General features: G+C 34.5%; 182 protein-coding genes, 1 pseudogene and 1 riboswitch (2 of these 184 cut by a window edge). Of the genes and pseudogenes, 70 read left to right on the top strand and 113 right to left on the bottom strand.

Annotation, left to right across the window (positions count from 1 at the left end; translation table 11 throughout):
* The 8 genes from ACNRYB_RS14200 to ACNRYB_RS14165 form a co-directional block, all read right to left on the bottom strand.
* A protein-coding gene (locus tag ACNRYB_RS14200) for a T9SS type A sorting domain-containing protein (RefSeq protein ID WP_473727642.1) crosses the window boundary here: on the bottom strand, positions 1-1,761 show its 5' portion. 519 nt of this gene lie to the left of the window's left edge; the window shows 1,761 of its 2,280 coding nt (coding positions 1-1,761); it begins with the start codon at positions 1,759-1,761; its stop codon lies beyond the left edge, outside the window.
* A 25-nt stretch (positions 1,762-1,786) separates the two neighbouring features.
* On the bottom strand, positions 1,787-2,986 hold the full coding sequence (locus ACNRYB_RS14195; protein ID WP_473730246.1) for a cell surface protein: 1,200 nt from the start codon (positions 2,984-2,986) through the stop codon (positions 1,787-1,789).
* A 9-nt stretch (positions 2,987-2,995) separates the two neighbouring features.
* Positions 2,996-4,141, bottom strand: a complete 1,146-nt coding sequence (locus ACNRYB_RS14190) for a YncE family protein (RefSeq protein WP_473727641.1) — start codon at positions 4,139-4,141, stop codon at positions 2,996-2,998.
* Positions 4,138-6,186: a TonB-dependent receptor gene (locus ACNRYB_RS14185; RefSeq protein ID WP_473727640.1), complete on the bottom strand. Its 2,049-nt coding sequence runs from the start codon at positions 6,184-6,186 to the stop codon at positions 4,138-4,140. The genes ACNRYB_RS14190 and ACNRYB_RS14185 overlap by 4 nt, the downstream gene beginning before the upstream one ends.
* 110 nt (positions 6,187-6,296) lie before the next feature.
* A riboswitch (cobalamin riboswitch) is annotated at positions 6,297-6,501 on the bottom strand.
* 106 nt (positions 6,502-6,607) lie between these two features.
* The gene (locus ACNRYB_RS14180; RefSeq protein WP_473727639.1) at positions 6,608-7,255 is read right to left on the bottom strand and encodes a porin family protein; all 648 of its coding nucleotides are present in this window, start codon (positions 7,253-7,255) and stop codon (positions 6,608-6,610) included.
* A 63-nt stretch (positions 7,256-7,318) separates the two neighbouring features.
* Positions 7,319-13,459: a M4 family metallopeptidase gene (locus ACNRYB_RS14175; protein ID WP_473727638.1), complete on the bottom strand. Its 6,141-nt coding sequence runs from the start codon at positions 13,457-13,459 to the stop codon at positions 7,319-7,321.
* A 389-nt stretch (positions 13,460-13,848) separates the two neighbouring features.
* Positions 13,849-15,474 carry a tetratricopeptide repeat protein gene (locus tag ACNRYB_RS14170; protein WP_473727637.1) on the bottom strand — a complete coding sequence of 542 codons (1,626 nt, stop codon included), beginning with the start codon at positions 15,472-15,474 and terminating at the stop codon, positions 13,849-13,851.
* A gap of 100 nt (positions 15,475-15,574) precedes the next feature.
* Positions 15,575-16,486 (bottom strand): YybH family protein, encoded by a 912-nt coding sequence (locus ACNRYB_RS14165; RefSeq protein ID WP_473727636.1) that lies wholly within the window; start codon positions 16,484-16,486, stop codon positions 15,575-15,577.
* A gap of 250 nt (positions 16,487-16,736) precedes the next feature.
* Between ACNRYB_RS14165 and ACNRYB_RS14160 the strand changes: the two genes are divergently transcribed.
* The 3 genes from ACNRYB_RS14160 (at position 16,737) to ACNRYB_RS14150 (ending at position 18,420) form a co-directional block, all read left to right on the top strand.
* The gene (locus ACNRYB_RS14160; RefSeq protein ID WP_473727635.1) at positions 16,737-17,330 is read left to right on the top strand and encodes a hypothetical protein; all 594 of its coding nucleotides are present in this window, start codon (positions 16,737-16,739) and stop codon (positions 17,328-17,330) included.
* Between the two features lie 128 nt (positions 17,331-17,458).
* Entirely contained in the window at positions 17,459-17,944 is a 486-nt protein-coding gene (locus ACNRYB_RS14155) for a GNAT family N-acetyltransferase (protein WP_473727634.1), read from the top strand.
* A 2-nt stretch (positions 17,945-17,946) separates the two neighbouring features.
* Entirely contained in the window at positions 17,947-18,420 is a 474-nt protein-coding gene (locus ACNRYB_RS14150) for a MarR family winged helix-turn-helix transcriptional regulator (protein WP_343706105.1), read from the top strand.
* Positions 18,421-18,422: 2 nt separating this feature from the next.
* Here the strand turns inward: ACNRYB_RS14150 and ACNRYB_RS14145 are convergent, their stop codons facing one another.
* A complete protein-coding gene (locus ACNRYB_RS14145) occupies positions 18,423-18,779 on the bottom strand; it encodes a winged helix-turn-helix transcriptional regulator (protein WP_242502517.1) in 357 nt (118 codons plus the stop codon).
* Between the two features lie 107 nt (positions 18,780-18,886).
* Between ACNRYB_RS14145 and ACNRYB_RS14140 the strand changes: the two genes are divergently transcribed.
* The 3 genes and pseudogenes from ACNRYB_RS14140 to ACNRYB_RS14130 all read left to right on the top strand — a co-directional run.
* Positions 18,887-19,519 (top strand): nitroreductase family protein, encoded by a 633-nt coding sequence (locus ACNRYB_RS14140; protein ID WP_473727633.1) that lies wholly within the window; start codon positions 18,887-18,889, stop codon positions 19,517-19,519.
* A 269-nt stretch (positions 19,520-19,788) separates the two neighbouring features.
* A complete protein-coding gene (locus ACNRYB_RS14135; RefSeq protein WP_129746803.1) occupies positions 19,789-20,166 on the top strand; it encodes a hypothetical protein in 378 nt (125 codons plus the stop codon).
* Between the two features lie 126 nt (positions 20,167-20,292).
* A pseudogene (locus ACNRYB_RS14130) lies at positions 20,293-20,715 on the top strand (transposase); the annotation flags it as partial.
* 371 nt (positions 20,716-21,086) lie between these two features.
* Here the strand turns inward: ACNRYB_RS14130 and ACNRYB_RS14125 are convergent.
* Positions 21,087-21,596 (bottom strand): hypothetical protein, encoded by a 510-nt coding sequence (locus ACNRYB_RS14125; RefSeq protein ID WP_473727632.1) that lies wholly within the window; start codon positions 21,594-21,596, stop codon positions 21,087-21,089.
* A 310-nt stretch (positions 21,597-21,906) separates the two neighbouring features.
* Here ACNRYB_RS14125 and ACNRYB_RS14120 point away from each other — a divergent pair, with 310 nt between their 5' ends.
* From ACNRYB_RS14120 to ACNRYB_RS14095, 6 genes are all read left to right on the top strand, one after another.
* On the top strand, positions 21,907-22,665 hold the full coding sequence (locus ACNRYB_RS14120) for a helix-turn-helix domain-containing protein (protein WP_473727631.1): 759 nt from the start codon (positions 21,907-21,909) through the stop codon (positions 22,663-22,665).
* A 30-nt stretch (positions 22,666-22,695) separates the two neighbouring features.
* Positions 22,696-23,895: an FAD-dependent oxidoreductase gene (locus ACNRYB_RS14115; RefSeq protein ID WP_473727630.1), complete on the top strand. Its 1,200-nt coding sequence runs from the start codon at positions 22,696-22,698 to the stop codon at positions 23,893-23,895.
* A gap of 105 nt (positions 23,896-24,000) precedes the next feature.
* Complete coding sequence (locus ACNRYB_RS14110; RefSeq protein ID WP_473727629.1) at positions 24,001-25,062, top strand: BamA/TamA family outer membrane protein; 1,062 nt, start codon at positions 24,001-24,003, stop codon at positions 25,060-25,062.
* A 413-nt stretch (positions 25,063-25,475) separates the two neighbouring features.
* The gene (locus ACNRYB_RS14105) at positions 25,476-36,308 is read left to right on the top strand and encodes a PKD domain-containing protein (protein WP_473727628.1); all 10,833 of its coding nucleotides are present in this window, start codon (positions 25,476-25,478) and stop codon (positions 36,306-36,308) included.
* A gap of 54 nt (positions 36,309-36,362) precedes the next feature.
* The gene (locus ACNRYB_RS14100; RefSeq protein ID WP_473727627.1) at positions 36,363-37,286 is read left to right on the top strand and encodes a PorP/SprF family type IX secretion system membrane protein; all 924 of its coding nucleotides are present in this window, start codon (positions 36,363-36,365) and stop codon (positions 37,284-37,286) included.
* A gap of 12 nt (positions 37,287-37,298) precedes the next feature.
* Positions 37,299-39,227 (top strand): OmpA family protein, encoded by a 1,929-nt coding sequence (locus ACNRYB_RS14095; RefSeq protein WP_473727626.1) that lies wholly within the window; start codon positions 37,299-37,301, stop codon positions 39,225-39,227.
* A 191-nt stretch (positions 39,228-39,418) separates the two neighbouring features.
* Here ACNRYB_RS14095 and ACNRYB_RS14090 read toward each other — a convergent pair whose 3' ends face one another.
* The 9 genes from ACNRYB_RS14090 to ACNRYB_RS14050 all read right to left on the bottom strand — a co-directional run bounded on the left by ACNRYB_RS14090 (position 39,419) and on the right by ACNRYB_RS14050 (position 53,089).
* Positions 39,419-39,832 (bottom strand): 3-hydroxyacyl-ACP dehydratase FabZ family protein, encoded by a 414-nt coding sequence (locus ACNRYB_RS14090; RefSeq protein WP_473727625.1) that lies wholly within the window; start codon positions 39,830-39,832, stop codon positions 39,419-39,421.
* Between the two features lie 160 nt (positions 39,833-39,992).
* Positions 39,993-40,973: a glycoside hydrolase family 43 protein gene (locus ACNRYB_RS14085; protein ID WP_473727624.1), complete on the bottom strand. Its 981-nt coding sequence runs from the start codon at positions 40,971-40,973 to the stop codon at positions 39,993-39,995.
* A gap of 186 nt (positions 40,974-41,159) precedes the next feature.
* Positions 41,160-42,335, bottom strand: coding sequence for an aldose epimerase family protein (locus ACNRYB_RS14080; RefSeq protein WP_473727623.1), 1,176 nt, complete (start codon positions 42,333-42,335; stop codon positions 41,160-41,162).
* A gap of 57 nt (positions 42,336-42,392) precedes the next feature.
* Positions 42,393-43,415 carry a glycoside hydrolase family 43 protein gene (locus ACNRYB_RS14075; RefSeq protein WP_473727622.1) on the bottom strand — a complete coding sequence of 341 codons (1,023 nt, stop codon included), beginning with the start codon at positions 43,413-43,415 and terminating at the stop codon, positions 42,393-42,395.
* 325 nt (positions 43,416-43,740) lie between these two features.
* Positions 43,741-45,552, bottom strand: coding sequence for a glycoside hydrolase family 2 protein (locus tag ACNRYB_RS14070; protein WP_473727621.1), 1,812 nt, complete (start codon positions 45,550-45,552; stop codon positions 43,741-43,743).
* 376 nt (positions 45,553-45,928) lie between these two features.
* Positions 45,929-46,963 (bottom strand): glycoside hydrolase family 43 protein, encoded by a 1,035-nt coding sequence (locus ACNRYB_RS14065; protein WP_473727620.1) that lies wholly within the window; start codon positions 46,961-46,963, stop codon positions 45,929-45,931.
* Positions 46,964-47,087: 124 nt separating this feature from the next.
* Positions 47,088-48,263, bottom strand: a complete 1,176-nt coding sequence (locus ACNRYB_RS14060; protein ID WP_473727619.1) for a cellulase family glycosylhydrolase — start codon at positions 48,261-48,263, stop codon at positions 47,088-47,090.
* A gap of 279 nt (positions 48,264-48,542) precedes the next feature.
* Positions 48,543-50,066, bottom strand: a complete 1,524-nt coding sequence (locus ACNRYB_RS14055) for a RagB/SusD family nutrient uptake outer membrane protein (protein WP_473727618.1) — start codon at positions 50,064-50,066, stop codon at positions 48,543-48,545.
* A 17-nt stretch (positions 50,067-50,083) separates the two neighbouring features.
* Entirely contained in the window at positions 50,084-53,089 is a 3,006-nt protein-coding gene (locus tag ACNRYB_RS14050; protein ID WP_473727617.1) for a SusC/RagA family TonB-linked outer membrane protein, read from the bottom strand.
* Positions 53,090-53,484: 395 nt separating this feature from the next.
* On the opposite strand from ACNRYB_RS14050, the gene ACNRYB_RS14045 reads away from it, so the two are divergent.
* Positions 53,485-57,414 (top strand): hybrid sensor histidine kinase/response regulator transcription factor, encoded by a 3,930-nt coding sequence (locus tag ACNRYB_RS14045; protein WP_473727616.1) that lies wholly within the window; start codon positions 53,485-53,487, stop codon positions 57,412-57,414.
* 480 nt (positions 57,415-57,894) lie between these two features.
* Here ACNRYB_RS14045 and ACNRYB_RS14040 read toward each other — a convergent pair whose 3' ends face one another.
* From ACNRYB_RS14040 to ACNRYB_RS14015, 6 genes are all read right to left on the bottom strand, one after another.
* The gene (locus tag ACNRYB_RS14040) at positions 57,895-58,602 is read right to left on the bottom strand and encodes a LytR/AlgR family response regulator transcription factor (RefSeq protein ID WP_473727615.1); all 708 of its coding nucleotides are present in this window, start codon (positions 58,600-58,602) and stop codon (positions 57,895-57,897) included.
* Positions 58,602-59,762, bottom strand: a complete 1,161-nt coding sequence (locus tag ACNRYB_RS14035; protein WP_473727614.1) for a sensor histidine kinase — start codon at positions 59,760-59,762, stop codon at positions 58,602-58,604. Before ACNRYB_RS14035 ends, ACNRYB_RS14040 begins: the two co-directional genes overlap by 1 nt.
* A 260-nt stretch (positions 59,763-60,022) precedes the next feature.
* Positions 60,023-60,751 carry a CPBP family intramembrane glutamic endopeptidase gene (locus ACNRYB_RS14030; RefSeq protein ID WP_129746823.1) on the bottom strand — a complete coding sequence of 243 codons (729 nt, stop codon included), beginning with the start codon at positions 60,749-60,751 and terminating at the stop codon, positions 60,023-60,025.
* A gap of 477 nt (positions 60,752-61,228) precedes the next feature.
* Complete coding sequence (locus ACNRYB_RS14025; protein ID WP_473727613.1) at positions 61,229-63,433, bottom strand: TonB-dependent receptor; 2,205 nt, start codon at positions 63,431-63,433, stop codon at positions 61,229-61,231.
* A 123-nt stretch (positions 63,434-63,556) separates the two neighbouring features.
* Positions 63,557-63,943 carry a DoxX family protein gene (locus tag ACNRYB_RS14020; RefSeq protein WP_129746826.1) on the bottom strand — a complete coding sequence of 129 codons (387 nt, stop codon included), beginning with the start codon at positions 63,941-63,943 and terminating at the stop codon, positions 63,557-63,559.
* Between the two features lie 144 nt (positions 63,944-64,087).
* The gene (locus ACNRYB_RS14015; protein WP_473727612.1) at positions 64,088-65,101 is read right to left on the bottom strand and encodes a zinc-binding alcohol dehydrogenase family protein; all 1,014 of its coding nucleotides are present in this window, start codon (positions 65,099-65,101) and stop codon (positions 64,088-64,090) included.
* A 243-nt stretch (positions 65,102-65,344) separates the two neighbouring features.
* On the opposite strand from ACNRYB_RS14015, the gene ACNRYB_RS14010 reads away from it, so the two are divergent.
* From ACNRYB_RS14010 to ACNRYB_RS13980, 7 genes are all read left to right on the top strand, one after another.
* Positions 65,345-65,905, top strand: coding sequence for a GNAT family N-acetyltransferase (locus ACNRYB_RS14010; RefSeq protein WP_473727611.1), 561 nt, complete (start codon positions 65,345-65,347; stop codon positions 65,903-65,905).
* 51 nt (positions 65,906-65,956) lie between these two features.
* Positions 65,957-66,829 carry a helix-turn-helix domain-containing protein gene (locus tag ACNRYB_RS14005; protein WP_473727610.1) on the top strand — a complete coding sequence of 291 codons (873 nt, stop codon included), beginning with the start codon at positions 65,957-65,959 and terminating at the stop codon, positions 66,827-66,829.
* 78 nt (positions 66,830-66,907) lie between these two features.
* On the top strand, positions 66,908-67,957 hold the full coding sequence (locus ACNRYB_RS14000) for an alpha/beta hydrolase (protein WP_473727609.1): 1,050 nt from the start codon (positions 66,908-66,910) through the stop codon (positions 67,955-67,957).
* A gap of 408 nt (positions 67,958-68,365) precedes the next feature.
* Positions 68,366-68,800 (top strand): DoxX family membrane protein, encoded by a 435-nt coding sequence (locus ACNRYB_RS13995; RefSeq protein ID WP_473727608.1) that lies wholly within the window; start codon positions 68,366-68,368, stop codon positions 68,798-68,800.
* A gap of 222 nt (positions 68,801-69,022) precedes the next feature.
* On the top strand, positions 69,023-69,859 hold the full coding sequence (locus tag ACNRYB_RS13990) for a sulfite exporter TauE/SafE family protein (protein ID WP_129746830.1): 837 nt from the start codon (positions 69,023-69,025) through the stop codon (positions 69,857-69,859).
* Positions 69,846-70,253 carry a DUF1634 domain-containing protein gene (locus tag ACNRYB_RS13985; RefSeq protein WP_250347090.1) on the top strand — a complete coding sequence of 136 codons (408 nt, stop codon included), beginning with the start codon at positions 69,846-69,848 and terminating at the stop codon, positions 70,251-70,253. Before ACNRYB_RS13990 ends, ACNRYB_RS13985 begins: the two co-directional genes overlap by 14 nt.
* Before the next feature lie 85 nt (positions 70,254-70,338).
* Positions 70,339-71,361 carry an LLM class flavin-dependent oxidoreductase gene (locus tag ACNRYB_RS13980; RefSeq protein WP_343706077.1) on the top strand — a complete coding sequence of 341 codons (1,023 nt, stop codon included), beginning with the start codon at positions 70,339-70,341 and terminating at the stop codon, positions 71,359-71,361.
* Positions 71,362-71,665: 304 nt separating this feature from the next.
* Here the strand turns inward: ACNRYB_RS13980 and ACNRYB_RS13975 are convergent, their stop codons facing one another.
* The gene (locus tag ACNRYB_RS13975) at positions 71,666-74,101 is read right to left on the bottom strand and encodes a TonB-dependent siderophore receptor (protein WP_473727607.1); all 2,436 of its coding nucleotides are present in this window, start codon (positions 74,099-74,101) and stop codon (positions 71,666-71,668) included.
* A 237-nt stretch (positions 74,102-74,338) separates the two neighbouring features.
* Here ACNRYB_RS13975 and ACNRYB_RS13970 point away from each other — a divergent pair, with 237 nt between their 5' ends.
* Positions 74,339-75,616, top strand: coding sequence for an acetyl-CoA C-acetyltransferase (locus ACNRYB_RS13970; protein ID WP_473727606.1), 1,278 nt, complete (start codon positions 74,339-74,341; stop codon positions 75,614-75,616).
* A 93-nt stretch (positions 75,617-75,709) separates the two neighbouring features.
* Here the strand turns inward: ACNRYB_RS13970 and ACNRYB_RS13965 are convergent, their stop codons facing one another.
* Positions 75,710-76,321: an FMN-dependent NADH-azoreductase gene (locus ACNRYB_RS13965; protein ID WP_473727605.1), complete on the bottom strand. Its 612-nt coding sequence runs from the start codon at positions 76,319-76,321 to the stop codon at positions 75,710-75,712.
* Between the two features lie 109 nt (positions 76,322-76,430).
* Here ACNRYB_RS13965 and ACNRYB_RS13960 point away from each other — a divergent pair, with 109 nt between their 5' ends.
* The 4 genes from ACNRYB_RS13960 (at position 76,431) to ACNRYB_RS13945 (ending at position 82,714) form a co-directional block, all read left to right on the top strand.
* Complete coding sequence (locus ACNRYB_RS13960) at positions 76,431-76,802, top strand: winged helix-turn-helix transcriptional regulator (protein ID WP_129746836.1); 372 nt, start codon at positions 76,431-76,433, stop codon at positions 76,800-76,802.
* Between the two features lie 191 nt (positions 76,803-76,993).
* Positions 76,994-79,909 (top strand): PQQ-dependent sugar dehydrogenase, encoded by a 2,916-nt coding sequence (locus ACNRYB_RS13955; RefSeq protein ID WP_473727604.1) that lies wholly within the window; start codon positions 76,994-76,996, stop codon positions 79,907-79,909.
* Positions 79,910-80,000: 91 nt separating this feature from the next.
* The gene (locus ACNRYB_RS13950; protein ID WP_473727603.1) at positions 80,001-81,911 is read left to right on the top strand and encodes a fumarate reductase/succinate dehydrogenase flavoprotein subunit; all 1,911 of its coding nucleotides are present in this window, start codon (positions 80,001-80,003) and stop codon (positions 81,909-81,911) included.
* A gap of 56 nt (positions 81,912-81,967) precedes the next feature.
* On the top strand, positions 81,968-82,714 hold the full coding sequence (locus tag ACNRYB_RS13945) for a succinate dehydrogenase/fumarate reductase iron-sulfur subunit (protein WP_066034940.1): 747 nt from the start codon (positions 81,968-81,970) through the stop codon (positions 82,712-82,714).
* Positions 82,715-82,907: 193 nt separating this feature from the next.
* Here the strand turns inward: ACNRYB_RS13945 and ACNRYB_RS13940 are convergent, their stop codons facing one another.
* On the bottom strand, positions 82,908-83,657 hold the full coding sequence (locus ACNRYB_RS13940; protein ID WP_066035249.1) for a 4-hydroxy-tetrahydrodipicolinate reductase: 750 nt from the start codon (positions 83,655-83,657) through the stop codon (positions 82,908-82,910).
* A gap of 358 nt (positions 83,658-84,015) precedes the next feature.
* On the opposite strand from ACNRYB_RS13940, the gene ACNRYB_RS13935 reads away from it, so the two are divergent.
* The 9 genes from ACNRYB_RS13935 (at position 84,016) to ACNRYB_RS13895 (ending at position 95,799) form a co-directional block, all read left to right on the top strand.
* Positions 84,016-84,447, top strand: a complete 432-nt coding sequence (locus tag ACNRYB_RS13935) for a DUF1810 domain-containing protein (RefSeq protein WP_473727602.1) — start codon at positions 84,016-84,018, stop codon at positions 84,445-84,447.
* A 202-nt stretch (positions 84,448-84,649) separates the two neighbouring features.
* On the top strand, positions 84,650-85,267 hold the full coding sequence (locus ACNRYB_RS13930; RefSeq protein ID WP_129746841.1) for a hypothetical protein: 618 nt from the start codon (positions 84,650-84,652) through the stop codon (positions 85,265-85,267).
* A gap of 225 nt (positions 85,268-85,492) precedes the next feature.
* On the top strand, positions 85,493-86,092 hold the full coding sequence (locus ACNRYB_RS13925; RefSeq protein WP_473727601.1) for an RNA polymerase sigma-70 factor: 600 nt from the start codon (positions 85,493-85,495) through the stop codon (positions 86,090-86,092).
* Positions 86,093-86,160: 68 nt separating this feature from the next.
* Positions 86,161-87,264, top strand: coding sequence for a FecR family protein (locus ACNRYB_RS13920; RefSeq protein WP_473727600.1), 1,104 nt, complete (start codon positions 86,161-86,163; stop codon positions 87,262-87,264).
* A 10-nt stretch (positions 87,265-87,274) separates the two neighbouring features.
* Positions 87,275-90,637: a SusC/RagA family TonB-linked outer membrane protein gene (locus ACNRYB_RS13915; protein WP_473727599.1), complete on the top strand. Its 3,363-nt coding sequence runs from the start codon at positions 87,275-87,277 to the stop codon at positions 90,635-90,637.
* 4 nt (positions 90,638-90,641) lie between these two features.
* A complete protein-coding gene (locus ACNRYB_RS13910) occupies positions 90,642-92,099 on the top strand; it encodes a RagB/SusD family nutrient uptake outer membrane protein (RefSeq protein WP_473727598.1) in 1,458 nt (485 codons plus the stop codon).
* Positions 92,068-93,552: a hypothetical protein gene (locus tag ACNRYB_RS13905; protein WP_473727597.1), complete on the top strand. Its 1,485-nt coding sequence runs from the start codon at positions 92,068-92,070 to the stop codon at positions 93,550-93,552. Before ACNRYB_RS13910 ends, ACNRYB_RS13905 begins: the two co-directional genes overlap by 32 nt.
* 144 nt (positions 93,553-93,696) lie before the next feature.
* The gene (locus tag ACNRYB_RS13900; RefSeq protein ID WP_473727596.1) at positions 93,697-94,839 is read left to right on the top strand and encodes a cytochrome-c peroxidase; all 1,143 of its coding nucleotides are present in this window, start codon (positions 93,697-93,699) and stop codon (positions 94,837-94,839) included.
* A gap of 309 nt (positions 94,840-95,148) precedes the next feature.
* On the top strand, positions 95,149-95,799 hold the full coding sequence (locus tag ACNRYB_RS13895) for a VOC family protein (RefSeq protein ID WP_473727595.1): 651 nt from the start codon (positions 95,149-95,151) through the stop codon (positions 95,797-95,799).
* 99 nt (positions 95,800-95,898) lie between these two features.
* On the opposite strand, the gene ACNRYB_RS13890 is transcribed toward ACNRYB_RS13895, so the two are convergent.
* The 5 genes from ACNRYB_RS13890 to ACNRYB_RS13870 all read right to left on the bottom strand — a co-directional run bounded on the left by ACNRYB_RS13890 (position 95,899) and on the right by ACNRYB_RS13870 (position 104,401).
* Positions 95,899-97,899 (bottom strand): heavy metal translocating P-type ATPase, encoded by a 2,001-nt coding sequence (locus ACNRYB_RS13890; protein ID WP_473727594.1) that lies wholly within the window; start codon positions 97,897-97,899, stop codon positions 95,899-95,901.
* 292 nt (positions 97,900-98,191) lie between these two features.
* The gene (locus ACNRYB_RS13885; protein ID WP_473727593.1) at positions 98,192-99,445 is read right to left on the bottom strand and encodes an efflux RND transporter periplasmic adaptor subunit; all 1,254 of its coding nucleotides are present in this window, start codon (positions 99,443-99,445) and stop codon (positions 98,192-98,194) included.
* Between the two features lie 2 nt (positions 99,446-99,447).
* Positions 99,448-100,686, bottom strand: a complete 1,239-nt coding sequence (locus tag ACNRYB_RS13880; RefSeq protein WP_473727592.1) for a TolC family protein — start codon at positions 100,684-100,686, stop codon at positions 99,448-99,450.
* A gap of 163 nt (positions 100,687-100,849) precedes the next feature.
* A complete protein-coding gene (locus tag ACNRYB_RS13875) occupies positions 100,850-103,969 on the bottom strand; it encodes an efflux RND transporter permease subunit (protein ID WP_473727591.1) in 3,120 nt (1,039 codons plus the stop codon).
* Between the two features lie 108 nt (positions 103,970-104,077).
* The gene (locus ACNRYB_RS13870; RefSeq protein WP_317126351.1) at positions 104,078-104,401 is read right to left on the bottom strand and encodes a DUF6660 family protein; all 324 of its coding nucleotides are present in this window, start codon (positions 104,399-104,401) and stop codon (positions 104,078-104,080) included.
* A 291-nt stretch (positions 104,402-104,692) separates the two neighbouring features.
* Between ACNRYB_RS13870 and ACNRYB_RS13865 the strand changes: the two genes are divergently transcribed.
* Together ACNRYB_RS13865 and ACNRYB_RS13860 are read left to right on the top strand one after the other, a co-directional pair.
* Positions 104,693-105,814 (top strand): hypothetical protein, encoded by a 1,122-nt coding sequence (locus ACNRYB_RS13865; RefSeq protein ID WP_343706057.1) that lies wholly within the window; start codon positions 104,693-104,695, stop codon positions 105,812-105,814.
* 13 nt (positions 105,815-105,827) lie between these two features.
* Positions 105,828-106,592, top strand: coding sequence for a porin family protein (locus ACNRYB_RS13860; protein WP_129746856.1), 765 nt, complete (start codon positions 105,828-105,830; stop codon positions 106,590-106,592).
* A gap of 48 nt (positions 106,593-106,640) precedes the next feature.
* Here ACNRYB_RS13860 and ACNRYB_RS13855 read toward each other — a convergent pair whose 3' ends face one another.
* The 5 genes from ACNRYB_RS13855 to ACNRYB_RS13835 are packed head-to-tail and all read right to left on the bottom strand — an operon-like array spanning position 106,641 to position 113,214.
* Positions 106,641-107,234: a chemotaxis protein CheB gene (locus tag ACNRYB_RS13855; RefSeq protein ID WP_129746857.1), complete on the bottom strand. Its 594-nt coding sequence runs from the start codon at positions 107,232-107,234 to the stop codon at positions 106,641-106,643.
* Positions 107,213-108,025 carry a CheR family methyltransferase gene (locus tag ACNRYB_RS13850; protein ID WP_129746858.1) on the bottom strand — a complete coding sequence of 271 codons (813 nt, stop codon included), beginning with the start codon at positions 108,023-108,025 and terminating at the stop codon, positions 107,213-107,215. Before ACNRYB_RS13850 ends, ACNRYB_RS13855 begins: the two co-directional genes overlap by 22 nt.
* Complete coding sequence (locus tag ACNRYB_RS13845; protein ID WP_473727590.1) at positions 108,022-108,399, bottom strand: response regulator; 378 nt, start codon at positions 108,397-108,399, stop codon at positions 108,022-108,024. Before ACNRYB_RS13845 ends, ACNRYB_RS13850 begins: the two co-directional genes overlap by 4 nt.
* Positions 108,400-108,416: 17 nt before the next feature.
* Entirely contained in the window at positions 108,417-111,983 is a 3,567-nt protein-coding gene (locus tag ACNRYB_RS13840) for a response regulator (protein ID WP_343706052.1), read from the bottom strand.
* Positions 111,984-111,999: 16 nt separating this feature from the next.
* The gene (locus tag ACNRYB_RS13835; RefSeq protein ID WP_129746861.1) at positions 112,000-113,214 is read right to left on the bottom strand and encodes a hybrid sensor histidine kinase/response regulator; all 1,215 of its coding nucleotides are present in this window, start codon (positions 113,212-113,214) and stop codon (positions 112,000-112,002) included.
* Between the two features lie 389 nt (positions 113,215-113,603).
* Here ACNRYB_RS13835 and ACNRYB_RS13830 point away from each other — a divergent pair, with 389 nt between their 5' ends.
* Together ACNRYB_RS13830 and ACNRYB_RS13825 are read left to right on the top strand one after the other, a co-directional pair.
* Complete coding sequence (locus ACNRYB_RS13830) at positions 113,604-114,449, top strand: SDR family oxidoreductase (RefSeq protein ID WP_473727589.1); 846 nt, start codon at positions 113,604-113,606, stop codon at positions 114,447-114,449.
* Between the two features lie 166 nt (positions 114,450-114,615).
* On the top strand, positions 114,616-114,876 hold the full coding sequence (locus ACNRYB_RS13825) for a SemiSWEET family sugar transporter (RefSeq protein WP_111369762.1): 261 nt from the start codon (positions 114,616-114,618) through the stop codon (positions 114,874-114,876).
* A 68-nt stretch (positions 114,877-114,944) separates the two neighbouring features.
* Here ACNRYB_RS13825 and ACNRYB_RS13820 read toward each other — a convergent pair whose 3' ends face one another.
* Together ACNRYB_RS13820 and ACNRYB_RS13815 are read right to left on the bottom strand one after the other, a co-directional pair.
* On the bottom strand, positions 114,945-115,781 hold the full coding sequence (locus ACNRYB_RS13820) for a hypothetical protein (RefSeq protein ID WP_473727588.1): 837 nt from the start codon (positions 115,779-115,781) through the stop codon (positions 114,945-114,947).
* 329 nt (positions 115,782-116,110) lie between these two features.
* A complete protein-coding gene (locus ACNRYB_RS13815) occupies positions 116,111-116,452 on the bottom strand; it encodes a hypothetical protein (RefSeq protein WP_129746864.1) in 342 nt (113 codons plus the stop codon).
* A 199-nt stretch (positions 116,453-116,651) separates the two neighbouring features.
* Here ACNRYB_RS13815 and ACNRYB_RS13810 point away from each other — a divergent pair, with 199 nt between their 5' ends.
* Positions 116,652-119,468 carry a PAS domain-containing sensor histidine kinase gene (locus ACNRYB_RS13810; protein ID WP_129746865.1) on the top strand — a complete coding sequence of 939 codons (2,817 nt, stop codon included), beginning with the start codon at positions 116,652-116,654 and terminating at the stop codon, positions 119,466-119,468.
* Here the strand turns inward: ACNRYB_RS13810 and ACNRYB_RS13805 are convergent.
* Entirely contained in the window at positions 119,458-119,889 is a 432-nt protein-coding gene (locus ACNRYB_RS13805) for a response regulator (RefSeq protein ID WP_129746866.1), read from the bottom strand. The genes ACNRYB_RS13810 and ACNRYB_RS13805 overlap by 11 nt on opposite strands.
* 233 nt (positions 119,890-120,122) lie before the next feature.
* On the opposite strand from ACNRYB_RS13805, the gene ACNRYB_RS13800 reads away from it, so the two are divergent.
* A complete protein-coding gene (locus ACNRYB_RS13800) occupies positions 120,123-120,623 on the top strand; it encodes a pyridoxamine 5'-phosphate oxidase family protein (RefSeq protein ID WP_129746867.1) in 501 nt (166 codons plus the stop codon).
* Positions 120,624-120,888: 265 nt separating this feature from the next.
* Here ACNRYB_RS13800 and ACNRYB_RS13795 read toward each other — a convergent pair whose 3' ends face one another.
* The 3 genes from ACNRYB_RS13795 to ACNRYB_RS13785 form a co-directional block, all read right to left on the bottom strand.
* A complete protein-coding gene (locus tag ACNRYB_RS13795; protein WP_473727587.1) occupies positions 120,889-121,602 on the bottom strand; it encodes a DUF72 domain-containing protein in 714 nt (237 codons plus the stop codon).
* On the bottom strand, positions 121,599-122,330 hold the full coding sequence (locus ACNRYB_RS13790) for a DNA-formamidopyrimidine glycosylase family protein (RefSeq protein WP_473727586.1): 732 nt from the start codon (positions 122,328-122,330) through the stop codon (positions 121,599-121,601). The genes ACNRYB_RS13795 and ACNRYB_RS13790 overlap by 4 nt, the downstream gene beginning before the upstream one ends.
* A 69-nt stretch (positions 122,331-122,399) precedes the next feature.
* Positions 122,400-122,984 (bottom strand): YciE/YciF ferroxidase family protein, encoded by a 585-nt coding sequence (locus ACNRYB_RS13785; protein ID WP_473727585.1) that lies wholly within the window; start codon positions 122,982-122,984, stop codon positions 122,400-122,402.
* Between the two features lie 189 nt (positions 122,985-123,173).
* Between ACNRYB_RS13785 and ACNRYB_RS13780 the strand changes: the two genes are divergently transcribed.
* A complete protein-coding gene (locus ACNRYB_RS13780; protein ID WP_473727584.1) occupies positions 123,174-123,707 on the top strand; it encodes a hypothetical protein in 534 nt (177 codons plus the stop codon).
* Positions 123,708-123,912: 205 nt separating this feature from the next.
* Here the strand turns inward: ACNRYB_RS13780 and ACNRYB_RS13775 are convergent, their stop codons facing one another.
* The 4 genes from ACNRYB_RS13775 to ACNRYB_RS13760 all read right to left on the bottom strand — a co-directional run bounded on the left by ACNRYB_RS13775 (position 123,913) and on the right by ACNRYB_RS13760 (position 126,630).
* Positions 123,913-124,077 carry a DUF1328 domain-containing protein gene (locus ACNRYB_RS13775; protein ID WP_008463190.1) on the bottom strand — a complete coding sequence of 55 codons (165 nt, stop codon included), beginning with the start codon at positions 124,075-124,077 and terminating at the stop codon, positions 123,913-123,915.
* 77 nt (positions 124,078-124,154) lie between these two features.
* Positions 124,155-125,249: a DNA topoisomerase IB gene (locus ACNRYB_RS13770; RefSeq protein WP_473727583.1), complete on the bottom strand. Its 1,095-nt coding sequence runs from the start codon at positions 125,247-125,249 to the stop codon at positions 124,155-124,157.
* A 40-nt stretch (positions 125,250-125,289) separates the two neighbouring features.
* The gene (locus ACNRYB_RS13765; RefSeq protein ID WP_008463188.1) at positions 125,290-125,529 is read right to left on the bottom strand and encodes a DUF7218 family protein; all 240 of its coding nucleotides are present in this window, start codon (positions 125,527-125,529) and stop codon (positions 125,290-125,292) included.
* 234 nt (positions 125,530-125,763) lie between these two features.
* Positions 125,764-126,630 (bottom strand): XAC2610-related protein, encoded by an 867-nt coding sequence (locus ACNRYB_RS13760; RefSeq protein ID WP_473727582.1) that lies wholly within the window; start codon positions 126,628-126,630, stop codon positions 125,764-125,766.
* 148 nt (positions 126,631-126,778) lie between these two features.
* Here ACNRYB_RS13760 and ACNRYB_RS13755 point away from each other — a divergent pair, with 148 nt between their 5' ends.
* Complete coding sequence (locus ACNRYB_RS13755; protein WP_473727581.1) at positions 126,779-127,366, top strand: DUF4142 domain-containing protein; 588 nt, start codon at positions 126,779-126,781, stop codon at positions 127,364-127,366.
* A 208-nt stretch (positions 127,367-127,574) separates the two neighbouring features.
* Here ACNRYB_RS13755 and ACNRYB_RS13750 read toward each other — a convergent pair whose 3' ends face one another.
* The 5 genes from ACNRYB_RS13750 to galA form a co-directional block, all read right to left on the bottom strand.
* Entirely contained in the window at positions 127,575-128,558 is a 984-nt protein-coding gene (locus ACNRYB_RS13750; protein ID WP_473727580.1) for an aldo/keto reductase, read from the bottom strand.
* 146 nt (positions 128,559-128,704) lie between these two features.
* The gene (locus ACNRYB_RS13745) at positions 128,705-129,757 is read right to left on the bottom strand and encodes an NAD(P)-dependent alcohol dehydrogenase (RefSeq protein WP_473727579.1); all 1,053 of its coding nucleotides are present in this window, start codon (positions 129,755-129,757) and stop codon (positions 128,705-128,707) included.
* Positions 129,758-129,979: 222 nt separating this feature from the next.
* Positions 129,980-130,378: a cupin domain-containing protein gene (locus tag ACNRYB_RS13740; RefSeq protein ID WP_066034969.1), complete on the bottom strand. Its 399-nt coding sequence runs from the start codon at positions 130,376-130,378 to the stop codon at positions 129,980-129,982.
* 311 nt (positions 130,379-130,689) lie between these two features.
* Positions 130,690-131,559: a helix-turn-helix domain-containing protein gene (locus ACNRYB_RS13735; RefSeq protein WP_473727578.1), complete on the bottom strand. Its 870-nt coding sequence runs from the start codon at positions 131,557-131,559 to the stop codon at positions 130,690-130,692.
* 96 nt (positions 131,560-131,655) lie between these two features.
* The gene (galA, locus tag ACNRYB_RS13730) at positions 131,656-134,475 is read right to left on the bottom strand and encodes a beta-galactosidase GalA (RefSeq protein ID WP_473727577.1); all 2,820 of its coding nucleotides are present in this window, start codon (positions 134,473-134,475) and stop codon (positions 131,656-131,658) included.
* A 214-nt stretch (positions 134,476-134,689) separates the two neighbouring features.
* Here galA and ACNRYB_RS13725 point away from each other — a divergent pair, with 214 nt between their 5' ends.
* The gene (locus ACNRYB_RS13725) at positions 134,690-135,070 is read left to right on the top strand and encodes a hypothetical protein (protein ID WP_473727576.1); all 381 of its coding nucleotides are present in this window, start codon (positions 134,690-134,692) and stop codon (positions 135,068-135,070) included.
* Between the two features lie 243 nt (positions 135,071-135,313).
* Here the strand turns inward: ACNRYB_RS13725 and ACNRYB_RS13720 are convergent, their stop codons facing one another.
* Positions 135,314-135,808, bottom strand: coding sequence for a TlpA family protein disulfide reductase (locus ACNRYB_RS13720; protein ID WP_129746880.1), 495 nt, complete (start codon positions 135,806-135,808; stop codon positions 135,314-135,316).
* 320 nt (positions 135,809-136,128) lie between these two features.
* Here ACNRYB_RS13720 and ACNRYB_RS13715 point away from each other — a divergent pair, with 320 nt between their 5' ends.
* Complete coding sequence (locus ACNRYB_RS13715) at positions 136,129-136,431, top strand: ArsR/SmtB family transcription factor (protein WP_091496855.1); 303 nt, start codon at positions 136,129-136,131, stop codon at positions 136,429-136,431.
* A 7-nt stretch (positions 136,432-136,438) separates the two neighbouring features.
* Positions 136,439-137,545, top strand: a complete 1,107-nt coding sequence (locus ACNRYB_RS13710) for an NADH:flavin oxidoreductase (RefSeq protein WP_473727575.1) — start codon at positions 136,439-136,441, stop codon at positions 137,543-137,545.
* A 238-nt stretch (positions 137,546-137,783) separates the two neighbouring features.
* Here ACNRYB_RS13710 and ACNRYB_RS13705 read toward each other — a convergent pair whose 3' ends face one another.
* The 4 genes from ACNRYB_RS13705 to ACNRYB_RS13690 form a co-directional block, all read right to left on the bottom strand.
* Positions 137,784-138,923: an acyltransferase family protein gene (locus tag ACNRYB_RS13705; RefSeq protein ID WP_473727574.1), complete on the bottom strand. Its 1,140-nt coding sequence runs from the start codon at positions 138,921-138,923 to the stop codon at positions 137,784-137,786.
* A 106-nt stretch (positions 138,924-139,029) separates the two neighbouring features.
* The gene (locus ACNRYB_RS13700; protein WP_129746883.1) at positions 139,030-139,677 is read right to left on the bottom strand and encodes a DUF1349 domain-containing protein; all 648 of its coding nucleotides are present in this window, start codon (positions 139,675-139,677) and stop codon (positions 139,030-139,032) included.
* A gap of 195 nt (positions 139,678-139,872) precedes the next feature.
* On the bottom strand, positions 139,873-142,089 hold the full coding sequence (locus tag ACNRYB_RS13695) for a glycoside hydrolase family 3 C-terminal domain-containing protein (protein WP_129746884.1): 2,217 nt from the start codon (positions 142,087-142,089) through the stop codon (positions 139,873-139,875).
* A 205-nt stretch (positions 142,090-142,294) separates the two neighbouring features.
* Positions 142,295-143,941, bottom strand: a complete 1,647-nt coding sequence (locus ACNRYB_RS13690) for a DUF6377 domain-containing protein (protein ID WP_473727573.1) — start codon at positions 143,939-143,941, stop codon at positions 142,295-142,297.
* A 115-nt stretch (positions 143,942-144,056) separates the two neighbouring features.
* Between ACNRYB_RS13690 and ACNRYB_RS13685 the strand changes: the two genes are divergently transcribed.
* Entirely contained in the window at positions 144,057-144,401 is a 345-nt protein-coding gene (locus ACNRYB_RS13685; protein WP_473727572.1) for a 5-carboxymethyl-2-hydroxymuconate Delta-isomerase, read from the top strand.
* A 120-nt stretch (positions 144,402-144,521) separates the two neighbouring features.
* Here the strand turns inward: ACNRYB_RS13685 and ACNRYB_RS13680 are convergent, their stop codons facing one another.
* Both ACNRYB_RS13680 and ACNRYB_RS13675 read right to left on the bottom strand, forming a co-directional pair.
* Positions 144,522-146,780 carry an acyl-CoA dehydrogenase family protein gene (locus tag ACNRYB_RS13680; protein ID WP_473727571.1) on the bottom strand — a complete coding sequence of 753 codons (2,259 nt, stop codon included), beginning with the start codon at positions 146,778-146,780 and terminating at the stop codon, positions 144,522-144,524.
* A gap of 330 nt (positions 146,781-147,110) precedes the next feature.
* Positions 147,111-148,025: an EamA family transporter gene (locus ACNRYB_RS13675; RefSeq protein ID WP_473727570.1), complete on the bottom strand. Its 915-nt coding sequence runs from the start codon at positions 148,023-148,025 to the stop codon at positions 147,111-147,113.
* 109 nt (positions 148,026-148,134) lie between these two features.
* On the opposite strand from ACNRYB_RS13675, the gene ACNRYB_RS13670 reads away from it, so the two are divergent.
* On the top strand, positions 148,135-149,556 hold the full coding sequence (locus ACNRYB_RS13670; protein ID WP_473727569.1) for an aminotransferase-like domain-containing protein: 1,422 nt from the start codon (positions 148,135-148,137) through the stop codon (positions 149,554-149,556).
* 188 nt (positions 149,557-149,744) lie between these two features.
* Here ACNRYB_RS13670 and ACNRYB_RS13665 read toward each other — a convergent pair whose 3' ends face one another.
* From ACNRYB_RS13665 to aspA, 6 genes are all read right to left on the bottom strand, one after another.
* Positions 149,745-150,692 (bottom strand): bestrophin family protein, encoded by a 948-nt coding sequence (locus ACNRYB_RS13665; RefSeq protein WP_129746890.1) that lies wholly within the window; start codon positions 150,690-150,692, stop codon positions 149,745-149,747.
* 113 nt (positions 150,693-150,805) lie between these two features.
* A complete protein-coding gene (locus ACNRYB_RS13660) occupies positions 150,806-151,528 on the bottom strand; it encodes a hypothetical protein (RefSeq protein ID WP_129746891.1) in 723 nt (240 codons plus the stop codon).
* 83 nt (positions 151,529-151,611) lie between these two features.
* Complete coding sequence (locus ACNRYB_RS13655; RefSeq protein WP_129746892.1) at positions 151,612-152,994, bottom strand: HAMP domain-containing sensor histidine kinase; 1,383 nt, start codon at positions 152,992-152,994, stop codon at positions 151,612-151,614.
* A 1-nt stretch (position 152,995) separates the two neighbouring features.
* Positions 152,996-153,670, bottom strand: a complete 675-nt coding sequence (locus ACNRYB_RS13650) for a response regulator transcription factor (protein WP_129746893.1) — start codon at positions 153,668-153,670, stop codon at positions 152,996-152,998.
* A 165-nt stretch (positions 153,671-153,835) separates the two neighbouring features.
* Positions 153,836-155,122 carry a BamA/TamA family outer membrane protein gene (locus ACNRYB_RS13645; RefSeq protein ID WP_473727568.1) on the bottom strand — a complete coding sequence of 429 codons (1,287 nt, stop codon included), beginning with the start codon at positions 155,120-155,122 and terminating at the stop codon, positions 153,836-153,838.
* A 156-nt stretch (positions 155,123-155,278) separates the two neighbouring features.
* A complete protein-coding gene (gene aspA, locus ACNRYB_RS13640; protein ID WP_473727567.1) occupies positions 155,279-156,688 on the bottom strand; it encodes an aspartate ammonia-lyase in 1,410 nt (469 codons plus the stop codon).
* 157 nt (positions 156,689-156,845) lie between these two features.
* Here aspA and ACNRYB_RS13635 point away from each other — a divergent pair, with 157 nt between their 5' ends.
* Positions 156,846-157,424: a pentapeptide repeat-containing protein gene (locus ACNRYB_RS13635; RefSeq protein ID WP_473727566.1), complete on the top strand. Its 579-nt coding sequence runs from the start codon at positions 156,846-156,848 to the stop codon at positions 157,422-157,424.
* 26 nt (positions 157,425-157,450) lie between these two features.
* Entirely contained in the window at positions 157,451-157,828 is a 378-nt protein-coding gene (locus tag ACNRYB_RS13630; protein ID WP_473727565.1) for a hypothetical protein, read from the top strand.
* A 1-nt stretch (position 157,829) separates the two neighbouring features.
* Here ACNRYB_RS13630 and ACNRYB_RS13625 read toward each other — a convergent pair whose 3' ends face one another.
* The 4 genes from ACNRYB_RS13625 to glyA form a co-directional block, all read right to left on the bottom strand.
* Entirely contained in the window at positions 157,830-158,327 is a 498-nt protein-coding gene (locus ACNRYB_RS13625) for a GNAT family N-acetyltransferase (RefSeq protein ID WP_473727564.1), read from the bottom strand.
* Between the two features lie 21 nt (positions 158,328-158,348).
* Positions 158,349-159,389 carry a GMP reductase gene (locus ACNRYB_RS13620; protein ID WP_473727563.1) on the bottom strand — a complete coding sequence of 347 codons (1,041 nt, stop codon included), beginning with the start codon at positions 159,387-159,389 and terminating at the stop codon, positions 158,349-158,351.
* Between the two features lie 220 nt (positions 159,390-159,609).
* Positions 159,610-160,203, bottom strand: a complete 594-nt coding sequence (locus tag ACNRYB_RS13615) for a MiaE family protein (protein ID WP_473727562.1) — start codon at positions 160,201-160,203, stop codon at positions 159,610-159,612.
* Positions 160,204-160,298: 95 nt separating this feature from the next.
* A complete protein-coding gene (gene glyA, locus ACNRYB_RS13610) occupies positions 160,299-161,573 on the bottom strand; it encodes a serine hydroxymethyltransferase (RefSeq protein ID WP_129746900.1) in 1,275 nt (424 codons plus the stop codon).
* A gap of 109 nt (positions 161,574-161,682) precedes the next feature.
* Here glyA and fahA point away from each other — a divergent pair, with 109 nt between their 5' ends.
* Positions 161,683-162,966, top strand: coding sequence for a fumarylacetoacetase (gene fahA / locus ACNRYB_RS13605; RefSeq protein WP_473727561.1), 1,284 nt, complete (start codon positions 161,683-161,685; stop codon positions 162,964-162,966).
* 105 nt (positions 162,967-163,071) lie between these two features.
* On the opposite strand, the gene ACNRYB_RS13600 is transcribed toward fahA, so the two are convergent.
* The gene (locus ACNRYB_RS13600; protein ID WP_473727560.1) at positions 163,072-164,256 is read right to left on the bottom strand and encodes an endonuclease/exonuclease/phosphatase family protein; all 1,185 of its coding nucleotides are present in this window, start codon (positions 164,254-164,256) and stop codon (positions 163,072-163,074) included.
* Between the two features lie 215 nt (positions 164,257-164,471).
* On the bottom strand, positions 164,472-165,512 hold the full coding sequence (locus ACNRYB_RS13595; RefSeq protein ID WP_111369672.1) for an agmatine deiminase family protein: 1,041 nt from the start codon (positions 165,510-165,512) through the stop codon (positions 164,472-164,474).
* Positions 165,513-165,695: 183 nt separating this feature from the next.
* On the opposite strand from ACNRYB_RS13595, the gene ACNRYB_RS13590 reads away from it, so the two are divergent.
* Positions 165,696-167,216, top strand: coding sequence for a choice-of-anchor I family protein (locus ACNRYB_RS13590; RefSeq protein ID WP_473727559.1), 1,521 nt, complete (start codon positions 165,696-165,698; stop codon positions 167,214-167,216).
* 201 nt (positions 167,217-167,417) lie between these two features.
* A complete protein-coding gene (locus tag ACNRYB_RS13585; RefSeq protein WP_129746904.1) occupies positions 167,418-168,677 on the top strand; it encodes an OmpA family protein in 1,260 nt (419 codons plus the stop codon).
* Between the two features lie 324 nt (positions 168,678-169,001).
* Here the strand turns inward: ACNRYB_RS13585 and ACNRYB_RS13580 are convergent, their stop codons facing one another.
* The 4 genes from ACNRYB_RS13580 to clpB all read right to left on the bottom strand — a co-directional run bounded on the left by ACNRYB_RS13580 (position 169,002) and on the right by clpB (position 174,678).
* A complete protein-coding gene (locus ACNRYB_RS13580; RefSeq protein WP_343706015.1) occupies positions 169,002-169,892 on the bottom strand; it encodes a carbon-nitrogen hydrolase in 891 nt (296 codons plus the stop codon).
* A 155-nt stretch (positions 169,893-170,047) separates the two neighbouring features.
* Positions 170,048-170,461 carry a hypothetical protein gene (locus ACNRYB_RS13575; protein WP_129746905.1) on the bottom strand — a complete coding sequence of 138 codons (414 nt, stop codon included), beginning with the start codon at positions 170,459-170,461 and terminating at the stop codon, positions 170,048-170,050.
* 342 nt (positions 170,462-170,803) lie between these two features.
* The gene (locus ACNRYB_RS13570) at positions 170,804-171,682 is read right to left on the bottom strand and encodes a DUF808 domain-containing protein (protein WP_473727558.1); all 879 of its coding nucleotides are present in this window, start codon (positions 171,680-171,682) and stop codon (positions 170,804-170,806) included.
* 398 nt (positions 171,683-172,080) lie between these two features.
* Positions 172,081-174,678 (bottom strand): ATP-dependent chaperone ClpB, encoded by a 2,598-nt coding sequence (gene clpB, locus ACNRYB_RS13565; RefSeq protein WP_129746907.1) that lies wholly within the window; start codon positions 174,676-174,678, stop codon positions 172,081-172,083.
* Positions 174,679-174,884: 206 nt separating this feature from the next.
* Between clpB and ytxJ the strand changes: the two genes are divergently transcribed.
* Complete coding sequence (gene ytxJ / locus ACNRYB_RS13560; RefSeq protein WP_473727557.1) at positions 174,885-175,274, top strand: bacillithiol system redox-active protein YtxJ; 390 nt, start codon at positions 174,885-174,887, stop codon at positions 175,272-175,274.
* A 151-nt stretch (positions 175,275-175,425) separates the two neighbouring features.
* Here ytxJ and ACNRYB_RS13555 read toward each other — a convergent pair whose 3' ends face one another.
* Both ACNRYB_RS13555 and ACNRYB_RS13550 read right to left on the bottom strand, forming a co-directional pair.
* Complete coding sequence (locus ACNRYB_RS13555; protein ID WP_473727556.1) at positions 175,426-176,589, bottom strand: hypothetical protein; 1,164 nt, start codon at positions 176,587-176,589, stop codon at positions 175,426-175,428.
* Positions 176,586-177,587 (bottom strand): DUF2157 domain-containing protein, encoded by a 1,002-nt coding sequence (locus ACNRYB_RS13550; protein WP_473727555.1) that lies wholly within the window; start codon positions 177,585-177,587, stop codon positions 176,586-176,588. Before ACNRYB_RS13550 ends, ACNRYB_RS13555 begins: the two co-directional genes overlap by 4 nt.
* A 262-nt stretch (positions 177,588-177,849) precedes the next feature.
* Here ACNRYB_RS13550 and ACNRYB_RS13545 point away from each other — a divergent pair, with 262 nt between their 5' ends.
* Positions 177,850-179,166: a T9SS type A sorting domain-containing protein gene (locus ACNRYB_RS13545; protein ID WP_473727554.1), complete on the top strand. Its 1,317-nt coding sequence runs from the start codon at positions 177,850-177,852 to the stop codon at positions 179,164-179,166.
* 81 nt (positions 179,167-179,247) lie between these two features.
* Here ACNRYB_RS13545 and argH read toward each other — a convergent pair whose 3' ends face one another.
* The 10 genes from argH to ACNRYB_RS13495 form a co-directional block, all read right to left on the bottom strand.
* Positions 179,248-180,528 carry an argininosuccinate lyase gene (argH, locus tag ACNRYB_RS13540; RefSeq protein ID WP_473727553.1) on the bottom strand — a complete coding sequence of 427 codons (1,281 nt, stop codon included), beginning with the start codon at positions 180,526-180,528 and terminating at the stop codon, positions 179,248-179,250.
* Positions 180,529-180,596: 68 nt separating this feature from the next.
* Positions 180,597-181,667 carry a M20 family metallo-hydrolase gene (locus ACNRYB_RS13535; protein ID WP_129746913.1) on the bottom strand — a complete coding sequence of 357 codons (1,071 nt, stop codon included), beginning with the start codon at positions 181,665-181,667 and terminating at the stop codon, positions 180,597-180,599.
* 290 nt (positions 181,668-181,957) lie between these two features.
* Entirely contained in the window at positions 181,958-182,734 is a 777-nt protein-coding gene (gene argB, locus ACNRYB_RS13530) for an acetylglutamate kinase (protein WP_473727552.1), read from the bottom strand.
* Between the two features lie 96 nt (positions 182,735-182,830).
* Positions 182,831-183,784 carry an N-acetylornithine carbamoyltransferase gene (locus ACNRYB_RS13525; protein WP_129746915.1) on the bottom strand — a complete coding sequence of 318 codons (954 nt, stop codon included), beginning with the start codon at positions 183,782-183,784 and terminating at the stop codon, positions 182,831-182,833.
* 129 nt (positions 183,785-183,913) lie between these two features.
* Positions 183,914-184,675 carry a glutamate 5-kinase gene (proB, locus tag ACNRYB_RS13520; RefSeq protein ID WP_473727551.1) on the bottom strand — a complete coding sequence of 254 codons (762 nt, stop codon included), beginning with the start codon at positions 184,673-184,675 and terminating at the stop codon, positions 183,914-183,916.
* A gap of 199 nt (positions 184,676-184,874) precedes the next feature.
* Entirely contained in the window at positions 184,875-186,068 is a 1,194-nt protein-coding gene (locus ACNRYB_RS13515; protein WP_473727550.1) for a glutamate-5-semialdehyde dehydrogenase, read from the bottom strand.
* 99 nt (positions 186,069-186,167) lie between these two features.
* On the bottom strand, positions 186,168-187,307 hold the full coding sequence (locus ACNRYB_RS13510; protein ID WP_473727549.1) for an aspartate aminotransferase family protein: 1,140 nt from the start codon (positions 187,305-187,307) through the stop codon (positions 186,168-186,170).
* An 87-nt stretch (positions 187,308-187,394) separates the two neighbouring features.
* Positions 187,395-188,372, bottom strand: coding sequence for an N-acetyl-gamma-glutamyl-phosphate reductase (gene argC / locus ACNRYB_RS13505; protein ID WP_129746919.1), 978 nt, complete (start codon positions 188,370-188,372; stop codon positions 187,395-187,397).
* Positions 188,365-189,558, bottom strand: coding sequence for an argininosuccinate synthase (locus tag ACNRYB_RS13500; RefSeq protein WP_073409232.1), 1,194 nt, complete (start codon positions 189,556-189,558; stop codon positions 188,365-188,367). The genes argC and ACNRYB_RS13500 overlap by 8 nt, the downstream gene beginning before the upstream one ends.
* Positions 189,559-189,622: 64 nt before the next feature.
* A complete protein-coding gene (locus tag ACNRYB_RS13495; protein ID WP_129746920.1) occupies positions 189,623-190,258 on the bottom strand; it encodes a GNAT family N-acetyltransferase in 636 nt (211 codons plus the stop codon).
* Between the two features lie 201 nt (positions 190,259-190,459).
* Here ACNRYB_RS13495 and ACNRYB_RS13490 point away from each other — a divergent pair, with 201 nt between their 5' ends.
* Positions 190,460-190,627, top strand: a complete 168-nt coding sequence (locus ACNRYB_RS13490; protein WP_165352442.1) for a hypothetical protein — start codon at positions 190,460-190,462, stop codon at positions 190,625-190,627.
* A 172-nt stretch (positions 190,628-190,799) separates the two neighbouring features.
* On the opposite strand, the gene ACNRYB_RS13485 is transcribed toward ACNRYB_RS13490, so the two are convergent.
* A complete protein-coding gene (locus ACNRYB_RS13485) occupies positions 190,800-193,067 on the bottom strand; it encodes a M1 family metallopeptidase (protein ID WP_129746921.1) in 2,268 nt (755 codons plus the stop codon).
* A 186-nt stretch (positions 193,068-193,253) separates the two neighbouring features.
* On the opposite strand from ACNRYB_RS13485, the gene ACNRYB_RS13480 reads away from it, so the two are divergent.
* The 3 genes from ACNRYB_RS13480 (at position 193,254) to ACNRYB_RS13470 (ending at position 195,327) form a co-directional block, all read left to right on the top strand.
* The gene (locus ACNRYB_RS13480) at positions 193,254-194,105 is read left to right on the top strand and encodes an aldose 1-epimerase family protein (protein ID WP_473727548.1); all 852 of its coding nucleotides are present in this window, start codon (positions 193,254-193,256) and stop codon (positions 194,103-194,105) included.
* A 9-nt stretch (positions 194,106-194,114) separates the two neighbouring features.
* A complete protein-coding gene (locus tag ACNRYB_RS13475) occupies positions 194,115-194,663 on the top strand; it encodes a GNAT family N-acetyltransferase (protein ID WP_129746923.1) in 549 nt (182 codons plus the stop codon).
* A gap of 109 nt (positions 194,664-194,772) precedes the next feature.
* Complete coding sequence (locus ACNRYB_RS13470) at positions 194,773-195,327, top strand: DUF3575 domain-containing protein (protein ID WP_129746924.1); 555 nt, start codon at positions 194,773-194,775, stop codon at positions 195,325-195,327.
* 3 nt (positions 195,328-195,330) lie between these two features.
* On the opposite strand, the gene ACNRYB_RS13465 is transcribed toward ACNRYB_RS13470, so the two are convergent.
* Positions 195,331-195,555 carry a VF530 family protein gene (locus ACNRYB_RS13465; RefSeq protein ID WP_111369699.1) on the bottom strand — a complete coding sequence of 75 codons (225 nt, stop codon included), beginning with the start codon at positions 195,553-195,555 and terminating at the stop codon, positions 195,331-195,333.
* A 108-nt stretch (positions 195,556-195,663) separates the two neighbouring features.
* A complete protein-coding gene (locus ACNRYB_RS13460; RefSeq protein WP_242502523.1) occupies positions 195,664-196,275 on the bottom strand; it encodes a hypothetical protein in 612 nt (203 codons plus the stop codon).
* A gap of 169 nt (positions 196,276-196,444) precedes the next feature.
* On the opposite strand from ACNRYB_RS13460, the gene smpB reads away from it, so the two are divergent.
* The 3 genes from smpB (at position 196,445) to ACNRYB_RS13445 (ending at position 198,754) form a co-directional block, all read left to right on the top strand.
* The gene (gene smpB / locus ACNRYB_RS13455) at positions 196,445-196,900 is read left to right on the top strand and encodes an SsrA-binding protein SmpB (RefSeq protein ID WP_008463103.1); all 456 of its coding nucleotides are present in this window, start codon (positions 196,445-196,447) and stop codon (positions 196,898-196,900) included.
* Positions 196,901-196,981: 81 nt separating this feature from the next.
* A complete protein-coding gene (locus ACNRYB_RS13450) occupies positions 196,982-197,620 on the top strand; it encodes a putative periplasmic lipoprotein (RefSeq protein WP_473727547.1) in 639 nt (212 codons plus the stop codon).
* An 84-nt stretch (positions 197,621-197,704) separates the two neighbouring features.
* Positions 197,705-198,754, top strand: coding sequence for a Fic family protein (locus tag ACNRYB_RS13445; protein WP_473727546.1), 1,050 nt, complete (start codon positions 197,705-197,707; stop codon positions 198,752-198,754).
* A 28-nt stretch (positions 198,755-198,782) separates the two neighbouring features.
* Here the strand turns inward: ACNRYB_RS13445 and ACNRYB_RS13440 are convergent, their stop codons facing one another.
* Positions 198,783-199,424, bottom strand: coding sequence for a protein-L-isoaspartate(D-aspartate) O-methyltransferase (locus ACNRYB_RS13440; RefSeq protein ID WP_012025429.1), 642 nt, complete (start codon positions 199,422-199,424; stop codon positions 198,783-198,785).
* Between the two features lie 298 nt (positions 199,425-199,722).
* Between ACNRYB_RS13440 and ACNRYB_RS13435 the strand changes: the two genes are divergently transcribed.
* From ACNRYB_RS13435 to ACNRYB_RS13405, 7 genes are all read left to right on the top strand, one after another.
* Positions 199,723-200,688: a Gfo/Idh/MocA family protein gene (locus tag ACNRYB_RS13435; RefSeq protein ID WP_129749096.1), complete on the top strand. Its 966-nt coding sequence runs from the start codon at positions 199,723-199,725 to the stop codon at positions 200,686-200,688.
* Positions 200,689-200,780: 92 nt separating this feature from the next.
* Positions 200,781-201,668 (top strand): 3-hydroxyacyl-CoA dehydrogenase family protein, encoded by an 888-nt coding sequence (locus ACNRYB_RS13430; protein ID WP_066035008.1) that lies wholly within the window; start codon positions 200,781-200,783, stop codon positions 201,666-201,668.
* 11 nt (positions 201,669-201,679) lie between these two features.
* The gene (locus ACNRYB_RS13425; protein ID WP_473727545.1) at positions 201,680-202,339 is read left to right on the top strand and encodes a YggS family pyridoxal phosphate-dependent enzyme; all 660 of its coding nucleotides are present in this window, start codon (positions 201,680-201,682) and stop codon (positions 202,337-202,339) included.
* A 76-nt stretch (positions 202,340-202,415) separates the two neighbouring features.
* Entirely contained in the window at positions 202,416-203,777 is a 1,362-nt protein-coding gene (locus ACNRYB_RS13420; RefSeq protein ID WP_343705990.1) for an exonuclease domain-containing protein, read from the top strand.
* A gap of 30 nt (positions 203,778-203,807) precedes the next feature.
* On the top strand, positions 203,808-204,647 hold the full coding sequence (locus tag ACNRYB_RS13415) for an ion transporter (protein WP_473727544.1): 840 nt from the start codon (positions 203,808-203,810) through the stop codon (positions 204,645-204,647).
* A 151-nt stretch (positions 204,648-204,798) separates the two neighbouring features.
* Entirely contained in the window at positions 204,799-205,719 is a 921-nt protein-coding gene (gene miaA, locus ACNRYB_RS13410) for a tRNA (adenosine(37)-N6)-dimethylallyltransferase MiaA (protein ID WP_473727543.1), read from the top strand.
* Positions 205,720-205,801: 82 nt separating this feature from the next.
* Positions 205,802-206,548, top strand: a complete 747-nt coding sequence (locus ACNRYB_RS13405) for an acyl-[acyl-carrier-protein] thioesterase (RefSeq protein ID WP_473727542.1) — start codon at positions 205,802-205,804, stop codon at positions 206,546-206,548.
* Positions 206,549-206,736: 188 nt separating this feature from the next.
* Here the strand turns inward: ACNRYB_RS13405 and ACNRYB_RS13400 are convergent, their stop codons facing one another.
* The 16 genes from ACNRYB_RS13400 to ACNRYB_RS13325 form a co-directional block, all read right to left on the bottom strand.
* Complete coding sequence (locus tag ACNRYB_RS13400) at positions 206,737-207,270, bottom strand: hypothetical protein (protein WP_433777805.1); 534 nt, start codon at positions 207,268-207,270, stop codon at positions 206,737-206,739.
* Positions 207,257-207,946: a peptide chain release factor H gene (gene prfH, locus ACNRYB_RS13395; protein WP_473727541.1), complete on the bottom strand. Its 690-nt coding sequence runs from the start codon at positions 207,944-207,946 to the stop codon at positions 207,257-207,259. Before prfH ends, ACNRYB_RS13400 begins: the two co-directional genes overlap by 14 nt.
* A gap of 13 nt (positions 207,947-207,959) precedes the next feature.
* Complete coding sequence (locus tag ACNRYB_RS13390; RefSeq protein ID WP_473727540.1) at positions 207,960-209,351, bottom strand: RtcB family protein; 1,392 nt, start codon at positions 209,349-209,351, stop codon at positions 207,960-207,962.
* Between the two features lie 527 nt (positions 209,352-209,878).
* Positions 209,879-210,595 (bottom strand): response regulator transcription factor, encoded by a 717-nt coding sequence (locus ACNRYB_RS13385; RefSeq protein WP_091496987.1) that lies wholly within the window; start codon positions 210,593-210,595, stop codon positions 209,879-209,881.
* Positions 210,596-210,598: 3 nt separating this feature from the next.
* On the bottom strand, positions 210,599-212,185 hold the full coding sequence (locus tag ACNRYB_RS13380; protein WP_129749106.1) for a sensor histidine kinase: 1,587 nt from the start codon (positions 212,183-212,185) through the stop codon (positions 210,599-210,601).
* A 59-nt stretch (positions 212,186-212,244) separates the two neighbouring features.
* Entirely contained in the window at positions 212,245-212,841 is a 597-nt protein-coding gene (coaE, locus tag ACNRYB_RS13375; protein ID WP_129749107.1) for a dephospho-CoA kinase, read from the bottom strand.
* 2 nt (positions 212,842-212,843) lie between these two features.
* The gene (locus ACNRYB_RS13370) at positions 212,844-213,842 is read right to left on the bottom strand and encodes a glycosyltransferase family 2 protein (RefSeq protein ID WP_129749108.1); all 999 of its coding nucleotides are present in this window, start codon (positions 213,840-213,842) and stop codon (positions 212,844-212,846) included.
* 126 nt (positions 213,843-213,968) lie between these two features.
* A complete protein-coding gene (gene fabV, locus ACNRYB_RS13365) occupies positions 213,969-215,159 on the bottom strand; it encodes an enoyl-ACP reductase FabV (protein WP_129749109.1) in 1,191 nt (396 codons plus the stop codon).
* A gap of 21 nt (positions 215,160-215,180) precedes the next feature.
* A complete protein-coding gene (locus tag ACNRYB_RS13360) occupies positions 215,181-215,702 on the bottom strand; it encodes a tetratricopeptide repeat protein (RefSeq protein ID WP_129749110.1) in 522 nt (173 codons plus the stop codon).
* A 9-nt stretch (positions 215,703-215,711) separates the two neighbouring features.
* Positions 215,712-217,364, bottom strand: a complete 1,653-nt coding sequence (recN, locus tag ACNRYB_RS13355) for a DNA repair protein RecN (protein WP_473727539.1) — start codon at positions 217,362-217,364, stop codon at positions 215,712-215,714.
* 65 nt (positions 217,365-217,429) lie between these two features.
* The gene (porD, locus tag ACNRYB_RS13350; protein ID WP_129749112.1) at positions 217,430-218,314 is read right to left on the bottom strand and encodes a type IX secretion system protein PorD; all 885 of its coding nucleotides are present in this window, start codon (positions 218,312-218,314) and stop codon (positions 217,430-217,432) included.
* A 64-nt stretch (positions 218,315-218,378) separates the two neighbouring features.
* Positions 218,379-219,599, bottom strand: coding sequence for a bifunctional phosphopantothenoylcysteine decarboxylase/phosphopantothenate--cysteine ligase CoaBC (gene coaBC / locus ACNRYB_RS13345; RefSeq protein ID WP_473727538.1), 1,221 nt, complete (start codon positions 219,597-219,599; stop codon positions 218,379-218,381).
* 7 nt (positions 219,600-219,606) lie between these two features.
* Positions 219,607-219,924 (bottom strand): DNA-directed RNA polymerase subunit omega, encoded by a 318-nt coding sequence (locus tag ACNRYB_RS13340; protein ID WP_008463064.1) that lies wholly within the window; start codon positions 219,922-219,924, stop codon positions 219,607-219,609.
* 9 nt (positions 219,925-219,933) lie between these two features.
* Complete coding sequence (locus ACNRYB_RS13335) at positions 219,934-220,728, bottom strand: outer membrane protein assembly factor BamD (protein ID WP_129749114.1); 795 nt, start codon at positions 220,726-220,728, stop codon at positions 219,934-219,936.
* Between the two features lie 139 nt (positions 220,729-220,867).
* Positions 220,868-221,749, bottom strand: coding sequence for a 4-hydroxy-tetrahydrodipicolinate synthase (gene dapA, locus ACNRYB_RS13330; protein WP_473727537.1), 882 nt, complete (start codon positions 221,747-221,749; stop codon positions 220,868-220,870).
* A gap of 15 nt (positions 221,750-221,764) precedes the next feature.
* Positions 221,765-222,277 (bottom strand): DUF6913 domain-containing protein, encoded by a 513-nt coding sequence (locus ACNRYB_RS13325; protein WP_473727536.1) that lies wholly within the window; start codon positions 222,275-222,277, stop codon positions 221,765-221,767.
* A 47-nt stretch (positions 222,278-222,324) separates the two neighbouring features.
* On the opposite strand from ACNRYB_RS13325, the gene ACNRYB_RS13320 reads away from it, so the two are divergent.
* Together ACNRYB_RS13320 and ACNRYB_RS13315 are read left to right on the top strand one after the other, a co-directional pair.
* Entirely contained in the window at positions 222,325-223,104 is a 780-nt protein-coding gene (locus ACNRYB_RS13320; protein WP_473727535.1) for a 5'-nucleotidase C-terminal domain-containing protein, read from the top strand.
* 159 nt (positions 223,105-223,263) lie between these two features.
* Positions 223,264-224,175 (top strand): bifunctional metallophosphatase/5'-nucleotidase, encoded by a 912-nt coding sequence (locus ACNRYB_RS13315; RefSeq protein WP_473727534.1) that lies wholly within the window; start codon positions 223,264-223,266, stop codon positions 224,173-224,175.
* On the opposite strand, the gene ACNRYB_RS13310 is transcribed toward ACNRYB_RS13315, so the two are convergent.
* From ACNRYB_RS13310 to ACNRYB_RS13290, 5 genes are all read right to left on the bottom strand, one after another.
* Entirely contained in the window at positions 224,162-224,854 is a 693-nt protein-coding gene (locus ACNRYB_RS13310; protein WP_129749119.1) for a hypothetical protein, read from the bottom strand. The genes ACNRYB_RS13315 and ACNRYB_RS13310 overlap by 14 nt on opposite strands.
* Positions 224,844-226,847 (bottom strand): NAD-dependent DNA ligase LigA, encoded by a 2,004-nt coding sequence (gene ligA / locus ACNRYB_RS13305; RefSeq protein ID WP_473727533.1) that lies wholly within the window; start codon positions 226,845-226,847, stop codon positions 224,844-224,846. Before ligA ends, ACNRYB_RS13310 begins: the two co-directional genes overlap by 11 nt.
* A gap of 243 nt (positions 226,848-227,090) precedes the next feature.
* Positions 227,091-229,028, bottom strand: a complete 1,938-nt coding sequence (locus ACNRYB_RS13300; protein ID WP_473727532.1) for an OmpA family protein — start codon at positions 229,026-229,028, stop codon at positions 227,091-227,093.
* Between the two features lie 11 nt (positions 229,029-229,039).
* A complete protein-coding gene (locus tag ACNRYB_RS13295) occupies positions 229,040-229,972 on the bottom strand; it encodes a PorP/SprF family type IX secretion system membrane protein (RefSeq protein ID WP_129749122.1) in 933 nt (310 codons plus the stop codon).
* A gap of 47 nt (positions 229,973-230,019) precedes the next feature.
* Positions 230,020-230,686, bottom strand: the final stretch of a protein-coding gene (locus ACNRYB_RS13290) for an Ig-like domain-containing protein (protein ID WP_473727531.1). Its footprint extends 10,463 nt past the window's final position; only the last 667 of its 11,130 coding nucleotides appear in the window; the start codon falls outside the window, past its right edge; it ends in the stop codon at positions 230,020-230,022.

The following is a 230,686-nucleotide window of genomic DNA, read 5'->3' as shown; positions in this document are numbered from 1 at the left end:
AGCATTATCTGGAAATACCGTCATAGCAGGAAACCAGTAATAATCATTTAAAACTTTGGTATCGACTAATTTTCCCGTATTGTCAAAAGTATGAATCCAATTTTTCTGATAATGTGCTCCAAAACCGCTTTCGGTTGTGTTTACAATAATCTGATCTGAAACAGGATCAAGTCTCAATGCTGCTCCATACGGAATTTGCTTAAAAGTTCCTGTTTGTCCCGGAAGCGTAGCAAAACTTTCATTGAATGTTTTGGCTGCCACATCAAACTTTATAATCTGGACACCCGAAGTAAATGCGTTGACAGAATTCATCCAATACAAAGCATTTTCTTTATTGCTGTAAGTAAAACTGCCAGCATTCCAAGCTCCCCAAGAGCCCAAATATTGAGTAGTTGGAATGGCATATTCGACAGTTGCAAAAGTTAAGGGATCAATATTAATTAGCTTCTTATTTTGAATTCCCCAAATGCTTCCATCTTTAGATTGTGTAACCGAATGAAACGCACCTGTAATGGTTTTTATGACAGTATTAGTTTTAGGATCAATAACCAAAATTCCACCATTTTGTTTTACGGCAAATACATATTGAGAAGTACGAATCATGTTTCCAATCTGACCCGCATACTGGCTTCCGCCACCTGTCCCTGCAATAAGATTTCCGACTTTCATATTGGCAATATCAAAAATAAAAACACCGTTTGAAGCTCCTATATATCCTGTTTTTTCATCAACTCCAACAAAAGAGCGTCCGTCTCCTCCTCCTACATTATCAAATTCTGCAAGGGTTTTCATGGTTAAAGCATCAGCAACAACTAGCCTTCCTCCTGGAGTATATTGTGTATCGCCTCCATCTTTAGCTTGTTTAGAAACAAAATAAAATTTATCTCCGTAAATAGTTCCGTATTGCGTTGTAGCGCCAAAAGCTTTATTTTCATTTACATCGCTATACACTCTATAATTAATTTTTCCATCATTGCTGACAAAATTTACAGATCCATTAGTGTGGCCAAACCATTCTTCGTTTACCATAAAATAGCCTTTTGTAAAATCTATCGCATTCGAATAAGGCGTTACAGGCGTAAATGCTGCAATTGGTTCTTCTGCAAACGAAACATTAAAATTCCAGACGTCCCAAGAGCCATTTTGTAAAACTCGGCTCGATGCTCCTAATCCAGAATAATCAAAACTATTATTAACATCGTCTCTTACCCAATAAGACCAATATCCATTAACTGTCCAACCAGATTGCCAGTGATCTGATGCGTCTATTGGCGTATATTCGTCAAAATCGTAAACCGATGTATTTACGATACCGCTTACAGGATAATACGGATACGTTACATTTCCGCTTTTGTACAATCCAATTGTGTTGGCTCCGTCCAAATCAAAACCGAATCCGCCAATTGCAGTTCCAAATTGTGTTCCTTGCAGTAAAAGGGTATAAAAACGAGGGTCGGCTTTTGCAATGGCTTTCATCATATCTTCGCCAGTTGCATTTCCATCCCATTTAAATCCCCAGATTAAAGCGTCTGCATTTTTTCCGTCGTTCCATTGTACGGCAAATGCTGCTTTATTGGCACCGGTACCAACCCAAAACTGAATATCATCAAAAGTCGTTACATTAGCATTCTTTGCTGTTAATTGCTTTTGCGTAGCTGTTTTTAATTTGATGTCATTTCTAGGAACGCCTTGTACTTTTGTCTGTGCATTGGTTAGAAATGCAAAAAATAGCATTATTACTATAAAGTAGTTTTTCCTCATAATGTTATGGTTTTAAAATGTTGTGTTAGTTAAGATGTAAATCGTAAGCGCCTGAAACTTCAGTAGAAACTTCTCCAAGCCAGCCCGCTTCTTGATTGATTGCAGTATATATTTTTACGAAATCTATTCCAGGAAGTTTTACGTATTTTCCGTTTTTATCTACTGCCCAAGAAATATCAATATTGGAAGCTTCATCATTATTTGGCGCATTATCGGCATAACCAAATTCAAACGATCTGCCTACCCAATACGAACCTTCGCCACTTTGATCGTAGAAATTATCTGCTACTCGCGTACCTTTCAAAGTATAAGACGCATCGGCAATCCAGAGCGGATAATAATTTTGTTCATGAAATACATTTTGGACTTTATATCCTGATTTTCCAGCATTATCCTGCCATTTGATGTATTCTGTATTAACTTGCCAAAATTCTGTTCCTGCAACTGGAGATTTGCTGGCATCGGGCTTAAAATAAGTGATTTCGTAGTTTTTTATTGTGGTGCTTTTAAAGTATTCGCTCCCTGCAATTTCATACCATTCATCTTGATCTGGTTTTGCGTTTTTATTTCTGTCGTAAGCGACCATAATAATTCCCGGTTCGCAAGATCCTGCGCGCGCTTCGTTGGCTTCATTTCCCCAAAAGGCATTTCCTAAAACCTTAAAATCTCGTCCATCCATATTTGGAATCGTGTGATCGAAACCAAAAACTACATAACCGCCAAAACCTCCAAGCGAAATCATGGTTGTATTTGAACCTACAATTGCCTTTTTCGCGGCAGAAATCATATTGGCTTCTGTATTTCCTGCGGTATATTGTGGAATTTCATTTGTAAACTGTCCAACAGCAGGACGAAAATCAAATACATTAGAAATATATTTACTGTACGTTCCCGTTTCTTTTGTAACATTTATGGATGAGTTGTAAATTTTGGTTTCTCCGTTTATCTCAACTTTTAAAGTCAGCGGATAGCTTTTCTGAAACGGACTAATAAAATCCAAATCTGCATTTTCTGAAATAATTGAATCTTTAACGCTCCAAGTTAGTTTAGCCGTATTTGGAAGGTTTGTTGCAATATTCAGGACTTTAAAACGATCAATTGTGTACGATTCTTTCAGCACTTCTGCGGGGAGCAGATTTTCTTCAGTATCATTGTCTTTGTCGCAGGCCGCAAATCCCAAAAAGAGAATTGAAAACAAAGCGATTTTAAAAAGATTTTTAGTCATCATTAAGGGTTATTTTTTAGTTATAAAAGCAATATGAGCGGGAATATTCCCTGCGGTAGTTTTCCATTTTAATTTTCCGTCAGGCGTAAAACAGTAGATATAGCCTGTTACGACGTAGTTTTGCGCATCGGTAATGTAGATTTCTTTGGTTTCTGGGTTGACTTGAAGTCCGTACGGAATCATGATTTTTTTGTCGGTTCCGTCCGTAATAATCTGGTTTGTGATTACTTTTTTGGTTTTGGTGTCCAAAATTCCGTAACTCACTTTATTGCTTCCCGTCAAATAACTCCAAGAAACGCTGTAGTAATAAAGTAAATCATCTACTAAACAAGTTCCAGAAACCGGAATATCGAGCTGCATTTTCTTTTCGTCTGTTTGTGTATCAATCACAAAAAGATTGGATGGCGTGTTATAATAATCGCCGCGTGAACTGACATAAATATCGCCTCGACTGTCAATCTGCATGCTGTACAAATTAATGCCAACATCTATTTTTTTAATTTCTGTAAATGTTGCCAGATCAATAACCGAAACGGTTCTGTCGTAATTTGGAACTCTGTAACCACCGGAATTCGCGACATACAATTTTCCGTTATGAATAACCATCTGTTCGGGCTGATAGCCAACGGTTACTTTTCTTTTTATTTCTAATGAAGTCGTATCAATTTCGGCCACAAAACCAATTTCCGCATTCGGATTAATGGCAACTGGTCCCGAATACGAACTCACATAAGCTTTGTCTTTATAAAAAGCCACATAACGGCAATTGGGAATATCGATTTTTTTGATGCGTTTTGCTGTCCATTTTTCTAAAACCTCAACTTTGTTGGAACAATTAATGACCGCATACACTTTGTTTCCGTAGATTTTAATATCGTTTCCAACATCTCCCAATTCTTTTACCACACTCGGGTTTCGTTCTGAATATACATCTGTAGTGTAATTTCCTGTTCTATAATTGAAGACGTCCAGACTCGCACGATTCATTCCCATATTGCCTTCATTCAGAAGATAAAAACCTTCGATATTTCCGTCACTTCTTGGCGCAGCAACAGCGGTGTCTGAAGAAAGAAATATCGTTTCGTCTTCACGGCAGGAAACCAACAAGACAGATACACTTAAAACAAATAGTATTTTTAAAAAGCTCTTTTTCATAACTCAAAACTGATTATAAATTTGAATGTTCGCCCCGGCATCGGATAATTGTAAATCACTTCATATTGCTGATTGAAAGCATTATTGACTTCAATTGTTCCGTTCAATTTGTAATTTTTGAATACGAAAGATTTCTGGATTGCCAAATCGTGTGTGTACCAAGGCTGTACTTCATTTACTTTGATATTATTGACATTTCCGTTGTAACGTTTTCCAACATAAATGAAGCTGTAATTGAAGTTCCAAGATTCGTAATTGGCGTTTAAAATTCCAGATCCGCTATGCCAAGGCGTATACGGAATCTGATCTCCGTAAGAAGACATTTCTAAACCTACAAACTTTGTAAAATCCTGACTTTTAGAATATGTGTACGTTAAATTGGCATCTAGTTTTAGCTTATTAAAATGAGTTGCCATGTTCAGAACCGTTTCAATTCCTTTTCCTTTTACCTGACCGATATTGGTCATCATCCAGCGGAATAAATTTCCTGTCGGTGCAGCAACAATTTTGTCTTTTGTATTGGTATAATAAGCATCTGCTTGAAAAGAAAATTTATCGAAAAAGCTTTCTCTTACGGGGAAATTATACGTAAAACCAACATCATACTGATTCATATATTCGGGCCTTAAAGTGCTCGATCCAATCATGGTATAATATAAATCGTTGAAAGTGGGCATTCTGAAAATACGTTTGGCAAATGCCCTTAAATTGAAATCGTATTTCTTAAATGGCGTATAGCCCAAAAATATAGCAGGAGTAAATTCGGTTTTATTGGGAGCTTTGGCGTTGTATTTTACCTCTTCAATAACGCGAGTTGCGAGTACATTTCCTAAAACTTTAAAGCCTTCATATCGGTAAGAAGTGGCAAGAGAAACTAGTGCCGTATAACGCTGCGGGAAAGAAAATTGTGTTTGAATTCCTCTTCTAGTCGCATTTAATTTATTGTATTGAAAATCGGTTGAAAGCGAAACATCCCAAGTAGGCAAAATGCTGTACATATTGACAGCCGAAAAATAAGCTTCCTGCTGGTAATAACTATCGTCAGATTGCGCTCCTTCGGTTACGGTTTCGCCTAAAACATTAGTTGTATCTCTGGCAATATAATGCGTATAATCGTAGGCAAATTTTCCTTTTAATTGAAATTTATATTTTTCTGAAACATCTTTCGTTAAAGAAGATTGTCCGAAAAAGTTCTTGTCAAATTGCCTAAAACCGTCTTTAAACTTATTTTCTACAATGGCTCCTGGCGCACCTCTCTCAGAATCATAATAATAGACTTTGGCATCCCAAGTTCCTTTGTCTATTTTTCCGTAAACGCCAGATTCAAATCGGAATGCTTCTATATCGCTATTCCATCGTGTTGCTGTGGTGTCGTAGGCTACACTTCCATCCTGATTTTTTCTTTTGTATCTAAATTTATATTGTCCGTTTGATTTGATGTATTCAGAACTTACGCTTAAACTCACTTTATCGCTCAGCTTTTGTTCCCATCTGAAAGAAGGATCGTGATAATTGATAGACATTGTTTTGTAACGAACCAGCAGATTTGTTTTTTTATTGCCTGTAAAAACAGGACGTTTGGTTCGCAAATAAATTGTTGAAGCTGATGCAAAATCTTTAGCCGACTGAAAAATTTCGCTTTTCTGTCCATTGTACATCGTAAGCGATTCCATGTCGTCAAGCGAATATTTGCCTAAATCGGTTACGCCGTTTTGTGCATTTCCAAGCTGAATTCCATCATAAAAAACACCAACATGATGTGTTCCCATGTTTCGGACATCAACTGTTTTGAGTCCGCCGACTCCGCCATAATCTTTAATTTGAGTTCCTGCAAAGTAGCGAAGCGCATCGGCAACATTATGGCTAGATAGATTCTCGAGCAGAACGCCCGAAAGACTTTGTACGGGAATAACTTCCTGATAGGGTTTTCCTTTTAAAATAACTTCTTTTAAAACCCGCGAACTATCTGTTACTGCTTGAGAATGAAGCAAAAAAGGAATCAATACAATAAAAGCTGTTAAAAGCGTTTTTCTACAATTATACATCACGATTTAATTAAATAAACTTTGTGTGGTGCCGTAATTATATAACAGTAGTAATCCCACTACGAAATAGCGGGTTATTATCTTGTCATCAACTTCATACCACGAAAGTCTTAAACTATGTGATCGTGGCAGGTCTCCTGACTTATTCTATCTTTAAACGGCCTTCTCATCCCGCAAGGCAGAACAATGGCATTAGTATGTTTAAAGATTTTGTGTAGAACTTACAGTAGCGGGTCTGTTCAGGATTTACACCTGATTCCCTTTTAACTGCTTATTTCAGATTGAAAAAAGCAGACCAAAATCTGGGTAAAGATATAACTCAGGTATGGTGTCTGCAAATTAGAATTGTATTTTTTGAAAAAAACAAAAAAACCACTCCTAAAAATGAGTGGTTTTTACAGGAATGAAGGTGTTACTAACTCTATTTAAAAAAATAACCGATCGTTATTTGAAAAACTTTATTCTTCATGTCACTGTTGATAATATAATTTGTATTTGCAGTTACATCTTTAAACACATTGGTATAAGACAAATTATATCTTGCATCTGCATAAAACTTGTCTTTAAACTGATACCCCAATCCGAAATTTACAGAAGCGTCTACTCCATTTGAATAATCTTTTAAATCCATTTCTTCATGGTTATCATAACCTAAAAAGTTGTCTTGATATTTGTTATTTGCTTTTAGCAGAATTCCAACTTGAGGCCCTGCCTGAATGCTTAAACCTTTCACTACATAATATTTCAGCATTACAGGAATATTTAAATAGTTTAAGGCAATAGTACTTTTGTAATCTGAATTTTGAACCTCTGGATCTGAATACGAAATTTTCATTCCCTGCTGGCTGTACAATAATTCTGGCTGTACCGAGAAGTTTTTTGCCAAAGGAATTTCTGCCATTAAACCAGCTGTAAATCCTGTTTTACTTTTGGAATCCAATTCGTTTTCATCAAATGTCAAGCTCGAAATATTTAAACCTGCTTTTACACCCAATTTTACCTTTTCGGTTTGGGCCATTGCACCTGCACACATTAACAGCGCGCAGATTATTAGCTTTGATTTTTTCATCGTATTTTTTGTTTTTAAGAAGGGCAGTTCTACATGAGAACTGCCGTTTCTATCTGTAATTTGTTACTTTTTAATAATCTTAGCTGTATACTTTTTACCTTGAACCGTACAGTCTAAAATGTAAACTCCTGTAGTCAGCTGGCTTACATTTACACTTGATGGAACAGCTGAATAGGTTTTACTCCAAACCGCATTTCCTTCCATAGAGTAAATTTTCATTTCAGCTTCGCCTTCAGCTTTTTCAGCCAAGAAGATGTTTACATTTTCTGCCGCTGGATTTGGGAATACTCTGAAAGAATTTGTCAATTTTCCAATAAGAAGACCTTTTGAGTCAATTGGAGCAGACATACTTGTACAGCCATGTGCATTTGTTGCTTGAAGAGTATAACTTCCTTCCCAAATTGTTGCAACTGTTTTTTCGGTCGCATTCGGGATAATTCTTCCGTTTAAATACCACTGATAACCTGCAGCATCAGCAGAAGCTGTTATTTTATTTCCTTCTAATGCTTGAATTTCTGGTACTTTATTTTCTAAAACATTAATAGTTGTTGTAAAAATTTTCCCTAATCCGTGTTCGTTGTAAACAGTTACATAGTAATCTCCGCTTTCTGTAGTCGTGAAAGTTGGATCTGTTGAGCCGTCAAACCATTCGTAAGCCGCATAATTTCCTGGATTTAAAACTACTTCAGGTCCGCAAACATCACCGCTTGGCAATTCAGAATTGAAAGTATCGAATGTCACCGTTACTTTTTCTGTTAATGTACATCCGTTTTCAAGAACTGCCGTAACGATATAATCACCTGGTTTAGTTACTTCAATATCGCTGGTTACTTCTCCAGTATTCCATTTGTATGAAACTGCGTCTAACTCTTTAATCAGCAAATTGGTTTGAGCATTAATGTAAACGCTTTTACCAGCATAACCATGAATTGATGCGTTATCAAATAATTTAAAATCACCTGAAACTCCTTGGTAGTAATAATTCTCAATCGTATTATTTTGATCAATAATATCACCTTCCAACTTGGCTGTGAAATTAAAAATATGCGAATCGTCGTTTTGATCTAATTTTGGCAGTTTTTTGAACGTGTATTCTATACTTTCTCCAACCGGAATTCCAGCTTCAACTGTTTCCGTAATAGACTCTGAAGTGTTCAAATAATCAATTTTTACTTGAATACTATTTTCTTTAATCGCAATCTGACCTTCGTTGCTTAATCTTACTTTGTATTCCTGACTGCCGCAAACGTCTTTTGGCGATAAAATCTCCATTGCAACGTCTGTAACTTCTTCATTAAAGATTTTCAAGTCGTCTAAAACCATATACGAATATCCAGCTGCTTTTGCATGTCTAAAACGGAACATTACTGATTTTCCTCTGTATTTAGTGATATTCAATGATGCTCGTTTCCAATCTGTATCTATGTAGCTGCCTTCTTTATTTCTTCTCCAAAGTTCTGTCCATTCTCCACCAGCAGCTTTAATGTCTACCAGGAAAATATCATTCACATTACTTTGCATTGCATAATAAAACTCAACGGCAGAAGCTTTTTGAGACAATTTATACATTGGCGAAATTACTTCTCCGTAGTATGATAAATTCTCTAACGAACTATACAGCATATTTTTTGCAGTATCACCTGTATGATCATTTTTAGGAACTGTTAAGTTCGCATTATCTGGAGTGGTTACAATTCTCCACGGATAATTATCATCACTTTGACTTGAAACAAATCCTTTTTGTCCAAATAATGAACCCGCTGGCAAATTCGAAAAAGTTTCAACGCTTAATTCTGGGGCATTTGCTATGACTTCAAAAGATCCTTTTATAATCTGGGCGTTCTCTTTAGATTCATCAGCAGTATACGCTTTTACAGTAATTTCATATTTTCCTGCAGCCAATTGCGGTAAACCAGCCAAATTATAAGTGATGGTTTGTCCAACTAAAATAGTTTCGCTTTTCTCAAGCAAAATAGGGCTTCCAACAGCGTTGCCATTCTGACTGACTTGATATTCAAATGTGAATTTATTTACTTCTTTGTAAGCGCCATTTCTAACATTAACAGCAAATTCATGTGAAGGAGCATCTTCATAAACTGTTTCAGGAACACTTAAATTTGTAAGTCTTAAATTCGTTTTAGATTCTTTGATTTCGATATTATCTACCGCAAAACCATTAGCAAAATATCCATTATCATTTTGGACGAATGCAATCATAACACAAGATTTTCCTGCATATTCCGTCAAATCAACTCCATATTCCCACCAATTTCCATAATAAGGCATTTTAAACACTTCCTTCCAAGTTTCTCCTCCATCTGTACTTACTTTTACATATCCGTCAGAAAGATGCTGAGCATCTCCAAAACCGTCAAAAGTTAAATGCGCTGTTTTGTAATTTGTCAAATCAAATACTGGAGAAACCAACATATCGTTTGCTGCATCACAATTGCATTTATCATCGTTACTTGCCATAAATTTGGTATGATCTGCAATAAACCAACCTGGTGAACCTAAATCTGGACGTAAACCGTGTTTCCAACCTGCAGAACCTTTATTTTCAGCAGTTCTCCATCCTTTGTATTTAGAAGCGTCTTCAAAATCCATTTTATAAGGAAGAACAGAGATTTTCATATCTTCATTATTCCAATTATCGTAAGTAAGCGTCACGGCGTTATTTCCTTGTTTAAGATCTTTTGCCATATCTTCAGGAAAAACAGAAACCGTAATAGTGTGCTCTCCAATATTTTTTAAACTGATATTTGGCACTGAATACGATATTGTGTCTTTAAACTTGGCAAAGTTTAAAGTTGTTTTTTCAGTTTTTGAAAATACCTCCGTTTTTGCAGCATCAAGAACTTTAGTTGTAATATTAACCACTTGGCTAGCAGTAGCAAAATTGTTTGTAATCTTAGCTTTTATCGCAACATTGCTGTTATTAATATCACATTTTCCTGCATCTAGTTTTGCAGATAAAACTTCCAAATCGTAAGGAGCATCGCTTACCAAGATATTATCTATAAACCCTCCTAAAAATCCATCATAATAATCATCTGATTTTACACGAAAACGAATAGCTGCTTTTTTACCAGCAAGCTCATTTAAACGTATTTGATAAGGATCTTTTTTCAGATTATTGTTCACACCCGTAAACCATCCTCCATCAAATAAGTCATTTAAATGCTTGGTTTCTGGATAATTTACAGTTTCAACTTTTTTCCAGTTCTGGCCATTATCTTCAGAATATTCAACCACTAATCCGTCATAGCCAGTATGAAGCAAATAATACAAATCAAACTCAACATAAGGAGAAACTACATTGGTAAAGTCAAAAATTGGAGATTCTAAGACAAAATCAGAATTAAGTCCCATTCTTTCTGTTCCTTTAAAATCTACCATTCCCCACATATATTGCGATTTAACGGTTCTAAATGATGCAGGATAATTTTGGAATAAAAACTTTTGGTTTCCAGCTAATGCTTTTGTATTCCATCCTCCAGCTGTTCTTTCAAATCCTTCAGAATATGGAAACTGCGTAATAATTCCGTTATATGCAGCATTTATAATACTGTTATTTGTGGTAATTGGGTCTTGGGCAAATGTCACAAATCCCTCGTAAGTATGCAGACCAGGCGCAGATAAATCGAAAGTATTATCAAAAGAAACGGTCATTTCTGAATTTCCTTTAAAATCTGCCACAAGCGTAACATCTTTCCAAATGGTTGTACTTCCGGCAGCTGTATTAGCATATCCAACTTTAAGTACCGTTCCTGCCGGAATAGGTGCACAACCTAAATTAAAAATCGTCATCGATGACTGATAGTTTGACGGAAGCACGCCTCCTGTATAATAAGGCATAGTCAATGCAGTTGCTTTAAGATCGTAATCTTTTTGCGCCGCAGGAACAACGATTGGCGAAATAAAGGTATAGCCTTCTTTTGCTCCAAATTCAGCTATAGGATTTAAATCTACTTTTACTTCTATATAGTTTGTTGCTCCGCCACCTTGATATGGAATTTTGCTTTTTAATGGTAAAACCACTTCTTCACCTGGATTTAAATCTTTAGCAAAAGCAACTTTTCCGTCATAAGTATAAAAAGTGATTAATCTTCCAAGAGCACTCGCCATTGCTCTTAATTTGAAATTTAGATTTTCGTCGGCTTTAATTACGGTGCTCCCCGTATTTCTAATTTTTACATAAAAAGGTTCTTCTCCTGTTAATGGTCCGCACGGAACTGAAGGATTCTCAACAGAAACTAAAAGAATTTGTCTTTCTCCATAAGCAGGTCCCACACCAATTGCGTACCAAGCATTGGTTACTTGCTTGTATTCTTCAGAACCTAATCCGTACAAATCTTCTGTAGCCATCAAACTTGCCTGGCGCATTGCCATGAAATTTGAAGAAGGTGATAAATATTCTGTAAGTGTCGTGTAAGCAATTTTTTCGGCTTTTTCCAAACCAATTGATTTTACGCTATAACTGTTATTTAAGTCATTAACGCCTTCGCCACCTTCTACTAAAAGATAATACCAATAATTGGTAATTCCACTATTTTGGTGAACACCTCCATTGTCAACACTAGTATTGGCAGGATTTGTCCAAAATTCTCCACCGTAAGTATCTGGCTGACCAACCGCTTTTGGGTTGGCCATACTTCTTAAACTTCCGTGTTTGTACAATTCGTCTCCAAGCATCCAGATATCATTTTTAGAATCTTTTCCAGCATAAAGCTCAATCGAAATTCCAAAAATATCACTGAACGATTCGTTCATTGCTCCAGATTCTCCCAAATAAATTAAACCTGCCGAAAATTGCGTTACGGCATGCGTCATTTCGTGTCCTGTAATTCCTAAACTTACAAATGGCTGTTTGTCTCCATCACCAAACTGCGCCCATCCTCCTGTCCAAGATGCATTCTGAACATTGGTTCCTAAATGCGCAAGACCAAAAATGGTCATTCCTTTATCATCGACACTATTACGGTTAAATTTTTCTTCGTAATAATTCAGAGTCTTTTGCAATCCCCAATGAATATCGATTGCTGCTTCATCGTGATCTTTATTGTATAAATCATTCCAGTTGTTATCCTCATCGATATACTCTGTCAAAACTTCATCAGATGCGTGTTCAGCATGATTCATATTCAAAGTATAAATTGGCACTTTATATTTTCCTTCTAAAGTTTCCAATTTATAACCATCTGCATATTGTGTTGTGCCAAAAGTAACATCTCCTGCAAATCTGGCTTTTCCTTTACCAATGGCCGCTCTTCCATCAGCAGAAGGCGAAGATGACGAGCGAAGATCTCTGCTTAAATCAATTTTTAAGATTACTTTTCCAGTATTGGCATCTACATAAATCGTCTGGCTTGATTGCGGATTTGTAGCGAAAATATCATATTTCCATGCCAAATGGTATTCTGTCAATTCAGACGAGAAATTTGGTCCAACATAAACCAATTCGCCTTCTGGTTTTGTGCTAATTTTTTTATGCACTAAAGAAGATAACTTTTTGCTCTGCCAAACATATTCTTTTGCATTTACAGTATTTAATGCATTTTGCAAAGCCGTCGAAGCATTTACTTTATAATTACTGCTAGTTGGCAGCTTTTTGCTCACTGCACCAAATGCATCAATCTTAGATTTATCTTCTCTAACCTTGAAAATAGCTCCTTCTACAGGAACAGAATTGTGCAATTGCTGATACGTAGCCAAAGTTCGTCCGTGTTTATCTGAAACCGATTTTAACTGCATTCTATCTAAACCCGATAACTCGAAAGCGTCTTTTTTAACTTCAAATATATTTCTAGAAGTCAATTTTGCAGACTTTGCAAAAGACTTCACTTTTGTAGTGTCTGAAATCTGCACATTTTTGGCTGTTGCAGCGCTTTGGCTTTTGTCAAAAAATTTCTGGCTAGCCTTTAATCGTTGATTTACCGCATCACTTTCTTCCTGCGAAAGTGTGGTTCCGTTTACACTCTTTTGAGTTAATAAAACAGTAGGATCATCATTCTGATTACTGTTTTGATCTGTTGTTTTCTGAAAAACCTGATCTTTTTTCTGATTGGCGCTTGGCGATTGTATGGCCGTCTGCGCATTGGCCGATTTGTTTTTTGGTAAAGGTGACTGAGCCATTCCGACGGAACAGACTAAGAAACCCAACAAAAGAAACAAATACCTAGGGTTTGAGTAGGTTTGGTTCATTTTTTAAAATTTTTAGATTAGTATTAAGGCATTTTTAGTTCATAGTTTGCACTCTATTCGTTCGCACAAAAGCGCAAAAGCCTCGTCCAAAAATCAATTTGGCGATTGATTCTTAGATCCGGTTTTTGTTATTTTCTGTAGAATTTTTAAGAGTGCGCTCTTTTTTGTTTTTGTTTCCTCCAAAAGTTCATCTAAACTTTTATTCGGTTCATTTTTCTTTTTGTCCATCCAAACGTATTTTATAATCGTTTGGTAAATGTAGAATGGCAGTATCAGACTCAGAAAAAAAGGACTATTGCAAAAACACTCGCAGGCTAAAATGCATCACTAAAAAAACACTCATTTTAAAATAAAAACAACTATATCAAATAGTTACATTTTAAATTATTTTACAATGAATCGGCTTTAAAACTGTTCAGATAAGTAGAAAGATTTACTTTTTCGTTGGTCAAATCAAACTTTTTACGCAGTCTGGTGCGGGCATTTTCTATTGATTTAAACGATTGCCCAGTGATTTGAGAAATCTCTTTTGTCGTTAAATCTAAATATAGCAGCGCACAAAGACGGCGCTCTTTTGGAGTAAGTGTAGGATAATCTATGGTCAATTTATCGAAGAAAGATTTATGAACCTGCTCAAAACTAATTTCAAATTCTTTCCAGATATCGGTATTTAAATCTTTTTCCAGACGTTTTAAAACAATATCTATTGCTTGCTGCAATTCTTTATTTGGTGTTTTGAGTTTGATCTTTTTAAGGTCTGTCAGAATTTCATTGATGTTGTCTGTTCGGTGTATTTCAGACATTGCTTTGCCAACCAAAACCATGTTTTTAGCTTCAAGACTTTGTTTGAGTTCCTGCTGTTTGGCTTTTAATTTCTCCTGCTCCAATTGATTTTTGATGTGCTTATTTCGATATCGAATCAATAAAATAATGAGCACTAATATTCCAACAACCAATATTAATCCGACAACATAATATTTAAATCTGGTTTTCTCTTCGACCAGTGTTCTTATCTGACTTCTAACTTTATAGTCTTGTTCAAGCCTAATTCTTTCAAGGTTTACAGCTTTCTGTTCAATATTTATGCTGTCACTGATTTTATTGTATTCCTGAAAATAATAAACCGCATTCTTATAATCACCCATATTTAAATAGGCCTCATAAAGCATTTTATTCAATCTCATATTCGAAAAACCAAAGGGTTTATCTTTATTAAACTCAAAAGCCTTTTTTGCATTTACAATAGCGGCATCATATTTATTTTCTTCCAAATTATATTGCGAAAGAGATTCATACACAAATGATTTCAATGAATTATCGATGTTTGAATTAACCAAAGAAAAAGCCTTTTCAAAATAAAGTTCGGCATTCTTCTTATCTTTCTTTTTCGCATAAGTTCTTGCCAAATTGGTATAAATATATACTGTTAAAGTATTGTTTTTCAGCTTTTCGGTTATCAAATGTGCCTTTTGATAATAGTGTAAAGAAGAGTCTGCATTTTTGTCGAGATAGATTGTTCCAATATTATTTAGAATCTTAACCAATTTAGTCGAATCATTTTTAGCTTTCTGATACTTATATACATGCGAGAAAAATTTAAGGGCTTTTTCCTGATTATTGCTTTTTGCATACAAAATGGCAAGGTTGTTTTCTGCGCTGGCAATTTCTGCAGGATTGTTTTTTTCTTTATAAATATCATAAGCCTTCAAATAGTATTGCAGCGCCACGTCTAGAACATCTTTTGAGTCGTAAAGATTTCCTGCCGTTGTATATACTACAGCCAAAATTTCGTTTGATTTCTCTGTTTTTTTTGCTTCAGTTTCGGCCAGTTCTATATACTTGACCGCCCTTTCCCAATCTGTTTTATTTAATTTTAATGCTATTTTGCAGCACAAATCGGCCTTACGAGCAGGATTATTGATTGTGTTTAAGCTATCTATCAGCTCTTTTGTTGAAGATTGCGGATAAGCAAAAAAAGTTATTAAAATAAAAAATATGCAAAGTAATCGACCCATCGTGTGTAAAAATGATAAAGATGGGTTCAAAATTATAGAAAATTATCAGTAATTAACAACAAACAGATAAAATAAACATTATTCTAAAAGAACTCAAAAGTTAATCATGATTTACGATTTGGCGAAAAAGTAGCAATGTTCCATTATTATCCTTTTTCCATACATTGATACTTTTTCCTTTTACATTTCCATGATTATCGCCATCTCGCCAATCAACGCTGTAAAAACCAAATTCTACAATGGCTTTTTGTGCATAAATAATGTTTGAGGTTTGAATTGAAATTTGCTCAATACGCAATGTTCCCGGTTTTTCATGCTCGGTAAAATAAGCTGTAATTTCCTTTTCTCCAGAAAGAATTGGAGTATAATAAGTTAAATACATAGCATCTGGCATAAACATTTTGGCATGCTCTGCTCCTTGCCTATTCTGCACCAGATTTTTAATCATATTATTTCTTTCTTTTACTTCTAAAGTTAATTTATCAGATGAAATATACTCTTTTGTTGGCGGAATTGCGGCATCATCTATGTTTGGAATGTTTTTATCATCAAAATAACTTGCGGAACCCCAAATCTCGGCCGCAATCGTAAGAGGTTGATTCTTTTTGGAAGGTTTGGCCCATAAAACTGAATATTTTCCGGAATAAGAAAATGCATTTTGTCCATTTAGATTTAAATTTTCGGCAAAAGTTCCAATTTCTAAAACATAGTTTCCAAAGTCCTGCAGTTCCAAAATTGTTTTTTGATAAGAATTAATTTTTGCCTGTGCTAGCCATTGTTCATAAAATGCTTCAATTGCTTTTCTCCCTAGACGTTGCCTGCTGTGTTCTGGCATAAATATGGTTTCATCTGTATAAGCTTTTGCCAAATCGCCCTGATTTCCTTTTATAAAAACATTTGCAAATGAAGTATTATACTCTTCAATTTGTTTTTTAATAACCGAATCACTTTTACTTCCTTGAGCAAAACCAGCAAATGCAAAAAGAAGAAAGGCTAAACTTAACTTGATCATAGCATATATGTTTTGGTTAAGACACAAATATACAACATTGACATTCAGTATTTTAAAAACAAATCAAAGGATTTAAAAACAACTTTCCAATAGCTCTATTTTTACTAGAAAGAATCAAAATGGAAAGTTAATTTTTAGAAAAATAACCATTAATAAGACAATAATTAGTTTTATAAAATGTTTATATATAAAAGATTATGATGCATCTAATCTTCGATATAAACCCTCAAGATTAATATTTATACAAAAAATGAAAAAAATATTTTTAATAATAGCCTTTACTTCTTTTTCGCTACACAGTTTTGCTCAAGAACTTGATAATAAATTCAAATCAATTCCAGCAAAGAAATCTCCTGTAAAAGAAGTTATTCCGCTAAAAGAAGCCGCACCCAAAGAAAATCCGCCGGCACCTGTCGAAAAACCTGCGCCACTGCAAGTTAATCCAGACGAACTATTTAAAAACACAAATCTCTATAAGCCAGAGGCCAATGTAGAAGGAATTTTTTACAGAAGAAATCAGTTTTTAGGAAATATCTATACCACTTCAGCCACTTCTACTATTATGTACCGTGATGCAGCCTTTGTAGACGGCGATAAAGTAAAAGTATATTTGAACGATAAAGTTATTGAGCCAGAAGTATTTTTGAATGGCGATTTTAAAAGCGTCAAAATAAATCTTGAAAAAGGAATCAATAAAATTGATATCGAAGCTTTAAACGAAGGTTTTGCTTCTCCAAATACAGCCGAATTTAAAGTTTATGACGATAAAGGCCAAGTTATTTCGTCAAGCGAATGGAATGTTGGTACGGGATATAAAGCTGTTATTGTTTTAGTTAAAGAATAAAACTCAGAAACAAAAAATTGTAATAAATCATAAAAAACACTTAAAACTGCTGGTTTCAGCAGTTTTTTACTTGGATATATGTAGTTAACTACGTAGTTTTGTACTCATATTTAATTTTTGAAATTATCATGAAGATTCAACCAATACAAAATGAGTGCGAAAACCAAATCGTAGATCTAATATTAAACATTCAGCAAAAAGAATTCAACGTTTCGATTACTTTAGAAGATCAGCCAGATTTACTAGATATTGAAAACTTCTACTATAAACCAGGCGGCATTTTTCTTGGTGCATTTATAGATGAAAAACTTGTTGGAACGATTGCTTTGGTAAAGTTTAGCAAAGAAGGCGCAGCTATTAGAAAAATGTTTGTAAAGAAAGAATTCCGAGGAAAAGAGTTCAATATTGCGCAACAGTTATTGGAACAATTAATAAAGTACAGTGAAGAAAACGGAATTAAAGACTTATATTTAGGAACGGTTTCTATATTGCAGGCTGCTTTGCGCTTTTATGAAAAGAATAATTTTATTAGAATACAAAAAGAAGCACTTCCCGCCGATTTTCCGTTAATGAAACCTGATAATGTTTTTTGTCATTTAAAATTAAATCCATAAAAATGAATATAATTGACGAAATTGGCATCTTAGCCATATCAACACGTCTGCAGCGTCTTAGCGAACAATTTCGCAAAGACGGCGCGCAGATTTATACTTATTTTAATATTGATTTTGAACCTAAATGGTTTCCTGTAATTTACACGCTGCATGTAAAAGAAATGCTAAGCGTGGTTGAAATTGCTAATGAAATTGGCTACAGCCATCCTTCAACCATTAGTTTATTAAAGGAACTGGAGAAGGAAAAAATGATTAGTTCTAAAAAAGACAAACAAGACGAACGCAAAAGATTGATTATCTTAACACCAAAAGGCAAAGAACTGGTTACTAAAATGCAGCCCGTTTGGGATATTATGAGAAAAACTTTGCACGAAATCACCAATACTCAGAACAACCTGCTTAAAGCAATAGAAGAAGCAGAACAAAATCTGACTAGACAAAGCCTTTTTCAGAGAGCTATTGAACAAAAAAGTTAAGTTTATTCTTTACCCGTAATCTTTTTTCTATGATTATGCCCCCACTTTGCTAGAGAATCAATCACTTCTTTTAAGGTATGCCCATATTCTGTTAATTGATATTCAACTGTTATGGGCTGTGTATTTAAAACAGTTCGTGTTACCAATTGATTTTCTTCGAGATTTTTCAATTCTCTGCTCAGCATTTTTCCTGAAATCCCTTCAACTTCCTTTAATAAATCAGAAAATCTTAAAGTATTAAAGCAAAGTGATGCTATAATAGAAATTTTCCATCTTCCGTTTAAAATATACATGGCGTCATGCACTGCCATAATATGCTGATTGCATGATTTTTTATCGTGTATGGGCTCTTTTATCATATTCTATTGATAGGTTACCTCAATGTTACAGTTACTTTTGGTAATCAGATGACAAAAATACACTGAAAGTTTTTACATTTGAATACAAATTTTAATTATAAAGAAAAATGGCCTTAATAGATGCATTAAAGTGGCGTTATGCTACAAAAAAAATGAACGGACAAGCTGTTCCGCAAGAAAAAGTAGATTATATTCTTGAAGCTGCAAAACTAGCTCCATCTTCTTCTGGTTTACAGCCTTACAAAATTTTTGTAATTACAAACCAAGAAGTAAAAGAAAAACTAAGAGCGGTAAGTTTTGATCAAAGTCAAGTTACAGATGCTTCTCATGTTTTGGTTTGGGCTGCTTGGGATGGTTACAGTTTAGAGAAGATTTCTGCTGTATTTAATAAAACAATCGCTGAAAGAGGAATTCCTGCTGATGCAATGGATGAATACAAACAGAGACTTTGGGGTATGTACGAGCCTCTTGGACAAGAATGGCATGCTAACCACGCTGCAAAACAAGCTTATATTTCTTTTGGTATAGCAATCGCTGCAGCTGCCGAACAGCAAGTAGACGCAACTCCAATGGAAGGTTTTATTCCTGCAGAAGTAGACAAGCTTTTAGGTTTAAGTGAACTTGGACTAAAAAGTGTTTTAGTTTTACCTTTAGGATATAGAGACGATTCGAACGACTGGCTTGTAAACTTGAAAAAAGTGAGAACTCCACATGATGAATTTATAACAGAAATCAAGTAAAAAATTAATTTTTGCTTAATTCAGAATGCTTTTGAGATAGTGTTACAGCACTATTTCAGAAGCATTTTTAGTTTAAACATTTCATTTTCAAACTAAAACGCAATTTAGTTTGGTAAACACAAAAAACCGATTTTACGAAGCTTCTATTATTTTTTAATTATATACAAAAAAAGGTACGGATTACGGATAATTAAATAATATTGTATCCCTAATTTTGTTTTTATCCAAAACAATTCAATCTTATTTACAACAACTAAAATTCTAACATTATGTCTGATTTTTTAACGCAATTTGGGGAAGATCTAAAAAAGAACGTCCCAGGGTTCATCGCAGTTTCTGTAGCTGAAATTGCAAGCGGTATGTCGTACTATTCTCAATCTGTAGTGTCAGATTTTGATCCCGAATTGGCATCAGCTTACAATCTTGAAGTAGTTAAAGCAAAAATGAATGCTATTAAAGCTTTAGGACTACAAGGGCAGGTAATTGATAATATCATGATTACACTAAGTTCTCAAATTCACATTATTGATGTATCTGACAATCAGGAATATTTCATTTACTTGGCTGTAGATTCTACAAAAGCTAATTTAGGTATGACAAAATCTATCCTTAATAAATACAAAAAAGAAATCGTAGCTAAATTATAACACAATTTTACCTCTTGTAAAAAGGAATATTCTGACTCAGAATATTCCTTTTTATTTTTTATACAAAATGCTCCTGTTTCTTTCAAAATATTTTATATTTCGAAACGTAAACAGAGATTGGTATAAATGGAATTACGCGCTTATTTTGAAAAATATTCTGATGAAGCAACTTGTATTGAAGTGCTCAAAAACAAACGTTTAGAGAACGGCCTTTTGTGCAGGAAATGTGGCCACAATGCGCATTCTTTCAGACAGAGCGACTTAAAATTTCAGTGCCGTAAATGCGGCAGCCGTACTAGTCTCCGTTCAGGAACTGTGATGGAAAATTCGAATCTTCCTGTTCGATACTGGATGATCTGTATCGAATTGATGACACTTTCGCATAGAAGATTATCCATACTTAGAATTCAATATCTTTTAGGACATAAACGTTACGAACCTATTTGGATGATGGTGCAGAAAATTCGTCTGGTCATGAAAATTAGAGATGAAAAATACAGACTAAGAGCTTATTCTGAATTTGACCCTGAATTTCTTCAGAAAATTGACAAACTCGCGATGCAGAAAAAAGTCACAGAATTGTAAATGGTGAGTTGTGAAATGCTAAGATTGCTAATAAAAATAGCCACAGATTACAGGATTAAAAGGATTTAAAAAAATCTGTGTTAATCTTGTAATCTGTGGCTTTATAATTTTATTGGAATCGATGAATCTTTGCGCGGGCTTCGACTTCGCTCAGCCTGACATACTTTTCATTCACTGTGAAAAGCATATGCTACATAAGAAAACAAGCCACAGATTATAAGGATTAAAAAGATTAAAAAAATCTGTGACAATCCTTATAATTTGTCGCTTTGTAATTCTACTTTAAGATTGCTTTGGAAAATTTACAATTAACCATTTACAATTCACAATTATTATTATTTCTTCTTATTCTTTTTAGCTTTAGATCGTTTCGCTTTGTTTTTAGCGATTTTTTTGGCTTTTGCCTTATCCTTCGCTTTTTTAGCTTTGGCTTTCTTTTTTGCTTTAGCCTTTAATTTTGCTTTTTTCGCTTTCTCTTTCTTTTTGTCTTTTGCTTTTTCTTTTTTCTTAGCTGTAGCTTTTTTCTTTTTCAGCTTTTCTTTTTTCTCTTTGTCTTTCACTTTTATATTTTTTTTAGATTTGGGCTGATCTTCATTTTCTTCTGATGTTTCAGCTTCTGCTTCAGATACCGTTTCTTCTCCCGATTCTGCTTCTTTATTTTCTACTACTTCTTCAGTTGCAGCTTTTTTGGGAGCTCTTTTAGGTTTTGGTTTTGATTCTGGAATTTCTACAGCCGATTCAGCTTCCGATGTCGGAGTTTCCTGCTGTTCATTTTCTTCGTTTGAAACAACTGGAGCAGCTTCTACTTCCTGATCGATTTCATTAGCAAGTACTTCTTTTGTCATTATTCTGTTAATTTTAAGAGATTAATTAAATTTATTTTGGATTAAACTAGTTTTTAATGTTATTAAATCATTAAATTAACATCAAAAAATAATAAACAAAGATAGATTGAAAAAGACATTCGCCAATGTTAAGTTTTTTGTGAATACAAAAAACAGAATATATTTATTTAAAAATCAAACACTTATCCAATGTTAAGTTTTTCATCGTCCTTTTTTTGAAATTTAAAACGTCTTTACAGCCTTTTTAGATCTGTTCTTTCTTTACAAAAATGAGTGGCGAATTGCATAATTTCGTTTTAAATTTGATAAAATGATTCACGATATAGCATATCAATCCATTAAGCCCAATAAAAAACTCTCAGATTTTGTGGATAGTTTTTGGAGTATGAAGAATAAATCGTATCAAACTTTAGAAACAATTGGCCTTCCCGACGGTCGAATTGATTTATCACTGATAAAAACTGCTGAAACTTCTTTTCAAATTAGACTTCTTGGCCTCGGAACACAACAATACGAAAAAGGAAAAATTCCCGCCAATAGTCTCACTTTTACAATCAGTTTTAAACTTCCTGCTGTTGAATATGTTTTTCATGAAAGCATTTCAGATCTTTTAAATTCTGGAAAACTGCTTGCAAATAATTTTTGGGATTTTAATGAAGATGATCTTGAAGATTTCGAATTATTCTCCGCAAAAGCTTCTTTAAAAATTAGCTCTTTATTAGAAAAAGAAATTGATACTAGAAAGCAAAAACTATTTAGGCTCATTTATGAAACTAACGGAGATATGACGGTGAAAGAATTATCGGAAAGATCAAACTGGAGCAGCCGTCAAATCAACAGATATTTCAATCAGTATTTTGGAATTTCGTTAAAAGGATATTGTTCGATTCTTCGTTTTCGCGCTTCTCTCGAACATATTGCAAAAGGAAAATTGTTTCCAGAAGAGAATTTTTCAGATCAGACCCATTTTATTAAAGAGATCAAGAAGATTTCGGGTTCACTTCCGAAAGAATTATTTCAAAACAAAAACGACCGATTTATACTATTATCTGCTCTTTCCTCTAAATAATTTTGTGGCATAGATTTTAAATACAAAACTATGTTACTACAAAATAAACATGTTGCCATTATTGGCGGCGGAATGGGCGGTTTAATGTTAGCCCGTCTTTTACAATTACAAAATAGTATTGTAAAAGTTTACGAAAGAGACCTCAACTCTGAAGTTCGCGTTCAAGGTTCTCCGTTAGATTTACATGAAGATTCGGGTTTAATAGCCATGAAACAAGCTGACTTATTGGATGAATTTTATAAAAATATCAGGCCAAACGCCAGCAAAGCCCGAATTGTTGATCAAAATTTTAATTTGAAATTTGACGAGCATTCCATTATAAAAGAGTCTTTACAAACAAATTCAGAGGAAAACAATTCAAATTCACTTCAAGACATTTCAAAACCTCGTCCAGAAATAGATCGTTCAGTTCTTCGAAACATTTTATTGAATTCTCTTTCTCCTGATTCCATTGTCTGGAACAGCCAATTTATTGCTATGGAAAAAGAAAATGAACGTTGGCGAGTGCATTTTAAGAACGGAAATACGATTTACGCAGATTTGGTAATTGCCGCTGATGGCGCAAACTCTAAAGTCCGTCCTTATATAAGTGCAGAAAAGCCAATTTATTCTGGCATTACCATGATTGAAGGAACTATTTACAACGCAAAAGAAAATGCTCCTCATCTTTTTGAGTTTTCGAAAGGCGGAAAAGTTCTTGCCTTAGGAAAAGAACAAACCATTATGTATGGCACCAAAGGAGATGGTTCTCTGATGTTTTTGATTAGCAGTAAAATTCCCGAAAACTGGATTTCAGAAAATGATTTAGATTTCAAAGACAATTCAAAGATTTTTGAATGGTTTAAAGAAGTTTATCACGATTGGAGTTCTGAATGGAATGAGTTGTTTAAAAGCAGCGAATTGTATTTTATTCCGCGTCCGCAATATTATTTTCCGTTTAACCAATCTTGGGAAACACAGGGAAATTTGACCATGATTGGCGATGCAGCGCATAGAATGCCTCCTTTTGCTGGAAAGGGCGCTAATTTGGCTCTGCTTGACGCTGCTGAATTGGCCGATTGTTTAACCAATAACAAGTTTCCGGATATGAAAACTGCTATTTCTTATTTTGAAAAACGAATGCTGGAAAGAGCCGCAATTGCCTTAGAAAATACTTTAAAGAATGGAGAACAACTGCATGCTGAAAATGCTTTAGAAAAATTGCTTTCTATTTTTAACCCAACAATCTAAACTTAATTCATTTTATTTCAATCGCTTACATTTTTTACATAAATTTACAAATACCCGAAAAACATTTTCTTCGCCAATATAAGTTTCACCAAATAAATTTATACCATGAGGCATTTTCTACTCCTATTCTTTTTTGCTGGTTTCATGCATTCTTCTTTCGGACAAAAAACAGCCGATTCTATTCCCAAAAAAGAAAAGAAAATTGAACTGCGAGTAATGCCTTATCTAAGCTACAATCGGAATCTTGATTTTATGTTTGGCGCAATTCCGATGGCAATGTATAAAGTGAATCAAGCTGATACTATTTCGCCAAAATCATTATCTGGAATGTCTGCCATTTATACGACTAATAAATCGTATGCTTTGGCCTTTTTTAATAAATGGTATTTGAATGAAGACAAATGGCGTTTGAAGTTTTTCTTTTTTAACGGAAATCAGAATTCGCAGTTTTATGTGGATGATATCGATCAGCCTGATTTTTATGATTACGGAACCAAAATAACTGTGATAAGCGCTGGAGGCCAGCGCAAAATTGTTGGAAAATTCTATGGCGGACTTTCTTATACCTATTCGCATTATAATACAATTTATGAAAATGATATTTCTCCATCTTCTGTTTCTCATAGCAATGCAGTTGTCTTCAATTTATTGTATGATACGAGAGATGCCGTTTATTATCCGACCAAAGGCTACAAAATTAAAATGGATTGGTCTACATATCCAAAATTTCTAGATAACCAATTGGCATCAAACCGAATATCGTTTCAAGCCAATAAATATATACCAAACAGAGAAGGCAAAGATGTTATAGCTGCGCGTGTTTATGGCAAGTTCGGACTCGGAAATGTTGCTTTTGAACAGCAGAGCACCATTGGCGGGACTGACATACGCGGTTATTCTGAAGGGAAATATAGAGGTTCAGGTTTAATGGATATTCAAGGTGAGTACCGATATAATTTTGCAAAGAAAATGGGTTTGGTAGGCTTTTTTGGTATTGCAACAATTTACGGTTCTGATACTCCAAGCTTTGATTGGAAAATTTATCCTGGCGGCGGTGTTGGCTATCGATACAATCCTTTCAAAAAATCAAAATTTAATGTTGGTCTTGACGGTGCAGTCGGTAAAGGAGATTGGGGAGTTTATTTTAGAATTGGTGAAGCTTTTTAATTTTATAAAGAATATTCAGAAAAAGGACTGTCTTAAAAATGAGCAGTCCTTTTTCTTTTTTCATATAGTTTTCCAGCTTTCAAATGAAGCTTCATTAGTGTTTTAAAAATGGAATTTCTTTCTAAATATCTTATTCGATTGAAACAATTTCAGCAAAAATAGTTCGGTTCCTCTTTTAAGACAGATGCTTTCTCACACTACTGTAACGCATTTTATTGTTTCAAAACCTGTTTTTTATGTTTCATTTTATAATCTGCAACATAGAAAAAAATATTTCATAGCTATCTTTCTTTAAATTTGAGTAACCCCAAATAATACATTCAAAATCTTAACTACAATCAATGCTCAAAATCAATTTATTAATTTAAGGTAGTTATAAATTTGTTGTGCTGCCTTTTCATTCCTGATTGCTTATGGCACAATTTTATTTTTCTTGGAGAATTTGCACTTTATCAAAAAAACTGGCTTTTGCTGCTGTATTCATTTTTCTTTCAATTTTTCAAATCAATGCACAAAACTGTACTGTAAATGCAGGAGTATTGAATGTTACTATTTGTGAAACCGACGCATTGGTTTTAACGGGCAACAATCCAAGCCCGATTATCGGCACAGTCAAATGGACACAAATTTCGGGTCCAGCTGTAACTATCAATTCGCCAACAAGTATGAGTACAACTGTTTCTGGCTATACGGGAGGCAATACCTATATTTTTAGATACAGCGCAACCTGCAGCGATGGTATTGTATCCTATCAGGATAAGGTTGTTAATGTAAAACCCATAACAATAGCCAATGCTGGCGCGAATATAGCAAGCTGTCCAAATAATAACGGAACATTAGCGATTATTGCAAACACTCCTCAAAATACTGGAGAAACAGGATATTGGGAAATCGTGGGCGCAAATAACGCCGGAGTTGTAATTAATTTTCCAAATTTAGCCACTTCAACAATCAGTCTGCCTGACACAAGCTGCGGTGTTACGACACTTCAATGGGTTATTGAAGGACCAGAATATGCTCCGGGACAGCGCTGTAGAACCACTTCTCAGATAACAGTGACCAATTATGGAGGTGTAAAGCCTGTATCGGCAGGTCCAGATCAGACTTTAAGCAATTGTTACACTACAACGCAATCCACTAATTTAAATGCTACCTATGGAGGTTGCGGACTTAACGGACAAAATGGACAATGGACATTTGTGAGCGGACCAAATACGCCAACTATAAATAATCCAAATGCAAATAATACAAGTGTTTCAAATTTAGTTGAAGGAACTTATACGTTCAGATGGACTGTCACAGGACCTTGTGCTTCTGGAAATGATACAGTTGTAATTACTGTACCACCTGCAACTCAGGATGTAACGCAGCTGCCTGGTGGAGACGAAAACATATACTTTTGCGACAACACTATAAATCAGGTTACTCTTGTTGCACAATCGCCTTTGTATGCAGGCGAAACTGTTGCTTGGTCTCAAATTTCTGGTGACAGTGGTGCCGTAATTGTATCGCCAAACAATCCTACAACATTGGTAACCAATATTTTTCAAGGAGGTGATCCGTATCGTTTCCGTTATACTCTTACAAACAATAATACAGGTTGTATTTTTACCAAGGATTATATTGTACAGTATAATGGCGCAACTAGAACGATTGTAGCAAATGATGGTAAAGATATTGTTGGAAGCTGTAACGCAACGGTATTCACAATTCCGCTTGCGGTAACTGGAACTGGTTCCAATCAATACCGTATTGTAAGTGGTCCTCCACTCTCTCCTTTAGGGCCATTTCCTACTGCTTTGACAGACGTTGGAAATTCTCTAACCTTAACACTTACTGCTCCCGGAGAATATACAGTTGAATTTATCAGGAAACAAACTGGAGCTCTAGCTGTTGAATGTGATTTCGGTTTTGACACTCTTAATATTTTGGTTTCTGGAGATCCTACTCCATCAAATGCAGGAACTGATGTTAGTCTGCCTTGTGGAGACACCTCTACTATTCTTTCTGGAGTTAGCACAGATGACGGCTTGCATTTTTGGAGTCAGCTGAGCGGTCCCAATACAGCTACAATTGCCGATAATTTTGCGGTTGATACGCCCGTAAGTAATCTTATTTCAGGAACCTACGTTTTTCAATATATTACAAAAGGCGGCGGTGCTACTTGTGGTTTTTCTGTGGCAACGGTAACCGTTTACGTTTCGGATAGTTCAATAGATAATGTCGATGCTGGAGTTGACCAAGTTACCTGTGCTGGTTCGCAGGTTCCCCTTATGGCTGTCCAAGCCTCAGCTGGTGAATTTGGAACTTGGAGTCAGATTTCAGGTCCCGATGTAATTACTTTTTCAGATGTAAATAATCCAAATGCCATTGCCTCTGGATTTATAACGCCATCCTCTACATATGAATTGCAATGGACTGTTGCTTATTCGCATCCAGGACCTTCTTGCGGTGGATCTGTTTCTGATACTGTAACAATTGTAACGAATAATAACAATGCACCGACAACATCAGATGCAGGACCAGATGCGTGTTATTCTTCAGGCACAACCACTTTTAATCTTAGCGGAAATACACCAGTACTAACTGATTTTGGTACTTGGAGCGTAGAGCCATCGGCTGGCGTTGTTTTTGCAGACGTAAATGATCCAAATACAATAGTAACCGTTCCTGGAAACGGAACCTATATTTTTACATGGTCAATTATTTCTAGGTTCCGAACCTGTCTTCCGAGCGAAAGTAGCGTATCTGTGACAGTTGCAGAAACTCCTCCAGTTGCTAATGCAGGTCCAGATCAGGAAACATGCGGCGATACGGTAACAATGGCTGCTACACAAAGTGGCGGATCAACAGGCACATGGAGCAGAATTTCTGGCGTCGGGAATTACACTATAAGTGATATTCATGATCCAAATGCTGTTTTTACTTTCTCATACAGTGGATATTACATTTTCAGATGGACAGTTGATGCCGGTATTTGCGGTCAGGCATTTGATGATATCAATCTAACTATCGGACTTCCTCCGCATCAGGCTGCAGCAGGTCCAGATCAAAATATATGCAACAACAGTACAGTTACCATGGCAGGCAATGCCTATGATAGCTTTTTCGAATCAGGCCAGTGGTCTGTACTTACTGGTTCACCCAATCAGCCTCTAATTGTAGAGCCTTCCAATCCGAATACCGAAATTAATGGTCTTATAGCAGGGACATATACATTTAGATGGACGATAACTGCAAAAAGCATCTTTTTATGCCCAGGCAGTTTTGATGATGTAGTCGTAGTGGTTGACCCAGCAGCAAATGCGGGACAAGACCAAACCTATTGTGATGTTACAAGTGTACAGCTTATAGCCAACGAAAATTCAACAGGAACTTGGTCACTGACGAGTACAACAGGAAACCCTGCTGATGTTATAATCACACAATCTCCATCAAATAGCTACATTGCCAATGCAACTGTAGTTCCCGGAAACGATTATGTATTTACATTCACCACCAATACCACTACATTTCCAAATGGCGGTACATGTACTGGAACTTCAGATTCTGTAAATATTACTATTTTTAGTGGCGCTAGCATTGACCCTAATGCTGGACCAGACCAAACTCTGTGTATTAGTGATGTTGGAGGTGTTGCTACAATGAGCGGAAATACTCCTCCTCCAGATGTTACAACCTTTGAATGGCGATTTGTCTATCAGCCATCAGGAAGTGTCGCGGTTATTGACACTCCATCAGCGCCATTGACAACGGTTTCAAATTTAACTGTTCCTGGGCTTTATATTCTCGAATGGGTATTTCAAAGCAACAATTGCCGAACTCTTTCTGATATTGTCCGAATAGAAATGAATGCGCCTCCAAGTACGGCCAATGCAGGTCCAGACGATACCGTTGCCTGTCAGACTACTTATAAAACGGCGGCAGTTCCTCCAACAGTAGGTATAGGAACATGGACCTTTTTCTCTCAGCCTCCTGGAGGAAATGCTGTAATTGACAATCCAAACAGCCCAGTTACTACTTTATCAAATATTAATGTTTTAGGAACTTATATCTTAACATGGACCGTGACTAATGGTCCATTTACGAATCCTTCATTATGTCAGCCTACATCAGATCAGGTAGAAATAACTTTTAATGATGTACCGCCATCTATAGCCAACGCGGGACCTGATCAAGAACTCTGTAATGCTACCAGCGCCACTATGAATGCGGTTGCAGTAACATCAGGTATAGGAACATGGACACAGGTTTCTGGTCCAAATTCGGCTGGCATAGCATCGCCAAATAATGAAAATTCCTTAATGCTAGGACTTATACCTGGCGCTTATGAGTTTAAATGGACGGTTACAACTGCCAATTTAAATGGATGTTTTTCTGAGGATACGGTTCTTGTAACCATATACGAACAGCCTTCAACTGCCAATGCAGGACCAGATCAGATCGTTCCTCAGTTTTCAACTATCAATATGAATGCGGTTGCTCCAACAGTCGGCACAGGAACCTGGACTCAGACTTCAGGCCCGAGTACAATCGGATTTACCAATCCTACTAGTCCAACAACAGCTGTAACAGGAACCATTCCTGGCATATATACACTGCAATGGAGCGTAACAAACGGAAATTGTGCCGTTTCATCAGACACAATGACTCTTAGAATATTGGCTGTCGCAGATCTTGAATTAACCAAAACAGTAACCCCTACAACAGGAAGCGCTGGCGATGTGGTTACTTTTAATATAAATGTTTTTAACAACAATGCACTAGGCGGGTCTGTAACGGCTACAAATGTTGCAATACGTGACCATATACCATTAGGATTTGCACTTGTTGCGGGATCTGTCACTTCTGCAGGAATATATAATGTTGGCGACAATACTATTACATGGAGTGGTTTAACAATTCCTAGCGGCAGCATTTTAAACTTATCATTCAAAGCCACTATATTACCTTCTGGCGGATCTTATGTAAATACTGCAGAGGTTATTGCTTCAGACCAATTTGATCCAGATAGCACGCCAAACAATCAAGACCCTACCGAAGATGATCAAGACAGCGCTACAGTAGTGCTTGATTTGGCCGATTTGTCGCTTAAAAAAACAGTTTCTCCTACTACCGTCAGTATAAATGACAATGTTATTTTTACCATTTCAGTAACTAACAGCGGACCGAATAATGCTACTGGAATAACGGTTTCAGACAAATTGCCTCCTGGATATACTTATGTAAGTGACAATGGAGCAGGAAAATACAATAGCCTAACAGGAATTTGGAATGTTGGCAATTTGAACAATGGAAACACTCTTTCTTTACAGATTACCGCTAAAGTGAATGTCGTGACATCAATGAACGATTACTTTAATACGGCAGAAATACAGACTGCCCATCAGTTCGATCCTGACAGTACTCCTGGAAATGGTGTGACAACAGAAGATGATATATCCACAGCCTCTGTTTCTCTAAAACAAGCGGATTTGGAACTTACCAAATCCGTCACTCCTACTTCTGCCGCGGCTGGAGAACAAGTTAACTTTACTGTAAACTTGACCAACTTAGGGCCTGGAAACGCAACTGGAGTTGGTGTAAGGGATATTATTCCTGTAGGCTATACTTTAATTCCTGGTTCTGTATCAAACGGTGGTACCTATCAAGTGGCTACAGCTACTCTAGAATGGAGAAATCTATATATTCCTGCCAATTCAAATATAGATCTGACATTTAGTGCTATCGTCAATCCTTTAGGAAACTACCTTAATGTTGCTCAAGTCATAACCAGCGATCTGCCAGACCCTGACAGTGTTCCGAATAACAATGTTCCTACTGAAGATGATCAAGATGATGCGGAAATTACTTTCATTGGCCCTTCTGCTGATTTATCTCTGGTAAAAAATGTAGTTGCGGGCAATACAAGTCCAGTAGTTGGCAGCCAGATTTCTTTTGAACTTATTATTAAGAATGACGGCCCGAATAATGCAACTGGTGTGCAAGTAACCGATTTGCTCCCTTCAGGCTATCAATATGTAAATTATAGCTCTTCTGCTGGTTTGTACGACAGTACGACCGGTATATGGAGTGTGGGCACTGTTGATTCTGGCGTTTCTGAATCTCTTATTTTGGATGTAAAAGTACTGTCTACAGGCGATTATCTTAATATTGCGCAAGTTACAGCGAGTGATCTTCCCGATCCTGATAGTACGCCTAATAATGACGATGGAGATCAAAGCGAGGATGATGAAGACAATGCTATTGTAACTCCTATTCCGCCATCGGCAGATTTATCATTGACAAAATCTGTTAGCAATGCAACCCCGCTGGTTGGTTCTATGGTTACTTTCACCATTATAACAACAAACAGCGGACCGCAGGATGCAGCGCTTGTTCAAGTAACCGATCTATTGCCTTCTGGTTATACTTTCAACAATTTTAATGCAACGAGTGGAACTTATGATAATGCAACCGGTTTATGGACATTAGACATATTAAGAAACAGCGAATCTGAAACATTACAGATTAATGCTATAGTAAACCCAACAGGAGATTACACTAATATTGCTGAAGTTACCAACAGTGATACTCCTGATCCTGACTCGACTCCAAATAACGGAGTACCGACTGAAGACGATTACGGAACGGCAACCACTACTCCTATTCCGCAATCTTCTGATTTATCATTAACCAAAACAGTTAACAATCCGACACCTTTAGTAGGATCAATTGCTACTTTTGAAATTGTGGTAACCAATAATGGGCCTCAGGATAATTTTGGCGTGCAAGTGACTGATTTGCTTCCGTCTGGTTACACTTTTACAGGATTTACAGTTTCAACAGGAACTTACGATACTGCTACAGGAATATGGACAGTCGGCAATTTAGTGGCTGGCGATTCTGAAACGCTTCAAATTGTTGCACGAGTTAATCCAAGCGGCGTTTATCTTAATAAAGCCGAAGTAACTGCTGCCAATCTTCCCGACCCAGATTCAATGCCAAATAACGGAATTACGACAGAAGATGATTACGCAGAAGTAACGACAACACCGATTCCAACGTCAGCAGATTTATCGCTAACCAAAACAGTGAGCAATACTACTCCACTTGTAGGTTCTCAAGTAACTTTCAGCCTTCAGGTAACGAATTCAGGTCCGCAAGAAGCAGACGGTGTTACCGTTACAGATTTGCTCCCTACGGGCTATACATACGTGTCATACAGCGCTACAACTGGAACTTATGATCCTAGCACAGGGCTTTGGGATGTTGGAAATATGCCTGTCACAGATTCTTATACTTTGCAGATAACAGCTTTGGTTAATGCAGCAGGAAATTATACTAATAGTGCAGAAATCACAGCCAGCAGTCAGCCTGATCCAGATTCGACTCCGAATAACGGTATTACAACTGAAGACGATTATGCAGAAGCTTCAACAACGCCAATAGCAACATCTGCCGATTTATCGTTAGCTAAAACAGTAAGTAATGCTACACCTCTTGTGGGCTCTCAAGTAACTTTCAGCCTTCAGGTAAACAATGCAGGACCGCAAGCCACAGATAATGTAACAGTAACCGATTTATTGCCTTCAGGCTACACGTATGCATCTTACACTGCAACAGCTGGAAGTTATGATGCTTTAACAGGAATTTGGTCTATTGGAAGTATGCCTGTTGCATCAAATCATACTTTACAGATAACCGCTGTAGTTAATGCTGCAGGAAATTATGTCAATACTGCAGAAATCACAGATAGCAGTCAGCCAGATCCTGATTCTACTCCAAATAACGGCATCACATCTGAAGACGATTATGCTGAAGTGTTAACAACACCGATAACACAATCATCTGATTTGTCATTGACCAAAACAGTAAATTATTCTACTCCTCTTTTAGATACTTTTGTCACTTTTGAAATTGTAGTTACAAATAGTGGCCCTCAAAATAATACTGGCATACAAGTCACTGATCTATTGCCTGCAGGCTGTACTTTTGAATCATACACTGTTTCTACAGGAACATATAATTCTTTAACAGGATTATGGAATGTAGGTAACTTAAACACAGGACAATCTGAAACCTTACAAATTAAAGCATTGGCGAGTGCAGTTGGAAACTATGTTAATATTGCTGAAGTTACAGCTGCGGATCTTCCTGATCCAGATTCAACTCCAAATAATGGAGTTCCAACAGAAGATGATTATGCTACAGCCCAAATTACAGTAACAGCGCCTAACCCCCCAATTCAATTATCTGATTTATCATTAACAAAAACAGTTAATAATTTAACTCCATTGGTAGGTGCTTTGGTTACTTTTGAAATTATTGTAAACAATAAAGGACCTAGAGATAATTCCAATGTCGAAGTGACTGATTTACTTCCATCAGGATACCGATTCATAAATTATAGTACAACCAAAGGAGTTTATGACAACGCTACTGGAAAATGGACAGTCGGATCATTAAATAATGGCGATTCGGAAACTCTAAGAGTTACTGCTATTGTAAACCCGTCTGGAAATTATGAAAATATAGCCGAAGTTACTGCAAGTAGTTTCCCTGACCCTAATTCAACTCCAGGAAATGGTGTTCCAACAGAAGATGATTATGGAGCAGTCACAACTAATCCAATCATGTTGGTTGCGGATTTATCGTTAACTAAAAAAGTCAATAATACTACTCCATTAATCGGATCTTCAATAACTTTTGAAATAGTGATAAACAATGAGGGCCCACATGATACAAGAAGTGTTGAAGTGACAGATTTGCTGCCTTCTGGATATACATTTTCTAGTTTTACCGCTACAAAAGGAACCTATAACAATGTAACAGGAAAATGGACTATTGGCTCGTTAATAAATGGAGATTCACAAACACTTCAATTAACAGCCATCGTAAATGCAACAGGAAATTATACAAATATTGCCGAAGTAACTGCAAGCAGTCTGCCAGACCCTAATTCAACTCCTGGCAATGGCGTTCCTACCGAAAATGATTATTCCAGCGTTATAACCACCCCTACGCCTCCAATGGCTGACTTATCTCTTGTTAAAACTGTTGTCGGCGGAAACTTAAGTCCAATTTTTGGAGCAACTGTTACATTCGAAATAACCGTAACAAACAGTGGCCCACAAAATGCAACTGGAGTAAAAGTAATTGATATGCTACCAAGCGGTTATGAATATGTAGTTTATAGCTCAACAGCGGGACAATATTATAACACAACAGGAATTTGGGATATCGGCACAATACCAAACGGAGCTTCAGAATCCTTACTAATAGGCGCAAAAGTCAATACAACAGGAGTTTATCAAAATGTAGCCGAAGTTTATGCTTCTAATGAATTAGATCCTGATTCAACTCCAAATAATAATGCACCAGGTGAAGACGATATTAGCTCAATATTGCTAAGTCCAGTTCCTGCGCTAGCCGACTTATCTCTTGAGAAAAAAGTAATCAATAACAATCTAACTCCAGCTGTTGGATCTCAGATTTCATTCTCAATCACAGTGACCAATTCAGGTCCAAGCAACGCAACTGGAGTTACAGTAAAAGATGTGTTGCCGTCTGGATATGATTATGTATTTTATAATTCTACTTCTGGAGCCTACAATAGCACGACTGGTGAATGGAATCCTGGTGTTATCCTGCCTGGAAATAGTCATACGCTTTTGTTAAATGTTTTTGTAAAAAGTCCGACAGGCACACCAGATGAATATCTAAATATAGCAGAAATCATGACCGCTGATCAATTTGATCCAAACAGTACACCTGGCAACGGTGTTACTACGGAAGACGATTATGACAGTATTTCTGTTACGCCTGTAATAGTAATGGCAGATTTGTCTATCAGTAAAACTGCGCTAAATCAAAACGCAGTATATGATGTTGGCTCAACAGTTATTTTCACTGTAACCGTTACTAATGATGGTCCTGCAGATGCGACTGGCGTAAGAGTTAAAGATCTTTTACCGCCTGGATTCACCTATCAGACTAGCAGTCCAACAAGCGGTTTATATAACTATATTACTGGAGTCTGGAACGTTGGCAATATTCCAAATGGAACCAATCAGTCGTTAGATATTTACACCACAGTAAACAAGCCCACAGGTGCAGCAGGCGAATTTACAAACATTACCGAGGTAATTGCCAGTAACCTGCCCGATCCAGATTCGACGCCAAATAATGGAGTTGAAACGGAAGATGATTATGACAGTTTGACAATCAATGTTGCGATTGCAGATTTAAGTCTTGAAAAAACGGTCAGCAATAAAAATGCAAATGTAAACGAAGTAGTAACGTTCACGTTACAGCTTAATAATGATGGACCAAGTACAGCGACAGGAGTTGCAGTCGAAGATATTATACCGCTAGGATACAAGAATATTTCTGCCATAAATAATGGCGGTATTTTCAGCAATAATATGATAAAATGGGTAAACCTAACAGTTCCTGTTGGCGGCATTTCGTTAACCTATCAAGCAACTGTTGCCAATCCGCTTGGATTAGAAAGTGTTGACTATGTCAATATTGCTCAGGTGACCGCAAGCAATCAATTTGACCCAGATTCTACTCCAAATAATGATAATGGAGATCAAAGCGAAGACGATGAAGATTCTGAATTTATCAATATCCCTGCTACTGACATAGCCATCAACAAAGAAGTGGATAAAACCGATGTGCCAATGGATTCTCAGGTAATCTTTACCATTACAGCAGAAAATCGAGGCAGTATAACCGCCACAAATGTAGAAGTTCAGGATGCGCTGCCAAAAGGATACTCATTTGTAAGTTCAACTGCAACATTAGGAACTTATGATCCTAAAACGGGCATCTGGGATATTCCATCAATTAACACTGGAGCTTCTCAAACGTTGACTTTAACGGTTAAAGTTGTCGATTTTAATGATTATCTGAACACAGCACATTTGACAAAACTCGATCAGATAGACACCAATTCGGCAAACAATCAGGATAGCGCAACCGTTTCTCCAAACTGTCTGAAAATCTACAATGAGTTTTCACCAAATGATGATGGCCAAAATGATTTCTTCTATATCGATTGTATCGAAAGATATCCTAATAACCAGCTGGAAATCTTTAACCGCTGGGGTAATTTGGTTTACTACCAAAAAGGCTATAAAAATACTTGGGATGGAAAAGCTGATGGCTCAGCCAAAACGCTTCCTGAAGGCACCTATTTCTATATTCTTGATTTAGGAGACGGATCTAAAAAAACCTCTGGATGGGTTTACCTTAAATAAGCCCATTTAGAAAAGAAAAGTTTAAGAATAGGATTAACCAAAATAGAATTGGCTATGATTAAAAATATAAAAAAGGTTTTCGCGATAATTACTCTATTCTCGATATGTGGAGCCTTTGCACAGCAGGACCCGCAATACACGCAATATATGTATAATACAATGACCGTAAACTCAGCTTATGCAGGTTCTCTAGGACATTTGGCCATAACAGGAATTTACAGAACGCAATGGGTTGGTATTGAAGGCGCTCCAGATACTCAAAGTTTTTCATTAGACACTCCTCTCGGAAAAAATGTCGGTCTTGGAATCTCAATTGTAAATGAAGAAATCGGACCCACAGAAGAACAGTATTTAGATGCAAACTTCTCTTACACCATTAAATCTGGCGAAACGCACAAACTTTCCTTTGGTCTAAAAGGCGGCGGGCGCGTCATCAATATCGATTGGTCTAAAGGAAGCTATAAAGATCCAGATGTGCAATTTCGTGAAAACATAACCAATAAATTTCTACCTGTTGTGGGCGCTGGGTTGTATTGGCATGGAGAAAGAGATTATATAGGAGTCTCTATTCCCAATTTCATGACCCGAGAACGATACACTTATGATGATATCAGCGAAGATTTAGTCAATCAGAGAATACACGTTTATCTTATTGGAGGTATTGTATTTGACCTTTCGGCGCATACCAAATTCAAACCTGCCGTTTTTGTAAAATATGTTGCTGGAGCGCCAATGATTGCCGATTTTTCAGCCAATTTCATGTTCAATAATGTATTGACGCTCGGAGCTTCTTATCGTACTTCAGATTCTGTAAGCGGACTTGTCGGAATCCAGATTACGCCAATGATTATGGCTGGTTATGCTTACGATTACACCACAACCGCTTTGCAGAATTACAATAGCGGTACGCATGAAATCATGCTTCGTTTTGAACTGGTTTCACGTAAAAAAGGACTAAAATCACCAAGATTCTTTTAATACGGATAGTCTATGAAAAGAACAATTACTATACTCGCATTATTGGTTATACAGCTGATTTATTCACAAACCAAAAACAAAACTGCCGATGCTCTTTTTGATAAGATGTATTATGTTGAAGCCGCGAAATCGTACGAACTTTCCATCAATAATGGAGATGCTTCTAAAGAAACGCTTCAAAGGCTTGGAGACTCTTACTATTTTAACACCAAAATGTCCAGCGCTTCAAAATGGTACGGCAAACTAATTGCTGAATATCCCAATGAAGTTTCTGCCGAATACCTGTTTCGTTATGCACAGTCATTGCAAGGAATTCAAAACTATGATTTGGCAAAAAAATGGATGAAGGCTTTTGCTGAAAAGCAAAAATCAACAGATCCAAGAGCTAAGAACTTTTCACTTAAAAATGTGACTCTAGAAGACATTGAAAATATAAAACCTTCTTTTCTACTTGAAAACCTAGACATTAATTCTGCTTATTCTGATTTTGGTCCGATGTTCTACAAAGGCGATTTGGTATATTCTACCACAATTGATTCTTCATATTGGAAAACAGACAAATACGGTTGGAACGATCAGCCTTACTTGAATATGCAATTGGGAAAAATAAGCGAAACGCAATCGAATGTTACTTTTAAAGAACGCTTCGGCAAAGACATCAGTACAAAATATCACGAAGCCTGCATAGCTTTTTCTCCAGACGAAAAAACGATTTATTTCACCCGAAATAATTATAACGGAAAACTGAAACGCGACAGCAAAGGCATTAACAACCTCAAAATCTTTTCTGCAACAGCAACAGAAAACAGTAATGGAACCGTTTCTTGGAAAGATGTAAAAGAACTGCCCTTTAACAGCGACAATTATTCAGTTGGACATCCTTCGGTTAGCAAAGACGGAAAAAAACTGTATTTTGTTTCTGATATGCCGGGAACAATTGGTTCTACAGATATTTTCGTAGTGGATATTTTAGGCAATAATCAGTTCTCTGAACCTAAAAATTTGGGCGAAAAAATAAATACAACTGGCCGTGAAATGTTTCCATATATCACAGATGAAGCACTTTACTTCTCTTCTGACGGATTCTTAGGATTGGGAGGCTTAGATGTATTTGAAAGCCGATTAACAGATGGCACTTTTGGTGCGCCTGCCAATCTTGGTGCGCCATTAAATAGCAATCGAGATGATTTTGGCTACATCGTAAACGAAGCGACCAATAGAGGCTTTGTATCTTCCAACAGAAAAACAGGAAAAGGCGATGACGATATTTATTCTTTTGAAAGATCCTGCAACCAAGCTATAAGCGGTTATGTTTATGATGCCATTTCAAACAATAGAATCGCTGGCGCTATGGTTACTTTAAAAAATGCCAACGGAATAAAAGTAGCAGAAACCGTTTCTCAGCTTGACGGAAAATACGACTTTAATAACAACGTAAATTGCAATACACCTTATACTGTCGAAGTCTCAAAAGAGAATTACAACAGCAGTACGAAAGCAATTGTTACAGCTAACAGTTCAGGAAAAACAGAAGCTCTTGTTGGTTTGGATCCAGCTTTAATTGCTCGTGAAAATGGTGTTTTAAAAATAAAAATCGGAATCATATACTTTGATTTAGACAAATCCGATATCCGTTATGATGCTGCAATAGAATTAAATAAAGTGGTTCTTTTAATGACTCAGTATAACACAGTTGTTATAAAAATCGAATCGCATACCGATTCTCGAGCCAATGACCAATACAATTTCGAATTGTCTGATCGAAGAGCAAAAGCCACAAGAGATTATATAATTTCTCAAGGAATAGCCCCCGAGAGAATAGAAAGCGCAATCGGTTATGGAGAAACACAATTAATCAACAACTGCTCCAACGGAGTTCCCTGCACAGAAGCACAACACCAAGTCAACCGCCGAAGCGAATTCATCATCACAAAAATGTAAAAGAAAAGCGTCCCAAGAAATACTCTCAGGACGCTTCTTTTTTCTAATATCTTTATTCCAGCAAGCATCAAGTCTTTTTCTCTTGCTTCTTACTTCTTGCTTCTTGCTTCTTACTTCTTTTCTCTTTATTCTTGCTTCTTTATTCTTGCTTCTTTATTCTTGCTTCTTTATTCTTGCTTCTTTATTCTTAATCACTGCAGCTTCACACACATCCACTCGCCTTTCATAATCAATTTATCTTCATCAAAAGCTTCGCCTGATTGTTTTATGATTTTTTCACTCGTACGAATGTTTTTTACCACAAATTTAACGAGTTTATTAAACTCAACACCTCCAAAAAACTCAACATTATCCAAACTCACCAAGCCAAAAACGCCATCTGCGATTCCCAAAAGCTTTATCCCTGCACCTCCACACTGCGCCATCGCCTCAATTAAAATCGTTCCAGGAACAAAATTAAAGTCCGGAAAACTGCCCTGAAGCCAGGCATCTTTATCTGTAAACGTCTTTAAACCAATGATTGTGTCCGTTGTATAAGAAATAATTTCATCAACAAAAAGAAATGGAGCACGATGCGGAATTAAGTCTTCTATTTTTTTAGTCATGATTTGTATTTTGGAACAATGTACGAATCTGACACGAAATAAGCAACGTTTTAAATTATATCTCTATTAACACTTTGCAACTTCTTCTTTCATAAAACAAAAAAAAGAGGTACCAAAGCATCTCTTTTCTTCCGTTATAAACTCTAAAATCACAAAGCTTTTATTCTTGCAGCAAAACAAAACTTTTAGCATTTGCTTTGATTTTATTTCCTTCAAAATCAATATCAATAATTGCTGCTTTTCGAGGTGAAACCCCGCTATTGCTAAAATGCGTATGCAGCACATATTTCATTTTTCCGTTTTTATCATAGAAAACATCACCGTGGCCAACTCCATTAATTCCAACATCTTTTTTACTAATGATCGGACTATCTGTCGCTTTTTCCCAAGGCCCAAGCGGACTCTTAGCAGTTGCATAGCCCACTGCATAATCTGGATTTCTAAAATCGTTGGCAGAATAGATCAGATAATACAAATCATTATGTTTTATTACCGTTGGCCCTTCTGTAACAGGCCAAGAAACATTTTGAGTATTTTCCCACGGAAGAACGCCAGAAATGCATTCTTTAAGCGTTTCTTCTTTAATTCCAGACAAATCATCTTTCAGTTCGGCTACAAAAATTCGGTTACCATCAGTCAAACGCACGTGATAAAGGTATTTTTTGCCATCCTGATCAACAAAAACAAACGGATCGATCTGTTTGCCCAAATTAAACATTGGAGCCTTAGAATCGCTTTTAAATGGCCCGATCGGATTTTCACTGCTGGCGATGGCAATATTCTCATCGGCGGTATAAATCATATAAAATTTATTATTGTATTTAAAAACCTGTGGCGCCCAAAAACCTTTTGTTCCGTAAGCATCTCCTTTTTTTAATGCTAAACCATTTTGCGCACCAAATGGACCATTCCATTTTTTTAAATCGGAAGAAGTGTACACCTGAAAACCTTCTCCATTAGGAAAATCTCCCGTCGTTGTTCCGTACAAATAATAAACTCCATTTTCATAAAAAATCGTTGGATCTGCCAACAAGATCGGTTTCTCTTTTGAAAGCGTTTTTTTCGCCGTTTCTTTCTCTTGAGAACAGCAAATAAAGACACAAAATAGACTTAATAGGCTAAAATATTTTTTTATTTTCATTATTAAACTTTTTATTTAATTAATTCAATTTAAAAACTAAAAATCAAATAGTTAAAACATTACTATAGAAAACCTCTATGATACAAATTTTGTTAAAAACTCATCAAAAAACTCATTTTTATTTTTCAAAAAAAAGTCTTTCCCATAACGTTTTCTAACTCCTAATTTCCAACTCAAAACTCATTACTATTTAGCCGAAAATTGATATAAAGAAACGGTATGGTACTTCTCTCCTGCTTTTAATGTTATTTGAGGGAATTCTGGCTGATTTGGTGCGTCTGGAAAGTGCTGGGTTTCTAAGGCAAAAGCAGTTCTAAAATCATCTTTAGCACCTGATTTAAAGGTGTTTTTGCTTTGCATAAAGTTTCCGCTATAAAACTGTAATCCAGGTTCTTCTGTGTAAATATCTAAAGTAATACCTGAAACATCTCCTTTTATCGTCGCTGCATGAACAAATCCGTCTTTTTTATCGGTATTTAGCACATAATTATGATCGTAACCCTTTCCAAATTTCAACTGCTCGTCTTTCGTTTCAATTCTTTCCCCAATTGTGTGTTTTGAAGCAAAATCAAACGGCGTATTTTTTACCGATTTTAATTCTCCAGTCGGAATCAAACCTTCATCAACTGGTGTAAATTTATCTCCGTAAATCTGTAATTCGTGATTTAAAATCGTACCGCTTCCTTCTCCGTTTAAATTGAAAAAAGCATGATTTGTTAGATTTACAATTGTAGTTTTATCCGTTGTCGCTTCATATTCCATTTTTACTGAATTATCATCTGTAAGCGTATAAGTTACTTTTACATTCAGATTTCCTGGAAAACCTTGTTCGCCATCTGGAGAAATATACGTAAAAACCAAGGTCTTTTCATCTGTCTTTTCCACATTCCAAACTACATCTTGAAACCCTTTTATACCACCGTGTAAAGCATTCTTTCCATTATTCAATGGAATCTGATATTGCTTGCCTTCAAGCACAAACTTACCTAATGCAACTCTGTTGCCAACTCTGCCTATTGTCGCTCCAAAATAAGGTTCAGTCGAATTTTTAAACCCTTTTACGCTATTCATTCCAACTACAACATCGGTTTGTTTTCCGTTTTTATCTGCCACCCACAAACCTACTAATCGCCCGCCATAGTTGGTAAAAGCAGCTTTTTTGCCTTTGTTTTCGATCCAATACAAACTCACTTTCTTGCCATCGATTATCGTGTCGAAGTTTTTAGTTTCCAAAACTGTTTTTACAGAATCTGATTTGATTTCAGTGTTTTCTTTTAAAGCCGAATCGTCTTTTTTGCTGTTTTTACAATTGAATTGAAAAAGCGCAAGCAACAAAACTGCAGCTATTTGAATATTTTTCATTTTTATGTCATTACGATAAATGAAGTAATTTCATTCTCTGGTTTAAATCTTTTCTAATTATTTTGATGGAATAGCTAATGGAGTTCCTTCACTCACGGGCTCACCTAAAACTGGAAATCCGTTTGCATCCCAATTAATTTTCTGCATTCTTGGAGATCTTTTATTTCCACAGCCCTCACCCGGATTCGAATTGGCATGGTATAAAATCCAATCTTCTTTTCCGTTTGGAGATTTAAAGAACGAATTATGTCCAGGGGCGTAAACTTTATTTTTCTCTGATTGTTTGAAAATGGGTTCTGGGGATTTTTTCCAAGCAGAAGCGTCCAACAAATTATCTCCGCCCTTGAAAGTCAGCAATCCTAAGGCGTAAAAATCAGTCCAGCATCCGCTAGCAGAAAAAACAATGAAGATTTTACCGTTTCTTTCCAAAAACTGTGGTCCTTCATTCACATTTACCTGCGGCGGATTTACGTCATCATGCAAAGCACCATGTGTCTCCCAATCATTTGTTGGCGCAGAAATCATAACACGATCACCGTCAATTTCAAGCGGATTTTTCATTTTGGCAATGTAAATATTCTGCTGACCGTTTTTGTCTCCTTCCCAGCCTGCCCAAATCATGTACAGCTGTTTTTTATATTCGAATACATTTCCGTCAATGGCCCATTTATCGGTTTTGGCAGCGATTTTACCTTTGAATTCAAAATTCCCTTTAAACGGATCTGAAGATTTATTTTCTAAAACATACATCCTGTGATTGTTGTTATCGCCATTATCTGCAGCGAAATAGCAATACCATTTTCCGTTGATGACATGAAATTCAGGCGCCCAGATTTCTGCCGAATAATTGGTGTTTTTTGGCGGTGTCCAAATCACTTTGCTTTCTGCATTTTTAATATCCGAAAGGTCTTTTGTTTTCCATAAAACCAATTTATTTCCCAATGTATTGGTATAGTAATAATAACCTTTGTAATACGTGCTGTAAGGATCTGCACCAGACGGCAGAATTGGATTTGTGAATGTTTTTTGCTGCGCAAAACTTATGGTTGTAAGCAGCAAAAGAATTAGGTATTTTTTCATTTTTATTAGTTTTAGGCTTTTAGCTTAGAGTTTTTTTTAACGCAAAGACACGAAGGTTTTTTTCGCAAAGTTCACAAAGGTTTTTTCTCAGCTTGGTCACTTCAGAAGAAGACGAAGAACACAAAGCTGTTCGGCATCTTTTTGTCATTCCGAGGAACGAGGAATCACACTAGGGATTCCTCAAAGATTGGCGATTTTCTATGCGGAATTTCGAGTGCGATTTCTCGTTCCTCGAAATGACAAACTTTGTTGGGCTATGTGTGCAAACTAGTTTCTTCTACTTCCTTTTTTAACATAAAATCCTATGTTTCTATGTGTTTAAAAATTATTCATTCAAAGCATTGATAACCTCCGTATTAATCTTATTTACCGCTTTAAAATCCATCTTGTCAACTTTTCGGTCGTAGGTCATAAAACCGTTCACTTCGCCTTCAACATCTGTTGTTTGAGTATAGACTGCAGCCGAGAATCCCGTTTTAACGTATTTTCGAAGCATTTCCGCGTACTTTTTATATTCGGCGGTAACTTCTGCCTCATTTTTAAATTTGATGTAACCCCAGTTGTCATTTGCTCTCCAAAGATGTCCTTCTAGCGGAAGCCCGATTCCGCCATACTCTCCCAAGACCGTAACTCTTCTTGCATCGTACAAATACATATCTGGACCAGGATAATTATGCAAATCCAAAATATCTCCCGTTTGAAAGTGATTTCCTCCGCTTGCAGAATTAATCAGACGTGTTGAATCGTGATTTTTAGTCCATTCTGTAATTTCAACGGTTTTAAATTGTCCCCAAGCTTCATTAAACGGAACCCAAACCACAATGCTTGGATACGAATACAAATGATCCATAATCTCTCTCCACTCTTTTCTGTAGATTTCTTCTGATTTTGGCGAACGCTGTAATTCTGTGCCTTCAAAATACTTTCTATTTTGCCAAACTGGCTGATCGTCTCCGCTTGGCATATCTTGCCAAACCAGAATTCCTAACTGATCGCAATACGTATACCAACGTTCCGGTTCTACTTTTACGTGTTTACGAATCATATTAAATCCTAATTCTTTGGTTTTAACAATATCGTATTTCAATGCTTCATCTGTTGGCGCGGTGTACAACCCGTCTGGCCACCAGCCTTGGTCTAAAGGTCCAAATTGAAAATAATCTTTGTTATTCAATTGCATTCTCATAATTCCGTTTTCATCGCGTTTAGACGAAATCTTACGCATCGCAAAATAACTTTTCACCTCATCAACCACTTTATTTTTGCTGATTAAGCGAATTTTAGTCTGATATAAAAACGGACTTTCAGGTGACCACAATTTCGGATTATTCAAAACAATATCATTGCTTTCGCCCACAACGGCTTTTTCTTTAGCAATTTCTTTTCCTCCATCAAAAACTGAAATTTCAACTAAATCACCTTTTTCTGCTCCATTTACCTCAGCTTTAATGCTGATTGTATTTTGATCAATATTTGGCGTTGTTTTTAATGCTGAGATGTTTTTAGCATTTACAGGCTCAATCCAAACCGTTTGCCAGATTCCCGTAACGGGCGTATACCAAATTCCTTCTGGATTTTTAACTTGTTTTCCTCTCGGTTGTGGACCATCATTAGAAGGATCCCAAACTTTCACAACCAATTTCTGATTTTTCCCTTTTTGGATGAATGGCGTAATGTCAAATGAAAATGGCGTATAACCTCCCGTATGCGAACCGACTTTTACATCATTAATAAAAACCTCTGTTTTCCAATCGACAGCACCAAAATGCAAAAGGATGTTTTTTCCGTTCCAGCCCGATTCAATCGAAAATTGGGTTTCGTACCAAAGTTCGTTTTTAGCCCCCACTTCTTTCATCACACCAGACAAACTCGATTCGGCTGCAAACGGAACCAGAATCTGCCCGTCATATTTTGAAGTCGCTGCTTTTCCAAATTCTTGAATGCTATAATTCCACAAACCATTCAGATTTTTCCATTGACCACGCTCCATAATTGGACGGGGATATTCGGGTAAAGTTTTCTTCGGATCAACCTGTTCTGCCCATTTGGTTTTGATTTTATCTCCTTGCGGTTTCCATTGCGCATTTACAGCAAAAAGGGAAAACAAGGCTAAAAAAAGGATACTTTTTCTTTTCATGTTCTATCTATTTGAGATTTTACACTCATACGTTTTTTTTTATTTTAAACCATATAAGTGATATAAGTTCACTTTAGTTTAAGCAACTGTTATTAAGCATTGTCAAGAAAAATATAAGATTCTGACTTTCAAATCACAACCAAACTTAATATGAACTTATATAACTTATATGGTGAAAATTTACTCTTCTAATTTAAAAATGAATTACCGGGCTCATCTCCACATAAGCCCGATAATTACTGAACTAAACTACTTAACTAACCATATTTTTGAGTTATGAATTATGAGTTATGAATTATCTCCAATTGATATTTTATTCCTCAATAAATAACCACTTAACCATCACAACAAAAACTCATAACTCATAATTCATAACTTATAACTTCTTTGTAAGGCCGAATTTCTTTACCAAACTGTCGTATTCTTTTTTAGAGATTGTAATCATGCATCCGTGGCGTACTTTTTCTGGGAGACTGTATTTGTCCCAATCGGAGAAAAAAGTGTAGCCTGAGGCTTGAAACCAAGGTCCGTTTAGGTTATCTGCGATTGATAATCCGTACGAAACACCTGGATATTGTTCGTAATACATGTACCATATTTTGTCATCGGGAGAAGGAATCAGCATTGGCGCTTCTCTGAAGTTTGGACTGATAGATTGCTGGGGCAAAGAATAAGGTCCTAAAAGGGATTTTGATTTGGCAATTCGGATGGTTTTTCCGGTTGTCCAATACAAAGTTGGATACGTTTCGTCTTTAATCACAGCGTAATAGGAATCGCCGACTTTACGAATAAAAACATCAATTGTACCCATATCCCAATCGAATAAACGTTTTGGAGTTCCTTCGAAAGTTTTTAAATCTTTAGACAAAACATACAATGTTCGCTGGCTTGCCCAATAGCGTTCACCATCTTCTTTTGTTCCTTCTAAATGAGGCGTATGCCAAGTCATGATAAATTTTTGAGAGTCTTTATCATAATATAATTTTGGAGCTCCAATTCGCTGCAAAGCGTTTGAATAATCTGGTGTGCTTTTTAAATCGGGCGTATAATCGGAATATTTTTTCCAAGTAATCAAATCATCCGAAACCCAGATATTGATTGCTTTTGCATCGTCTCCTGTATTTCCAGCAATGTAATATTTTCCGTCTGGGCCTTTGCAGATATCGGGATGCCCCTTATAATCTTCAAAAATTCGTTTTCCGTTATTCAGATTTTCCCAATGCAAACCATCCAAACTTACAGAATAATATAATCTTCCGTAATCGTTATGCGTCATGTGTGCAAAAAGATAGGCTTCGTTTTTTGGTTTCTCGTTTCCTTTAACTTGTCCGGGCGGGTCTGGTTGTTGTGCTTTCGCAAAAAAACCGACCAAAATCATCATTAGAAAAAATAAGTTCTTTATTGTTTTCATAAGCTGTTTTTTTTATGTGCCAATTAGTCAATTTGATAATTAGAAAATGAGAAAATATGGTAATTAGAAAATTAGCCCATTAACACATTTAAAAAATTATCTAATTATCAAATTGACACATTTTCTAATTCTTTTTGTTTGCCTCAGCTGTCATTTTCTTAATCAAATCGGTTTCAGCTTTTATGTATGGCGTTCCGTCTGTGCGCAATACCTCATGAAACCATACTTTTGGTTCTGCTGTATAGGTTTTAGTCCAGCTGTCCCAAGCATATTTCGTTTGCGTTTTTCCGTCTACAAATCCCCAATTGATCATACCGACATTATATTTTCTCGCAATTGGCAAAAATCCTTCAAACGTGCTTCCGTTTGGTCTTGCCATATATTCTGTACAGATTAATGGTTTTCCGTAACGTTGTAATTGCTTCACTACTCTTTCAAAATCTGCTGGTTTATCATAATTGTGGAAAGAAACAATATCTGATTGTTCGATCTGCATTTTGTGCATTGGCTTCATTTTAGCTTCGTCGCTCCAATCTCCAACCCAAACTCCAGATGTTAATGGTTGAGATGGATTGCTTGATCTTGCCCAAACAAAAATGTCTTTTAAAAGAGGTAGAACTAAATCGGCTTTGTTTTTAATTTCTACTTTTTCATAAGACGGTCCAGTCATATTATCTGGTTCGTTCCAAAGATCCCAACCCAAAATACGGCTGTCATCTTTGAACTTTGCAACAGTTTCTTTAACATATTTCTCTAAACGCGGATATTGTGCTTTATCCTGAAGCGCCTTTTGTCCTGGAGCCTGAACCCAGCCTGAATTGTGCGTATGCGGTTTTGGCGCAGGCTGTTTTCCTAAAGCTGGAAACGGATCCCAACAAGAATCGAATAAAACAAAAAGGGTTTTGATGTGATGTTTATCAGCAATTTCAAGAAACTGATCCATGCGTTTGTATAGCCCTTCTTCGTCTTGCTGATGTAGTAAATCGTGCAGATACACTCGCATTACATTCATGCCTAAATTTTCTGCCCAACCCAATTCTTGATCAATTCTCTTTGGGTCAAAAGTATCTTCCTGCCACATCTCTAACTGATTTATAGCTGTGCTAGGAGAATAATTTGCCCCAACCAACCAAGGCTGTTCTGCATACCATTTTTTGGCCTGATTTTTTGTCCAGATTTCTCTTTTTTCTATTGATGCGGTTTCGCTTTTATTTTCTTCAGGATTACTTTTTTTATTGTTGCAGCTAAGCAATACGAGTCCTGCTAACATAAATGTCAGACACAATTTTACTTTCTTCATTTCAATTTTATTTTTTTGAACAATCGTTCTTTATGAAAGGGAATCAACTTAATTCTGCTGATTCCCTCAAAAAAATCAGTTTTAACACATTGGGTTAAATTATTTTTAACACATAGAAGCATAGATTTTTATTATTCTGCTTAAGATTATAGAAAAAGCAAGCTTTAACACATAGCGCTATGTGTATTATTCTAAGTGAAACACCTTTAATAGATTCCTAAAGACTATGTTTCTATGTGTTAAAATTAAATTCTGTTCAATTTCACCCAATGCATATCGTTAATATCCAGAGTTCTGCTCTAGATTTGGATTATTATCTACATCGCTTTGCGGAATTGGCATTCTGTGATTTTTACCTACTGTGAAGTTTTTAAAATCTGGATCACGAAGAGCAATTTTATCAACAGAAGCTTGAGAATTTAAGTCTCCCCAGCGTTTTAAATCTTCCCAACGAACACTTTCGCCACATAATTCTAAAACTCTTTCCATTTTCAAACGCTCTAGGAATTTGTCATGATCGTTTCCAATTTCAGGATGTGCTGTTGCCAATGCATTCATGTTGGCACGAGTTCTTACCATATCAATATATTGGTATGCTTGAGCAGTGCTTCCCAATTCGTTTAAAACTTCCGCGTAGCGCAATAAAATATCCGCATAACGAACCAATCTGTAGTTTACTTGGCTGTAGTAATCCTCATTATTTCTGTAATAATCACGGCTTCCTTTTCTAAACCAAGCTTCATTATTGTTCCACTCCCAATTTCTGCCGTAGGTTTTGTCTCCAAAATCAGCTAATAACTGAGGATAAAATAAAGTCCATCTTAATCTTTCATCCAATTTTCCGTCTTTATTGTTTTCTTGTTTAAAGGCGTCAACTAACCAGATACGCGCTTGTCCGTCAGACCATCCAATTCCTCTTGGTGCGAAGAACTGAGAACGATTACTAGAAACTGCTGCATTTTGATCTTCACCAGTTCCACCTTTTCTTTGGTCTCCAAATTGGATTTCAAAAACAGATTCAGCATTATTTTCATTTGTATCTGTAAAATTATCTCGGTAGTTAGACACCAAACTGTACTTCGCTCCTGCTCCAGAAATTAAAAATTCTAAAGCCGTTTTTGCTTCTGGCCATTTGTGCTGCTGCATATATACTTTGGCAAGAAAAGCTTTTGCTGCTCCTTTATCGGGTCTTCCTAACTGATCTGCTGACCAATCTCTTGGCAAATCTTCAAAAGCTTCATTTAAGTCTTTTTCAACTTGAGCCCAAATTTCATCTACTTTTTTCTGTTGTGGCAAAGCTTGTGGTGTTGACGGATCTAAAACCAACGGAATATCTTCCCAAATCACAGCGGCATAGTAATAGTGCAATGCTCTGAAAAATTTAGCCTGAGCTATAATTTTCTTTTTATCCTCTTCATTTTGAAAAGCAATATTCGGAACATTCGCTAAAACCTGATTGCATCTAAAGATAGCTTTGTAAGTGTCTCTCCATGTTACAGCATTTCCTTCCCAAAAATTATAATTGATATAATTGAATCTTGTCCAATCTGCCAATTCTGTCCACGGACTTACGCTATACCCTTCATCAGAAGTTAAATCCAGACGGAAATAAATCCATCTTGCCCACAATCCGTCTTTATAAAACATGGCATAAATAGAGTTTACACCGGCTTGTGCATCACTTTCAGTTTTCCAATATTGGTCAACTGTAATATCATTTGGGCTGTTCAAGTCCAATTCGTTTTCACAAGCGGTAAAAACAAGACCTAGAAAAGCTGCTGTTATAATTATTATTTTTTTCATTACGCTGTTTTTTTTAATTAAAAGCTAAACTCTACACCTAAAGAATAAGTTCTAAGGTTTGGGAATGCACCATTATCTACACCTCTTTCAAAAATATTATTGTTTGTAAACTCCGGATCTAATCCTTGGTATTTAGTAATCGTAATAATATTCTGCGCCGATAAGGTCAATCTTGCTCTTGAAATGCCGGAACCTTGTAACACATTTTGCGGAAAACTATATCCGAATCCGATGTATTTCAATCTGATGAAATTGCCGCTCTCTAAGAAACGGTCGGTATCTCCTCTTGAATTTAAAGTTGATCCTTTTGTAACTCGAGGAAAATCAGTGTTTGGATTTTCTGGTGTCCAAGGCTGAATGCCTTTTCTGTAGTTGCTATTGTCATCAAAACGATCTACAACGCTTCTAAATCCGTCATAAACCATTGCTCCGTTTGAAGCGATCCAGTTCATCGAAAAATCAAAACCTTTGTATTCAGCACCTGCATTGAAACCCATTTCAAATTCTGGCCACGGACTTCCTACAACGGCTTTGTCTTCGTTTGTAATTTGTCCGTCTCCATTATTGTCTTTAAAACGAATATCTCCAGGAACAGCATTTGGCATAATCACTTTTCCGTTTGCATTTTTGTAATTGTCAATTTCCTGCTGATTTTGAAACAAACCATCTGTCTGCAAGACATACCACATTCCCACTGGCATACCAGCTCTTGTAACGGTATTTCCAGAGTAATTTTCATTTTGTCCGTTACCTAAAGAAACCAGCTTATTGTTTATTTTAGTAAAGTTTACAGAAGCATTAAACGAGAAATCGTTAATTTTTTTGCTGTAAGCCAATTCCAACTCAAAACCTTTATTTTCTACCGTAGCAGCATTAGAAATTGGGTTTCCGCCATCGTTTCCTGTAGTTAATAGAATTGGGAAACCAAATAATACATCTTCGGTACGAGCGATGAAATAATCGGCTGTAAAACGCAAATCGTTGTTTAGAACTCCTAAATCTACTCCTATGTTGGTTTGTTTTAATTTTTCCCAACGCAATTCTGCATTTGACAATTTTACTTGAGCAGCAGAAGGATATAATGTCTGGTCTTTTCCTAATACAATCTGTCCAAAATTATTTACGAAGCTTTTGTATTCGTAATTTCCGATGTTTCCAGAACCTAATTCACCATAACTAGCTCTTAGTTTTAAGTCTTTAATGAACTCTGATTTAAAGAAAGATTCATTGCTGATTCTCCAACCTGCAGAAAGAGATGGGAAATTGCCCCACTTGTTGGCATCGCTGAATTTTGAAGATCCGTCACGTCTTAAAACAGCATTAAACAAATAGCGATTATCATAATTGTATTCTAACCTTCCTAAATATGACGTTAAAGCCGCTTCGTTAATAAAACCTCCAACAACTGGCGAATCTCCTTGATTTAAAACCTCATAATATTGCCCAGTTCCAGAATTCATAGGAAGATTTCTTTTTGTTCCGTAAATCTGATTGTAATTGTCTTTTTGATACGTCTGACCTACTAAAAGCGTAATATCGTGTTTGCCAAATTCTTTTTTGAAAGTCAAAGTATTTTCAAATAATAAAGTCTCCGATCTTCCTTTGTTTTGATCTGTTTGAGAAGGATCTTGCGGTTGGTTTAAAGTCCAACTTCCTTTTTTTCTCATGAATTTATACGAATCAAAACTGGTTTCATATCCGAAATTGAAACGGTATTTCAGCCATGGCACAAATTTTAATTCTGACCAAATGTTTCCTCTAATTCTAAAATTTTCATTGATAGTATTCGCAAAATCAGCAATTGCCAAAGGGTTTGTACCAAAAGTATCGGCAACACCTTGTTTTCCATAACCGTATCCGCCCGGATTAGAAGCATCATAAAGCGGAATCGTTGGTGTCATTCTGTAAACATCAATAATTGGGTTACCTGACATTTCATCTGTTTTAGAATTACTTATTGCCAAGTTTTCTCCAATGCTGAAAATTCCTTTTGTACCGCTAGAGTTTACCCTGAATGAAATTCTGTCGAAATCGGTTCCTACAACCGTTCCTTCATTTCCAAAATAATTTCCAGACATAAAGAAACTCGAATTCTCGTTTCCGCCAGAAAAACTCGCGTTGTAATCCTGAATCATTCCCGTTTGAAAAGTAGCGTCTTGCCAATCTGTATTTACAGCCATATTCAAGTTTTGTCTCGGAAGTCCAGCATTGTCGTATGCCATATTGTTGTATTTGGCAAACTCTTCGGTTCCCATTAAATCGTAGCGAGGCATTGTTGTAAAACTGCTTTTGGCTGATACTTCAACCTGAAGTGGACCTTTTTTACCTTTTTTAGTCGTAATAATGATTACACCATTTGCCGCTCTAGAACCGTAGATTGCTGCTGCAGAAGCATCTTTTAAAACCTGAATCGATTCGATATCATTTGGGTTAAAGTCTCTGTTTGCAGAAGTTACCAAACCGTCAATTACGTATAATGGATTGGTGTTTTGAAGGTTTTTAAGTCCACGAATTTCAACATTGGCTTCTTGTCCTGGGCGTCCGCCACCGCGAACTTTAACTCCCGTAACCAAGCCTTGAAGTCCGTCTGCAACTGTAGTTACCTGTCTTTTCTGAATTTCGTCTGGTTTAACTAATGCAACAGCTCCAGTAAGGTCTTTTTTCTGCTGCGATCCGTAACCTACAACCACTATCTCATCGAGTTTCATGGCATCTTCTGCCATTGTAACGTTTATAGAAGTTTTGTTATTGATGGCAATCTCTACTGTTTTATAGCCTTGCGAACTAAAAACTAGAGTCTGATTTCCGCTGGCTGAAATTTTAAAGCTTCCGTCAAAATCGGTAACAGCACCATTCTGTGTTCCTTTTATCAAAACATTCGCAAAAGGAACCGCTTGTCCGTCTGCGGTAGTCACTTTTCCCGTAACATTTATTTGCTGGGCAAAAGCGGACTGCAGTAATAAACTAAAGAAAACTAAGAGGTAATATCTCTTCGTTAAAAAGTGAGTGAACTTTGTTTTCATTGATTTTTGCATTTTAGATAGTTTTATTTCTTTTTGTGGTTTGGTTTAATGAAATATGGCGCTTTTTTAGCCGTCTGGTATACGGACAAAAAAAGAACTAATATTCTTTAGTTGTAATAAATTGTTCATTTTGTTTCAAAATTATTAATGGTTGGTTTTTTCAAACTTTATTTTATCGATAGTGTATTTTTAACCTTAAAATTTTATCAATATCATTTATTTGAAAATTCAAATTAGGCGCTTTTTATTCAAAATAAAATGCTTCATTTGTGTCAATATCTCTCTCAAATGATTCAAATTGTATTAAAAACAGTCCATTTTCATTCAGCTGCAACATTTTGTAGAATATTGAGACGATTTGCAGAAATCTAGATTTTAGCCTAAAAAATACAACTATGCGTAAATTCTTTCTTTTTTTATATTTCAGCTTTTTTTCGATAAATTTTTCGAATGCGCAAGACTATTATTTTAAACATTATCAGGTAGAAGAAGGACTTTCAAACAACACGGTTTTGACCTCAATACAAGATAATGACGGCTTTATGTGGTTTGGAACCAAAGATGGTTTGAATCGTTTTGACGGCTATCGTTTTAAAACCTATAGAAGCAGCGGAGATCCTATTCATAGTTTAGGTAGCAATTATATTCAATCTTTACACGAACATAATGGCACTATTTGGGTAGGAACAGATAAAGGTTTGTACCATTATGATAAAAAACTGGATCGTTTTACGATTTTGAACGAAGCTATAAATGATCGCATCAACGACATCAATCACGACCAAAAAGACAACATTTGGTTTGTTTCTGGCAACATTTTGTATAAGTATGCACCAAAAAAGAAAGAAACAACCACTTTTAATCCGAACAAATATTTTGTTACAACCTCGATTACGAAAGATTATAAAGGCGAAATTTGGGCTTCTTCTCTCAATAAAATCTATCATTACTCTGAAGAAAACCTTTCTTTTGAAAATATTCCGTTAAATCCTCCAGCAAATAAAGCCAATTTTAGAATCACCGTTATTTATGCCGTAGACCAGCAGAATATTGTAATTGGAACACAAGATCACGGTGTACTCTTATATAATAGGAAAGATAAAACTACTACAGAACTAAAATTCGGCATTAAAGAGCCTGTTTTTGTGCGTCAATTCAGAAAAAAAGGAAATGATGAACTTTGGATTGCAAGCGAATCGGGCGTTTATGTCTATAATCTAAAAACTAAAACGGCTGTAAATCTTAAGAAAAACTACAACGATCCGTATGCGATTTCAGACAATGCCGCTTATTCAATTACAATTGACAAAGAAAACGGAATCTGGATCGGAACGTATTTTGGCGGTGTCAATTACCACCAGAAACAATACACGCAGTTTAAAAAGTATTTTCCTCAAAACAATCAAAACTCCATTAGCGGAAGCGCAGTTCGAGAAATTCATAAAGACGATCATGGCGATTTATGGATCGGAACAGAAGATGCGGGCGTAAATCGTTTTAACCCGAAAACGCAAAAGTTTACTTCTTATAATGTTTCGTATTATAATATTCATGCATTAATGCCTCGAAAAGATAAAATCTGGGTCGGAACTTTTGAGCATGGTTTGGATGTTTTAGACCGAAATTCAGGCGCAATTCTCAAACATTATAGTGCAAACGATGGTCGAAGCGGACTGCATAGCAATTTTATTTTTTCTTTTTATGAAATGAAAAACGGAGACCTGATTGTGGTAACAACATCGGGACTTTATCGCTATAATGAACAAGCCGATAATTTTGAAATCTTGAAATTCTTCCCAGAAACGTATCATTATACGAATATGAAAGAAGACAGCGACGGCAATCTTTGGGCGGGAAGTTATCGCGATGGATTGTTGTTTTATAATCCGAAAACGAAGAAAAAAGAGGTTTTTTCGTATGATTATAAAAATCCGAAAGGAATTAGCAATAATACGATCAACGCCATTTTTGAAGATTCTTCAAAAAACTTATGGATTGCAACCGAAAATGGACTGAATCTCGTAAACAGACAAAATCATACTTTTACCAAATTCACAACCAAAAACGGAATGCCGAGCAATGTTTTCTATTCTATTTTGGAAGACGATTCTAAAAATCTGTGGCTGACGACTTCCAAAGGTTTGGTAAAATTTGGTCCAGATCATAAAACCATCAAGATTTTCACGACCGCAAACGGATTGTTGAGCGATCAGTTCAATTACAATTCGGCTTTTAAAGATGCAAACGGCGATATGTATTTTGGAAACCTAAACGGAATGATCAGTTTTAATCCGAAGCATTTCAGCAAAAACAAATACACGCCTTTTATTTACATTACCAATCTTCAAATTAATAATAGGGATATCGAGGTAAACAGCCCCGACTCTCCTATTTCGCAATCTATTTCGTTTTTGGACGAACTTGAACTCAACAACAATCAGTCAACTTTCAATCTTGAATTTGCTTCTTTAAACTATACGGCGCCAGAATTGACCGAATATTGGTTTCAACTAGAAAACGTAAACAATGACTGGGTTTATTTAGGAAGAAACAACAAAGTTTTCTTTACCGAATTGGCGCCTGGCGATTATGTTTTTAAAGTAAAATCTTTGAACAGTTTTGGTGTTTGGAGCAAAGAAGTAAAACTAAAAATTACCATTCTGCCTCCGTTTTATGCCAGCAATTATGCCTATATCTTGTATTTTATATTGTTCTGCGCTGGATTATACTACATTATCCGTTATTCTCAAAATCTGACTCAGATTAAAAATAACCGTAAAATAAAACATCTAAACGACGAAAAAGAAAAAGAAATCTATCAGGCGAAAATTGATTTTTTTACGAATGTCGCGCACGAAATTAGAACGCCTTTGACTTTGATTAAAGGTCCGCTGGAAAAGCTTTTAGGCATGAAATACGAATCGGAAGAAGTGCCTCAGCATCTTTCGATTATGAAGAAAAATACTTCGCGCTTATTAAAACTCGTAAATGAATTGCTTGATTTTAGAAAATCTGAAATTGGCGGTTTGAAATTGACTTTCGTCGAAGCGAATATTTCTTCGATGGTTCGAAATTTCCATTTGAGGTTCAGCCAATTAATTGAAGAACGTGAATTGGAGTTTGATTTGGAATTAGGAGAAAAAGACATTCATGCTTTTGTAGACAAAGAGGCTTTCAAAAAGATTCTTAGCAATTTGATCAATAATGCTATTAAATATTCGAATAAAAAGGTTTCCATATCTTTATTTAGAGATGAAAAGAAATTGCATTTGATTGTAAAAAATGACGGAAATGTGATTCCAATCCATTTAAAGAATAAAATTTTCGAACCGTTTTTTAGAGTTGATGATAGTAGTACCGCTTCAGGAACAGGAATTGGACTTTCGTTGGCGCATTCTCTAGCGCAATTGCATAACGGAAGCTTAGAATTGATTGAAGATTCTCAATTCAATATTTTCGAATTGACCGTTCCGCTACATCAAGAAGAAGAATTTATGCTTTATGCCGATTCTGAAAAAGAACAAACAGAAAGCGAAACGCCAAAAGAACCAATTGAAATCAAAAACGAAAAAGCTCAAGTTTTGGTTGTGGAAGACAATGAAGACCTTTTGAGTTTTATTACAACCGAATTGGCAGGAACTTACACTGTTTTAAAAGCCCAAAATGGAGAAGAAGCCATTAAAATCATTCATAATGAAAACATTCAGCTGGTCATTTCAGATGTTACGATGCCTGTTATGGACGGATTTACGATGTGCAAAAAGATCAAAACCAATCTTGAAACAAGTCATATTCCTGTTATTTTATTGACAGCAAAAAACTCGCTAAAATCACAAATCGACGGACTTGAAGTGGGTGCAGACGCTTATGTAGCAAAACCTTTTTCGATGGATTATCTGAAAGTACAAGCCAATAACTTGATTGAAAACCGCAGACAGATTATGAATTATTATGCTAGTTCTCCCCTTTCGCACATTAAAAGCATTGCTCACAATAAAACCGACGAAAAGTTCCTGAAAAAACTGGACGACGAAATCCTTAAAAACATTACCGATCAAGATTTAAGCGTAGAATCGCTTGCTGAAATTATGAATATGAGCCGTTCGACTTTATACCGAAAAATTAAAGACATTACGAATTTGAGTCCGAACGAATTAATCAATATTGTACGTCTCAAAAGAGCCGCAGAATTGTTACTAAATGAAAACTACAAAATGTACGAAATCGCAGAAATGGTAGGTTATAAATCGCAAACGAGTTTTGGACGTAATTTCCAGAAACATTTTAATATGTCGCCGTCGGAATATATCAATGCGAATAGATAATTTTTTTTAAGTAGCTTAAATAACTCTCGCAAAGTCGCAGAGACGCAAAGTTTTTTTTCTCTTTATGGCTTTATGAGAAATTCATACAATTTATCCGTAAGGTTTTATTTATCTGTTTTATAAAACATAGCCTGCGGTTTCAACCGCGGGAACACAACGTAAATTACACAACGCATTTCTGGACGTCCACGCGGTTGAAACCGCGGGCTATGTTTGAAAATTGGAATGTTTTGCTATCGCTCTGTGGCCTTTAAAATAAAATGCATCGACTAAAAACTTTGCGTTTCTCTGCGTAAATCCTCTGCGAACTCTGCGCTAAAAACCTTTTTAATCCCAATTACATGCTTAAAAAAACACAAAATCGGCAAAGCTATTTGTTTAAATAATCGTCACAAATTCACGATTTTTTATTCTCAAAGATTATCAAAAATAATTCGTGAATTCGTGGCTAAAAAACTTTGTAAAGTCTGCGCTAAAAAACTACTTAATCCCAAGCAACTGATACAATTCCTCTTTTTTATTCAAAGCTGCAGAAATGGTTTTTCCATCAATCAATTCTACAACATTTCCGTTGAGGCTTCTCACAGCTTCGAGATTTAGAATAAAAGAACGCTGCACGCGAAAGAATATTGGGAGTTTCAAAACTTCTTCCATTGACTTTAAAGTTCCTAAAGTTGTATATGATCCGCCGTTGATAACGAATTTCAGATAATCGTCTTGCGCTTCCACATACAAAATTTCACTTAAAAGAATCTTAATCAGCTTCCCTTCCGATTTGATAAAAATGCGATCAGAATTGATTTGATGAACTGAAGTTGTTTTCTTTAGCGAAAGATATTCTTTGGCGCGATTTACCGCTTTCAGGAAACGGTCAAAACGAACGGGTTTTAAGAGATAATCGGCAGCTCCGGTTTCAAAACCTTCCAAAGCAAAATTGCGGTGCGCCGTTATAAAAATAATAACTGGAGCATTGGTAAGCGATTGCACCAATTCTAAACCATTAAATTTAGGCATTTCGATATCGCTAAAAACAATATCAACTTCATTTTCCTGCAGAAACAATAATGCTTTAGAAGCTTCTGCAAAAGAGTCTTTTAGTTCCAAAAACGGAATTTCGGCAATAAAAGATTCGATAATATCTCTTGCAATTGGCTCATCGTCAACAACAATGCATTTTAGTTTTTCCATTATTTTCTTAAAACTATTTTTAAATCGACTTCAAACAAGTTTTCAAGTCTTTTAATTTCTAATTCATATTGATTGGGATACAGCAATTCTAAGCGTTTACGGGCATTCTCCACTCCTATTCCGCCAAAATCAGAATCGTTTGGCGTATCTTCCAAATCGTTCTCTAAACTAAACCAAAAAGTATTGTTTTCAATCTTAATGTCGAGTTTTATAAAGGCATTTTTACTTTTTAAACCATATTTAAAAGCATTTTCTATGAAAGTAAATGTCAGAAGCGGTGCAACAAAAAGTCCTGCGGTTTGTCCTTCAATAGCAACTTGAATATCCGTTTCATCTGCATAACGCATCTTTTCTAAAGCGATATAATTTTTGATAAAATCCAATTCTTTTTCCAAACGGACAATTTCGGTATTCGATTCGTAGAGCGTATAACTCATAATATCTGAAAGATTCAAGATGATTTCTGGAGCCAGATTATCTTTTCTAACCGTTAATCCGTACAGATTATTTAAGGTGTTAAATAAAAAATGCGGATTCAATTGCGCTTTTAAAAAGTCCTTTTCAATTTGAATATTCTGAATTTCTAAAGCTGTTTTCTCTCTTTCAACTTGAAATTTCTTATTATACAATTTCGTGATTTCGACCAAAATCTTTGCAAAGCAAAAAGGCGAAAGCAACGAAATGATAATTATAGTCTGCGAAAGCATTTTTTTTGGCGAAACTGCTTCAAAAAAACGTTGTTCTGCGCTCATTTTAATAACGCCTTTCAGTTCTCCAAAAGTAACTTCAAGACCTAAAGCATAATACAAAAGCGAAATAAAATACGTTGCCGCCATCCAAACAAATATTGAAATTGGAAAAACCAATAGCACCAATATTATAATTCGGGTTTTGCTTCCTGAGAATATCTTTGGCAATAGTAAATAAAACAGCATATAAAACACAATCATATTGACCAATGCCATTCTTATGGTTAGTAAAACAGCATCAAAATAGACCAATTTATAGCCAATTACATAACTCAAAAAAAGCAAAACAGAAAAACCTAACCACATGAAAACATGCAGTAAAATTCGATTTCTTTTGGTGAAAAAGCCGTCAAAATTCAGCGAAGCGATTTTATCTAAAAAATATCCCGAAGTCGATGTGGTATTTGGCATGTAATACTGTTGTAAAGCAGTTTCAAATATAATTTATTTTTTTCCATGAGTGGGAAAATATAATTAACACATAGAAGCATAGATTTTCTTTGCGCTTAAAGACGTTTCACTTTGTTTTAATACACATAGCCATTTCTGAAGATATATACAAAGGTTTACATCTATGTGTGAGAAACTAGTTTCTTTCTCTCTTCTTTTTCGAAATAAAAAAATCTATGTTTCTATGTGTTTCAAAATTAATTAGATATTGAATTCCTTTTTTATAAAATTCTAATAACCGCATTGATCAAATTAATCGTGTTATGCCCCAGAATAGAATAAATAAGATTTCCCGAAAACTGTCTTAGAATACCAACGCTCAAAGAAGAAATTAATGTTAAGTATAACATTGTAATTACATCAAATTTCAAATGTAAATCCTGATCTAAAACCGCACCGTGAGAAACTCCAAACAAAACTGTTACAATAACAAATGCCCAACCAAATTTGATTCCGCGATAATTCCATGTTGGCGCAAAAGCTTTGTCTAAAAGCCATAAAGAGATTCCTCTAAAAAGGATTTCTTCTGTTAATCCGGGCATTGAGGCTTGAAAAAGGAAAGTTTCTAAATCGAAAGGATTGCCTTTTGGAAATAAAATCAGTTTGAATATAATATCAAATACCGTAAATCCGAAGAAAACCAATAATCCGAATTTCAAGCTTGCTGGCGAATTGGTTTTAGAAGTAAATCCGATTTTGATTCTTTCTTCTTTTGAAACCGAAAAGATTATAATCAATCCTAAAATTAGACTCAAGATTTTTCCAGCCCAATTAAATTTTAAATCCAAGTCGATTAATTGTTTTCCTGAAGCCTGCAAAAACACATCTGCAAGGAAATATAAAATGAAAAATCCTAAATATTTCAAATTAGATTTTTCAGTTTTGAAATGTGCAATAACAATAATCGGAGCGATTAACAAAATCCAAAGAAGAGGCGTAAATAGTGACATAATTTTGATTTTTAAGGTTTTAATTTAAATCAAAAGTATATCTAGAGTATATCAATTAAAATTGTAATCGGTAGAACACACAATCTGCTCGGTGAAAATGTTGTTTTACTCGATTGCAGATTTTAAAAATGTTCCGTAGGAACATCTCATCGGTAGAAAAAATATGTTTTTTAAGTCGTTTTACGTTCCGTAGGAACGTTTGTTTGGTTTCATCGTTTTTTATATCTAACCTATCAAACGTTCCTACGGAACGTGAATTGGGCTGGACACCATTTTTTTTTTCTACCGACGAAACATTCCTACGGAATGATAGCACCTATTAAAAATGAAGGGATCGATTGAATTCAATTCAATTCAATTCAATTCGACTCAATTCGATTCAATTTAAAACCAACCATTAAATAGAAAATGTGCCAATTAGATAATTACTCTCATTATCTAATTGGCACATTTTCTAATTGCCGCATTAATCAATTTCTACCACGTGTATTTCAAGATCAAACGCGCATTAAACGGTGTTCCTGCCGTAAAATGAATTTCTTCTACAGGATCTGTTTCATTTGCCAATCTTGATTCGGTTAAAAATTGTGTTTCTTTCCATTTTGTATTGAAAATATTATCGATGTTTACGCCAATCGAAACTTTCTTAATCTGATAATTCACAGAAAAATCGGTGATGCAATATCCTTTTGCGACAACCGAATTGTCTTCGTTTGCTGGTCTGTCGCCTAAGAAACGAGTTCTTATACTTCCTGAAAAACCTTTTAAATCCTTTACCGAAAGTCCGCTCATTAAAGTATTCTTTGGAGCAAGCGGCAAATAATCGTTTCCTTTTGGTTCGTCTATTGCTCTTGCATGCGTATACGTATAATCTGCATTCCAGAACAACCAATTGGTCAATTGATATCTAATTCCAAAATCAAAACCTTTACGTTCTGTTTTTCCGCTTGGCTCAACTACAGCTTCGTCACCCACATAAACAAATTCCTGCGCCAAATACAAGTACCAAATTGCTGAATTAATAATCATTCTTGGAAATGGTTTCCAGTTTAAACCTAAATCTGCTCCGTACGTTTCTGGAAGAATTTTTTCTCCTTTTTGCGCCACAACTACACGGGTATCATTACTGTGAAATCCTTTTCCTAACTTCAAGAAATAGTTTAATTTGTCATTTTGAGTATACAAAAAGTTTAGTTTCGGGCTTACAATTGCTTTTGTTTGCGTCTGATTACTATAAGTTGCTGCCAACTGATCTTCGTATCCAAATTTGAAATAATCCAAACGCAATCCTCCGTTTATCAACCATTTTCCTGCTGTAAAATCAAGACTTGAATAGGCAAAAAGATTGGTTTGGTTGACATTTCCTAAACTCAAATAATCTAAAACTGTTTTTCTGTTTAAAGTATGAGACAACTCTACATCTTTATTATTATCATTTCGAAGTCCTGCACCTAGTTTAAAACGCCATTTTTCATTCAGTTTTTGATCGTATTCAGACTGGAAACCTACAATCGTTCTATTTTCTTTCTGTTTAATCTGATCGCCGTTTACAGGATCATTCAAGAAAAATGTAAAATTAGAATACAGTTCAAAATCGTATTTACTTAAATATGCGCTACTTTTAATGCGTGTATTGTCATCAATTTTGGCATCGTATTGCAGATTAAAATTGGTTCTATCTGTATTTCCTCCTTCATTCGGATCGATTGCTCCGAAATGCGAAATTGTTCCGTCGTTTACCGCACGGTCTGGAATTTGTCCGCTGGCGTCCCATTGACTTTTAAAATGCGAAACCGAAATAGCCAAACGATCTCCGTTTTCCATTTTAGCGTTGTATTTTCCAAATAAATTAATTCGGTTAAAATTCTGAGGAGCATCAAAATAACCATCGGTCATCATGTATTCTCCAGCGAAATAAGCCGATTGGTTTTCTTTATTCAATAGATTAAACATCGCAACCGTACGGAAGGTATCAAATTGTCCGCCTTCAAAAGAAATAGAGCTGTTTTGCAAAGCATTTTTGGTATTAAAACCAACATATCCCGCAGTTGTAAAATCGCCTTTATCTGCAAAATAAGCACCTTTATCAAAATCGATATTATCAACTGTTTCTGGAATTACAAAATGCAGATCAGAATAGCCTTGTCCGTGTGCGTGCGAAACCATGTTTACAGGCATTCCGTCAACAGTGATATTAATATCGGTTCCGTGATCACAGTCAAAACCTCTTAAGAAGATTTGCTCTGCTTTTCCTCCGCCCGCATGCTGACCGATAAAAAGTCCTGGAACTTTTCGCAGTAAATCCTGAGAATTTGAAATAGGCTGAATTTCAAAATCAATTTTAGAAATGGTGTTTAAATATTTTAAATTATTGCTGATTTTAACTTCTTCCAACAAAAATGGTTTTTCTTCCAATTGAATGGAGAGAAAATCCAAAGAGGCAAGTTTAATTTTTTGAGTTGAAAATCCTTTTTTGGTAATAACCAGACTATCATTTATCTGCGTTCCTTCTAAGGTAAATTTTCCATTTGCATCGGTATGAGCGTGTGTTTTTGAATTTAGATTTCGAATTAAAACTTCTGAAGATGCTTTTCCATCAGAATCAGTTACGATACCATTTAGAGATTGTGCATTAATCGAAAAAGAGAGAATAAAAAAGAGAAGTGCTGATAAAGATTTCATTGCTATTTTGGTAACTTATTGGAATAATTTGAGCACAAAAATAGCATTATTATACACTTTTAAAGAAAAAAAGCCCTAAATCGAAATTTAGAGCTTTCTTTAATTTATATAATTGCCTGCAGATTAATCCCATTGACTATTTTTAGAAACGGCAAATTTACCTGCTCCAGTAAAGAACAATGCAAGAGCGCCTAAAAAATACAGCATTAATAATTCTAAAGCATATCCACCATGCTCACTAATTGAGAAAATTTCCTGACTATGCATTGTTGCAACTGCCACCACACAAGTTATTGCCAAAAGAACTGCTGCAATTCTAGTTCTGAATCCTAATAAAATGGCAATTGGCGCCAAAACTTCTCCGATGTAAACCGCATATCCAAATGTACCCAAGCTTTCTACAAGGAACGAAACTCCGTGAATAAGTTTAGAAACACCGTGAAAAAGCATTAATCCGCCAGTACTGATACGCAACAGTAATAATCCAAGGTCTGTGTTTTTTGAAATCATAAATAATTTTGTTTTAGGTTAAAAATTTATACTCAATTGGGTTTGTAAGCCGACTAAAATACAAAAATTTCTTATTTAAAAACACTATTATTTAAAACAGTTCCAAATAACTATTCCAAGCTATCACAAAGCCGATTTTAAGCATTAAAACTTAATCGCAATCTTTCCGATTGTCTTTCCAGATTCCAAAAGTTCATGTGCTTTTTTAAGATTTTCGGCTGTAAGTCCGTTTAAAGTTGTGTTTAAAGTTGTTTTCAGAATGCCGTCGTCCAACAAATCTGCTACGATATTTAAGATATTATGCTGTTCAATCATATCTTCTGTTTGATACATCGAACGTGTGTACATTAATTCCCAAGAAAAAGAAACACTTTTGCCTTTCAGTTTATTCAAAACTACAGGCTCATCGCTTCCAGTAATCGAAGCGATATGTCCCTGCGGTTTAATCAATTCAACCATCGTGTCCCAATAAGCATTGGTGTCTACAAAATCTAGAATAAAATCAACATGTTCAAAACCAGCTTCATGAACAGAAGAAATCAGGTCTTTGTGATCTACCACAAAATCTGCTCCTTGCTGTTTGCACCATTCAATCGTTTCAGGACGAGACGCTGTTGCAATAACAGTTAAACCTGCAATTTTCTTAGCCAATTGAATCGCAATCGAACCTACTCCTCCAGCTCCACCAATAATTAAAATGGATTTTCCTTTGTCTTTGTCAGCACTAATTCTAATTCTGTCAAATAAAATTTCCCAAGCGGTTAAAGCCGTTAACGGAATTACTGCAGATTCTTCAATAGATAATGATTTTGGTTTTCTGCCTACAATTCTTTCATCAATAATCTGATATTCGGCATTGCTTCCTTGTTTGGTAATATCTCCAGCGTAATAGACAGAATCTCCTACTTCAAACAAAGTAACGCTCTCTCCTACAGCCTGCACAATTCCTACAGCATCCCAGCCAATGATTTTTGGGTTATCCAAAACGGTTTCTTTTGCTGAACTCTGGCGAACTTTAAAATCGACTGGATTGACCGAAATCGCATCAATTTTAACTAATAAATCGTGTGATCCAGGGACTGGTTTTACAGCTTCAAATTCGATAAAACTTTCTGGGTTTTCTATAGGTAATGAGGTTTTAAATCCTATTGCTTTCATTTTTTTTAATGTTTAAATTAAAACTATACTACAAATATAAGGCGAGTTGAAATCTCTTAATTGGTATATTTTGAGTGTATATTTGTATATATTAAGCACAATGTGTTTTTTGTTTCACGCAGATGTTACAGATTATAGCTGATTCTGCAGATTTTTTATTTAAAATTTGCTAAGATCTGCTCAAATCCTTTAAAATCTGCGTGAAATAATTTTAAAGACTAAATTTGCTAAAAACAATTCACTATGAATATCAGAAAAGCCGAAAAATCAGACTCAAAATATATTGCACCTATATTATTATTAGCAATGGAAGATATCATCTATAAGTTTATTGCTAAAAAAGATTACGCTTCCGCGAAAGACTTTCTGCAATATTTTGTTGAAAGAGAAAACAATCAATATTCCTATCAAAATTGTTTTGTGGCTGAGGAAAATGGCGAAATCATAGGCGCAGTCAATATTTACAATGGTTCTGATATAGAAGCTTTACGAAATCCGATTGTGGAATATGTCAGAGCAAATTATAATCCGGAATTTGATCCAGAGTTTGAAACGCGTGCTGGGGAGTTTTATATCGATTCATTAGGCGTAAATCCAAATCATCAAGGAAAAGGAATTGGTTCTAAACTGTTGGTTTTTCTAATTAACGAATATGTGCATCAAAAAAAACAGACATTAGGTTTATTGGTAGAAGAAGAAAATCCGCTGGCGAAGAATCTTTATTTAAAACTCGGATTTAAAATTGTGGGTGAAAAAACTTTGGTTGGCAAAAAACTGGAACATCTTCAAATTGGTAATGAATAGTACTGCTTTCGCTAAAGAAAATCATTAAATTTAAATCCAAAACAAACCGCGATGAACCTTAATAATGTATTTGAATCAAATTATAAAAAACTGGGATTTCTAATTCTGAATCAGGAAACTGTAGAAGAAATAAACAGCGACGAATACAAAGCGTATATTAAGGTATTATACCTTCCGGAAGAGTATCAGGTTACTATTGATTTTAAACAATATCAAACCAAAAGTCCTTCTCTGTTTTTCATTAACAGCAATCAATATTTGCAGATTAATAAGGAAGGGAAAAAGCAGGGTTATTTTATGTATTACAATCGTGATTTCTATTGTGTACAGATTCACGATGCCGAAGTAGCCTGCGACGGATTGTTATTCAACAATATATTCGAAATGCCAATGACCACTTTACCCGATAAAGAGGTTTTGTTTATTGAAGGCATTTTCAATCAGATTCAGGAAGAGTTTGTTTCGCCCGATTCGTCTCAGGAAGAAATGATTCGAACGTATTTGAAACAGCTTATCATTAAAGCAACGCGAATCTGGAAAATTCAGCAATTGGGTATTTTGAATGAAGAGCCTTCTAAAGAAATGGATTTCTTTAGAGATTTCAGCCGATTGGTCGAAATTCATTTCAGAACCAAACATACCGTTGCCGATTATGCCGATATTTTGGGCGTTGCTCCTAAAACACTTTCTAATAAATTCAATCGTTTAGAACTGACACAGCCAAACGATATTATAAAAGACCGCATTATTCTGGAGGCAAAAAGGCTTTTGGGTTATTCTTCTTTAAGCGTAAAAGAGATTGCATACCAGCTCGGATATGAAGATCCAGCCTATTTTAACCGACTTTTTACCAATAAAGTTGGTGATACTCCATCTAATTTCAAGAAAAAATACCTTCAAGGGAAAAATGTACAATTAGAATAGACTTTTATCCATTTTCAGAGCTTTATTACCGCCATATCTTTGTCCTATCAAATTATAAATGATTAAAACATAAAAGATATGAAAACTATTAAAGTATTACAACAGAGTTTATTTATTGCAACATTATTAATCGTAAATACAGTTGCTTCAGCACAAGAAAGAGCTTATAAAGGACAAAATGACCCAGAAATTTTTACAGAGGTTCGCAGCTTTTTAAATGCATTAAATTCAGGTGACGGAAAACCATTAGAACAATTATCTGTTACAGATGCAAGAAACGTTCTAGTAGGCGCTCAAAAATCGGTTCAAGTAGATTATTCTGGTATCGAAGAAACTGAAAAAGTAATTTCTCAAAACGGATTAAAAGTAAAAATTCATATTACTAAACCTAAAGGAGCAAAAGCAAATGCGCCAGTATTCATTTTTATTCACGGCGGCGGATGGGTTTTAGGTGATTATCCAACACACAGACGATTAGTAAGAGATTTGGTTGTAGAAAGTGGTGCCGTTGCGGTTTTCCCAGATTATACACCTTCTCCAGAAGCTAAATATCCTGTGGCAATTAACGAAATTTACGCTGCAACACAATGGGTAGCCGAAAACGGAAAAGAAATTGGTGTAGATGGTAAAAACCTTGCTGTTGTTGGAAACAGTGTAGGCGGAAATATGACTGCTGCGATTACTTTAATGGCTAAAGATAAAAAAGGACCGCATATTAAATTACAAGTTTTATTATGGCCTGTAACGGATGCTAATTTTGAAACTGAATCTTATAATTTATATGCCAACGGACGTTTCTTAACTAAAAACATGATGAAATGGTTCTGGGACAACTATTTACCTGATACTGCTAAAAGAACAGAAAAATACGCTTCTCCATTGCAAGCTAGTTTAGCAGAATTAAAAGACTTACCTCCTGCTCTTGTTCAAACTGCTGAAAATGATGTTTTAAGAGACGAAGGTGAAGCTTATGCCAGAAAGCTTAATGAAGCTGGAGTTCCTGTAACCTTAACTAGATACAACGGTTTGATTCACGATTACGGACTTTTAAATCCGATTGCTAATGTACCAGCTATTCAGACTGCCATACAACAAGCAGCAATTGTGATCAAAACGACACTGAAATAAGAATTTCAAAACAAAAAAAGAAGCTTTCTCAAAAGGAGAGCTTCTTTTTTTTTAGCTTCGGAGAAGCGGCATATTTATAGAACAGAATAAACGGTTACAATATAAAGCTCCAGAGGAGCGAAATATATTATAGAAATATGCCGCTCCTCTGGAGCTTTTGCCATTTGTTATCTTGAAGTTCTATAAATATTTTGCCCCGCTGGGGCTTTGTTGATAAAATAATCTTTACAAATTTCTATATAATCCCAAGAGTTATTTTTTGAGACTATCCCTTTTTTATGCATTTTGTCGTTTATTTTAAACAATTTGACGATGATTCTGTCGTTATTAAAAAAAACAGTTCGACGATTTTTGTCTTTTTTGAGATAAAATATGCAGAATGAAATTGCAATAAAATTAATAATCAGAATGAAAAATATCACCATATTAGAGGCAGGTTTAATTTTAAGAATAGTAATAGCGATCACAATGCTTTCAGCTGTAGCTGATCGATTCGGTATCTGGGGAGCACCTGGTTCAAACGGAGTCGCATGGGGAAATTGGGAGAACTTTGTAATTTACACCAACACCTTAAATCCTTATGCAAACAAAGCAACAGCCGAAATTTTAGGCGCGATCGCCACTTTCTTTGAAGTTATCTTAAGTCTGCTATTATTGTTTGGCTTTAAAACCAGACTTGCCGCTTTAGGAACTGCTTTTTTATTGTTCTTTTTCGGATTTGCAATGGCCGTTTCGGTTTCAGTAAAAGCGCCTTTCGATTATTCGGTTTGGACAAGTTCGGCGGCGGCTTTATTATTGGCCAATATCGGGAAAACAGCTTTTGCTGTTGACAATAGGATATAGTTTTTGGTTGATGTTTTTTTGTTGATAGTTACGGCTCTCTATAGCTTTGACAAAACTATAAACTTCAAAACAGTCAAAACAAAAAACACTAAAACAAACAACCAACCAAAAACTACAAACCATCAACTTATAAACTATCAACTATAAACATTTTTAAGGTATATTTAAGTTCATGAACAAATTTGTATTCGTAAATTAGCAAATACAAAAACACATCACTAAATGACAATACTTACCTTTACGCTTATAATGATTCTGGGTGCTTTTTTAGCAGGTTTTATCGGTTCATTATCAGGCTTAGGAGGCGGTATCATTATTATTCCGCTTCTTACTATTATTCTCGGTGTCGATATTCATTATGCCATTGGAGCCGCTTTGGTTTCCGTTATCGCCACTTCTTCAGGTTCTGCTGCAGCTTATGTAAAAGAGGGAATTACCAACATGAGAATGGGAATTTTTCTTGAAATCGCCACTACTATCGGAGCAGTTTGCGGTGCCTTGCTTTCTACAATTGCCCCTACTTCTTTTATAGCAGTTTTATTCGGTTTAACGCTGATTTTTTCTGCAATTAATTCGTTACGAAAAAAAGAAGAACACATTGTTTTAGAATCTAGCCCTTTGGCTAAAAAACTAAAATTGGACGGAACTTATCCTTCTCACGATGGTGAAGTCATAAAATACGGAACTAAAAACGTGCTTGGCGGTTTCAGTATGATGGGCGTTGCTGGAATGATGTCTGGTCTTCTCGGAATTGGTTCCGGTGCTTTTAAAGTGATTGCAATGGATAACATTATGCGTGTTCCGTTTAAAGTTTCAACCACAACTAGTAATTTCATGATGGGTGTTACAGCGATGGCGAGTTCTGTAATTTATATTCAAAAAGGATATATCGAGCCAGGAATCTGTATGCCTGTTGTAATTGGAGTTTTGTTTGGAGCTATGGCTGGAGCCAAAATCTTAGTGCGAACAAATCCGAAGAAATTGAGAATATTTTTTGCCTGCCTGATTTTTGTTTTGGCAATAAACATGATTTATAACGGACTAAATGGAAAAATCTAATATGGTACAGGAAGAAAAATTTGGAGAAAAAGATTTTCAAACTATCATAGGAAATCTGCTTCGTTACGGAGTTTGGATTTCACTGTCAGTAGCTTTTATTGGCGGAATTGTATATTTGATTCACAACGGAAATCAGATTGAAGATTATTCTGTTTTTAAAGAAAATGATAGAAATATATTTGAAGTGATTGCGGCTGTTTACAATGGTGCAATTCAGGGAAATGGTGAATCATTAATATTTACTGGTATTATTTTGCTTTTCCTTACGCCAGTTTTACGTGTTTTGCTTTCGCTATTTTCGTTTTTATTAGAAAAAGATTATTTATATGTCGGCATTACATTAATTGTTATTGCGATTATTATTATCAGTATTTCATTTGGTTTCTCACACTAGATAATTGTAGATTTTAGATTGCAGATTTTAGATTTTGAAATTTAGAATTTGGAATTTCTCAATATTGGAATTTAAAATTAAGCTTATGGAAATAGGAATAGACAGTTTTGCTTCGGCAATGTATGGCGACAACAACACGCTGAGCAGCGTTGACGCTATGGAGCAGCTTTTGCAGAGAATCGAATTTGCAGATCAGGCTGGACTTGATGTTTTTGGAATTGGAGAACATCACAAAAAAGAGTTTTTAGATTCTGCTACGGCTGTTATTTTGAGTGCAGCGGCGGCAAGGACAAAAAATATTCGACTCTCAAGTGCTGTAACCGTTTTAAGTGCAGCAGATCCTGTTAGGGTTTATCAGAGTTTTGCCACTTTAGATTTAATTTCGAAAGGAAGAACTGAAATTGTTGTCGGTCGCGGTTCTGCCATTGAAGCTTATCCCCTTTTTGGATATGATTTGAGAGATTATGATGCTCTTTTTAAAGAAAAGCTCGAACTTCTTCTTCAAATTAGAGATAATGAATTTGTTTCTTGGGAAGGCAAATTCCGTCCAGCTTTAAATAACTTACCAGTTTACCCAAGAGCTTTACAAGAAAAATTACCCATTTGGCTTGGTGTTGGCGGAACTCCAGAATCTTTTATCAGAGCGGGTTCGTTGGGACTTCCGTTAATGGTTGCAGTTATTGGCGGACAAACACATCGTTTCAGACCTTTAATCGATTTATATCGTGAAGCAGGAAAAGCAGCAGGCTATAAACCGAATGAATTAAAAGTTGGTTTACATTCGCCTGGTTATGTTGGAACGACAACAGAAAAAGCAATTGAAGAATATTATCCAGGTTACGCCGAATTATGGACAAAATTAGGATATGAAAGAGGTTGGCCTCCTGTAACCAAAGGCAAATTTGACGGTTTAATTGATGATTCAGGTGTTCTAATTGTCGGAGGTCCCGAAAGAGCGGCGGAGAAAATTTTGCGTCATAGCGAAGCACTTGGCGGGGTGGATCGATTCACTTTCCAGATGGACAATGCAGGATTGACACACAAACAATTAATGAATGCCATTGAATTGATTGGAACAAAATTGATTCCGTTGATTAAGAAGGCATAATTATATTCTCGCAATCCCAATAAATATCGGGAGCAAAGACGCAAAGATTTTTTTTAAAGCCACTCCCGATAGCTATCGGGATACACAGATTAAAAGGATTTTTTAGAAATTAAATAGCGTCCAGCTTTAGCTGGATGAAATTATAAGCCAAAATTAAAGGCTTTAGCCAAACATCTCTAGTTTAGCTAAAGCCTTTTGACTTTTAAAATTACAAACCTCCAGTTAAAATTGGAGGCAATCCAAAAGGACAATATTTCAGAATCTTTCTTTGAACCCCTGAACCTTTGTCCCTTTGAACCTTTATTTAGAATTTATAAGCAACACCAACTCTAAAATTTCTTGGAGCTTCAGCCTGCCAGTAGTAAGCATTTAACCAACTGTAGAATGAACCGCTATATAAATATTTATCTAAAATATTGAATACGTTTGCAGTAACTTTGATTTTACCGGTTTCATAAGATAAACCTCCATCCAATTTAAAGTAAGAAGGTAATTTTTGAAGACCTTCACTCCAAGTATCCGTCTGACGTCCGTCAAGGAAAGTTCCTCCAATAGAAGCACCAAAACCTTTTAATTTTCCGTGCTGAAGCGTGTAATTTAACCATGCATTTGCTGTATGCTTAGCATAACCAGGCACAACATCACCTACGTTAATACCATTAGCTGCAGAAACAGCTGGATCAACTTTAGTTACAGTTGATTCTGTAAATGCGTAATTTGCAATAAGATTTAAGCCGTCAAAGATTTTTCCTCTTACATCAAATTCAACACCACGCGCTCTTTTTTCACCCAAAACAATTTTATACTGTTCGTTTGGCTGATTATTAGGATCTGCTGTTAACTCATTCTTCTTTAAGATATTGTAAACTGATAAACTTGTATTCCAAGAACCGTCAAACCAATCTTTTTTAAGTCCAAATTCAACGTTATTTCCAGTAAGAGGTTTTACATCACCACTTCTCACTACACCAGATTGAGGCGTAAAAGCTTGATCATATAATCCGTAAACTGCAAAATCATCAGTAATAGAATAACTTAAACCGGCACGAGGCGTAATGTGGCTATCCTCTTGTGGCACATCATAACTGCTAGTTTGGCTAATCCAAGTATATCTCGCAGCAAGAGTCAATCTTAATTTATTTTCAAGGAAACCAAGTTCATCCTGAACATATCCAGCAGCATATTTCGAACCGTAAAGTCCACCAGCTCTTTGGCTTAAGGGAGTATCATGATCAAATTGAGGCAAACCATTGGATGGCGTGCCATAATTCGGATTGTAAACATTAAACGGATTAGCATAAGTATCCAAATCATGAGATTGTCCCCAATCTGCCATATAATCTTTGCTTCCTAAATCTACTCCACCTAATACTTTATGAGAAACATTACCAGTATTAAATTTTCCGTTCACAAAGATTTGTCCTAAATACATATTGCTCTCCGCATCCCAAATACCAACATTTCTGATAATGTCTCCTTTATTAAGAAAAACATCTGGAATCTTGTCACCATCCGTATCTATTTCGGCTGGTCCAACTAAACTTGGCCAAGAGCTGTATCCTTGTTGGATGTATTTAAAATAAGACGTTTGGGCAGTCAGTTTCCAATTTTGGTCAAATTTGTGCTCAAACTGCAGATAACCACTATGATCCTGAATATTAGTATCTGGCAATCCTGGCTGTGTCATCGTAAAATTACGAGGCAAAGTGGCATATCCTCCAGCCGCTGGACCAAAAACATAGTAAGAACCTACTTCGGTCATATTTGCATATTGAAAGTTGTATTCAAATGTCAATTTTGTTTTATCATCAATCTGATAAGAAATTACAGGCGCAATTACATAACGGTCGTTATGCTCAAAAGGACGGAATGAACCTTTCTTTTGTGCAGCTCCGTTAAATCTGTATAATAATTTTCCTTTTTTATCTAGTTTTCCATCAAGATCTAGACTTACTCTGTAAAAATCGTAGCTTCCGCCAAGTACACTTACTTCGCCTTTTGTTACTCCCGTAGGCTTTTTAGTCACCACGTTGTATAATCCGCTTGGATCGCCGCTTGAAAGCATGAAACCAGCAGGTCCTTTTACAAATTCGATATGATCTACAAAACTCATATCTTCTGTTAATGGTCCCCAGAAAGAAGAAACTACGTTGAAACCATTTCTAAAAGCTTGAATTTGAGAACCTCTCATGGTAATATTGGTATACAAATCTCCCCAGTGCTCCAAACGAACAGCACCACTCACGTTACGAATAACGCCGTCACTCATACTCGTAATCTGCTGATCTTTTAAAGTCTGACCGCTTACAATTTGTATATTTTGAGGAATTTCTAAAACTGGAGTCTGAAGACGCAAAGACAATGAAGGTTTGTCTTGTTTGTATTTATTCTTTTTAATTACCACTTCGTCAAGATCTTCCTGACTTTCGGAAAGAGTAAAATTCTTAGTCGTAGTTTGTTTAGAATTTACTACAATTTTATCCTCAACAGACTGAATTCCTACTCCATTTAATACGATAATGTATGTTCCTGGTTTTACATTTTTAATTTCATAATGTCCTGAAACAGTTGTAATGTCTGAATATTTAGTTCCTTTTAAAGCTACAGCAATGTTTTCTGCAGGTTTATTGCCACTTAAAGAAACTTTCCCGTTTACAGTTCCAAGCTGTTGTGCCATCATATTTAATGAGCTCAAAAACAGCACAAAAAGGCAAACTCTGGCATTAATAATTATTTTCATTTGGTTTTGATTTTATATTGAGCGACAAAAGTATGTGCAAATCTCAACTTATCCAAATTATTTTAATTCATTCTAAATAAATACAACAAATTATACTAAATAAGTCGGAATAAATTTAAAAACAGAGTTACTAGGTTATTTCCTGATAATATTAATCTACATTAAGTTTCAAAACGAAATCTATTTCTATCTTTATACTTCTAAATTTCAAAAACCACAAACAAATAACTTCCTGATATGAAACCAAATACCATAAGAAAAGTGGCCATTGTAGGCTATAACAGAATTCCTTTTGCGAGAGCCAATACAGCGTATTCTAATGTCGGAAACAAAGAAATGATGACCGCATCTCTCAATGGTCTTATTGATAAATACAATCTGAAAGGAAAATTATTAGGTGAAGTTGCCGGAGGCGCCGTAATCAAACATACTTACGACAATAATTTGATTCGCGAATGCGTGATGCAGACCAGCCTTGACCCCGCTACACCCGCATGTGATTTGCAGCAAGCTTGTGATACGGGAATTGAAAGCGCTATTTACATTGCCAATAAAATTGCTCTCGGTCAAATTGATTCTGGAATTGCTGGCGGTGTAGATTCTATCAGTGATATGCCGATTGCTGTGAGTGAAAAACTGAGAAAAATTCTTTTAGAAGCAAGGCAAGCCAAATCGTTAGGTGGAAAAATTAAAACTTTTTTAAAACTTCGTCCAAAAGATTTATCTCCATTAGTTCCTAGAAATGAAGAATCGCAAACTGGACTTTCTATGGGCGGACATACTGAAATTACGGCGAAATATTATAAAATTTCACGCGAAGAACAAGATGAGTTTGCTTTAAAAAGCCATTTGAATATGGCAAAAGCATACGATGAAGGCTTTTTTGATGATATGATTACGCCTTTTAATGGTTTAGAAAAAGATAACAACCTTAGAAGAGACAGTACAATTGAAAAATTAGCCAAATTAAAACCAGCTTTTGATAAAGTAAATGGCACTCTGACTGCAGGAAACTCAACTCCTTTAACAGATGGAGCATCTTGCATTCTTTTGGCTAGCGAAGAATGGGCAAAAGAACAAGGGCTTCCAATTTTAGCTTACATTACTTTTGCTGAAATTGCGGCAATTGAATATGTTAAAAATCAGCAGAATCTTTTGTTAGCGCCTTTGTTTGCTGCCTCGAGAATGTTGGAAAAAGCAGAATTAAACCTGCAAGATTTTGACTATTATGAGATTCATGAAGCTTTTGCCGCTCAAACTTTAGCAACTCTAAAAATTTGGGAGAGCCCAGAATTAAGTGCCGAAATAGGTTTAAAGAAAACTTTGGGAGCTATTGACCGAAATAAACTAAATGTAAAAGGAAGCAGTTTGGCTGCCGCCCATCCATTTGCTGCAACTGGGGGAAGAATTATTGGCGTAATGGCAAAATTATTGAACGAAAAAGGCTCTGGAAAAGGCCTAATTTCAATCTGTGCCGCTGGCGGACAAGGCGTTACTATGATTATTGAGAAATAACACTTAACATTATTTAGTTTTCACCATAAAAATCTGCTAAATCGGCTGGAATATTTTTTTCAAGCAGATTTAGCAGATTTTTTTTTGATTTTCTTAGAAAACAAATTCTTCAACAGAAGACAATGCCTTTGGCAACGCATTTGCGGCAAAGTCTGAAATTGCGGTTCCTTCTACTCTAAAAGTGGTAACATCTGTCATTCCCAGAAAGCCAAATACAGTTCGTAAATACGATTCTGTGAAATCGTAGCTTTTCATTGGTCCTTCAGAAAAAATAGATCCTGATGCTATTGACAAATAGACTTTTTTATTGGTTACTAAACCTATTATTCCTTCGGCACCATAACTAAACGTTTTTCCAGCTCTTGCAATTTGGTCTATCCATCCTTTTAAAACCGCAGGAATTCCAAAGTTATATAAAGGAACACCAATTACAATAATATCAGATTCTAGCAAGTTTTTTATTGCTTCATCAGAATATTTAATTGCAGCAATTTGCTCTGGTGTATGTGTTTCTGCAGGAGCGTAAATGGCGCTTATATGAGCATCTGTCAAATACGGCAATGGTGTTTTAGTTAAATCCAACGTTTGTACTTGACTATTAGGATTTAGTAATGCCAACTTCTCGATAATCGCATCTGACAATTTAGTGCTAAATGAATTTTCTCCATTTGTACTTGTAATAATTTTTAAAATTTTTTGCCTCATTATTTTTAATATTATTTGTTTACAAAGCAAACTTATTTACATTTGCTATACATTTTATAGTACTATCCTCGAGGATAGCGCTATAATTGAGGATAGTAAAGCAAAACATATGAAAACAAAGGCCGAAATAACAAAAGAAATGGGTTGCGAACAGGAAGGATGCCTTGCCGCATTATTACCGGTAAGAGATGCTTTGGAAGTTTTAAGCGGCAGATGGAAATTACCTATTTTGATTGCCTTATCAAACAGACCAAAACGCTTCAAGGAAATCTCTAGAGACATAAACGGAATTACTGACAAAATGCTTTCTAAAGAACTTAAAGATCTAGAGATAAACAAATTAGTTATTAGAACTGTCTATGATACGTTTCCGCCAACTGTTGAATATGCAAGGACAGAACACAGTCATACCTTATATAAAGTAATTAGTGCGTTAAATGAATGGGGAACTTTACATCGTAAGGAAATTATAGGAAAGTAATGTTTTTCAAGTTGTTTTTACAGCATCTAAAACACTACAAAAACTTTACAGCATAATCGTAACTATCAATTATTCTTAATTATTGCGCTACGATCAGCACCTCTCAGAGAAACATAACATCTGAATTTTAAGTAATTATACAGAAAAGGGTTAAATTTGAGTACCCAAACCTATAAAATTTCTGAATAATTATGAGAAAAAATCTACTATTTAAGATTCAAAAACGATTTAGGCAATTATTATCTATTGCTGTTTTATTTATTTACTCCTTATCTTACTCACAATACATTACCCAGAACCTTGCTCCTACAGCAGTAATAAAAGAAGGGCTTGCTCTGGAACAATCTTCTGACGGAAGAATTTTTATAGCAGAGAGAGCGGGTATTGTAAAAGTATTCCAAAATAATGCAGTTTCTACTGTTTTTACTGTAACAACTGTTACAGACAAAGAACAAGGTTTGCTTGGACTAACCTTGCATCCAAACTTTGCTGCAAATGGCTACATTTATGTTTTTTACTCTATAAATGAAGCAAATGTAATTCGACATAGAATTGAAAGAATTAAGATTGACGCTAACAACCAAGTAATCAATAGGCAGGAAATCTTGCTTTTGGAACCCATTGGCGAGGGTTTCCATAATGGTGGTGACCTGAAATTTTTTAACGGCTATCTTTATGTAACAGTCGGTGATAGTCAGCTGAATACAAATTCACAGGACTTGGATACTTACAAAGGAAAAATTCTCCGCTTGACTGAAGACGGACAGCCAGCGCCAGGAAATCCTTATTATGGAAGCGGTTCTGTACAAAGGCAAAGCATTTGGGTATATGGTTTTAGAAATCCTTGGAGATTAGTAGCCAATGAAACTGCCAACAAACTATTTGTCTTAGACGTTGGAACTTCGTGGGAAGAAGTAAACGAAATCAGTAATCCTGCCATCCGTAATTATGCTTGGGGCCATCCGCAGGGAGGCGATGGAAAACAAACCGAAACCAACTTATTTACCAATCCAATCTTTACATATGCCACTGGAAGTATCGGAAATGCTTTGACTAATGGCGTACTTTATAATCCTGCAATATCTCGTTATCCAAATCTTCAAGGAAAATTTATCATTAAAGATTTTGTTCGAACAGAAATCAGATCGTTTGATCCAAATGTTACCGATCCCGTTTCTACGGTCTTTTTTACAGCTCCGCAACAGCAGGCTCTTGGAATGATGTTAGGCAATGACGGTTATATTTATTATTGCGCTTATGGAAATAATGGTTCGCTGATTAAGCTGGATTATATAGAAACTGCAGCACCAACAATCGTAAACCATCCGCTTTCTCAATCTATAATGGAAACCAATCCCGTGACTTTTACAGTTTCTGCAAGCGGAACTGGTTTAACCTATCAATGGCAATATAATAATGCCAATATAAGTGGGGCAACTGGTGCAAGTTTTACCATTCCAAACGTAACAACAGCAAATGCCGGAAATTATAGAGTCATAGTCACCAATACCGCGGGAAATGTAACCAGTAATCAAGCAGTATTAACGGTAACGCCATTTAGCAATGCACCTACGGTTTCTATTGTTTCTCCATTACCAACATTAAAATGGAATGCTGACGATATTATTTATTTCGAAGCCACAGCTAATGATGTTGAAGACGGAGCACTACCTGCAAGTGCTTTTTCGTGGAGCATGGATCTTTTTCACGAAGACGTTCCAGGAGCAGGACATTCGCATCCAGGAGCAAGTCCACAGGGTATAAAATCAGGCAATTTTACGGCTTCTAACCAAGGCGAAAAAACACCAAATGTTTGGTATCGCTTTACGGTAAAAGTAACCGATAGCAACGGATTGACGGCAACAAGTTTTGTAGATATTAAACCGAATTTGGTTGACGTTACGGCAGCAAGTTCGCCAGTGCCCCTAAATTTAGAATTCAACCAAAAACCAGTTACTGCGCCTTCTACAAAACAAGTTGTAGCCAATGCTGCTTTACAGACTCTAAACGCGCCAACACCACAGTATGTAGGCAATATCCGCTATGATTTTGATCATTGGAGTCAAGGCGGAACGGCCAATCAAACCTTTAAGGCTCCAGCCTCAGGAGCAATTACCTATACCGCATTTTATACCCCAACTACACTTCAAAATGCACCTTATCAGGGAATAATTGCGCAAATACCTGGAATTATAGAAGCCGAAAATTATGATATTGGCCCAGAAGCTATTTTCGATATCAATGCTGGCGGAGATACGGCTTACAGACCAGGCGACCGTGTTGGAACTGAAGCTTGTAACGAAGGCGGATTCAATTTGGCTTATGTCGTAAAAGATGAATGGCTGAAATATACCGCCAAAGTAAATACAACAGGAAATTACGCGATAAATTTAAGAATTGCTACTCCTTACAACACCAGAAAACTACATTTAAAAGTAGATGGCACAAACCTAACTGGAACTGTCAATATACCTAATACAGGAGGTTTTCAGAACTGGCAGACTGTCGCAATTCCTAATATAGCTTTGACACAAGGAACTCATGTGATCACTTTATATTTTGAAGAAAATGATATCAATGTCAATAAAATGGAATTTGTCCTTTCAGGAAGCACCACTGCTCCTATTGCCGATTTTGAATACAGTCCGCAAATGGGATGTTTGAATACTGCTGTCACCTTTACTTCGGTTTCTGTAGGCACTGTTGATTCTTATTCATGGAATTTTGGCGCTGGAGCGCAACCGCAAACTGCAACTGGAATTGGTCCGCATTCTGTTATTTTTTCTACAGAAGGAGATCGAGAAATTTCTTTAACTGTTACTAATTCAAATGGAAGCAACACAAAAAAAGTTACTTATGACGTCCATAATTGTAATCTTGGAGTAGAAAATCCAGATGCAGAATCCAATAAAATTATCGTTTATCCAAATCCTTCAAAAGGAATATTTCATTTATCAAAAGAGCTAGAATGGACTATTTATTCGGTTACAGGAAGTAAAATTAAACAGGGAACAGGAAATGTTATTTCAATCTCAGAATATCCTGCAGGCATTTATTTCATAAAATCAGACACAACTAGTAAAGCCATGATAATCAGCAAACAATAATTTCATTTTATAAGATTTTTATAGTATATTAGAGTCCCTAAAGTATAGTTGCTTTTAAAGTTTTGCATCAGTTCATTTTAAAATAATAAAAATGATGGAATCAAAAATACCCGAAGGACCACTTTCAGAAAAATGGAGTACTTATAAATCGAAAGCCAAACTGGTAAATCCGGCAAATCGAAAAAAGCTTAATATTATAGTCGTTGGTACAGGTCTTGCAGGAGCTTCATGCGCTGCATCCTTGGCAGAACAAGGCTATAATATTAAGTCTTTTTGTTTTCAAGACTCTCCTAGACGTGCACATTCTGTTGCTGCACAAGGTGGTGTAAATGCTGCCAAAAACTACAAAAATGATGGCGATAGTACTTTCAGAATGTTTTATGACACCATTAAAGGCGGCGATTTTAGATCTCGTGAGGCCAATGTATATCGTTTAGCCGAATGTTCTGCCGCTTTAATTGATCATGCTGTAGCACAAGGCGTTCCTTTTGCCCGCGAATATGCTGGCTATTTAAATAACAGATCTTTTGGAGGTGTTCAGGTTTCTCGAACTTTTTATGCCAGAGGCCAAACCGGACAGCAGCTTTTATTGGGTGCTTATCAAGCTTTAGAACGTCAAAATGCTTTAGGAAAAGTAGCATTATATACCCGTCATGAAATGCTGGAATTGGTTGTTATTGATGGCAAAGCCAAAGGCATAATTACAAGAAATCTTGAAACAGGAAAATTAGAGCGTCATGCTGCAGACGCCGTTGTACTGGCTTCTGGCGGTTACGGAAAAGTATATTATTTATCGACTCTGGCGATGGGCTGCAACAGCTCTGCCGTATGGAGAGCACACAAAAAAGGCGCATTTATGGCTGGTGTAAGCTGGATTCAATTTCATCCTACTTCATTGCCACAGCATGGTGAAAATCAATCGAAACTGACCTTAATGTCGGAATCGCTTCGAAATGACGGACGAATCTGGGTTCCTAAAAAAGCTGCAGATGACCGAAATGCAAATGCCATTCCAGAAGAAGAGCGTGATTATTATTTAGAGCGCCGTTATCCTTCATTTGGAAATCTGGCTCCAAGAGATATTTCATCAAGAGCCGCAAAAGAAAGAATTGATGCCGGTCATGGCGTTGGACCTATGAAAAATGCAATCTATCTCGATTTCTCAGATGCCATAAAAGCGCAGGGAAAAGATAAAATAGAAGCCAAATACAGCAACCTTTTTGCTATGTATGAAAAAATTACAGGCATAAACGCTTACAAAGAACCAATGCTGATTTCGCCTTCAGCGCATTTTACAATGGGCGGACTTTGGGTCGATTATGAGCTTATGACTACGATTCCAGGCTTGTTTGCTTTAGGTGAAGCTAATTTTGCGGACCATGGAGCAAATCGTCTTGGGGCAAATTCACTGCTTCAGGCTTGTGTCGATGGTTATTTTATTGCTCCCTACACTATTCCGAACTATTTGGCAGGCGAATTGAATTTGCCTAAACCTGATATTTCGCATCCCGCATTTGAAGAAGCTGAAAAAACAGTCAGAAGACAGCTCGATCGTTTTTTGCATATCAACGGAACACATTCAGCAGATTATTTCCATAAAAAAATAGGACGTCTTCTTTACGAAAAATGCGGTCTTTCACGAAGCAGAGAAAAACTGGAAGAAGCAATAGTCGAAATTCGAGAACTCAAAGCTTCTTTCGAAAAAGATCTCAGAATTACTGGCGATAATACTTTAAATAGCGAATTAGAAAAAGCAGGCAGAATTGCAGATTATATTGAATTAGCCGAATTAATGTGCCATGATGCTTTACAGCGTGAAGAATCCTGCGGTGCACATTTTAGAGAAGAATATCAAACCGCTGATGGTGAAGCCGTCCGAAACGATGATGAATTCTGTTATGTATCTGCCTGGGAATGGAAAGGTTTAAATAACGAACCTGAACTCCATAAAGAACCTCTAAAATTTGAAGCGGTAGAACTTGCAGTGAGAAGCTATAAATAAATGGTGAATTGTTAATTGTAAATTATTAATTAATAACTCATAACTCATAATTATCTATGAAACTTTATCTAAAAATATGGCGACAGTTTAATTCTTCTACAAAAGGAGAAATGACCGATTATGAAATTGATGGAGTGTCAGAACATATGTCGTTTCTAGAAATGCTGGATCTTTTAAATGAGTCTCTTATTCAACAGGGGGAACGCGTAATAGAGTTTGATCATGATTGCCGTGAAGGAATCTGCGGACAATGTGGGGTCATGATTAACGGACGTGCTCACGGACCTCTTAAAAACACTACAACCTGCCAGCTTCACATGAGGAGTTTTAAAGATGGTGACACCATTTATATTGAGCCTTTTCGCGCAAAAGCTTTTCCCGTTTTACGAGATTTAAAAATTGACCGCAAAGCATTTGATTCTATTATCGCTTCGGGAGGTTTTATTGGTGCTTCAACAGGTCAGGCGCCAGAAGCAAACAGTATTCCGATCTCGTATGAAACCGCCGAAGCCGCTTTTGATGCCGCTGCCTGCATAGGATGCGGAGCTTGTGTAGCTTCTTGCAAAAATGCCAGCGCTGCCCTATTTGTGGGCGCCAAAATAACGCATCTAGCACTTTTACCGCAAGGAAAATTAGAAGCGCCCAAACGTGCTGTTTCTATGGTAAAACAAATGGATGAAGAAGGTTTTGGAGCTTGTTCAGATACCCGAGCATGCGAAATCGAATGTCCGCAGGGAATTTCGGTGCTTTCAATTGCCAAAATGAATTTAGAATACATGAAGGCTTTGACTTTTAGGAAGTAAGTTTTTTTTTTTGCCGCTAAGACGCTAAGGCGCAAAGCTTTTCGTTTAAAACTTTGCGCCTTAGCGTCTTTGCGAGATTAAATATACTCTAAATACATTGCGTTTATCCTTCGACTCCGCTCAGGAAGACAAACCGCACCAACATTTTTCAATAAAAAAACTTTGTGTCTTAGCGCCTTTGTGGCAAAAAAACTTAAACCGTAAAATAAGGCGTCAGGATATCTTCAAAATTATATAACCCTTTTTCTTTCTCTTTAAGATTTTCAGCCACAAAAATAACTCCGTTTCCAAAAGCTTCTCTTGAAATTGATTCGTGAATTAAACGCACGGTTTGAAAAGGAAAACCAAAAATAACTTCATGTTTTCCGACAATTCCTCCTGCCCTAACCGAATTGATGTTTTCTTTATCTACATCAAGCGCTTCTGCTATTTTTACTGCTGTTCCAGATGTTCCTTGTTTCGTTTTAAAATGTTCTTCGTTCACTTCAATATCCACCCAAGGTGCAATTTTCTTTAAAAACTTGGCTGCAAACAATAAATAGTTGACTCCCAAAGTAATATTTGGCGACCAAAATACAGTAGTCTTTTTCGAAAGCTTTTTTAGAAAGGCAAGCTCTTTATCTTTATAATGAGAAATTGCAGAAATAATTTTTACTTGCTTTTTTGCAGCTACTTCTCCATACGTATATATTCCTTGATGCGACGAAAAATCTATAATGACATCAACAGGATGTTTTTCTAATAATTCTTCAATAGATGTTTTTGAACTAGAATAAATTAAGCCGGGTTCTTCTGACTGCACTCCAAAAAATTCTGGAACCGATCTGTGTTCTAAAACCGTACTTTGACGTAAAACCCATTCTAAACAGAATTTTTTATTTTCTAATAATATTGAAGCTACTGATTTTCCAGTTTTTCCGAATCCGATTAATCCTATTTTCATAAGCATTTATTTTTTTTATGGGCGAAGCTTGCCCGGTTGAAAATATTGATATTGTAAGGTGGTCAATATCAATTCTATTTTTTTTGTGAAGGTTTTAGAACCGTCTGTTCATAAAAATAGAAAAATCATAACAGAACTGCCAATTAAAATTGTTTTTTATAACAATAAAAACTTTTATTAGTACGCTTTTATTTACAAACACAAAATTGTTTTATAAAATTTTACAGATAATACCTTTTCTAAATTATTCCGTTTAAAATGTTAAAAAATGCTTTCAAAAAATGAATTAGGCCTTGTACAACTAAACAAATTTTGACTAGATTTATGACCTGATATCCCAAATAAACATCAGTAAGTAATGGCCTACAACAATAACGGACTGCTTCGTTTTTTAGATGCTCAGAACAAATTGTATTTGACAGCTCTAGACGAAATAAAGAAAGGTAAAAAAGAATCTCCTTGGATGTGGTTTATATTTCCGCAGATAAAAGGAATGGGTTCTAATGATACATCCAAATTTTACGAAATCAAAAATGCCGATGAGGCAATTGCTTTTTTTGAACACCCGATTTTAGGAAAACACCTTATAGAAATCACTTCTGAACTTATCAAAAAGGAAGAAAGTGTTTCTGATATCTTTGAAAGCATAGATATAGAAAATCTTCAATCGTGCATGACTTTGTTTGCCAGCGTTCAAAATACAGAAACTATTTTTCAGGAAGTGCTTCATAAATACTTTAACGGTTCTTCTGATTTTCATACGCTGCAGCTATTATATAGTAATCTCTAAATTTTAGAAATATAGTATTGACAGATAAGACAAATAAGCCCGTAAAGACCTTTATAACAATGTTTTAGTATCTTTCTTTTGAAATAAAATTCATTTTAAAAAACTTAACAAACTTTAATGTAAAATAAACTGTCATTTTACTATTTTTGGCCAAATTTTTAGAAAAATCTCAATAAAACAATACTTGTACAAATTAAAATTAATGAAAAAACTACTTTTTATAAGCATTTTATTAGTCCTTGCAATTTATGTATTCAGAGAAACAGTCTATAAACCTTATCTATGGAAAGAAGCTATGGAAACTCCAGAGCATAAACTAAAACTAGGAAGTTTTGTTTTCAGTAAACAAAGAGATGAAAATGGAAATAGTGGAACAGCAAAAAAATATTTTGTTTTTAAAGTCACCGAAATAAATGGCGATTATGTACGTTTTTCGATAGTTCGTAAATTATCTGAAAAAGGAACTATCAAATCTTCTGATTTTTCAATGCCAAGAGAAACTTATAGAAGTTTTAAACGTAATATCAAAAAAGTTATAGTAACAGGTATTCTGCGTGAAGATTTAAATAAAGAAGGAGGACATACTGTAAACGATTATCTTTTAAAAAAATATCCTTCGTTAAAAAAATCACTTTACTACTACGAGGAGATTCCTAAAACAGAAGAAAACATTAATGAACCGAAAGAATATTTTAATCTCATTTATTCAAAAGAGAAAATCATCGAGAAGAGAAAACTCATTCCGTACATTGTCTCAGACAATAATGTCCCTGAACTAGCAAGGCATTTATCACAAAGAGTATGTGTAATTCTAAATTAAACTAAGAACTCCCAATCGTTATAATTGGGAGTTTTTTTGTGAAAGTTTTCATCAAAGAGAATCCCTTTCTAAACCTATTCTGAATAATTTTTTGAGAAACGAGTAATAATTTTATTTTATTTAGAATTAATATAAATAAACTTTTATATTTGCCGCTTTCTGAGCAAAATTGAGTTGTTTCTAAAATTTAATTAATATTGCTTTTTTCAATGTAAATATCGTTTAATGAATAAGAATGTCCGTTTCGAATTAGATCTTTTCCATTCCTTTAAGGAAGGTGACGAAACTGCATTCAATTTTTTTTACGATAAATATTTTAGAAGAATCCAATCTTTCAGCGTTCAGTTTATCTATGATCAGGACGAAGCTGAAAACCTGGCTCAGGAAGCCTTACTACACTTATGGCAAAATAGAGAAAATGTAGAATCCATTAACGGAATTCAAGCTTTCTTATTTACTTATGCCAAATCAAAATGCTTGAATTTAATCCGCCATAACAAAGTGAAGGACAAATTCAAAAACGACCTCTTAAACCATAAAGAAAGAGAACTGAACATTGAAGTTCTAAACTCAATTCAGTTCGATCCTTTAGAATTAACCGAACTAGAACGAATTATTCAGGAATCTATCAGTGATCTGCCTCCAAAAACTAGAGAAGTTTTTATTAAAAAACGCTTTGAGAATAAAAAAAACGCAGAAATCGCCGAAGAATTAGGAGTTTCATTAAAAGCTATCGAAGCCCACATGACAAAGGCTTTGAAACTTTTAAAATCCAGATTATCTGATTATTTGTTCTTAATTTTTGTACTTATTTATAATAATTAAGAATAAAAAGGTAGGGTATTTTAATTCTGAGGTGTACTTATAATGAAGAGAAGTTTTAAAAAGCAGATATGACATCGGAAATAATAAGCAAATACCTTTCTAACGAAGCTTCAGAACAAGAAGTTCAGGCACTTTTTGACTGGATTGAAGCATCGGAAGAAAACAGAAACCAATTTATAAAGGCTAAGAAGATTTGGGCATTGACCACTCTTTCTTCAGATTTGTATTTTGATGCTGCACCAATACTCCAGATAAAACCAAAAAATAGGACTAAACAGTATTTACAATATGCTGCGATATTTTTAGTGTTTCTGGGTTTAGGAACCACTATTTTCTTATTGAACAAAACAACTGAAACTCCAAAAGAAATTGTTCTGGAATTGGGCGACGGCCGTCTGGAATATTTTTCAGGAAAAACTCAGAGTGCATTGTTAAATGAAAAAGGTGTCTTGGTTGCCAAAAAATTTCCGACCGAAATTGTTTACTTTGGCAAAGTTCAGGATCATAAAGTGATTTATAATACACTTTCTGTTCCATACGGAAAATGTTTCAAACTTAGACTCTCAGATGGCACTGTTGTGAGTTTAAATTCTGGAACAACTTTGCGCTATCCGGAGCAGTTTGGCTTAAACGGAAACAGAAATGTTTACTTAACCGGTGAAGCATTTTTTGAAGTAGCCAAAGATAAAATGCATCCGTTTATTGTTCATGCAAATCAGGCAGATATTGAAGTTCTCGGGACTACTTTTAATGTGAGCGCGTACCCCGAAAACCCTACAATTAATAGTACATTGATTGAAGGAAGTGTCCGAATGTCTGAAGCTGCTAATCCTTCAAACGCTATTTTGCTGGAGCCAAATCAAATGGCAACATGGCAGAATAATTCAAAAAAAATTGTCTTAAAAGAAGTTGATCCCGCCTTTTATACTGCCTGGACAAAAGGTGAACTCGCTTTTAAAGACACTCCATTTTCTACAATTGCTAAAATTATCCAGCGTACTTATGATGTTGAAATCATCAACGAAAATTCTGATTTGGCCAAACAGAATTTTACGGGTACAATTAAAATTAGCGAATCTAGTGTCGAAAACATTTTAGATCTTCTAAAACGTGACACGCCTTTTAATTATTCTATTAAACAAAAAACCATTACAATTACCAATCCACGATAAATAAATAACCATGACATTTACGATACAGCCCGCTTTAAGAAAAATTCTGTTTTTCTTAGCCATTCTCATATCTGGATTTAAAGGATTTTCTCAGAATAAACTCATAACAGTACGTGTAAAAAACAAGCCTATAAGCTTAATAATCAAATCTATTGAAGAGCAAAGTGATTTTAGGATCATTTATAATGCTAAAAAAATAGATACCGATCAATTAGCTGATTTAGATGTTAATAATGTGACTTTAGAAACGGCTTTAAAGAAGTTGCTGAAAGGCACGAATATCTCCTACTACATTCAGAAAAAACAAGTTTTATTGACAGATGCGACTCGAGTTGATAAATCTAATTCTGGTAACCAGGAAACTGAACGGATGATTAAAGGAACAGTTTACAGCGCAAAAGACAAACAGCCTCTTCCTGGTGCCACTATTCGCATAAATGGAACTGGAATGGGTGCCATAACCGATTCAAATGGAAAATTTGCTTATGAACTAAAAGGTGAAAACATTAAGGATCAGATTCTTGAAGTTGCTTATTTAGGAATGGAACCACAATCGCAAACAGCGGGTTACAAAAAAGAATTTGTTTTTTATCTTCAAGAAGTTACAGATGAATTGAACCCTGTTATCATTACTTCTTCTTATGGAACTACAAAATTAAAAGAAGAAATTGTCGGAAGTATTTCGACTTTGACCTCAAAAGATATTCCGGTACAACAAGCTTCTGAAAGTTTTGACAAAATGATTACTGGGCAAATTGCGGGTGTAATGGTTGAGAATACTTCTGGCGTTGGCGGACCAGTCAAAATTAACATCCGCGGACAAGGAACTTTACCTTCTTTATCTGGAGCACGTATTGGTACATCCAGCCAGCCCCTTATCATTATTGATGGAGTGATTATGGGTGAAGAATATGGTATTGACAGTGCTTATTTTAGCGGAAATGGAGATTTTACTGAAAATTTCGGAAATCCTTTAATGAAAATTGCGCCAGAAATTATTGAAACAATATCGGTTCTTAAAGATGCCGCTGCAGTTGGAATTTATGGTGCTGACGGAGCAAATGGAGTAATTTTAATTACCACTAAAAAAGGGAAAAAAGGAAAAACCCAGTTTGGTTTCTCTAATCAGCTGGGTATTTCATCTGCCATTAATCAGATTAAATATCTTAATGGCGAGCAGTACACAGAGCTACGAAATGAATTTTTGAAAAATACTTCTCCAGGAACTGCGCCGCTTACTTACAATGGTGTAAGTACAGATTGGTTTGGACTTTTGAACAAGTCAGGGATTTTTAATAAATACAATTTTAATGTTTCTGGTTCTACATCAAAAATTTCATACCGAACCAATATCAGCTACACCAAAATTGACGAACCGCAAATGGGCAACAGCACCAAACAATTGAATGCGGGAATTAATCTTGGATATAGCTCTGGAAAATTAGATATTAGTTTAATGCTGAACCCTAGTTATATCCAGAAAGATGCTCCTAATATTTTTTATTCTTTTGCTTACCTCCCTACTTTGTCTCCATACAACGCTGATAGTTCTTATTCTTATCTAGGAGTCAGCGGTATGACGAGAGGAAATCCTTTAGCGGCAATCGAGCAGAATAAAAATGAAGCCAATACCTATGGTATTTTAGGAAGTCTTGGTATTTCGTATAAGCTGAATAATTTCTTGAAATTCACTACTCTTTTCGGAATGGATTATGTTGATAAAGACCAGGATCGTTATTTTTCTGCTGAGAACGAAAGCGGTCAATTTACAGGAACTTTTGTCTTAGATAATATTACTTATCCAAGATGGGGACGACGTCTTTTGAACCAAAGAAATGCAACGAAATGGAACTGGCAGGGCCAAGCCTTATTCGATAAACAACTTAATGAAAATCACACCATTGACGGTGTTGTAGGTTTTGAACTTTCTGAAGATAAAACTGATTTTCATTATCAATCTGGGATAGGTTTCGTAAATCCAAATGTTATAAATCCTGTCTCTAATGCAATGCGAGATGATAATCCGTTAACTCCTAATGTGGATGAATCTACAAGCAACCAGACTTATGGAAATGAAATTAGCTATAATTCAAGAGTTTCTTTGTTTTCACAAGTCAATTATAATTATAAAAAACGTTACTACTTGTTAGCTAATTTCCGCCGTGACCAAAGTTCTGTTTTTGGAGATGATAATGATGTAGCCAATAATGGAGGCGCTGGAGCAAGCTGGATTATAAGTAATGAAAGCTTTTTTAACAATAATTCTTGGGTGAATTTCTTAAAATTAAAAACAAGCTACGGTACAACAGGAAACTCTAGAATTGGTTCATATCGTTCAAAAGGATTATATAATTACGTTCAAAACAACTATAATGGCGGTACAGGCGCAACTCCAGGTTACGCACCAAACGGAAATTTAGGCTGGGAAAAGAACACAAAATTCAATGCTGGAATTGACTTCAATATCTTTAACAGAATTGAATTTACACTTGAATACTATCGTGACAACAAAAGCGATATGATTACTACAAGAGATATTCCTACTGAAACTGGTTACAATTCTATGCAATTAAATGCTGCAAGCATGTATAATCAAGGATTAGAATTTCAAACTCGAATTAAATGGATAAAAAATAATAATTTCAAATGGACTACCGCTTTTAATATTTCTACTGTCGACAGTAAAGTGACTGACTTAAAAGGTTTAGGAAGCGATTTTTCTACAGCCGAACTAGCTTTAGCCCAAAAAATTGGTTACAGTTCAACTACAGTTTGGGGAATAAACTGGGTAGGCGTTGATCCAGCAACAGGAAGAGATTTAGTTACAAAAAATGGACAAGTTTATGATCTTGCAACTTACAAATCTTTATTTACTATTGCTGATTGGGAACCAATTGGAGATACTCAAGCAAAAGCTTATGGCGGATTCTACAATAGCTTTACATTTTACAAAAATCTTGCATTAACTTTTAGAGGAGATTTTCAATTAGGGGGTGATTTCTTTGCTTCGGATGCTGTAATTGATAAATATTCGAATACTTCAAACAGAAATCTTTCTATAAATGCCTATAATCACTGGAGAAATCCAGGAGATGTTGTGCCTTATGCTGCTGTAACAATTGTACCAGTCACTGCAAATTTGAGTAAATATGTTTACGATGCTACTTATGTAAGACTAAGCAATATTAACTTGAGTTATAATGTGCCAATCAAAAATATATTTCTAGACTCACTTGCCGTTTTTGCTGATGCTACAAATGTATTGTACTGGTACAAGGAAAAAAGTCCAAAAGGAATGAATGGAATTCGAGAATTTAGTTTTATCTATCCACAGGCAAGAACAATTTCGCTTGGTGTAAATGCAAAATTTTAAAACGATGAAATATTTAAAATACATAACAATAATAATTCTGATTTTTTCATTACAAAGCTGTAGTGATTTTCTGAAACAAGAGCCTGGAACCCAAACATCCATAGATGAACTTTTACAAAATAAAGAAGGGGTTTTAATCGCTCTAAAAGGACTTTACCGCGATGTAGAAGCTAATGTGAGAGGTGAACGTTTTGCTGTTTATTCTGATTTACAAGGCGGGAATATAAAATTTACACCTACCTCATCTGGAAATAGTGCTGGGCAGATTACCTCAGGAGTAAACATTAGAGAAGTGTACTCTTTTGAAGATACTGCAGAGACAAGTAATTTTGTTAGTTTTTACAGTGGCAATTACAGTATCATTAATCAGGCTAATTTACTTTTAGAATATACGCCTAAATTAACTGATGCAACTGATTCCGAAAAAAAACAGATAATAGCCGAAGCTTTAACCATAAGAGCGTATGCCCACTTTTTGTTATCGCAAGTTTATTGCCAAAACTATTCTTATACTTCAAATGCTTCACATTTGGGTATTGTGTACAATAAAGAATCCATAAAAGAGGGACTTAAATATCCAAAGAGGGAAACGCTTGCGGTTACTTATTCACTTATTATTGAAGATCTTAAATTGGCTATAGAAAATTATACCGACAATCCTTCAATAGCTGGACCGACCTATTCTTATTTTAACAGGAACAATACAAAAGCACTATTAGCTAGAATTTATTTGTACAAAAGAGACTGGACAAATGCCTATGAAACAGCAAATGATGTAATTACAAGTTCGGGATTTCAATTAATGAGTTCTGAAAATTATATTGCACAATGGGCGCAACCAGATCTTCCTGTTTCTGAGGCTTTACTAGAGTTTTCAATTCCAAAAGATGCCGAAAACGCAGCAACCTCTTCAATGGCTAGTTATTTTGGCTACAATTCAAATACATATGCAAAGTATGTTGCTTCAAATGATCTTGTAAACCTTTATGAGAATAATGACATCAGAAAGCAATTATTTCTAACGGTTAATCTTCAAACTTTAGTAAATGGGCTGTTAACTCCTCGCCCATACAATTTTACAAGGAAATTTCAAGATAATGCTGGTTATGTAGCCTTTAGACTTAGCGAGATGTATTTAATTCGTGCCGAAGCAGCGCTAGAAAACAACCAGTATGCAATTGCAATGCAAGACATCAATACAATTCGTGCGCGTGCTAATGCCACTTTACTTACAAACACTTCAAACCTAAAAGAAGAAATACTTTTAGAAAGAAGAAAAGAACTTTGCTTTGAAGGACATTTGTTTTTTGATCTAATGCGTAATCACAAAGATATTTCAAGAAATGACGGGTGTATTTCTACAAACTGCGGTATGAAATATCCATCTCTAAAATTTGTGCTTCCAATCCCACAATCCAATATTAATCTTAATGAAAACTTACAGCAAAATGAATCCTATTAAGATATTTAGCATATTATCAGCAGCATTACTTTTGGCTTCCTGCTCAAAAGATGATTACAAACTAGGCTCTGAGATTGACTCGTACTTAAGATTTAACTTCTTGGTAAACAGCAATAATATTCCGTTAGAATATCCTACGGTAAATTCTGTTTTAGTACCTCAGTCCACATATACAAATAGTTCTGTAAAAACCCTAAAAGTTCCGGTTGCTTTAACTACTCGTACCTTAAAAAGTGCGGTAACCACAAATTTCAGTGCGGTTTCTTCAACTGGAGACAACGAAAGTTTTACTGTAAATCCAGTAAATCAATTAGTATTTGAAGGCAGTAAATTAACAGATACCATTTATGTTTCTTTTGATAAAAGATGGGCTGCAAACCAAAGCATCAATCTAAAACTCGAAACGGTTTCTAATCCTGATATTCATATCGGAAATTTAAACACAGCATATCCAAACAATACTTTCAAAATTGATTTGGGAACAATTGCAACTAACTACACTTTTCCTGTAACGCAATATAATGTCAAAGGTGAAGTGGGCGAAACAGTCGATTTTATAGTGAATTTTCCAAATGGCTTTTTCCCTGAAGAAATTAAAAATGCTAATTTTTTCAAATTTCAAAACGGTTTTGAATATTCTTTAACGCACGATGATTTTGGCGATAACAGAAGTTCTGTAACATATCATTTAACTCTTTTAGAAGATCTGCAAAATGATGATGCCCGTTACGAATCAAAAATTACTTTAATAAATATTCCTAATTACACTGCTACAGGAAACACCAATCTAACAATTGTAAAACCAATAAAATCTCTAAGAGATATTCAGGCAAATCCAGCATCAAAATTTACCGATCCTACAAATGCGTTTTATTTGACTTATGGAGAACATTGGTTTAATAACAACGGAAACTGTACATGGCAAACATTTAACGCTTTAACTTTTCCTGTTATCGTTACCAAAGACGACCCAAATGCAATCTTATACAGCGACAAAGGAACAACAAATCCTAATGATGATGTCTATCACGATGCTTTCAAAATCGGGTTTAACGTTGCGAGCGGAACCAATACGGTCAATTCTTTTGGTTTAAAAAGATGGTTTTCTAACGAAAGTAACTCTGCTGCCATTTCTCCTGGATTTAATATCACTTCGGCTTTGGAGTTTTTCCCTGCAAACGGAAACAGCAAAACCGAAGGAACTGTTTTAGTAATTCCACAAGACATTACAATCGGATCGAGTGCAACAAATACCCATATAATTGCTATTTCTGGTGAAGGAACTTATAAAGAGATCAATAACGGTTTATATGAAATTTCATTTGAATTAAAATTGACCAATGACAAACTCTTCGGAGGAACAGTGTCAACACAATACAGAATTTACAATAATAGAACGTATCCAAAACCAGCGGCTTTGAGTATTCCATGCCCGAAAGAAGTTACTTTATAATTATGAGTTATGAATTGTGAGTTATGAATTGTAAATATTTTACATAGTGAACTTTGTCAAAGTTTTCGGAAGTTAAGACAACCTGAGACTGAGACTGAGACTGAGACTGAGACTGAAAACTTGAAACTTGAAACAAAATTAAAATTGAAAAAGCTAATCTTCCCTCTCCTATTCCTGCTATGCTTAACGGCTTACAAAAGCGTGGAAAATCCTGATTACATTGATATTCAGGAATTACGAAAACTATATTCTAGCGGAGATTCATCAAAATGGCCTGCTGCAGAATTACACGAAAGCATTGATAAATCCAAATTTCAGGATATTGGCGTTTTGCCAGCCGTCCCTTATCCTGCTTATAATCCGTATTCTAAGGAAAAAGAAAATTTGGGAAAAATTTTGTTTTTTGACCCGAGATTATCCCGAAGCGGACAAATAGCATGTGCTTCTTGCCATAATCCAGAACTGGGCTGGACAGACAATCTAACGCGTTCTTTTGGCCACGATCGCCAAACAGGAAAACGTAATTCGATGACGATTTTAAATTCGGCGTATGCCACTTCTCTATTCTGGGACGGACGTGCATCTAGTCTGGAAGATCAGGCGCAATTTCCTGTTGCTGATCCTTTAGAAATGAATGAAAAACTGACGATTGCTGTTGATAAAATTGCTAAAATAAAAGGATACAATTCCTTATTTACTGAAGCTTTTGGAGATAAAAAAGTGACTTTGGAAAGAATTCAATATGCCATTGCCACTTTTGAAAGATCCATCAACAGTCCGAAAAGTAAATTTGACCAGTTTGTAAGCGGAAAATCCGATATTTATACAGATCAGCAGGTAAAAGGAATGCATTTATTCAGAACCAAAGCGCAATGCATCAATTGCCATAACACGCCTTATTTTAGCGATAATCAGTTTCATAATGACGGACAGACTTTATTCGGAACAAAAAATGAAGATTTCGGCCGTTACAACGTAACTAAAAACATGAAAGATATTGGCAAATTCAGAACACCGACACTTCGAGAAGTTGTCAATACAAAACCTTGGATGCATCACGGACATTTTCCAACTTTATTGGATGTTGTAGAATTCTACAATTTAGGAAACCCTTCTCCAGTGCAGAAAAAATACTTAGGAACAGCACGAGATTCTCTAATCCCTAAAGTAGATCCTGCGCTTAAAAAATTGGATTTAAACAAAGAAGAAATCGCTGATTTATTGGCTTTTATTGAAACTTTGAGTACGCCAACAAGAAGAATTATAATTCCTGAAATGCCAAAATAAATTAGTTGATGATTTGCTTTTTGCCACACAATCTACAAATTACGAAGCCCATTTCTTTATGAAATGGGCTTTTTTTATTTCTACACGATAATTTCAAGATGAAAGTTTTTTAGATAATCTTACAACAATTACTCTCTATCTTTTTGTAGCTTTATAGACTATTTAAAGATGCCATTCAGCGCCAATCCATAATTATTTACTATCTTTTTATTGGTACATAAAATACCTCTTTAACCTTGATATTATTGGCATTTCTTAAATTTGACTAGAACTCAAAAGAAGCTTTTTCTTTTATAAAATTTCACTGCCATGAGAATAGATCAGATACAAATTAAAACAAACGATATTCAAAAAACAAAAGCATTTTATCAGAACGTTTTTGGACTTTTCATTCTAGAAAATGACCAAAAGTCGATAACGTTTCAGGCCGGAACTTCCATTTTAAAATTTATTGAAGATCCAGATTTTAACTCCATATATCATTTTGCTTTTAATATTCCTGAAAATAAGCTTGAAGAAGCCATTCAATGGTGCAAAGGCAAAGTAGATTTAATTGTTTTAGAAGATAAAAGCGTCGTTACCAATTTCGAAAATTGGAATGCACATTCTATATATTTCTTCGATCACAACGGAAATCTACTCGAATTCATTGCTCGACATGATCTTAATAATGAACAAGTTGGCGAGTTTAATTCTGCTTCGATTTTAAACATAAGCGAAATCGGAATTGTTACCGAAAGTCCATTACAATTTGGAAAACAATTAATAGAAGAACACGGACTGCATTTCTTTACTCAAAATACCAATACCGATAAATTTGCTGCTATAGGCGATCATGAAGGTTTATTGATTCTAGTTCAACCTACTAGAAATTGGTATCCCACTCAAATTCCTTCTGAAAGTAATCCGATCGAAATAACATTAGAACATGACGAAAGCATTGTTAATCTAAAATTTTAATTCCAAAATCTGCCAAACCTGCTAAATCTGCTAGAAAATTATTTCTTGTCTCTCGCAGATTTAGCAGATTCGAGAGATTTTTAAACTTTAAATTAGTTTCTAAAACTTCATTCTTTGAATTCTTACGGCATTTAAAATTGCTAATAACGCCACTCCAACGTCGGCGAAAACAGCTTCCCACATTGTGGCAAGTCCGCCCGCGCCAAGAATTAAGACAAAAGCTTTAACTACAAATGCCAAAGTAATATTCTGCCAGACAATCTTTTTGGTTTGTTTTCCGATATTGATTGCCATTGCTATTTTGCTAGGTTTATCATCTTGAATAACCACATCGGCAGTTTCAATTGCGGCGTCACTTCCTAAACCTCCCATTGCAATTCCAACTGTACTTAACGCAATTACAGGGGCATCGTTTACTCCATCGCCTACAAAAGCAATCGTTTCGTTTTTGGCTTTAATTTCGTTGACTTTATTGACTTTATCTTCTGGAAGCAAATCTCCAAAAGCTTTTGTGATTCCCAATTTATCGGCAACAAACTGAACCACATTCGTTTTGTCTCCGCTCAGCATAGTCAATTTTACACCTAAAGATTTTAACTTAGAAACCGTTTCTTTTGCATCTGCTTTAATTTCATCTGCAATAGTCAAATAGCCTGCAAATTTTCTATCAAAAGCAATGGCAATTGTAGTATAAACAATTGAGGACGGATCAATATCATACGAAATCGAATATTTATCCAACAATTTAAAGTTACCTACATGCAATTCTTTTCCGTTGTAAAAAGCTTTTAATCCGTGGCCTGAAATTTCTTCAATATCTATTAATTCTACTGAAGAATCAATTGGTCCAACATGATTGTGAATTGCTGTTGCTACAGGATGCGAACTTTTATTTTCTAAAACATTAATCAGTTTTAAGATTTCGTCTTTATCAAATTCAGGTTTAATGATGACTTCTTGAACTTTAAAAACACCTTCGGTCATAGTTCCTGTTTTGTCTACCACGACATTCTGAATCGTCGAAATACTGTCAAGGAAATTACTTCCTTTAAACAGAATTCCGTTTCTGCTCGCAGCGCCAATTCCACCAAAATATCCAAGCGGAATACTAATAACCAAAGCGCACGGACAAGAAATCACAAGAAAAACCAACGATCTGTAAAGCCAATCTGTGAAAACATAATTATCAACAAAAAGCATCGGAATCAAGCAAATTCCAATTGCTAAAAACACTACAATTGGCGTATAAATTTTAGCAAACTTTCTGATAAACAATTCTGCTGGCGCTTTTTTGGTTGTGGCGTTTTGTACCAATTCCAAAATTTTAGACAATTTACTGTCGCTGTAAGCTGTTGTTACTTTTACCTCAGCGATCGTATTTCCGTTTATCATTCCTGCCAAAACAGTTTCGCCTTTCTTCTTGGTATCAGGCTTGCTTTCTCCCGTTAAAGCCGCAGTATTGAATGAAGCAAAATCGGATAACAATTCGCCATCCAAACCCAATTTTTCGCCTGCTTTTAGCTGAATAATAGCTCCAATCTGAACGTCTTTGGCTTTGACTTTTACTGCAACATTGTTTTCTAAAACATGCACCTCATCTGGGCGCTGATCCAATAGGCTTTTAATACTCGATTTTGCTCGATTAACTGCCATTCCTTGAAAAGTTTCGCCAATCGTATAAAACAACATAACAGCAACACCTTCTGGATATTCTCCAATGGCAAAAGCTCCAATTGTAGCAATGCACATGAGAAAAAACTCAGAGAAAATGTCTCCTTTTACAATGCTTTCGTATGCTTCTCTCAAAACAGGAAGTCCGACTGGAAGATACGCAATTGCATACCACACAATTCTAACATAACCTGTAAACCAATCTTGCGGAAAATAATTATCAAAACCAATTCCGATAATCAATAAAACAAAAGATATAATGGATGGTAGAAACAATTTAAATAGATTACCGCTTGCATTGTGTTCATGATCATGTCCTCCGTGGTCGTGTCTGTCATTATCAGAATGTACGGGCTCGTCATGCGAACAACAGCAGGAAGGTTTGGCTTTATTTTTTGCAGTTTTTATTTCTTTATCTTGATGTATCATTTTTTCAGTTTCATTTTTCTGGTTTCATGTTTTTGCTGTTCTGAAACTCTGTTTAAATAATGTTCTAAATTTAAGCATTTTGTGGGAAAGTTTATTGCCACAAAGGCGCTAAGGCACAAAGTTTTTTTTCTCATTTTTTGTCATTTCTACGAAGGAGAAATCTCCGCGAGAAACTCCACAAAGATTGGATTTTAGGAACGGAGCTACTTGTGGAGATTTCTCCTTCGTCGAAATGACAAATAGTTCGTTTATTCTCTATATAAAAAACTTAGCGTCTTCGTGGCAAAAATAGCTAGTGTGTATGCTCTCCTCCGCCTTTCATTGCTGAAAGCAGATAAAATGCACCTTTTGTCACGATTTTAGCATTTGCAGAAATATCATTTACAAACTTCACTTCGGTAAAACCTAAATCAGTTGTTCCCGGAATTACTTCTATCGCTTTAAAATGCACTTCTTGCTCGTGTACTTCTTCTTTTTCACCTTCTTTATGATCGTGTTTTTCTTCGGCTTTTTCATCTTCTTGAACAAAAACAAAATATTTATCTGCATTTTTGACAACAGCATCTTTCGGAAGCGCTGGAACAGTCGCATTAACAATATTGATATTTGCCGAAACATACATTCCCGGAATCAGACCTTTAGCGTCAGCGGGATCAATTTTAGCGTGAACGGCAACGGTTTTACTTTCGTTAGAAAAAGATTTATTGATTCCGAAAATCTTTCCTTTAATAGATTTATTGGACTGATTTGTTAAGACAAAATCAATCACCTGACCAATTGAAATAGAACCTAAATCTTTCTCATAAACATTCAAATCCAAATGCATTTGACTGTTGTCAACGACTTCAAATAGTGAAACTCCTGTGTTCGCAAAAGCACCTTTAGCAATATTAATTTTTCCAACATAACCATTTATAGGCGAAACAATTGGCACAACCGATGTCGTTCCTTTTGTATTGACATGTAAGGCGTCCAGCTTATTCTTTGCCGCTTGTGCACGAGCTCTTTCGGCTGCTAGTTTAGCTTTCACTTCTTGAAAAGTCTTTCTCGGATTGACATTTTCGTCGCTCAAAGTCTTCTGACGGTTGTATTCTAACTGCAGATATTCAACATTAGCAACAGCTGACTGATAATCTTCCTGCATTCCGATAACTTCCAGATTTTGAATTGTTGCCAAGACTTTGCCTTTATTTACATATGTTCCTTCCAAAACAAAAATATCTTTTACCGTTCCGCCAATCAAAGTCGAAACTTCAGCAGAATTTTGCGGAGGAACTGTCGTGTAACCATTTGCTTTAATGACTTTATTTAGGTTTCTATCTTCTACAAATCCTGTCTCAATTCCAACTGTTTTAGCTTGAGAAACGGTTAAAGCTACTTCTGTAGTTGATTTTTCTTCCTCCTGTGGTTCTTCTGCTTTCTTTTCGTTACAACTTGTTAAGGTAACCGCAAGGATCGCAAAGACAAAACGCAAGGAAATTAAACTTTGCGCTCTTTGCGAAACCTTAGCGCTCTTTGCGGTTAAATTCATAAGTATATTTTTCATGATTAATTGTTTTTGATAGTTGGAAATTGAAGTTCGATGGCACTTTGATTGTAGCTGTGCGTTGCCTCCGCAAATTGTTTCTTAATGTCAATTGCCTGATTTAAAAAGCTGATGTACGACCAGTAACTCATATCGCCGTTAGCATAGCTTTTCTGAGCTGTTTCAATAATCTGATCGGCATAATGCAAACCTTCATTTTGGAAATACGCTAAGTTTTTCTGCTGTTTCTGAAAGTTGTTCTGCAATTCTTCTCGTTGCAGATTCAGCATCATTTTGTTTCTATCTAAAGCTAGTTGAGACTGTGAAACATTGATTTCTGCGGCTTTTGCTTTAGTCGTATTAACGCCTCCAAACAACGGAATCTGCAATCCTGCTGTAAAACCCTGAAACAGCGATTCTGTGTTAATAGTTTGCGCAAAATATCCCAAACCAACTTTTGGTGTTCGCAACGCCTTAAATGTTCCCGCTTCTTTCTGATAAACTGAAATCTGCTGCTGATAAAAATCGGTCATTAGAGCTTCTGCTTTTGTATTTTCTTGATTTTCTATAAAAGTGTATTGCAAAGCGGTATTTGAATCAGGAACAATATTTTCATCTGTCTGAATGAAAAACTGTAATTGTTTCTGATAAATAGCCAAATCGTATTCTAACTGCGCTTTCTGCGTTTCAATTTCTTTTACTTTGGCTTTCGCGCTAATTACTTCTATATTTCCGCTTTCTCCGGTTTTAAAACGCAGTTCGGCATTTTTTAGAAATTTCGTATAAATATCATTCAATTCTGAATTGAGTTTTTGAATTGAAACGCCGTACAAATACTGATAATATGCCAATGTAACCGCTTTTTCAATTTCATAAGAAGACAAAGCTTTTCGTTTTTCGGCGAGTTTAGCCAATTCTTCCTGCAATTGTCGGTTGGCTTTTGTAATATTTCCTAACGGAAAAAACTGCTGCACGGAAACATTATGGTCAAAATCGGCACTATTAAATTGACCGCCCTGATACTGCACTTGAAGCGGATCTGGCTGAAAAGCTGCTTTTTTGAGAACGGTTTGTTTTTCGATTTCTTTATCGGCAATTTTTAAGTCGATGTTGTTTGATTTGGCAAGTTCTATGGCTTTTTCCAGACTTATCGTTTGCTGTGCAAATGTTGCTGTTCCTGCCAATAGAAACGCAATTAATCGCAATCCCGATATCCATCGGGAGTAAAACTTTTTCTGTACTTTATTAATTAAATTTTTCATTTTTATAATTTTTGTTTCACGCAGATTTTAAACAGATTTAAGCTGATAAACGCAGATTATTAATTAAAATCAAAATTAAATCTGCTTCAATCTGCAGAATCTGCGTGAAAAATCTTTTTTACATTCAGCAGTAAATTATCTAATTATCAAATTTTCTCATTTACTAATTATCTCTGCGGTTAAATCTCTCCAACAATAAATACAAAATCGGCAAAACGATTAAGGTTAATAAAGTTGCCGAGATTAATCCGCCGATTACTACGGTTGCCAGTGGTTTTTGCACTTCTGCTCCTCCACTTGTAGATAATGCCATTGGAAGAAATCCTAAAGAAGCCACCGCTGCGGTCATTAAAACGGGACGCAGACGTGTTTTGGTTCCGATCAGGATTCTCTGAAACGGATCTGTAATTCCTTCTGTTTTTAATTGATTAAAATATGAAATCAGAACAATTCCGTTGAGGACCGCAATTCCAAATAAAGCAATAAAACCAATTCCGGCAGAAATACTAAACGGCATTCCTCTCAGCGAAAGCGCAAAAACACCTCCAATAGCCGATAACGGAATCGCACTAAAAATCAGCAACGCTTGTTTGGCGCTTTTAAAAGTGAAATACAGTAAAACCAAAATAAGTCCTAAAGCGATTGGCAAGGCTACAGAAAGCCTTTTGGATGCTTCAATCAGATTTTCAAATTGTCCTCCATAAGTGACATAATAACCTGCAGGAAGTTTAAAACTTTTATCGAGTTTTGCCTGAATTTCTTCGACAACGCTTTTAATATCTCTTCCGCGAACGTTTAATCCAACTGTGATTCTTCTTTTTCCATCTTCACGGATGACCTGCACAGGGCCTTGTTCGTATTCAACAGAAGCCACTTGAGACAAAGGAACTTGTTGGCCGTTTGGAAGCGGAATAAACAAATTGCTGACATCTGTGATATCTCCTCGATTGTTTTCGTCCATTCTAACTACAACATCAAACCTTTTGCTTTCGTCATAAATCTTTCCTGCCACTTCTCCGGCAAAAGACGAACGGATGATTTGGTTGATATCAGAAATGTTCAGTCCGTAAAGGGCAATTTTATCGTAATCGTATTTGATTGTAATCTGAGGCAATCCAGTAACTTTATCAGCTTTTAAATCGCCGATCCCTTCAATTCCTTTTATTTTCGAAATCAATTCTGTTGCTTTAGCGTCAAGAATCTCCAAATCATCACCAAAAATTTTGATCGCAATATCAGATCGGCTTCCTGTCATTAATTCATTAAAACGCATCTGAATTGGCTGCGAGATTTCGATATTTGCTCCCGGAATAATTTCCATTTCTTCTTTCATGGCATTAGCCAATTCTTCCCAATTACGATATTTGCCTCTCCATTCTTTTTTGTCTTTTAAAACAATAATCAAATCACCACTTTCAATTGGCATTGGATCAGTCGGAATTTCACCGCTTCCTATTTTGGTCACAATGGTTTTGATTTCTGGGAATTTGGCTTTTAGAATCTGTTCGTATTTAGTCGCTGTTTCAACCATCTGCGTAAGCGAACTTCCCGTCATAATAGTAGCATTGATTGCCAAATCGCCTTCTTCGATTGTCGGAATAAATTCACCACCCATATTTTGGAAAATGACAAAGGCTAAAGCAAATAATCCAACCGCAACAGAAAGCACTACTTTTTTAAATTCTAAAGCTTTTTTCAATAAAGGCGTATAACGGCTTTCTAACCAAGCAATCATACGGTCGCTAAAGTTTTCTTTGTGTTCTGTTTTTTTGGAAAGAAACAAAGCGCTCATCATCGGGATATAAGTCAGCGAAAGAATAAATGCTCCAATAATGGCAAAACCAACTGTCATAGCCATTGGTTTGAACATTTTTCCTTCGGTTCCAATTAAAGCTAGAATTGGCAAATACACAATCAGGATAATAATTTCACCAAAAGCCGCACTATTTCTAATTTTCGAAGCCGAATTATACACCTCAACATCCATTTCTTCCTGCGTTAATTCTTTTTTATTTTTGAATTTCTGAAGATGGTGCATCGTAGCTTCTACAATAATTACGGCTCCGTCGACTATGATTCCGAAATCTATGGCACCGAGACTCATTAAGTTTCCGCTTACGCCAAAGGCATTCATTAAAATAACGGCAAATAGCATTGCCAGAGGAATAACAGAAGCGACAATCAGTCCTGCGCGGAGGTTTCCTAAGAATAAAATCAGAACAAAAATTACGATTAAAGCTCCTTCTAATAAATTCTTTGTAATCGTTTTAATGGAATTATCAACGAGTTTTCCTCTGTCAATAAAAGCTTCTGCAACAACTCCTTCTGGGAGACTTTTGTTAATCTGAGCCATTTTTTCATGCACACGATTAACCACAGCACTGGAGTTTTCACCTTTTAACATCAAAACCAAACCAGAAACAATTTCTCCTTTTCCGTCTTTAGTTGATGCTCCGTAACGCAATGCAATGCCCTCGCGAACCTGTGCTACATTTCGAACCAAAACGGGTGAACCATTTCGGTTTTTTACCACTACATTTTCAAGATCTTTAATGCCTTTTGCCATTCCGACACCACGAATAAAATAAGTGTATTGATCTTTTTCAATGTAAGCTCCCCCAGTATTTTGATTGTTTTTTTCTAACGCATCAAAAATTTCGGTAATCGTAACGCCCAAACTATTGAGCATATTTGGGTTTACAGCAATTTCGAACTGTTTGAGTTTTCCTCCCCAAGAACTTACTTCGGCGACACCTTTAATTCCCTGCAATTGCGGAATAATAATCCAATCCTGAATAGTTCTTAGTTCAATTGCGCTGTATTTGTTTTCGTAGCCTTTTTTGGCATACACGTCATATTGGTAAATTTCTCCTAAACCTGTAGAAATTGGCGCCAATTCGGGAGAATTTACATAATCAGGAATATTTTCTTCGGCTTGTTTTAAGCGTTGAAATATCTGTTCACGAGCCCAGTAAATGTCTACATCGTCTTCAAAAACAACGGTTACAACCGATAATCCGAAACGTGAAATACTGCGGAGTTCTATTACTTTTGGAACTGTTTTTACAGCTCTTTCTAAAGGATAAGTTATTAATTGTTCGACTTCCTGACTTGCTAATGTTGGTGCAGTGGTAATAATCTGAACCTGATTGTTGGTTACATCTGGCAGGGCATCGAGCGGTAATTTTTTAAGCGAATAGCTTCCCCAAGCAATTAGCACAAGGGTAAATAATAGTATAACGAATTTGTTTCGTATACTAAACTGAATGATTTTATCTAACATTTGAATATATAATGACGTGAGAAATTAGACAATTAAATTGTCTGTAAATGTGTGGAAAGTCCACAACTCTCTCGCCCGTTTCCGATTTTTATCGGACAGGCATAATCATTATGCTATCTGAGGGGGTTGCCAAATACTTCCGTAGAAATTAGAAGTAAAAACAGAATTGTAGCTTGGTAAAGCTATTGAAATTTGATTGTATACTTTAGGAAATTCGAAAATTACAGCAGAATGGTAACTTAAAACTTGCGCGCCACAACAATTGCAGGCACAAAATGGAGAACATAAATCATTTGTTTTATCATGCGAATGATTGTCTTCTGACGCAAACTGAGCTGTTTTATGCATAGCACTGTTTACTTCCATATCTGCACATGGCATATTAGATAATGCCATCAGGTAAATCGACAATATGATTGTTATCCATTTCACAGGTGTAAAAATACAATTTTCCAATTAAATATTAATGTCAAAATTAAAAATAATCTCTTCAGTAATGGTCTGAAAATTATTTCATTAGTTTTTTATTTTATCTAAAAAAATTGTGCGAGGTAAGAAAATTTCGTTAACTTTAACAATAATTTTAACAATTCTTTAAGTTCCCTAATTTTAAATCCTAAAAAATCATTTTCTATAAGCCAAAAAAATAACAAAGATTTCTTTACACAATTAGTACCATTTATTTTTCGCAGTTTAATTAATTAATTTTAAATATTCTAATCAATGAAATGTAATACACTAATATCAGCCTCTTTATTATTTTTCAGCATGCAAATTTTCGGACAGGTTTATACCGATAAAATTGTAGGAGAAAAAAATCAACCGTTAAAAGACAGTCTTAAAACAGAAAAATATCCTTATGCTCTTCCTATTTGGGGAGAAAAAGTAGCTCAAAAAGGCTACAAACTTCCTTATTCTGCCGGAGTTTCTGTGAATTATTTCTGGCAGGAATCTGAAATTGTCATTAATGATTTAAATATTGGGTTTAATCATGGCCCTCAATATAACTTAGATGAAATTGTACGATTTGATAAATCAACCGTTGAAGCTGGGGCACTTACTATAAGACCAGATATATGGCTGCTTCCTTTTTTAAATATTTATGGAATTTTCGGAAAGGCCAAAACGGCAACTAAAATTAATGCTGGCATTTGGGTTCCGGACGCAGATAATAATTGGTCTGAAATTGCAAATTTCAGCACCAAAGCAAATTTTGATGCTACTACTTTTGGTATTGGTATGACACCAACAATTGGTATTGGCGGTGGCTGGCTGGCTCTGGATATGAATATGGCTTGGACTGATATTAGTTCGCTAGATAAACCTGCTTTTTCTTATGTTTTTGGCCCAAGATTAGGAAAAACATTTAAATTCAATAAACCAGACACAAATATAGCGATTTGGGTTGGAGGTTTCAGAGTCCATATTTCTGGGGACACTAATGGAGACTTACCTTTATCTGATTTTATTGATCTAAGCAGTGCTCAGGCTAAAGTGGACAATGGTCTTCAAAAAGTATCTGAAAATCAAACAAAAGTAGATAATTGGTGGGATAGTTTAACTCCTGCTGAACAAAAAAATCCGGTTAATATTGCCAAACATAATACTGCTGACAGGGCTTTAGAAAGAGCAGGAACATTCTTGGCAACTCTGGACGGTGCATTGAGCACAGCCTCAGACTCATCTGTTCAATATTCACTTCAAAAAAGACCTAAAGATATGTGGAACTTTATTATCGGGTCTCAATATCAATTCAGCAAGCATGTTATGTTTCGTGCAGAATGCGGTTTCTTAGGCTCTCGTACACAAGTTCTGGGCAGTCTTCAGTACCGTTTTGGACTTTAAATTCATGAATTGTATGAAAAAAGGTTTTCTAATCCTTATCACATTTTTTAGCATTACTACGGCGCAGTCGCAAGTTTTGATTTCCTTGATATTTGGAGACAAACTCAATTCGGAATTTTTAGAATTTGGTTTGGAAGGTGGCGCTAATTTTTCTACGATTTCAAATATGGGATCTTCTGCCTTAAATCCAGGTTTTAATCTTGGTTTTTATTTTGATCTCAGATCGAGAAAAAATCCTGCTTGGATGATCAATACGGGAGTAATTGTAAAATCGCCAATGGGTGCAAAAGACATTCCAGTGTATTCATTGAATGATGAAAATCTGGACAATACTTTTGCCGGCGGACATGTCAATCGTGAAATTCGTTATTTTAACGTTCCGATATTAATTAAATACCAGTTCAAAAATAATATCTATCTTAAAACAGGGCCACAATTTGGTTTATTGGCCAAAGCCTTTGATGAGTTCAAAAACGAAATCAACAAAGACGACGTGGTTTATAAGAAAAACATCAGAGACCAAATTCATGTTATAGATGCCGGACTTGCCTTTGGCGCCGGCTATCACATGAATGTTGGGAACGGTTTAAATATTACAGTTCAATATTACTACGGACTTGTTACAGTAATGAAAGGAGACGGTCCAAATAATCAATATAACAGGTCTTTATATGTTACCGCAGGATTGCCTATTGGAAAAGGGAAAGCGGCACAGAAAAGAGCTCAGAAAGAAGCTGAACTTAATAAAGTGGTTCTTCCTGAAGATGAAAAAAATTAAGAGATTGAAGATTTTAGATTTCTTCCATCTGAAATCAAAAATCGTTAATCAAAAATCAGTAATATTAATTTCTTTAATAAATTCAAGAATTTCTTCGGTTTTTAAAACAAAATCTGGAACTGTATGTAGAATTGCATTATTAGGCATAAAAGGCATTTCTGCAGAAAGCGGATTCTGCACTACACTTATACCGCCAGCGGCCTGAATTGCACGAAGCCCAATTGTTCCATCTGAATTGGAACCTGAAAGCAATATTCCAACCAAATGTTCACTATATATTTCTGCAGCCGACTCAAAAGAAACATCTATGCTTGGTCTGCTATAATTTACTTTTTCTGAAGTGTCTAATGAAAGTGTTCCGTCTTTCTCAAACAGTAAATGATAATTGGAAGGTGCGATATAGAGAAAACCAGATTCTAGTTTTACTTTGTCTTCTACTTCTTTTACAATGATTTTAGATTTTAAAGCAATTAAGCTTTCTAAGGTTTGCTCGTCTGAGTTTTTTCTGTGAACTACAATTACAACAGCAAATGAGATTGATTTTTCTATAAAAGGCAAAATCTGCAATAATGCCTGTAAACTTCCAGCCGAACCTCCAATTATTACTACTTTACAATTTGTTATTCTTTTATTTTTCTCCATATTTTCTCTTTAGCAAATTGTTTGTATTTGGTTTGAGATATAGAATACTTTATCGTTTCTTTTGTTCCGAGTGCCAAAAAACCCAAAACAGCCAGACTGTCATCAAATAGATTAACAACTCTTTTTTGTAGATTATTATCAAAATAAATTAAAACATTGCGGCATAAAATAAGGTCAAACTCATTAAATGAAGTGTCTGAAACTAAATTATGCTGTGAGAAAACCATTTTCTCAGAAAGGCTTTCGTTAAACTTTGCGAAGCCGTAATTGGCAATATAATAATCTGAAAAATCATGCAGACCACCCGCATCACGATAATTATCCGCATAATCTTTTATCATTCGCAACGGAAAAATACCGCTTTTGGCTGTTTCTAGCACCGAAGCATTTATATCTGTTGCGTATAATATAGATTTATGCAATAGTCCTGCTTCTTTTAGCATAATCGCCATCGAATATACTTCTTCTCCCGTAGAACACCCTGCATGCCAAATACGGATAAAAGGCTTGGTTCCTAATAACGGAAGGATTTCTTTTCTAAGTGTAAGGTAAAATGACGGATCTCGAAACATCTCTGTCACGTTGACCGTAATTTCGTCAATCATTCTTTTGCAATATTCTGGATCTGTACGGACTTTAGACAAAAAATCATGAAAATGCTTAAATCCATCCAAAGTAAAAACCCTACTTACACGTCTTTTGAGTGATGCTCTGGAGTAACTTCCAAAATCAAAACCGTAATATTCGTAAACATCATTTATAAGGGTTTCCAGTTCAATATCTTCAATCATAATTCATTTAAATTTCCTCCCAAGATCTGAAGTAATTTATCAACATCTACAGGTTTTGAGATGTAGGCATCTGCTCCAGCTTGTAAACATTTTTCTTTATCTCCTGCCATTGCCTGTGCTGTTACGGCAACCACCAATGTAGATTCTTGTGATGGAATTGCTTTTATAAGCGGAATTGCTTCATAACCATCCATTTCAGGCATCATCATATCTATCAAAACGACATCTATCGATGAGTCTTCTTTTAATATTTTTAAAGCTTCTTCGGCACTTAGACAAGATACACATTCATAAGATTTTGCTTTTAAGGTATTTACCATAGCAAAAATATTCCTTGAATCATCATCTACAATCAACACACGTTTTTTTCCCATTTAAAGCATTTTAAAGATTAGATTTTATCATAAAGCCATACTCGCAGCAATGATAACAGCTGGTCAACATCTACAGGTTTTGTAATATAATCTGAGGCTCCAGCCTTAATACATTTTTCTCTATCACCGGTCATTGCTTTGGCCGTTACTGCTATTACTGCTAAGTTAAGAAATTTAGGATTGCTTCTTATCTTTTCCGCTGTTTCATAGCCGTCCATATTTGGCATCATCATGTCTAACAATACAACATCTGTGTCTGGATTTTCATCCAAAATTTTGATGGCTTCTTTTCCGTCAAAAGCCGTAATTACATTCATTTTAAATGCTTCTAGAGCTTTTGAAAGCGAATATATATTTCGCACATCATCATCTACAATCAATACTTTTTTCTCAAACAGAATGTTGTTTAGCGAATTCAGTTTCTTATGGTTCTCTTTTTGACTATTTCCATCTTTCTTTTCTTCAACTAAATGAAGGAAAAGCGAAACCTCATCAAGCATTCTTTGGTATGAATGTGCCGTTTTTACAATTATAGAGTCAGCATATTTTCTGATCTTTAATTCTTCTTTTATCGACAAACTTTTTCCTGTAAAAACAATTACTGGCAGATTCTCTAATCCTGGACTTTTCTTCACGCCATCCAGAATCTCATAAGCTTGCTTATCTGGAATTCCCATATCCAGAATCACGCAGTCTACTTCTTCTTTGCTTAACGCCGATAAACCTGCCGAAACTTCACTTTTAATTTCAGAATTGATATTATAAGTTTCTAAGAAATAAGCCAATGCCTTTGCATGTTTTGGGTTATCTTCGATAATTAAAACCTTTTGAGATTCTTTATTGATAATATGTTCGATACGCATAAAAACCTCAGGAATTTTATCAAAAGCAACTGGTTTGTCTAAGAAATCTACAGCTCCTTTCAATAAACTCTCTTGCTTTAATTTGTGCGATGACATAATATGCACCGAAATATGTTTGGTTTGAGAATGATTTTTCAATTCTTCCAAAACTTCCCAACCACTCTTAATTGGAAGTTCAATATCCAATAGAATTCCGATTGGTTTATAGATTAAAGCAAAGTTCAACGCATAATCTCCTCTCACGGCAACCACTCCCTTGTAACCTTTTTTCTGAGTAAAAGCTAGTAACGATTTGGCAAAACTGATATCGTCTTCTACAATCAGAATCACTTTATCTCCTTCTACGATTGAATCTCTGTCGTCTTCAATTTCTTCTGGTACAACTTCGCTAATATATTTTGGTTTTACCTCTTCGCTTTCGGTGGTTTCTTCAACTTCTTCTGCATGCGGAATTTTATTAACCGAAACTTTATTGATTGCAAATCCAAAAACTGGAAGGCATAATGTAAATGTACTTCCTTCGTTGACTTTACTATTCAGGATGATTTCTCCTCTTAATAATTTAGCCAATTCACGACTAATTGATAATCCTAAACCAGTTCCGCCATATTTACGTTTTGTTGAACCATCAGCTTGTTGGAAAGCTTCAAAAATTAAAGGCTGTTTTTCTAACGGAATTCCGATTCCGGTATCTTTTACAATAAAGCAGATTATTTTATCATCGTCTGTATCTACCTTAATTTCAAGAGAAACAGTTCCTTTTTCGGTAAATTTAATGGCATTTGAAATCAGGTTTTTCAGAATTTGCTCCAAACGCATTTTATCTGTTTTAATAACAATCGGCGCTTCTTTGGCAATAATTTCAAAATTAATTCCCTTCTCTTTTGCCACCATATAGAACAAATTATGAAGGTTATCTGTAATTTCTTTAGTAGAAACGTCCAAAAATTCCAGATCCATTTTACCAGCTTCAATCTTAGATAAATCCAGAATTTCATCTATTAATCCAAGCAAACTGTTTCCTGAACTCTGAATTACTTTTGCAAATTCAATTTCTTCATTGTTCATCGTTTTGTTATTATTCTCAGACAATAAACGGCTCAACAATAAAATCGAATTCAGCGGTGTTCTCAACTCATGAGACATATTTGCCAAAAACTCAGATTTGTAGCGAGTTGTCAGCTCTAAAGCTTCAGATTTCTTTTGAATTTCTGTATTTTTCTCTTCTAATAAAACACTTCTTTCTGATAATTCTTCGTTGGTTTGTTCCAATTCCTCTTGTTGTACGCGAAGTTCTTCCTCCGAAGCCTGCAATTTTTCGGTCTGCGCTTCCAACTCTGCGTTTATGGCTTCCAATTCGCTATGCTGAATTTGCAATTCTTCTGCTTGAGATTTAGTTTCTTCAAGAAGTTCCATTACTCTTTTACGGTTTTGCGTTGCTTTCAAAGCAATTCCGATATTATTGGCAACCATATTTAAAAACTCTAACTGCAGCACAGAAAAACCATAAATACTCGCCAATTCAACTGCACCTTCTACTTTGAAATCCATTAGCGGAAGCGCCACAATATGAGTTGGCTTAATTTCTCCTAAGGCATAATTGATTTGAATATTATCTGGCGAAAGTGATTTCAATTCGAGCATTTTACCCGAAACAATTGCTTGCCCAATAAGCCCTTCACCTTTTTTAATGCGTTCTCTATTTTTACTTGGTATATAACTGTAGCCTCCAGAAATTGCCATTTCTTCTCCATCAACAACATACAGAACCCCAGCGCTACTATTGGTATATTGGCATAAAAATTCGATAACGTCTTTAGATAATTTCTGAATGGTTTTTTCGCCCAGCATTTTATCATTTAAAGCTGCAACTCCCGACTGAAGCCATTCTTTTTGAGATAATAACTCGAAAGAATTTTTCAACGAATCTTTCATTTCGTGAATAGATGTTCCGAGAGCACCAAGCGTATCGGCTTTTCTATCATCAATCTGAACATCATAATTTCCTCTCGAAATCTGAGACGCAATTCCTCCAATGACTTCAAGCCTTTCCGCAGTTTCTTTATCTTTATTGATCAATTCCTGCTGTAATAGAGATCTTTCGTTATAATCTTTCAGAATTCTAATCATGAAAACAATAGAAATAAGAACGGCAATAACAAAAGCAATAACAATCAAAATCAAGCTGTAAGTTCCGTAACGTTCTGAATTTGAGTTACGTTCTTGCAAAAGATTTTGTTCTGTATTTTCAATTTTCTTGATGATCGCTCTTATCTCGTTCATCATATTTCTTCCCTCATTCAGATCAAAAATCAACGTCTGCTTGCTTAAACGTTTTTTTACAATCTGATTGTTTAAATATTTAAAGAAACCTGAACGTTTTGTATTTAATTCTTCGAGCAGCTTTTGCTGTGAAGGATTATCAGACGTCAATTTATCTAATTTTTCAAAATAACTATTTGATTTGGATTCAGAGTCATTAAAACGATCTACAAACTGCTCGTCTCCTGTAAGTAGATACCCTCTCATGCTAGTTTGAGCTTCTGTTATAATCGACGAACCTTCATTTAGGTTATAAATTACATCTTGGGTATGATTGACCCAAAAGTTACTGTTTAATAAACTTTTGATACTAATAAATGAAGCTACAGAACTAATAGTAAGCACAAGAAGTGAAACCAGTGAACTAATTAATAAGTTTCTTTTAAAATTACCATTCATATATTTCTAAGTTATTTTATTCGTATTTTAAAGGAAGTACAATGATAAAACTTGCACCTTCTCCCTGTTTGCTTTTAGCCGTGATTAATCCGTTATGTTTTTCTATGATTTTCTTTGCAATTGCCAATCCGATTCCAGTTCCTTCATAGGTTTGGCGGTCATTTAAGCTTTGAAAGATAATAAAAATACGGTCAAGGTAAATTTCATCAAAACCAATTCCGTTATCTTTTACTGTAATTCTGCAAAATTTTCCTTCTGGAGAAGTCGGACTTTCGATTGTTTTCTCTAAAATGGTTTCAGAAGTAATCTCTATTATCGGTTTTTCTTCATTTCCAGAAAATTTCAAAGCATTACCAATCAAATTTTGAAAAACCTGGCGCATCTGACTCGGAATACTATCAATCGTTGGAAGTTCGTTGGTTTTTATTACAGCATTTTTGCGTTCAATCAGGTAATCAAAATCTCCAAGCACTTCTTGTAAAACCACATTTAAATCTGTTTTTTCAGGTTTTACCTGCGCCGAAAGTCTGGAATAGGCCAAAAGATCAGTAATTAAAGTCTGCATTCTCTCTGCCGATTTTATGGTTCGGTCTACATAATCTACTGCTTTGTCGTCTGCTTTTAAGTAAAGGTCTTTTATAATTTTAATGAAAATTTGGATTTTACGGATAGGCTCATTCAAATCGTGGGAAACAACCCAAGAAAACTGCTGCAGTTCATGATTTCGGAGTTCTAATTCTTCATTTTTCTGAACCAGTTCTTTGGTTCTTTCTGCAATTTTGATTTCCAGATTATCCTGCGCCTCTTTTCTAATCTTGATTTCTTTAGAAAGCAGGTCTTTCATCGCTTTCAATTCGTTTTGCTGTTCGTAGATTTTAAGGAAGGTCTTTACTTTAAGAATGAGTAAATCGCTATCTACAGGTTTTGTAATGTATTCAACAGCTCCTGTTTCGTATCCTTTAAAGATGTATTTTTTCTCAGTATTAAGGGCCGAGAGGAAAATAACAGGAATATCTTTTGTACGCTGATTTCCTGAAAGGATTTTTACCACTTCAAAGCCGTCAAGTCCGGGCATTTGAACATCCATAATAATCAGGCAGTAATCTGTCTTAAGAATTTTTTTAAGAGCTTCTTCTCCAGATTCGGCACTATCAACATCGATATTATGCAGCTCTAATGTTTTTTTTAGGGCGATAATATTTGCCCTTATATCGTCTACAATTAATACCATGATGGAAAGCTAAATCGGTTGTAAATCAAAATACTTAATTTTAAAATATTATAAAAATTTTCTTATTTTTTAAACAAATTGTAAAATCATTTCTTAAAAAATGATGTGGAAATTCTCAAATGTATAAAAAAAATAACGGGCAGGTTTTTTATTTAAATTGAAAATAGTTACAAAATTCCCATCTTTTACAATCCTTTTAAATCTACTACGTGATTGCTAACCTATTAGAAATTCATTATTATTTTAACATTTTACAAGAACAGGTGTATTTTCATACATGATTTACCATTTTGCTTTGATTGAGCTAAACAAAATTTCTTTTAAGACAAAGCTATTTTTAGTTATCAAGTAATTTTAAATAACATACAAAGCCTAAAAAGATTGAGATCATGAAAAAGAAACAAACATTTCCCGAACAGAAACAGAATCTTCCCGGAAACGAACATATGATGAATCCGGAACCTGAGATTATTAGAGAAAATTATGTTGGCAGCGGTAAATTGCTAGGCAAAACAGCTTTTATTACAGGAGGCGACAGCGGAATCGGCCGAAGTGTTGCCATACATTTTGCACGCGAAGGCGCCAATATTGCAATTGTTTATTTGAAAGAAGATAAAGATGCACTCGAAACAAAAGTCTTGGTCGAAAAGGAAGGTCAGCAATGTCTCTTGATAAGCGGCGATCTTAGAGATGAAAAGTTTTGTAAAAGTGCTATTAAAAAATGTCACACCACTTTTAAAAGTCTCAATATCATTGTAAACAATGCAGCGACTCAGTTTCCGCAAAACGAGTTAGAAAAAATAACTGTTAATCAGCTTCATAAAACCTTTGAAACCAATATTTATCCTTTTTTTTATATTACCAAAGCGGCACTTTCATTTCTAGAAGAAGGCGACACAATTATCAATACCACTTCTGTAACAGCTTTTCGCGGAAGCGAACACTTAGCAGATTATGCCAGTACAAAAGGCGCGATTGTAAGTTTTACGCGTTCTCTTTCGACTATGCTGGCCAAAAAGAAAATTCGTGTAAATGGCGTTGCGCCTGGACCTATTTGGACACCTCTGATTGTAGCTAGTTTTGACAAATTATCTGATTTCGGAAAAGACAATCCGATGGAAAGAGCTGGACAGCCGTCAGAAGTAGCGCCTGCTTATGTGTTTTTGGCTTCTCAAGACAGCAGTTATATTACAGGGCAGTTTATTCATATTAATGGCGGGGAATTGGTAGGTTGATTTTTTAAAGGTTCAAAGTGGCTAAGTCGCAAAGGTTCAAAGTTTTTTTCACTTTGAGTATATTTTCCATCTGGTTTGTCATTCAAACCAAAGATAAATTACACATGAAACTTTGTGCCTTTGCGCCTTTGTACCTGTGGAACTAAAAAAATGAAAAAATGAAAAAATGAATTACATAGACATCATAGGACTTTTTGCTGGAGCGTGTGTTACGATATCCACAATTCCGCAAATTCTGAAGGTTTGGAAAACCAAAAAAGTAAAGCAGATTTCGCTTAAAATGTTTGGTACGCTTACTTTCGGAATTGCGATTTGGGTGGTTTATGGCATTCTAAAAAACGATCTTCCTATAATTATCACCAACAGCATATCTCTGATTTTAAATCTTATAATGGTTTATTTTATTCTTTATTTTGAAAAAGAGTAAGTTATAAAAAGAAAAAAACAGCTCGATCAAAGCTGTTTTTTTGAAAGTGAAGGTTATAATAATGCTTACTAGCTAGCTAATTTTTGATTGTATGGTTCTAATTCTAATAATTTTCCTTTTAGTGTTCGTGCTTGCAAATTCCTTTTAAGATATAGAGCTGGTGCTATAATGTGCCCGAAACCTATATCTGATAGTTTCTTAATTTCACTCAACTGTTTAACAGCAAAGTTTAAAATTGGCACAAATGGCGTCAGATAATTATAACTATGCTGCGCTATCTCTAGTTCCAATATTTCTCGCAAAATGCTTTTCATTAACACATAACGAAGTGCTCCTTGGTTTGGAAGTATTTTAAGTTTCTGAAATTTCTCTTCGATTTTGTGATTTTTATCTCCTATGTAAATGTAATTTCCAGAATTGCTTGTAAATATTTTTTTTACTTTCGAAACAAAGTCAATTTCTTGATTTTCGATTGTTGTTGGCATCCCGATTATTGAAAATTGAATCTGCTGATGACTTTGAAAATACAATACACTATTAATCGTAGAAGAATTACTCAAAATACCTGATTGCTGTTTTTTAAGACAATTAGTCGCGCCATTGGCACCAAAGCTATGCAAAACATTTCCATTCTCGCAATACGCAAAAAATACAGGTGAAAACGGATTAGATTCAATACTTAAACTAACCTCTTGATTGAAAGTTAAATCAAAACTTAGATATGACATCTCTTTTTCAAAACGAACGCCAGAAATACTCCCTTTTGCCCATTTTGATTTAATTGTCAATTTGTATTCATTGACATTCACTTTATTGACGTTCACTTTTAAGTTTCCGCCAAAACTTTCTTTTAAATTATTAAAAACAGCATCAAAGCTTCCAGTATTTATGTAAAGTTTTTTCATTATATGGTTGTTTTGGTTTAATGAATCAGTTAGTAATTATTTACGTACAAAAACTAACTTTGGTTTTTACTTCATTTCTATAATCCAAATTTCGTTCATATTGTCGGTCAAATCTTTATAGAATTTTGTAGAGATATTTCATAATTTTTATTTAAAGTTGCTGAGATACTAAGTTGCTGAGTTTCTAAGATTTCAAAAAACAGTGAGAAAAAAACTTAGCATCTCAGCAACTTAGTATCTTAGCACCTAAAAAAAAAAGCAGCTGCCTCAAATAAATTTGAAACAACTGCTCATCAGCAAAATAAAAATACCAATCTATTTTTATCCTTTTATGTTAGTTCGTTTATGTCTGCATTTTTAGAATAATTGGCTTTCGGAATATCTTTAAAAAATTCGGCTTCTTCTAAATCGGCCATTGGACCATATCCTAACAAATGCGTTCCCTTTCTTTTATCTTTTGTTTCTATAACATACAAAATCGACATATCATCAGGATCGCTCATTCCTTCATATCGATGGTGTGCTACAATAAATATATCTTCAGGTTTATAAGATTCTTTAGTTTCTGCGTCTATTAAACGATCATTTTCGAATAGATAGCTGGCAGTATAACCTTCATCCTGATATCTCTTTATATTGTCGGTTTCATGTTTTGAATCTTCTCGTTTCATATCTTTTAACTTTATCTGTTTATCAAATTTCCGTATAGAAACAAGATAAAATTAACTCAATTGATTTTAATGTTGCCTCATTCAAAAATCGCCTTCAAATGAATATTTATTTTTTCTTAATTTTAGCTAAGGCTAATTTGAATCACTAGAAAATATTGAAAAATTAGCTGATTTTGAGACCAATAAATACAACCTTTAAATGAATAAAAACTATTCTTTTCTGGCTAATGGAGGAGAAATGGGACAACTAACCCGTGCTAAAGATTGGAGCAAAACGGCTGTTGGACCAATAGAATTATGGCCACAGAGTCTGCGCACTACTTTAGGAATTCTTTTAAACTCCAAATTCCCCATGTTTCTGTTTTGGGGACCGGACCATATATGCTTTTATAATGATGCTTATCGCCCAAGCTTGGGAAACGATGGCAAACATCCTTATATTCTTGGTGAAAAGGGTGCTGAATACTGGCCTGAAATCTGGGATTTTATAAAACCTTTGATAGATCAGGTGTTGGATAAAGGAGAAGCAACATGGCATGAAGACCAGTTGCTGCCAATTTACAGAAATGGCAAAATGGAAGATGTTTACTGGACTTTTAGCTATAGTCCCGTAAATGATGAAAACGGAAATACAAATGGTGTTTTGGTAATTTGCAATGAAACTACCGATCAAGTGCTTACGCGCAAAAATCTAGAAGAAAGCGAAAGACGCTTTAGAAATACAGTCAAACAGCTGCCTCTTGGAATCTGCATTCTAAAAGGACCAGATTTTATTACCGAATTGGCCAACACAACTTGTCTTAATATTGTAGATAAAAAAGAAAGCGACATTTTAAATAAAACTATTTTTGATTCGCTTCCTGAAATCAAAGAAGCCATTTATCCTTTATTAAAAAATGTATTTGAAACTGGTGTTCCTTATTTTCAGGACGAATTTGCCTTGACTCTAAATCGTTACAACCAGCAAGAATTAGCCTATTTTAATCTCGTCCTATATCCTTTAAAAGAAGAAAATGATAGAATCACAGGAGTTATAGTCGTTGCCTATGAAGTAACAGCAGAAGTAAAAGGAAGACATTTGCTTACCGAAAACGAGATTGCTTTTCGCAGTATTGTAATGGAATCTCCTATTGCAATGGCCATTTTTAGAGGAAAAGATTATGTAATCGAAATGGCCAATAATGCCATGATGCGTGATATTTGGCAAAAAGAGGAAAAAGATTTTATAGGCAAGCCTTTGTTGGAAGTTTTTCCAGAATTGCGCAATCAGAAATATCCTGAATTATTGCATGAAGTTTTGGTGAATGGAAAAAAAATTCGTGAAAACGAAGCCATCGCTTATGTTAATATTAAGGGAAAGCTTAAAAAATTCTACCTTGATTATCAATATACAACATTATACGAAAAAAACGGAAAAGCTTCAGGAATTATGTGCACCGTTTATGATGTAACCTCCAAAGTGAAAGCTAGAAAAAAAGTAGAAACTACAGAAGAAAGAGCACGTTTAGCAGCTGAAATTGGACAAATTGCTACTTGGGATTTAAATCTTCAAACCAAAAAATTAATTTATAGCGATAACATTCTAGATATCTTCGGATTTGAAAAAGGCACTAAAATAGTACATGAAGATGTTCGAAGCCGTATTCTTCCTAAAGATGAACATATTGTCAAAGAAGCTTTTGCAAAAGCGCTAAAGGAAGGCATTTACAAATATGAAGCCCGCATTTTAAAAGTCGACAATTCGATAGGATGGATTAAAATGCATGGCAAAATCTTTTTTGATGAAAATAATAATCCGTCAAAGATGATTGGAACTGTAATGGATTTTACCGTAGAAAAAAATATGCAGCATGTGCTAATTAAAAGCGAGAAAAAATTTAGACTTCTTGCCGATTCTATGCCTCAACTCATTTGGACCAGTGACACTTTGGGCAATCTAAATTATTTTAATGAAACCTTTTATAATTATTCTGGACTATCAAAAGAAGAAATTGAAAAAAATGGCTGGCTTCAGATTGTTCATCCTGACGACCGCGAAGAAAATGTGAAGCTATGGATGGAATCTATCAAAACGGGACATGATTTTCTTTTTATTCATCGTTTTCAGCGCTATGATGGCGAATATAGATGGCAGCTCAGTCGTGCAATTGCTCAATTGGACGAATCTGGAAAAGTGCAAATGTGGGTGGGTACTAGTACTGACATAGAAGAACAAAAAAACTTTACCAATCAGCTGGAACAACAGATTATGGAACGCACAACACAACTGGAACTCAAAAATAGAGATCTTGTCAACATGAATATAGAACTGCAGTCATTTGCTTATATATCAAGTCATGATCTTCAGGAACCTTTGCGTAAAATTCAGACTTTTGCAAGCCGACTAGCCGATTTGGATGAACAGAATATTTCTGCGAATGCCAAAACCTATTTGGCAAGAATAGAGTTTTCGGCAAAAAAAATGCAAAATCTCATACAGGATCTTCTCACCTATTCTCGCACCAATTCTGCCGATCGTGTTTTTACTAAGGTTAAAATTGATGAAATTGCAGAAGAAGTTATAAGCGATTTTTCGGATCGAATTGAAGAAAAAAATGCCATTGTAGAATACCATGATTTGGGAGAAGCTACTCTTATACAATTTCAATTTAGACAGCTGCTTCATAATTTGATAGAAAATGCCTTAAAGTTTTCACATCCTGGCATTCCTCCAAAAGTAAAAATATCTGTTACAAAAGTGGATGGAAAATTGCTTCCAAATGCTGAATTTAAAGCGTACCATCATCTCCAAGTTTCAGACAACGGAATTGGGTTTGAACTTATTTATAAAGAAAAAATATTTGAAGTTTTCCAGCGTCTAAATACTGAAAGCGAATACAAAGGAACAGGAATTGGTCTTGCCATTGTGAAAAAAATCGTAGAAAACCACAAAGGATTTATCACCGTTTCGAGCGAAAAAGGAAAAGGTTCTGTTTTTAATATCTATATTCCCGATTTATCTGAAATCAATATTTAAACACAAAATTGGATTGGTTGGGAATAAATTTTTTCCAGTCAATCTGCATGGCGTGTTCTATAGCTTTTATGATATCACTCATTAAAACTGGTTTGGTAATAAAACAGTTGGCTCCAAGATTAAGACATCTTTCAATATTGCCCGGTTCACTTGATGTTGAATAAATTACAACAGGGATATCTTTTTTATCATCAGATTTTCGAAGTTCTTCTAAAACATCAAACCCGTTTTTTCCTGGCATATTCAAATCCAAGAAAACAACAGAAGGAACAACAGAAGGATCAGAAATTGCGTTCAAGAAATTTTGCCCTCCAGAGTAGGTTTGTAACTTAATATTATGAGGAATAGATTCTACGGCATCTGCAAAAATACATAAATCATCTTCGTCGTCATCAGTATAGAATATAGTAAAATCTGTCATGGTATTTTAGGCTTAGAAATTTTAATCTTTCAAATATAATGCAATTTTATGTAACAAATCAGCTTTAGAGTTAATTTCTTACAAAAAACTGAATTGAAATCTCATAATTTATAAGCTTAATTATATAATCCAAAAAAGTCCAAAAAGCGCCAACTTTACTTTTAGAATTTTATCAGACAATATCTATTTGTTTGTCAAATAATTAAATATAAAAACTTTAAAAATATAATGTTATGGGCGATCATAAAGACCTTACAGATGAATTTGCAGTAGACAAAATAAAAGATCTTGCTGCGCATATTAAAACTTGCATGTTTTGTACATATAACGAATACAGATTGCAGTCTCGACCAATGTCTGTTCAGAAAATTGACGATTTGGGAAACCTTTGGTTTTTATCGGATCGAAACAGCGGTCAGAATGCAGAAATAACCTTAAATCCAATGGTTGAGATTTTCTTTGCAGAACCGCATGATAAGTTTCTAACGCTTCATGGAACTGCCAGCATTTCGTACGACAGAGAAACTATAGAGAAATTATGGGATCCGGTAGTAAAAATATGGATGCCAGGCGGAATAGATGACCCAAATTTAAGTGTCATTAAGGTAGTTCCAGAAGATGGATATTATTGGAATAATAAAAACGGAAAAATGGTTGCCATTGCAAAAATGACAGCTGCTTTTATTACAGGAAAAACGATGGATGACGGAATTGAAGGAAGTTTGAAATTGTAGTTTTTTTTAACTGCAAAGAGCATTTATTCTTATGTTCTTTGCGGTTATTTTTTTTAGAAATATGTACAATTTTGTTTCTCGCAGATTTTACAGATCATGCAGATTTACCATGAGAAAAGCATTCTGCAGATTAAAAAAATCTGTTTAGATCTGCAAAATCTGCGAGAAACAAAAATTAACCACAAGCAAAAAGCTTTGCGATCTCTTTTTAATCTGCATTAAACGCTCAAAATAAAAAATCTTAGCGTTCTCCGCGCTAAAAAAATCAAACAGTCATCCTTTTTAATTCTAAAGCATTCAGAATCCCTGCTTCGCTTGCAGTATTATTGAAATAAACAAATCCTTTTTTGGAATGAATCTGCTGGTTTACATGTTTTAATTCTTCGGTAGAATAACTAGAATGAAATAATTTTGGAACTCCATGAAAGCGCATATAAAGTATTGGAAAATCTTTAAAAATAGTTTGGGGAAGATTGGGATAACTTACACTGCAAAAAGTAATATTATTTTCTTTAAAAGCATTCCAAACCTCATCATTCCACCAGCTCTTATGACGAAATTCTACCACATTTTTAAAATCATGATCGAGAATTCCAATTATAGCATCTAGTTTCTCTCTGCTGAAAGCATAACTTGGCGGAAATTGAAACAAAATAGCGGCGAGTTTGTCTTTCATTCCTTCTTTACAAATTTTATAAAACTCATTCAAACGGCTTTCGCAATCTATTAGCTTTTTAATATGCGTAATCTCCTTTGGCACTTTTACCGAAAACAAAAAAGATTCTGGCGTTTTGTTGTACCAATTTTGAAAAATACGAACAGTTGGAAATTTATAAAAACTGCCGTTAAACTCATACGTGTCAAAATGATGGCAATAAAATTCAAACCACTTCTTGGAAGGAAGATTTTGAGGATAAAAAACAGTCTTCCAAAAACTGTTGTAAAAGCTAGAGCAGCCTATTGTTACTTGGTTCTTCATATATATAATTGTTGGCAGTTAGTGCAGAAAAAACTTCTGCGTTTTCGTTGTCCCGTCTGTTTTTTCTGAAACGGAAGATTACATCTCAAACACACACTTTTGGTATACGCTTCCCAATGTTTTTTGAGCTCAAATTTCTTTTTCCAATATAAAAATTCGAAGCTGTAAGTCGAGCATTCAGCAATAAGCTGGCTAATGGTATGAGGCGGAATTTTTTCTACAATTGATTCTGGATGAACATAGCAACGATACAAAACTTCATTTTTGATAATATTACCAACTCCAGAGAAAATATCTTGATCTAAAATAACATCACAAATCATTTTTTCGGGCATTTTTTCAATACTCATCTGCGCTTTCTTCGGATTCCAATCTTCATTCATCACATCAACACTCCAATCATAATGAGAATTGATATCGCCTTCTAGGATTTTAACCGAGCAGGTGTAGAAATTTATTTCGCCATTCTCAAAAACTAAGCTCAATCTGGGTTTTGAAGCTTTGCGTTCATTTACTCGATACGTTCCAAACATCAGCATGTGAATTTTTACTGTAAATGAATTAAAACAGATTAAAAAATGCTTTCCCCAAGTTTTAAAAGCAAGAATAGTTTTGTCTTGTAGCCGAGCAATATCAATATGTGAGTTTCCAGATACAGAAATTATTTTCTGTCCTGCAAATTGCTGTACTTCTTCTTTTAAGATTACTATAGATGGACCTTCGGGCATATATTCAATTTTTTATTTAACTAAAAAGTGCAGCTTAAGAACTGCACTTTTATTTTATTTATCGCCGCCTTATTCAATTTCGGCGGCTTCGAGATTCACTGCATTTACAGCAACTTCTGTAAGTGTTTTATCAGCACCTTTTTCTTCATCAAGTGTTTGCTCTAGCAAAGTGGCTGCTTCAGCAATACCTAGAGTTTCTGCAAATTGTCTTAAAGTACCGTAAGTAGCAATTTCGTAATGTTCTATTTTTTGGCTTGCAGCAATAATTCCAGCATCACGCACTACTCCAAACTCGGTTTCTTCCAGCATTCCCTTAGCTTCCTCGATTAAACCTTCCATAGCATCGCATTTTTTTGCACTTGCCTTTTTACCAATAATTTTAAATACTTCTTCTAAACGGACAATCTGTTCTTCTGTTTCTGTTAAATGATTGTCAATCGCATCTTTCAATTCTACAGAAGAAGCATTCTTTACCATTACTGGCAATGCTTTTGTCAAAGCTTTTTCTGCCCAGTAAATATCTTTTAGTCCTTCTTCAAATAATTCAGTTAATCCTGAAGCTGCACTCGATTTTGGTTTAGTAACTCCTCTTGGCGTGGTCTCTTTTTTAGTTTCTTTTGCAGTAGTTGCATTTTTACTATCTGTCGTTTTCATGGTAATAATTTTTATGATTAATATGATGATAAAATTACTGCGTGTACTGCCAGAGGGGTTATATGATTTCAACTTTAAATTCTATTCTAAACATCTGTTAATTATACAATTACACTTAGAAATCTTATAAGTAATTCCTTAAATCTTCACGCTAGCTTTGTAATTATTAATCATAAAAAACAAGATATCATGAATACTATCAATAAAAAAAACAGCTATAACACAGATTTAAAAAATCATTTTTCTGATGATCGAAATTTAGGAGAAGACTTAAAAGATGATGGAAGACAAACAGATAATGATAATAGAGAAATTGCCGAAAGAGGCTATATGGTTCGAAATGGCTATAATCCGAATAGGCCAAATCCTGATCAGGAAGATTTTGTAAGCGATGACGATTTAGATGATCTTAATGATGATTTTCATAACGACAGAGACTTAGAAAACAACAACGATGAAATATATGAAGTCGAACTGGAAGATGATAATTATATTGAAGAAAATGACGAATTTGACAATCCCTCAGATCTAAAAGAAGACGAATTTGACTTTAATGAAACCGAAGATGTCCTGGAAGACATTGACGATGAAGATGAAGATGAGGATGACGACGATTTCATAGAAGAAGATATTGACAACAATGATACGGACTACATTGAAGACGATGTGCAAGAAGACAATGATGACGAAAGTTATCCAGAAAATGATCCACGTCGATTTTAATATTTTCTTATCAGTAAAAAATAAAAACCGTCTCGTTAAATAACGAGACGGTTTTTTTGAGTCTAAAATTTAACTACTTAATCTCCAATAATTTTCAGTACTGGATTATCGTCTTTCGTGGTTTTATAATTATTACAGAAACCACAAAACGACACATTATAAAAGTCAATGTGCCGTTTTAAATTTGTTTTTATTTACTGATATTTTATACCCTTGTAGATCTTCCGCTGATTAATGAAATAACGAATAGAACTAAAAATATAAAGAATAAAATTTTAGCTATACTAGCAGCTCCGGCAGCAATTCCACCGAAACCAAATATTCCCGCCACTATGGCTAGAATAATAAAAGTGACTGTCCAACGTAACATAATAATAGTTTTTTAGTTAATAATGATTTTGTTTGTATTGCAAACTTTTTAAGCTTTTGGAGAGATGCAGTAACTCTTTAGGAACAAGGCGTTTCTAAATTGATTTCGTAATTCTGAATCAATTCAGAAAATGCTATTTCTGATTTTGTAAAATATTTTCGAGTGCTTCGGCTTTTCTTTGCCAAATCAAAATATTGCTGAATAGAACCGTCTTCGTAAGTAGAAATTAAAAGCGGATGAACATAATAATCTTTGCAGACTTTTCTAGTATTTCCAAGCGCTTCGGCCGTGAGATCAAAAGCTGTGATAATATTCTGTTTGATCTCTTTCTCGTCTGAAGTAACTCCCATTTCCATTAAACTTTCAAAGAAAATGATAGAAGCAGCCCAAGTTCTGAAATCTTTTGCACTAAAATATTCTCCCGAAATATTGTGCAGATATTCATTTACAGCATGACTATCTAAAACCTTTCTTTCGCCGTTTTTATCGTAATATTTAAAAACCTCATAACCTGGAATTTCTTCGCATCGGCTTACTAATTTTACCAATTGTTTGTTCCGGGTTGTAATGGTATGCTGTTTTCCTTTCTTACCAATAAATTCAAACCGAAGCGAATTTCTATTGATATTGATGTGGCGTTTTCTTAAAGTCGAAAGTCCATACGATTTGTTATCTTTTGCGTATTTTTCATTTCCGATTCGAATATGCGTTTCTTCCATCAGTCTGATTACCAAAGCGGTCACTTTTTCCTTAGACCATTCTTTCTTCTCCAAATCAAGATCGACTTGTTTCCTTATGGCTGGAAGTTTGGCGCCAAATTCTGCAATTTTATAAAACTTGGTTTGGTTTCGAATCAAATTCCATCTCGGATGATAACGATATTGCTTTCTATTTTTAAGATCGGTTCCTACCGCTTGCAGATGTCCGTTCGTAACATCAGTAATGCGAACATTTTCCCATGCTGGCGGAAGCACCAAACTATTAATGCGCTTAATTTCATGTTTACTTTTTACATTCTTTCCGTTTTTTTTATAAACGAAATTTTCTCCTTCGCGGCAGCGAACAATAGTCAACTGATGATCATTAATATATTCTAAGTCTAGTTTTTCAATTACTAGATGTGGCGTTTTTATCAATTGATCCATTAAAAGTTCTTTTCTCACTGCATTCATGATATTATAATTTTTATCACATAATAGTTTTGAATTAATTTTAATTATTTCTTAAAGACTCGATTAAGTCTTTTTTGTTCATATAAGATCTTCCCTTTATGCCTACTTTACTGGCTTGTTTTAGAAGTTCTTCTTTGGTCCATTCATCATAAGGCTTTGCTTTTCCGCCTTTCTTTCCTGCGTTTGGCGTATTAGCGATACGAGCCGATTTTTCTTTACTGTATCCTTTTTTCACCAATGCTTCATACTGCTCTTCATTCTTAATTCTTGGATCTGGCATGACTTTAATTTTTACGGTTAACATTTTGACATTCTTTATGTCGAAATCTGTTATACCAAAATTCATCATTAAGCCAGTATTTTCTGTTATAGAATTTTTGCTGGAAATTTCATTTTTGTAGGATGGGAATTGTGAAAGTGGAAATATAAATTTGTGTTTTCTGTAAAATGTGAAATGTTAAATGCAAAAAAAAAACCAACTCTTTTAGAGTTGGGATTTTGTTATTTTGCTTAATTAATCACATTTAATCTTTTTGTAATCCTGTGTTTTATCATCATATTCCAAACAGGTCTTTTTAATCAAAACCATTTTATTATTGACCACTTTATATTCAGTTCTTTCTACGCTTCTTCCAGCGCAACACTGATTATGCTCGTAAATTCTTTTTGTTTTGTTGTCAAATTCTAAAGAAGTTCCGCTAAAACCGCTTTCAAAATATTTTCCTGTTTTTGGATTATACAGAAAATATATTCTTGAAGTATTTGGACCTGCATAACTAGATTCGAAAACAGAAAACTCTTCAAATCCATCAAAATTGTAATCTCCAACACTCACATTAAATAATCCCAAATTTGGAGATCCTATGTCAATTTTCTGAATTAATTTATCGGTCTTTTTTTCAATAATTTTTATTCCAGAAACCGTAGATGCCCCTTTTTCTTTCAAAATAACCAATTTAAAATATTTGTCTTTTAAAGAAACGGGTTGTAGAATTTCTCTTTCTGTCCATTCTTCTCCATTATTATAATTAAGGTCAAACTCTTTTATCAGACTGATTTTAAGTTCTTTTCCTGAATTTAAATCTTTCCAAATTCCATTTAATTGATCACTTTCAGAACTATAATTTTCAAAACTCAATTTCGCGGTTTCTTTATCATTTTTATCTTTTTCTGTAAATACTAAAGTTTTGCCATTTAATTTAGCATTTAAGACAATTGGAGTGTCATAATTGGAATAAGCATAAATTGCCGTTCCTTGTCCATCAGAATAGATATCGGTTACAAACTCGATTGGGTATTTATCAATAAAACCTTTATAACTATTTTGAGCTGATACAAAAGCTGTTGCTAAAAGAAATAGGATTGTAATTTTTTGTTTCATTATCGAATATTTGCTCAGTAATAATGTACAAACATACATTTCTAATTATAAAAAAGCATCCAAATCCTATAACAATCTTTAAAAATCCTGTAAGACATTCCTTTAACTACTTCATAATTTTACATTATAACATTAAACTATTAAAATCATGAAAAAGTTATTATTAGCCGGAAAAGCCATTTTAGGAGCAGGACTTATCATTATATTCCTTCAATCTTGTAAAAACGAAACCAAACAAGAAGATCCAAAAGAAGTTGCTGAAGATGCAAACGAAGCAAAATTCGATTCTATTGACAGTAAAGAAGATGACTCTGAATTTTTAGTAGATCAAGCCGAAATTAATTTAGCTGAAATTGAAATTGGTAAACTGGCTCAAACAAAAAGTACAAATCCTGAAGTGAAAAAATTTGGTAAAATGCTTGTTGATGAGCATACAAAATCGGCTTCTGAAGTGAGTGCTTTAGCAAAAGCGAAAAACTTTACTCTTCCAACTTCTTTAACTGAAGAAGGTCAAGAAGAATACAATAAATTAAACGAAAAATCGGGTGTTGATTTTGACAAAAAATTCGCCGATATGATGATTGATGGTCATGAAAAAGCAATCAAAAAACTTCAAGATGCAACAAAAGATGCCGTTGACGAAGATGTAAAAACTTGGGCTTCTAATAATATTGCAGGTTTAACAGCACATTTGGAACACGCTAAAATGCTGAAACAAAACCTAGATAAAAAATAAAATGAATTAAGATGCTAAGATTCTAAGGTTCTGAGATTCTAAGCTTATTGAGTCTAAGAACCTCAAATCTTTGCTAAAAACCCCTTCAAGAGTTGAATTGCTTGAGGGGGCTTCTTTTTTAGATGCTAAGATTCTAAATTATTAAGGTTCTGAGTTTTTTTCTCTGTACTAAAATCTTAGCAACTTAGAATCTTAGCATCTTAGAAACTCATCTACCCGTTATCTTCTGCAAATGTTCCGGGTATCTTGATCCTTCAATTGCTATTTTTGAAGCGGCTTCGTTGATTTCTGCTAAATCTTGTACCGAAAGTTTAAGATCTACTGCGCCTAGATTTTCTTCCAAACGATGCAGTTTTGTTGTTCCTGGAATTGGTGCAATCCACGGTTTTTGGGCTAAAATCCAAGCAAGAGCAATTTGAGCATTTGTTGCTCCTTTTTCTGCCGCAATTTTTGCCAATAAATCTACTAATGCTTGATTTACTTTTCTAGCTTCTGGTGTAAAGCGAGGCAATGAATTTCTAAAATCATTGCTGTCAAACTGTGTGTTTTCATCAATTTTAGCTGTTAGAAAACCTCTTCCCAACGGACTAAAAGGCACGAAACCAATTCCTAATTCTTCTAAAACAGGAAAAATTTCTTCTTCTGGAGTTCTCCACCAAAGAGAATATTCGCTTTGCAATGCCGTTACTGGCTGAACCGCATGCGCACGACGAATGCTTTCTGCTCCAGCTTCTGAAAGTCCAAAGTGTTTTACTTTTCCTTCCTGAATTAAATCTTTTATAGTTCCTGCAACGTCTTCCATAGGCACATTCGGATCTACCCGATGCTGATAATACAAATCGATTACATCTGTGTTTAATCTTTTTAACGAACCTTCAATACTTTTTCTAATCCATTCCGGACGGCTGTCTAATCCTTTTTTAGAATCGCCTTCCAGAAAACCAAATTTCGTTGCAATTACAATTTTATCACGAAAAGGCGCCAAAGCCTCTCCCAATAATTCTTCGTTCAAATGTGGTCCGTAACATTCTGCTGTATCAAAAAAAGTAATTCCTTTTTCGTAAGCCGAACGCAAGAGTCTTATCATTTCCTTTTTGTCATGAGCAGGCCCATAGCCAAAACTCATTCCCATGCAGCCAAGTCCCAACGCTGAGACTTCAAGACCGCTATTTCCTAGTTTACGTGTAAGCATTTTTAAAGTTTCTAAGGTTCTGAGATACTAAGATTCTAAGTTTTCTTTTCTTTGAGCTAAATCTCAACGTTCTGCTTTATTAATTTCTAAATTCGCTAAGATTCTAAGCACAAAAGAAAAACTTAGTATCTTAGAATCTTAGCATCTTATTTAAGCGACGCCATATCAATCACAAAACGATATTTAACGTCTCCTTTTAGTAATCTTTCGTAGGCGTCGTTTACATCATTTACACCGATTACTTCGACATCTGATGTGATATTATGTTCAGCACAGAAATCAAGCATTTCTTGAGTTTCGGCAATTCCTCCAATAAGAGATCCTGAGAAGCTTCTTCTACCTAAAATCAAGCTGAAAGAAGTTACAGGAAGCGGATCCATTGGTGCTCCAACCAGAGTTAATGTTCCGTCTACTTTTAGTAAATTTAAATATGCATCAATACTGTGTTCGGCCGAAACGCAGTCTAAAATAAAATTCAAACTTCTTGCATGCGCTGCCATTTGCGCTTCGTCTGTAGACAACACCACCTCATCTGCTCCAAGACGTTTTGCATCGTCTGTTTTAGATAAAGATGTTGTAAAAACCACTACATGAGCGCCCATAGCTTTAGCTATTTTAATTCCCATGTGACCAAGACCGCCGATACCTACAATTCCGACTTTTTGACCTGGACCGACTTTCCAATGCTTTAATGGCGAATAAGTTGTAATTCCAGCGCATAATAATGGAGCAACAGCAGCTAAATCTAACTTATCTGAAATATGCAAAACGAAGCTTTCGTCTACTGTAATGCTTTGAGAATAACCTCCATAAGTTTGTCCTCCTAAGTTTTTGTCTGGCGAATTAAAGGTCTGAGTACTTCCCTCATCGCAGAATTGCTCTAAATCATTTTTGCAATGTTCGCATTCTCTGCAAGAATCAACCAAACAACCCACTCCAGCTAAATCGCCAACTTTGAACCCTTTTACATGATCTCCAACTTTAGTCACACGCCCCACAATCTCATGTCCCGGAACAATCGGATAAATGGTTCCATGCCATTCATTTCTAGCGGTATGCAAATCTGAGTGGCAGATTCCGCAATATAAAATTTCAATTTCTACATCATGCGCTTGTACAGCTCTTCTTTTAATATCTAAGGTTTTTAGTGGTGCTTCGGCAGCTTCTGTACCAAAGGCTTTAATGTTTTTTGTTTCCATAATTATATTGTTTTTTTTTGTTTTTGTTTCATCCCGATAGCTATCGGGACAGGTTTAAAACCGTTCTAAAATTGCAATAGAAATCCGGCTGACTTATACTGATTTGCAAACAGTTATATAAATTTCGATTATTTTTATCTAATCAAAAAATATAATCTGTTATAAATCAGTAAGATCTGCGTAAAAAACTTAGAATCTCAGAATCTTAGAGCCTTAGCATCTTTAAAAAGAATAATACTCTTCGTCAGTAACACTATCCAGCCATACTCCCGAGCCTTTGTCTACTTCTGTCACAATGGTGATATGAGAATATTTGGTGTTTGGTGTTGCTCCGTACCAATGTTCTACTCCAGGCAAAACAGTAATTACTTTTCCTTTTTCGATAAGATTAATTTGTCCGCCTCTTTCTTGGTAATAGCCAACTCCATCTGTTACAATGATTAATTGCAAACTCGCATTACTGTGCCAATTGCTTCTCGCTCCGGGTTCAAAAGAAATATCTTTTATTACAGTATTTTCAGGGTGAATTTCGCTTGTTTGCTTTTTATATGACACTTCGCCTGTCATATAAGTGTTTGGAATTTTACCTTCTTCGATTACAGCAGTGAAATGTGTCGACATAATTTCGTTGTTTTTAGGTTAATAATTAATTTTTAAAATTCTTATAAGCTTATTTGAATGAAATAATCAGTACATCGAATCTCTTTTTAGAAGGAGATTTTGATTTTAATTTATACTTTAAAAATTTTATATTTTTCTATTATCAGAATTTAAAACTAAATGCAAAGCGGAGCATTGCTTTTGTGAAGTATTATTTAGTCATTTAAAAAACTGATACAAAGAGTTCGTTGTTTATTTCAGGGCAAATGTAGTGCAATACTGCAATCCCAAAATAACAATATTCAAACAAAAAATTAAGAAATTGAAACAATTTACATTCGAAGCGATTTTGGAACCGTTCCTGTAAGTCTTTTAAAATAATTATTGAAATAACTCGGATACTCAAATCCAAGCGAATAACCAATATCCGAAATGCTCCAATCTGTATGCTGTAATAAAGCTTTCGCTTCATTGATTACTCTTTCTGTAATGTGTGCCGTTGTCGGTTTTCCTGTAACTTCTTTCACTGAACGATTTAAGTGATTCACATGCACAGAAAGGCTTTGCGCATAATCTTGAGGCGTTTTTAAAGCTAAAGGCTGATCTTTGGTCTCTATTGGAAATTGTCTTTCTAATAATTCTAAAAACAGCGAAGTAATCCTTGACGAAGCATTTTTATGTTTAAAGAAGTTCTCTGAAGGTTGCATTTTCATCGATTCATGAATAATCAAATTGACATAACTGCGCATCAAATCATCTTTGAAAGCATAATCGGTTTCGTATTCTTGAATCATTTTTTGGAATAACGAATCGATAAACACTTTTTGTTCAGGAGTTAAAGTAAAAATTGGCGTTCCTCCTATTTTAAACAAAGGCGATTCCTGAAGGGTTTCTGATCGGTCTTTTGTTTTAAAAAATTCCTCAGTAAAAACACAAGCATAACCTTCAAATTTCTCAGAAACCGTTTCCCATGAATACGGAATAATCGGATTACCAAAAAACAAAATCGTTCCGTCGGTTTCTATTCCGCGATCGGCGTATTGTATAATACTTTTGCTAGTGTTTATGCAGATTTTATAAAAGTCTCTTCGGCTGTAAACGGGAACTTTACTGAAATCTCCATTTATAGGATACACTTTAAAGCCCTTCATTTTTAAATCTGAAGTAAAATCGCAATTCTGAGTTTCTGTCTGATTATTCATTTTGCAAAGTTATGAAAATCAAACAATATTTTTTGTTTCAGGTTTAAAGTTTCAGGTTTAACCGCAATCCCGATAGTTATCGGGATTGCGGTTAATTTAATTTTTAAAAATGGCAGCACGTAATCCTTTTGAGGAAGCAGACAAAACTACTTCTTTAGCATTTTCATCTTTCTGAATAATGATTTGCACATAACCATTAAAAAGCTTTCTTTTCCAAGATTCTGCTGGCGTGATAATTTGAATAATTCCTGGATCTGTATTCATTACATCCCAATCCCTTACTTTCTGTAAAGGTGTTGCCGCAATATGAATCGTGTTTTTACCTTCTTTTAAAATAGATGCATTCAAAGTATATTTTTGTGAATCTTCTTTACTTGGTTCTACTTTATTTCCATTTATAAAAACCACTGTTTCCGTTCCTATTTTTTTATAAAAGAAGCTCACTGTATTAGAAGCTGAATTGCTCTTTAAATTAAATTCACCTTTATAAATATAAGATGGCGCTTGTTTTTTGTAATCACGGTCTTTAAAAGCTTCTGTCCACTCATTTTCTGAATAATTGCGTAATTGCTGAGGCAGAGTCGCAATTGTTTCTTTTTGTTCCATAAAATTACTTATAGCAACCAAAGCAATATCATCAATAAATTGATCACTTTCTAGCGAAGTTGGATCTCCGTTACCGACTCCTAAAATTTTTCCTCCCTTTATAGAAAACATAATTTCGCTATTTGCGGTCGGAACGTGCAAGCCACTTTTATCTGTAGTTTCAACCGTTACAACCGAAACATTTCCTTTTAAAACATTTTCTTTATCTAATGACAATTTGATGTTTTCTGGTTTGCCCGTTGTTTTTTTAACATCTGAAAGTACTTTTTTACCGTTTTTATATCCAACAGCTTCTAGAGTTCCAGCAACATAATTCACTTTCCATTCTAAATGGCCGTTTTGTTCCATTTTCTTTTTTCCTAAACTCTTTTTGTTAAGGAAAAGCTCTACTTCATCACAATTAGAATACGCCCAAACATCAATTGCTGCACCTTCCATTCCAGTCCAATTCCAATGCGGTAATAGATGCAGAACAGGCTCTTTTCCCCACCATGATTTTAAATAAAAAACATTGTCTTTTGGGAAACCGCAGACATCCATCATTCCGAAATAAGAAGTTACAGATGGCCAGCCATAAGGCGTTGGTTCGCCACGATAATCGAAACCTGTCCAGATAAACATTCCGGCCAAATAAGATCTTTCGGCATAGAATTTCCAGCCTTCTTCTATACTATAAAAAGTTGGTCTCGGTTTTTTATCATAAGCGCTTTGATAATGCTTGGCATCATCTGTAAAATAAATGCCTCGCGTTGCAAAAGTCGAACCTTCCTCAGTTCCCATTCCAGGCTGATTTTTAAACTGATTTCTATGCGCGTCGATGTCTCCATTTCCGAGGTAATTGTAACCCATAATTTCAACTACAGAAGAAATTCCGCTTTTAAATCCGCTGCTGATTCCCACAGTTACAGGTCTTGTTGGGTCAATACTTTTGCCGAAATCCTGCATTGTATTGGTAATTCTTTCGCCTGTAATTCCGCCTTCAATCTGCCATTCTTCATTTCCAACCGACCAGCAAAAAATACTTGGATGATTGCGATCGCGTTCCATCATTCGCTGTAAATCATTTAAATGATAATCGTTAATTCCCATTAAACGCGTTTCATCAATAACCAGCATTCCAAGTTTATCGCAAGCATCCAATAATTCTGGTGTTGGCGGATGATGTGAACAACGATAGGCATTTGAACCCATTTCTTTCAGTTTTGCAATTCTATAATACTGAATCTCATCTGGAAGTGCTGTTCCAATTCCTGCGTGATCTTGATGGTTGTTTGTTCCCTTCAACTTTACATGTTTTCCGTTAAGAAAAAAACCATTTTCTGGATCAAATTTTATAGTTCTGATTCCGAAAGAAGTTCTGTATTGATCAATTACTTTTCCCTCGCTTTTGATTTCTGTAATTAACTGATACAAATTTGGATTTTCAATATCCCATAAAAGCGGATTTATGACGTTTAATTTTGATGTATAAGTATTTGTTTTGTAAAATTCAGGAGCCAAAACATTTTCAGAATTTGTTGCTACTTGCTTTCCTGAAGCATCTAAAATGGTTTGGTTTATCTCAACATTTCCTTTAAAATGACTTTTATTCTCCAATTTTACTTCTGCCGTAACTACAGCATTATTATTTTCAATTTCTGAAGTTACATAAGTTCCGTTTTGCGCCACATGAAGCGGATTCGTTTTCTGAAGATAAACATGCCTGTAAATCCCTGCTCCTTCATAAAACCAACCTTCTTCCATAGAAGCATCGACGCGAACTACGATTGTATTTTCGTCTCCATAATTAACGTAAGCCGTTACATCATACTCAAAACCATTATAACCGCTTTCTTGTGTTCCTAAATAAAATCCGTTAAAAAAGACTTTTGAATTTCTAAAAACGCCATCAAATTTTAAAGAAATGATTTTTCCTAAATCATCATTTGAAATCGTTATTTTCTTTCTGTACCAGCCAATGCTTTTCTCTGGGAAATTTTTCCCTGCTGCTTTAAATCCGTGGCTGAAACTTGCGCTTTCGCTAAAAGGCTGTTCGACTGCCCAATCGTGCGGAAGATCTAATTTTCTCCAAGCTCGATCATCAAATCCAGAAGCAGCTGGCCCATCGCCAAATCCAGTTTTAGTTAAATAAGAGAAATAGCCTTCTGCATGCCCGAAATCTTTCTTAGTATCATATAAATGTCCAAATGAAAACCGCCAATCTTTATCAATTAAAATAAGCTCTCGTCCTGATTTGTTTTGCGCAAAAACAGGAATCGAGAATAGAATAAAAAAACAAAGAATTGTTCTTAAAAGAAAAGTGGTTTTCATAGGTTTGGTTTGTTAGTAAATTCAAATAGCGATAAAAATAAGGCTTTTAGAAAAGAAACATTAATAGTATTTTGTCAAAATATGATAACTCATTCATAACAAATGCTTCTAGAATGGGCTTTCAAAATTTAGAATGAATCTAATGGCTTCAGATTCAAAAATGATTTTCTTTTGATGTAATTTTATATTTAAATCATAAAAAGCAATTACCACTATGAGTACTATTATTAACGAAAATAGACTCCAGACAACTTTTAAAAACCTTGATCATAAGATTAGCAAGCTTAATGATCAGAAGATTGTCGCTTTTTTTGAATCTTTAGGATTATTAGAACGAAAAGATGTTCCGAAAGACTTTTTGAATTGGGAAAATATACTAATTGTTGTTCCGAATCGACATGTCTCGCACGAACTGAAATATTATAAATACACGATTTCAAGAATTTCATTCTTAACTAATCCTTACGCAGATCAGATTCATATTTTTGATCTCAAAGATTGGAAAAGCGCTTCGCAAAACAAAACGCAGTTTCAGATTAGAGAAATGCTGAAAACGAATTTTGGAGGTGTAAAGAAAGTGATTAAGGAGTCTTAGAAAAAATTAAAATTTTAGAATTAAAAATTAAAAGTCTGGCTGTTTGCTGGACTTTTTTTTAACCGCAAAGAGCGCTAAGATTTGCGCAAGTTTCGCAAAGTTTTTTACTTGAAAAATAAAACTCTCGCAAAGTCGCAGAGTCGCAAAGTTTATTATTCTTAGCGACTCTGCGACTTTGCGAGATTCTTTAAAAATGTAGCGTGCTTAGCGTAAACCTTTGCGCTCTTTGCGGTTAAGGAAAATCTATTGTACCTCTAAAAGTTCTTTAATTTTAGCTTCTAAAGCTTGTCCGTGAATATTTTTAGCTAAAATGATTCCGTTTTTATCAATCAAAAAATTCAACGGAATAGATTGAAGCATATAATCTCCTATAACTGGAGACTGCCAGTATTTTAAGTCACTAACATTTGTCCAAGGCAATTTTGCTTTTGCAATTGCTCCTGTCCATAATGGCTTTTTAGTATCCATAGAAACTCCATAAATCGATAATTTGTCTGGATAAGCATTGTGCAATTTGATTAATAATGGCTGTTCCTTAATGCAAGGTCCGCACCAAGAAGCCCAAAAGTCCACTAAAACTAAAGTTCCTCGTAAAGAAGAAAGCGCTACTTTCTCTCCTTTTGTATCCGGAAGATCAATTTCTGGAGCAATATCTCCAACATCTACACCTACAACTTGAGCTTTAGAATTGGTAATTGCACAACATAAGAATGCTACGATAAGTAAAGTTTTTTTCATAATAGATTAAGTTTTGTTTGTTTTGGGATTTTTTTTAATCTCGTAATCAACACACGAGTTTGTCATTTCGACGAAGGAGAAATCTCAACGAGAAGCTCGACAAAGATTAGACATTCGTTGCGGAGTTACTTGCGGAGATTTCTCCTTCGTCGAAATGACATAAAATGAGTGTAAAAACTGCTCATCTCAACGAGATTATAAAAAAACAAATATAAATTTTCTTTATTAAATTCCTCCCCATTTCATCATCCCAATCATAAAATTATCCTAAATATTTTTCTTCAAATCCATATATCGGGAAAAGTCGATATATTTGCATCATGGAAACGATAGAAATTTTTAAAGCATTATCCAATAAATCCAGATTACAAATGCTGGAATGGTTAAAAGAACCTGAAATTAACTTTCCTGGCCAACTAGAGCATGCCGGATTTGAGCATGGAGTTTGCGTCGGGCAGATTCAAGCCAAAGCTGGTTTGACACAATCCACAGTATCCGAATACCTTTCTATTTTACAGCGCGCAGGTTTTATCGAAGCCAAACGTGTTGGACAATGGACTTATTATAAACGTAACGAAGGTGCCTTTGAAGCACTTAGTAAATTAATTCAATCTAATTTGTAAAATTACTATGAGTACAAACAACCTCTTTTCTGAATTTAACTTAAAGTCGTTAAATCTAAAAAACCGAATTGTAATGGCGCCAATGACGCGCTCTTTTTCTCCTAACGGAGTTCCAACTGATGAAGTCGCAGCTTACTACCAAAAAAGAGCTGAGGGCGAAGTTGGATTAATTTTGTCTGAAGGAACTGTTATTGACAGAAAATCTTCTTCTAATGATGCTAATGTTCCTCACTTTTATGGCGATTTAGCTTTAAATGGATGGAAAAAAGTGATTGATGTAGTTCATGCTGGAGGCGGAAAAATGGGACCGCAAATCTGGCACATGGGAATTATGGACAATCATCATTCTGGATGGGTTCCTCCTGTTCCATTTGAAGGTCCATCTGGATTAAATCGTCCTGATTTTAGAAATGGTGTTGCCATGACTGAAAAAGATATTGAAGAAACCATTCTAGCTTTTGGAAAAGCTGCTGCAGATGCCAAAAGATTAGGATTTGATACTGTTGAAATTCACGGCGCACATGGTTATTTAATTGATCAGTTCTTTAGAGCTGAAACAAACTTGCGTGAGGATATTTATGGCGGAAAAACTTTGCCAGAACGTAATCGTTTTGCTATTGAAGTGATTAAAGAAGTGAGAAGACAAGTTGGTGATGATTTTGCAGTAATCATGAGATTTTCTCAATTTAAGCCTTCTGATTACAATTATAAACTGGCTAAAAATCCGCAAGAATTAGAAGCTTGGCTTACTCCTCTTGTTGATGCTGGAGTTGATATTATCCACGCTTCGCAACGTCGTTTCTGGGAACCAGAATTTGAAGATTCTGATTTGAACTTTGCAGGATGGGCTAAAAAAGTTACTGGAGCGCCAACTATTACTGTGGGCTCTGTTGGTCTTTCTGGTGATTTCTTTGGTGCTTTTGCTGGAGAAAGTTCACAACCAACTTCTTTAGAAGAATTAAACAGACGTTTCGATAGAGGCGATTTTGATTTGGTTGCCGTTGGAAGACCTTTATTATCTGATCCAAATTGGGTTGCTAAAATCAAAGCTGGAAAAACTGATGAGTTGAAGGGTTTCAGTAAAGAAGCTTTGGGGCAATTGGTGTTAGAATAAATTTTAAAGATGCTAAGGTTCTGAGATGCTAAGATGCTAAGTTTTTTTCTTTTGTTGCTTCTTACTGAAAATCGAACTATACAAATAAGAAAGGGATGAAGTTTGAAACTTCATCCCTTTTTGAATATCTATAACTAACAAAATTTAGAAATTCATTTTTTTGAGGTCTAGAGTTGCAGAGGTACAAAGAGACAAAGTTTTTCACCTCTGTACCTTTGCCACTTTGAAACTTTGTCCCTTACAAAGAACCTTTTTTTCTCTGAAATTTTTTCACAAGCCAGTTTCTTACTGGTTCATCGTATAATTTTAAGCATACAAAAGCCAATATTATACTTACAATCAATACTCCTATTCCTTCTAAATAGCCATTTTCCATGGTTACTTTATTATCTACAATCCATGCTGTAAACCAATAAATTAATGGATAGTGTGTAATGTAAATTGGATAAGAGATGTCTCCTAATAGTTTACAGATTTTTAATGAAAATTCGTTTTTAATCTCTCCTCCTGCTCCAATTGCAACAATGATTGGGAAAATAAAAATAATACAGATTGATTCGTATAAACCGTTTATCCAAAGGCTATTTTCATCTCCAAATCTTGGCAATGCCAAAACAATTGTTATTAGGATGCTACAAACCCAGAAAGCATTTTTTACATGGATTAATTTTCCTAAACGGCACAATAATACTCCAGCAAAAAACGGATACAATAAACGGGTAAAACCAATATTCATTTGTCTCCAATTTAATGACCAGCCGCCGATTACATCTCCTTTTGGTCCAAAGACTGTATAATTAATTAACAGTCCGGCAAATATCAATACAAAAACTGATAGCACTTTATTCGAAAATTTACGGAAGATTAAGGCGTACAAGATGTTTGCAATATATTCGAAAAAAAGTGACCATGCCGGACCATTTAAAGGATGCATTTCTCCCCAACCTCTAATTTCCATTGAAGGCGGAATTGGCAATAACGTAAAACCTATTACCATTGTCAGAATCACTTTCCAAACTTCCATTCCTGCAATCATAGGGAATAATGTATCTGAAGCTTGAAAATAGTAAAATATAGCACCAATGATCATTCCTAAAATTACCATTGGCTGTAAACGGATTAAACGGCGTTTGTAAAACTCCCATTGCCCCATTTTCCCCCAGCGGTCATCGTACGCATAAGCCACTACAAATCCAGATAAAAGAAAAAAGAAATCAACGGCCAGATATCCGTGATTTATAATTTGAACAAATCTATTGCCACCAGCAAAAGCTTCAAAAATATGAAAAGCAACTACTAAAATAGCGGCAACACCACGTAATCCGTCCAGAATTTCGTAGTGCTTTTTGGGTTTAATATCAACTGAAATTGAACTCATTTATGTTTGGTTTAAGGTTAAGTTAGGTTTTTAATTGCAGATTTTAGATTTTCTACACTCTTAAAATTTGAAAATTAAGTTTGGAATTTTTAAATTGGAATTTAATCTATTGGTGATTTTTAAGCCATTCTAATCTTCTTTGGTCTGGTAAATGTTTTACAGAGAAGTTTTCGAATTTTGCTTCAAAGCCTTTTCCATCTGGAGAAGCGGCCATTAAACCAACCATAACTGGAGTGTTGTCTTGCAAAGGCGCATTTCTGGTTAGGATATAGTTTTTATCGTCAAAAGAATAAAATATTTCAACGGCATCTAATCTTCTTACCGCTTTAATCCAAATAAAAGGAGGCACTTTGTCTAAAGTCGTCACACTCCAATCACTTTTATCGTGTGTTACAACTGTGCTGACATTAAATTTTCCGTCAACGAACTCTACTCCTGTTTTGATATAATTCTTTTCGTCAATACGAATCATTAATCCCATCTGATCAAAACGAGCAATATAATTTCCCGTCAATTTTACTTTCGCTTCAAACTCGCCTCCATAAGTTGCGTAATAAAAAGGCGCATCATCTACCGTAAAACCATAATGCGAAATTCTCCAATAATCGCTGTTTGCAGTAACATTCATAATTAAAGCATTGTTTTTAATTTCCCATTTTTCAGGTTCATTAAACCATTGCATTTTATTCAGTGTCTGTGCTGAAATATTTTTCGCAAAAAATAAAGTCAATATTGCAATCGTAATTTTTTTCATGTTGTTTCTTTTTTTTACTATTAAGAAAATTGAGTCTGACTTAATGATTTTAATCTTAATGCTTAAATATTAACAAAATAAAGCTTCTCTTTATGTTTCTTAATGTCTTAATAATGAATTTTTAACCAAAAGCAAAGCTGCAAATTTTTACACTTGCAGCTTTACAAACCAACCAATTTTTAGAAATAAAAAAACTTATTTAAGTGAAAAATTCACTTTAGATTTAATATCTGTCGAAGAAGCTCCAACAATCGCTTCAAAATCACCAGGTTCAGCAACCCAGTCATGTTTTTTATCATCAAAGAAACTTAGAGCCGATTTATCAACTGTAAACGTAACTGTTTTTTCTTCACCTGCTTTAAGAGCTACTTTTTCGAACCCTTTTAATTCTTTTACCGGACGAGGCAATGAAGATTTTAAATCAGAAATATATAATTGTACTACTTCAGAACCTTCTCTGCTTCCTGTATTCTTTACGTTTACTGAGAATGTGATTTTATCTCCAGCATTTATTTGTTTTTTGTCTGCTGTAACTTTTCCATAAGCAAAAGTTGTATAGCTTAAACCGTGTCCAAAAGGAAATAAAGGTTTGATCTTGTTTTTGTCTGTCCAACGGTATCCAACATAAATGCCTTCGTTGTATTTTACGTCATCACCACCTGGAAATTGTCCTAAAGCATGAGCTCCGTTATCAGATAATTTTACTGGAAAAGTGAAAGATAATTTTCCTGACGGATTCACATCTCCAACCAAAACATTCGCCAAAGCATTTCCTGCCTCTGTTCCTAAAAACCATCCTTGAACAACTCCTGGAACTTCTTTAATCCAAGGCATTGCCACTGCATTTCCAGAAATATTTACAAAAACAATGTTTTTATTTACTTTCGCTAATTCGCTTATTAATTTATCCTGACCATAAGATAAATTCAATTCTTTACGGTCGTGTCCTTCATCATCCTGATTTGGGCTTTTGTTCAATCCGCCAATAAAAAGAACAATATCGGCATCTTTAGCTACTTTTAAAGCTTCTGCAGTCAATTCAGCTTGAGGACGTTTCTCTTCTAAACTTACTTTAGCTACAACGCCGTTGTAATTGCTTGTAGGGTCTCCAACATAACCTCTTGCATAAACGATTTCAGCTTGGTTTCCAATTCTTTTCTTTAAACCTTCAAGCGGAGTGATTTCGTATCTTGCTTTAAGTGAAGAACTTCCTCCTCCAACTGTCATCATTTTAATAGCATTTTCTCCAATTACAGCTATCTTTTTAGTTTTAGAAAGGTTGATTGGCAAAATATTGTTGTTGTTTTGCAATAAAACGATTCCTTCTTCAGCAATTTTGCGTCCTGCCAAAGCATGTTCTTCAGTTCCAAAAGATCCGAAAGGACGGTTTCTGTCCATTGTTGTCAAGAAAGATAAACGTAGAATGCGACGTACTTTTTCGTCTAATTCTTTAGTTCCCACCTCGCCTTTTTTAATCATTTCTGCGTATGGTTTTGCTAAATAATAATTGTCATAAGCATTGCTTGTTCCCCAAGAAAGACCGTTTGTCCATGAACCAAATTCCATATCCAAACCATTGTGGATTGCCTGTTTAGTATCGTTAACTCCTCCCCAATCTGAAACTACAACTCCTTTAAAGCCCCATTCTCCGCGAAGAATATCATTTAATAAATATTCGTTGTGGCAGCATTGCTGGCCTTTGTATTTGTTGTAAGATCCCATAATTGACCAAACATCACCTTCTTGAACGGCTGCTTTAAAAGCTGGAAGATAAATTTCATATAATGCACGATCGTCAACAATTACGTTTACAGAGTTACGGTTTGTTTCCTGATTGTTTAAAGCAAAGTGTTTTACGCAAGCAGCAACACCGTTTGACTGAACTCCTTTAATGTAAGGAACAACCATTTTTGCAGCTAAAAACGGATCTTCTCCCATATATTCGAAGTTACGTCCATTTAATGGGCTTCTATAAATGTTTACACCAGGTCCTAATAATACGTTTTTGTTACGGTAACGTGCTTCCTCTCCGATAGATTTACCATATAAAGAAGCCAATTCTTTGTTCCAAGTTGACGAAAGTGCTGTAAGCGCAGGGAAAGCAATACAAGAATCGTTTGTCCATCCTGCCTGATCCCATTCATCCCATTTTACCTCTGTACGAATTCCGTGTGGTCCATCGGTCATCCAGTTTTCTGGAATTCCAAGACGTTTTACACCTGGAGAACTAAATTTAGACTGCGCATGAATCATAGCGATTTTCTCTTCGGTCGTCATTCGTTTAAGCGCGTCTTCTACACGCTCTTCAATCGGTTTTTTATCGTCTAGATAAACTGGAACTTTGTTCTGGGCATTCGCTCCCAAGGAACTTAGTAAAAGTAAAACAACAATTGTTTTAACGTTTTTTAACATAACAGTAATTATTAAAGCATTAGTTTATTAAGTGGGAAAAGTCTTCTTGAGAAAAAACTTTTATCATATTGTAAAACTAAAACGTTATCGTACAAGTTACATTTTTAGACAGAAAAAAGTAGTGAATTAAAAAATCAAAATACTGAATAACAAGTATTTAAATTTTAAAAAGAACAAAAAAAAGTAGTAGATTTAAAATATTTTTTTATGCTTTCAAAGCCATTGAGCCTATTTTCATGACCATTTCTTCGAAATCATTTCGCGAAACTGCAGCCTTATTTCGAGCTCTTGTACGATAGTTGTAAATTGTGCTTAAAGAATAACGTAAAAATGCTGCTATTTTAACACTGTCCGTAATTCCAAGTCTGATTAAAGCAAAAATTCGAAGTTCTGTATTTAGCAATTCATTTTGTTTGAGGACAATCTGTTCTTCTGGAATCAATAGAGCATTAAAATCTTTGACAAATGTTGGATATAAGTTTAAAAAGATAATATCGAAGTTTTTGTACAATTCTTCCAGCTCATTATCAACCAAAGTAGTTGATTTTAAAATTTTATAGATTTCATCAAACTGTTTTGCAGTTGCTTTCTTGTTTAGAATAATGCGGTAATTTTCTAGCTTATTGATGTAAGTTGAGCAAAGATTGAAGAAATGTGCAATATATTCTTCTTTAACCAAATTAGATTCAGACAATTGCAAGTTACTTTCCTGCAGCTGGCTGTTGGTTTCGGTAATATCTTTATTCAATTCCGCTAGTTTCTGACTGGTTTCGTAGAGTTCTGTTTTAATTCTCGAAACCTTTTTCATCTGTATATACACATAAATAACCGCAACGATCAAAAACAAAGAAAGCAGACTAATGCAAAGCAGATAAATCTGTAATTCGCTTTTTCGCTGTGCTTCACGCTCTAAATATACTGTGTTGATAATCGAATATACTTCTGACATCAGCAAAGTTCTAAACTGAACATTGCAATATAGAGCATCTTCAATAGCCGATTGGGTGAGTTTATATGCCATATCAACATCGCCGATTTCGTAAAAAACCAAAGCGAGTTCCTGCAATGAAGCATTGTCTTTATTGGCATTTTTAATATCCGAAGTCGCAGAAAGCGCGTAGTATCTTTTTCTGGCTTCTAAATCATGTGTAGCTTCTCCTATTTTTCCTAGCAGATAGGTAATCATAGCATATTGCGGATTTTCCTCTTTCGTTTTATTCAATAAAACCAATAACTGCTTTTTGGGATCATTGTATTTTTTATGAATAAAAATATCTTGCTGAATTCTATTTATCTGATATTCTAAGGTATTCGGGTTGAGAACACTTAATAATGAATCTCGATATTTGCCAATCTGTTTTCTATATTCGGGGCTATAACTATTAGCCGCATAATGCTCAAAAAATTCGCGATATGAAATGTAATAATTAGGAAGTAGCAAAAGTGCTAAATTCTTTTTGTTGATACTTTTCAGAATGGCTTCAGATTCACGGTATTTTCCAGAAGAAGAATAAAGCGTTACCAATTGTAGCTGAGCTAAATCGTAGAGCTCTTTATCCTGAAGTTCTTCTGCGATTTTGAGATTCTTTTTTACGTACTGAATAGCCGAATCAGAATTTAGTTTCTGGTATTCTAGATACAGTGTTTTATTATAATTGTATTCCTGCTCTTTAGTAAGATTATCTGATTTAATTTTCTTGAAATTCAGAATTCGTTCTTCTTTAATCTTTACGTAATGCTGTTTATTTTTGATTGCTTCGTTTAATTCTTTTAAAATAGCATCTGTGCTCTCTGATGCAAAAAGAGGAAAGCTGATAAGAACTATAAAAAGGGACAGAAATAGATTTTTCAAACTAACAAAAAAATTAATAAGATGTACAAATATAATAAAGTGCAAATTCAATAATATTACAAGTATCCTTTTTTATAATTTTGTTACAGCAAACCTTATCTAAAACTTAAAAATTATGCCACACTTTATAATTGACTGCTCAGAAAATGTATTACGCAGAAGACCTGCAGATGAGATAATGCAAGAGGTTTTTGATGCTGCTTTATCGACGAATCTCTTTATCTCTTCTGAAATCAAAGTACGCATTAATCCCTTTACTTATTATAACAACGGAAATACCTTAGAAGATTTTATTCATGTTTTCAGTTACATCATGGAAGGAAGAAATGACGAACAAAAAGCTAATTTATCAAAAGTTATTGTTTCAAAATTGAATACGCTGCTTCCTGAAGTTCCTGTAATCTCGATTAATGTAATGGAATTTGAAAAGTCCAATTATTTCAATAAAACAATGATATAAATATGTTTAAGATATAAATATACTTATACCATTAAAACAACTCCATAAAAAAACTTTGTCAAAGTTTGAAACTTTGACAAAGTTGCTTTCAATTCTTATATCATTTATATAGCAAAAAAATTAAACCGCAATTGGCGCCGCTAAACAGCTTTCAGGAATATTAAAAGCATTTACTAAAGCCACAGCATCTGGGCGAATATCCCAGCAAAGCTGATTGACCATTTTACGGACTGCTTTAGTCTTAACCGCTTCCATATAACCGTCTTCCAAATACCAAGCTTTATTTTTTTCGATTGTTGAAAGTGCGTACAACTGATTCAGTTTAGTTAAAATTGCTTTTGATGATTCATCTTCGACCGCTTTTATTGCAATCTGAAATTGTTCTAAAACTATTCTCTCTAAATACGCCTGCGCTACATCAATCATTTGATGCTGAACGACATTAAATGCATCGTAAGGTTCTAATCCTCCATCAATTAATTTCTTGATGCGTCGCGCTGCCGAAGCCAAAATTGTTTTTTCTCTGTGAACAAATGCCTGAAGATGAAATTCTCCATCTAATAAATGCTCATCGTCTGTTCTACGAGTTGCGATTGGATTTTTCTCTGCTATAGCCGTTTTTGCATTTTCGTACACATAATTAATGATTCCAAGCGAACCCATTTCTCCAAACGACTTTCTAAATTCTGCCAAACGATTTTTAGCTACTAACTGCATTAAAACCGTATTATCGCCTTCAAAAGTGGTGTAGATTTCCGTATCGTTTTTAAGTACATCGATTCTGTTTTCAGACAAATAGCCTTTTCCACCGCAGGCTTCTCTGCATTCCTGCAAAATATCTCTGGTGCTCCAAGTAGAATATGATTTCATTCCAGCCGCCAAAGCTTCGATTTCCTGCATTTCGGCTTCGGTTCTATTTAAAAATCTGTTGGTTAAATACTGGAGCGCAAAATGAACCGCATAAGTTTTCGCTAAATGTGGTAATAATCTGCGCTGATGCATTCTATAATTCAAAATAGGCACTTCAGAACCGCCTTCTGGTCCAAATTGTCTTCTTTGATCGCTGTAGCGAATGGCAATTGTTAGTCCAGATTTTGCTGCCGCTAAAGCAGAACGCGGAATCCCGATTCTTCCTCCAACCAAAGTTCCCAACATGGTAAAAAATCTTCTATTATCGCTAGGAATCGGACTTTCAAATTCTCCTTTATCATTTACAGAAGCAAAACGATCCAACATATTGTCTTTTGGAATTATAACATTATCGAAACTAATCGTTCCGTTGTCAACGCCATTCAAACCCATTTTATGGCCGCAATCGCCGATTGTTACACCGTTTAAAACATTTCCATTTGAATCGCGTAACGGAACCACAAAGGCATTTACGCCATAATCGTGATTGTCAATAATTAATTTAGCAAAGACAGTCGCCATTTGTCCATGAACAGCAGCATTTCCAATATATTCTTTTTGCGCGTTTTTGTTTGGTGTATGAATGGTAAATGTCTGATCATTATGATTGTAAGTTGCTGTGGTTTCCAGACCTTTTACGTTCGATCCGTGATGTGTTTCGGTCATAGCAAAACAGCCAGGAAGTTTCAGCGAACCAATGTCTTTTAAATATTTAGCATAATGTTTTTCGGTTCCTAGGGATTGAACGCTCATTCCCCAAAGCCCAAACTGAACTCCAAATTTAATTACCAGACTTAAATCGTGATAGCTCAAAGTTTCCATAATGGCAAAATAATCTTCGATATTTCCTCCTCCACCGTATTCTTTGGGATAAGCCATGCTTCCTAAATTTTCATCGGCTAGAATTTTGCACCATTTGTAAACGGTTTGTCTAAAAACATTAATATCGGTAGAAGTTTCATAAGCAAATTCGGGTCTCGAAATAACCGATTTTACTCTTTCGATTATTACTGCTTCTTTTCCATCCAAAATTTGAGTGATTTCCTGAATGTCAAAACTCGCATTGGTTTGAGAATTGGCTGTAAAAGAACCTGCTTTAGTTTTAAAGTTTTGCAGTGCTTCTTCACCTAAAATTCCAAGATCATTTTCCAATTTTACAAAATCTGATTCTATGGGAGTTAAATCTAAATCTTGTGCAGAAAGTGCTTTAGCAATATCAAAAATCGACTTGATTGAAGAGGTATCCTGAATACTTTTTTCGATATCCAATTTCCATTGTGTGAGTTCATTTCGCGAAGGCGGATTTGAAATATCGGCTTTAGAAAGCAAATATTCTTTTTCTTCTTGAGATAATACATTAAGGGAATTTATAAATTCTTTTAAAGTTGTAAATTCTTTTTGTGTCAGTAAATCATCTGACCACACTAAATAAAATAATGGAGTAAAGGCTTGAAGTTTGGCAGCTTTCATAATATTAAGATTCGGTTTGTAATAGTTTTTTTTTTCCACAGATTACACAGATTAGAAAGGATTTTTTGTTTGCCACGAATTACACGAATTTGCACAAATTTTATTCTCAATTCTATAACAAATTAATTCGTGGTAATTCTTGTAATTCGTGGCAAAAATTTTTAGTCCAAAGATTATAATCTTTTTAATCCTTTAAATCAGTGGCTAAATAATTTTTCTGTTTAGAATATAAAAAAACAGGAATGAAATATACTCATTCCTGTTTAAACATCCTGTTAAGATTCTGACAATTTTCGATTTTAAACCAATAAAAAATATGAAAACTAAGAATTAAGAACCCTTGGATATTGAGGTCATTTTTTGCTTTATGGCAAAAATATGATGCGAATTAAAAACTAACACTGCGGTAAAAATGATACCGTATGCTGTAATCTGCAAAGGCGTAATATTTTCTTTGAAGAAAAAGGCCGCCAAACCAAATGCAATCATCGGATTAATGTTTAATAACATTCCAACTGTCGAAGAGTTGATTCCTGAGAGTGCATATAAATTAAGGAATAACGGAATTATAGTAAATACAATTGCAATGGTTTCAATGCAGAGATAAAACTTAAATTCCGTTGGAACCGGTCCCCCAAAAACCGGATAAAACGGTAATAATACTAATGCTGCCAAAGTAATGTGGAAAGTCAGTACAATAAATTTGTCAAAACCTTTATTGGCGCGCTGACTTACTAAATAAGAGGCATACGTTAGTCCTATAATGATACTAAAAACCATATCCATAATAGCGGCATATGACAATAGAACACAGCCTGAAATGCTTAATCCTACAGAAATCCACTGTGTTTTAGAAAGTTTTTCTTGTAATATAAAATAAGCTAGTATGGTTGTCAGAATAGGACAAACTAAATATGCCAGAGAAGTTGCTTTTACGCTGACATGATTCATTACATAAATATACGTAAACCAATTTCCCATCAAAAATGCGCTTCCGCCAATATTAAGCAGAATCGATTTTCTTTTTTCTGATTTTGGTAAAGCTTTAAAGATCTCGATGGTTTCTTTTATTTGTTTTCTTTTGAATAAAAGAGCAATCAAAAGCATCAAAATACTACAGCTGAAAACGCGATAAAATAAAATATCTAATGATGGATATTCATGAATTGGCCTTAAAACCAAACTGAAAAGTCCCCATGTTGTAAAGGCAGAAATAGCTGCGATATAATATTTTGTTGTTTTCACTAAAGCTGTTTTTGAAATGTTTCTTTTTGATGAAGCAAATTTCTAAAAAATATAACAGCAATACAGATACAGTTTTTGTAAATTGCAGCATAACAGTTTTTATTTTCTCATGAAAAATTCGAATTACTTATACCTTCAATTTGCTGACAGAATTGAAAAACAGATTAAATCTGGTGTTCTAAATGTAGGCGATAAACTTCCCTCCATACGTGAAGTATGTGCAGAAACGGGCTATAGCATGAGTACTGTAAGCAAAGCTTATTATGAAGTCGAAAGCCGTTCTTTGATTGAATCAAGACCGCAATCTGGTTATTATGTAAGTAATATTTCGGCAAGAACAATTCCTGAACCATCGGCAAGCACCCCACTTTTAACTCTTGAAAACATTGAACGAGAGGATTTAGTGGATTTGGTTTATGGTGATATGCGTAAAAAAGATATTACGATGCTTTCGCTTGGTTTTCCGTCTAATGAATTGCTTCCAATTGCAAAACTAAATAAAGGAATGGTTCAAGCGATGCGCCAATTGCCCAACAGCGGAACAAGTTATGAGGAAATTGAAGGAAACAGTAATTTAAGAAAAGAAATTGCACGATGGTCTTTTACTTGGGGCGGCTCTTTGACCGAAGAAGATATCATAACCACTCCAGGCTGCATTTCGGCAATTTCAAATTGTTTGCTGGCACTGACTAAACCTGGAGATACTATTATTACTGAAAGTCCGGTTTATTTTGGTATTCTTCAGCTTGCGCGATCTTTAGGTTTATATGTAATGGAGCTTCCTACCAATATGACAACGGGAATTGAGCTTGAAGCGGTTAAAAAGACTCTTGCTTCTAATAAAGTAAAAGCTTGTGTTTTAATGACTAATTTCAGCAATCCGTCGGGAAGTATGCTTCCAAACGAACATAAAAAGGAAATCGTCCGTTTAATGGAATTTTATAATGTTCCTCTAATTGAAGACGATATTCATGGTGATTTATATTTCGGTTCAAGCCGTCCTACGAATTGCAAAACTTATGATGAAAGCGGGATTGTTTTGTGCTGCAGTTCTGTTTCGAAAAGTCTGGCACCAGGCTATCGTGTGGGCTGGGTTTCTCCGGGGAAGTTTAAAAAAGAAGTTCTGAGAACCAAATTGTACCATACGATCTCCAATTCAACAATTACACACGAAGTGGTTGGCGATTTTCTAAAAAATGGCCGCTACGAAAATCATCTTAGAAAAATTCGTCAGATTCTGAATCGAAACTGCACTAACTACATTAATACTGTTTTAGAGTCTTTTCCTGCAGGAACCAAAGTAAGTCAACCACAAGGCGGATTCTTCTTATGGCTCGAATTGGATAAAAAAATCGACACAGCCGCTTTTTATCATTTAGCGCTGAAACATAATATTAGCATTGCTCCAGGAAGGATCTTTTCATTTCAAGATCAGTTTTCAAATTGCATGCGATTGAGTTTTGGATTGCCTTGGTCTAATGAAGTGAGAACTGCTATTCAGACGTTGGGAAGATTAGCGAAACAGCTTTAGACTCCAAAAACAAACACAATATTGTCATTTCGACGAAGGAGAAATCTCCGTGAGAAGCTCGGCAAAGATTGAAAAATTGTAACGGAGTTACTTGTGGAGATTCTTCGTTCCTCGCAAAGACAAAAAAACCGGACAGCGCAACTACACACTGTCCAGCCAACAATTAAAAGAAGACCAAAATTAAATAGTTATAAGACAAAATAAGCGTCTTTTTCGACTTTCTTAGGTTCGTCATTTAAATCAAATTCTTTCAGGATATCAAATTCGCTTTGATATTCGTTTAGCATTTGTTTGATATTTTTTTCAATTGTATTTGCAATTGCAGTAACTGGCGTATCTGTTGGTCTGTTTTCGAACGGATCTTGCAAATGAATCGCCATTCTTTCGATCAAAAAGAAAGCGGCACCGATTGCAGTAATCAGCGGAATGGCAAACCAGCTTAATACGCTTGTTAATCCGAAAGGCAATACAAAAATGAATAAACATAAAGTCAATCTAATGTACATACTGTATGTTGTTGGAAAAATGGTATTTTTAATTCGTTCACATTTTCCCATTTCATCACATAATCTCGACAAAGTATTATCGATTTCAACCTGCTGATACATGTTGATTCTCTTTTCATTTTTCGCATTTCTCAAATCTCTCGCGTGCAACATTAAAATCGCATTCGGAACGTTTTGATGATTCTTAATATATTTAATTTCTTCTTCGCTAATTAAACCTTCAAGCGGTTTTATGGCATCTCTTTTTCTAAGTGATTCCCCTAAACTGTAACACCACGCAATTTGTCTTTTAGCAAAATTTTCTTTGAATTCACTAGCTTCAACAGAAAAATCAGGATCCTCGTAAAACGTCAATACCTGACGAATTAAGGTTCTGGAATCGTTAACTACGGCTCCCCAAACAATTCTCGCTTCCCACCATCTATCATAAGCCTGATTTGATTTAAAGGCCAATAATAGAGAAATAATCGTTCCGATCATGGTCGGAATGGCAATCGGGATATCTACAGGAAGATTGATAAAATAGTGATGGAAAATTTCAAACAGTATCGTATAAGCCAATACTAGTGCAATTTCTACTTTAATTTTCCCGAGAACGTACTTCATTGGTATTCTTTTCTTTAATAACATATTTTCGGATTTAAATTAATTTTTTTTAAGAGGCTAAGATGCTAAGGTCCTGAGATGCTAAGAATTAAAAAGCTTAGAGACTTAGTGTCTTAGAAACTTAGAATCTCAAACTCTTAAACCATCTCTTCGTACAATGAAAGAACTGGAAGTCCTAGTTTTTCATTGACATTTTCTTTTTTAGCTTTTTTAAACTTGATTTTTTCGCCTTTTCGGGTTTCTACTAGCATATCGATGTTGTGCTTTGAAATGGCTTCTGATAAAAACGGCGCAACATTTTCGTAGTTATCTTCAAAACTAGCTGTCTGACTTACAATTTCGAAAGAGAAATTAGCGCTCAAAAATTCCTGCACATCTTTTACATGGATATTTTTGCTAGAATTTTCTACGTATAATGCTTTATGGAAAACCTCTTTATTAATTTCTGTGCTTAAATGTAGAATTGGACATTTTTGATTTCCTGCCAATTGCACTAAATATTGATGAATTCTTTTGGTTTCTTGTTTATAAGAATGTGTGAGAATGACCAATTTTACCGAAAAAACGTCTATTAATCTCTTAAAAATCGGTGCAGAAAGTCCGTATTGATTATGAACTTTTAATTTGACATTTGCAGTATGATCAATAATATACCTGCAAGTTTCCAGAACTTCTTCTTGGCTCCTAGTAAGTCCGGATTTCATTTCTCTTAAAAAGCCCGATGACGAAAATGTATCAGGAGCTTCTGAAACTAAAACTAAAATAATTTCCGAATCAGTGTTCTTAGACTGATTTACCGCAGATTTAACAGCCGAAATGGTGTCATCTTTTAAAGTTGTAGGTATAAGAAAATTTTTCATAAGTATATTCTTTTAGTTTATACTTACAAAATAACTCTCAGTAAATTAGACTGTTATTAATCTAAAATTAGAATTTTCTAAAATTAAACATTAGATTTTTTAATGTTGGATTTTTTGAACATAATCGTAACAATTGTTCCTTTGTTTTGTTCAGATTGCACTTGAAGTTCTCCATCGTGCATTCTAATAATCTTAGACGCTAACGGAAGACCTAAACCATAGCCAATATATTTCGCAGCGATTTTACCTCTAAAGAAAGGTTCGTACAAATGCGGAATATCTTCTGGAGGAATTCCTATTCCGATATCATTGATCGTGATTTTGATCATTTCTTTATTTGCCGTAAGATTCACAAACACTTCATTATTATCAGAATACTTTACGCCATTGGTAATAATATTGTTGATTGCCAATTCTAAAAGCGGTTTATTGCACGGCAAAAGCAGTAAATTAGAATCTTCTGGAGCAAAATTAAGTTTAATGCTTACACGGTTGTCAGGATAAATCTTATCGAGATCAGATTTTACATCCAATAATAGTTCGTCCATGCGAGCAATATCCGATACTTGTTTTTGTCCGTCATATCCTGTTTGCGTAAGCTTAAGAAGACTTTCTGTTAGATTTCCTAATCTTGAGGCTTGACTATAAATATTTTGCAAAGATTCTACATATTCATGTTTTTCTCTTTCTTTTAGCAGCATAATTTCAGCTTCAGCAATAATGGTTGTTATTGGCGTTTTTAATTCGTGAGAAGCATTATTAATAAAATTAGCCTGAATTTCGAAAGATGTCTCCAATCGATCCAGCATATTATTAAAAGTATTTGTCAAGTCTGATATTTCATCAGAGTTCTTAACTTCGGGAAGACGATTATGAAGATTAGAAGCGCTAATTCTTTTTACTTCTTTTGTAATTCTGGCTACAGGATTAATGACGCGTTTTGCTAAAAATCGACCTAAAAGAAAGGCAAGAATCACGAATCCAATTCCGCCAAAAAGCATGATTTTGACAATATAAACCGTTGTATCTTTTCCTTTGCGATCTCTCGCTCCAACAATCACAATATATTTTTGATCGCTCTCTTGAAAAATCTGTCCTAAATAATATTTGTTATCCCTTTCATAAGAATCTTTTCCTGTTCTTAGAATATTGGTATAAAAAGAGTTTGGAAGATTTAGATTGGTATTATAATCAAAACTATTATGGCTATTGATTTTTAATACATATTCCTCTTCTTCTATGAGTTCTTCAAGCCCGTTTTTTTTAAGATTTTTGTAATACTTAATTTTTTCAGGATCTTTTTGAAAATGGATAGAAGAAACAATTTTTGCTCTATCGTCTAGACGTTTTAAGAAATGGTAACGGTTGTTTTCTCTAAACAAGAAAAAAACAATGATACACAATAGTGACGTACTAAAGGTAGAAAGGGCAACGTAATTAAAAGTAATTTTTTTTCTTATATCCATATTATGGTTTTATAACATAACCCAAACCTTTCATGGTATGAATAAGTTTGGTCGAAAAAGGCTTATCGATCTTTCTTCTTAAATATGTAATATAAACGTCGACAACATTGGTGTTCATATCAAAATTAATATCCCAAACATTATCCAAAATCTGATCTCTGGAAACAATTCTGCCTGTATTTTTAGCGAGATAATATAAAAGTTTGAATTCTTTAGCAGTCAAAATGATGTTTTCTCCATCTCTTTTAACTGTTTTCGCACGTCCATTTATTTCTAAATCACCAATTGTAATAGTGTCGATTTTTTCTGTTTCCTGTTGCGATCTTCTATACAAAGCATTCACTCTAGCATCCAATTCGCCAAATTTAAAAGGTTTAACCAAATAATCATCTGCACCTGCATTCAGTCCCGTTACAATATTTTCTGAGGTTCCTAAAGCGGTTAAAAGCAAAATTGGCACAAAGTTTTTGGCTGCGCGAAGTCTTCTGCAGATTTCAATTCCGTTAAGATCAGGAAGCATAACGTCTAGAATCACCACATCGAAGATATAATTATGAATCATTTCCATGGCAGTTTTACCATCCATAGCAACGCTTACTTCATTATTATTCTCTGCAAAACCTTTTCGTAATATCGATAATAGATTTGGCTCATCTTCGACTATCAGTAATTTCATATTAAGAAGTTTGTATATACAACAAAAATAAGAATACAATTTAAAATAATTTTAAACAACTTTACAAATTATGATTTAATTATGAAGAATAAAAAAAGCAAGCCATATCGCCTGCTTTTTGATATTATTTCTAAATTAAAGTTTTTGATTCTTAATTTTTTGAAATTAAAAAGTTTCTCCAGCATTCAAATAAAATCCTTTAGAATTGTTGCCCCACGAGTAATCAAAAATAAGATTGGTTTTGGACGCTTTATCAATTAAAAGCCTTAAACCAATACCCGCGGCGGGCTGAATTGATTTGAATAATTTAAGATCGCTATCAGAATTACTGGTCGTTACAAAATTGGTAAAAACAGTGCCACTCAGCAATTGATTGCAGGTAATTGGAAACCTAAATTCTGTCGATAAATACACTAAACCATTTCCTCTAAACAAACCCTGTGTATACCCTTCTCCACTTCTGCTGCGCTGATCCCAACCAATTGCAGGAAGATTTAAGTACGGAACTTTTCCTCGAGTTACAAATTGTCCGTAAGTCCAAATGGCCAAAATATAACGCGGATTTTTATGCGAAACAGGAATAAAATGACGGTATTCTGCAAACAAAACATTACTGTAATCCTGATTATCAAAGATTACTGGATTAAATCTGTAATTGATATTGGCAAACCAGCCTTTTGATGCATTTACTTGATTGTCTCGCGAATCATGAACCAGATTTAAACTTACTCCGTTTAAAAAATACTCTGTATTATCAAAACCATATTTTTGGCTGTAATTATAATGATAGGTATATTTTCCATTTGCAATATCTAATTCTTTGTCATCTATACTCGAATACCAGTCAATATTGATGCCTCCACCTACATAATAATTCTCTTTAACCTCAAAAGAAACCGTCTGATGAAATTTAAAGTAATTGTAATCCATATCCTGAGCTAATGAATCTACACTAAAACCGGGCGGACGGTCTCGTCTTGGCGGAATTATATCGGTTCCTAAACCATAATTGGGTTGAGAAAACAGATACAATCGGTAGTCTCCGCTTAAAAAGATTTTATTATTCTTGAGCAGAATATTGTTTTTTACATTGACCAGCCATTGATCTTTTAAGGTGTAAGTAATTCCGATGTTAGCAATAGAATATTTGTCTTTTTCTTCTTTCCCTTTAAATGTGTACTGAGCGACCGCACCAAAAAAGAAACCCGTTGCGGGTTGCGAACCTATTGCAGGAATTACCAAGAAAAAATTGTTTTTTGTAGGCTTAACGACTAGTGCGTCGTCATCTTTTTTAAAGATATCAAATATCGTTTTAGGTGGACAGATTTTTGGGTTTTCAATTTCAGGGTTTTTAATTTCTTCTTGAGCAAGCAAATTGAAGGAAATAAAAAATAGTAATCCTAGGACTTTATACTTGTACTGAACGGCTTTATTTTCAAAAAAAATCACCATTTGCAAAGTTTTGTTTTAGAAATAAGACTAGAATCTCATTGTAAATATAAGCCTTATTTTCAACATGTTAAACACTAAACCTAAATAAGTTCAAAATATTTTAACAAAAAAAGCCGTCAAAAAATATTTGACGGCTTTAATGTATTACTGCTAATACTATTTGGTGATAAACTTTGGATGAATTAGATTTTCTAATGAATATATTTCATCCCATTTTTCTTGTGTAATCAATTTTCGCTCTAAAACCGCAATTTGATGAACACTTTTACCTGTTTTTAAAGCTTCTCCAGCAATACTTGCACTTTCTTCGTAACCTAAAATTGGATTCAATTGCGTTACAATTCCAATACTGTTCATCACCATATTGTAACAGTGATCAACATTTGCTGTGATTCCGTTAATACATTTATCAATTAAAGTCTGAATCGCATTTGAAAGATAATCCAACGAAGTAAACATCGCAAAAGCAATTACAGGCTCCATTACGTTTAATTGCAATTGTCCTGCTTCTGCCGCCATTGTAACCGTTAAATCTTGGCCAATTACATAAAAACAAGTCTGATTTACCACTTCTGGAATTACAGGATTTACTTTTCCTGGCATAATAGACGAACCTGGCTGACGTGCCGGAAGATTGATTTCGTTAAAACCTGTTCTTGGTCCTGAACTCAATAAACGTAAATCGTTGCAGATTTTAGAAATCTTAACCGCAGAACGCTTTAAAGTTCCCATAATCTGAACGTAAGCTCCTGTATCAACCGTTGCTTCAATTAAATCTGGAGAAAGCGTTAATGGAATTCCAACCTCATCTGCCAAATATTTCACGCAGATTTCAGGATAACCTTCTGGCGCATTTACTTTTGTTCCAATTGCGGTTGCGCCCATATTGATTTCTAAAAGCAATTCTTGAGCATTCTTTAAACGCTGAATATCTTCTCCAATTGTTGTAGCATAAGCTTTAAATTCTTGTCCTAAAGTCATCGGAACAGCATCTTGCAATTGCGTTCTTCCCATTTTCAGGACATCTTTAAACTCCTCGCCTTTTTTAGCGAAAGCAGTTTCTAAACCTGCAAAAGTTTTAATAAAGCTTTCCATTTTCAAATACAAAGCAATTCTAAAAGCCGATGGATATGCATCATTTGTAGATTGAGAACAGTTTACATGATTGTTTGGATGTAGAAAATTGTATTCTCCTTTTGTATGGCCTAAATATTCTAAACCGATATTTGCGATAACCTCGTTAGCATTCATGTTTACAGAAGTTCCTGCTCCACCCTGAATTAAATCGCTCACAAATTCCTGATCAAATTTACCCGCAATTACTTGATCGCTTCCATAACAGATCGAATCAGCGATTTTAGAATCTAATGCGCCACAATCTTTATTAGCCAAAGCTGCAGCCTTTTTTACATATCCTAAAGCTTTGATAAATAACGGTTCTTTTGAAATTGGAATTCCTGTAATATTGAAATTCTCTACCGCTCTAAAAGTCTGGATTCCGTAGTATAAATGATTCGGAATTTCTAATTCTCCCAGAAAATCATGTTCTTTTCTTGTTGGTTCCATATAATAAAATTGATATGTTTTGACTTAAAAAATAAGTGTAAAGCTACAGTATTTTATGTATTAAAAATGTAAATAGAATTAAAATCATTTATGATTTGTTCAGATTATTTTATGTTAAATTACTACCTTTTCACTCTCAAATAATTACCAAAAGGAGTTGAAAAAAGAAAGCGAATATTTTCTTGATAAAGAATACAATACGATTGTTTACGCTAAAGATGATTTGAATTTTAAGGACTTTGAATCTTGCGTTTTTAACAATTGTAATTTCTCTGCCTGCACTTTTCTTGCCGTTACTTTTATCGACTGCGTTTTTAATGATTGTATTTTCAGCGAAGCCAAAATCAATTATGTCGCTTTGAGAACGGTCACTTTTAACAGATGTGAAATTAAAGAAGTGAATTTTGCCATGTGCGACAAACTCATTTTTGAAGTTCGTTTTAATGATTGCATTCTCGATTTTTCTAAGTTTTATACCTTAAAACTAAAAGGAACTCCATTTATCAATTGCAGTTTAATTGCTGTAGATTTTATGGCCGCAGATTTAACCAGCGTAATTTTTGACAACTGCGATTTATATCGTTCAGAATTCAATAAAGCCATCGCCAATAAAGCCGATTTTAAAACGAGTTTTAATTATACTATTGATCCTTCTAAAACTAAATTGAAGAAAGCAGTTTTTTCTTTGAATGAAGTGAAAGGTTTGCTGTTTACTCATGATGTGATTGTGAGTTGAATTAATTTTTAATTTTAATAAAACAAATGAAAAAGCTTTCTATTCTTCTTTTTTTACTCTTTCATCTAATAACATACTCTCAAAAAACAACTTCGCATAAAAACATAGGAGTAATTTTTTCAAAAGATTATGATTCCTATCTTTTTGATAATTCAGAGCGCTTCACCCCTACTTCAAATGAAATCAAAGAATTAGAATTTTTGCTTAATAAAAACATAAAAGCTATCAACACTAATAAATTAACCCCTTTAATACACAAAAACTTAGATAAGTACAATAGACAATATATTGGCTTTTTTAACGAGAAAGGGGAAAGAATTATTTATATAAATTTTCTTTGGAATATAAAATATAATTTAGTCAATAAAACTTTCTTTGATTTTCGAGTAAACACCCTTGGTTAAATTAAATTTCCTTCACCATCACATAATCTTCCATCAAATACCCGTTTCCAATTTCTATATCAACGGTTTCTTTAATTTCAAAACCTATTTTTTTATAGAAATTCAAAGCGGTATTAAAACGATTTACGTTTAATAAAAGTTGATTGGAATTATTTTCTGAAGCCATTTTTGCGATTTCTTCAAATACTATTTTACCAAAACCTTTTCCTTGTGTTTCTGGCAAAAGATAGATTTTATGAATTTTGGTTATAGCTTCATTTTTATAATTGTGTTCAATTCCGATAAAGCCAATTGTAGAGTCAGAATCTAGAATGAGATAAAATAATTGTTCTTTATTCTCAATTTGCTTTGCTAAAGCCTCATCAGAATAAAACAAACCTAACATATAATCTAATTGCTCTTTGGATAATATCTCTCCATAAGTAATAGGCCAAGTGATGTTTGTAATTTTCTGAATTGTAGAGATATCACCTAACCCTGCTTCTGAAATGCTAATCATAATGTATTTTGAAATATATTTTTATTTTGTAAAAACTTGATTTTCTTGTTCGCTTACGCGGATGAAAGTCGTTCGTTTAGTCAATTCTTTTAATCGTGAGGCTCCAACGTAAGTGCAAGTACTTCTTATTCCGCCTAAAATATCTAAAACCGTATAAATTACTTCGCCTTTAAACGGAACTTGAACTGTTTTTCCTTCACTTGCCCTGTATTCTGCAACGCCTCCAGCATGTTTGTCCATTGCGGTTTTCGAACTCATTCCGTAAAACTGTTTGAATTTTTCGCCTTTTACTTCGATCAATTCGCCTCCGCTTTCCGTATGTCCTGCTAACATTCCGCCAAGCATAACAAAATCGGCTCCGGCTCCAAAAGCTTTTGCAACATCACCTGGAGTTGTACAACCGCCATCGCTTATAATGTGTCCGCCTAAACCGTGAGCGGCATCAGCGCATTCGATAATTGCTGAGAGTTGCGGATAACCAACACCCGTTTTGACGCGAGTAGTACAAACAGAACCTGGGCCAATTCCGACTTTTACAATATCAGCGCCGGCTAATAATAGTTCTTCGGTCATTTCTCCTGTAACGACGTTTCCTGCAATAATGATTTTATCAGGATACTGTTTTCTGGTTTTCTTTAAAAATTGAACAAAATGTTCCGAATAACCATTGGCAACATCAATACAGATAAATTTCAGTAAAGGATTTGCAGAGATTATTTTTTCGATTTTCTCAAAATCTTCTTTTCCTGTCCCAGTGCTTACCGCAATATAATCGTAGAAATCTGGAGTTGCATTTTTTAAGAAATTATTCCATTCTTCTAAAGTGTAGTGTTTATGAATGGCCGTAAAAAGTTTTTCTTTTGCTAAAACCTTCGCTATTTCAAAAGTTCCTACCGTATCCATATTGGCCGCCATAATCGGAATTCCTGCCCAACTAGCAGTGCTGTGCAAAAACTTAAAATTTTGTTCTAAGGAAACTTCAGATCTGCTTTTGAGCGTTGATCTTTTAGGTCTAAACATGACGTCTTTAAAGCCAAGCTTCAGGTCCATTTCTATTCTCATAGTTCGAGATTTTGGTTACTCTCAAATGTAAGAATTTCTGATTTTAGATTTCAGATATTAGATTAACAAAAAGTTGAACTTGTGAACAATTGTCCATTAGTTTGCTTTCGCGAAAGCGCTGATTAAAGCTCTTTTAATTTGATGTACTTTGCGCGGGCTTCGACTTCGCTCAGCCTGACAAACTTGAAACTTTAAACCTGAAACAAAACAAACAAAAAACTTATCCGTGAATAGTTTCTCCTTTTCCGTAATTGGTAATGATAGATTCTTCAAAAGCCAACCATTCTCTCCAACGTTTTTCAACATCAATTCCAACTCCGTATTTGCGAGCATAAGTGATGAAAGTGGTGTAATGTCCTGCTTCGCTTTCCATTAATTCTCTATAAAAAATTGCCAATTCTTCGTCTTGAATATTTTCTGAAAGCACTTTAAAACGTTCGCAGCTTCTTGCTTCAATCATAGCAGAAAAAAGAAGTCTTTCTACAAGACCAGAAACACGGCTTCCGTCTCCGCTTCTTTTCATATATTGATATAGTTCGTTTACGTAATCATCTTTACGCTCACGTCCTAATTTCAATCCTCTTTTGATGATGATATTATGAACTTGCTCGAAATGATCTACTTCTTCTTTTACTAAAGCCAATAAATCTTGAACCAAATCCTGATGCTCTGGATTGTTTGTAATAATTGTAATTGCGTTTGTTGCTGCTTTTTGTTCGCACCACGCGTGATCTGTTAAGATTTCTTCGATGTTTTTCTCAACAATATTTACCCATCTTGGGTCGGTTGGCAATTGTAATCTTAATACGCCCATTTCTTAATTATGAGTTATGAGTTATAAATGCAAAAATCGAAAGTCAAAAATAAGGCTTTTGACTTTCGATTTTAAAACTTTAAGACTTATCTTAATTAGTAAGCAAAAATTGGTCTTTCGCTCATCATATCGTTTACTTGTTCAGCAACTTCTTCAATAACTGCTTCATCTGTATGGTTAGACAAAACTTTATCGATAAGCTCAACAATAGTTTCCATATCTTTTTCAACTAAACCACGAGTTGTGATTGCAGCTGTTCCAACACGAATTCCAGAAGTGATAAATGGAGATTTATCGTCAAAAGGAACCATGTTTTTGTTTACTGTAATTTCAGCTTTTACTAATGCATTCTCAGCTTCTTTACCAGAAATATTTTTATTTCTTAAGTCAATAAGCATCATGTGGTTATCAGTTCCGCCAGAGATAATGTTGTAACCTCTTTTTACGAAAGCGTCAGCCATTGCATTTGCATTTTTTTGCAATTGCATTGCGTAAGTAAAGAACTCATCTTTAAGAGCTTCACCAAAAGCAACTGCTTTAGCTGCAATAATGTGCATTAAAGGCCCACCTTGATTTCCTGGGAAAACCGCTAAGTCTAATAATGAAGACATCATTCTGATTTCTCCTTTTGGAGTTGTTAATCCTTGTGGATTTGGGAAATCTTTACCCATTAAAATCAAACCTCCACGTGGTCCTCTTAATGTTTTGTGAGTTGTTGTAGAAACAATATGACAATGTGGAATTGGATCATTTAATAGTCCCTTTGCAATAAGACCAGCCGGGTGAGAAATATCAGCAAATAAGATCGCTCCTACGCTGTCAGCAATTTGTCTGAAACGAGCAAAATCCATATCACGAGAATAAGCAGAAGCTCCAGCGATGATTAATTTTGGCTGTTCTTTAGTTGCAATTTCTTGAATTTTATCATAATCTAAACGACCAGTTTCAGCATCTACACCGTAGAATACTGGACGATATAAACGTCCTGAGAAGTTTACTGGAGAACCGTGAGTTAAGTGACCTCCGTGAGATAAATCGAAACCTAAAATAGTATCACCAGGATTTAAACAAGCGTGGTATACAGCTGTATTTGCTTGAGAACCTGAGTGAGGCTGTACGTTTGCATATTCAGCGCCAAACAATTCTTTAGCTCTGTCAATTGCAATCTGCTCAATAACGTCAACTACTTCGCAACCGCCGTAGTATCTTTTGCCAGGATAACCCTCAGCATATTTATTAGTTAAAACAGACCCTGCTGCTGCCATTACTTCATCACTTACAAAATTCTCAGAAGCGATAAGCTCTAGTCCGTGAATTTGTCTTTCTTTTTCCTCTTGGATAAGATCAAAAATTTGTTCGTCGCGTTGCATTTTTTTGTTTTTCGTTAATTTCACGCAAAAATACAAAAAAACGTTTGTCAAACAGCTAGATTATGATATATTTGACATGTAATTTTTCAACAAACAATTAACATTAAACATGCCAATAACCGCCAACGATACCAGTAGAAAATCATGGTTAGAAGTACCAGAAAATAGCGACTTCCCTATTCAGAATATTCCTTTTGGTGTATTTCTTACCAAAGAAAATGTCGTTACAGTAGGAACGAGAATTGGCGATTATGCCATAGATTTAGGGGCTTTACAGCAATTAAACTATTTTGAAGGAATAGAATTAACCGATGATATGTTTATGCAGGATACGCTGAATGATTTTATTTCTGACGGAAAAAAAACATGGCGTTTGGTTCGAAATCGTATCGCAGATATTTTCGACGAAAACAATCCGCAACTAAGAGATTCAACAAAACATCGAGATATTGTTATATTTAAAATTGAAGATGTAGAGATGCAACTTCCTGTTTTAATTGGTGATTATACTGACTTTTATTCAAGTAGAGAACACGCTACAAACGTAGGTAAAATGTTCCGTGATCCTGAGAATGCGTTATTGCCAAACTGGCTTCATATTCCAGTTGGATATCACGGAAGAAGCTCTACAATTGTGCCTTCTGGAATTCCAGTTCACCGACCAATGGGACAAACTCTGCCTGCTGGTCATGACACTCCTGTTTTTGGTGCTTCACGCTTAGTAGATTTCGAATTGGAAACTGCTTTTATCACTACAGATGTGAATGTAATGGGCGAGAATATTTCAACTTATGAAGCTGAAGACTATATTTTCGGAATGGTTTTACTAAATGACTGGAGTGCTCGCGATATTCAGAAATGGGAATATGTGCCTCTTGGACCATTTTTAGCTAAAAACTTTGCCACATCCATTTCTCCTTGGATTGTAACTATGGATGCTTTGGAGCCTTTCAGAACAAAAGGTCCAAAACAAGATCCTTCGCCGCTTCCTTATTTACAAACAAAAGGCAAAAAAGCTTTTGACATCCATTTGGAAGTTTCTTTACAACCAGAAGATCAAGAAGAAACTGTTATTTCAAGATCGAACTTTAAATATATGTATTGGTCTATGGCTCAGCAATTGACACACCATACCTCAAACGGATGTCGTGTAAATTCTGGCGATATGATGGGTTCTGGGACTATCTCTGGTCCAACTCCTGATAGTTTTGGTTCTATGCTGGAATTAACTTGGGGCGGAAAAAATCCGCTTAAGCTAAACGACGGAAGCGAACGTAAATTTATCGAGGACAATGATACTGTAATTATTCGCGGTTTCTGTGAAAATAACGAAGTAAGAATTGGTTTTGGAGAAGTTTCTAGCCAATTGTTACCTCCATTTACAAGACAATGAAGAGCAGATATAACATCTGAAGATAAATAGGAATAAAAAAAACCTTGGTATTGCCAAGGTTTTTTTATGCTTTTACATTAAACTAAAATTGAAAGGAAAAATTATTTATTCTAAAACCACCTTTACCCAAACCAAACGATGATCTGAGCTGGATTCACGTTTTTCAACTAATTGCAACATTGGCTCCCCTTTTGCAGGCCAGAATACACCGCTATTAACCACCTTAAATCCAAGTTTGGACGGCAATACATAATCAGCTCGCATTCTCCAAAAGGCAGTATGATTAACTCCAAAAGGATTTTTAGGACTAAATTCTGCGCCACCTTTACTTGCAGGCGTAAAGTCGCTATTAATTTTCGGACTTTCTATTAAGGATTTTATGCCTTCTCTAATGGCGTCTCCTTCAACTGGCGAAGCGTTTTGATCCCCCATGATAACAAATCGAGAATTTGGAGACAAACCACCTTTTACTCCTTTATCATCATAAATATACGAAGCCGAGTTGTCTGAAATATAATCTCTCCAGAATCGAATTTCATCATGATTTCTTTTTCCGTTTCGATCTTCAGCACCATCAAAAGTAGGAGGAGTTGGATGACTGACTAAAACATGAACTATTTTATTGCCAATCTGTACAGGAACATCCCAATGCGATTTTGAAGATAACGGAAATTCCTTCCATGCTTTCTTACTGTACCAATCCGATCCATCTGTTTTTTTTGTAATCAATGCTTCTGGCATATCTTTCCATTTAAAATGCTGAAAAGTGCGAACCGCCTTAACATCAATAGGATATTTAGACAAAAGCATCATTCCATATTGCCCGGGATACATACCAAACGCCCATGCATCATTTCCAAAATCATCCAACTTTCCGTCATTGTTCAAATCGTAAGGACTTGGCTGACCCGTATTCACTGTTGAATAATAGTAGTAAGGATAATCGATAGCTCTTGCTTCGCCTTGGCTCACATTCAAATAATTTTTTATAAACGCCTTTACACCAAGTTCAGGATCTTTAATATAATCAAATTCGTTTAACAGAATAACATCTGCCCTAACGGTCTGAATAATCTGGGCAATATTTCTGATTTGAGTATTATTTCCTGAACTAAGCTGCTTAATCAATATCTGCTCAGATTTTCCCATTGCGCCTTTGGGAGAATAATTATCAGATTCCATACTTACATTGTAGGTAGCAAATGTAAGCTCATTTTTTTCCTGCGACTCAGACTGTGAAAATAGAACTCCTGAAGAAAGCACGGAAAGAATAAAAAATATTTTCTTCATATAAAATTAAATCTGCATTTCTGCATTGTTGAACATACGAATATAAGAAGGATCTTGGGACAGGTGGCAAATCTGTCTGTTAAATATACAACAAAAAAAAAGCTGCCACTTTTGGTGACAGCTTAAATATTATAAGAAAGTCTCTGAATATCTGATCATTTTATCACAGATTAAAAAAATCAAAACGATTATTTTATAATCTATGGTTGCTACTTTTATGCAGGAATCTGCTGACTTAAGCAATGCAAAGTTCCGAATCCCCAAATGAAATCAATACAGCTTATACCGATTACTTCTCTGTCTGGAAAACATTCTGCTAAGATATTTAAAGCAACACGATCATTACTATCGTTGAATGTTGGCACTAAAACACAATTATTCAAAATTAAGAAATTAGCATAACTTGCTGGCAATCTTAAATCTTCAAAATCTACACGTTTTGGCATTGGAAGTGCCACAATCACAGGAGATTTTCCGTTTTCTAATTTTGCGTTTTGCAGACGTTTCAAATTATCCTGCAAAGGTTTGTAATTTGAATCGTTTTTATCTGTTTCTACAATTGTTACAATCGTATCTTCATTGACAAATCGACATAAATCGTCGATATGTCCGTGCGTATCATCTCCTTCTATTCCATCACCTAACCAAATTACATTGGTAACCCCAAGATATTCTTTAAAAACTGCTTCGTAATCTTCTTTGGTAAAGCCAGCGTTACGAACCTGAATTGTTGGATGCATTAAGCATTCTTCAGAAGTCAATAAAGTTCCTTTTCCGTTTACATCAATCGCCCCACCTTCAACAATTACGGGTTTTCCTTTGTACATTACCTGCGTTAGCGGCACATCAATAAAATCGGCCACTTTACCTGGAACAAATTTATCTAATTGATAATTTTTATATTTCGCCCAACCGTTAAAATTGAAATTTAATGCTTCTCTTTTCGAACCATTTTTCACAATAATTGGTCCTGAGTCACGCATCCAGCTTCTGTTGGTTTTATGAATGATATAAGAAACATTTTTAAGATTTACACGAGCTCTTTCAAGCATATCAGCAACTTTTTCTTTTAGTTTTTCGTCGGCTACAACCAAAAAAACAGTTTCAAAAGTGGCTACTTTTTTTATAAATTCTACAAAAGCCCATTGAACTGCTTCGTATTTTCCTGGCCAATCATTACCATTATGCGGAAAGCACAATACAATTCCTTGCTGTTTTTCCCATTCTGCTGGAAATCTTCTATTATTTGTTGACATAAATAGGTTCTAATTTAGAAAGTGCAAAGATAAGCATTCGTTAGGATTATAAAACATCTGACTAAAATTCCTTATGATTTCACAAAATTTATCCTGCAAAATTTAAGTTAAAGATTAAATAATACAGCCTTAATATTTAACAGAGACCTCAGAATTACTTTTGCCAAAACTAAAAACTAACACATGAAAAATTTATCAATCTCATTATTAGCGGCGCTATTCATATTAGCAAGCTGTAACAATGATGAAAACTCGAAAAGCGAACCTGAAGTTGTTGTAAACGAAAACCCAGGGACTTTTAAAGAAATTGGTTCTATTACTATTGGCGGAGAAGCTGCCGCTGAGATTTCTGCTTATTGCGAAAAAACAAAAAGATTATTTACAGTAAACAATAGCGGTGTCAACCAAATTGATGTTATTGATATTACAGATCCTACAAAACCAATGAAAATTGGAAAAATAGATTTAACTGCTTATGAAGGTGCTGCCAACAGTGTTTCTGTTTTTGATGGAAAACTGGCAGTTGCTTTAGAATCTACAGTAAACAAGCAAGGAAACGGAAAAGTAGTTGTTTTTAATACTTCTGACTATAGCTTAATCAAACAAGTTACCGTTGGAGCATTGCCTGATATGATTACTTTTTCTCCAGACGGGAAATATATCATGACAGCAAATGAAGGTGAGCCAAATGCAGATTACTCGCAAGATCCAAACGGAACTGTTTCTATTATTGAAACAAGCTCTTATAATGTAACAACTTTAGATTTTGCTTCATTTGCTGGTCAAGCAGAAGCTTTAAAAAAAGACGGATTCAGAATTTCAAAATTTGCAAAAACTAGTTTTGCTCAAGATATCGAACCAGAATACATTACCATTTCTGACGATTCTAAAACTGCTTGGGTAACCTTACAGGAAAATAATGGCGTTGCAAAAGTTGATTTAACTTCTAAAACGATTACTGTTATTTATCCTTTAGGATTAAAAGACTACAACACAGCTGAAAACGCAATTGATGTAAGCGATAGCGATAGCAAAATTGCCTTTAATCCTTGGAAAGTAAAAGGGCTTTATATGCCAGATGCTATCAGTCATTTTACAGTAAACAATACTCCTTATTTTGTTACTGCAAACGAAGGGGATGCTAGAGAATATACTGCTTATACTGATGTAAAGCGTATGAAAAGCATGACACTAGATGCAACAGCTTTTCCAGATGCAGCTACTTTAAAATTAGACACCAATTTAGGAAGATTAAATCTTGTTACCGATATGGGAGATACTGACGGAGATGGAGATTTGGATCAAATGGTGAGTTTTGGAGGAAGATCTTTTTCAATCTGGAATGGAAACACAGGAAAAATCGTTTTTGACAGTAAAAATGATGTTGATAAAAAGACGAACGAGATTGGCACATATGACGATAAAAGAAGTGACGACAAAGGTTCTGAACCAGAAGCTGTCGTATCTGCAAAAATGGGAAGCCAAAACATTCTATTTGTTGGTTTAGAAAGATCTGATGCTTTTATGGTTTATGATGCTACAAATCCAACTTCACCTCAATATTTACAAACCGTAAAAACAGGTGATGCTCCAGAAGGTATTCTTTTTATTCCGGCTTCAAAAAGCCCTACAAAAAGAAGCTTGTTAGTGGTAAGCAGCGAGGGAGACGGATCTGTTAAAATTTATCAGCCAGATTTAAAATAATAACTCTTTTTAGGATAGCAAAAAGGGCAAAATGTGAATTTTGTCCTTTTTTTATGTCTTCTATTAAACTTATTTTAACGGATTTACACAATTAAAAGCCAAAATATGGGAATTATGTAAGGGCATATACAACACATTCTAAAATTCGACCTCTAATTTTGTTTCAGAGTTTAAAATAAAAACAATTTAATTTTTGATATCATGAAAAAGAAATTAGTATCAGTATCCTTATTATTACTATCATTTGCTGCAGGCGCTCAAAATATGGCTACCACTTCTACCAAACCTAGTGTAGATCAAGAATACAACAAATGGTCGATCGAACTGAATGGCGGGGTTAACAAACCAACCAGAACAATGACTCCAGGTTATACAACAGAATCATTAAACTTTTTCCACGGAGATTTGGGTGTAAGATATATGTTTAGTCCAAAGTTTGGTGTAAAATTGGATGTTGGTTATGACCAATTTAAAGAGAAAAAAAATACTCCAGATTTTGAAAGCCGTTATGTTAGAGCAAGTTTACAAGGAGTTATCAATGTTGGACGCGCTTTAAATTTTGAAACATGGACAAACACAATTGGACTTTTAGCTCATGGTGGTTTTGGAGTTTCTCAAATTAGCACTGAAACTGGATTTGGAGGTCAGGATTACATGGCACACGGAATTGCAGGTTTAACTGGACAAATTAGATTAAGTGACCGAGTAGCTTTAACAGGAGATCTTACCGGAATTGTTAACGGAAGACAAAACTGGAATTTCGACGGAATGGGTAATACAACCACAGGTTCTTTTGATGGCGTTTTATTAAATGCTTCTGTAGGTTTAACGTTCTACTTAGGCAAAAACCAGAAACATGCTGACTGGGTTGGCGAAGAAGATAGAATTAGCGAATTGGAAAAAAGAGTCGACTTAATCGAAACTGGTCTTATAGATTCAGACAAAGATGGAGTTGCTGATTTATACGATTTAGAACCAAATTCTATTGCTGGAGTTGCTGTTAACACAAAAGGACAATCTATTGATACCAATCAAAATGGTGTTCCAGATGAGTTAGAAAGCTACTTAGACAAAACTTACGAGAAAAAAGGAGCTGGAACAGCTACAAACAATACTGTTGAGGAACTAATCAACGGTGGTTATGTAAATGTTTACTTCGACTTCAATTCGTCTAAACCTACAAACGCTTCTTTATCTGGTGTTGATTTCTTGGTGAAATACTTGAAAAATAATCCTGGAAAATCAGCAGATATTATTGGTTATGCTGATGAAATTGGAAATTCAGACTACAACACTGAATTGTCTAGAAAAAGAGCTGAAGCTGTGAAAAAAGTAGCAGTAAATGCTGGAATTGATGCTTCAAGATTGAATGTAATTGCTAATGGAGAAGACACTTCAGTTAACAAAAATTCTAAAGAAGCACGTCAAATTGTGAGACGAGTTACTTTCCAAGTGAAGTAATCTATATATAAAGCTAAAAACAATAAAAGGAGCTATTCAATTGAATGGCTCCTTTTTGTTTATAAAAAAAGAGTTTAAAAGACTAAATTTTGAATACTAATTATAAAGCCTCGAAGAAGTTAAATATTTATAGCAAATGGCAAATGTTTATAATATAAAGCTCCGGCGGAGAGAAATGCTCTTTTGAAACTTATTTATGTCGCTCCTCTGGAACTTTTCTATTTGTCTTATTGAAATGCTATAAATATTTAGCTTCTTCGAAGCTTCCATAAAAAAAGGACAAAATTCACATTTTGTCCTTTTTTTATATTTTAGATAAATTGATTATTTATCGATTGCTCTTTTTGTAATATCTCCAAAAGCATCAATTCTTCTATCTCTGAAGAATGGCCAGTTCTGACGTACATTTTCTTGAAGATCTAAGTCAACCTCAGCAATTAAGATTTCTTCTTTATCGTGTGAAGCCTGAGCTAAAATTTCTCCTTGTGGACCAGCAATAAAAGAAGCCCCCCAGAATTGAATTCCTTCTGTTCCTTCAATGTATTTTTCTAAACCAATTCGGTTTGCAGCTGCAACGAAAACACCATTTGCAACAGCGTGACCTTTCATTACATTCATCCAAGCTCCATATTGATTTTCTCCGTATTGTTCTTTTTCTTTTGGATGCCATCCAATTGCTGTTGGATAAAATAAAACTTCTGCACCTTTAAGCGCTGTAATACGAGCCGCTTCTGGATACCATTGATCCCAACAGATTAAAGTTCCAACAGTTCCTTTTTTAGTTTCAATCGCTTGGAAACCTAAATCACCTGGCGTGAAATAGAATTTTTCATAGAAATGAGGATCATCTGGAATATGCATTTTACGATACAAACCAGCTTCAGTTCCATCAGTATCAATGATATAAGCACTGTTATGGTAGATTCCAGCCATTCTTTTCTCGAAGAAAGGAACAATAATTACTACTCCTAATTCTTTTGCCAATTCGCTGAATGCGATAAATGAAGTGCTGTAAAGTGGTTCTGCTAATGCAAAATTCTCTACGTCTTCACTTTGACAAAAATAATGACTGCTATATAATTCAGGTAATAAGATAACTTCTGCACCTTGACTTGCAGCGTCTCTTACCCAGCTGATACATTTTTTAAGATTATTTTCGGCAACATCATTCAGGTTCAACTGAATAACCGATATTTTATACTTTCTTTTCGCCATGACATAAAATTTAGAGTGCAAAAGTAGTAAATTTTAAAGGAATGCCAAAGTTTAGAATTCTACCTAATTTAATGCAAAAACAAAAACCATTTTACATTGATTCAAATCTCTGTAAAATGGTTTTCAACCTAAAAAAATATCAGCTAAACAAGCTGTTATTCGATCACAACCTTCTGAGTTAAGAATTCAGTTTCTGATTTCTTGAATTTAATTTCGAAAGTTCCTTTTGTAGCAGACTTGAATTTGTAAACAGTCTTTTTCGGTTCTGGTACTTGCTGCGTGCAAACTTGTGAAGGATATTTTGCAATTACTTGTAAACCTTTTACAGATCCAATGGTTACTTCTGAAATCTTATCAAATTCTGCACAAGCATTATCAACTGTATATGTTACATCGTAGCTTAGTTCATCATTAACTTTTCCTGTTGCTGGTCCTTTAATTTCTGTCACTAAAGCTGCTTTTGTAGTTGGAGCTGGCGTTTGATCCTTATCATCGTCGTTACTACATGAAATAAACCAAATTGATAAAAATAATACTACTAAAACTGTTTTTAATCTAAAACTTTTCATATAAAATAATAATTAATTGTTAATTACTATGAAGACATGGCTTAGTTGCAAAGGTTGCTTAGAAGAAATGTTAAAAAATTCAAACCTAGAATTAATCTGTTAAAAATCAATAATTTATATAATAAAAAAATATTTAAAAAATACCGTTATTTCCTATAAAAACAAAAACTTTCTGGAATAGCCCCGATAGAAACGGTATCTTTTTGTTGTGGGGTTCACAACAAAAAATATAGTGGATAGCGGGACTGGACTTTCTTTTAAAAATGATTTTTCTGCTTCTAAAAAACAAAAAAAACACCAGCGTTAACTGATGTTTTCTTTAGTATATTTTTTTTAAGTGAATTAAGCTGTCTTCTTTTGAAAAATCTTTTTGAAGAGATTTACAATTCCTAAAACGATAAAACCAATTATAAGTCCGATTGCAAATTCTTTTACAATTGAAGGAAAGTTTGGCAATAGATGGTGAAAAAATTCAATGTTGTGAACAAATAGTCCACCTGCAACTAAAATCAAGGCAATGGTTCCGATAACAGTTAGCGCTTTGATTACTTTTGGAAGAGCTTGAACCAAAATATTTCCAATGCTTTTTAATAGACTTTTTTCTTTTTTACTGTGTTGGATCATTTTAAATCCTACTTCATCCATACGAACAATAAGTGCTACAATTCCGTAAACTCCAACCGTAGCAATAACTGCAATAATAGAAACAGTAATGATTTGCGATAATAATGGTTTCCCAATCACTGTTCCTAAAGCAATGATTACAATTTCTACAGAAAGAATAAAATCAGTAACAATTGCTGATTTTACTTTGTCTTTTTCTATCACTAAAATTTGTTCCTCAGTAAGTACTTCATCAGTTATTCCTTCAGATTCTTCGTGTGCGTGGGGAACTATAAATTCGTAGATTTTCTCGGCACCTTCATAAGCTAAAAACAATCCTCCCAAAACTAAAATTACCATAATAGCAATCGGAAAAAATGCACTTAACAAAAACGCAATTGGAAGAATAATGATTTTGTTTAATAGCGAACCTTTACTGATTGCCCATAAAACCGGGAGCTCTCTCGATGACGCAAATCCTGAAGCTTTTTCGGCATTTACCGCTAAATCGTCACCCAAAATTCCTGCTGTTTTTTTTGCTGCAACTTTGCTCATTACTGCAACATCATCCATAATTGCTGCGATATCATCTAATAGTGCGAAAAAACCTGAACCCATTTTTTAAATTTATTTTTAGTGATGCGAATCTAGACATTTTGACTTAATCCGCCCAATAATATTGCATCAAAATTTATCTTTTTATTCGTATTTTTCTGTATAGGATTTTTAATTGCATTGCCCTAAAAGAACCCAAAGAATAATAAAAACTATAATAGTTCCGAAACAGCCTCCACCTAACTTTTTAGCGCCATATCCTGCTAATAATCCTCTGAAAATATTGTTCATGACTTTAATTTTTAAATTAATAATTTGCTGATTTTAATAAACTTAAAATTGAATATTTCTTCAAAATTTATTGTTATAAGAATTGAACAAAAAGTTTCAGAATTCACGGCAAAAAAAAGCACCAGCTTTTTAACACTGATGCTTTTTCAAGATTAACTAAACAAAAATAATTATTTAACTGTCTGGTTTCTAAAAACCAATTTGCCGTCGAAAGCATCTAATAAAATGATGCTGTCTGTTGTAATGTTTCCAGCCAAAATTTCTTTTGACAATTGATTTAAAACTTCTCTCTGAACAACACGTTTTACAGGTCTGGCTCCAAATTGAGGATCATATCCTTTGTCTGACAAGTAAGCAATTGCTTCTGGAGTTGCATCCATTGTAATTCCTTGTTGCGCCAGCATTTTGGTAACACCTTTTAATTGCAAGCTTACAATTCTTGAAATATTGTCAGCTGTAAGCGGTGTAAACATTACGATTTCGTCAATACGATTTATAAACTCAGGACGAACGGTTTGTTTTAACAATCCTAAAACTTCGTTTTTAGCTGCTTCTGTTGCTGCTTCAACTCCACCTTTTAAATTTTCAAATTTTTCCTGAATGATCTGACTTCCCATGTTAGAGGTCATAATAATAATCGTGTTTTTGAAATCAGCCAAACGCCCTTTGTTATCTGTCAATCTACCTTCATCAAGAACTTGCAACAAAATATTGAAAGTATCTGGATGCGCTTTTTCGATCTCATCTAACAAAATAACAGAATATGGTTTTCTACGAACTGCTTCTGTCAGCTGACCTCCTTCATCATAACCTACATATCCTGGAGGCGCACCAACCAAACGGCTTACACTGTGACGTTCTTGGTATTCACTCATATCAATACGAGTCATGGCATTTTCATCGTCAAAAAGATATTCGGCCAAAGCTTTTGCCAATTCCGTTTTACCTACTCCAGTTGTTCCTAAGAATAGGAAAGTTCCAACTGGTTTTTTCATATCCTGTAAACCGGCACGGCTTCTTCGAACAGCATCACTCACTGCCTCTATCGCTTCTTCCTGCCCTACCACACGTTTGTGCAATTCATCTTCAAGATGTAGTAGTTTTTCTCTTTCTGTCTGAAGCATTTTCGTTACTGGAATTCCTGTCCATTTTGCGACAACTTCTGCAATATCTTCTCTGGTAACTTCTTCTTTGATTAAAGAATTTCCAGATTGGAATTCTAGCAATTGTTTCTGCAAAGTTTCTTGGCGTTCCTGTGCTTCTTTTATTTTTCCGTAACGGATTTCGGCTACTTTACCGTAATCTCCATCGCGTTCTGCACGTTCTGCTTCGTATTTAAAGTCTTCAATTTCGTGTTTTACAGCCTGAATTCCGTCAACAATATCTTTTTCCTGTTTCCATTTTGCATAGATTTCGTTGCGCTCTTCTTTCAGGTTTGCCAATTCCATACCTAAAATTTTCAGTTTGCTTTCTTCTTTTTCACGTTTTATGGCTTCAATTTCGATTTCCAACTGCATGATTTTACGATCCAAAACATCTAATTCTTCAGGTTTTGAATTGATTTCCATACGCAATTTAGAAGCTGCTTCGTCCATTAAGTCGATCGCTTTATCTGGCAAGAAACGATTCGTAATATATCTTTGTGAAAGTTCAACAGCCGCGATAATCGCTTCGTCTTTAATCTGAACTTTATGATGCGTTTCGTACTTTTCTTTAATTCCACGAAGAATCGAAATCGCGCTTTCTGTATCTGGCTCGTCAATTAAGACTTTTTGGAAACGTCTTTCAAGCGCTTTATCTTTTTCAAAATATTTTTGATATTCATCTAAAGTTGTAGCACCAATTGCTCTCAGCTCTCCACGCGCTAAAGCTGGTTTCAAGATGTTTGCAGCGTCCATTGCGCCTTCACCTCCACCCGCTCCAACAAGCGTATGAATTTCATCAATAAACAAAACGATGTCACCTTCTGCTGCTGTAACTTCTTTTACAACCGATTTTAAACGTTCTTCGAATTCTCCTTTGTATTTCGCTCCGGCAATCAAAGCTCCCATATCTAATGAGAAAACGATTTTTTCTTTTAAGTTTTCAGGAACGTCTCCGTCCACAATTCTGTGCGCTAAACCTTCTGCAATTGCAGTTTTACCAACTCCAGGCTCACCAATAAGCATTGGGTTGTTTTTTGTTCTACGAGTCAGAATCTGCAAAACACGTCGAATTTCTTCGTCACGCCCAATAACTGGATCAAGTTTTCCTGTTCTTGCTAATTCGTTTAAGTTTTTAGCGTATTTATTAAGCGAATTATAGGTTTCTTCTGCTGAAGCCGAAGTTACTCTTTCGCCTTTTCTTAATTCTTCAATAGCAGCTTTCAAACCTTTTCCTGTAACTCCCTGATCTTTCAAAATCTGAGAAACTTTACTTTTTGAGTCAAAAATGGCTAAAATTAAATGTTCGATCGAAACATATTCATCGTTCATTTTTTGTGCGATAATTTCAGCTTCATTCAAAGCTTTATTAGCATCTCTGGAAAGCATAACATCTCCTCCAGAAACTTTTGGAAAACTCTGAATGGTACTGTCTAAAATTTGTAAAAACAAAGGCACATTTACATTTAGTTTTTTCAAGATAAATGGCGCCACGTTTTCATCAACTTCAAAAATAGCTTTGAAAATGTGTTCATTTTCAATTTGCTGCTGGCCATTACGCTGTGCTAACTGTTGAGACAGCTGAATGGCTTCCTGCGATTTAATAGTAAACTTATTTATATTCATATTTTTACGTTTTTGATTGATTTTATTTGTTTAACATTTTATAAGATTAAAGTTACGATTTATTGAGGTACTTTTTTAACCCAAATAATTTAACTTTGCATTGAAATAGACAAATTATATTCCATAGTAAAAAAACAGACAAAACGACAGTTAAAATCATGATTTGCTTATTTTAACACGTCAAAAAGTCATAAAACAAGCCAGATATGAGTTTTTTTAATTCAATCTTCGGAAGTTCAGAGAACTCAGAAGCTCAAAAAAGTAAAGTTAATTGGACAGAATTAACAGATATTCTTCAATTAATGGAAATCGAAGCCATTTCTCAAGAAAGACCAGTTGTAATTTTCAAGCATAGCACAAGATGCAGCATTAGCCGTATGGCTTTAAAACAATTTGAAAGAGAATTTGATCTTGAAGGTGTGGTTGATGCGTATTTTTTAGATTTAATCGCACACAGAGATATTTCAAATGAAATTGCAAGCCGATTTGGCGTTTATCACGAATCTCCACAATTGATTTTAATCAAAAACGGAAAAGCAGTTTACGATGTTTCGCACAGCGATATTGATGCAGAAACTTTAAAAACTAAAGTATAGTTTTTGCCACAGATTAAAAAGATTAGAAGGATTTTTTAGCCACGAATTTCACTAATTTACACAAATCAATTCGTGAAAATTCGTGAAATTCGTGGCGATTTGACAAAGATTAGAAAATCCTTCTAATCTTTTTAATCTATGGCAAAACAATTTAAAAAGTCCCTTCTGATCCGCCACCGCTGAACCCTCCTCCTCCAAATTCCATTGGAGAATCTGTTTTTACTTCTGGTTTCATTCCGAAAGTTGAAGCCACAACTAAAGCTTCAGCATTTAATAAACTATCTGAATGATTGATTCTATCTGGTTTAAAGGTCAAACCGCTTTCTTTTTCTTTTAATTTTTTAATTGAGAAATAAGCAATTGCAAATAAAACTATACCGCCAAGTGTAAGTGCAACCTCAATCGGTAAAACCGAATGATAAAATCGAATGGTATAAATTGAAAATGCAATAGCCAAAAAGCTGAGCCAAAGCATAATTCTGTCTTTTGTTTTTAAAGCTTGAACCAAATAAAGCACTGGCACTATAAAAGTGAAAGCATAAAAGAAAAATGCAAACGGAATATCTGTTCCTGGTTTTACTTCTGCTCCTAAAAGTTCTGCCGAAAGCTCCCTTACAACCAAATAATTACAAGAAAGATAAAATAAAACCAAGCAAAAACTATTTGCCAATAATAGTCCGTTGTAATAATAGCCTTCGCTTAAACGATTCATCATTTTTTTCGTCAAAAAGTAAAAAACTCCTGCAAAAAACATTGCCACAAACGGCAAAATAGCTTTTCCAATATTTCCAAATTCAAACATTCCGAAAAACAAAAATGCAGTTGCGGAAAGGCAGAATACAAGCATTGACAATACATGCAAATACCTCATAAACATAAAAAACGCTCCAGCTGCTACAAAAAAAGCAATTACCATTTCGTAACCTTCCGTTGTTATTCCTATTGCTACTCCTAAACACAAAAACGCATTCAGTATAAAAGCATCGTCTAAACCGTGATTATGATACTCCTGATTTGCAAGCAATTCTACTCCTGCAAAACCAACTACAGCAAAAATATAACAGCAGATTTGAAAAAATGCATTCTCAGCGCTTAGCCCAAATAAAGAAATTGCTCCACAAATTGAACCAAATAGCAGACACCCAAGCAAAAAGAAACCTAATCTAACGAGAATATTGCTCTGGCTTTTTAAAACTGGTAGTTCTTTCTCTATAAATTTCTTCTGCTCTTTACTTATAAAACCTCCTTTAAATAAAGCATCCGCTTCATCAACTAAAACTTCATTATCCAATAATTGTTTGTTGTATACTATCATTCTACGATTTCTTTATGGAAGTTTTTAATTAGTTTAATGAACATTATAATTGAGCCAACAAAGTAAGCTGGCAACAAGAAAATAAGTAATTCCCAAATATCAGAGAAATCAACATTTTCAAAAATTCTGAACAAAACAATGTTTCCGCCGATATAAGCGTAAACAATCATAAATACATATAGAGACATTGCTTTATACTGGTAACTGGCTTTATAAAAATAATACGTTGAGCTAGCTAAAATTATAGCAAAAATTATCCATGTTAAAGTATCATAACCTGTTAGATTACTAATTGTCGCAATACTTACAATATGCAATGCAAAAGTGTGAAAAACCAAACTAAAATGAGTTTTAAGAGAAATTCTTAGGCTGTAAATTGTCCATAAAACCAATAAAATTCCTAACATTATTGCTGAATAGCTTAAACTTTGGCTTGCATACAAATTATTGCTATCATTAAATATGTCTTGTGGCGTAACTGAAAGTCCCACATAAGCCGCCAAACCAGTAATGGCAATAGTTAAAACGCTTCGATTATCAAAATAATATGCGCAAAAGAAACTAACAATGGTTGGTACTAAAGTAGCCAAACCGTAATGCTCTCCAAAGGGTTTATATTGAAATTGGAGATACCCAATGAAAATACAGGTTAGAATATTTCCCGCCAAAACCAGATATTCTAAAACAGGATGTTCAAATGTTGTTTCTGATTTCTGAAAACCTTTGGAATGTTTGAAACAATAAAAAAAGCAAACCGCAATCACAATTAAAAGCAATGATAGAATGGCTATATGACCTATGGTATCAATATTTTCATAAATCAAAATTCCAATTCCTGAAGTAAATAATAATACTGATAAATAAAGGAATAACTTTAATTCTGCATTTAAAGAAAAGACATTTAAATTTCGATAGGTTTTTACTTCTTCAAACTGATTTTCAGTTATTAAACCTTTCTCAAAAAGATGGAGAGCAGACTGATCTTTAAATTTTTCCATTGGTACGTTTTAAACTGTCACATCAAATATATGTATTTAGCATGAATTTTCTGCTTTTACATAACAACCTTTACTGTTTTTTTATAAACATATCTTCAGTTTATTTGAATATTATAAACTTAAAAACAACATTTATAATTTTAAAAATCAAACCTTTAAAACACAAAAAATTGATAAATTAATTTGAAATTATTTTAATTCTTTTACATTTGTGCAATCGATTACATTTGACTATTAAACCACAAAAAACCAACACTTAAAAATGAAAGCAAAACTTATTTTATTAGCATTGTTTCTGCCTTGCTCCTTTCTGTTTGCTCAAAATTATTTCATGAGCACTCCAGAAGGTTTCGGAGCTTCTGCAACTGGCGGTGGAAGTGCAACTCCTGTTACAGTTACCACTCTAGCTGATTTGACTGCAAAACTAAAACTAAGCACTCCGCAAGTTATTCTAGTTTCGGGAACTATAAATTGCACATACACCAGTCTGCAAGTAAATGATAAAACAGTAATTGGCCTTCCTGGTGCGCGTTTGGTTAATCTCGATCAAACAGCCGCTGGTTCAGGAATTTTAAGTTTAAAACCTGGTTCTAATAACATTATCATAAGAAATTTAATTTTTGAAGGTCCGGGCGCATATGATGTTGATGGGCGTGACAATCTTACTTCAGAAGCCACTAATCTCTGGGTAGACCATTGCGAATTTCAAGACGGAATGGACGGCAATTTTGACAATAAAGGTGCTGCTGATAACGTAACGGTTTCTTGGTGCAAATTTACCTATTTGAAAGCTCCAAAAGCTGGAGGTTCTGGCGGAGCCGATGATCATCGCTTTTCTGATTTGGTTGGTTCTTCTAAAACTGACGCACCATCTGATGGCCATTACAGCATTACTTTTAAAAATTGCTATTGGGCTGAAGGCTGTAAAGAAAGAATGCCAAGAGCAAGAAATGCTGAACTTCACATTTTAAACTGCTATTATAACACTTCTGTTTCTGGTTCGCTTGCAATTGGTTTAGGTGGCGGAAGCAACAATACAACTTGCTATGTTGAAGGAACTGATTTTGCTAAAATAGGAACAGCTTTTAAAAATTATATAAGCACTGATGGCGGAACAATCGGAATTGCTTTTACAGATTGTTTGAATGCCCCAACAAATTCTGGAACAACAGTAACAAAACCTTCTTATGCATATAGCGTTCTGCCAATCGGGAATGTTGCGGGATATATTTCAAATGCTTCATGCGGAGCCGGAGCAACGCTTCAGGTTACTGCTCAAGGCGTTCTTTCTACAAGCTGTAACAATTTAGGACTTAATGACAATGCAAATAATTTGGATTTGAAGTATTATCCATCAGTTATAAATCGTCTTTTGAATATTGATTTTTCAAGTTCCGATAATGGTTTAGCTGAAGTAAATTTGTTTTCTTCAAATGGTTCAAAAGTATATTCGCATTCCAAAAACGTTTCTCCTGACGAAAAATTAGAATTAAACGTCGGAAATCTTGCAAAAGGCATTTATGTCTGTAAAGTACAAATAGACAATCGAAGCAAAACATTTAAATTAGTAAAAAACTAATTCTTGTATAAAGCAAAAGGTCATTGAAACAAATCAATGACCTTTCTACATTTTACAGCTTACTTTTCACATTTAACAAAACTAAAAAGCCGCCTTCATTTTATCTTTAATCGCATCTAAGCATAAATTATTGATACTTCCTTCGTGCGTGTGTTTTGTTGCTTTTGGAGATTTATATGTTCCCGATTCCAATTGTTCAGCAACAGCTTTGTACGCATCTCTAAACGGCATTCCAGCCACTACCATTTCGTTTAAAGTATCTACAGTAAACAAATAATCGTATTTCTTATCTTCTAAAATATGATCTTTTACCATGATATCTTTTATAGAAAAGATTGCAATATCCAAACAAGCTTTCAAGTTCTGAATTGCTGGAAATAAACCTTCTTTCAAAAGCTGTAAATCTCTGTGGTATCCGCTTGGAAGATTATTTGTGATTAAAGTGATTTCGTAAGGAAGCGCCTGAATCTTATTGCATTTTCCTCTGATTAATTCGAAAACATCAGGGTTCTTTTTATGAGGCATAATACTCGAACCTGTTGTAAGATGCGCCGGAAGACCAATAAAATCAAAATTCTGGCTCATGTACAAACAAACGTCCATTGCAAATTTTGATAACGTTCCTGCAACACTTGTCATGGCAAAAGCAACAGTTTTCTCAGCTTTCCCGCGGCTCATTTGTGCGGCAACAGCATTGTATTTTAAAGTTTCAAAACCTAATTCTTGTGTTGTAAATGTTCTGTTGATTGGAAAAGAACTTCCGTAACCTGCTGCAGAACCTAACGGATTCTGATCTACAATTTTTGAAGCCGCATTCAACATTGTGATATCGTCAATCAAACTTTCGGCGTAAGCAGAAAACCACATTCCGAAAGATGATGGCATTGCAATTTGCAAATGCGTATATCCTGGCAATAAAACATTTTGATGTTTTTCCGCCGATTCCATCAGCAAGTCAAAAAGCGTTTTAACCTGCTCTTTTATCGCTTTTAACTCGTCTTTTAAATACAAATGAACATCTACTAGAACCTGATCGTTACGAGAACGCGCGGTGTGGATTTTCTTTCCTGCATCGCCTAATTTTACAGTTAGAAGATATTCAATTTTAGAATGTACATCTTCGAAACTATCTTCGATTTCGAAATTACCCACTACGATATCTGCAATGATTTCGTTTAAAGCATCAACTAAAGAGGTTGTTTCTTCCTGCGTCAACAAACCAATCTGCCCAAGCATTTTAGCATGAGCAATTGAGCCTAATGCATCGTATTTTGCTAAAACTAAATCCAGTTCACGGTCGTTTCCAACTGTAAATTGTTCAATTTGTTTATCTGTTGGTATTCCTTTTTCCCAAAGTTTCATAGGTCATTTTATGTTTCGGAAGAAACCTAACAGGTTTTTAAAACCTGTTAGGTTTGACTTCGATATTATTATAATTTAAAGAAACCCGTTAGTATTTTTATATACAGGTCGACTCCTTCTACAATTTCATTTACAAAAATAAATTCGTCTGCTGAATGCGAACGCAATGTTTCTCCTGGCCCAAGTTTCAAAGACTGACAGCTTAAAACCGATTGGTCTGAAAGTGTTGGCGAACCATAAGTTGTTCTTCCTAAAGCAATTCCTGCCTGAACCAAACCGTGCTCGATTGGAATAGACGATGAATTTAAGTGCATTGATCTTGGTGTTACTTCGGCATTTACGTTTGCTTTTACCACTTCCAAAATTTCAGCATTGGTATAACGGTCTGTTACACGAATATCAACTACCAAATCACATTCTGATGGCACAACATTGTGCTGTTTTCCTGCATTGATTTGCGTTACAGTCATTTTTACAGGACCTAAAACATCTGAGATTTTGTCGAATTTATAGTTTTTAAACCATTCCATTACTGGAATCGATTTGTATAATGCATTATCATCGTTTTGGTGTGCGGCGTGGCTTGCAGTTCCTTTTACTTTTACATCTAAAACTAAAAGTCCTTTTTCTGCAACTGCCAATTGCATTAAAGTCGGTTCTCCAACAATTGCACAGTCTAATTCTGGCAAATGCTTTAAAACACTGTTTAAACCATTTTTCCCACTGCTTTCTTCTTCGGCGGAAGCCACAATTACAATATTGTGAGAAAGATTTTGATTTTCATAAAAATGTACAAAAGTTGCCAATAATGAAACCAGGCATCCTCCTGCATCATTACTTCCTAAACCAAATAGTTTTCCGTCTTTTTCAATTGCTTTAAACGGATCGTTGGTATACGCTTGATTTGGGCGAACGGTATCGTGATGTGAATTTAGTAAAAGTGTTGGTTTATTTTCGTCGAAATATTTGTTGAAAGCCCACACATTGTTATTTTCTCTCTTGAATGGAATTTCATTCTGATTGAACCAATTTTCGATTAAAAGAGCTGTCTGATCTTCTTCACTTGAAAATGAAGGGGTTTCGATTAAGCTTTTTAATAAACTAATTGCTTCCTGGGTAAGCGTATCTATATTTTTCATTTTGTTGTGCTCTTGCCGCAAAGGCGCTAAGTCGCTAAGTTTTTTTTTAAGATTTTACTTTCTTAAATCAATAATAGCGACATTTTTAATTTGCGCAAATTTCTTAAATTAATATTTAAAAGTACTGCACTACTCTATTTTTTTGCCACTAATTGCACGAATTTTCACAAATTATTTTTTTGTCACAGATTAAAAATCAAAATAAACTTTTTCATATCTGTTTAAAATTATTTTCTCTTTTTTAAGCAGAAAAAAATTAGTGTCAATTCGTGTAATTCGTGGCTATATCTTTACAACGTAATCGTTGTATGCGGAATATCTGAATTTTGTAGCATTTTGTGATGGCCAATTTTGATTTTCTGCACACCTCTTGATAAACTATTAAAACAGTTATCCAATTTTGGAATCATTCCGGAATGGATTACTTTTTCCTCTTTTAGTTTATTGTATAATGTTTCATTGATTTGGGTTATTACAGATGAATCATCCTCTGAGTCCATTAAAACACCCTTTTTTTCAAAACAATAAGTCAGCGTAACATCAAAAACTTCCGATAAAGCGATTGATAATTCGCTCGCAATAGTATCAGCATTGGTGTTTAATAATTGTCCGTTTTTGTCGTGTGTAATCGCACAAAAAACGGGAACAACTCCAGCTTCTAATAAAGTTGCGAGTAATTTGGTGTTGACTTGTTTTACATCGCCTACAAATCCGTAATCGATTGTTGGGTGATTTCTTTTTATTGACTGAATTAAATTTCCGTCAGCTCCAGAAAAACCAATTGCGTTATTATCTTTTGCCTGCAATTGCGCCACAATATGTTTATTGATTTGTCCTGCATAAATCATCACGACAACATCAAGCATTGGAGCATCTGTAATTCGGCGTCCATCAATCATTTGTGGAACTAATCCAATACTCTGAGCCATTTTTGTAGCCGATTTTCCACCGCCATGAACTAAAACTTTATAGCCTTCAATTTTAGAAAAATCGGTTATAAATTGTTCTAATTCTGCTGGATTGTCGATGATGTTTCCACCTATTTTTATTACGGTAACTTTCTTCATAAGATTCTAAGGTTCTGAGATTCTAAGATACTAAGTTTTTTTCTGCGCAAAGTTTCTTAGCATCTTAGTAGCTTAGAATCTTAGCAACTTCAAAAATTATATTTTCTTAAGAATCTTTTGTAAAACTAATTGTGCTGAATAGGTTCTATTATTTGCCTGCTCGATTACGATTGAATTTTCTCCATCTAAAACTTCGTCGCTTACAATTACGTTACGACGAACTGGAAGACAGTGCATAAATTTTCCGTTGTTGGTTAAAGCCATTTTCTCGGCTGTAACCGTCCAATTTGGATCGCTGTTGGTTACTTTTCCGTAATCGTTGAAATTACTCCAGTTTTTTACGTAAACGAAATCAGCATTTTCGAAAGCTTTATCTTGATCGTACTCGATTGTACAGTCTTTTGTGATTTCTGGACTTAGCTCATAACCTTCTGGGTGCGTGATTACAAAATCCATATCCTTTTGCATTTGCATCATTTCTACGAATGAATTGGCAACTGCTTGAGGCAACGCTTTTGGATGCGGCGCCCAAGAAAGAACCACTTTTGGTTTGTTTTTGTGTCTAGGTTTGAATTCTTCCATTGTAATTGCATCTGCCAACGATTGTAATGGGTGACGAATAGCGCTTTCCATATTTACAATTGGCACTGTAGCATATTTCAAGAATCCTGAAATTACAGTTTCCTGATAATCTTTTTCTTTATCAACCAAACCTGCAAAAGCACGAATGGCAATAATATCACAATATTGCGAAACTACTTCTGCAGCTTCTTTAATATGTTCTGAAGCGCCAGAATTCATAACTGCTCCATCTTCGAACTCCAATGTCCATCCTTCATTGGTAAAGTTCATTACCATAACGTTCATTCCTAAGTTCATTGCCGCTTTTTGAGTACTTAAACGCGTTCTCAAACTCGGATTAAAGAATAACATTCCAAGAGTTTTATTCTTTCCTAAACTCTGATTTTTAAGCGGATTCTTTTTGATTTTAATCGCTTGTTTTACCCATTTTGATAATGAGTTGATGTCTTTTATTGAAATATAGTTCATTTGTTTTTTTGTTTAATCGGTTAATCGTTGATTTGTTTAATTGTTTTGTTGCTTAAACAAATCTAACTTTATCCTTTTGCTTTTTTATGTTCATTTTCTAATCGATTAACCGAATTAACGATTAAACAGTTAAACGATTTTCGTAAAAGGAATCTCATCCTTCAACGCCTTTAAAATAAAATTATCATTCAATCCATTTACAATCCAGGTTTCGATGTTGGCTGCTTTTGAAATTGCAGCCGCTTCTATTTTAGACTGCATCCCTCCTGTTCCATGTGATGATTTTGATTCTCCGATTTCTTTTTCTAGCGTTTTTAAATCATTTACCAATTTAATTGTTTCTGGAACTTCATCATGAATTGATTCTTTCGTGTAAATTCCGTTTGTGTTGGTTGCAATTATCAAAATATCAACATTTAGTAATACCGCAGTTAAAGCCGCTAATTTGTCATTATCTCCAAACCGAATCTCATCTGTGGCAACGGTATCATTTTCATTGATAATCGGAATGTAATTATTTTTGACCAATACATTAATCGTATTTACAATGTTTTTTTTGGTCTGTTCTTTTTCGAAATCAGAATAAGAAAGTAAACACTGCGAAGTATTTAAGCCTAAATCCTTAAAATTTTCATTGTAAATCCGCATTAAATGCGGCTGTCCGATTGAAGCTAAAGCCTGTTTCACAAAAACATCTTTATCTTGATTGTCCAACTTTACAAATTGCTTTGCAGCTGCAATTGCTCCTGAACTTACTATGATAAATTCGTATTCGTCATTTAAAGCTGCAATCTGTACTCCTAGGTCTTCAATCTTTCCCCGCGAAATATGATTGGTTTCTTTGGTTAAAGTATTACTTCCTATTTTTAATAAAATCCGTTTTTTTGCCATGTCTTTTGTTTTTGCCACGAAGGCGCTAAGGCACTAAGTTTTTATGTTTTTTTTTTGCCACGAATTACACAAATTGACGCTAATTTATTCAGCATCTTATTAAAAAATAATTTGTGTGAATTAGTGTAATTCGTTGCAAACCAAATCTTAAATTCTAATTATTAATTATCTAATTGCCTCAATTTTCATATTATCTCAATTACCTAATCTGTCCTTCTCCGTAAACGTACCATTTATTGGTTACTAAATGCTGTAAACCAATTGGACCACGTTGGTGAAGTTTATCAGTACTTATCGCTAATTCTCCACCTAAACCGAATTGTCCGCCGTCTGTAAAACGGGTTGAAGCATTTTGGTAAACTGCTGCGGCATCAATTGATTCCATAAACTGCTGTGCGGTTTCGTCATCTCTGGTAATAATTGCTGCAGAATGTCCTCCGCAGTATTTATTAATCATATCAATGGCGTGATCTTGAGAATCAATGGTTCCAATTACGATTTTATAATCTAAAAACTCTTCGTACCAAATATCTTCATTTTGAAGTGTTTTAGTATTTTCGAAATTTGCTAATGATTTATCTACAATAACTTCCACTTTTGATTCTACTAAAGCTTCGATTAACATTGCTGTAAAACCTTCAAAATTTGGAAGCTTAGAACTGATCAAAACTTTATCTAGTGCATTACAAGCCGAAATTTTAGCTGTTTTAGCATTTAAAATTACTTTTAAAGCCAAATCTGTATCTGCATCTTCATGAACGTAAACAAAATTATTTCCTCGTCCGCTTACGATTACAGGACAAGTGGCATGCGCTTTTACAAATTCAATTAGTTTTTCTCCGCCTCTTGGAACTATTAAATCAACTTTTTGAGTTGGTTTTTCTAAAAAAGCCTGAGTTTCTGTTCTGTTGTAATTCAAATATTCCACCCACTCTTTTGAAACTCCGTTTTCTTCTAAAGCTTTGTGCCAAAGACTTACGATTTTCAAATTTGATTTTAATGATTCTTTTCCACCTTTTAATAAAATCTTATTTCCGGATTTAAAAGCGATTCCGCCCGCTTCGATTGTAACATCTGGACGAGATTCATAAATAATTAAAATCGTTCCGAAAGCGGCTGTTTTATTCACCACTTTTATTCCATTATCATGAGTAAAATGAAAACGCTCGACACCAACGGGATCATCTTGAGATGCTAGTTGATTTAATGATAAAATCATCTCGTCGACTTTTTTATCATCTACTTTTAAGCGTTCTTCCATCGCTAAATCTGAGCCGTCATAATCAGCGAGATCTTCCTGATTGGTTAGGATTATCTCATTCCGCTCCTGCTCAACCAGCTTTGCCATAGTCCGCAAAACCGCATTGCGTGTTTCAATTGATAATGGTTTCATAATTTCAAGTGGGTTGGTTATTTTTTGGTTGTTTCTTTTTATAGAAACTTATTAATACCTAACAGGTTTTGGAAACCTGCTAGGATAATAGTATTATGTTTAGTTTTTTAATTCTTCTAAACTTTCTTTTAAAGCTTTTACAAACGTATCTATATCTGCTTTTTTCACAGTCAAAGGCGGTAAAATTCTTAATAAATTTTTATTGTTTGCACTACCTGTAAAAATGTGTTTTTCAATAATTAATTTCTTTCTTAAAGCTGCTACATCAAAATCAAACTCTACTCCAAGCATTAATCCTTTTCCTTTTACTTGTTTGATTCCTGGAACTTCTTTGATTTTTTCTAAGAAATATTCATAAACTTCATTTACATTCTTTTGTAAATCTAGTTTTTCAATTACATCTAAAACTGCAATTCCGGCTGCACAAGACAAATGGCTTCCGCCGAAAGTTGTTCCTAATAATCCGAAACTTGCTTCGAATTTTGGAGAGATTAAAATCGCTCCAACAGGAAATCCATTCCCCATTCCTTTTGCAACTGAAATGATATCAGCATTGATTCCGTGGTGTTGGAAAGCAAAGAATTTCCCGCTTCTTCCGTATCCAGATTGTACTTCATCTAAAATCAAAACAACATCGTGTTTTTTACATGCTTTTTCTAAAGCCTGAAAAAATTCAGTTGTTCCTTGGTCTAAACCTCCAACTCCTTGAATTCCTTCTATAATTACTGCTGTAACATCTCCTTTAGCTAATTCAGCTTCAACCAATTCGATTTGGTTTAAAGGTAAAAAAGTAACTTCTTGCTGTGCATTAATTGGCGCAACAATCTTTTTATTGTCTGTAACCGCAACCGCTGCAGAAGTTCTTCCGTGGAAAGAATTATCAAAAGCGACAACTCTTGATTTTCCGTTATGGAAAGAAGCTAATTTTAAAGCATTTTCGTTTGCTTCAGCTCCAGAACTGCATAAAAACAATTCGTAATCTTCAAGACCAGAAAGTTTTCCTAATTTCTGTGCCAATTCAACCTGCAAAGGATTCTGAATCGCATTTGAATAAAAACCTAAATGATCGATTTGATTTTTAAGTTTTGCTACATAATCTGGCTGTGTGTGTCCGATAGAAATCACACCGTGTCCGCTGTATAAATCTAAATATTCTACTCCTTTATCGTCAATAATTGTACAATCTACTGCTTTTACTGGAGTTATGTCGTATAATGGGTAAACGTTGAATAAGTTCATCTTTTTTAGTTTTTGGTTGATGGTTGATGGTTGATAGTTTAAACTTGATGTTTCCATAAACTATAAACCAACAACAATCAACTATTATTAAAATCCGCTTGGTTTCAAATGTAAACCTGTGGTTTCTTCTAATCCGAACATTAAATTCATATTTTGAATCGCTTGTCCTGAAGCACCTTTGGTTAAGTTATCGATAATTGATGTTATGAGAACCCGGTTTCCTTTTTTCAATAAACTAATAATACATTTATTCGTTTGCACCACTTGTTTCATGTTGATGTTGGTTGTAGTAACGGTTACGAAAGGCTCGTTTTTATAGAATTCTTCGTATTTAGCAACCAATTGCTCCAAACTATCATCGCAAACTGTATATAAGGTTGCAAAAATTCCCCTTGGAAAATCTCCTCTGTTCGGAATAAAAAGCAATTCGCTATCAAAATCATCCTGCAATTGCACCAAACTTTCTGAAATTTCACCTAAATGCTGGTGTTCAAAAGCTTTGTAATGTGACATATTATTGTTTCTCCAACTGAAATGAGAAGTTTCTGAAAGACCTACTCCTGCTCCTGTACTTCCTGTTGTTGCATTGATATGAACATCATTATTCAGCAAATTATGTTTTGCTAAAGGCAATAAAGCCAACTGAATAGCCGTTGCGAAACAACCCGGATTTGCGATATAATTTGCTTTTTTGATTTCAGCTTTATTGATTTCAGGCAATCCGTAAACAAAGTCTTTTCCTTCGAAATGAGCATCTTTATTCAGTCTGAAATCATTTCCTAAATCAATAATCTTAGTATGACTTGCAAACTGATTTTCTTTCAAAAATGAAATCGATTTTCCGTGACCTAAACACAAGAAAACAACATTCACATTCGGATTGATTTCGGCTGTGAAATTCATTTCGATATCGCCCATCAAATCGTGGTGCGCTACAGAAAGCGGTTTTCCAGCGTTTGTTGTACTGTAAACAAAATCAATGTTTACTTTTGGATGATACATTAAAATTCTGATGAGTTCTCCAGCCGTGTAGCCCGAACCACCAATAATTCCGACATTAATCATGATCTAATTTGTTTACAGATGAGAATATGTTTTGTGCATTTCCTAAAATCTTGATAAATCCTTTTGCATCGTCTGATGTCCAAGCATTGTTCATTTCACCATATTGACCGAAACCTGTATTCATTAAATCATTTTCAGATTCGATTCCGTCCAATGAGAAATGGTATGGTTTTAATGAAACTGTAACCGTTCCATTCACAGTTTTTTGAGTGTCTTGCAAGAAAGTTTCAATGTTTCTCATAACCGGATCCAAGAATTGTCCTTCGTGGAATAACATTCCGTACCAATTTCCTAATTGTTCTTTCCAGTATTGTTGCCATTTTCCAAGAGTGTGTTTCTCTAATAAATGGTGCGCTTTGATGATAATTAACGGCGCAGCAGCTTCAAAACCAACTCTTCCTTTAATTCCGATGATAGTATCCCCAACGTGAATATCTCTACCAATTGCGTAAGCACTTGCCAGTTTTTCAAGAGCCACAATATTATTTGACGGTTTATCTGTTTTTCCGTTTAAGCCAACTAATTCTCCTTGTTCAAAATGAAGCGTTACTTTTTCTTCGCCTTCTTTTTGCAATTGCGAAGGATAAGCTTCACTTGGCAATGGCTGACTTGAAGTTAAAGTTTCTTTTCCTCCAACACTTGTTCCCCAAAGTCCTTTATTGATAGAATATTGCGCTTTTTCCCAAGAATAATGAACTCCGTTTTGAGCCAAATAATCAACTTCTTCTTGTCTTGATAATTTTAAATCTCTAATTGGAGTAATAATTTCGATTTCTGGAGCAATAGTTTGGAAAATCAAATCAAAACGAATTTGGTCGTTTCCTGCACCAGTACTTCCGTGAGCGATTGCAGTTGCTCCTACTTTTTTAGCATATTTTATAGCTTCAATTGCTTGAAAAACACGCTCTGCACTTACTGATAATGGATAAGTATTGTTTTTTAATACGTTTCCGAAAATCAAGTATTTGATAGCTTTATCGTAATATTTGTCTAAGATTGTAAGGTTTGCGTGTTGCGCACTTCCTAACTCGTAAGCTCTTTTTTCAATAGCTGTTAATTCTTCAGCAGAAAATCCTCCTGTGTCTACAAGAACAGTGTGAACTTCGTATCCTTTTTCATTTTTTAAATATTTCAAACAATACGAGGTATCTAATCCTCCGCTATAAGCTAATACTACTTTTTTCATTTTTTATAATTTAGGCTAATACTTTCGTATGTAGCAGTTTGAGATTTTTTCTAATTAATTTGACTTAAACAAACAATGCCAATATTTTATTCAAGAATAAAGCTTGTTTAATTTTTTTAAGTCTGTTTAAAACAGCCTCGTTAAAAGGATGTCTTGGTGGTGTTTTTTGTTTTTCTTTTGGATCGTACAACATTCCTGTACAAAGGCACATTTTGTTTTCTTTGCTTTGTAAAATCGGGAAGTTAGTACAAGTTTTACAGCCAGCCCAGAAGCTAGGATCAGTTGTCAATTCTGAGAAAGGAACTGGTTTATAACCTAGTTCAGAATTTATCTTCATTACAGCCAAACCTGTTGTAATTCCAAATATTTTAGCGTCTGGAAATCTTTTCAAAGAATAATCAAAAACTTTCGATTTTATCTTTTTTGCCAAACCATGACTTCTATAATCTGGATGTACAATTAATCCAGAATGCGCAACAAATTTTCCGTGCTGCCAGCTTTCTATGTAACAAAAACCTGCAAACTTTCCATCAGCCAAAGCAATCATTGCATCACCGTTTGCCATTTTTTTCTGAATGTACTCAGGAGTTCTTTTAGCAATCCCCGTACCTCTTAATAAGGCAGACGATTCTATCGTATCGCAGATTTCTTGCGCATATTTGAAGTGTTCTTCCTGGGTAACAACAATAGAGATCTTCATTTCAATTATTGAAGTTAGAGTTAAAAATTAAAGCATATTGATTCGTTTGAAATCCAGAATTGAATCCAATAAAATTAAGCAAAAAAGAAGTAACACCTTCAAAATCAAAACATTGATTAAGAAAATTTACAAAATAATAAATACTTTTAGGATATGTTTGTCCAATGGACAAATTATGTGATTTCAAAATGAAAAATGGGTATGAATAAATATACGGCTATAAAACTCAGTGAACACTATAGAGCTAGTGTCCGTACTTCGGGAGAAGTAATCGGTGAGTTTGTCCGTGACAAAGAAGTTATATGTAAACTTATTTTATTCATCGGTGCAAAAGTACATCTTTTTTTTATTCACAAAACAAAAAATTAAATTTCTAACATTTTTTTTACGTTTTGTGTTTTTTAAAGATATTAAGGTACTGAGGTTCCAAGACTTTACTTTTTAACTTGAATGAACCCGAAACCTGAAACTTAAGACAAAAGAAAAAACCCGACAGTTAAAATAACTATCGGGCTTTAAAATTCTTTTTATTATTTCTAAATTACTTTCTAGTAAAAGGTATTATTTGACCGTTTGAAAGTATCAAATCGAAACCGTTTTTAGCATCGTTAAATTTAAGTTTCAAACCAGCTCTCGCAGATTCAAAAGTATCTTTTTCGTTTGCAACAGGCTCTAATGCAAACTTAGGATAGTTTGGAAGTTCTGCATTTAAAACACTATTTTTCTCTGTCAATTCAATTGTCAAAGGCGATTTTGACGTAACATAGTTACCAACAAAAGGATCTAAAATAAGATCTTTTTCTATCTTACCTTTTCCCGCTGTCCAAACATTATTAGACGTATTATTGTCTGGAAAAGCATGATCTGGATCTAAAGTAATACTTTCGATTTCCTCAGTCGAATTATGTTTGAAAGACCAAGAATTATTTCTTTGCCAAATTTCTACTGGTAAATTAACTCTTGTCACTTTTCCGTTTTTTGTTTTCACATCTAAAACAATTGGCATTGGCATTTTATCAAAATTTTCAACTGTGATTACAGCACCTTTTGCAGGATCATTTTTTACATATTTTACTGAATTAACGCCTTGATCAAAACGCCAGTTGTTTACGTACCAGCTTCTCCAGAACCAGCTTAAGTCTTCTCCTGCCACATTTTCCATAGATCTAAAGAAATCATCTGGCTGCGGATGTTTGTATGCCCAACGCTGAATATAAGTTCTAAAAGCAGTATCAAAACGTTCTTTTCCTAAAATTTGCTCTCTTAAAATCACTAAACCTGCGCTTGGTTTAAAGTAGCATAACATACCAATATTAGCTTCTTTCATGTTATCAGGAGAACTCATAATCGTTTCTAAATCAGGTCTAGTAAACGGTTCTGCCATATCATGCAAATTTGTTGGTTCTTCTTTATATTCACCATTGTTAAATGCAGCAGTACTTAAAGAATTTATGAATGTATTAAATCCTTCATCCATCCAAGCAAATAATCTTTCGTTTGACCCCACAATCATTGGGAACCAAATATGCCCAAATTCATGATCTGTTACTCCCCAAAGATCTTGTCCTTTAGATTTCCATCCACAGAAAACAATTCCTGGGTATTCCATTCCTCCTTCATTTCCCGCAACGTTTGTAGCTGCTGGATAAGGATATTCAAACCATTGTTTAGAATAATGCTCAATTGACGCTTTTACATATTCTGTAGAACGCCCATAAGCGCCTTGACCTGCACTTTCAACAGGATAAGCAGATAATGCCAATGATTTTTTACCGCTTGGAAGGTTAATTTTTGCTCCATCTAAGATGAAAGCTGGAGACGACGCCCAAGAAAAATCACGCGCATTTTTAATTTTATAATGCCATGTTTTTTCTGTTCCTGAGTTACTATTTGCTGTTGCATTAACCTCTTGCTCAGAACGAATTGTTACTGTTTTATCACTGTTTGCAGCATCTTTATATCTTTTTAATTGCTCAGCAGAAAATACTTCCTGACCATTTAACAATTCTCCAGAAGCTACAACATAATGATTTCCTGGAACTGTAAGTTTTACATCAAAATCACCATACTCTAAATAAAATTCAGAAGCACCTAAATATGGAGCTGTATTCCAACCTCGCACATCATCGTACACACACATACGTGGGTACCACTGCGCAATTGTAAATATTTTTCCGTTTTTTGTTTCTAGAACTCCCATTCTGTCTGATCCTTCAAAAGGCGCAATAAATGAGAATTCAATTTTAACCTTTACAGAACCTCCTTTTGAAGCCAATGCTTGAGGAAGAAAAATCTGCATTCTGGTATCTGTAACTATATATTTAGCATCAACTTCTGTCTTGTTTTTTCCTCCAGAAATTATCTTAACAGATTTAATTTTATTTCCGCCATCAAAAACTTGTCCTTGAGCTCCGTTACGGCTTCCTGTTAAAGGCACAACAGCATTTCCTCTAGAATCGTCTTTAAATAAGTTCTGATCTAAATTCAGCCAAAGAAATGATAATTTTTCTGGACTATTATTAGTATAAGTGATTTCATCTGTTCCTACAATCTCGTTTGTAGTTGCATTTAATTTTGCCGTAATCTGATAATCGGCTCTATTCTGCCAGTACTCTACTCCTGGTTCACCGCTTGCAGTGCGGGTTGAAGTACCATTTTTAGTGTAAAAATGAGGTCCAAAGGCATCATGATAATTGTAATTGTTTACTGGATTTGCTGCTGGTGCTGACGAAGTTTGCTGCGCCCATACTGAAGAAATCCCAAAAAATAAAGCCGCGGTTAAAATGGCTTTTGCAGATTGCTTTTTCATATTTTTTAGCTGTTTATGTAGCAAATTAATGAAAAAAAAAGCTATTTACAGAGAAATTTCAAAACATAAATTTAATTTTAGCATAATTTTATCAATAAAATAATTTAAGCCTTTTTCTTAAAAAACTAAAATTTATAAAATATATTTACATCTCTATAAAAGACATCCACTTTACATTTAACAACTGTGACGACAACAATCTCAAATTCAACACTAAAAGCTTCCATAAAACATGCTGGAGCCGAATTATTTTCTATAAAAGACAATCAAAACAATGAATACATATGGGAAGGGAATCCAGATTTTTGGGGTAAGCATTCGCCAGTACTTTTTCCGATTGTAGGAACTTTAAAAAACAACACCTATACAATCAATGAAAAAGAATACCATTTGCCTCGACACGGATTTGCTCGTGACATGGATTTTGAATTGATCGAAAAAACTGAAAGTAAAGCTGTTTTTTCTCTTAAATCTTCAGAAGAAACATTGCAGAAATATCCTTTTGAATTTGAACTGCAACTTATTTATACGCTTAATAAAAATTCTTTGGAGCTTGAATATAAAGTAATTAATAAAGGAAAAGAAAAAATGCCTTTTTCAATTGGAGCGCATCCTGCAATTGCGCTTCAAGGAAATTTTGAAAATTATGCATTCCAATTTGAAAAAGACGAGAATTTAAAATATTACCTTCTTGAAAACGATTTGATTTCTTCTAAAACTAAAATTTTAGAAACAAAAAACCATTTGGTTCCTTTAAATTATGAGCTCTTCAAAAATGATGCTTTAATTTTCAAAACATTAGAATCAAAATCTTTAACTATTCTTTATAACTCAAAACCTTATGTAAAAGTTGCTTTTAACGATTTTCCAAGTTTAGGGATTTGGACAAAAGAAAATGCACCTTTTGTATGCATCGAACCTTGGCTTGGTTATTCTGATACTGATGGAAATTCAGGCAATTTATATGAAAAAGAAGGAATTTTGATCTTGGATGAAAAGAAAGAATTCTCCGCAAAATTTAGTATTACTACGTTATAACAAAACAAAATGTTAGATTTTAACTTTACTCCATTTCCAATAATAGAAACTGAGCGTTTAATTTTAGATCGAGTTACAGATAAAGACGTTCAAGAAGTTTTTGAATTGCGCTCTAATCCTGAAACAATGAAATATATACCAAGACCATTGGTAAAAGATCACGAAGACGCTCTCGAACATATCAGAATGATTGATGAAAAAATCGACACCAATATTGGAATAAATTGGGGAATTAGATTTAAGGATGATTCAAAATTACTTGGAATCGTAGGGTTTTACAGAATGCAACCCGAAAATTATCGTGCTGAAATAGGCTATATCCTTTCTCCTAATCATCATGGAAAAGGAATTGTCCCAGAAGCTGTAAATCGGTTAATAACATTTGGTTTTGAAGACTTAAAATTGCATTCGATAGAAGCCGTAATTGATCCCGAAAATTATGCATCAGAAAAGGTATTGCAAAAATGCGGTTTTGTTAAAGAAGCACATCTGAGAGAAGTAGAATTTTGGGACGGAAAATTTTTAGACAAGGTAATTTATTCATTATTAGAAAAATAACACTTTATACTTGTTAAAACATCATTATAGATAATAATTCTTAAGCATTATACTTTATATTTGCGCTCAAAATTAGCAAACAGCTGTTTTTGAATTCCAAACAATATTTATGAAAAAAATATCCGCCCTACTTGTTCTTTTATTTTGTACCCAATTACAAAGCCAGACATTTGTAAAATTTAACGGAGCAACTGCTCTAATATTAGTCCCAAATATTGGAATAGAAACCAGTATTGGAGAAAAAACCACTTTTAGTGCTGATGTAATGGCTTCTTTCTGGGAATCCTTTAACGGAAATAACCCGATGAAATTTGTCACTGTTACTCCTGAGATTCGTTATCATTTTAAAGAAAAGTACAATGGCTTTTATGCTGGAGCTCATATTGGTGCCGATAAATATAAATTACAAAAATGGAATTATTGGGATACTAATAAGTACGAAGATGGTTTTGGCTATAGAATTGGAGCTACAGTTGGTTACAATTTAAAACTAAGTGATAAATTTTTACTTGACTTTTTTGTTGGCGGCGGATGGCACCAAGGATTTTACAAAGGATACTATAACGACGGAACTCCTGGAAGATATGAAAAAGCACCTCATTGGAATAAAAGTGGAGAATGGCTTCCGTACCGTGGAGGTGTAATGATTTCGTATAAATTATAAAACTCAGCTTAATTTAGGAAGTGTTTTAATATAAAGTTCTTCTACTTTTTTACGAGCCCAATCTGTTTTTCTTAAAAAAGTAAGACTTGATTTTACACTCGGATTTGAATTAAAACATTTAATCGGGATTAATTCTCCTAAAGTATCAAATCCATAATAATCGACTAGAGTTTCGACAATTTTTTGAAGTGTGATTCCGTGTAAAGGATCTTTGGATTGATTTTGCATCTTATACTTTTTAAATACTATCAAAAAGACCGTACTTCAAAAAAGTACGGTCTTCTTTTTTCGCAAAATTACTAAATAGAATTTTACATTAATCAAATAAAGAATAAATTAGAATATGAATTTAAATCCAACAGAAACAGGAGAAGTCAAGTTTGGATTACTTCCTGCTAATGCTGTATTGTAAAATGGGTCAACATTAGCTACATGCGCTAAACCAAAATTGGTCACTGTTGTTTTTTCCCCATCTTTAGCTTTAAGTGTTGTAGAAGTAAAATTAGCCAAATCATAAGAAAATTCTACAGAGAAGTTTTTAGTAACAAAATAATCTAACCCTCCAGATACTGATAATCCAACTTGATTAACTTTTAACTCACTTTCTTTCTCTTTTCCAGTAATAACAGGAATTGCTGCCTGTCCGCAGAAATATAACGAACCTGCTATATTCCAATATTTTCTAATTAAAGGCTGAACAACAATTAAATCTGTCTTTGCTGCTGTACCCGCGTCTGTCTCGGCTTTGATATTAATATATCCAATACCTGCCCCAACAGCAACTGACGGAGTAACAAATGTACCTACAACTGGAATTACAGATAAATTTGTATTTTTATTACCTTCATTTTTAGTCTGTTGATAACCAAATTGAGAAGTTGCAAACCAAGCGCCTTTTAATCCTTGAGACGAATCTTGAGCTTTTGCAGTTAAACCGATTAATACCATACTCACTAATGTTACAATCTTTTTTATTTTATTTTATTTTTTAATTACTGGACAAACTTAGCAGTAAGCTTTTTTCTTAAGACTGACTAAAATCATGGAATTAAAAAAAAAACTTCAATTACCTTTAACTGCCTCATTTTTTTTTCAATTTTGTCTTACATTTGCAATCATGATAAAGTCAGTTAACATACTTAACAAAAGAGCCCGATTCGATTATGAAATAATCGACACTTATACTGCTGGAATTGTTTTGGCGGGAACAGAAATTAAATCTATACGTTTAGGGAAAGCAAACATTACCGAAAGCTTCTGTGAGTTTAGCGGAATGGAACTTTTTGCCATTAATACTTATATTGAAGAGTATTCTTTTGGAAATCAATTCAATCATAAATCAAGAAGTGAAAGAAAACTACTTTTAAACAAAAAAGAATTAAAAACACTTCATAAAAATGTTCAGGCAAAAGGTTTAACTATAATACCTTTAAAACTTTTTACAAACGAAAAAGGTTTAGCCAAACTACAGATTGGGCTTTGTAAAGGGAAAAAGAACTATGACAAACGTGAATCTCTAAAAGAACAAGATACCAAACGTGATTTGGACCGTATTAAAAAAGCTTATAATTAAAAGCAAATTTAATTTTCTCTAAATGATATATTTATAACATTTTATTGTTATTTTTATTACAAAATAATATAACTGTAAAATATGAAAAAGTACTTCGTTTTGTTTTTCGCTATTGCGGCGTTTACAGGTTGTGGCAGTAATACTTCTATTGTAAATAGCTGGAGAGATCCTGATGTAACAATCACTCAGGAACAATTCAAAAAGGTTTTGGTTGTAGCTTTGGTCAAGGATGAAGCCTCGAGACGAATTACAGAAAACAGAATTGCAGCGGCCAATCCGATATTCAAAACTTCATATCAATATTTAAACGCAACTTCTCAATTAACGCAAGAACAAAAACTAAAGGTTTTGCAAGATGAGAACTTTGATGGAGTAATCAGTATGCGTTTAGTGAGCAAAGAAAAAGAAGTTAATTATGTTCCTGGCACTTACACCGGAATGTATTATGGAGGATTTGACGGGATGTATACTGGAATGTATGGATATGGTTTTGGAAACTGGTACGGAATGTATTCTCCAAACTTTTATGATCCAGGCTATTATCAGGAAACTACTTCTTACATGGTAGAAACTAACGTTTTTTCATTAAAGCAAAACAAATTAATCTGGACAGGAACTACAGAATCACAATACGTTACAGATTTAGGACAAACAGTTAATGCAATTATGCAAGCTGTAGTGAAAGAAATGAGAAAAGACGGCTCTCTGCCTCCAAAATAATTATAGAAAAAAGCGGTGTATAAACATCGTTTTTCTTTTGATTTAAAAATTGACTAAAATTGTCAAGACTAAAATTTTCATTAAATGAAATCCTTATTAAAAAACGCCAGAGAACAGAAAGGCTTAAAAACCCGTGAATTGGCTCAACTTGCCGGAATTGATCAAGCCTTAATCAGTAAATTTGAATCTGGAACACGAAAACCGACCAAAGATCAAATTATTAAACTTTCTCAACTTTTAGAAATTGATTATGAAACTTTAATGATTGCTTGGCTTAAAGAAAAGATTCTTTATGAAATTGGGGATGACGAACTTGCCTTAAAAGCATTAAAAGTTGCTGAAGACGAAATCAAATACAATAAAACGGTTTCAAATCTTAAATTATCTACTTCTTTAGAAAAAATCTTAAAAGAAATTGATGCCTTAAAAGAAAAACTAGATTCTTATCGCCAGTATGACAGCTTTAAAATAAAACAAACTTTAGAATTGGAATATACTTTTGAAAGCAATCGAATTGAAGGAAATACAATGACACTTCGTGAAACAGATATGGTAATCAATGAAGGTTTGACGATTTCCGGAAAAAGCATGCGGGAACATCTTGAAGCTATAAATCATCAGGAAGCAATTGGCTTCATTAAAGATTTAATAAATAAAAACAACTCTTTAAACGAACGAGATCTTTTATCTATTCATAATCTAATTTTACGCGGAATTATTCCGGAAGATGCAGGACGTTACAGAAAAGTTCAAGTTATGATTCAGGGAAGTAGTCACATGCCTCCACAACCTTTAATGGTTTCAAAGGAAATGGAACAATATTTTGTTTGGTATGAAATCAATAAAAACAAACTACATCCTATTATTTTAGCCGCAGAAATGCATGAGCGTTTAATTACAATTCATCCTTTTATTGATGGAAACGGAAGAACTTCAAGATTAATAATGAATTTAATTCTGATGCAAAAAGGTTATCCAATAGCCAATATTAAAGGAGATTATGAAACAAGAATCCAATATTACCAGTCTTTAGAAATTGCTCAAACCCAAAAAGACAAAGAAGATTTTTTTCTGTTTATAGCGCAAAAAGAAAAAGAAAGTCTGGAAAGATATATTTCAATTCTTACCCAATAAAAAAGCCCGTTCAAAACGGGCTTTCTCATTAATTTTTATCTTCTAATAAAGGAACAAATCGAAACTCTCCAAACTCATGTTTTTCAAATTGAGTTTCGTTTTTCCTGATTAACAATGTCATAATCTGAACATCTTCTCCCAACGGAATAACAAGCCTTCCTCCTATTTTTAATTGTGCCATTAATGGCTGCGGAATAAACGGCGCCCCTGCGGTAACAATAATACTGTCAAATGGTGCAAAATTTGGCAATCCTTTATATCCATCTCCAAAAGTAACGTGTTTGGGGCGAATGTTTAATTTCGGAAACAAATTCGATGTCGTTTTAAACAATTCACTTTGTCTTTCAACTGTATATACTTTAGCGCCAAGCATAAACAAAACAGCAGTTTGATAACCAGATCCAGTCCCGATTTCTAAAATTTTATGATCCTTTTTAACTTCAAGCAATTGTGACTGAAAAGCTACTGTATAAGGCTGAGAAATGGTTTGTCCTGCACCAATCGGAAAAGCTTTATCCTGATAAGCGAAATCTTCAAAACTAGAATTCAAAAAAAGGTGTCTCGGGATTTTTTTTATCGCATCCAGAACAGCTCTATCAGTAATTCCTTTTTGCTCTAAAGTGGTTACTAATTGATTACGAAGTCCTTGATGTTTGGCAGTGTCTTTCAAAATAGGTAGGTTTTATTTTCGCAAAAATAAGAAACAAAACAGGATTTCAAATATTGATTTTTAAATAATAAAGTGTAAAGTCAAAAGTCGAAAGTCAAAAGATCACTATCTGTCGAGTTAAGTGGAGCCCAAGCCCTTCCACTTCGTTCAGGGTGACAAACTATAAAATTAAAAGGAGCAATCAACTGCAAACTTCAAACGACCAACAACCAATAACTAACAACCAACAACCAATAATTCGATAAATTCATTTTCACGTTAAACAAATAAATTATATTTTTGTTTAAAATACATTCTCATGTTAAAAGTAGGAGTTTTAGGTGCTGGTCATCTTGGTAAAATACATTTACGCTTATTACAACAATCTGACAAATACGAATTAGTTGGATTTTACGACGAAAATCAAGAAAATGCCGAAAGAATCTCAAAAGAGTTTGGCTATAAAAATTTCAGCACAATTGCAAAACTTATTCACGCTGTTGACGTGATTGACATTGTCACTCCGACCCTTTCACACTACAAATGCGCTAAGGTTGCCATAAAATCAGGAAAACATATCTTTATCGAAAAACCAATTGCCAATACAGTTGAAGAAGCTGAAGAAATTATTGCTTTGGCCAAAGAACATAACGTAAAAGGTCAAGTAGGTCACGTAGAGCGTTTTAATCCTGCTTTTATCGCTACTAAGGAAATGATCGAAAATCCGATGTTTATAGAAACGCATCGTTTAGCAGAATTTAACCCTCGCGGTACAGATGTTCCTGTAGTTTTGGATTTAATGATTCACGATATCGACGCTATTTTAAGTGTTGTAAAATCTAAAGTAAAAAGCATCAATGCAAGTGGTGTTTCGGTTATCAGCGAAACTCCGGATATTGCCAACGCCAGAATCGAATTCGAAAATGGCTGTGTTGCTAATTTAACGGCAAGTAGAATTTCAATGAAAAACATGCGTAAATCACGCTTCTTTCAAAAAGACGCCTACATTTCTGTTGACTTTTTAGAGAAAAAATGTGAAGTGGTTCGTATGAAAGACGCACCAGAAGTTCCTGGAGATTTTGATATGATTCTTCAAAATGCTGAAGGTGTAAAAAAACAAATCTATTTCACTAATCCAGATGTTGAGCAAAACAACGCCATTTTAGACGAATTAAATTCGTTTGCAGATGCTATCAATAACGATTCAACTCCAGTTGTAACACTTGAGCAGGCAACAGATGCATTACGCGTGGCTTATCAAATTATTGATTGTTTCAAAAAATAGTTTTAAAAAGAGTAAATCAAAATAAATAGCCACGAATTCACGAATTATTTGGTGAATTCGTGGCTAAATCATAAAAAAATATCTAGCATAAAATGAAAACAATAGCTGTAATTGGAGCAGGAACAATGGGTAACGGAATTGCTCATACTTTTGCGCAAAGCGGATTTACCGTAAAATTAATCGATGTTTCTGAAAAATCATTAGATAAAGGAATGGCAACAATTGCTGCCAACTTAGACCGTATGTTGTCTAAAGGAACTATCACTCAGGAAGATGTTGCCAAAACCATTACCAATATTATTACTTATACAGATTTAAAAGACGGAGTTGTTGGCGTTGATTTAGTCGTTGAGGCCGCAACTGAAAACGTTGAATTAAAACTGAACATCTTCAAACAATTAAACGAATACTGTTCGCACAATACTATTTTAGCAACTAATACATCTTCGATCTCAATTACACAAATTGGAGCTGTTGTAGCACATCCAGAACGCGTTATCGGAATGCACTTTATGAATCCGGTGCCGATTATGAAATTAGTTGAAATCATCCGCGGATACAATACAAGCGATGAAGTAACTAAGATCATCATGGATTTATCTGAAAAATTAGGGAAAGTCCCTGTAGAAGTAAATGATTATCCAGGTTTTGTGGCAAACAGAATTTTAATGCCAATGTTAAACGAAGCAATTGAAACATTATACAATGGTGTTGCTGGAGTTTATGAAATTGACACCGTAATGAAATTAGGAATGGGGCACCCGATGGGGCCACTTCAATTAGCTGATTTTATTGGTCTTGATGTTTGCTTAGCCATTCTAAATGTAATGTATGACGGATTCAAAAATCCTAAATATGCTCCTTGCCCACTTTTAGTAAATATGGTTAGAGCTGGAAAACTTGGAGTAAAATCTGGCGAAGGTTTTTACGATTATAGCGAAAGCAAAAAAGCAGAGAAAATCTCGAAGCAGTTTTTATAAAAAAAAATACCATGTCGATTCAATCGAATTTAAATACGATCAAAGCAATTTTACCTGAACATGTTACTCTTGTAGCCGTTTCAAAAACAAAACCTGTCTCAGATTTGATGCAGGCTTATGAAGCTGGACAACGCATTTTTGGAGAAAACAAAATTCAGGAAATGACTGAAAAATGGGAGCAAATGCCAAAAGATATCCAATGGCATATGATTGGTCACGTTCAGTCCAATAAAGTCAAATTTATGGCGCCTTATGTGACTTTAATTCACGGCGTTGACAGTTTGAAGTTATTACAGGAAATCAACAAACAAGCTTTAAAAAACAACAGAATAATAGATTGTCTTCTTCAAATTTACATTGCGGAAGAAGAATCTAAATTTGGTTTGGACGAAAATGAATTAAATGAACTTTTAACTTCTGCAGAGTTTAAAGAATTGAAAAATATTCGTATCTTAGGTTTAATGGGAATGGCCACTTTCACTGAAGACCAAAACCAGATTAAAAAAGAATTTACCCATTTAAAAAACATTTTTGATTCGATAAAAGATCCGAAGACTGAAAATTGCAGTCTGAGCACGATATCAATGGGAATGTCTGGAGATTATCAATTGGCAATAGAATGCGGAAGCACAATGGTTCGCATTGGAAGTAGCATTTTTGGAGGAAGATAATTTCAAAGCCAAGACTGTAAAGCGTATAACTATACATTTCTACAGCAAACCGAATACTAAAAACTGAACACTTAATTTGTACGCAATACTTGACATAGAAACCACTGGGGGACAATTTAATGAAGAGGGAATTACCGAAATCGCTATCTACAAATTTGATGGGCATGAAGTAGTTGATCAATTCATCAGCCTTGTCAATCCTGAAATTCCGATTCAGCCTTTCGTAGTAAAACTGACTGGAATTAATAATGCTATGTTGCGTTCTGCTCCAAAATTCTACGAAGTTGCGAAACGAATTATAGAAATCACTCAAGATTGCGTCATTGTAGCTCACAACGCCTCTTTCGACTATAGAATCCTGCGTACAGAATTCAGACGTTTAGGTTACGATTTCGAAGCTAAAACACTTTGTACAGTAGAATTAGCCAAAAAACTAATTCCAGAACAACCATCTTACAGTTTAGGAAAACTAGTCCGTTCACTCGGAATTCCTATGGCCGACAGACATCGCGCGAGTGGAGACGCAATGGCAACGACAAAGCTTTTCAAAATGCTTTTGGAAAAAGATGTCGAAAAAACCATCGTAAAAGATTTTATAAAACTCGAAGTAGAAAAAGGTATTTCTCCGAAATTCTTGGATATATTAAATCAAATGCCAGCTAAAACAGGCGTTTATTATATCTACAAAGAAGATGGGACATTAATTTACATTGGCAAAAGCCAAAATATCAAAAAAAGAGTCAATCAGCATTTTACGGGAGTTACAACCAAAAGCAAACGAATTCAGGCGGAAGTTTTTACTATTACTTACGACGAAACTGGAAGCGAATTAATCGCACTTTTAAAAGAAAGCCAAGAGGTTAAAGTAAATCGTCCACGATACAATCGTTCGCAGAAAAAAACAGTTTTTCCTGTCGCGTTATATGCCGAAAAAGATTCAAATGGCTATATCAATTTAAAACTTGAAAAAGCAGACGGACGTAAAAAAGAAATCACTTCTTATGTTTCTTTGCAAGAAGGCAAAAATGCGCTTTTTAAGATTACGGCAAAATATCATTTGTGCCAAAAACTAACAGGTTTATACCAAACCAAAAAAGAGTGTTTTCAATATAAAATTAAAGAATGTGACGGAGCATGCATTGGCGAAATCACTCCAGAAGTTTATAATTTGAGGGTACAGCAATTCATCTCAGAAAACAGTTTTGAAAACAAAAGCATGGTTCTTATTGACAGAGGAAGAAATGTAAACGAAAGAAGTGCCATTTTAATCGAAAACGGAACTTATATAGGTTATGCTTATTACGATCTTAATTATCAAATCACGAATATCGATATCTTAAAAAATATTCTGGTTCCGATGCAGCATAATCGAGATGTAAAGAATATCATTCAGAGTTATATCCGCAAAAGCAAATCATTAAAAATACTTCATTTTTAACAAATCGAAACTTTCATTATCTTTAAGGATATGAAAAACAGAAAATCACAATACGAAATCTTCAGAGAAAAAGTCAAAATCGTACTATATGGCACAAACACCATTTTAGGACGAATGTTCGATTTAGTATTGCTGGGTTTAATCTTACTGAGCGTTCTTCTTATAATGTTGGATACTGTTGAAGGCGTAAGCTCTAAATATCACCAACAATTATTGATATGTGAATGGATAATTACAATATTCTTTACCATCGAATATGCATTGAGAATTATCTCCATACAAAAACCCGTCAAATACATTTTCAGTTTTTATGGAATCATCGATTTGCTGGCTGTTTTACCAATGTATTTGTCTATATTTTTTCCAGGAGCAAGTATTCTATCAATAGTAAGAGCCTTACGTTTCCTTCGACTTTTCAAAATTTTGCATATTCCGCAGATTAACCATCAATCCCTGCAATTAAAAGAAGCCATAGAAGCCAGTAAAGAAAAAATTTTGGTTTTCATTTATTTTGTTCTCGTTAGTACCGTAATCATTGGTACTATTATGTATTTAGTCGAAGGCAAAGAATCAGGATTTACCAGCATTCCAATGGCAATTTACTGGACAATTGTAACCTTAACAACAGTAGGCTACGGAGACATTTCGCCACAAACTCCGCTAGGACAGTTTATTGCGGCACTTGTAATGATTTTAGGTTATGGCATCATTGCTGTCCCAACTGGAATCGTAACTGCCGAATTTGCCAAAAGCAGTCTAAAAAACAATTCAGTAAGCGGTAAAAAAACATGCAAGAAATGCCAGTCCCAAGTCCATTTTGACAACGCTAAATATTGTTATGAATGCGGAACCGAACTGCCAAATAATTAATTTTAGAAGCTAATCCAGCTGTACATTCCAACTCCTCCTTATATTTGTATTTTTTTAAGGCATAAAAGGAGCTTCCGCTGGTCGCTCTTTTATACAAAAAAATTCAACAAATATAAGTCCGGGGTTTCCATTTCCATCTGGGCTAAAAAATATGAAATACCTAATTACCATTGTCGGACCAACAGCCATAGGCAAAACAGCCTTGAGTATTGCTTTGGCACAACATTTTAAATGCGAAATCGTTTCTTGTGACAGCCGTCAGTTTTTCAAGGAAATGACAATCGGAACCGCAGTTCCAAGCCAAGAAGAATTAAATTCAGCCAAACATCATTTTATTCAAAACAAATCTATTTTTGAAAATTATACCGTTGGCGATTATGAAAAAGAAGCTTTAGCAAAAATCGAAGAATTATTTCAAAGCAATGATTTCGTAATTCTTATTGGAGGCTCAGGATTATATGTCGATGCTATTTTAAAAGGATTCGACGAATTTCCAGAAATCGATCCAAGCGTTCGTTTCGAAGTAAATTCTAATTATGAAAAACTTGGAATAGAATATCTTCAAGAACAACTGAAAAATTTAGATCCAGAATATTATCAAAAAATAACAGCTGAAAATCCGCAGACATTGCAAAACCCACAACGAATGATGCGTTTTGTAGAAGTTTGCATTGGTTCTCAAAAACCATATTCTTCTTTTTTAAATCTAAAGAAAAACAACCGAAACTTCACTCCTATTTTAATTGGTTTAGACGCCGATAGAGAAATCATTTATAGCCGAATCAACCAGCGCGTTGATATCATGATGAACGAAGGATTATTAAAAGAAGCCGAAGCTCTTTATCCTAACAAAGCGTTAAATGCGCTTCAAACGGTCGGTTATAGAGAATTATTTACTTATTTTGACGGAGAATTCACTTTGCCTTTTGCAATAGAAGAAATCAAAAAGAACACCAGAAGATTCTCTAAAAGACAATTAACGTGGTTCAAACGAAACGAAAACACCAAATGGTTTGATTACGCAACAGATAGAAAAGAAATTATAAATTACATAGAAAATCTTCTAAAGTAAAATAAAGTCTTTCCTCTTTCATCTTTGCTCTATTTTCCGCAGGAAAAATCTAAAATCAACAATCTAAAATCTAAAATTAAAAATGCCAATATCTCCCAACTTCACATCAGTTTTAAGCAAAGACTGGGAAATCAATTTCACGCAATGTACGCCAAACGGCTATTTGAAATATACCGATTTATGCAATCTTTTACAATTAACCGCTGCTGCACATTCTGAAGTCGGCGGAATCAGTTTTTCTGATATGCAAGAATTTGACCAAGCATGGGTTTTAAGCCGAATGCGCGTTGAAATTACAGCATTACCAAAATGGCAAGATGTTGTAACAGTAAAAACATGGATTAACAGTTTAGAAAATTCACGTTCTGTCCGTGCCTTGGAAATGTATGTAAACGGAAAAAAGATCGTGGGAAGCGAAACCTATTGGGCCGTTTTCAATACCAAAGCACGTCGTCCAGAAGCTTTAGCATTGCCTTTTGAACATTTCGAATTATTTCCAGAAAAAAGAGCAACAGAAGAAGGATTTTCAAAAATCAATATCAATCATGAAAAAGAAGCCGTTTTTGAAAAAACAGTATATTTATCCGATTTAGATATTGTAAATCACGTAAATAACGTAAAATACTTGGAATGGTGCCTTGATCATGTTGATCCAAAACGGATCATGAAACAAGAAGTTAAAAGCTTTGAAATGAATTTTATGAAAGAGCTTTCCCTCAATGATAATGTTGTAATTCACGAAAGTGAAGATGATGATCATACAACCGCAACTTTCAGCATTACAAAAAGTGAAAAAACGTGTTTTGCTTTGGAATTGCATTGGAAATAACTTTTCTTTAATCTCACAATACTATCCACAATATTGTCATTTCGACGAAGGAGAAATCTCCACAAGTAAATCCGCAACGAAAATCAAATCTTTGTCGAGCTTCTCGCGAAGATTTCTCCTTCGTCGAAATGACAAACTTGATGTATATTAAAAAAACGATGCAAAATTTGCATCGTTTTTTTTCATAATCATTTCGATTTCTTTTTAGAGCCTTTCTTAGATTTCTTCACCTTCTTCTTTTTCAGCAAATCAATTTTATTCTCTATTCTTTTCTCTACATCAGTAATATCAGACTCATAATTAAATTGCAACAAATGAAGTTTCGCATTTTTTATTTCTTCTAATGCTTTTTTAAACTCATTTTGCGCTTCTAACAGAATGGCTTTATTAATATAAATCTCTGATTTATTGATTCCTTTAACAGTTAAAGCAAAATCAATTAATTTTTGTGCTTCTTCGTAATCCTCATTTAAAATCAACGTTTTCAAATAATACGGATATACTTCAAGAGCATGAATATTAATCGCTAAAGCTTGCTGAAAATAAGATTTCGCCTCTTCATAATTCATTAATTGTTCTGCTTGAATTCTTCCGTACAAACACAAAACCATTGTATTTTTATCATCATAAGAAAAAGCATAATCTAAAGATTCAATTGTCCCTTCCAACCAAAATGGATAATTATCCAAGGCTTGAAAAAGGTATTTATCAGTTGTTTTCATTTCTTAAATCATTTTTTAGTTTCTGACGAGTTCCTTTGTAGCTTTTCTCTACTTTGTTCTTTTTAAAATCACTTCCTGTAAAAACTCTCACAGGATTTCCACGCTCCACATGGAGCTGATTTTCCCATTGTTTTCCAACATGATTTTTAAGTTGCACTAGTTTCTCGTCTTCTAGTTTTTTAATTAATCTTTCTGTTGCCAGTTTTTTGTTTTGGTGCTGCGAACGGCTGTCCATTGCTACAACAGCAATTCCAGTCGGAATATGAGTTGCGCGAATTGCCGAACTCACTTTATTCACATGCTGACCTCCTGCTCCAGAACTTCTCATGGCTTGATATTGAATATCATTTTCTGAAACTGAGGCATTCTTCTGTGGTTCAATTTCAAAAATCCCAATAAACCAGTTTTTGCGTTTATGCATTTTCCTAAACTGGCTTTGTCCAATCCATTGAATCGTTCCAATCCAGGATTTCACAAACTCATCAACATCCTTTCCTTTTACAGAAATCGATGCGGTTTCAATCGTTCCGTTTTCTTCTCCTTTTTCTCTTTGGAGCAAAACCACGTCTAAATTCTGATCTTGTGCTTCTTCCAAAACTTTTTTAAGCACTTGGGCAACAACCCAAGTGCATTCTGCAGGTCCGCGACCCGCTGTTATCTGAATTATTTTTTCCATTTTAAATTTCTTCTTAACGATCCATTCTAACAATTTTCGGCGTAAAAGTTCCCAAAACTTCAACTAGATCAGTTTGATTCGCCATTACTTTCGTGATGTCTTTATATGCCATTGGAGCTTCGTCAATATTCCCACCGATTAAAGTCACTTCGTGTTTCTTCAATTCTTTATTAATCAAACTTTGCGTAAAAGTGCTTTTACATTTTGCTCTCGAAAACAAACGTCCTGCACCATGTGAAGCTGAATTCAGACTTTCAGGATTTCCTTTGCCTTTTACAATAAATCCAGGTGCCGTCATCGAACCGGGAATAATTCCTAATTGTTCTTTTCCAGCAGGAGTTGCTCCTTTTCTATGCACAATGCTTTCTTGACCATTTACATTTTCTTTCCAAGCAAAATTGTGATGATTTTCAATTGTCACCACTACTCTTTTTCCAATTGCTTTAGCAATTCGTCTGTGAATATCATCATGACAAGCTTTGGCATATTCTCCAGCTAAATTCATTGCCAGCCAATATTCCTGACCATCATGCGTATTCAAATCCAGCCAAGCCAAATGCTGCACATTTTTGGGTAATGGACATTGTTTTGTTGCCAAATACGTGTAATGCTTCGCAATGTTAGCACCCAATCCGCGAGAACCGCTATGCGAAAGAACAGCAAAATATTCGCCTTTTTCGAGTTTCCATTCGTTCTCAGGATTGTCAATTTTAGCAATTCCAAATTCTACAAAATGGTTTCCTCCACCAGATGTTCCTAATTGTTTATAGGCTTTTGGAAGAAGATTTTTCAATAATGGAATATCTTGAAATCCACTATTATAAAAAACCTCATGATCTACACGAGAAGCGTGCGTTTCATACATTCCAAACTTTGTATTGTCTTTTAAAATGGCTTCCAATTGATGTTCTTTTCCTTTAAAATGAGAACCGGGCAAATCAAAAATCGAAAGGCTCATTCGACAGCCAATGTCAACTCCAACTCCGTATGGAATCACGGCATTATCAGTCGCTAATACGCCACCAATTGGCAATCCGTAACCCGAATGCGCATCTGGCATTAATGCTCCTGCAACAGAAACTGGCAGTTTCAATGAATCGTACAATTGAAATTTTGCCTGTTCATCAATTTCATTTTCACCAAAAATTTTAAAAGGAGCTCTGGTGTTTTTAAGCTGATGCATCCTTACTTGGACAGGTTTAATTAGCCCTTCAGCTACTTTTCCCCAAGTTCCGTTCCCTTCGTACTTTTCAGGATTTAGCAAAACATCTTTTGCTTCTGTTAGAATAGATTCTTTTTTTTCTCTTTTTCTATATCTGTTTATCTGCCCTAAGGCGATGTTTATTGAATTGTTTTTTGGAAAACCCAATTTAATCAGGTCTTTTCCAGATAATTTATTTCCCATAAATTGTTTAATTATGTTATTGTGCAGAATAAATCAGATTGAAGTCTGGAAGAAATCAAAATGAAATAAACATGCGGAATCATTTATCTTTTGGATAAATACTAAATGTTTTTCGGGAAAATTTTGAAGTGTCTAGAATAAAAAAAAGCCCGAAACTTATTGTCTTCGGGCTTTTTTATATATCTAAAAATGTATTTTTCTAAGATTGAAATAAGCCACGAAGAATCGCTGCACCAAATTCGTTTGGTGTGAAGCTTTGTGATGTCGATGTAAGTACAAACATTTTTTCTTCGTTTTAAAGGGTTATTATTTTTTTCGTGTGCAAATATTCAGAATTGTTTTTTGAATTTCCAAATTTATTTTAAAGAAAATTCTTTAAATAATTTTAAAACCAGAAATAACACAACAAGCAAAACTAGCATATAACTTTAACAATCAAATAATTAGATTAATAAAAACATTTCATTTTGGAGCAATAAAAAAGCTCTGATTTCTCAGAGCTTATATTTTATATAAATGAACTTTAATTATTCAGAAACTTTGCTTTTTACTACTAATCTGAAACCTTCTCCGTGAATGTTTAAGATTTCAACATCTTCATCTGCTTTTAAGTATTTTCTCAATTTAGCAATGTAAACGTCCATACTTCTTGAAGTAAAGTAGTTATCGTCTCTCCAGATTTTTGTTAAAGCTAATTCTCTTGGCATTAAATCATTTTCATGAAGAATAAGCATTTTAAGCAATTCATTTTCTTTTGGAGACAATTTAATCGGCTCTTCATCTTGATAAGTCAAGAATCTCAATTTTGAATTTAAGTGGAATTTACCAATATTAAATTCAAACTGTACTTGTTCTGCTTTTGTATCTGCTGATTTTCTTTGAATGATTGCTTTAATTTTCATTAAAAGAACTTCAGAATCAAAAGGTTTATTTAAATAGTCATCAGCACCTGCTTTGTATCCTTTTAACACATCCTCTTTCATAGATTTTGCTGTTAAGAATATAATTGGCACTTCACTGTTCTTCTCTCTAATTTCTTTGGCCAAAGTGTAACCATCTTTATAAGGCATCATTACATCCAGAATGCATAAATCATATACGTCCTTCTTGAATTTCTCGAAACCTTCCATACCGTTTTTAGCTAAAGTAACTTCAAAGTCATTTAACATTAGATAATCTTTAAGAACCGCCCCAAAATTTAGGTCATCTTCTACTAAAAGTATTCTTTTGTTAGTATTTTCCATATTTTAATTTATTAATGGTATTTTTATTATAAAGGTGCTACCTTTTCCTTTTTCGCTTTCTACATATACTTGACCATTGTGATCCTCTACTATTCTCTTTACATATGCCAATCCTAAACCATGCCCTTTTACGTTATGAAGGTCACCGGTATGCTCTCTGTAAAACTTCTCAAAAACTCGTTTCTGAGCTATCTTACTCATTCCCAAACCATGATCTTTTACTTTTATCAGAATCATGTCTTTCACATTTTCTGTAAAAATTTCAATCTTAGGTGCATCTGGAGAATATTTGATTGCATTTTCTAAAATATTAACCAATACGTTTGTAAAATGAACTTCATTTATCAAAACTGTTGTTCTGGCTGCATTATAATGCTTTTCTACTGTCCCTTGTCGGTCTTCCAATATCAGATTCACATGTTCGATTGCATCGTCAATAATATCTGTAACTACAGTAGGCTCTTTTGTAATGTCAAGCTCTCTTTTCTCTAGTTTAGAAATACGCAATACATTTTCGACTTGAGCATGCATTCTCTTATTTTCATCCCGAATCATTTGAAGATATCGATAAACCTTTTCTTTATCTTCAATAACCTTCGGACTTCTTATTGCATCTAATGCTAAATTTATTGTAGCTATTGGTGTTTTAAACTCATGCGTCATGTTGTTTATAAAATCTGTTTTAATTTCAGAAATATGTTTCTGACGCAAAAGCTGATTTAATGCACTCGTGTAAGCAACAATTATAATTAATGTAAAGACTATCGATAAGATAGTAATACTTAATAACTCGGATAATAAGAACTTCTTTTTGTGAGGAAATGTAACTGATAGTTCGTATCTGCTATTTCCTTCATTATCGGTATAAATTGGAATATTGTACGTAGCTTCTTTATCATAATGAAATCCGTCGGATTTTATCTTTGTCGGATTACCACTACTGTATATTCCGAATTCAAATTTGGTTTTTACACCGTATTCCTCCAGCTCTTTCTTCAATAATTTAAAAAGCTTATCTTTTGTTATCCTTCCTTCAATTGGAGTCAAAGAAGCAATATCTTTATACTGAATCTGTTGCTGAACTTTGTTTAATATGTCTAAACTTCCTGATTTTTCAATTTTAAGATCAGGAATAATACTCTGCCCTAAATTATTATTATCAATTCCGTTATTGTTATTATAAACTTCTGTTACTCTTTTAGAACTAAAATTTTTAAAACGTTCACTGCTGAATTTTTTGTTAAAAACCGAACCACTGATATCGTAATCTTCAGATGTCAAGGTATTGGAATAAACAATAGTTTTATTCGTTTTTGTGTTTCTCTGTACATAAAGTACTTCTAGTAAATCTTCTTTTTTTGGAATTTTCCCCGTACTGTCTTTAATACGGTTGTATTTGTCGTAAAAACTGTACTCTTCTTGTTGTTCCAGCTTATCTGCAACATTTCCAATTACTTGAGTAACGTGGTATTTAAATTGCTCTTCATTATTTTTGAACGAAGAATTGAACCAAAACACTTGTACCAGAATTATCCCTATCAAGGACAGACTCATCAATAAAACAAGTATTCTAAAAAATAATTTATTCATCGAAACAAAATTAATATTTTAACAATATACTAAATAATACATTAACCAAATATTAACATTTAAGACTGTTTTTGTTTTATATTTAAAATTTTAAGAATTTTAACAACTTCTTCTTTAGCATTTTTAAGATTATTGTTATTAATCACGAAATTGCTCTTAGAAATTCGTTTTTCATCATTCCACTGCATTTTCATTCTACTCACAACTTGTTCTCGGGTAGTTTTATCTCGTTTTATAACACGATCAATTCTCACTTCTTCTGGAGCTGTAACGGTTATAATTACATCACAATCTTTATATCGGCCGCTTTCAAATAAAATAGCGGCTTCATAAATTACATAATCTTGATTTTTATGTTCTTTCACCCATTCTTCAAAATCCAATTTTACTGCTGGGTGTACAATTGCATTCAATTTTGCCAATTGCTCTTTGTCATTAAAAACTATCTGTGCTAATTTGGCACGATTTAAAATATCACCATCAAAAATATTGCCACCAAAAGCAGATTTTAATTCTGCAAGAATATTTTTTGACTGCATTACCCTTTTAGCGCCGTCATCAGCAATGTAAACAGGAACACCCATTTCTTGAAAATAGTTTGCAACGGTAGTTTTTCCGCTGCCAATTCCTCCTGTAAGACCAATAACTTTTGCCATTCTTATAATTTAAAAAACATACGCGGAAAAGCTTCTTGAGGTTTTTTCTTTAACAAAATCACTTTCACATATGATTTTAAAAATCCTGTTCCGTAACCATAAAACTGTTTCCACACTGCTATTACAGATAAGTACCCAATTTTGACACTTTTGTTTTGAATACTTGATGTAAGAAAAATTATAACGAAATATACAAAATATAATTGTAATAAAATATCGATATTAAAAATTAACAATAAAAAAGCTAATAATAATCCAAGTATAAAAAATGTCGGAAAGAAAAAAGTCAATTTATTATGCTCTGGATACCAACTATTTAAAATTGGTCTTGCGATACCAAATTTATTAACCTGAACTGAAAATTTCTCCCAGTCGATTCTTCTTTTATGATACACATAAGCCTCTTTAAACAATCTTGTTTCAAATCCAAGATTCCATAAACGGATCGATAAATCTGGATCTTCTCCTGGATGGATATTTCCAAAACCTTTTGAAGCTTCAAAAGCTTTTTTAGAAATTCCCATATTAAAACTACGCGGCTGAAACTTATTGATTTTCTCAGAACCGCCTCTAATTCCACCTGTTGTCAAAAAGGAAGTCATAGCAAAATTGATTGCTTTTTGAATATCCGAAAAACTATCAAGCGCTTTGTCTGGACCGCCAAAACAGTCTACATAATTTGCATCTAATTCTTTGCGAACTTCTGTCAAATATTGTGATGGAATGATACAATCTGAATCAAAAATGATAAAATAATCTCCTCTAGCCCTCTGCATTCCGAAATTTCGAGAATCTCCCGGACCTGAGTTTTCTTTAAAATAATATGAAATATTTAATTTTCCTTGATAATTCATCACCACATCTCGACATGGCACTGAAGATCCATCTTCGACAAGAACAATTTCAAAAGCTTCATTATAATCAGATTTTGAGAGACTTTCCAAAAGCTCATCAACTTCATCTGGACGATTATACACGGGTATAATTAAAGAAAAAATCATAGCAGAATGCGCGTTATTAAAGGGTATATTTTTAGTGTTGTAAAATTTTAACAAAGATATGGTATATTCACAAAAAAACCATCAACTTTTGGCTGATGGTTTTTCGATTTACTAAGTAAACTAGTATTATTTGATGCTTTCAATCTCAACAACTTCGTTAGTGTCTGCGTTGTAATCAACACCTGGAACTTCAAATCCGAATAAGTTTAAGAAATCATTTCTGTATCCTGCTAAATCACCAATTTCTGGCAATGTTTCAGTTGTAGCTTCTAACCAAAGTTTAGCCACTTTTTCCTGAACATCTTCACGCATTTCCCAGTCGTCAATTCTGATTCTTCCTTTTTCATCAACAGGAACTTCAGAACCAGTGTATAATCTATCTTGGAACAAACGCTGAATTTGCTCGATACAACCTTCGTGAATCCCTTCTTCTTTCATGATTTTGTATAAAAGAGAAATATATAACGGAATTACTGGAATTGCAGAACTTGCTTGTGTAACCAAAGCTTTATTTACAGAAACATACGCTTTTCCTCCAATAGATTTTAAAGAATCACCGATAGTAAATGCAGTAGCCTCTAAATGATCTTTAGCACGACCGATTGTGCCTTTACGGTAAACCGCTTCAGTCAATGCTGGCCCAATATAAGAATAAGCAACTGTTGTAGCTCCTTCAGCTAATAAATTTTCAGCTTTTAAAGCTTCAATCCACATTGCCCAGTCTTCTCCACCCATAACAGCAACTGTATTTTCAATATCTTCCTCATTTGCAGGAGTAATTGAAACATCAGAAACTTTTCCTGTATGAAAATCAACTGTTTTGTTTGTAAACGTCTGTCCAATTGGTTTTAAAACTGAACGGTGCGTAACGCCTGTATTTGGATTTGTACGCACTGGAGACGCTAAACTATAAATTACAAGATCTACTTGACCTAAATCAGCTTTAATTAAATCTAAAGTTTCTCTTTTTATTTCATTTGAGAATGCATCTCCGTTAATGCTTTTTGCATATAAACCTGCTTTGTGAGCTTCTTTTTCAAATGCCGCTGAATTGTACCATCCTGGAGACGCAGTTTTTCCTTCAACTGGCGGTTTTTCAAAAAACACTCCAATTGTTGATGCACCAGAACCAAAAGCACTAGTAATTCTTGAAGCTAATCCGAAACCTGTAGAAGCACCGATTACCAAAACTTTTTTAGCTCCAGCAATTTCTCCTTTAGATTTTACGTATTCGATTTGATTTTTTACATTTTGTTCAGCTCCCGTTGGGTGGGCAGTCAAACAAATAAATCCTCTCATTCTAGGTTCTATAATCATCTTGCAATTATTTTTTTTGTATTATTTCAATTTCAGTTTTAATTTTTCAAAAATAGACATTTTATCCTTAACCCTTTTCATATTAGCCTTCATATTGTCAATAAAATTTGGGTTTAATGCATTTTTCACAGCTTCTTTATAATACCCATAAGCCACAATATATTGGTTTTCGTATTCCGCCATTCTTCCTAATTCACTGTTATAAGAAGAGTTATCAGCATTTTCTAGATTTGCTAATGCAAAATCAATATGCTCTTTTGCTTCGGCATATCTCCCAATATCAATTAGCAGATAAGTATAATTTAAGTATGGAGCAGGATATTTAGGATCAAATTTCATAGCCAATTTATAGTGATAGATTCCTCTTTCGTAATCACTTAGCTTGTTATAATAAATCCATCCCAGATGATTATGTGCTTTTCCAAAATCAGGATATTGCGATAAGATTTCTTCCAGCAATTCCTTTGCATCTGCCGAATTCCCTTCAGAAATTAACGAATCTGCTTTAATAAACTGATTTTCGTAAAAACTCAGACTTTCCATTTTTATCTTTTAATTCAATAATTCTTTTGCATGATTCAAAGCTGAATCAGAAATATTTGCTCCTGAAAGCATTTGAGCTATTTCTGTAATTCTTTCTTCATGAGACAATAATCGTAATTCTGACTGGGTATCATTTCCAACTGTAGCTTTAGAAACTTTGAAGTGCGAATCTCCTTTTGCTGCAATTTGAGGCAAATGAGTAATAGCAAATATCTGCATCGTTGTGCTCATTTCTTTCATAATCTCTCCCATTCTAATTGCAATTTCTCCAGAAACTCCCGTATCAATTTCATCAAAAATTAAGGTTGGCAATTTTGAATATTTAGCCAAAATCGCTTTCACAGCCAACATAATACGAGACATCTCCCCTCCTGAAGCTACTTTTTTCAGCAAACCAAAATCAGTTCCTTTATTGGCAGAGAATAAAAATTGCAATTCGTCTTTTCCATTTTGGAAATAGGTTTCAGAAGGTTGCAATTCAATATTAAAACGAGCATTCGGCATTCCTAATGTTTCTAAAATAGCAACCAATTGTGCTGATAGATTCGGGATTGCATTAACTCTGTTTTCATGTATTTTAGAAGCATAATTATCCAATTCTGATGCTTTTTCTTCGATAATTTTAGACAAAGAAGCAATCTCTTCATCCATATTATCCAATTCTAATAAAGAGTTCCCTAAATCTGATTGGATTTGAAGAAGATCATCTACAGAACTCACCTGATGTTTTTTCTGCAAATTATAAATCAGCTGTAATTTTTGATTTATCAATTCTAACTGAGCCGGATCATTTAATAATTTCTCTGAACAGTTTTCCAATTCTTTAGAAATATCATCAAACTCAATTGTCAAACTTGTAATTCTTTCGAATAGATTTTGATATTCTGGCGAAAAAGGAGCTACTTTTTGCAATGCATTTTTGATTTCATTCAAATTATGAAAAACGCCAAATTGTTCTTCATTGGCAATTGCCAAAGATTTATCTAGAGATTCCTTAATTATCTCAACATTATTCAGTTTTTCGTAGTCGGCTTCTAATTCTTCTTGTTCTCCAGATTTTAACTGTGCTGAAACCAATTCATTTAATAAAAATGTATGGTATTCTTGTTCCTTGCTTGCATCACTTTGTTTTTTAAGTAATGCGCTTAACTTAGATTTATCTGATTTATAAGATTTCAGCAGTTTTTGATATTCAGCGATTACATCTGAATTATTCGCAATAGCATCTATAATCTTAAACTGAACGCTCTCATCAGAAAGCTCCTGAGTTTGCTGTTGCGAATGAATATCAATTAAATACAAACTTAAATCTTGCAATTCCTGAAGATTTACAGGACTATCGTTTATAAAAGCACGAGATTTACCAGAAGGAAGAATTTCTCTTCTTATGATTGTCTCATCTTCATAATCTAAATCATTAGCCTCAAAAAAATCTTTTAAATTGTATTTTCCGATTTCAAACTGTGCTTCAATAACACATTTTTCTTCTTTATTTTTTAATGAAGTAAGATCTGCTCTTTTTCCCAAAACAAGACCGATAGCTCCCAAAATAATCGATTTTCCTGCACCTGTCTCACCTGTTATTATAGAAAAACCTTTAGAAAAATCTATGGTTAGCTTTTCAATAAGAGCATAATTTTTAATTGACAGTGATGTAATCATAGGGCGATTTGGTAAAAATAAAAGTTATAATGATAAATATAAAGATTGTCAAAAGAGAAACGAGATTAGTATTTAATCTGTGACCATTTGGTAGAGTTTAACGGTGAAACTTTATTCAAAACATCCGTTAAATCTGTAATTGGAATACTTGGTCCGCCAGAAAAAATAGAAACAATTTCATCTGATTTTGCGTCAAAGAAAACTCGAGTTATAAAAGCATTTGGTTTTACTGAATTTAGTTTTCCTATTAACAGCAAAGCATTTTTTATTTTTTCTTTTGCAGCTTTTTGATCCAATGTCATTGCATCCAATCCTGTATGATAAGCATAAGTTGTTTGGCGTAGATCGCTATAAGTTGGCGCGATCATATCATTAATCAAATAATAACGATTTTGTAATCCGTCTGATTGATTCCACCCTTTAAATCCGCCTTGTTGCGCCACATTGGCAATATTTTGCGCAGTTTGAAGATATGGATTTCCTGCACCCATTTGAAAAGTGTCAGCATCCATACCTAAAATCATATAACAATAAAAAGAGATTACAGAAACTAAATTTGAATCATAAGTGTTAGGATTAAATAACAATGGCTCGTATTCTGTATATCTAAAGTTAAAATCTTTATCGTTATAATTCAAAACAGGAGAAGAATATGTAGAATTAAAAATCAACCTAGAAGACTGAACTTGAATGGTTCCTGTAAATTGATCTGAACTATTTGATGACAAAGTAATATACATCGAACAGTTTATTCTCTCGTTTTGTTTTAAAACTGATCCTGTCCAGTCTGTTTTATTTACAAATTCAGCCAAAGATGTCTGAAGTGTTTTAAAAACCTGATTATTTGGATTTGTCAGACGTTCTGTATTGATAGTTACTGTACAATTTAGCTGTTGAGCTTGTACAAAACCAAAGCTTAAAAACACTAATAGCGTAACTAATTTATTCATAATCGTCTAAATATTTAATTTTACAAACATAAATTGCTTCCAAATTATGCTTTCGGCATATATTTTAAATTGATGATTTTGAAAAATGCAGAATAACCTTATTCAAAATATCAGCCGCTACAGATTCTTTTGATTTCAATTCCATTGGTTCCATTTCAAAATTTTTATCAATAAATATTACTTTATTGGTTTCTTTTTTAAAACCGGCACCTTTATCTTGTAAGGAATTTAAAACAATCAAATCTAAGTTTTTTTTCTGAATTTTCAGCTTAGCATTTTCAATTTCATTTTCGGTTTCTAAAGCAAATCCAATTAAAAACTGATTTTTTTTGATGGCACCCAAAGAAGACAGTATGTCTTTTGTCTTTTCCAGCTCTATTGAAAATTCTTCTGTAGTTTTCTTAATTTTCTGGTCTGCAACAAATTTAGGCCTGTAGTCTGCAACAGCCGCAGCTGCAATTGCCGCATCAACTTCATTAAAATACAAATGACAAGCATCATACATTTCTTGAGCTGAAACAACATCGACCACTTTTATTAGACTATTTTTAGCTTTTAAATGAGTCGGACCCGCAATCAAAAATACTTCTGCTCCTAAGCTCGCTGCTTCATTGGCAATATCAAACCCCATTTTACCAGAAGAATGATTTCCAATAAAACGCACAGGATCTATCGCTTCGTATGTTGGACCAGCAGTAACAAGTATTTTTTTTCCTTTTAGCGGCAATTTACTTTCTAAATCAGCTTCAAGAAAAGCAACAATATTTTCAGGTTCAGCCATTCGGCCTTCTCCAGATAAACCGCTAGCCAATTCTCCGCTTTCAGCAGGAATCATAATGTTTCCATACTGTTTTAATGCAGTAAAACTCGATAAAGTTGAAGGATGCTTGTACATATCCAAGTCCATTGCAGGTGCAAAATAAACTGGACATTTTGCCGATAAATAGGTAGCAATTAAAAGATTATCGCAATTTCCCGTCGCCATTTTAGACAAAGTATTTGCAGTAGCAGGCGCAACCAGCATAAAATCTGCCCAAAGAGCCAATTCTACATGATTGTTCCAAACCTCATCTTCATCATCTTGATTAAAAAAACTTGAATGTACTGGATTTTTTGATAAGGTAGATAATGTAAGTGGAGTTACAAAATCCTTAGAAGCAGGTGTCATGATCACTTGGACATGTGCACCTGCTTTTATAAAAAGTCGTACTAAAGTGGCTGTTTTATAGGCTGCAATTCCACCGGAAACACCCAGTAAAATCTTTTTCCCGTTTAAAACTGACATTGTACTATTATTTGTTTGAACTTCTGTGGTAAGTTTTACCGTCTAACCATTCTTGAACAGCTAAAGCGTGTGGTTTTGGTAATTTTTCGTAAAATTTAGAAACTTCAATTTGCTCTTTATTTTCAAAAACTTCTTCTAGACTATCATTATAAGTAGCAAACTCTTCTAATTTTTCAGTCAATTCTTTTTTAATCTCTGAATTAATTTGATTTGCTCTTTTAGCCATAATGGTAATTGCCTCATACACATTTCCTGTTGGCTCTTCAATAACTGTTTTGTTGTAAGTTATTGTGTTTACAGGAGCATTCGTCTTTTTTAAATCCATGACTTTATTTTATTTAGTAAATTTTTGTAAATCTGTTTCAACTCTGGCATTCATTTCGTCTGCCTTTTCTTTGTATTTTGTATCGCTTTTAAACTTCAATAGATTAGCATAAGCAGTTTGCGCAACATGCAGACGCTCTTCCATTTTTGAAGGAACACTGTTAATTGCCAATTGATATGCTGAATCGTATTTATAAAACAACGCATCTTCTTTTAAAGGCGTTCCAGGAAAATCAGCTATAAAGTTATCAAAAGCTATTATTGCCGATTTATAATCTGAAATTGTATTGTATCCTTTAGCATTTTCATATGCTTTTTTCTCTAATTTTCCATTCAGTTTTTGCACAGCCTCGTTTGCTTGAGGAATGTATTCTGAGTTTGGATAATTATCAATAAAAGCCTGTAATTTTTCTAATGCTTTTACGGTATCAGCTTGATCTAAACTGTAAACTGGCGATAATTTAGAGTAGCTATATGCCCCTAAAAAAGCAGCTTCCTGTACTTTTTCACTTCGTGGATAACCTGAAACAAACGCTTCAAACTGATAACCAGCTAAATAGTATTGTTTTGTTTTGTAATACGATTGTGAAAACATATAAAACAGCTTTTCTGCCTGAGGTTTTCCTCGGTAAGAAGTGGCTAATTGCTCAAAAAGACGAATCGCTTTTGTGTATTTACCGGCATCATACATTTTTGTTGCCATTTCAAATTTTGCTGCAACATCTTCATTTTTCAACGCTTTTTGATATTCTCCACAAGAATAAAAAAGAGTTACAACAATTAAAAGCAATACTGTTTTTTTCATTTTCTTACTGTTATTACAATCTCAGACAATTAATTATGCCAAAGTGAAATCGCACCGAAGTTTCGGTGGCAAATTTAGTTATTAATTTAGCTACTGCAAAATAATTTTTTAGTATCTTAAAATACTAACACTTTAACAATTATTTAATGCTGTTTTTTACAAACTCATTAAGCCTTGCCGCTAGAGAATCATCAACAGAAACCAAAGGAAGACGAACACTATTTTCAGCAATTCCAAGCGCTTGGAAGATTTGTTTGATTCCGGCTGGATTTCCCTGCTCAAAAATCATATCAATGCTGTCTGATAAAAAGTAATGTGTTTTGAAAGCGTCTGCGGCTTTTTTATTCAATCCTAAACGAATCATTTCTGAAAATTCTTTAGGAAAACCTTGTCCAATTACAGAAATAACTCCTGCTCCACCCGCTAAAACGATTGGAAGCGCCAGCATATCATCTCCAGAAATCACCAAGAAATCTTTTGGAGCATTTTTAATAATCTGCATTGCTTGAGCCATATCTCCAGCAGCTTCTTTAATTGCTACAACATTTTTAAAATCGTTAGCCAAACGCACCACTGTTGAAGGAAGCATATTGCTTGCAGTTCTTCCTGGAACATTATATAGGATTACAGGAATTGGAGAAGCTTCAGCAATTGCTTTAAAGTGCTGATAAATTCCTTCCTGAGTAGGTTTATTATAATATGGAGAAACAGATAATATCGCTTCAAAAGCAGAAAAATCTCTTGTTTTTAACTCTTCTACAATCTGCATAGTATTATTACCTCCAACTCCTAGAACTAGAGGCAGTCTTCCCTTATTCACATCGATTACAGTCTTTATAACCAATTCTTTCTCTTCTGCTGTAAGGGTTGCATTTTCTGCCGTTGTTCCCATCACAACAAGATACTCCACTCCTCCATCTATAGAGAAGTTTACAATTCGCTGTAAAGCTTCAATGTCAACTGAAAAATCTTTTTTAAATGGCGTTACAAGTGCAACTCCAGTTCCTATCAATGATTGCATATTAATAATTATAATTTATTTTATATTTTTTAAATACCTAAACAATTCTGAAACGAACAGTTTATAGTTTCCTAATCCCGTATTAATCATCAAACGATTCAGATTTTGATCTACAGCAGAAAATCCGACTTTAAATTTAGCTTTTGATTTGCTGGTTGCCAACATCAAAAAAACATTTTCAACATCGTAATAACTCAGTAAAAGATCAAATTTTGAATCTAAAAATTCATTCACAAAACCTTCTGTAATTTCGCCATTCCAATTGATGTGTTTTTTACCAAAAGTTGGGCGAGAATAGCTCTCTTTTTCCTTAGTTTTTTCTCTGTAGGCAAGAACTTTTATATTTTCTAAAGCAATTCCATGAAGTGTTAGCTCTTGAATTAGTGCTTCTGAAGACTCAAAAGAGTTCTCATCTATCAATAAACCAATTGTTTGAACGTTTTTAGTAAATACTTCGCTTTTTTCATTATTTAAATTAACATTTAATGATTTTTTTACAAAAAACTCCTTTATATAATTCAAAAACATAGTACTTTTACCAGATTACAAAATTAATTATTTAAGTTGCATTTAAAATGGTAAAACTAAAAAAGTATAACGGATTTTTAAAACTTTTTGTTATATTCTTAACACTTTTTTCAATCTCTTCTTGTAGTACAAAAAACTACAATCTAACTAAAATTGAGGGAAAACAAGTTCCAGTTACCGAAAAAGCTGGAGAAACTTCTGAAATTGAAAACTTCATTAAACCTTATCGTGATCATATTAATCAGGATTTGGATAACGTATTGGCTTATTGCCCAGAAACTCTTGACAAAAGCACAGGAAAATGGCAAACTGGCATTGGAAGTTTAATGGCAGACGTTTGTGTACAAAGAGGTAACATTGTTTTTAATGCTCGTGAAAAGAAAGATATTGATATATGCCTTTTAAATCATGGCGGTATTCGCGCTATTCTTCCTAAAGGGAATGTTACAACTAGAACGGCTTTTGAAATTATGCCTTTTGAAAATAGTTTGGTTGTGATGGCCTTAAAAGGAGATCAGATCTTAGAAATTGCTGCCTATATTATTAAGGAGAAAAAACCTCAGCCTTTGTCTGGAATGACATTTACTATCACAAAAGATAATAAGGCAAAAGATATAATGGTTCAAGGGAAACCGCTTGATCTAAACAAAACGTATTATGTTGCCACAAATGACTATTTAGCAAATGGTGGAGACAGTATGACTTTCTTTGCAAAAAGCACTCAAAAGTTTGACTTAAACTACAAACTTAGAGATGTTTTGATTGATTATTTTAAAGAAGTAGACACCGTAGTTGCTCCAAAAAATATCAGAATAACAGAAGAATAAAAGAGTTTGCCGCGACTCGAGCGATAGCGAACAGGCGAAGCAATTACACCAATTTGCACAAATTTTTAAATGATTGAAAACCAATTCATGTTAATTCGTGAAATTGGTGGCTAAAAAAAATTAAAACGACATAGCGCCTCTGGCAAAAAAATATATAAAATGAAAAGAAGAGAGTTTATCGAAAAAACAGCAGCAAGTACTGCCCTATTAAGTTTAGGATTGTCTTTAAGCAGTTTTGAAAGTAACGATATTAAGCATCTAACAATTCTACATACGAATGATGTGCACAGCCACATTGACCCATTTCCTGCTGATGATCCGCGTAATCCTAATAAAGGTGGCGTATCTCGTCGTGCGGCTTTGATTGAAACTATCCGTAGAGAAAATCCTAATGTTCTTTTGCTAGATGCTGGAGATATTTTTCAAGGAACACCATACTTTAATTATTATGGGGGCGAATTGGAATTTAAACTCATGAGCATGATGAAATACGATGCTTCAACAATTGGAAACCACGATTTTGATAATGGTCTTGACGGTTTATACGCACAGCTTCCGCATGCAAGTTTCGACTTTATCAATTCTAATTATGATTTCAAAAACACGGTTATGGACGGGCATGTTAAACCATACAAAATCTTTAACAAAAACGGAATTAAAGTTGGTGTTTTTGGTGTTGGAATTGAACTTCAAGGTTTAGTAGACAAAAAATTATACTTAGAAACGGTTTATAATAATCCTGTTGAAGTTGCTCAGGATATGACAAAACTTTTAAAACAAGAACAAAAATGCGATTTAGTAATTTGTCTTTCACACTTAGGCTACAAATACAAAGATGAACCAACTAAAATAAGCGATTTGACATTTGCTGCACAAACTCAGGATATAGATCTTATTATTGGAGGCCACACACATACTTTCTTGGATAAACCTACAATAGTAAAGAACAAGGCTGGGAAAGATGTGCTGGTAAATCAAGTGGGATGCTACGGAATTAATTTAGGCCGTATCGATTTCTATTTTGACAAAGACAAAGCACATACAAACCAAAGCGCTACTATTGTGGTATAGTCTTTCTTTGAATTCTAGCTTTTTCTAAAAAGTATTCTACCATAAAGAAATAAGCTAGAATTTGAGTTGTATCTCGTATTAGGACTAGAACAACCGAATACGAGAAATACTCATTAAAAATATAAAAGATATCAGAGAAGATGTAGCTTATTGCCATGAGCGACATTAGTAAAGCTATATGTGTACCTTTTGTGATGTAACTTACAAAACAGAAATAGCTTAATATACTGAGAACGATTCCGTATACAGTGTAAATCCAAATAAATTTTCTCATACTGTCAAGCTGCAGACTCAAAACAGAAATCAATAAATACACTATAAAAACAACTACAATAGAAATTGGCAAAATATCTCGTTTAGTTAGTTTTATCCGTTCATGTTCTCTAATAAATAAGGTAACAATTAAGCTATAGACCACCAGAAAGCAAAGCACTCCTCCTAATTCGGAACTTTCTACATCCATCAAATCATAAACTTGTCCAACAAAACAAAAGAGAAAAATGACACCTTCTGTTTTTTTTATTTCGAACTCACTGCTAATTAAATAATAAATAAAAATAGCAGGAAGAACAATCGCTTTTGAGTATGTCGCAAAAACTTCTTGCTGAGTCCAATCAAAAATAATTGTACACAACAAGGCAAAAAAGAACAAAATTAATGACGGTTTATTAAGCTTCATTCAGTTTGTTTATAAAATCTTCTTCTGATAATATAGGGATGTTTAGCTTTGTTGCTTTTTCCAGTTTTGCTGGTCCCATATTATCTCCTGCCACTACAAAATCTGTTTTTGCAGAAATTGAGCTTCCTACTTTTCCTCCGTTATCTTCGATGGCTTTCTTTAGTTCGTCTCTAGAAAATTGACTAAAAACGCCAGAAACCACAAAAGTTTTTCCAACAAATTTATCAGTAGCATTTGGGTTTATTTTTTCTTCAATTTCAAATTGAATTCCATAACTTTTTAAACGTTCAATAATTTTTTGGTTTTCTTCATTTTCGAAGAATTCAATCACACTTTTGGCAATTCTTTCTCCAATTTCATCAACCAGAACTAAATCCATTAAAGAAGCTTGGGCTAAAGCATCTATATTTTTATAATGTTTAGCTAGTTTTTTAGCTACAGTTTCTCCCACAAAACGAATTCCTAAAGCAAATAATACACTTTCAAACGGAATTTCTTTTGATTTCTGAACTCCATTTACCAAGTTTTCTGCTGATTTTTGAGCCATTCTTTCCAAATGCAGAATATCTTCTACTTTCAATTCGTACAAATCAGCATAATTGTGCACTAAACCATTCTTAAATAACAAAGCAACTGTTTCGCCTCCAAGGCCTTCAATATCCATTGCTTTTCTTGAAATATAATGCTGGATTCTTCCAATAATCTGCGGAGGACATCCATAAAAATTAGGACAGTAATGATTGGCTTCACCAACATTTCGAACCAATTTGGTGTGGCATTCTGGACAATAAGCAATATAATGGGTTGGTTCTGAATTTTCAGGACGTTTTTCTAAATCTACTGCAATGATTTTTGGAATGATTTCTCCCCCTTTTTCAACAAAAACAGTATCGTTTATTCTGATGTCTAATTTTTCTATCTGATCAGCATTATGAAGAGAAGCTCTTTTCACAATTGTTCCTGCAAGCTGTACAGGCTCCAAATTCGCCACTGGTGTTATAGCTCCCGTTCTTCCGACTTGATACGAAATTGATTTTAATACAGTTGAAACTTGTTCTGATTTGAATTTGTAAGCAATTGCCCAACGTGGTGATTTTGCTGTATAACCTAATTCTTCCTGATGCTGAATACTATTGACCTTTATCACAACTCCATCTGTTTCATAAGGTAAATTATGGCGGTGAGTATCCCAATGATTAATAAAGTCAAAAACCTCATCCATACTGTTGACTAGTTTTGCTTCCATAGGCACTTTAAAACCCCAGCTTCTAGCCAGTTCCAATCCTTCATATTGAGTCTTGAATGGCAAATTATTCCCTGTTACAAAATAAAGAAGACACTCCAGCGGACGTTTGGCAACCTCAGCGCTGTCTTGCAATTTCAAACTTCCTGAAGCTGTGTTTCTTGGATTTGAATAAGGTGTTTCACCAATCTCTATTAATTCCTGATTCATCTTTTCAAAACCAGCAAATGGAAGAATTATTTCGCCTCGAATATCAAATTTATCTGGATAATTTCCTTTTAAATGCAAAGGAACTGATTTGATTGTTTTAATATTAGTTGTTACCTCATCACCTTGAAAACCATCTCCACGTGTTAAGGCCTGAACTAATTTCCCGTTTTCATAAGTAATGCTTATTGAAGCTCCATCATATTTTAATTCGCAAGTATATTGCAAACTAACATTTCCTAAAACTTTCTGAATACGGTTTTCCCAATCCAAAAGGTCTTCTTTAGAATAAGAATTATCCAAAGAATACATTCTATACTGATGCGCAACTGTTTTGAAATTTTTGGTAACAGCTCCACCAACTCTTTGTGTTGGTGAGTTTTCGTCAAAAAACTCTGGATGTTTATCTTCTAAATCCTGAAGTTCTTTTAGTTTAATATCAAAATCATAATCTGAAATTGTAGCATTGTCTAACACATAGTAATTATAGTTGTGTTGATTAAGTTCATTTCGTAATGCTTGAATGGTCTCTTGAATGCTCATAAATTGTAAAATATTGCAGATTATTGTAATGAAAAACTGAATATCAAAATTAGAATTTATTTTTGTTACAATGCAGAAAAAATAAAAGTTTTAGAAATCAAAAATCAGACTGCAAATTCATGCAGCCTGATTTTCTCCTTGTCCATTATTCTTAAAAAAGAATTAAAAAAAACCAACTTCCAAATGGTTTCGACGTTTTATATTTTTAACTGAAAATCAACATTTTACAGCGCAAATATAAAATTATTTTTGAATAATGATAAAGTCTGAACGTCTATTTAACAGATGCTCTTCTTCAGAACATTTTACACCATTTTTACATTTATTAATTAATCGGGTTTCTCCATACCCAATGGCACTTTCAATTCTAGAAGCATCTACGCCTTGCGAAAGGATATAATCTCGAGTTGATTTTGCTCTATTGTCTGAAAGTTTCAAATTGTAGGAATCTTTTCCTCGCGAATCGGTATGAGATTCAATTTTGATTCTAATGTTTGGAAACTTCTGCATAATGAAAACAACCTTAGATAATTCTTCTACCGCTTTTGGAGTAATGTCATACTTGTCGTAGTCAAAATAAATAGGGTTTACATCTACTTTTTCAACTCCTTGTTTTTTAACCACCAAATCATCATAATTGCTTAATTCAAAATTCACATCTTTTATTTCGCCACCATTTTGATCTGTTGTTTCTACAGTTTTATCGTCACTGCTGTAATTTGGTTTTGCAGCAATCATTTTGACTACTTTGTTACAAGGAACTTCGATAGCATATTTTCCATCAAAATTTGTTTTGGTTTCTCCTAAAACTTCGCTAAAAGAGTTGTATGCCATTATTGTAACATCTGTTAAAGGCTTTTTCGTTTTTCGATCTATTGCCATTCCAGAAATACTTTGGTTGCAAACTGGTTTTCCTTTTACAAAAGAATACATATCGTCGTCTCCTTTTCCTCCTGCTCTATTTGAAGAGAAATAGCCATAAGCATCTGTTTTGTCAATTATAAAAGAAAAGTCGTCTTTGTTGCTGTTAATAGGCGCTCCAAGGTTCTTTGGCACTGAAAAAGTTCCGTCAGCCTGAAGCTTACTTTCGTAAACATCCAAATCTCCCCAGCCGTAGTGTCCATCAGATGAAAAATATAAAACTCCGTTTTGAAAGAAAGGGAACACTTCATTACCTATCGTATTAATATTTGGCCCTAGATTTTGAGGTGAACTCATTGTTCCATCAGCCGCTATTTTTACCATGTACAAATCGGTTTCTCCTTGTCCACCTGGCATGTCTGAAGCAAAGAAAAGCAATTTTCCATCTTCACTTAGTGAAGGGTGTCCAACAGAGTAATCATCGCTGTCAAAAAACACTTTTTCTGGATTTTCCAGTTTATTATTAACAATAGATCCTTTTACAATTTGGAAATTATTTACTCTTGCTTCATCAACAACCAATTTGTTTTTCTTTACAATATTAGTCGAATAATAAATTGTTTTTCCCTGATTGTCAAAACTTGCCGTTGCTTCGTGATATTTGGTCATTACATTTGGAAGAAAAACCGTTTCATTGAATAAATTTCCATCTGCTGGATTTCTTTCTGCGATATACAGGTTAAGAAAAGGCTGATTGTTCCAAGTATACAATTTTTCACTAAACTTTGTAGTATCACGAGCCGAAGTAAATACGACATTGTCTTTAAAAAATGTAGCTCCAAAATCTGACTTACTGGTATTGATATCTAAATTTTTAATGGTATAAAGAGGTTTTGCCTTTGCTACGCTATCCATATATTTCTTTTGGGCAACGTATCGGTTAATCTCTGCTTTATCACCTTTTTTATCTAAATACTCTTTTGTGATTTTATCTGCTTCATCATAATCCATAACTGCTTTCATAGATTGGATGTAACGCAAATAGTAAATATCAGTCAGATTATTTCCTTGCACTTCATACAACTTTCTGTACCATTTAAGTGCATTTCTAGAATCAGAAATAAAATAATAGGAATCTGCTGCATTCTTCAAAGTCTGTGCTGAAGGATCTTTTATGTTTTGCAAACATTCTTCATAAGCTTTGGAAGCATCCGAATAAGAAAAGCTTCTAAACAAAGCATCGGCTTTCTTTAAGTTAGTTTTTTGAGCGAAACTAAACGTAACGCTCAAAATTAAACATAGGATATATAGTTTTCTCATAAGTTTTGTTTTTAGAAGAATCGAGGAGATTTAATTTTACTTTGTTTTTGCACAAATTGATAACGCAAGATGAATTCGTGAGAACCATCATTGTATTTGTTCAATTGACTTACAGTGTAATCAAAAGCATATCCAAGAAAGAAACTTGGTGAAATTTGAAAACCTGCTAATATGCTTACCGAATCGTCTGTTCGATATGCTCCTCCTATAACAAACTTTTCCTGAATCATGAAATTTGCCGATATATCTGCTGTAAGTGGAGCACCACTCACTGCTTTTACTAAAAATGCTGGTTTAAATTTCAAATTTGGATTCAAATCAAAAACATAACCTCCCATTAAATAGTAATGCATACGATCATAATTAATAGACTCTTGAACATCGTCATAGTAATCATTCTGAATAAAACTCGGAATAGAAAATCCTACATACCATTTTTCTGTATAATAGTAAACTCCTGCTCCAACTGCTAGTTTCATCTGATTGTTAATATTCTGATTTAACAAAACATCATCATCATCGTAGTATCTTCCTTTAGACCAATCGATGTTTAACATCCTAGTACCAGCTTTTACACCAAAAGCCAATCTTTGTTCATAGCCAAGAGGTATTGAATAAGAGAAATTTCCATCCAAATACAGTTCATTTGAAGGTCCGATTTTATCATTTACAACGCTTAAACCTACTCCTAGTTTTTCATTTCTAAGTGGAGAATGAATGGAGAAAGATTGTGTTTCTGGAGCGCCTGGCATTCCTACCCATTGAGAACGATATAAAAGTGCTGCTTCTATGGTTCCGGTAGATCCAGCATACGCTGGATTTACCGCCATAGTGTTATACATATACTGCGTATATTCGGGATCTTGTTGTGCCGAAGCGCAAACCGTAATAAAAGAACATATTAAAATTAAATATGTTTCTAATGATTTTATATATAGTTTCATAACGATACTTATTTAGTTTAATTAATTAGATGATTAATAGAAGTGGGTTATCTCATGATAGACAACCATCCTTTTTTAACCGTTCCATCTCCAATGGTTATCACATAAAAATAAGTACCTGTTGGCAGCATATCTCCTCTATTAATTACACCGGATACATTTGCTGTTCCGTTCCAATCATTTTCATAATGTGCTTTACTATACACTAACGCTCCGTATCTGTTAAATACTTTCAGCTCGTTGTTTGGATAAGACTCAATACAGTCTATTCTGAACAAATCGTTTTTGCCATCATTGTTTGGCGTAAACTCATTGTAAACAGTTAAACAAATTGGCACTAATGTTACCGAAGCTGAATTATTTGATGCATCAACATCTAAAGGAGTTGAAGTTTCGACAGTTGCTACAGCAGTATAATTTCCATTTGGCAGAACTTCTGCAACAATTGTCAATACTACACTTTGACCTGCATTTAATGTTGGTATTGTCCAAAGCTGTGTTGCTGGGTCATATGTTCCTGATGTTGCAGATGAACTCACTAATTGTAGACCGCTAGGAAGTAAATCACTAACAAGTGTGTTAATAAAATCGCCTTCACCTACATTGTTTACTGTAATAGTAAAGGTTACTTGATCACCAAAATTTGGAGTTGGATTATCAACTGTATGAGTAATCGTTAGATCTGAACAACTTGCTACAGTAACATTTAAAGTC

This window comes from Flavobacterium sp. CR10 (assembly GCF_055814415.1).
This window is presented reverse-complemented; position numbering and strand designations above follow the sequence as displayed.

Bases quoted from the DNA above. Each gene is read 5' to 3' on its own strand.
- ACNRYB_RS14115 (WP_473727630.1), top strand. From the start codon at position 22,696: ATGTTACTACAAAATAAACATGTTGCCATTATTGGCGGCGGAATGGGC.
- ACNRYB_RS14100 (WP_473727627.1), top strand. From the start codon at position 36,363: ATGATTAAAAATATAAAAAAGGTTTTCGCGATAATTACTCTATTCTCG.
- ACNRYB_RS14065 (WP_473727620.1), bottom strand. From the start codon at position 46,963: ATGAAAACAATAAAGAACTTATTTTTTCTAATGATGATTTTGGTCGGT.
- ACNRYB_RS13760 (WP_473727582.1), bottom strand. From the start codon at position 126,630: ATGAAACAAAAAATTACAATCCTATTTCTTTTAGCAACAGCTTTTGTA.
- ACNRYB_RS14060 (WP_473727619.1), bottom strand. From the start codon at position 48,263: ATGAAGAAAGTAAAATTGTGTCTGACATTTATGTTAGCAGGACTCGTA.
- argH (WP_473727553.1), bottom strand. From the start codon at position 180,528: ATGAAACTTTGGGAAAAAGGAATACCAACAGATAAACAAATTGAACAA.
- ACNRYB_RS14095 (WP_473727626.1), top strand. From the start codon at position 37,299: ATGAAAAGAACAATTACTATACTCGCATTATTGGTTATACAGCTGATT.
- ACNRYB_RS13525 (WP_129746915.1), bottom strand. From the start codon at position 183,784: ATGAACTATATTTCAATAAAAGACATCAACTCATTATCAAAATGGGTA.
- ACNRYB_RS13515 (WP_473727550.1), bottom strand. From the start codon at position 186,068: ATGAAACCATTATCAATTGAAACACGCAATGCGGTTTTGCGGACTATG.
- ACNRYB_RS13630 (WP_473727565.1), top strand. From the start codon at position 157,451: ATGAAAAAGCTTTCTATTCTTCTTTTTTTACTCTTTCATCTAATAACA.
- coaBC (WP_473727538.1), bottom strand. From the start codon at position 219,599: ATGTCAGTTTTAAACGGGAAAAAGATTTTACTGGGTGTTTCCGGTGGA.
- galA (WP_473727577.1), bottom strand. From the start codon at position 134,475: ATGAAAACCACTTTTCTTTTAAGAACAATTCTTTGTTTTTTTATTCTA.
- ACNRYB_RS13400 (WP_433777805.1), bottom strand. From the start codon at position 207,270: ATGAAAACAACTGATAAATACCTTTTTCAAGCCTTGGATAATTATCCA.
- ACNRYB_RS13380 (WP_129749106.1), bottom strand. From the start codon at position 212,185: ATGAATAAATTATTTTTTAGAATACTTGTTTTATTGATGAGTCTGTCC.
- ACNRYB_RS14105 (WP_473727628.1), top strand. From the start codon at position 25,476: ATGGCACAATTTTATTTTTCTTGGAGAATTTGCACTTTATCAAAAAAA.
- ACNRYB_RS13800 (WP_129746867.1), top strand. From the start codon at position 120,123: ATGGGCGATCATAAAGACCTTACAGATGAATTTGCAGTAGACAAAATA.
- ACNRYB_RS14150 (WP_343706105.1), top strand. From the start codon at position 17,947: ATGAATATAATTGACGAAATTGGCATCTTAGCCATATCAACACGTCTG.
- ACNRYB_RS13945 (WP_066034940.1), top strand. From the start codon at position 81,968: ATGAAACTTTATCTAAAAATATGGCGACAGTTTAATTCTTCTACAAAA.
- ACNRYB_RS13625 (WP_473727564.1), bottom strand. From the start codon at position 158,327: ATGATTAGCATTTCAGAAGCAGGGTTAGGTGATATCTCTACAATTCAG.
- ACNRYB_RS13880 (WP_473727592.1), bottom strand. From the start codon at position 100,686: ATGAAAAATTTAATTAATAAAGTACAGAAAAAGTTTTACTCCCGATGG.
- ACNRYB_RS13920 (WP_473727600.1), top strand. From the start codon at position 86,161: ATGACATCGGAAATAATAAGCAAATACCTTTCTAACGAAGCTTCAGAA.
- ACNRYB_RS14140 (WP_473727633.1), top strand. From the start codon at position 18,887: ATGGCCTTAATAGATGCATTAAAGTGGCGTTATGCTACAAAAAAAATG.
- ACNRYB_RS13655 (WP_129746892.1), bottom strand. From the start codon at position 152,994: ATGGATATAAGAAAAAAAATTACTTTTAATTACGTTGCCCTTTCTACC.
- ACNRYB_RS14110 (WP_473727629.1), top strand. From the start codon at position 24,001: ATGAGGCATTTTCTACTCCTATTCTTTTTTGCTGGTTTCATGCATTCT.
- ACNRYB_RS13490 (WP_165352442.1), top strand. From the start codon at position 190,460: ATGAATAAATATACGGCTATAAAACTCAGTGAACACTATAGAGCTAGT.
- dapA (WP_473727537.1), bottom strand. From the start codon at position 221,749: ATGCAATCATTGATAGGAACTGGAGTTGCACTTGTAACGCCATTTAAA.
- porD (WP_129749112.1), bottom strand. From the start codon at position 218,314: ATGAATAAATTAGTTACGCTATTAGTGTTTTTAAGCTTTGGTTTTGTA.
- ACNRYB_RS14055 (WP_473727618.1), bottom strand. From the start codon at position 50,066: ATGAAAAAAATAATAATTATAACAGCAGCTTTTCTAGGTCTTGTTTTT.
- ACNRYB_RS13955 (WP_473727604.1), top strand. From the start codon at position 76,994: ATGAGAAAAAATCTACTATTTAAGATTCAAAAACGATTTAGGCAATTA.
- ACNRYB_RS13595 (WP_111369672.1), bottom strand. From the start codon at position 165,512: ATGTCAACAAATAATAGAAGATTTCCAGCAGAATGGGAAAAACAGCAA.
- ACNRYB_RS14080 (WP_473727623.1), bottom strand. From the start codon at position 42,335: ATGAAAAATATTCAAATAGCTGCAGTTTTGTTGCTTGCGCTTTTTCAA.
- ACNRYB_RS13575 (WP_129746905.1), bottom strand. From the start codon at position 170,461: ATGAAAAGTTTTAGATTAAAAACAGTTTTAGTAGTATTATTTTTATCA.
- ACNRYB_RS14005 (WP_473727610.1), top strand. From the start codon at position 65,957: ATGAACCTTAATAATGTATTTGAATCAAATTATAAAAAACTGGGATTT.
- recN (WP_473727539.1), bottom strand. From the start codon at position 217,364: ATGATTACATCACTGTCAATTAAAAATTATGCTCTTATTGAAAAGCTA.
- ACNRYB_RS14145 (WP_242502517.1), bottom strand. From the start codon at position 18,779: ATGATAAAAGAGCCCATACACGATAAAAAATCATGCAATCAGCATATT.
- ACNRYB_RS14000 (WP_473727609.1), top strand. From the start codon at position 66,908: ATGAAAACTATTAAAGTATTACAACAGAGTTTATTTATTGCAACATTA.
- ACNRYB_RS13780 (WP_473727584.1), top strand. From the start codon at position 123,174: ATGAATACTATCAATAAAAAAAACAGCTATAACACAGATTTAAAAAAT.
- ACNRYB_RS14180 (WP_473727639.1), bottom strand. From the start codon at position 7,255: ATGAAAAAATCAAAGCTAATAATCTGCGCGCTGTTAATGTGTGCAGGT.
- ACNRYB_RS13720 (WP_129746880.1), bottom strand. From the start codon at position 135,808: ATGAAAAAAACTTTACTTATCGTAGCATTCTTATGTTGTGCAATTACC.
- ACNRYB_RS14165 (WP_473727636.1), bottom strand. From the start codon at position 16,486: ATGATCAAGTTAAGTTTAGCCTTTCTTCTTTTTGCATTTGCTGGTTTT.
- ACNRYB_RS13680 (WP_473727571.1), bottom strand. From the start codon at position 146,780: ATGAAAGCTGCCAAACTTCAAGCCTTTACTCCATTATTTTATTTAGTG.
- ACNRYB_RS13845 (WP_473727590.1), bottom strand. From the start codon at position 108,399: ATGGGAAAAAAACGTGTGTTGATTGTAGATGATGATTCAAGGAATATT.
- ACNRYB_RS13370 (WP_129749108.1), bottom strand. From the start codon at position 213,842: ATGATTTTTTCTTTAATTATACCCGTGTATAATCGTCCAGATGAAGTT.
- argB (WP_473727552.1), bottom strand. From the start codon at position 182,734: ATGAAGAAAGTTACCGTAATAAAAATAGGTGGAAACATCATCGACAAT.
- ACNRYB_RS13890 (WP_473727594.1), bottom strand. From the start codon at position 97,899: ATGATACATCAAGATAAAGAAATAAAAACTGCAAAAAATAAAGCCAAA.
- ACNRYB_RS13385 (WP_091496987.1), bottom strand. From the start codon at position 210,595: ATGGAAAATACTAACAAAAGAATACTTTTAGTAGAAGATGACCTAAAT.
- ACNRYB_RS13795 (WP_473727587.1), bottom strand. From the start codon at position 121,602: ATGAAGAACCAAGTAACAATAGGCTGCTCTAGCTTTTACAACAGTTTT.
- ligA (WP_473727533.1), bottom strand. From the start codon at position 226,847: ATGAGCATTCAAGAGACCATTCAAGCATTACGAAATGAACTTAATCAA.
- ACNRYB_RS13855 (WP_129746857.1), bottom strand. From the start codon at position 107,234: ATGGAGAAAAATAAAAGAATAACAAATTGTAAAGTAGTAATAATTGGA.
- ACNRYB_RS13555 (WP_473727556.1), bottom strand. From the start codon at position 176,589: ATGATAGTATACAACAAACAATTATTGGATAATGAAGTTTTAGTTGAT.
- ACNRYB_RS13940 (WP_066035249.1), bottom strand. From the start codon at position 83,657: ATGAAAATAGGATTAATCGGATTCGGAAAAACTGGAAAATCAGTAGCT.
- ACNRYB_RS13620 (WP_473727563.1), bottom strand. From the start codon at position 159,389: ATGAGAATAGAAATGGACCTGAAGCTTGGCTTTAAAGACGTCATGTTT.
- ACNRYB_RS13430 (WP_066035008.1), top strand. From the start codon at position 200,781: ATGAAAACAATAGCTGTAATTGGAGCAGGAACAATGGGTAACGGAATT.
- fahA (WP_473727561.1), top strand. From the start codon at position 161,683: ATGCCAATAACCGCCAACGATACCAGTAGAAAATCATGGTTAGAAGTA.
- ACNRYB_RS13930 (WP_129746841.1), top strand. From the start codon at position 84,650: ATGAAAAAACTACTTTTTATAAGCATTTTATTAGTCCTTGCAATTTAT.
- ACNRYB_RS14010 (WP_473727611.1), top strand. From the start codon at position 65,345: ATGAATATCAGAAAAGCCGAAAAATCAGACTCAAAATATATTGCACCT.
- ACNRYB_RS13925 (WP_473727601.1), top strand. From the start codon at position 85,493: ATGAATAAGAATGTCCGTTTCGAATTAGATCTTTTCCATTCCTTTAAG.
- smpB (WP_008463103.1), top strand. From the start codon at position 196,445: ATGATAAAGTCAGTTAACATACTTAACAAAAGAGCCCGATTCGATTAT.
- ACNRYB_RS13310 (WP_129749119.1), bottom strand. From the start codon at position 224,854: ATGAAGCTTAATAAACCGTCATTAATTTTGTTCTTTTTTGCCTTGTTG.
- ACNRYB_RS13750 (WP_473727580.1), bottom strand. From the start codon at position 128,558: ATGCTTACACGTAAACTAGGAAATAGCGGTCTTGAAGTCTCAGCGTTG.
- ACNRYB_RS13475 (WP_129746923.1), top strand. From the start codon at position 194,115: ATGTTAGATTTTAACTTTACTCCATTTCCAATAATAGAAACTGAGCGT.
- ACNRYB_RS14135 (WP_129746803.1), top strand. From the start codon at position 19,789: ATGTCTGATTTTTTAACGCAATTTGGGGAAGATCTAAAAAAGAACGTC.
- ACNRYB_RS14015 (WP_473727612.1), bottom strand. From the start codon at position 65,101: ATGAAAGCAATAGGATTTAAAACCTCATTACCTATAGAAAACCCAGAA.
- ACNRYB_RS13835 (WP_129746861.1), bottom strand. From the start codon at position 113,214: ATGGTATTAATTGTAGACGATATAAGGGCAAATATTATCGCCCTAAAA.
- ACNRYB_RS14195 (WP_473730246.1), bottom strand. From the start codon at position 2,986: ATGACTAAAAATCTTTTTAAAATCGCTTTGTTTTCAATTCTCTTTTTG.
- ACNRYB_RS13915 (WP_473727599.1), top strand. From the start codon at position 87,275: ATGACATTTACGATACAGCCCGCTTTAAGAAAAATTCTGTTTTTCTTA.
- ACNRYB_RS14070 (WP_473727621.1), bottom strand. From the start codon at position 45,552: ATGAAAAGAAAAAGTATCCTTTTTTTAGCCTTGTTTTCCCTTTTTGCT.
- ACNRYB_RS13705 (WP_473727574.1), bottom strand. From the start codon at position 138,923: ATGAGTTCAATTTCAGTTGATATTAAACCCAAAAAGCACTACGAAATT.
- ACNRYB_RS14155 (WP_473727634.1), top strand. From the start codon at position 17,459: ATGAAGATTCAACCAATACAAAATGAGTGCGAAAACCAAATCGTAGAT.
- ACNRYB_RS14085 (WP_473727624.1), bottom strand. From the start codon at position 40,973: ATGAAAATAAAAAAATATTTTAGCCTATTAAGTCTATTTTGTGTCTTT.
- ACNRYB_RS13390 (WP_473727540.1), bottom strand. From the start codon at position 209,351: ATGGGAAATAAATTATCTGGAAAAGACCTGATTAAATTGGGTTTTCCA.
- ytxJ (WP_473727557.1), top strand. From the start codon at position 174,885: ATGAGTTTTTTTAATTCAATCTTCGGAAGTTCAGAGAACTCAGAAGCT.
- ACNRYB_RS13785 (WP_473727585.1), bottom strand. From the start codon at position 122,984: ATGAAAACGACAGATAGTAAAAATGCAACTACTGCAAAAGAAACTAAA.
- ACNRYB_RS13985 (WP_250347090.1), top strand. From the start codon at position 69,846: ATGGAAAAATCTAATATGGTACAGGAAGAAAAATTTGGAGAAAAAGAT.
- ACNRYB_RS14075 (WP_473727622.1), bottom strand. From the start codon at position 43,415: ATGAAAAAATACCTAATTCTTTTGCTGCTTACAACCATAAGTTTTGCG.
- ACNRYB_RS14040 (WP_473727615.1), bottom strand. From the start codon at position 58,602: ATGGAAAAACTAAAATGCATTGTTGTTGACGATGAGCCAATTGCAAGA.
- ACNRYB_RS13970 (WP_473727606.1), top strand. From the start codon at position 74,339: ATGAAACCAAATACCATAAGAAAAGTGGCCATTGTAGGCTATAACAGA.
- ACNRYB_RS13765 (WP_008463188.1), bottom strand. From the start codon at position 125,529: ATGCCAGATCCAAGAATTAAGAATGAAGAGCAGTATGAAGCATTGGTG.
- ACNRYB_RS13815 (WP_129746864.1), bottom strand. From the start codon at position 116,452: ATGAAACGAGAAGATTCAAAACATGAAACCGACAATATAAAGAGATAT.
- ACNRYB_RS13710 (WP_473727575.1), top strand. From the start codon at position 136,439: ATGAGTACAAACAACCTCTTTTCTGAATTTAACTTAAAGTCGTTAAAT.
- fabV (WP_129749109.1), bottom strand. From the start codon at position 215,159: ATGATTATAGAACCTAGAATGAGAGGATTTATTTGTTTGACTGCCCAC.
- proB (WP_473727551.1), bottom strand. From the start codon at position 184,675: ATGGCAAAAAAACGGATTTTATTAAAAATAGGAAGTAATACTTTAACC.
- miaA (WP_473727543.1), top strand. From the start codon at position 204,799: ATGAAATACCTAATTACCATTGTCGGACCAACAGCCATAGGCAAAACA.
- ACNRYB_RS13295 (WP_129749122.1), bottom strand. From the start codon at position 229,972: ATGAAACTATATATAAAATCATTAGAAACATATTTAATTTTAATATGT.
- ACNRYB_RS13990 (WP_129746830.1), top strand. From the start codon at position 69,023: ATGACAATACTTACCTTTACGCTTATAATGATTCTGGGTGCTTTTTTA.
- ACNRYB_RS13860 (WP_129746856.1), top strand. From the start codon at position 105,828: ATGAAAAAAGGTTTTCTAATCCTTATCACATTTTTTAGCATTACTACG.
- ACNRYB_RS13885 (WP_473727593.1), bottom strand. From the start codon at position 99,445: ATGAAAAATATACTTATGAATTTAACCGCAAAGAGCGCTAAGGTTTCG.
- ACNRYB_RS13830 (WP_473727589.1), top strand. From the start codon at position 113,604: ATGAAAAAGAAACAAACATTTCCCGAACAGAAACAGAATCTTCCCGGA.
- ACNRYB_RS13585 (WP_129746904.1), top strand. From the start codon at position 167,418: ATGAAAAAGAAATTAGTATCAGTATCCTTATTATTACTATCATTTGCT.
- ACNRYB_RS13810 (WP_129746865.1), top strand. From the start codon at position 116,652: ATGAATAAAAACTATTCTTTTCTGGCTAATGGAGGAGAAATGGGACAA.
- ACNRYB_RS13790 (WP_473727586.1), bottom strand. From the start codon at position 122,330: ATGCCCGAAGGTCCATCTATAGTAATCTTAAAAGAAGAAGTACAGCAA.
- ACNRYB_RS13445 (WP_473727546.1), top strand. From the start codon at position 197,705: ATGAAATCCTTATTAAAAAACGCCAGAGAACAGAAAGGCTTAAAAACC.
- glyA (WP_129746900.1), bottom strand. From the start codon at position 161,573: ATGCAACGCGACGAACAAATTTTTGATCTTATCCAAGAGGAAAAAGAA.
- ACNRYB_RS13685 (WP_473727572.1), top strand. From the start codon at position 144,057: ATGCCACACTTTATAATTGACTGCTCAGAAAATGTATTACGCAGAAGA.
- ACNRYB_RS13465 (WP_111369699.1), bottom strand. From the start codon at position 195,555: ATGCAAAATCAATCCAAAGATCCTTTACACGGAATCACACTTCAAAAA.
- aspA (WP_473727567.1), bottom strand. From the start codon at position 156,688: ATGGAACCAACAAGAAAAGAACATGATTTTCTGGGAGAATTAGAAATT.
- ACNRYB_RS13935 (WP_473727602.1), top strand. From the start codon at position 84,016: ATGGCCTACAACAATAACGGACTGCTTCGTTTTTTAGATGCTCAGAAC.
- ACNRYB_RS13300 (WP_473727532.1), bottom strand. From the start codon at position 229,028: ATGAGAAAACTATATATCCTATGTTTAATTTTGAGCGTTACGTTTAGT.
- ACNRYB_RS13980 (WP_343706077.1), top strand. From the start codon at position 70,339: ATGGAAATAGGAATAGACAGTTTTGCTTCGGCAATGTATGGCGACAAC.
- ACNRYB_RS13325 (WP_473727536.1), bottom strand. From the start codon at position 222,277: ATGTTTTTGAATTATATAAAGGAGTTTTTTGTAAAAAAATCATTAAAT.
- ACNRYB_RS13570 (WP_473727558.1), bottom strand. From the start codon at position 171,682: ATGGGTTCAGGTTTTTTCGCACTATTAGATGATATCGCAGCAATTATG.
- ACNRYB_RS13670 (WP_473727569.1), top strand. From the start codon at position 148,135: ATGAAAAATTCGAATTACTTATACCTTCAATTTGCTGACAGAATTGAA.
- ACNRYB_RS13805 (WP_129746866.1), bottom strand. From the start codon at position 119,889: ATGACAGATTTTACTATATTCTATACTGATGACGACGAAGATGATTTA.
- ACNRYB_RS14035 (WP_473727614.1), bottom strand. From the start codon at position 59,762: ATGCCAAATACCACATCGACTTCGGGATATTTTTTAGATAAAATCGCT.
- ACNRYB_RS13715 (WP_091496855.1), top strand. From the start codon at position 136,129: ATGGAAACGATAGAAATTTTTAAAGCATTATCCAATAAATCCAGATTA.
- ACNRYB_RS13825 (WP_111369762.1), top strand. From the start codon at position 114,616: ATGAATTACATAGACATCATAGGACTTTTTGCTGGAGCGTGTGTTACG.
- ACNRYB_RS13840 (WP_343706052.1), bottom strand. From the start codon at position 111,983: ATGAATGGTAATTTTAAAAGAAACTTATTAATTAGTTCACTGGTTTCA.
- ACNRYB_RS13535 (WP_129746913.1), bottom strand. From the start codon at position 181,667: ATGAAAAATATAGATACGCTTACCCAGGAAGCAATTAGTTTATTAAAA.
- ACNRYB_RS13695 (WP_129746884.1), bottom strand. From the start codon at position 142,089: ATGTTAAAAAACGTTAAAACAATTGTTGTTTTACTTTTACTAAGTTCC.
- ACNRYB_RS14185 (WP_473727640.1), bottom strand. From the start codon at position 6,186: ATGTATAATTGTAGAAAAACGCTTTTAACAGCTTTTATTGTATTGATT.
- ACNRYB_RS13770 (WP_473727583.1), bottom strand. From the start codon at position 125,249: ATGAATGCAGTGAGAAAAGAACTTTTAATGGATCAATTGATAAAAACG.
- ACNRYB_RS13485 (WP_129746921.1), bottom strand. From the start codon at position 193,067: ATGAAAAAGCAATCTGCAAAAGCCATTTTAACCGCGGCTTTATTTTTT.
- ACNRYB_RS13450 (WP_473727547.1), top strand. From the start codon at position 196,982: ATGAAAAAGTACTTCGTTTTGTTTTTCGCTATTGCGGCGTTTACAGGT.
- ACNRYB_RS13850 (WP_129746858.1), bottom strand. From the start codon at position 108,025: ATGATTGAAGATATTGAACTGGAAACCCTTATAAATGATGTTTACGAA.
- ACNRYB_RS13340 (WP_008463064.1), bottom strand. From the start codon at position 219,924: ATGGATTTAAAAAAGACGAATGCTCCTGTAAACACAATAACTTACAAC.
- ACNRYB_RS13725 (WP_473727576.1), top strand. From the start codon at position 134,690: ATGAGTACTATTATTAACGAAAATAGACTCCAGACAACTTTTAAAAAC.
- ACNRYB_RS13735 (WP_473727578.1), bottom strand. From the start codon at position 131,559: ATGAATAATCAGACAGAAACTCAGAATTGCGATTTTACTTCAGATTTA.
- ACNRYB_RS14020 (WP_129746826.1), bottom strand. From the start codon at position 63,943: ATGATTTCAAAAAACACAGACCTTGGATTATTACTGTTGCGTATCAGT.
- ACNRYB_RS14170 (WP_473727637.1), bottom strand. From the start codon at position 15,474: ATGGGTCGATTACTTTGCATATTTTTTATTTTAATAACTTTTTTTGCT.
- ACNRYB_RS14025 (WP_473727613.1), bottom strand. From the start codon at position 63,433: ATGAAATCTTTATCAGCACTTCTCTTTTTTATTCTCTCTTTTTCGATT.
- ACNRYB_RS14120 (WP_473727631.1), top strand. From the start codon at position 21,907: ATGATTCACGATATAGCATATCAATCCATTAAGCCCAATAAAAAACTC.
- ACNRYB_RS13950 (WP_473727603.1), top strand. From the start codon at position 80,001: ATGATGGAATCAAAAATACCCGAAGGACCACTTTCAGAAAAATGGAGT.
- ACNRYB_RS14160 (WP_473727635.1), top strand. From the start codon at position 16,737: ATGAAAAAAATATTTTTAATAATAGCCTTTACTTCTTTTTCGCTACAC.
- ACNRYB_RS13360 (WP_129749110.1), bottom strand. From the start codon at position 215,702: ATGGAAAGTCTGAGTTTTTACGAAAATCAGTTTATTAAAGCAGATTCG.
- ACNRYB_RS13470 (WP_129746924.1), top strand. From the start codon at position 194,773: ATGAAAAAAATATCCGCCCTACTTGTTCTTTTATTTTGTACCCAATTA.
- prfH (WP_473727541.1), bottom strand. From the start codon at position 207,946: ATGGAAAAAATAATTCAGATAACAGCGGGTCGCGGACCTGCAGAATGC.
- clpB (WP_129746907.1), bottom strand. From the start codon at position 174,678: ATGAATATAAATAAGTTTACTATTAAATCGCAGGAAGCCATTCAGCTG.
- ACNRYB_RS13425 (WP_473727545.1), top strand. From the start codon at position 201,680: ATGTCGATTCAATCGAATTTAAATACGATCAAAGCAATTTTACCTGAA.
- ACNRYB_RS13775 (WP_008463190.1), bottom strand. From the start codon at position 124,077: ATGTTACGTTGGACAGTCACTTTTATTATTCTAGCCATAGTGGCGGGA.
- ACNRYB_RS13650 (WP_129746893.1), bottom strand. From the start codon at position 153,670: ATGAAATTACTGATAGTCGAAGATGAGCCAAATCTATTATCGATATTA.
- ACNRYB_RS13665 (WP_129746890.1), bottom strand. From the start codon at position 150,692: ATGTTATTAAAGAAAAGAATACCAATGAAGTACGTTCTCGGGAAAATT.
- ACNRYB_RS13500 (WP_073409232.1), bottom strand. From the start codon at position 189,558: ATGAAAAAAGTAGTATTAGCTTATAGCGGAGGATTAGATACCTCGTAT.
- ACNRYB_RS13645 (WP_473727568.1), bottom strand. From the start codon at position 155,122: ATGGTGATTTTTTTTGAAAATAAAGCCGTTCAGTACAAGTATAAAGTC.
- ACNRYB_RS13335 (WP_129749114.1), bottom strand. From the start codon at position 220,728: ATGAAAAAAACAGTATTGCTTTTAATTGTTGTAACTCTTTTTTATTCT.
- ACNRYB_RS13755 (WP_473727581.1), top strand. From the start codon at position 126,779: ATGAAAAAGTTATTATTAGCCGGAAAAGCCATTTTAGGAGCAGGACTT.
- ACNRYB_RS13960 (WP_129746836.1), top strand. From the start codon at position 76,431: ATGAAAACAAAGGCCGAAATAACAAAAGAAATGGGTTGCGAACAGGAA.
- ACNRYB_RS13910 (WP_473727598.1), top strand. From the start codon at position 90,642: ATGAAATATTTAAAATACATAACAATAATAATTCTGATTTTTTCATTA.
- ACNRYB_RS13590 (WP_473727559.1), top strand. From the start codon at position 165,696: ATGAAAAATTTATCAATCTCATTATTAGCGGCGCTATTCATATTAGCA.
- ACNRYB_RS13865 (WP_343706057.1), top strand. From the start codon at position 104,693: ATGAAATGTAATACACTAATATCAGCCTCTTTATTATTTTTCAGCATG.
- ACNRYB_RS14045 (WP_473727616.1), top strand. From the start codon at position 53,485: ATGCGTAAATTCTTTCTTTTTTTATATTTCAGCTTTTTTTCGATAAAT.
- ACNRYB_RS13550 (WP_473727555.1), bottom strand. From the start codon at position 177,587: ATGGAAAAATTTAAAGATCAGTCTGCTCTCCATCTTTTTGAGAAAGGT.
- ACNRYB_RS13740 (WP_066034969.1), bottom strand. From the start codon at position 130,378: ATGTCGACACATTTCACTGCTGTAATCGAAGAAGGTAAAATTCCAAAC.
- ACNRYB_RS14030 (WP_129746823.1), bottom strand. From the start codon at position 60,751: ATGTCACTATTTACGCCTCTTCTTTGGATTTTGTTAATCGCTCCGATT.
- ACNRYB_RS14190 (WP_473727641.1), bottom strand. From the start codon at position 4,141: ATGAAAAAGAGCTTTTTAAAAATACTATTTGTTTTAAGTGTATCTGTC.
- ACNRYB_RS13405 (WP_473727542.1), top strand. From the start codon at position 205,802: ATGCCAATATCTCCCAACTTCACATCAGTTTTAAGCAAAGACTGGGAA.
- ACNRYB_RS13580 (WP_343706015.1), bottom strand. From the start codon at position 169,892: ATGGCGAAAAGAAAGTATAAAATATCGGTTATTCAGTTGAACCTGAAT.
- ACNRYB_RS13820 (WP_473727588.1), bottom strand. From the start codon at position 115,781: ATGAAAAAACTTTACATAAATACTGGAAGCTTTGATGCTGTTTTTAAT.
- ACNRYB_RS13745 (WP_473727579.1), bottom strand. From the start codon at position 129,757: ATGGAAACAAAAAACATTAAAGCCTTTGGTACAGAAGCTGCCGAAGCA.
- ACNRYB_RS13460 (WP_242502523.1), bottom strand. From the start codon at position 196,275: ATGGTATTAATCGGTTTAACTGCAAAAGCTCAAGATTCGTCTCAAGGA.
- ACNRYB_RS13495 (WP_129746920.1), bottom strand. From the start codon at position 190,258: ATGAAGATCTCTATTGTTGTTACCCAGGAAGAACACTTCAAATATGCG.
- ACNRYB_RS13315 (WP_473727534.1), top strand. From the start codon at position 223,264: ATGAAAAGAAGAGAGTTTATCGAAAAAACAGCAGCAAGTACTGCCCTA.
- ACNRYB_RS13700 (WP_129746883.1), bottom strand. From the start codon at position 139,677: ATGAAAAAAATTACGATTGCAATATTGACTTTATTTTTTGCGAAAAAT.
- ACNRYB_RS13615 (WP_473727562.1), bottom strand. From the start codon at position 160,203: ATGGGCGTATTAAGATTACAATTGCCAACCGACCCAAGATGGGTAAAT.
- ACNRYB_RS14090 (WP_473727625.1), bottom strand. From the start codon at position 39,832: ATGACTAAAAAAATAGAAGACTTAATTCCGCATCGTGCTCCATTTCTT.
- ACNRYB_RS14125 (WP_473727632.1), bottom strand. From the start codon at position 21,596: ATGACAAAAGAAGTACTTGCTAATGAAATCGATCAGGAAGTAGAAGCT.
- ACNRYB_RS13965 (WP_473727605.1), bottom strand. From the start codon at position 76,321: ATGAGGCAAAAAATTTTAAAAATTATTACAAGTACAAATGGAGAAAAT.
- ACNRYB_RS13995 (WP_473727608.1), top strand. From the start codon at position 68,366: ATGAAAAATATCACCATATTAGAGGCAGGTTTAATTTTAAGAATAGTA.
- argC (WP_129746919.1), bottom strand. From the start codon at position 188,372: ATGATTAATGTCGGAATTATTGGTGGTTCGGGCTACACGGCTGGAGAA.
- coaE (WP_129749107.1), bottom strand. From the start codon at position 212,841: ATGGCAAAAGTTATTGGTCTTACAGGAGGAATTGGCAGCGGAAAAACT.
- ACNRYB_RS14050 (WP_473727617.1), bottom strand. From the start codon at position 53,089: ATGAAAACAAAGTTCACTCACTTTTTAACGAAGAGATATTACCTCTTA.
- ACNRYB_RS13415 (WP_473727544.1), top strand. From the start codon at position 203,808: ATGAAAAACAGAAAATCACAATACGAAATCTTCAGAGAAAAAGTCAAA.
- ACNRYB_RS13545 (WP_473727554.1), top strand. From the start codon at position 177,850: ATGAAAGCAAAACTTATTTTATTAGCATTGTTTCTGCCTTGCTCCTTT.
- ACNRYB_RS13320 (WP_473727535.1), top strand. From the start codon at position 222,325: ATGGTAAAACTAAAAAAGTATAACGGATTTTTAAAACTTTTTGTTATA.
- ACNRYB_RS13895 (WP_473727595.1), top strand. From the start codon at position 95,149: ATGAGAATAGATCAGATACAAATTAAAACAAACGATATTCAAAAAACA.
- ACNRYB_RS13435 (WP_129749096.1), top strand. From the start codon at position 199,723: ATGTTAAAAGTAGGAGTTTTAGGTGCTGGTCATCTTGGTAAAATACAT.
- ACNRYB_RS13510 (WP_473727549.1), bottom strand. From the start codon at position 187,307: ATGAACTTATTCAACGTTTACCCATTATACGACATAACTCCAGTAAAA.
- ACNRYB_RS13600 (WP_473727560.1), bottom strand. From the start codon at position 164,256: ATGAAGAAAATATTTTTTATTCTTTCCGTGCTTTCTTCAGGAGTTCTA.
- ACNRYB_RS13875 (WP_473727591.1), bottom strand. From the start codon at position 103,969: ATGTTAGATAAAATCATTCAGTTTAGTATACGAAACAAATTCGTTATA.
- ACNRYB_RS13660 (WP_129746891.1), bottom strand. From the start codon at position 151,528: ATGAAAAATTTTCTTATACCTACAACTTTAAAAGATGACACCATTTCG.
- ACNRYB_RS13975 (WP_473727607.1), bottom strand. From the start codon at position 74,101: ATGAAAATAATTATTAATGCCAGAGTTTGCCTTTTTGTGCTGTTTTTG.
- ACNRYB_RS13905 (WP_473727597.1), top strand. From the start codon at position 92,068: ATGAAAACTTACAGCAAAATGAATCCTATTAAGATATTTAGCATATTA.
- ACNRYB_RS14175 (WP_473727638.1), bottom strand. From the start codon at position 13,459: ATGAACCAAACCTACTCAAACCCTAGGTATTTGTTTCTTTTGTTGGGT.